The organism is Symmachiella dynata, from assembly GCF_007747995.1.
GTDB classification, from domain to species: domain Bacteria; phylum Planctomycetota; class Planctomycetia; order Planctomycetales; family Planctomycetaceae; genus Symmachiella; species Symmachiella dynata.
In genome coordinates, this window is sequence record NZ_CP036276.1 from 3,524,066 (window position 1) to 3,754,751 (window position 230,686).

The 230,686-nt window shown below is 54.7% G+C and carries 158 protein-coding genes and 2 tRNA genes (2 of these 160 cut by a window edge); 86 read left to right on the plus strand and 74 right to left on the minus strand.

Annotated elements, in window-relative coordinates; translation table 11 throughout:
* Positions 1–66, minus strand: partial view of an aspartate kinase gene (locus tag Mal52_RS13585; RefSeq protein WP_145376748.1) — the beginning only. It extends 1,728 nt beyond the left edge of the window; the window shows 66 of its 1,794 coding nt (coding positions 1–66); it begins with the start codon at positions 64–66; its stop codon lies beyond the left edge, outside the window.
* A gap of 221 nt (positions 67–287) precedes the next feature.
* Between Mal52_RS13585 and Mal52_RS13590 the strand changes: the two genes are divergently transcribed.
* The 6 genes from Mal52_RS13590 to Mal52_RS13615 all read left to right on the plus strand — a co-directional run bounded on the left by Mal52_RS13590 (position 288) and on the right by Mal52_RS13615 (position 5,816).
* Positions 288–980, plus strand: coding sequence for an NAD(P)-dependent oxidoreductase (locus tag Mal52_RS13590; RefSeq protein WP_145376749.1), 693 nt, complete (start codon positions 288–290; stop codon positions 978–980).
* Positions 981–1,045: 65 nt separating this feature from the next.
* Positions 1,046–1,429 (plus strand): outer membrane protein assembly factor BamE, encoded by a 384-nt coding sequence (locus tag Mal52_RS13595; RefSeq protein WP_145376750.1) that lies wholly within the window; start codon positions 1,046–1,048, stop codon positions 1,427–1,429.
* A gap of 130 nt (positions 1,430–1,559) precedes the next feature.
* Entirely contained in the window at positions 1,560–2,594 is a 1,035-nt protein-coding gene (locus Mal52_RS13600; RefSeq protein WP_145376751.1) for a ThuA domain-containing protein, read from the plus strand.
* A 90-nt stretch (positions 2,595–2,684) separates the two neighbouring features.
* A complete protein-coding gene (locus tag Mal52_RS13605) occupies positions 2,685–3,197 on the plus strand; it encodes a DUF6985 domain-containing protein (protein ID WP_145376752.1) in 513 nt (170 codons plus the stop codon).
* Between the two features lie 351 nt (positions 3,198–3,548).
* Positions 3,549–3,992 carry a hypothetical protein gene (locus Mal52_RS13610; RefSeq protein ID WP_145376753.1) on the plus strand — a complete coding sequence of 148 codons (444 nt, stop codon included), beginning with the start codon at positions 3,549–3,551 and terminating at the stop codon, positions 3,990–3,992.
* Between the two features lie 285 nt (positions 3,993–4,277).
* The gene (locus Mal52_RS13615) at positions 4,278–5,816 is read left to right on the plus strand and encodes a hypothetical protein (protein ID WP_145376754.1); all 1,539 of its coding nucleotides are present in this window, start codon (positions 4,278–4,280) and stop codon (positions 5,814–5,816) included.
* 267 nt (positions 5,817–6,083) lie between these two features.
* Here Mal52_RS13615 and Mal52_RS13620 read toward each other — a convergent pair whose 3' ends face one another.
* A complete protein-coding gene (locus tag Mal52_RS13620) occupies positions 6,084–6,845 on the minus strand; it encodes a gamma-glutamyl-gamma-aminobutyrate hydrolase family protein (RefSeq protein ID WP_145376755.1) in 762 nt (253 codons plus the stop codon).
* A 457-nt stretch (positions 6,846–7,302) separates the two neighbouring features.
* Here Mal52_RS13620 and Mal52_RS13625 point away from each other — a divergent pair, with 457 nt between their 5' ends.
* The 5 genes from Mal52_RS13625 (at position 7,303) to Mal52_RS13645 (ending at position 15,572) form a co-directional block, all read left to right on the plus strand.
* Positions 7,303–9,486, plus strand: coding sequence for a DUF1549 domain-containing protein (locus tag Mal52_RS13625; protein ID WP_145376756.1), 2,184 nt, complete (start codon positions 7,303–7,305; stop codon positions 9,484–9,486).
* Between the two features lie 75 nt (positions 9,487–9,561).
* Entirely contained in the window at positions 9,562–10,989 is a 1,428-nt protein-coding gene (locus Mal52_RS13630; RefSeq protein WP_145376757.1) for a DUF1501 domain-containing protein, read from the plus strand.
* 390 nt (positions 10,990–11,379) lie between these two features.
* The gene (locus tag Mal52_RS13635) at positions 11,380–11,982 is read left to right on the plus strand and encodes a metal-dependent hydrolase (RefSeq protein WP_145376758.1); all 603 of its coding nucleotides are present in this window, start codon (positions 11,380–11,382) and stop codon (positions 11,980–11,982) included.
* An 83-nt stretch (positions 11,983–12,065) separates the two neighbouring features.
* The gene (locus tag Mal52_RS13640; RefSeq protein ID WP_145376759.1) at positions 12,066–12,662 is read left to right on the plus strand and encodes a hypothetical protein; all 597 of its coding nucleotides are present in this window, start codon (positions 12,066–12,068) and stop codon (positions 12,660–12,662) included.
* A 54-nt stretch (positions 12,663–12,716) separates the two neighbouring features.
* On the plus strand, positions 12,717–15,572 hold the full coding sequence (locus Mal52_RS13645) for an FAD-dependent oxidoreductase (protein ID WP_145376760.1): 2,856 nt from the start codon (positions 12,717–12,719) through the stop codon (positions 15,570–15,572).
* Positions 15,573–15,583: 11 nt separating this feature from the next.
* On the opposite strand, the gene Mal52_RS13650 is transcribed toward Mal52_RS13645, so the two are convergent.
* The 4 genes from Mal52_RS13650 to Mal52_RS13665 form a co-directional block, all read right to left on the minus strand.
* Positions 15,584–15,814, minus strand: coding sequence for a carbon storage regulator (locus Mal52_RS13650; RefSeq protein WP_145376761.1), 231 nt, complete (start codon positions 15,812–15,814; stop codon positions 15,584–15,586).
* 435 nt (positions 15,815–16,249) lie between these two features.
* Positions 16,250–16,660: a hypothetical protein gene (locus tag Mal52_RS13655; RefSeq protein WP_145376762.1), complete on the minus strand. Its 411-nt coding sequence runs from the start codon at positions 16,658–16,660 to the stop codon at positions 16,250–16,252.
* A gap of 89 nt (positions 16,661–16,749) precedes the next feature.
* On the minus strand, positions 16,750–17,175 hold the full coding sequence (locus Mal52_RS13660) for a hypothetical protein (protein ID WP_197534896.1): 426 nt from the start codon (positions 17,173–17,175) through the stop codon (positions 16,750–16,752).
* Positions 17,176–17,318: 143 nt separating this feature from the next.
* A complete protein-coding gene (locus Mal52_RS13665; RefSeq protein WP_145376763.1) occupies positions 17,319–18,425 on the minus strand; it encodes a GTP-binding protein in 1,107 nt (368 codons plus the stop codon).
* A gap of 135 nt (positions 18,426–18,560) precedes the next feature.
* Between Mal52_RS13665 and Mal52_RS13670 the strand changes: the two genes are divergently transcribed.
* Entirely contained in the window at positions 18,561–19,760 is a 1,200-nt protein-coding gene (locus tag Mal52_RS13670) for a DegT/DnrJ/EryC1/StrS family aminotransferase (RefSeq protein WP_145376764.1), read from the plus strand.
* Positions 19,761–19,894: 134 nt separating this feature from the next.
* On the opposite strand, the gene lipA is transcribed toward Mal52_RS13670, so the two are convergent.
* The 3 genes from lipA to der all read right to left on the minus strand — a co-directional run bounded on the left by lipA (position 19,895) and on the right by der (position 23,161).
* Entirely contained in the window at positions 19,895–20,848 is a 954-nt protein-coding gene (gene lipA, locus Mal52_RS13675) for a lipoyl synthase (protein ID WP_145376765.1), read from the minus strand.
* Positions 20,835–21,572, minus strand: coding sequence for a lipoyl(octanoyl) transferase LipB (locus tag Mal52_RS13680; protein ID WP_145376766.1), 738 nt, complete (start codon positions 21,570–21,572; stop codon positions 20,835–20,837). Before Mal52_RS13680 ends, lipA begins: the two co-directional genes overlap by 14 nt.
* Before the next feature lie 197 nt (positions 21,573–21,769).
* Entirely contained in the window at positions 21,770–23,161 is a 1,392-nt protein-coding gene (der, locus tag Mal52_RS13685) for a ribosome biogenesis GTPase Der (RefSeq protein WP_145376767.1), read from the minus strand.
* Positions 23,162–23,305: 144 nt separating this feature from the next.
* Here der and hpnC point away from each other — a divergent pair, with 144 nt between their 5' ends.
* From hpnC to Mal52_RS13700, 3 genes are all read left to right on the plus strand, one after another.
* The gene (gene hpnC, locus Mal52_RS13690) at positions 23,306–24,238 is read left to right on the plus strand and encodes a squalene synthase HpnC (protein WP_231962656.1); all 933 of its coding nucleotides are present in this window, start codon (positions 23,306–23,308) and stop codon (positions 24,236–24,238) included.
* Between the two features lie 56 nt (positions 24,239–24,294).
* Positions 24,295–25,209 (plus strand): phytoene/squalene synthase family protein, encoded by a 915-nt coding sequence (locus Mal52_RS13695; protein ID WP_145376768.1) that lies wholly within the window; start codon positions 24,295–24,297, stop codon positions 25,207–25,209.
* A gap of 525 nt (positions 25,210–25,734) precedes the next feature.
* A complete protein-coding gene (locus tag Mal52_RS13700) occupies positions 25,735–27,684 on the plus strand; it encodes an FHA domain-containing serine/threonine-protein kinase (RefSeq protein ID WP_197533930.1) in 1,950 nt (649 codons plus the stop codon).
* 81 nt (positions 27,685–27,765) lie between these two features.
* On the opposite strand, the gene aroE is transcribed toward Mal52_RS13700, so the two are convergent.
* Positions 27,766–28,620: a shikimate dehydrogenase gene (gene aroE, locus Mal52_RS13705; protein WP_145376770.1), complete on the minus strand. Its 855-nt coding sequence runs from the start codon at positions 28,618–28,620 to the stop codon at positions 27,766–27,768.
* Positions 28,621–28,875: 255 nt separating this feature from the next.
* On the opposite strand from aroE, the gene Mal52_RS29780 reads away from it, so the two are divergent.
* A complete protein-coding gene (locus Mal52_RS29780) occupies positions 28,876–30,102 on the plus strand; it encodes a hypothetical protein (protein WP_197534897.1) in 1,227 nt (408 codons plus the stop codon).
* Between the two features lie 19 nt (positions 30,103–30,121).
* On the opposite strand, the gene Mal52_RS13715 is transcribed toward Mal52_RS29780, so the two are convergent.
* Positions 30,122–30,514: a hypothetical protein gene (locus tag Mal52_RS13715; RefSeq protein WP_145376771.1), complete on the minus strand. Its 393-nt coding sequence runs from the start codon at positions 30,512–30,514 to the stop codon at positions 30,122–30,124.
* Between the two features lie 439 nt (positions 30,515–30,953).
* On the minus strand, positions 30,954–32,009 hold the full coding sequence (locus Mal52_RS13720; RefSeq protein ID WP_145376772.1) for a DUF1559 domain-containing protein: 1,056 nt from the start codon (positions 32,007–32,009) through the stop codon (positions 30,954–30,956).
* An 835-nt stretch (positions 32,010–32,844) separates the two neighbouring features.
* Between Mal52_RS13720 and Mal52_RS13725 the strand changes: the two genes are divergently transcribed.
* Positions 32,845–34,023 (plus strand): leucine-rich repeat domain-containing protein, encoded by a 1,179-nt coding sequence (locus Mal52_RS13725; RefSeq protein ID WP_197534898.1) that lies wholly within the window; start codon positions 32,845–32,847, stop codon positions 34,021–34,023.
* Between the two features lie 69 nt (positions 34,024–34,092).
* On the opposite strand, the gene Mal52_RS13730 is transcribed toward Mal52_RS13725, so the two are convergent.
* On the minus strand, positions 34,093–37,077 hold the full coding sequence (locus Mal52_RS13730) for a PVC-type heme-binding CxxCH protein (protein ID WP_197534899.1): 2,985 nt from the start codon (positions 37,075–37,077) through the stop codon (positions 34,093–34,095).
* A 277-nt stretch (positions 37,078–37,354) separates the two neighbouring features.
* Between Mal52_RS13730 and Mal52_RS13735 the strand changes: the two genes are divergently transcribed.
* Positions 37,355–37,777, plus strand: coding sequence for a hypothetical protein (locus Mal52_RS13735; protein WP_145376775.1), 423 nt, complete (start codon positions 37,355–37,357; stop codon positions 37,775–37,777).
* A 45-nt stretch (positions 37,778–37,822) separates the two neighbouring features.
* On the opposite strand, the gene ftsH is transcribed toward Mal52_RS13735, so the two are convergent.
* Positions 37,823–39,826 carry an ATP-dependent zinc metalloprotease FtsH gene (gene ftsH, locus Mal52_RS13740; protein WP_231962657.1) on the minus strand — a complete coding sequence of 668 codons (2,004 nt, stop codon included), beginning with the start codon at positions 39,824–39,826 and terminating at the stop codon, positions 37,823–37,825.
* A 333-nt stretch (positions 39,827–40,159) separates the two neighbouring features.
* Here ftsH and Mal52_RS13745 point away from each other — a divergent pair, with 333 nt between their 5' ends.
* A complete protein-coding gene (locus tag Mal52_RS13745; RefSeq protein ID WP_145376776.1) occupies positions 40,160–40,819 on the plus strand; it encodes a DUF2459 domain-containing protein in 660 nt (219 codons plus the stop codon).
* Between the two features lie 146 nt (positions 40,820–40,965).
* Here Mal52_RS13745 and Mal52_RS13750 read toward each other — a convergent pair whose 3' ends face one another.
* The 3 genes from Mal52_RS13750 to Mal52_RS13760 all read right to left on the minus strand — a co-directional run bounded on the left by Mal52_RS13750 (position 40,966) and on the right by Mal52_RS13760 (position 44,505).
* The gene (locus Mal52_RS13750) at positions 40,966–41,787 is read right to left on the minus strand and encodes a glycosyltransferase family 2 protein (protein WP_145376777.1); all 822 of its coding nucleotides are present in this window, start codon (positions 41,785–41,787) and stop codon (positions 40,966–40,968) included.
* A gap of 256 nt (positions 41,788–42,043) precedes the next feature.
* The gene (locus Mal52_RS13755; RefSeq protein WP_145376778.1) at positions 42,044–42,643 is read right to left on the minus strand and encodes a hypothetical protein; all 600 of its coding nucleotides are present in this window, start codon (positions 42,641–42,643) and stop codon (positions 42,044–42,046) included.
* Positions 42,644–42,774: 131 nt separating this feature from the next.
* Positions 42,775–44,505 carry an NADPH-dependent assimilatory sulfite reductase hemoprotein subunit gene (locus tag Mal52_RS13760; RefSeq protein WP_145376779.1) on the minus strand — a complete coding sequence of 577 codons (1,731 nt, stop codon included), beginning with the start codon at positions 44,503–44,505 and terminating at the stop codon, positions 42,775–42,777.
* Between the two features lie 365 nt (positions 44,506–44,870).
* Here Mal52_RS13760 and Mal52_RS13765 point away from each other — a divergent pair, with 365 nt between their 5' ends.
* From Mal52_RS13765 to glgX, 3 genes are all read left to right on the plus strand, one after another.
* Positions 44,871–45,323, plus strand: a complete 453-nt coding sequence (locus tag Mal52_RS13765) for a phosphatidylglycerophosphatase A family protein (RefSeq protein WP_197533934.1) — start codon at positions 44,871–44,873, stop codon at positions 45,321–45,323.
* Positions 45,324–45,534: 211 nt separating this feature from the next.
* Complete coding sequence (gene folD / locus Mal52_RS13770; RefSeq protein ID WP_145376781.1) at positions 45,535–46,404, plus strand: bifunctional methylenetetrahydrofolate dehydrogenase/methenyltetrahydrofolate cyclohydrolase FolD; 870 nt, start codon at positions 45,535–45,537, stop codon at positions 46,402–46,404.
* A gap of 84 nt (positions 46,405–46,488) precedes the next feature.
* A complete protein-coding gene (glgX, locus tag Mal52_RS13775) occupies positions 46,489–48,645 on the plus strand; it encodes a glycogen debranching protein GlgX (RefSeq protein WP_145376782.1) in 2,157 nt (718 codons plus the stop codon).
* Positions 48,646–48,708: 63 nt separating this feature from the next.
* On the opposite strand, the gene Mal52_RS13780 is transcribed toward glgX, so the two are convergent.
* The 6 genes from Mal52_RS13780 to trkA form a co-directional block, all read right to left on the minus strand.
* Positions 48,709–50,826 (minus strand): thioredoxin-like domain-containing protein, encoded by a 2,118-nt coding sequence (locus Mal52_RS13780; RefSeq protein WP_145376783.1) that lies wholly within the window; start codon positions 50,824–50,826, stop codon positions 48,709–48,711.
* A 105-nt stretch (positions 50,827–50,931) separates the two neighbouring features.
* A complete protein-coding gene (locus Mal52_RS13785) occupies positions 50,932–53,652 on the minus strand; it encodes a hypothetical protein (RefSeq protein WP_145376784.1) in 2,721 nt (906 codons plus the stop codon).
* A gap of 522 nt (positions 53,653–54,174) precedes the next feature.
* The gene (locus Mal52_RS13790) at positions 54,175–55,197 is read right to left on the minus strand and encodes a hydantoinase/oxoprolinase family protein (RefSeq protein WP_145376785.1); all 1,023 of its coding nucleotides are present in this window, start codon (positions 55,195–55,197) and stop codon (positions 54,175–54,177) included.
* A gap of 15 nt (positions 55,198–55,212) precedes the next feature.
* Positions 55,213–56,160: an ATP-grasp domain-containing protein gene (locus tag Mal52_RS13795; protein ID WP_197534900.1), complete on the minus strand. Its 948-nt coding sequence runs from the start codon at positions 56,158–56,160 to the stop codon at positions 55,213–55,215.
* 210 nt (positions 56,161–56,370) lie between these two features.
* Entirely contained in the window at positions 56,371–56,775 is a 405-nt protein-coding gene (locus Mal52_RS13800; RefSeq protein WP_145376787.1) for a hypothetical protein, read from the minus strand.
* Positions 56,776–57,017: 242 nt separating this feature from the next.
* A complete protein-coding gene (gene trkA / locus Mal52_RS13805) occupies positions 57,018–58,358 on the minus strand; it encodes a Trk system potassium transporter TrkA (RefSeq protein ID WP_145376788.1) in 1,341 nt (446 codons plus the stop codon).
* Between the two features lie 276 nt (positions 58,359–58,634).
* Here trkA and Mal52_RS13810 point away from each other — a divergent pair, with 276 nt between their 5' ends.
* Positions 58,635–59,297, plus strand: a complete 663-nt coding sequence (locus Mal52_RS13810) for a phosphoribosylanthranilate isomerase (protein WP_145376789.1) — start codon at positions 58,635–58,637, stop codon at positions 59,295–59,297.
* Positions 59,298–59,647: 350 nt separating this feature from the next.
* Complete coding sequence (locus Mal52_RS13815; RefSeq protein WP_145376790.1) at positions 59,648–60,958, plus strand: DUF1015 domain-containing protein; 1,311 nt, start codon at positions 59,648–59,650, stop codon at positions 60,956–60,958.
* Here Mal52_RS13815 and Mal52_RS13820 read toward each other — a convergent pair.
* The gene (locus tag Mal52_RS13820) at positions 60,939–61,409 is read right to left on the minus strand and encodes a YbaN family protein (protein ID WP_197534901.1); all 471 of its coding nucleotides are present in this window, start codon (positions 61,407–61,409) and stop codon (positions 60,939–60,941) included. The genes Mal52_RS13815 and Mal52_RS13820 overlap by 20 nt on opposite strands.
* A gap of 190 nt (positions 61,410–61,599) precedes the next feature.
* Between Mal52_RS13820 and Mal52_RS13825 the strand changes: the two genes are divergently transcribed.
* Positions 61,600–62,493, plus strand: a complete 894-nt coding sequence (locus tag Mal52_RS13825; protein WP_197534902.1) for a carbohydrate kinase family protein — start codon at positions 61,600–61,602, stop codon at positions 62,491–62,493.
* Positions 62,494–62,619: 126 nt separating this feature from the next.
* Here the strand turns inward: Mal52_RS13825 and Mal52_RS13830 are convergent, their stop codons facing one another.
* The 5 genes from Mal52_RS13830 to Mal52_RS13850 all read right to left on the minus strand — a co-directional run bounded on the left by Mal52_RS13830 (position 62,620) and on the right by Mal52_RS13850 (position 69,976).
* Positions 62,620–64,095, minus strand: a complete 1,476-nt coding sequence (locus tag Mal52_RS13830; RefSeq protein ID WP_231962659.1) for a DUF1501 domain-containing protein — start codon at positions 64,093–64,095, stop codon at positions 62,620–62,622.
* 194 nt (positions 64,096–64,289) lie between these two features.
* Complete coding sequence (locus tag Mal52_RS13835; protein ID WP_145376794.1) at positions 64,290–67,061, minus strand: DUF1553 domain-containing protein; 2,772 nt, start codon at positions 67,059–67,061, stop codon at positions 64,290–64,292.
* A 101-nt stretch (positions 67,062–67,162) separates the two neighbouring features.
* Positions 67,163–67,957, minus strand: a complete 795-nt coding sequence (locus Mal52_RS13840) for a putative hydro-lyase (protein ID WP_145376795.1) — start codon at positions 67,955–67,957, stop codon at positions 67,163–67,165.
* 34 nt (positions 67,958–67,991) lie between these two features.
* Positions 67,992–69,035: a beta-xylosidase family glycoside hydrolase gene (locus Mal52_RS13845; RefSeq protein WP_145376796.1), complete on the minus strand. Its 1,044-nt coding sequence runs from the start codon at positions 69,033–69,035 to the stop codon at positions 67,992–67,994.
* A gap of 116 nt (positions 69,036–69,151) precedes the next feature.
* Positions 69,152–69,976 (minus strand): phytanoyl-CoA dioxygenase family protein, encoded by an 825-nt coding sequence (locus Mal52_RS13850; RefSeq protein WP_145376797.1) that lies wholly within the window; start codon positions 69,974–69,976, stop codon positions 69,152–69,154.
* Positions 69,977–70,422: 446 nt separating this feature from the next.
* Between Mal52_RS13850 and Mal52_RS13855 the strand changes: the two genes are divergently transcribed.
* From Mal52_RS13855 to Mal52_RS13865, 3 genes are all read left to right on the plus strand, one after another.
* Positions 70,423–70,496: transfer RNA gene (locus tag Mal52_RS13855), tRNA-His, on the plus strand.
* 46 nt (positions 70,497–70,542) lie between these two features.
* Entirely contained in the window at positions 70,543–71,322 is a 780-nt protein-coding gene (locus tag Mal52_RS13860) for an SDR family NAD(P)-dependent oxidoreductase (protein ID WP_145376798.1), read from the plus strand.
* Between the two features lie 378 nt (positions 71,323–71,700).
* A complete protein-coding gene (locus Mal52_RS13865; RefSeq protein ID WP_197533939.1) occupies positions 71,701–72,330 on the plus strand; it encodes an RNA polymerase sigma factor in 630 nt (209 codons plus the stop codon).
* A 128-nt stretch (positions 72,331–72,458) separates the two neighbouring features.
* On the opposite strand, the gene Mal52_RS13870 is transcribed toward Mal52_RS13865, so the two are convergent.
* Together Mal52_RS13870 and rlmB are read right to left on the minus strand one after the other, a co-directional pair.
* The gene (locus tag Mal52_RS13870) at positions 72,459–73,208 is read right to left on the minus strand and encodes a sensor histidine kinase (RefSeq protein WP_145376800.1); all 750 of its coding nucleotides are present in this window, start codon (positions 73,206–73,208) and stop codon (positions 72,459–72,461) included.
* A 346-nt stretch (positions 73,209–73,554) separates the two neighbouring features.
* Positions 73,555–74,307 (minus strand): 23S rRNA (guanosine(2251)-2'-O)-methyltransferase RlmB, encoded by a 753-nt coding sequence (gene rlmB, locus Mal52_RS13875; protein ID WP_145376801.1) that lies wholly within the window; start codon positions 74,305–74,307, stop codon positions 73,555–73,557.
* Positions 74,308–74,839: 532 nt separating this feature from the next.
* Here rlmB and Mal52_RS13880 point away from each other — a divergent pair.
* On the plus strand, positions 74,840–76,189 hold the full coding sequence (locus tag Mal52_RS13880) for a DUF1501 domain-containing protein (protein ID WP_145376802.1): 1,350 nt from the start codon (positions 74,840–74,842) through the stop codon (positions 76,187–76,189).
* Between the two features lie 68 nt (positions 76,190–76,257).
* Here the strand turns inward: Mal52_RS13880 and Mal52_RS13885 are convergent, their stop codons facing one another.
* Positions 76,258–76,704 (minus strand): hypothetical protein, encoded by a 447-nt coding sequence (locus tag Mal52_RS13885; RefSeq protein ID WP_145376803.1) that lies wholly within the window; start codon positions 76,702–76,704, stop codon positions 76,258–76,260.
* A gap of 767 nt (positions 76,705–77,471) precedes the next feature.
* Between Mal52_RS13885 and Mal52_RS13890 the strand changes: the two genes are divergently transcribed.
* Both Mal52_RS13890 and Mal52_RS13895 read left to right on the plus strand, forming a co-directional pair.
* On the plus strand, positions 77,472–79,262 hold the full coding sequence (locus tag Mal52_RS13890) for a redoxin family protein (RefSeq protein ID WP_197534903.1): 1,791 nt from the start codon (positions 77,472–77,474) through the stop codon (positions 79,260–79,262).
* A gap of 75 nt (positions 79,263–79,337) precedes the next feature.
* Positions 79,338–80,681 (plus strand): DUF1501 domain-containing protein, encoded by a 1,344-nt coding sequence (locus Mal52_RS13895; protein WP_145376804.1) that lies wholly within the window; start codon positions 79,338–79,340, stop codon positions 80,679–80,681.
* A 201-nt stretch (positions 80,682–80,882) separates the two neighbouring features.
* Here the strand turns inward: Mal52_RS13895 and Mal52_RS13900 are convergent, their stop codons facing one another.
* The 7 genes from Mal52_RS13900 to Mal52_RS29785 all read right to left on the minus strand — a co-directional run bounded on the left by Mal52_RS13900 (position 80,883) and on the right by Mal52_RS29785 (position 89,709).
* Positions 80,883–82,181 (minus strand): hypothetical protein, encoded by a 1,299-nt coding sequence (locus Mal52_RS13900; RefSeq protein ID WP_145376805.1) that lies wholly within the window; start codon positions 82,179–82,181, stop codon positions 80,883–80,885.
* Between the two features lie 124 nt (positions 82,182–82,305).
* Complete coding sequence (locus Mal52_RS13905; protein ID WP_145376806.1) at positions 82,306–82,911, minus strand: hypothetical protein; 606 nt, start codon at positions 82,909–82,911, stop codon at positions 82,306–82,308.
* Positions 82,912–83,029: 118 nt separating this feature from the next.
* The gene (locus Mal52_RS13910) at positions 83,030–83,536 is read right to left on the minus strand and encodes a hypothetical protein (RefSeq protein ID WP_145376807.1); all 507 of its coding nucleotides are present in this window, start codon (positions 83,534–83,536) and stop codon (positions 83,030–83,032) included.
* A 110-nt stretch (positions 83,537–83,646) separates the two neighbouring features.
* Entirely contained in the window at positions 83,647–85,104 is a 1,458-nt protein-coding gene (locus tag Mal52_RS13915) for a DUF1501 domain-containing protein (RefSeq protein WP_145376808.1), read from the minus strand.
* A gap of 4 nt (positions 85,105–85,108) precedes the next feature.
* Complete coding sequence (locus Mal52_RS13920) at positions 85,109–88,153, minus strand: PSD1 and planctomycete cytochrome C domain-containing protein (protein WP_145376809.1); 3,045 nt, start codon at positions 88,151–88,153, stop codon at positions 85,109–85,111.
* A gap of 187 nt (positions 88,154–88,340) precedes the next feature.
* Positions 88,341–89,144: a biotin--[acetyl-CoA-carboxylase] ligase gene (locus Mal52_RS13925; RefSeq protein WP_197534904.1), complete on the minus strand. Its 804-nt coding sequence runs from the start codon at positions 89,142–89,144 to the stop codon at positions 88,341–88,343.
* 184 nt (positions 89,145–89,328) lie between these two features.
* Positions 89,329–89,709 (minus strand): hypothetical protein, encoded by a 381-nt coding sequence (locus Mal52_RS29785; protein WP_197534905.1) that lies wholly within the window; start codon positions 89,707–89,709, stop codon positions 89,329–89,331.
* 443 nt (positions 89,710–90,152) lie between these two features.
* Here Mal52_RS29785 and Mal52_RS13930 point away from each other — a divergent pair, with 443 nt between their 5' ends.
* The 4 genes from Mal52_RS13930 (at position 90,153) to Mal52_RS13945 (ending at position 99,226) form a co-directional block, all read left to right on the plus strand.
* Positions 90,153–94,946, plus strand: coding sequence for a LamG-like jellyroll fold domain-containing protein (locus tag Mal52_RS13930; RefSeq protein ID WP_197534906.1), 4,794 nt, complete (start codon positions 90,153–90,155; stop codon positions 94,944–94,946).
* A 276-nt stretch (positions 94,947–95,222) separates the two neighbouring features.
* Positions 95,223–96,944, plus strand: a complete 1,722-nt coding sequence (locus Mal52_RS13935; RefSeq protein WP_145376812.1) for an aldehyde dehydrogenase — start codon at positions 95,223–95,225, stop codon at positions 96,942–96,944.
* A gap of 99 nt (positions 96,945–97,043) precedes the next feature.
* Complete coding sequence (locus tag Mal52_RS13940; RefSeq protein ID WP_145376813.1) at positions 97,044–97,709, plus strand: 3-keto-disaccharide hydrolase; 666 nt, start codon at positions 97,044–97,046, stop codon at positions 97,707–97,709.
* A gap of 95 nt (positions 97,710–97,804) precedes the next feature.
* Positions 97,805–99,226: a bifunctional folylpolyglutamate synthase/dihydrofolate synthase gene (locus Mal52_RS13945; protein WP_145376814.1), complete on the plus strand. Its 1,422-nt coding sequence runs from the start codon at positions 97,805–97,807 to the stop codon at positions 99,224–99,226.
* A 128-nt stretch (positions 99,227–99,354) separates the two neighbouring features.
* On the opposite strand, the gene Mal52_RS13950 is transcribed toward Mal52_RS13945, so the two are convergent.
* The 3 genes from Mal52_RS13950 to pilM form a co-directional block, all read right to left on the minus strand.
* Complete coding sequence (locus Mal52_RS13950; RefSeq protein WP_145376815.1) at positions 99,355–101,685, minus strand: prefoldin domain-containing protein; 2,331 nt, start codon at positions 101,683–101,685, stop codon at positions 99,355–99,357.
* Between the two features lie 154 nt (positions 101,686–101,839).
* Positions 101,840–103,387: a hypothetical protein gene (locus Mal52_RS13955; protein ID WP_145376816.1), complete on the minus strand. Its 1,548-nt coding sequence runs from the start codon at positions 103,385–103,387 to the stop codon at positions 101,840–101,842.
* Positions 103,388–103,476: 89 nt separating this feature from the next.
* Positions 103,477–105,744: a type IV pilus assembly protein PilM gene (gene pilM, locus Mal52_RS13960; RefSeq protein ID WP_145376817.1), complete on the minus strand. Its 2,268-nt coding sequence runs from the start codon at positions 105,742–105,744 to the stop codon at positions 103,477–103,479.
* 814 nt (positions 105,745–106,558) lie between these two features.
* On the opposite strand from pilM, the gene Mal52_RS13965 reads away from it, so the two are divergent.
* The 9 genes from Mal52_RS13965 (at position 106,559) to Mal52_RS14005 (ending at position 116,583) form a co-directional block, all read left to right on the plus strand.
* Complete coding sequence (locus tag Mal52_RS13965) at positions 106,559–109,462, plus strand: glycoside hydrolase family 38 N-terminal domain-containing protein (protein WP_145376818.1); 2,904 nt, start codon at positions 106,559–106,561, stop codon at positions 109,460–109,462.
* Positions 109,463–109,644: 182 nt separating this feature from the next.
* Positions 109,645–110,295 (plus strand): (d)CMP kinase, encoded by a 651-nt coding sequence (cmk, locus tag Mal52_RS13970; RefSeq protein WP_145376819.1) that lies wholly within the window; start codon positions 109,645–109,647, stop codon positions 110,293–110,295.
* Positions 110,296–110,450: 155 nt separating this feature from the next.
* The gene (locus Mal52_RS13975; protein ID WP_145376820.1) at positions 110,451–111,221 is read left to right on the plus strand and encodes a DUF1559 domain-containing protein; all 771 of its coding nucleotides are present in this window, start codon (positions 110,451–110,453) and stop codon (positions 111,219–111,221) included.
* A 112-nt stretch (positions 111,222–111,333) separates the two neighbouring features.
* The gene (locus Mal52_RS13980) at positions 111,334–112,113 is read left to right on the plus strand and encodes a DUF1559 family PulG-like putative transporter (protein ID WP_145376821.1); all 780 of its coding nucleotides are present in this window, start codon (positions 111,334–111,336) and stop codon (positions 112,111–112,113) included.
* Positions 112,114–112,263: 150 nt separating this feature from the next.
* Positions 112,264–113,043, plus strand: coding sequence for a DUF1559 family PulG-like putative transporter (locus Mal52_RS13985; RefSeq protein ID WP_197534907.1), 780 nt, complete (start codon positions 112,264–112,266; stop codon positions 113,041–113,043).
* 113 nt (positions 113,044–113,156) lie between these two features.
* Complete coding sequence (locus Mal52_RS13990) at positions 113,157–113,918, plus strand: DUF1559 domain-containing protein (protein WP_197534908.1); 762 nt, start codon at positions 113,157–113,159, stop codon at positions 113,916–113,918.
* Between the two features lie 128 nt (positions 113,919–114,046).
* A complete protein-coding gene (locus Mal52_RS13995) occupies positions 114,047–114,805 on the plus strand; it encodes a DUF1559 domain-containing protein (RefSeq protein WP_231962661.1) in 759 nt (252 codons plus the stop codon).
* A 130-nt stretch (positions 114,806–114,935) separates the two neighbouring features.
* On the plus strand, positions 114,936–115,691 hold the full coding sequence (locus Mal52_RS14000) for a DUF1559 domain-containing protein (RefSeq protein WP_145376825.1): 756 nt from the start codon (positions 114,936–114,938) through the stop codon (positions 115,689–115,691).
* Positions 115,692–115,821: 130 nt separating this feature from the next.
* Positions 115,822–116,583, plus strand: a complete 762-nt coding sequence (locus Mal52_RS14005) for a DUF1559 family PulG-like putative transporter (protein WP_197534910.1) — start codon at positions 115,822–115,824, stop codon at positions 116,581–116,583.
* A gap of 4 nt (positions 116,584–116,587) precedes the next feature.
* Here Mal52_RS14005 and Mal52_RS14010 read toward each other — a convergent pair whose 3' ends face one another.
* Positions 116,588–117,289 carry a DUF2306 domain-containing protein gene (locus Mal52_RS14010; protein ID WP_145376827.1) on the minus strand — a complete coding sequence of 234 codons (702 nt, stop codon included), beginning with the start codon at positions 117,287–117,289 and terminating at the stop codon, positions 116,588–116,590.
* Between the two features lie 349 nt (positions 117,290–117,638).
* On the opposite strand from Mal52_RS14010, the gene Mal52_RS14015 reads away from it, so the two are divergent.
* Positions 117,639–118,151 carry a hypothetical protein gene (locus tag Mal52_RS14015; protein WP_145376828.1) on the plus strand — a complete coding sequence of 171 codons (513 nt, stop codon included), beginning with the start codon at positions 117,639–117,641 and terminating at the stop codon, positions 118,149–118,151.
* A 638-nt stretch (positions 118,152–118,789) separates the two neighbouring features.
* Here Mal52_RS14015 and Mal52_RS14020 read toward each other — a convergent pair.
* Both Mal52_RS14020 and Mal52_RS14025 read right to left on the minus strand, forming a co-directional pair.
* Complete coding sequence (locus tag Mal52_RS14020) at positions 118,790–119,989, minus strand: FG-GAP repeat domain-containing protein (protein ID WP_145376829.1); 1,200 nt, start codon at positions 119,987–119,989, stop codon at positions 118,790–118,792.
* 31 nt (positions 119,990–120,020) lie between these two features.
* A complete protein-coding gene (locus tag Mal52_RS14025; RefSeq protein ID WP_145376830.1) occupies positions 120,021–121,346 on the minus strand; it encodes a hypothetical protein in 1,326 nt (441 codons plus the stop codon).
* A 234-nt stretch (positions 121,347–121,580) separates the two neighbouring features.
* On the opposite strand from Mal52_RS14025, the gene Mal52_RS14030 reads away from it, so the two are divergent.
* The gene (locus Mal52_RS14030) at positions 121,581–123,260 is read left to right on the plus strand and encodes an alpha-keto acid decarboxylase family protein (RefSeq protein ID WP_145376831.1); all 1,680 of its coding nucleotides are present in this window, start codon (positions 121,581–121,583) and stop codon (positions 123,258–123,260) included.
* 307 nt (positions 123,261–123,567) lie between these two features.
* Here Mal52_RS14030 and Mal52_RS14035 read toward each other — a convergent pair whose 3' ends face one another.
* Positions 123,568–123,837: a hypothetical protein gene (locus Mal52_RS14035; protein WP_145376832.1), complete on the minus strand. Its 270-nt coding sequence runs from the start codon at positions 123,835–123,837 to the stop codon at positions 123,568–123,570.
* A gap of 457 nt (positions 123,838–124,294) precedes the next feature.
* Between Mal52_RS14035 and Mal52_RS14040 the strand changes: the two genes are divergently transcribed.
* The 4 genes from Mal52_RS14040 (at position 124,295) to Mal52_RS14055 (ending at position 130,078) form a co-directional block, all read left to right on the plus strand.
* Positions 124,295–124,621, plus strand: coding sequence for an OadG family protein (locus Mal52_RS14040; RefSeq protein WP_145376833.1), 327 nt, complete (start codon positions 124,295–124,297; stop codon positions 124,619–124,621).
* 89 nt (positions 124,622–124,710) lie between these two features.
* Positions 124,711–125,832, plus strand: coding sequence for a sodium ion-translocating decarboxylase subunit beta (locus tag Mal52_RS14045; protein ID WP_145376834.1), 1,122 nt, complete (start codon positions 124,711–124,713; stop codon positions 125,830–125,832).
* 106 nt (positions 125,833–125,938) lie between these two features.
* Entirely contained in the window at positions 125,939–127,729 is a 1,791-nt protein-coding gene (locus tag Mal52_RS14050; protein WP_420824951.1) for a biotin/lipoyl-containing protein, read from the plus strand.
* Positions 127,730–127,942: 213 nt separating this feature from the next.
* Entirely contained in the window at positions 127,943–130,078 is a 2,136-nt protein-coding gene (locus tag Mal52_RS14055) for a penicillin acylase family protein (RefSeq protein WP_145376836.1), read from the plus strand.
* Positions 130,079–130,165: 87 nt separating this feature from the next.
* On the opposite strand, the gene Mal52_RS14060 is transcribed toward Mal52_RS14055, so the two are convergent.
* The 3 genes from Mal52_RS14060 to Mal52_RS14070 are packed head-to-tail and all read right to left on the minus strand — an operon-like array spanning position 130,166 to position 137,095.
* Positions 130,166–130,906: a hypothetical protein gene (locus Mal52_RS14060; RefSeq protein WP_145376837.1), complete on the minus strand. Its 741-nt coding sequence runs from the start codon at positions 130,904–130,906 to the stop codon at positions 130,166–130,168.
* Entirely contained in the window at positions 130,903–134,658 is a 3,756-nt protein-coding gene (locus Mal52_RS14065) for a hypothetical protein (RefSeq protein ID WP_145376838.1), read from the minus strand. The genes Mal52_RS14060 and Mal52_RS14065 overlap by 4 nt, the downstream gene beginning before the upstream one ends.
* Before the next feature lie 43 nt (positions 134,659–134,701).
* A complete protein-coding gene (locus Mal52_RS14070) occupies positions 134,702–137,095 on the minus strand; it encodes a VWA domain-containing protein (RefSeq protein WP_145376839.1) in 2,394 nt (797 codons plus the stop codon).
* Positions 137,096–137,354: 259 nt separating this feature from the next.
* On the opposite strand from Mal52_RS14070, the gene Mal52_RS14075 reads away from it, so the two are divergent.
* The 4 genes from Mal52_RS14075 to Mal52_RS14090 all read left to right on the plus strand — a co-directional run bounded on the left by Mal52_RS14075 (position 137,355) and on the right by Mal52_RS14090 (position 145,284).
* Positions 137,355–139,184: a BatA domain-containing protein gene (locus tag Mal52_RS14075; RefSeq protein ID WP_145376840.1), complete on the plus strand. Its 1,830-nt coding sequence runs from the start codon at positions 137,355–137,357 to the stop codon at positions 139,182–139,184.
* Positions 139,185–139,436: 252 nt separating this feature from the next.
* Positions 139,437–141,503: an O-linked N-acetylglucosamine transferase, SPINDLY family protein gene (locus Mal52_RS14080; protein ID WP_145376841.1), complete on the plus strand. Its 2,067-nt coding sequence runs from the start codon at positions 139,437–139,439 to the stop codon at positions 141,501–141,503.
* On the plus strand, positions 141,500–143,386 hold the full coding sequence (locus tag Mal52_RS14085) for an O-linked N-acetylglucosamine transferase, SPINDLY family protein (protein ID WP_145376842.1): 1,887 nt from the start codon (positions 141,500–141,502) through the stop codon (positions 143,384–143,386). Before Mal52_RS14080 ends, Mal52_RS14085 begins: the two co-directional genes overlap by 4 nt.
* Positions 143,383–145,284, plus strand: coding sequence for an O-linked N-acetylglucosamine transferase family protein (locus tag Mal52_RS14090; RefSeq protein ID WP_145376843.1), 1,902 nt, complete (start codon positions 143,383–143,385; stop codon positions 145,282–145,284). The genes Mal52_RS14085 and Mal52_RS14090 overlap by 4 nt, the downstream gene beginning before the upstream one ends.
* On the opposite strand, the gene Mal52_RS14095 is transcribed toward Mal52_RS14090, so the two are convergent.
* A complete protein-coding gene (locus tag Mal52_RS14095; RefSeq protein ID WP_145376844.1) occupies positions 145,281–146,060 on the minus strand; it encodes a hypothetical protein in 780 nt (259 codons plus the stop codon). The two genes, Mal52_RS14090 and Mal52_RS14095, sit on opposite strands and share 4 nt — an antisense overlap.
* 741 nt (positions 146,061–146,801) lie before the next feature.
* Between Mal52_RS14095 and Mal52_RS14100 the strand changes: the two genes are divergently transcribed.
* The 3 genes from Mal52_RS14100 (at position 146,802) to Mal52_RS14110 (ending at position 149,948) form a co-directional block, all read left to right on the plus strand.
* Positions 146,802–148,055, plus strand: a complete 1,254-nt coding sequence (locus Mal52_RS14100; protein WP_145376845.1) for a beta-ketoacyl-[acyl-carrier-protein] synthase family protein — start codon at positions 146,802–146,804, stop codon at positions 148,053–148,055.
* An 87-nt stretch (positions 148,056–148,142) separates the two neighbouring features.
* Complete coding sequence (locus tag Mal52_RS14105) at positions 148,143–148,406, plus strand: acyl carrier protein (RefSeq protein ID WP_145376846.1); 264 nt, start codon at positions 148,143–148,145, stop codon at positions 148,404–148,406.
* A 159-nt stretch (positions 148,407–148,565) separates the two neighbouring features.
* Positions 148,566–149,948, plus strand: a complete 1,383-nt coding sequence (locus tag Mal52_RS14110) for a phytoene desaturase family protein (RefSeq protein ID WP_145376847.1) — start codon at positions 148,566–148,568, stop codon at positions 149,946–149,948.
* Positions 149,949–149,996: 48 nt separating this feature from the next.
* Here Mal52_RS14110 and Mal52_RS14115 read toward each other — a convergent pair whose 3' ends face one another.
* A complete protein-coding gene (locus Mal52_RS14115) occupies positions 149,997–150,671 on the minus strand; it encodes a putative antibiotic biosynthesis monooxygenase (protein ID WP_145376848.1) in 675 nt (224 codons plus the stop codon).
* 13 nt (positions 150,672–150,684) lie between these two features.
* Positions 150,685–152,184, minus strand: a complete 1,500-nt coding sequence (guaD, locus tag Mal52_RS14120; RefSeq protein ID WP_145376849.1) for a guanine deaminase — start codon at positions 152,182–152,184, stop codon at positions 150,685–150,687.
* A gap of 546 nt (positions 152,185–152,730) precedes the next feature.
* Between guaD and Mal52_RS14125 the strand changes: the two genes are divergently transcribed.
* Together Mal52_RS14125 and Mal52_RS14130 are read left to right on the plus strand one after the other, a co-directional pair.
* Positions 152,731–153,711, plus strand: coding sequence for a pseudouridine synthase (locus Mal52_RS14125; RefSeq protein ID WP_145376850.1), 981 nt, complete (start codon positions 152,731–152,733; stop codon positions 153,709–153,711).
* Positions 153,708–154,592 carry a dihydroorotate dehydrogenase electron transfer subunit gene (locus tag Mal52_RS14130; RefSeq protein ID WP_197534911.1) on the plus strand — a complete coding sequence of 295 codons (885 nt, stop codon included), beginning with the start codon at positions 153,708–153,710 and terminating at the stop codon, positions 154,590–154,592. The genes Mal52_RS14125 and Mal52_RS14130 overlap by 4 nt, the downstream gene beginning before the upstream one ends.
* Before the next feature lie 319 nt (positions 154,593–154,911).
* Here the strand turns inward: Mal52_RS14130 and Mal52_RS14135 are convergent, their stop codons facing one another.
* Positions 154,912–156,024 (minus strand): C45 family autoproteolytic acyltransferase/hydrolase, encoded by a 1,113-nt coding sequence (locus Mal52_RS14135; protein WP_145376851.1) that lies wholly within the window; start codon positions 156,022–156,024, stop codon positions 154,912–154,914.
* Between the two features lie 149 nt (positions 156,025–156,173).
* Positions 156,174–157,331, minus strand: coding sequence for a sialidase family protein (locus tag Mal52_RS14140; RefSeq protein ID WP_145376852.1), 1,158 nt, complete (start codon positions 157,329–157,331; stop codon positions 156,174–156,176).
* A gap of 273 nt (positions 157,332–157,604) precedes the next feature.
* On the opposite strand from Mal52_RS14140, the gene Mal52_RS14145 reads away from it, so the two are divergent.
* From Mal52_RS14145 to Mal52_RS14160, 4 genes are all read left to right on the plus strand, one after another.
* Positions 157,605–158,447: a dimethylarginine dimethylaminohydrolase family protein gene (locus tag Mal52_RS14145; protein ID WP_231962663.1), complete on the plus strand. Its 843-nt coding sequence runs from the start codon at positions 157,605–157,607 to the stop codon at positions 158,445–158,447.
* Positions 158,448–158,798: 351 nt separating this feature from the next.
* A complete protein-coding gene (locus tag Mal52_RS14150; RefSeq protein WP_197532591.1) occupies positions 158,799–159,155 on the plus strand; it encodes an STAS domain-containing protein in 357 nt (118 codons plus the stop codon).
* A gap of 140 nt (positions 159,156–159,295) precedes the next feature.
* Positions 159,296–159,745 (plus strand): ATP-binding protein, encoded by a 450-nt coding sequence (locus Mal52_RS14155; RefSeq protein ID WP_231962153.1) that lies wholly within the window; start codon positions 159,296–159,298, stop codon positions 159,743–159,745.
* Between the two features lie 202 nt (positions 159,746–159,947).
* Positions 159,948–160,020: transfer RNA gene (locus Mal52_RS14160), tRNA-Asn, on the plus strand.
* 486 nt (positions 160,021–160,506) lie between these two features.
* Here Mal52_RS14160 and Mal52_RS14165 read toward each other — a convergent pair.
* The 8 genes from Mal52_RS14165 to Mal52_RS14200 form a co-directional block, all read right to left on the minus strand.
* Positions 160,507–163,968 (minus strand): efflux RND transporter permease subunit, encoded by a 3,462-nt coding sequence (locus Mal52_RS14165; protein WP_145376853.1) that lies wholly within the window; start codon positions 163,966–163,968, stop codon positions 160,507–160,509.
* 3 nt (positions 163,969–163,971) lie between these two features.
* Positions 163,972–166,131: an efflux RND transporter periplasmic adaptor subunit gene (locus Mal52_RS14170; protein ID WP_145376854.1), complete on the minus strand. Its 2,160-nt coding sequence runs from the start codon at positions 166,129–166,131 to the stop codon at positions 163,972–163,974.
* Positions 166,132–166,987: 856 nt separating this feature from the next.
* A complete protein-coding gene (locus Mal52_RS14175) occupies positions 166,988–168,478 on the minus strand; it encodes a copper oxidase (RefSeq protein ID WP_145376855.1) in 1,491 nt (496 codons plus the stop codon).
* 82 nt (positions 168,479–168,560) lie between these two features.
* Positions 168,561–170,108 (minus strand): TolC family protein, encoded by a 1,548-nt coding sequence (locus tag Mal52_RS14180; protein ID WP_197534913.1) that lies wholly within the window; start codon positions 170,106–170,108, stop codon positions 168,561–168,563.
* Between the two features lie 685 nt (positions 170,109–170,793).
* Positions 170,794–172,140: a TolC family protein gene (locus tag Mal52_RS14185; protein WP_197534914.1), complete on the minus strand. Its 1,347-nt coding sequence runs from the start codon at positions 172,138–172,140 to the stop codon at positions 170,794–170,796.
* A gap of 853 nt (positions 172,141–172,993) precedes the next feature.
* Positions 172,994–173,275: a hypothetical protein gene (locus Mal52_RS14190; RefSeq protein WP_197534915.1), complete on the minus strand. Its 282-nt coding sequence runs from the start codon at positions 173,273–173,275 to the stop codon at positions 172,994–172,996.
* A 107-nt stretch (positions 173,276–173,382) separates the two neighbouring features.
* Positions 173,383–174,939, minus strand: a complete 1,557-nt coding sequence (locus tag Mal52_RS14195) for a recombinase family protein (RefSeq protein WP_145376858.1) — start codon at positions 174,937–174,939, stop codon at positions 173,383–173,385.
* The gene (locus tag Mal52_RS14200) at positions 174,936–175,436 is read right to left on the minus strand and encodes a DUF2924 domain-containing protein (RefSeq protein ID WP_145376859.1); all 501 of its coding nucleotides are present in this window, start codon (positions 175,434–175,436) and stop codon (positions 174,936–174,938) included. Before Mal52_RS14200 ends, Mal52_RS14195 begins: the two co-directional genes overlap by 4 nt.
* A gap of 404 nt (positions 175,437–175,840) precedes the next feature.
* Between Mal52_RS14200 and Mal52_RS14205 the strand changes: the two genes are divergently transcribed.
* The 8 genes from Mal52_RS14205 (at position 175,841) to Mal52_RS14240 (ending at position 184,750) form a co-directional block, all read left to right on the plus strand.
* Positions 175,841–177,217 carry a hypothetical protein gene (locus Mal52_RS14205; RefSeq protein WP_145376860.1) on the plus strand — a complete coding sequence of 459 codons (1,377 nt, stop codon included), beginning with the start codon at positions 175,841–175,843 and terminating at the stop codon, positions 177,215–177,217.
* Positions 177,218–177,452: 235 nt separating this feature from the next.
* Entirely contained in the window at positions 177,453–178,016 is a 564-nt protein-coding gene (locus Mal52_RS14210; protein WP_145376861.1) for an RNA polymerase sigma factor, read from the plus strand.
* A gap of 109 nt (positions 178,017–178,125) precedes the next feature.
* Entirely contained in the window at positions 178,126–178,431 is a 306-nt protein-coding gene (locus Mal52_RS14215) for a hypothetical protein (protein ID WP_145376862.1), read from the plus strand.
* 12 nt (positions 178,432–178,443) lie between these two features.
* A complete protein-coding gene (locus Mal52_RS14220; protein WP_145376863.1) occupies positions 178,444–179,529 on the plus strand; it encodes a hypothetical protein in 1,086 nt (361 codons plus the stop codon).
* Positions 179,526–181,313, plus strand: a complete 1,788-nt coding sequence (locus Mal52_RS14225; RefSeq protein WP_145376864.1) for an IclR family transcriptional regulator — start codon at positions 179,526–179,528, stop codon at positions 181,311–181,313. The genes Mal52_RS14220 and Mal52_RS14225 overlap by 4 nt, the downstream gene beginning before the upstream one ends.
* 224 nt (positions 181,314–181,537) lie before the next feature.
* Positions 181,538–183,118, plus strand: coding sequence for a ParB N-terminal domain-containing protein (locus tag Mal52_RS14230; protein WP_145376865.1), 1,581 nt, complete (start codon positions 181,538–181,540; stop codon positions 183,116–183,118).
* Positions 183,119–183,155: 37 nt separating this feature from the next.
* On the plus strand, positions 183,156–184,382 hold the full coding sequence (locus Mal52_RS14235) for a DNA modification methylase (RefSeq protein WP_145376866.1): 1,227 nt from the start codon (positions 183,156–183,158) through the stop codon (positions 184,380–184,382).
* A complete protein-coding gene (locus tag Mal52_RS14240; protein ID WP_145376867.1) occupies positions 184,379–184,750 on the plus strand; it encodes a DUF1937 family protein in 372 nt (123 codons plus the stop codon). Before Mal52_RS14235 ends, Mal52_RS14240 begins: the two co-directional genes overlap by 4 nt.
* Positions 184,751–184,827: 77 nt before the next feature.
* On the opposite strand, the gene Mal52_RS14245 is transcribed toward Mal52_RS14240, so the two are convergent.
* Complete coding sequence (locus Mal52_RS14245; RefSeq protein WP_145376868.1) at positions 184,828–185,187, minus strand: winged helix-turn-helix domain-containing protein; 360 nt, start codon at positions 185,185–185,187, stop codon at positions 184,828–184,830.
* 143 nt (positions 185,188–185,330) lie between these two features.
* Between Mal52_RS14245 and Mal52_RS14250 the strand changes: the two genes are divergently transcribed.
* From Mal52_RS14250 to Mal52_RS14275, 6 genes are all read left to right on the plus strand, one after another.
* Positions 185,331–185,549 carry a hypothetical protein gene (locus tag Mal52_RS14250; RefSeq protein ID WP_145376869.1) on the plus strand — a complete coding sequence of 73 codons (219 nt, stop codon included), beginning with the start codon at positions 185,331–185,333 and terminating at the stop codon, positions 185,547–185,549.
* Positions 185,539–187,821 carry a terminase gpA endonuclease subunit gene (locus Mal52_RS14255; protein WP_145376870.1) on the plus strand — a complete coding sequence of 761 codons (2,283 nt, stop codon included), beginning with the start codon at positions 185,539–185,541 and terminating at the stop codon, positions 187,819–187,821. Before Mal52_RS14250 ends, Mal52_RS14255 begins: the two co-directional genes overlap by 11 nt.
* A gap of 848 nt (positions 187,822–188,669) precedes the next feature.
* Positions 188,670–190,544: a C1 family peptidase gene (locus Mal52_RS14260; protein ID WP_197534916.1), complete on the plus strand. Its 1,875-nt coding sequence runs from the start codon at positions 188,670–188,672 to the stop codon at positions 190,542–190,544.
* A gap of 193 nt (positions 190,545–190,737) precedes the next feature.
* Positions 190,738–192,114, plus strand: coding sequence for a transposase (locus Mal52_RS14265; RefSeq protein ID WP_197534285.1), 1,377 nt, complete (start codon positions 190,738–190,740; stop codon positions 192,112–192,114).
* A 601-nt stretch (positions 192,115–192,715) separates the two neighbouring features.
* The gene (locus Mal52_RS14270) at positions 192,716–194,377 is read left to right on the plus strand and encodes a hypothetical protein (RefSeq protein ID WP_145376872.1); all 1,662 of its coding nucleotides are present in this window, start codon (positions 192,716–192,718) and stop codon (positions 194,375–194,377) included.
* Positions 194,378–194,419: 42 nt separating this feature from the next.
* Positions 194,420–195,175 (plus strand): hypothetical protein, encoded by a 756-nt coding sequence (locus tag Mal52_RS14275; RefSeq protein WP_145376873.1) that lies wholly within the window; start codon positions 194,420–194,422, stop codon positions 195,173–195,175.
* 277 nt (positions 195,176–195,452) lie between these two features.
* Here the strand turns inward: Mal52_RS14275 and Mal52_RS14280 are convergent, their stop codons facing one another.
* Complete coding sequence (locus Mal52_RS14280; protein ID WP_145376874.1) at positions 195,453–195,719, minus strand: hypothetical protein; 267 nt, start codon at positions 195,717–195,719, stop codon at positions 195,453–195,455.
* A 155-nt stretch (positions 195,720–195,874) separates the two neighbouring features.
* Positions 195,875–196,585 carry an integrase core domain-containing protein gene (locus Mal52_RS14285; RefSeq protein ID WP_145376875.1) on the minus strand — a complete coding sequence of 237 codons (711 nt, stop codon included), beginning with the start codon at positions 196,583–196,585 and terminating at the stop codon, positions 195,875–195,877.
* A gap of 175 nt (positions 196,586–196,760) precedes the next feature.
* Between Mal52_RS14285 and Mal52_RS30515 the strand changes: the two genes are divergently transcribed.
* The 6 genes from Mal52_RS30515 (at position 196,761) to Mal52_RS14315 (ending at position 208,541) form a co-directional block, all read left to right on the plus strand.
* Complete coding sequence (locus tag Mal52_RS30515; protein ID WP_145376876.1) at positions 196,761–196,994, plus strand: helix-turn-helix domain-containing protein; 234 nt, start codon at positions 196,761–196,763, stop codon at positions 196,992–196,994.
* 14 nt (positions 196,995–197,008) lie between these two features.
* On the plus strand, positions 197,009–201,784 hold the full coding sequence (locus Mal52_RS14295) for a DUF3320 domain-containing protein (protein WP_145376877.1): 4,776 nt from the start codon (positions 197,009–197,011) through the stop codon (positions 201,782–201,784).
* Between the two features lie 64 nt (positions 201,785–201,848).
* A complete protein-coding gene (locus Mal52_RS14300) occupies positions 201,849–202,787 on the plus strand; it encodes a DUF4339 domain-containing protein (RefSeq protein WP_145376878.1) in 939 nt (312 codons plus the stop codon).
* 52 nt (positions 202,788–202,839) lie between these two features.
* Complete coding sequence (locus Mal52_RS14305; protein WP_145376879.1) at positions 202,840–203,700, plus strand: GIY-YIG nuclease family protein; 861 nt, start codon at positions 202,840–202,842, stop codon at positions 203,698–203,700.
* 39 nt (positions 203,701–203,739) lie between these two features.
* Entirely contained in the window at positions 203,740–205,008 is a 1,269-nt protein-coding gene (locus Mal52_RS14310) for a metallophosphoesterase family protein (protein ID WP_145376880.1), read from the plus strand.
* Entirely contained in the window at positions 205,005–208,541 is a 3,537-nt protein-coding gene (locus Mal52_RS14315) for a YhaN family protein (protein WP_145376881.1), read from the plus strand. The genes Mal52_RS14310 and Mal52_RS14315 overlap by 4 nt, the downstream gene beginning before the upstream one ends.
* A 56-nt stretch (positions 208,542–208,597) precedes the next feature.
* Here the strand turns inward: Mal52_RS14315 and Mal52_RS14320 are convergent, their stop codons facing one another.
* The 3 genes from Mal52_RS14320 to Mal52_RS14330 form a co-directional block, all read right to left on the minus strand.
* A complete protein-coding gene (locus Mal52_RS14320; protein WP_145376882.1) occupies positions 208,598–209,662 on the minus strand; it encodes an integrase core domain-containing protein in 1,065 nt (354 codons plus the stop codon).
* A gap of 295 nt (positions 209,663–209,957) precedes the next feature.
* Entirely contained in the window at positions 209,958–211,460 is a 1,503-nt protein-coding gene (locus Mal52_RS14325) for a recombinase family protein (protein ID WP_145376883.1), read from the minus strand.
* Positions 211,457–211,954, minus strand: a complete 498-nt coding sequence (locus tag Mal52_RS14330) for a DUF2924 domain-containing protein (protein WP_145376884.1) — start codon at positions 211,952–211,954, stop codon at positions 211,457–211,459. Before Mal52_RS14330 ends, Mal52_RS14325 begins: the two co-directional genes overlap by 4 nt.
* Positions 211,955–212,205: 251 nt before the next feature.
* On the opposite strand from Mal52_RS14330, the gene tnpB reads away from it, so the two are divergent.
* The 3 genes from tnpB (at position 212,206) to Mal52_RS14345 (ending at position 212,995) form a co-directional block, all read left to right on the plus strand.
* The gene (gene tnpB, locus Mal52_RS14335) at positions 212,206–212,505 is read left to right on the plus strand and encodes an IS66 family insertion sequence element accessory protein TnpB (protein WP_145376885.1); all 300 of its coding nucleotides are present in this window, start codon (positions 212,206–212,208) and stop codon (positions 212,503–212,505) included.
* Positions 212,468–212,713: a transposase domain-containing protein gene (locus Mal52_RS30520; RefSeq protein WP_145376886.1), complete on the plus strand. Its 246-nt coding sequence runs from the start codon at positions 212,468–212,470 to the stop codon at positions 212,711–212,713. Before tnpB ends, Mal52_RS30520 begins: the two co-directional genes overlap by 38 nt.
* A 66-nt stretch (positions 212,714–212,779) precedes the next feature.
* Positions 212,780–212,995: a transposase gene (locus tag Mal52_RS14345; RefSeq protein ID WP_145376887.1), complete on the plus strand. Its 216-nt coding sequence runs from the start codon at positions 212,780–212,782 to the stop codon at positions 212,993–212,995.
* Between the two features lie 146 nt (positions 212,996–213,141).
* Here Mal52_RS14345 and Mal52_RS14350 read toward each other — a convergent pair whose 3' ends face one another.
* From Mal52_RS14350 to Mal52_RS14375, 6 genes are all read right to left on the minus strand, one after another.
* Positions 213,142–214,338, minus strand: a complete 1,197-nt coding sequence (locus Mal52_RS14350; protein WP_476718296.1) for an IS701 family transposase — start codon at positions 214,336–214,338, stop codon at positions 213,142–213,144.
* A gap of 283 nt (positions 214,339–214,621) precedes the next feature.
* Positions 214,622–221,029, minus strand: a complete 6,408-nt coding sequence (locus tag Mal52_RS14355) for an RHS repeat-associated core domain-containing protein (RefSeq protein WP_145376889.1) — start codon at positions 221,027–221,029, stop codon at positions 214,622–214,624.
* A 397-nt stretch (positions 221,030–221,426) separates the two neighbouring features.
* A complete protein-coding gene (locus tag Mal52_RS30655) occupies positions 221,427–221,552 on the minus strand; it encodes an integrase core domain-containing protein (protein WP_476718297.1) in 126 nt (41 codons plus the stop codon).
* A gap of 951 nt (positions 221,553–222,503) precedes the next feature.
* On the minus strand, positions 222,504–222,992 hold the full coding sequence (locus tag Mal52_RS14365; protein WP_145376890.1) for a hypothetical protein: 489 nt from the start codon (positions 222,990–222,992) through the stop codon (positions 222,504–222,506).
* A gap of 446 nt (positions 222,993–223,438) precedes the next feature.
* Positions 223,439–229,864 (minus strand): RHS repeat-associated core domain-containing protein, encoded by a 6,426-nt coding sequence (locus Mal52_RS14370; RefSeq protein ID WP_145376891.1) that lies wholly within the window; start codon positions 229,862–229,864, stop codon positions 223,439–223,441.
* 478 nt (positions 229,865–230,342) lie between these two features.
* Positions 230,343–230,686 carry the end of a PA14 domain-containing protein gene (locus tag Mal52_RS14375; RefSeq protein WP_197534918.1) on the minus strand. Its footprint extends 1,708 nt past the window's final position, so 344 of the gene's 2,052 nt are visible here — the last part of the coding sequence; its start codon lies off the right edge, out of view — the gene reads right to left on this strand; the stop codon is at positions 230,343–230,345.

A 230,686-nucleotide genomic window follows, 5' to 3' on the forward strand; every position in this document is an offset into this window, starting at 1 on the left:
GGCCGCCTTGATTTTATCAGCATCCGCGACGCTGGTTCCCCCAAACTTCTGCACAACTAACAACACGACGTTTCACTCTCGAAAAATAACAACCTCGGGGCGCACGCTCCCCGGGAAAACGGACCATTAGACGATCAGAGAGAATAACAGATGCAATCGACGGCGTGAAGAAACCGGGCCGATGGTATGTTGTTTCGTCGCCACAGGCAGTATCGTAGGGCTCGCTCTACGGGCTATAAATTCATTAAGGTACGCTCTTTTCGCGAATAGGTAGGAATCACTACACAATGAAAATCTGTATCGTCGGGGCCTCCGGCAAACTAGGCAAATATATGGTGCAGCACGCGCTCGACCGGGGCTATGAGGTCGTGGGCGTCTGCCGCGAAAAGAGCGTCCCCAAGCTCGATGCATTTAAGGACCGTATTACGATCCTCCCCGGACCAACCAACGACCGCGAACTGATTCAAAAAGCGGTCCAGGGGTGTGACGGTGTCCTCACGGTACTCGCTCCGTGGGGTGTTCACGATTACGCCTCCGGTACGGCCCAAGCGGTGTTGGACTACGCACAACCGGGGGCGCGGTTGATCTTCTCCTGCGGCTGGCACATCACCCGCGATGGCCAGGATGTCTACTCAACGTTGTTCAAAGTGCTTGTGGCAATCATCGGCTTTATCGTGCGGCTGGTACGATTGGTCGACCTCAACGACCAAGTCGAAGCTTGCCGCCGCATCTTCGACAGCGACACCCGTTGGACCGTCGTTCGTGGCAGCGACCTCGAAGAGGGACCCAGCCAAGGCCTCCCCGTCTGGAGCCACCACGTCGGCGATCCGATCCTCAAAAGCAACCTCACCCGCCGCATCGACTTCGCCCTATTCATGGTCGAGGCGCTGACGAACGACGATTTGATCCACGAAGCCCCTGCGATCGTTGGGTGTAAGACGGCATCGGCGCTGGAGCATGCGGGAGTGACTGTGCAATAACCCGACCGCCAAACAATCCCTTGGCGTTAGATTGACTGAAAGCTACTCGAAGAATGAGCGTCGACATGAAAACACCGTTCCTCATCTTAAGCCTGTGCGGGCTGCTTCTGGGATTGGGCTGTTCCGGTGGAACCTCAGCCGCGCCTTTTAATAAAGCTCCCTTTGATCAGAAATTGTGGAACGCCGGCGGGGACAAACGGCAGTTCATGATCCTCGATATCCAGACGCATCATCTTCACCCCGGAATGAATCAAAGTGATGTGTTAACATTGCTCGGGAAACCCGATGATGAAGCTTTGGCCAAGGAGGTGACACGTCCCGCAGCGAATGCGGACATCTATTTCTTTTACGATATCGGCCTGACTCCCGAGGCATTCGATACCGCACAATTTGTCGTCGTCTTCGACGGATCAGGAAAGGTCATTGAGACGTCGGTGTTCGAAAACTAACCAACTGTAGCGGACCGTCCATTTCCCCACGTAGTAAGCCGTTCCCCCGCCTTCTTTGCCGCCCGGTGCAATTCACGGTACCCTAGACGCAACCAAACCCACATCACACCCGCACCGATGGATCCCGCACATGCCGATCGCATTCCCGAAAATCACCGCCGCTCTCGCTCTGCTCACACTCGCCTCCCCTGCTCTGTTCGCTGCGGAGCCGCATCCCAATCGTGTGGTTTGGGAAGGCGATGCCGGGCCTGGTCAGGGAAAGCACATCGTGTTCATTGCCGGCGATCATGAGTATCGCGGCGAAGAGACCTTGCCGGCGCTCGCTAGGATTTTGGCCAAAGATTATGGTTTCAAATGCAGTGTGTGCTTCACGACCGATCCGGCGGACGGCACGATTAAGCCGGGGAGCAATCACATCACCGGACTGGAAGCGCTCAAGACGGCCGATTTGATGGTGCTGTTCACGCGGTTTCAGGCGTTCGATGATGAGCAGATGCAGCACATCGACGACTACCTCGCCAGCGGCAAACCGGTGATCGGCTTGCGGACCTCGACGCACGCCTTCAACGGCCTGAAAGGCAAATTCGCCCACTATAACGAAGGCTACGATGGCGAGCAGCAGGATTGGCAAGGCGGTTTTGGCGAAGCGATCCTCGGCGAACATTGGGTCGGCCACTACGGCCGCAATCATCAGCAAAGCTCGCGGCTATTATTAGAACCGCGGCAACGCAAGCATCCCATACTGCGAGGCGTGAACAATGTGCACGTGCAGTGCGGCGGCTACAACGCGCACCCGCGCGAAGGGAGCACGATCCTCGCGCGTGGACAAATCCTCAACGGCATGCAACCGACCGCCGAGTCGGACGAGACCAAGGAAATCCTACCCGTCGTCTGGGTCCGCCAGTACCAAGCGGACAACCCAAAATCACGCGTCTTCGCCACCACCCACGGCGCTTCGGAAGACATCCTCAACCCCGGCTTCCGCCGCCTACTGATCAACGCCCATCTGTGGTGCTTGGGAATGGACAAAGCGATCGCCTCGGACAACCCCATCGCCTTCATCGGCCCGTATCACCCGACGACGTTTAATTTCGATGGACACCGCCAGGGAGTGAAGCCAGCGGATCTTGCGGGGTGGGAATCGGCGATTTTGGGTGGGGAGTAGGGTCCGCTGTGCGGACTGCTATTAAGAAAGGCTGCGCCGTCCTGCATGCAGAATGATTCGGGTTACATTGTGGCATAGGAGATTTTGCTAATGGACATATCCGAACTTGGTCCTCTTTCGCCAGACACTGATGTTCCAGATTGGCTGACTTCCAGGCCCATCGCTGTCCCTTATTTCGACGGTCTAGAATTAGCATTCACGCTTTGTGGTTTGGAGGAGTCCGATAAAAATGAAACTGTTGCGGTCGTTCGAAATTTCTTAGACCTCGACCGGCGCGATCGCCTTGCCGTCGGCTCTTACGTGTTCGAGTACTATCTTCGATATACAGAATTGGCAGCCGAATTCGGTTGGTGCTCGCCGATCAACTCACAGGAGGATGTCTGGTCTCATGTCCATCCAACCGAGGTATTTGTAGAGCGGCGAGCTCGGGGTGATCGGGAAATCTATGTCCAAATCGCAGCCGAATGTGATTGGGAGCCTGAGCATGGTTTGCAGATCATTTACCGCGCGGGGGAAGTCCTAAGTCGTGTAAGTTATCAAGATGGACACCTAACACACACTGATGCATTCGACCTCCCCGAGGAGCAAGACCAAATCGTTTGAACAACCGTAGGGTCCGCTGTGCAGACCTCGGGGTGGCCCAGAAAGATTCTTTCTGGGCCGACGAAGTCGGCAGGAGGGTGCTGAGAAATCGTCGGATCAACACCAATGCCTCCCACGGCTAGCGCCGCCCCGAAAGCGGAATCTTTCGGGGCCACCCGGCGATTTTCGGTGCGGAGTAGGGTCCGATGTGCGGACCGTAGTTTGTGTGCCCAACGTGGTTTGCGGTTCCTACCCTGCTGGCAAAAGGCAATTTGATCCAACAAGCTCCGGCGATCGTTAGTTGTAATACAGCGATTGTCGCATGCACCGGAACAATGACCCAACTTGTAAGACGGACTGGGGGAATGTCCCATGGCAACATCGCCAATCAGAAAGATCACGCTTGCACTGCTGATTGGCCAATTGTTGTGTTGGTTCGTATTTCTCTACACGCTTTACTTTTACATGACGGCTTACGCGAAGGTGCATCACGACTACAATGATGTCGCGATCGGAGCTAGTTGGCAGGCTCTCGTCGCGATGAGTGAATGGATTGTGGTTTATACACCTTCCGACTCCGTGTTTCCGCTGTACCTGTTTCTATTCCTTGTCGCGTTAGCAGGAATGAATCTGTACGTTGGCTCGCCATCATACACGAAAAAATGGTGGGTGGTCTGGTCCATAGCGGGCTTCGCAATTCCGTGCTTGTTGTTGGTCGTCGAATTGGTCACGGTGGCCGATCTAATTAGACGAACCGTCGCCCGTCATCCCGAGATCCGAGACTACGAAATCTGGTGGATTAACATATTGCTGTAAAGCGCCCTCTATTTGGGGTGGCCCAGAAAATTATTTTTGGTCCGACGAAGTCGGTAAAATTCCCACGGCTGCGCCGCCCCGAAAGCGGAATCTTTCGGGGCTGCACGGCGACGTTTAGTAACGATGGGCACCGACGGGGTGGGTAGCGACGATTTTGGGTGCGGAGTAGGATTTGTTGTGCGGGGTGTTGTTTGGTGTTTGCGCAGCGGGACCTGCTTTATCAATAATTATCTTTCTAGCAGACCAAAGTCTCAACAACATAGGCAACGCAGAAAGGGAGCCTACATGCGACGTTCGCCGATATTTATGAATTACAAGTATGCCGAGTGGTCATCTTGGATTGTCGTCTTTTTCGCTAGAATTGTGGCTGTCGTCGGCATGGTTGCGTTTGTAAATCCGGCGGATAGCGTAGCTCAATCACTTTCAACCGAGGATGGCTCAAAACCAATAGCAACAGGAGCTGCTAAGGATAATAACGTCCAGTCAAAGCAACGTTTTGGTGATAAACGTGTTAACCCAATTACTCAGCCCGGTATTGATAACGAAAAAAAAGAAGAACTACATCCTAGCGATGATCACAGGAAGAAGGCTTCGCATCGTGAAAATAACACTCGCGAAATTGATAAAAAAAATAATGTAACTACAGAGCAATCGGATCGAGGTATGGCCTCATTTACTGTGCGGCCTCCACAAACGAAATATAAGATACTTCACGAGAGTTCTCAATCGCGTTTTGAGTTAATGAATCCACCTGGGATAAATGATTACACGGACTACTTCAAGACTATGATCTCGGTGGCAGGCGTTCTGTTCGGACTCGCATTTGCCGCGCTGCTTTACGTACTCCAAAGTGGATTCTCATCTTTCACGGTCTCGCGGAATATGTTTTTGGAACATTATGTCCACTTTGGGGGAAACTTGTTGGTAACGCTTTCTTATTTGACATTAATTTCAGTAGGTGTTGCATATTTCTCTGGCGCAACGATGCTTCTTAACATTGCGTATTACATATTTTGTATTTCGTTTTTGAAAACACGTCTAGACTATTTAAAACAACTAGGATACATCCATACGCTGAATTCGAAGAAATATGTCCCTTCCAATTATGGACCGTGTCGACGCTATTTTCGATATATTAAGAACCTTGGTTTCTTACAGATCGGTTTTCAAATATCCGTGGCATTGATTCTTATTGTGTATCCGATGGTGATTGCTGCTAAAGAAAGTGGTGGATTTGGCTTTACGCCGAAAGCTTTTTTTTACTCAACTATGCTGGTTTTTATGTACTGTCTGATTGTTACTGTCCGTTTTATCCCGAATTTCTTTGAAATCTTGAAAATTGAATACGAAAGCGATCTTGCAGGAGACAAGAATAGTGAAATAGAAATTGACTACCAATCTGAAAAGAAACTCTTGCGGAAGTATCTGATTAACCATGGTGTTAATGAGTTAAACGAGAATGAAAAGAAGGAGTTTTTAGACGGCACTATAAGCCTCAATATCCTTGATGAGAAAAAGGAGCCGGAGGCGTGGTTCAATGTCCATGTTCATATCTCTGATAGTAACATCGTAAAGATCCACAATGAGGTCTGCCGATATGCGTATGGACTTTTTGAAAAACTGAATGCATCACAAGTGGATGTAAACACATTTGTATTGTCATTTCACATTTTCATAAATGGCGATCGCAGGAATATGTTCTTTCGCTCTACACGGAACGAACTAAATGCCGTCTTACTTGAGGAGCCAGTATCAGCGATTCTACTTATTAAGAACAAGGTCTTCGACGATATATTTCAAAATATGACACAGGGGCAAGAATAGATAGGGGATGGGATCTGTAGGCACTGCTTTGGATTATCTGGAAAGAAAAAGTCGGCAACACCGCAAGTGGAAACTCTTGCTTTAACACCAAAGACTCCCACGGCTAGCGCCGCTCCGAAAGCAGAATCTTTTGGGGCCACCCGGCGTTGGTTAATACCCAATGCGTTTCGTCCTATGCAGAAAGGTGCGTCGCGACGCACCCAACAAAAAAAGGCGGCCGAACATTTAGTTCGACCGCCTTTTCTCATGTCACCGTTCGCAGAATCCCTACGCAGCGTGGCGCAGTTGTAGGATCATCGGTTGTTCCACGGCTGTGCAGGCTTGCAGGAAGTGTTGGAAGACTTGCATGTCCAGGGCCGATGAGGTTTCGCTTTCGGGGTGCCATTGCACGCCGAGGCAGTACCAGTCGTCCAGGATCGATTCGTACGCTTCGATCACGCCGTCGGGGGCGGTGGCGCTCACGCGGAACGGGGTCGCCAGTTGGTCGACCGATTGGTGGTGCGAACTGTTGATGCGGATTTCGCCCGGGCCGTAGATTTCGTCCATCCGTGTTTCGGGAACGATCTCGATAATGTGACGCAGGTTCTTCTCGACCGGATCGAAATGGTGCAGCGGACGGGGGTAGGCTTCGGAAATGTGTTGATAGATCGTGCCGCCGCAAACGACGTTCAACATCTGCATACCCAGGCCGATGGCCAAGACCGGAATACGGCGTTCGTAGGCGATTTTGCACAAACGGCGGTCAAAGTCTTCGCGGCGGGCGGGCATGGCGCGGGTGGTCGGATGCGGTTCCATGCCGAGTCGTTGCGGATTCATGTCTTGCGTGCAGCCGGCCAAGACCAGGCCGTCGACATTGTCGAGAAATTGGTTCAGGTCCGCATCATCGGCAAAGGGCGGCAGCGGCATGGGCAATCCGCCGGCGGCCGTGATCGAGTCGTAGTAGCCGGTGTTGAACCACGAGAGCGGATTCACATCTTTGCGTGCGGGGCGAAAGTCACCATTGAACGCGATCGTCGGTTTCTTGGACATCTAAGTTTTCCTCCCTGATTAGAAACACACCTTTAGGGGTGGTGCGCGCACATCATGTGCGTCGAGAAACGAGTAGGGGCAGCGCCACTGCGAGAGGCCGGCTGAGGGCACAGGGCGTAAAAAAAGCGGCAGAGAATTCGGCGGATTCTGAGTTGCCGATTCTGCCGTCAAGCGACGAGATTACATCTGAGTTTTGCAAGGATCCATCCTTCCAATGTTGTCGTGCAGCCAATCCTTTGACTGCGGAGGGGATGTTAGCCAATGAAAATCGCGTTGTAAAGCGAATGGCCGATTTTGTGGAAAATTGCACTTGTCTCACCACATCTGGTAGCCGCACCAACCCGTTGTCGCACAAGTTGCTGTTGCGGCATGGAATATCACGCATCCCGCATGGTAAAATCAAGGCCAGCCTCGCAAATAACTTGTATCTCAAATCCAGCTGGTGATCCAACACACGATGCACACTCCTAGACGCGGTCAGCTTGCCGTTATTTGCGCCTGTTCGATCGTCATCTCGACCCGACTCCTCGCACCCGCACTGGGCGACGACGAGGCCAACCCCGTAGCGCCGCGCCGCCCGGAGTTGCCGTCCCTTGAAAAGGGATCGACTCTCACCAACCCTATCGATCGCTTTTTGCAAACGACGTACGCAGCAGAGAAGATTGACGTCGAGCGCCTTGTTAGCGACGAGGTCTTTGCGCGGCGCGTGCATGAAGATCTGGTGGGATTGTTACCGACGCCGACGGAGTTGCAAGCATTCGTTGCCGATTCGCATCCCGATAAGCGACGGCGGTTGGTGCGCAAGCTTTTGGCTGACCGTCGCGCGTATGCGGAACATTGGTTGACGTTTTGGAACGATGCGCTGCGCAACGCGTTTCGCGGCACCGGATTTATTGATGACGGCCGGCGGCAAATTACCGGGTGGCTGTTTGCCGCACTGTATGACAACAAACCGTATGACCAATTCGTCCACGAGTTGATCAGCCCGGTCGACGGCTCCGCAGGGTTCATCAAGGGAATCATTTGGCGGGGCACGGTCAATGCCAGTCAGCGGCGAGAGATGCAAGCAGCGCAGACGATTTCACAAGTCTTTCTGGGAACCAACATCAAGTGCGCCAGTTGCCACGACAGTTTTATCGACACCTGGACCCTCGACGACGCCTACGGTTTAGCCAACGTCTTCGCCGACGAGCCGCTAGAAACATTTGAATGCAACAAACCCAACGGCGAGTTTGCCACGGTCAAGTTTATCTTTCCGCAACTGGGCAAGATCGACGGAACGGCGCCGCGCGACGAGCGGATTCAACAACTCGCCGACATCATGACCAGCCCGCAAAACGGACGTTTAACGCGGACGATTGTGAATCGACTCTGGGCGATCCTGATGGGACGCGGACTGGTCGAACCGGTGGATGAAATGGATTTGCCACCTTGGCACGCCGACCTGTTGGATTGGCTAGCCGCCGACTTGGCGCAGCACGATTACGACCTGCAGCACACGCTGGAGTTGATTTGTACATCGCGGGCCTATCAACTCCCCTCGGTCGGTTTCCCCGATCCTGAAGAAACAAGCTACACCTTTCGCGGGCCGTTGGTGAAACGCATGTCGGGGGAACAGTTTCTCGATGCAATTTCATCGCTGACCAGCGTCTGGCAGCCTGTGGAACCTGCCATGGTCCAGCGGGACGGTCGCGGACAGGGAGGGCAATTGACCGACGTGGCTCTTGTCTTGGCGGAGAGACGGCGAGACCAAACCCCGGCCACTGCGCGTTGGATTTGGAACGACGCCCAGGCAGCGCAAGGGACCATCGGCGGATCGTTGTTCTTGCGGCGGGAGTTTACTTTGCAAGCCGCTCCCCAAACAGCGCGCGTGATTGCCGCCGGCGATAATTCCTTCACGCTGTACGTCAATGGCAAGCAAATCGCCCGTGGAGAGAATTGGCAGAAGCCGACGGTTGTGGACATTCAGCCCCATTTACGGTCGGGACAAAATGTGTTCGCCGTGGCAGCCGTCAATTCCGCCGACAAAGACAAGCAGCCCGAAGAGTCCTCCAACTCAGCCGGTTTTTTATTGTCAGCTGATATCCAGATGGCCGACGGGGAAAACGTTGTCATCGAAACGGATGATTCGTGGTTGTGGAGCACGCAGTCGCCGGACAAATGGGAGACCGTCGAATTTGATGCCCAAGATTGGAAACCGGCAGTCGAATTGGCCGACATCGATGGCGGTCCGTGGAACATTCGTGTGCCGTTGCTAGCTGCATTGATCATCAGCGACAGCCAGGTTCGTGCTGCGATGGTCATGGACGACGCTTTGACACGCGCGCTAGGCCGCTCGAACCGCGAACAAGTCGTCACCCGCCGTCAATCTATCGCCACTACGCTACAGGCCTTGGAACTGACCAACGGCGGCACGCTGGATGCCGTATTAAAGCAAGGAGCCGAGAACTGGCTGATGCAGTCGGAGGCGAACAGCGTTGCGATCATCAAGGGAATCTACACACAAGCCCTCGGCCGAGCACCGACCGCGGACGAAGCTGCCTTGGCTCGCGCACTGGTCGGCGAAAAGCCGTCGGTCGAGAGCGTACAAGATTTGCTATGGGTGGTGGTGATGCTACCCGAGTTTCAGTTGATTGAATAATGTAACTGCTGTTGTCGGTGAGAAACGCGAATTACGGCCGGTACAACCAGCCCTACAAATCTGTGAGTGAAGACCATGTTTATAAATGATCTCCCCAACCGCCGCGACTTCCTCAAAACGGCTTCCGCTGCGACATTGGCAGCGCTTGCCGCGGGCGAACCGACGTTCTCCGCTGGCGCCCAAGGCGACACGCCGACCGCCAAGGCCGATGCGGTAATTGTGCTTTGGATGGGGGGCGGAATGGCGCATACCGAAACGTTTGACCCCAAACGCTACACGCCGTTTCGCAAAGGCCTACCCGCCAACGAAGTGCTCAGCACATTCCCCGCCATTGATACCGCGGTGGACGATATCAAGATTTCCGAGGGACTGGAAAACATCGCGTCGGTGATGGACCGTGGGACGCTGTTGCGCTCACACTATCTGGCCGATCTGGGCAAAATTTTGCATTCGCGGCACCAATATCATTGGCACACCGGCTACGAACCGCCGCTGACCGTGGCGGCGCCGCACATTGGGGCTTGGATTGCCTCGGCTCTAGGCCCCAAGAACCCCGCCGTCCCGGCGTTCATCGACATCGGTCAGCGATACGAAGGGAACGGCGAGGCGGAGGAACTGAAGGCGTTTCAGACAGCCGGGATTCTGGGAAGCGAGTTCGGCCCGTTTCGCGTCCCCGAACCAACGCAGGCAATCGAAACCGTTCGCCCGCCGGCTGGGATGAGTATCAAACGATTTCGAAACCGCTATCAGACGTATCGAAAAATGCTGGAGCAAAGCCCCGTTGCCCGGCACGGCAGCGACTACCAACGCGAGTCGTTGCTGCGCTCGTTGGACAATGCCTATAAACTGCTCGATTCCCCGGCAGCACAGGCGTTTGATTTGTCCTTGGAGCCGAAGGAAACCTACGCGCGTTACAACACCGGCCGATTCGGTTTGGGGTGCTTGCTAGCGCGGCGGTTGATTGAACAAGGCGCGCGGTTTATCGAAGTCACCACCGAATACATTCCCTTTTTCGGTTGGGACACGCATGACAACGGCCATACGCGATTGGTCGATATGAAAAAATCAATCGATGCACCGATCGCGCAATTGGTCCAAGATCTTGAACAACGGGGTCTGCTCGATAGCACGTTGATTGTCCTCGCCAGCGAATTCAGTCGTGACATGCTGGTCGAGGGCAAACCGGACAAACCGGTCGGCGGCCAAGTCGCGCAGCCTGACACGATTGAAGAGCTCAAATTCTACGGCATGCACCGCCATTTCACCGGCGCCAGCAGCGTGTTGATGTTTGGCGGCGGCGTGAAGCAAGGATTTCTGTACGGCAAAACCGCCGACGAACGCCCCTGCACAACCATCGAAAACCCGGTCTCGGTCACAGACCTGCACGCGACGATCTACCGCGCCCTGGGCATCTCCCCACAACATAAAGCAACCGTCGAACAACGCCCCTTCTTTGTCACCAAAGACGGCCACGGCCAACCGGTGACGGACCTGTTGGGGTGATTGCGAGAAGATTCACCACGGAGACACGGAGGACACGGAGCAGCTACGTCGCTATCTTGTTGACGATGAATTTTAGCCACAGATGGAACACGGATGAAACACAGATTTAAGGGCGTCGAAATACAAATCCCCAAACCGACGGCTTGCCGTCGCACACAGTGATCCATGCCAAGAGACTGGAAATTGTAGGAATCAATACGAAGCACAAGATTTGATTTCGACAACAATCTGCGCTCTAGAAACAAAGCCTCACATTGTAAGTCGCACGGAAAATGAAAAGGCGGACTAACTCAGAAAAGCGATCCGCAATGATTTCTAAAGCCTAAAGTCTAAGGTCTACAGCCTCTCCCCATATCTCGTCCTCAATCCCTCCGCGTGAAAAAACACCCAATGACTCTCCCCGAACACGCGATCTGTTCCGTGATGCTGGCGCAATTTGGAGTGCAACAACGGTTCGGTTGGCGGGGCACGCTGGTGGTGGCATTGGCGGGGATTTCTCCGGACTTCGATACCGTTGCCAAACTGTTTGGGGATGAGCATTTTTGGACGCTGCACCATGCCCTGGGGCATAATGTGTTCGCCCTGGCCCTGCTCGCTGCTGTCGTTTCTGGCCTGGGACGTTGGGTGCTTGGGCTGCGCCCTTGGGGGTATCTCTTTTTCTGGTGCATGATAGCCGCCACGGCGCATGCGGTCACCGATTGCCTGTACTGGTTCGCCGTCAAACCGCTTTGGCCGCTCAATGACTGGGCGATCAAATGGGAGATTCTGGAATACCTAGACCTGATCGTCTTGGCGATGTGGTTAACGGCGGCGATCTGTTTGTGGAAATGGCCGCAGCGCGGACGACTGATTGCGACAGTCACGCTGTCGCTTTTTACCAGTTACGTCCTCCTGCGGTTCGCGACACCCCCGCCGACGGGGGTCTGGAAATTTATCACCGGCGGTTGGATGTACGACATCCCCGAAGGAACGCCGGGCTTTGGGTGGTGGTGAGGGCTGGAAGAATTCTGTAGGATAAACTGCCGCCCATCCATTTCTTCGCATCACGAACCTTCGAGTGCTCAGGAGTTTTTTGCATGGCCCGCAAACGACGGTCCGTCGCCAATTCGAAACGTAAGGCCTCTGCGGAACAGGATCCGCTGGGGAAATTGCTCAAGGTCTATCGCCCAGCGGTCGGCAGCTGCTTTTTGGTGATCGGATTGGGATTCATTATTGGCGTGCTGTGTGTGGCCTTCGCGGCATTTCTGGTGAACAACACACTCGTTACGGGAATTGCGATCGCACTCGCACTGTTGTTCCTGATCGGGACGATTCTCTATTCCGTGATCAATTATCGACAGCGCTTGGAATTCCACAAAGGGGGACTGCGATACACGAAAGGCCGTGCGTTGGTCGAAATTGTCTGGCACGACATCATTAACATCCAGGCTGGCCGCAGCAATGCTGTTGGCTACGGTCCTTTGCATGTATTGACACGCTCCGAAGACGCAGAGGCACGCGATGATTTGTTAACCGAAAGTTTCAGCGACTCATTTTGGGATGTCACGATCGTCGATGTCGCCGGTCAAACGATTTATCTAAATCAGATGTTCATGACCGGTGTGAAAAAACCACGCAAGTTTATCCATAATTTGCGTAACGGGGCCGGACTGCAAGCTGGTGAAGTTCGATAAAATAGCCGTCGTCATGAACAGTCCTCAATAACGACTCATTTGGAAATCCTACGCATGCACACCTCAATCCTTCTCACGGCAATCCTTCTTGCCCCCGCAGCAGCGCCGCAAACGGTGGAAACCGATTTGCTGGTCGTGGGTGGTTCTGAATCGGCCGTCGCCGTGGCTGTGCAAGCGGCGCGGTCGGGAGTGCGGCGGATTGTGTTGGTGAACGACATCGACTGGCTGGGAGGACAATTTACGGCCGAGGGTTTGGGGGCGGTCGATGAATGGACGATCTACAAGGGGAAGCGGGAACCGTTTCCTCGCAGCGGATTGTTTTTAGAAATCATGAATGCCATCGAAGCCGACATGCAGCAAAAATACGGCTTGCCGCGACCGGGGAACGGCTTTTGTTCTTGGACGACCTGTGAACCGCGGGACACGGAACGCTTGTTTCGCCGTCTCGTCGCTCCGTATTTGCAATCGAGCGGCGGTCCGCTGCAGATATTCGGCAACTATGAACCACTGCAAGTCACAGTCGCCGACGGAGTCGTGAGGGGTGTTGAATTTGTCTCCACACAACCCGGCCAACAACCACTCACCGTTCGGGCAAAATTAACCGTCGATGCCTCCGACTGGGGTGATGTCGTCCGGCTCAGTGGGGCGGCGTACATGCGCGGGCCCGATTTGAAATCGGCGTTTGACGAGCCAGGCGCGCCGGAAAACCAGACCGCCGTCCGCCCCAACGAACTCAATCCGATTACCTATTGCATGATCCTCCGCGAAACGGACACTCCCACAGTGATTCCCCAGCCGCATCATTACGATGAGCGGCGATATTATGGAACGACCGTAGCCACCAAGGAAGAGTTTCAAGAGCTGGGTTGGCCGCGGGGGACGATGTCGCCACGTGTTCCGGCCTGGAAGGAGAGCACGATGGCGAACGGCCCGTATGGAGAACAGCCGTCGGTCTATACACACCGCCGCTTGGTGGATCGCCGACACAATGAGCTTCAAGCTGGCAGCGAATCCATCCTGGTAAATTGGCCGCTGCAGGATTATCCGACCTATAATTTTCCCGCCTATTTGCGCGAGCAACTCGAAGCGACCGAACCGGGGGCCTCGGAGAAAAACCTCGTCGACATGACCCCTGCGCAGCGGCGATTGGTCTTTGCGGATGCCAAATTGCACGCGCTGGGCATGTTGTATCACCTGCAAACCACGGTGCATGAAAAAGACCCGTCACAGGCGGTTAGCTTTCGTGATATGGAATTGACCGACGAGTTCGGGACGCCGGACAAAATGCCCTTAAAGCCGTACGTCCGCGAAGGTTTGCGACTGGATGCGCTCTACGTGCTTCGCGAACAGGACATTCGTGACATCGACGGCATGCAATCCTGGGCGACCGTAATGGTGCCCGACAATCTCTTCGGCTTTCAATTCAACATCGACTTTCATCCGACAAAGCGAATTTTCTTAGACGACGATCCCAGCGGACCGTGGGCGCATATTCATTCCAGTTACCGCAATTGGGGCACGCACACCGACCGTAGTGGGTTTCCGCTGCGAAGCCTTGTTCCAAAACAAATGGACGGACTGTTGGTGGCGGGAAAAAACCTGGGGTATACCAGTATCGTCAGTTCGGCCGTACGATTACACGGGCATGGCATGCTGGCCGGACAAGCGACCGGAGCCTTGGCGGCGATGTCATTGCGCGAGGGTGTTCCTCCCCGCGAAGTCGCCGCCGATTGGAAACGCATTCGCGAATTGCAAACGCAACTTGTTTCACCCTCCAGCGACCCGAAAACAGGACAAACCCCGCCCGGTGTGCTGTTGTGGCCCTATCACGACCTGCCGGTCGAGGCAGAACATTTCGCAGCCGCCAACCAATTGGCCATTCGCATGATCCTGCCGGGCGAACAGGGACTGCAGGACTTTGAACCGGACCGAGTCGTCACGCGCCGCGAACTGGCCCGGACAATCGCGCGCGCCGCTTTGAGCACGGGGCAATTTCCAGATTTCGATTACTCCACCAATACTGATCGGCCGGCATTCAGCGATGTGGACATCTTCGATCCTGATTATGCGGCAATTGAGTCACTGCAGCGCTGGAAGCTAATCGACGGCAAAAAACAATTTCACCCGGATCAGCCTGCAACCTGGGAGTTCCTCCGCTCGATTGCTGGAAAATTAAATTGGACCGTCACGGACGCCTCAACCGATCCGGCAACGCCTCTTACCCGCGCTCTATTAGCACAGGCAGTGTGGGGGGCGATCCAAGCACGTCCGCATGGAATGCATGAGGCCACGGCGAACTATCTGCAGCCAGGACACGATACGGACAATGATGGCACCGAAGACCTCAACGACCCGTTGCCGTTCGATCGCGACAACGACGGCTTGCCTGATCGAATCGATGCGGATGACACGGGCAACGGATTGCCGGACCGTTTAGCGGTCGATGGACTTTCGATTCGGCGCTTCAATTTCACCGGGCGCGGCGCCAAGCAGGTTCCAGGCTATCACAATGACTCTGGACTTGCGTTTGATGGGGAACGGGGTTTCGGCTGGAGGACAGACATTTCCGCCAACCATCGCCACCGACATCAACATCCCGATCCGGTCAAGGATTCGTTCTTATTCACCCGGAAAACCGCTGTTTGGGAATGCGCGCTGCCAAACGGCACCTACCGCGTCAGCGTTACAGTGGGAGACAGCGGGCATGCGCAGCCCGGACAGCAATTGTCCGTCGAAGGCATGCCGGCCGTGAACAAAGTTGATACGGCTCTCGGGCGATTTCACACAGCCAGCGTGACAGCCAAAGTCACCGACGGGCGTTTGACGATCGAGATGGGAACAGAAAACCCCAAACTCAATACCTGTCTGAACGCCGTGACGATCATGTCGGCAACAACACCTTTGGAATAATCGTCGGCCGACTAGATTGCGAAATCGCACAGGCCCTCAAGGTGTGTGACGGGCGCAGTGACCGCGAGCGGTTTTTGCGGAGCGACGTTTTCAGTCGTCAGCAATTCGCTTCGCAAGATCTCAACATCCCGTGGCGCATCGATTCCGATTCTGACCGTGTTGTTTCCCGTGTCGACGACCGTCACACGGATGCAACCATTGATGACGATGCTCTCATTCTTTTTCCGCGATAGTACAAGCATTTTACCCCTCCTTGACTAAAAAGTTGCCATTCCAATTGTCCGGCGCACAATGGTGGCCGGGTCATTCGCAAGAAGAAACGCCAAGCCTCCCACGCAAAAACAGCGCAAGTCGATCCATAGCGGTAGCTGCAACGTCAAGGGGGAGGAATCAAGTCGGTGGGAAGCTTGGCGGAATTACGGCAGGTTGTTGGGGGATGTTGCGAAGCGTTCACCGCGCGCATCCCATAAGCCGCTCAAGCGGTAGGAGGGGTAATTTATCCGATCTTTGACGGTTGTCAAGCTCGGGTTGTAAAGTTTGCAAAAGGGCGCGCTCACCTCTTATTTAGAGGGGAATTACGATACCTATCGAGGGTCCCGAGGCTGCAATAGCCAACGTATGCTGAACAAACAGTGTGGTCTTTTTTCAGCCTGCGTCAGCAAGCAAACAGCAGCTCCTTAGGAACCATGCGGGCGGCAATTCGCTGGGGTTTCCACTCCGCAGGCCAGCGATTCCAGTGTAGCTGTCGCTTTGTCGGGCCAGCGGATGGAGAACAGGACGATGAGATTGAAGAAATGCATCCCCCCTAAAATCAACATCACCCACCCGACTTTGTAGGTAAACAACTCGACGAACGATTGCAGCGTGTCCGCCTCACCGCCGTAACGAATGCCTAAGCTGACCAGCGCGATATTCGTCAAATAATAACCCGCCCGCAGCAGGCGATTCACTGCATCAGCGGTAGGGATATTGCCGGCAAAGATGTCGATCAAAAACAGCCGACCATGTTTGTACAGCGTCTGTCCGACGAGTACCGTGATCAGAACGCTAAACGTCAAATAGCAAATGTGGCTCCAAAGCATAATCATGTCGAGTCTCCCCGGGGCATACCTTGGTGAAACGCGAAAAATGCCCGATAACCCCGGCGGGCGCGACGCCGGGGTTGGATGTTCCCTCATCAATTCGGTCGTTCTTGGCGGACCGCAGTGGGATTGCTGAGTGGTTCGCCATAGCGATTTTCGAAAATCGGCTCTGTGCTAGACCGGTTGTTTTTTCGAATACCGGTGAAAACGATCAGGATGATGAAATGCATGCACCCCAAGGCCAGCAAGACACTGCCAATTTTCGTGCTCAATAATTCAATGGCCGATTGCGTGTCGGTGACCTGCGCGCCATGTTTGAGCGCCAAACAGATGAAGCCGAAATTGATCAGGTAGAATCCGACCGTTAGCAAGTAGCTGATCGCATTGGCCAATTCGGTGCGGTGATTTCTTCCGTCAGTGACATAGACGGTCCCATTTTTGCGCAGCGTTTGGGCCACCCAGATCGTAATGCCACCACAGACCGCCAAGTACGCCGCGTAAGTCCATACCATAGTCGTCATGAGCGATTCCCCCAACAAGTGGTTGACGTTGATTCGATTGCCGAAGCATCGGTGGACGTTGTGTCCTGCCGAATCAACCGTGGAGAAACCGCCGACTTAACCCAAAATGCCGACGATTCGGCACCGAGCGTTGGAAATGGCCGTTACTCGCCCGAATCGTAACGATGCGTGGGGACCGGACGGCCGGGGCGGAAGCTTTGTGTTTGACGAAATTCAGCTGTCGTCGCATGCCGCTGGCATACATCGGCGACCGCCTGTTTCACATGCTCTTCCAAGATGACCGGATCGCAGGCGACACGGGCATTGATGATCAAATCGACCTCCTTGACTTGGCAGTTCGACGGCAACGACAACTCCGGCTGGTCTTCACTACTGATCAGGTTGGCAACTCCAAAGAAGCCTTCCCACAGGCCGATGGTTTTCAGGTGGGCGGTCTCTGCTTCAGCGTCAGCCAGTGAATCTCGCAGGGTGTTCACGATGTCCAGCAACACTTCATCCAAAGAAAACTCCGTTTCCGAAGTCATCCGCAGACTGCTGTTCAGCCAGCCGAGTTCCGCTTCTCCATCGGCATAAATATCGTAGTCGATGTCCAAGACCCGGCGACCAAAATCGCCGTCTTGTTCCAAAAACTGAACCAGGCCCTCAAAGCCGTCGCCGGTCTTCGCGGACAGGCGGAGTAAGGGGATCCCGGGATGGTGTGTCGAAACCAACTCCGCCAACTCATTCACCGCATCGTCGGACAGTTCGTCAATCCGGTTGACAATAATCGCGTCCGCTTCTTCGAGTTGCTTTTTCAAAATATAAGCCGCTTTTGGCGAAAAACCGGCGCGTTGTTCGTTACGCAAAATCCGACGGCCGTGGCTCGGTTTGAGGATTACCGCATACGGGGCGATGCTGAACTGAGCCTCGTAGATCCGTTTGATCGGCTGAATCACCGTTGCCACCAGATCGGTACAACTCCCGACCGGTTCTGCCAAGATCACATCCGGAACCTCTTCGGTGCCCAACCGCTCAATGGTTCCCATCAACTCGTCAAAGTTACAACAAAAGCAGGCCCCGGCGACTTCGCCAACGGAATAGCCTTGGGAGCGGAGCGTATTCGTGTCGACCAGATCCGTCGCTTGATCGTTCGTTACAATGCCGACCGTTTTGCCTTGATCCATGTAGTGCTTTGCCAAGCGACCAAGCGTGGTGGTTTTTCCAGCGCCCAAAAATCCGCCGACCATGATGAATCGAATTTGGTGTGACATGGCAATATGCTCTTCAAGGAGTTTAAAACGAGGCCTCAAACGTCTGTTTCCAGTTGAGGCGAATTGACAAGGTCCGGATCAATGACCATTTTAGAGAGTTGCCGCTCTCGAACCAATCCTCACAACGGATGTCCTATGAATTCTGACAATCCCGATCAGCCCGCATTGTTGGGTGGCACGCCTATTCGCCCACAGGGACCGCCGTTATGGCCGACGGATATCCCCGGCGTTGCTGAGGCCATCATCGGTGCTGTTGAGGATGGTTCCTGGGGCAAGTACCACGGGCCGCATGTGGAAAAATTGTCGAAGCAGTTGTCGGACTACCAACAACGAGAGCATGCGGTGCTCACCTGTAGCGGAACCGCTGCTATCGAATTAGCGCTCCGCGGTCTCAAAGTCGGAGCCGGCGACGAGGTGATTCTGGCGGCATATGATTTTAAGGGCAACTATCAAGACGTGTTGATCGTGGGGGCCACACCGGTCTTGGTCGATGTTGATCCACTCAGTGGAAATCTCGATCCGACTTTATTGTCCGCCGCAATCAGCGACGCGACCAAGGCCATCATCGTCTCACACCTACATGGCGGAATGGTCCCGATGCGAGAGGTGATGGAGTTTGCCCGTGCGCACAACATGAGCGTGATCGAAGATGCCTGCCAAATGCCCGGTGCACGAATCGAAGGAGCCTGGGCGGGAAGTTGGGGCGACGTCGGCGTCTTCAGCTTCGGCGGCAGCAAAACCTTAACGGCCGGCCGTGGTGGAGCCCTGGTGACTTCTCGCTCCGATATTGTGCAGCGGATCACGTTGTACAATCAGCGCGGCAATCTCGCCTACCCGTTGTCGGAACTGCAGGCGGCGGCGTTGATTCCGCAACTGGAGCATCTCGATACCGCAAATGCGGCACGGGCCGTCAATGTCGCAACTTTGTGTCAACTGCTAGCAGATTTCCCGGGACTGGTGCCGCTGCAAAACGCGGTCGCCGATTGCGAGCCGGGATATTACAAGTTGGGATTTTGGTATCATCCCGAAGAGTTCGACGGGCTCTCGCGGGAGCGATTTTCGCAGGCAATGCGCGCCGAGGGGATTGCGTTCGATCCCGGTTTCGAAGCCTTACACAAAATCCACAGCGCCCGCCGCTACCGCGCCGTCGGTGATCTACAAACGGCCAATACCGCACACGAGTGCATGCTAACACTGCATCATCCCGTGCTGTTGGGCACAACAGCAGACATCGAAGAAATCGCCCGAGCGGTCCACAAAGTGAAAACACACGCCTCCGCCTTAAAAACGCACCCTGAACAGTTCGAGTCTCCGGGAGGGCGAAGCTCCCGCTGAGCCGCATCGGTACATTAGGCGTAAAACGGAGAATTCGTTTTGCCTGTTGACGCATCCCGGTCGCGCGCGGCTCGGACGGAGCCTCGCCCTCCCGGATACCGTAATGAAACAGCGCAGCGACCAACGGGAGCGGACTACGTCGATTCGTGCGGTAGCACGGGCAAAGCGGCATTTGACGCAACGGCGTTTGCCGCGGCGGCTGCGCCGTCTGCCATTTCTCCGGCGTGGTAGCTGGAGCGGACGAAGGGGCCGCTGGCGACCATCTTGAAGCCCATGCCGCGAGCCATCTCGCCGAGTTCATCGAATTCTTCGGGCGGAACGTAACGCTCGACCGGCAAGTGGTCCCGTGTGGGTTGCAGGTATTGTCCCAGGGTGAGCATGTCGCAGTCGACCGAACGCAAGTCGGCGAACACGTCCAGCAATTCCTCAGTGGTCTCGCCCAGTCCCAACATCAATCCACTTTTGGTCTGCATCGTGGGCGCTTCGTCTTTGACCTGCTTGAGCAGATCCAACGTGCCGCGATAGACGGCGTTGCGGCGGACGCGGTCGTAGAGACGGGGAACCGTTTCGGTGTTGTGATTGAACACATCGGGCGCTGCTTCGATGACTCGCGAAATCGAAGCGCGGTTGCCGCGGAAGTCGGGGGTTAAGACCTCGACGGCTGCTCCGGTGCGGTTGCGGACCGCATGAATGCATTCAAAGAAATGCTCCGCTCCGCCATCGGGCAAATCGTCGCGGGTGACTGAAGTGATGACCACATGTTTCAGCCCCAGCCGGGCAGCTGCTTCGGCCACACGGTGTGGTTCATCGGCTTGCAGCGCTTCGGTTTTGCCTTTGGGGACGGAACAAAATCCACACGGACGGGTGCAGACGTTTCCTAAAATCATGAACGTCGCCGTCTTCTGTGCCCAACACTCGGTGCGGTTGGGGCATTTGGCGCTTTCGCAGACGGTCTCCAATTGAAATTCTTCAATCAGATTCGACGTGAACAACATTTCCGGCTGCGGCATCGGCCGTTTGAGCCAAGAGGGCAGACGGCGGCGCGGTTTGGGTTGAGGGACGTCGTTGAGTATTTCAAGCGTAGACATTGGCTTTCCTAGTCCGCCGCAGCAGGTGGTGTCCGGTGTAAACGTGATGCTGTTCATATCCCCAACGGGCCGACAAATGCCGAATCAGGCTTTCTCGCACGCTGCCGACGGAAATGGGGGCATTTCGTTCACGTTGTAAAGAGGTGATCGGCGGCGCATTGTCGCCGGCTTGAACGAGTTTCGACCACGACAGGATGGGGGAGACATTCAAAAATAATCCATGGTAGCTAAACCATGATTTGACCGCTAAACCGACGTGGGCGAGTTGCCCGGTCCGGCAAAATACTCCGGGTTGGTCTGCATCGCGCTGAGCGACGACGCGTTGTTCGCGGCAGGCGTCAATCACGGCGTTCTCTAAGGTGCTGCGGTAGGCCGTTAATCCCAAGCCCAGACGCGCTAAAGGCAAAATGGGATAAATCGCCAATTGCCCCGGTACGTGAACCAGACAACCGCCACCGCGATTCAACCAACGGATGTCGAGCATCCGCGCTCGTAGTTCTTCATCTGTGCAATCCAGGTGTGCCCGGCTGCCTTCACGCCCCACGGTGATCAGCGGCGGGTGTTCGCAAATCAACAAGGCCCCTTGGGCATCTTCCCGACCGCTCAACTCGTAGACCAACCGTTCTTGCAGAAACAACGCCGCATCAAAATCGACCGTCCCCAACAGATGCACCTCCAGCGAAGCATCGACGGTCGCTGGACGGTTTGCAGGAGACGTATTCATCAGAAGAACCGAGGTCTTTTAAGAGTAAAGTCATAAGGTATTACGATGCTGTGACGTGGTGATTGTCCGTCGTATCGCAATGCTGTGTTTTTTGTCGAATTCTATTTTAACAAACGCTCGAAATGCTCTCAATGTGCGGCCCGTATCACATCAAGAAAAGCTGATCGCCAATGAGGCGAGCAAACGGTCCCGGTTGGCTATTCCGACACGTCGACCGATTCCGCTTGGTCTTCCAGACTGGTATCCATCCCATCCTCGCGTTTGAGCCGCGAACGCATATAGAGTCGGATGGGAACCTCTTGGAAGGGAAGTTGCTCGCGAAGTACGCCCAACAGGTACCGCTTCCAACTCGGGTCGAACAGTTTGGGATCGTTACACTTCAGCACGATTGTCGGCGGTTCGGTTGAGACTTGCGTGCCGTAGAAGATTTTCGGCCGCCGGTTCTTACGATGCGGCGGCGGGTTGTTTTCGATCGCTGCGCGGACGACCGTGTTGACTTTCGATGTCGAGACGCGAATGCAAGCTTGTTTGTGAATCGTCTGGGCCAAGTTGATCAGCTTTTTCACGTTGCGCTGCTGCTCGGCGGTGATAAACGCGATGGGCACGTGACGCATCGAGGCGAACTGATGGAAAAGGTATTCCGTCCACTTTTCAGTGGTCATATCACCAGCCAAGTCCCATTTGTTGACGACAAAAATGCACGGTTTATGGTGCGTGGCGATTTCGTCCACCAGCTGTTTGTCGACGCGGGAAATTGTGTCGATGGCATTAAAAAACATCAAGACCACATTCGCGCGGCGGACACTCCGTTTGGCGCGGGTCAAGCCGTACCATTCCACGCTTCCGGCGAGACTCTTCTTCTTGCGAACTCCGGGGGTGTCGATGGCAATGAAGGACTTTTCGTCCAATTGAAAATGAATATCCACGCTGTCGCGCGTTGTCCCGGCGACTTCGCTGACGATCATCCGGTCGGTTTCGGCCAAGACGTTAATGAAGGTGCTTTTGCCGACATTGCGACGCCCAACGATCGCCAACTTCAATTCCGGCGTTGCCGACAACAGGGCGCCTTCATCTTGCTCGATTTCATCTTCCGACGGCAACATCTCCAACACTTTGGCCAACAAGCCGTCGAGATTACGCCCACTTTTAACGCTCGTGCAGACAACCGGCGCACTGGTCAGGCGGTAATATTCCGCGATGTCTTCATCCAGTTTGGGAGAATCGCATTTGTTGATGACCATCAACATCGGCTTTTCCAGTTTGCGGAGCCGCTCGGCAACGTCGATGTCGAGTTTTGTGACACCCGTTTTTCCGTCGACAACAAACAGGATTACTGCTGCCTCTTCAATACCGACCTGGATCTGGTGGTCGATATCAGCCGAGAGGTCATCTAAGTCGACGATCCCGATTCCACCAGTATCGACTAATTCGAAATAACGGTCCCCTTCGTGCATCAAGTACGTAACGCGATCGCGGGTGACTCCCGACATCGGATCCACAACTGAGATCCGTTTTCCGGCCAACCAATTCAACAGCGAACTCTTTCCCACATTGGGCCGACCCACAATGGCCACTTTCGGAACACCCATCGTCGCGTAACTTTCACTTCCTCTTTGGTGATGTTTTCAGTCAAACGGAGTATTGTAGGGGCACAGGCGTACATAATCCACTGGTTCCCCCAGGCTGCGCCTGGAACCCAAGGAATCCCATAAATCACAGTAGGACCACGAACATTGGCAGATTTTGCGGCCGATTTAGCGATTTGGGGCCCCGGTGGCTCAGCACACGGCATGGTTTCGCTCAAAGCCGGGCAGAAATATTGCCGCGATTTGGCGACCACGCACTACGAAAACTTTCCGGTCGTCAGTTGGCTACTGCCCCGTAATTTGCACCAGCATTTTTACAATGTCTATGCGTATTGCCGGTGGTCGGATGACCTAGCGGACGAAATCGACGAGACCGCACGGTCGCTGGAACTGCTCGATTGGTGGCTGGGGGAGCTGCGGAATTGTTATGCCGGGAGTGCGACGCACCCGGTTTTTGTCGCTCTGGCTGAGACAATTCAGGAGTTTGACATCCCAGCCGAGCCGTTTGAAAACCTGCTGTCCGCCTTTCGGCAGGATCAAAATGTGCACGAATACGCGACCTTCGACGATCTCCGCGACTATTGCCGTCGCAGCGCCGATCCGGTGGGGCGACTGGTGTTATATCTATGTCGCAGCTACAACGAGCAAAACGTGGCGTGGTCCGACTCAGTTTGTACCGGCTTGCAATTGGCCAATTTCTGGCAGGACGTTGCCCGCGATCTCGATATTGATCGCGTATATTTACCGATTGAAGATTGTGACCGATTCGGATATAGCCGTGATGATTTGCGGAACCGTGTGACGAATCCAGCGTTTTTGAAACTGATGGCTTTTGAGGTGGATCGCGCCCGTGATTTTTTAACCGCGGGTTTCCCACTGGTCCCCGCCCTGCCCGGCCGTCTGCAAATGGATATCGAATTGTTTATTCGCGGCGGGTTAAAGATTTTGGATCACGTAGAACGGATTGATTACAGGGTTTGGGAAACTCGACCGAAAGTTCGCAAGCATGAGTTTATTGGGCTGTTGGCCGGATGTGTGTGGCGGGCATTTGGGAGACGGGTTGCGAGACTGGGCCGCTAAGGTCAAAATCAAACCCCATGTCTCAATCGGCGGCAATGTTATAGGCCTTCACTTTCATGCAAGCGTCCATCGACAAACTGACAAGCGATGCTCCAAGCGCCTCCTTGGCGGAGTCGCACGCCTATTGCCGCACGCTCGCCAAACGAGCGGCGAAGAATTTCTATGTCTCGTTCCTCACACTTCCCACTGTGCACTATCAGGCGATGTGCGCACTCTATGCCTTCATGCGGATTTGCGACGACATCGGTGATGACACTTCCGTCTCGCTTTCCCAACGGAAAATTGCATTGCAAGAATGGCGCGACGCGGTGATTGTCGCTTTAGAGGGGGGACCGGCAACACATCTCTCCTTGCCCGCATTGTACGATGCTGTCGAACGTTTTCAGATCCCGCGTGAATACTTGTTCGCTGCGATTGACGGTGTGGAAATGGATCTGGGCACCGTGGAATTCGCTACCTTTGAAGACCTCTCCCACTATTGTTATCACGTTGCTGGTGTAGTCGGGTTGTGTTGCATTCATATTTGGGGATTCCATGACGACCGCGCACCCGCAGCGGCGATCGAGTGCGGACTAGCGCTGCAATTGACAAACATCGTGCGGGACATCAAGGAAGATGCGCAAATGGACCGTGTCTATTTACCGCAAGAAGACCTGGAGCGATTCGACTATTCTCTGGCGGACATCCAACACCAACGGCGTGACGAACGATTCCGCGCGTTGATGCAATTTCAAGTCTCCCGCGCGCGGGAGTATTACAGCGCCGGTCGTCGGTTGTATGATTACCTCGAACCAGTCGGCCAACCAATCTTGGATGCGATGCTGCGGATCTACGGGGGCTTGTTAGACGAAATCGAGCACCGCGACTACGATATCTTCACCCAGCGAGCGCGGGTCAGTACATCACGCAAACTGGCCATCGCCGGTTCGGCCGTCCTGCGGCATCAATGGCGACGCTTGACGCAGCGATAGTCAACCTTCGCAGCCGCTCTTCCCAGAGTGACGCGCCACCGATCTCATTCCGGGATCGCCGACTGCCTTCACTCCAGTGGGACCGCTATTTCTTCCTTTTGGTCCTCAGATGTTCTGGGAACCTTGCTGGGGAAGGAATTTCGTAGGGTGAAACCCTAGTGTTCAGAGAGCTTTGTTAGGCGGTTCTTTGATCAATTGTGAAGATAAGCGGCTTGCTGGCTCAATGCCTCCTGGTTAACCCTGGTTCTGCGAAGTTAACTGCTAGATCTCATTGACTTTGGGGCAATCGTGCCGTCAAACTGGAAGAGGACTGTTGGGCCACCAGTTTTCGACCAATTTGAGCGCGGATTTGAGTCTGTCAGGGGACTGGAATCTGTTGCGAAACAGCGGCGAGTCATGGGACAGGACTTGCGACAGTTGTTTGTTGGTCGCCTTCAAGACAGATTCCTACCGGTCGTTCCTGACGACGACGCATGCCCGTGCCGATCAATTCGAATTCCCTTCTTCGATTTATCTTCTGGGGTCATGAACGACAACCGTGCCCAACTACTTAAGCAGTCGGTACTTTCAACTGTGCCGCTGCAGTTAGCCATCACCGAAGCTGGATCCTCTGACCCGGTTTTGTGTGAGATGGGAAATGCGTTTGCGCTGATCGGCCGATCAGAACGTTGTCAGATCCGGTTGAAACACTCCGACGTCAGCTTTCGTCATGCTTATTTGCAAAATGTGGGGGGCCGCATTTTTTGTGTTGACCTCAACAGTCGGTCCGGCACGTTGTGGGGAGACAAACGGCGACGCGGCGGTTGGTTAACCGTTTCCGACGGACCGCAGATTGGGCCCTATCAGATCCGCTTGGCGAAGCCCGACGTGGGCGACAACTCACCATTTCCAAATAATTTCAACCCCCTGGATGCCATTGATGCCAAGATGTGCTCCGTGGGGCCGGTCCAGTTGGAGTTCCTGAACCGCTCAACAATAGGTCGGACCTGGACGATCAATCGCATGCTCACATTGGTCGGCAGTGGAACGGGATGCAAAATCCGTCTGGAAGATGAAACGATATCGAATGTGCATTGTGGGTTGTTGGTCACGCAGGGCGGCTTGTGGGTGATTGATTTTTTGGGGCGCGGGGGAACCCATGTCGACGGTCGGCCCGTCGATTTCGCTTGTTTGGGCCCGGGACAAGTGTTGCGCGTCGGCCAATTTGGCATGCGGGTCAAATACGATTCCGATCCAACTTCAGACATGGACCTGCAAGGCGATACCGAGGAGTTTCGATCGTCGACGGAATTCCCCATGGGCGAGACATTCATCCGAGAACCGATCCAGGATCCCCCGGACGGGCAAAATGGTTCCTCCACGGACTTTGACGTGGTTCCGGCAGTTCTTCCGGGCAATTTTGTGGATTCTGTTGTGAAATCGGGATTGTTGTCGCGCGAGCAAATCAACATCGTTACCGAAGCCGCCTCGGACGTGGAGTTGAGTTGTGCGGCGACGGCAAAGCTTCTTGTTGAGCGGGGTATGTTAACCGCTTGGCAGGTGGAACAAATCTCGGCCGACAAAGCGCAGCACCTCATCGTGGCCGAGCGTTATCGTCTGTTGGAGCGGTTGGGACACGGGAGCATGGGAACGGTGTATCGCGCCTACGATCCGCAGATGGCGTGCGACGTGGCGATCAAATTTCCCAAGGCCCGCGCCTTCAAAAAGCCGCGGATGTTGATCCGCTTTCGCCGAGAAGCAATGATCAACGATAAGATCCAACACCCCAACATTGTGCGAGCGTATGACGTCGCGGCGTCGGGCAACTACATCGTCATGGAGTATGTGCCGGGGCTGAATCTCAAACAGTTCTTGCAACAATCCGGCGCGCAAGCACCGGAACGCGCTGTCTCGATCGGTATACAAATCGGCGAGGCGTTGCAGTTCGCCTACCGAAACGGTGTGACCCACCGTGACATTAAACCGTCGAATATTTTGCTTTCCGATGACGGTACCGCCAAACTGCTTGATCTAGGATTAGCACGACTCGACGACGATCCCGATTCGGAAACCGAATGGGGAGAAAACCAGACAGCACAAATGACCCAAGCGGGTGTCCAATTGGGGACGACGCGGTACATGGCGCCCGAACAGGCCGCCGACGGGCATTCCGCCGATGTCCGCAGCGACATCTACGGACTGGTTTGCACACTCTACGACCTGTTGGCGGGCCATCCACCGTTTGATGCCGATAATCCTGTCAAAATTATGATGATGCATGCACAGGACCCGGTTCCCCCCATTCCCGGAGTCGACGAACGGTTGATGGCCATCATCGAAAAAGGGCTCGCCAAAAAACCGGTCGACCGTTTCCAAACCCCCGCCGACCTCGTCGACCGTTTGCGGGATTGGTTGACGATTCGCGAATTGCAGCAAGAGCTCGAAGCATTGCGACAGGGACAAGAAACCGCCGACACGCCTTCGCACGCGGATTAAATCGTTACGTAAAGCCGCCGGCGGAATCGATCAAAGAGAAAATAGATCGATATGGGGGTGGCTCAGTCGAGCTGCCGGATGCTATCCAAACACCTCTTCCAGCGCCGCCCGCATCACCGCTGGATTGGGGGCGACGCCTGTCCAGAGTCGAAAGCCAATCACGCCCTGGTTGACGAGCATGCCCAGACCATCCAATACGGTACATCCCGCCGCCGTGGCCTCCCGCACCAATCGAGTAGCTGGGGGATTGGGGATCACGTCGGCGACGACCATGTCGGCAGTCAGGCTGTCGGTGTTTAGCGGGATACGGGCGTCGACGTCGGGAAACAGGCCGATTGAAGTTGCGTTGATCACCACGTGGGTGCCAGCGGGAATATCGTAATCGTCGGTCCAGTGGACGAACTCAACAGCGGCGCCGGTTTTGGCTTTGATCAGCTCGGTCAATTGTTCACCGCGCTCCGTCGAGCGATTAACGATCGTGAATTTCGCAGCCCCAGCCAGTGCCATTTCGATGGCTATCGCCCGAGCCGCTCCCCCGGCGCCGAGGATCACGACGTTTTGCCCTTGGGGGTCGGACACCTCGCGGAGCGACTCCACAAACCCCTTGCCGTCTGTGTTCTCACCGATCAACTCATCACCGTCACGAATCACGCAGTTGACTGCCCCCATCTTTTCGGCCGCTTCGCTCAGCCGGTCCAGATGTTGAATGACTTCGACTTTGTGCGGAATCGTGAGATTGAATCCGCGAAACCCCATCGCCTTGGTTCCGGAGACGGCTGCAGCGAGATCGCTGGGGGCGACTTCCAGCGTCAAATACCGCCAAGCCAGCCCCGCATCGGCGAAGGCAGCTTCGATCATGACCTGCGTGGGATTTTCCGCGACTGGTTGGCCGAATACGGCGGTGATTTCCTGTTTGAAGGAGAGTGGCTCAGACATTTATTGAGGCTTTCTTGTTTTAGTTTGGGTGATGGCGACATACACGGCGTCTGCTCGCATTCTAATGGGTTACCAATCAACACAAACGGGTTGCGGGAGCATGCTGAAATGCCGCGAGCAATTGCGTTGGATTTGGCGTTCCGGTTCACTTCCGGCGCTCCCCATCTTGACGATGCGCAGATCAGTATCGCATAATACCGTTGCGTGACCAATTCGGGGAGCCAGCGAGCGCGGATCGAACAAGGAGCGATACGGATGAAGTTTTTCATCGCCGGCGCAGCGCTAGCTGTGTGCGCATTGACTGCAGGCACTGCACAGGCACAACCCGGCAAAACGTACCCCAAAGTCTATGGGGCATCGGGTGGTTTATACGGACCGACCCAGGCGCACTATCAGTACGCTCGCCGCTACGGCCGTGCCTGGACCGGCGGGTCAAATACATCGGGGCGGCGCCATCACCATGGTCACCACAACCACCGAGGCGGTTTCGGCGGCCGGGGTTACTATGGCGGCCCAGGATTTTATGGCGGATATGGGTATTCTCGCAGCTATGGTTATCTCGGTGGGTACGGCCTCTACGGCGGGACCTATGGCGGGTATTACGGCTATAGTGCCATCAGCTACCCGGTGGTCGCACCCATTTTTAATTCTGTTCAATGGAATCCGACCGTGATTCAAGGACAGCCGCTGATTATGGGAGCTGACCCGTTTGATAATGAGCTCCTCAAGCAGGATCAGCAGATTACGGATCTACAACAACTCAAAGATGCTCTGATGCCCGCGGACAAAGCCCCGGTTGTTGTGGCAGTGAAAAAATCGAACGGAGCCGCCAAGCAGCGCAGCTTGCACCAACAAGGCTTGGGCGATGTCGCATTTTTGCAGCAGAAATACAGCAAAGCTTATTCGCATTACCGCAGCGCCACCAAAGTCGCCCCCGATTTAACGGACAACTATTTCCGCATGGCATGGGCTTTGGTGGCCATGGGGCATGAGGCCTCAGCCGTTCGGGAAATCAAACGCGGTTTACGGCTGGACCCGTATTGGCCACTGACCGGTGTGAGTCTTGATGAGCGATTCGGACCACAAAATGAAATCGGCAAGGATGCCGTCTTGTTGAAAACGGCACAATGGGTCCGCGAGGATATCCGCGACCCCGACCGGCTGTTTTTAATGGGCGTGCTGTTGCACTTCAACGACGACATTGATCGCGCGCTGAAGTTCTTTGAGACGGCAAGCCAACTCGCCGGGGCTCCGCAGTATGTGCAACTTTTCTTGCACCCGCAGGCGCCGCCCCAAGATGCGGATGCTGCAGGCGATCCAGCTGCCGGCCAGGATCCCCCGATCGCGCCACCGCAACAACAACCCGCCCCGGCTTTGCCGCCCGGCCAACCGCCATTACCACCGGCTCCCATGCCCGAACCGGCGCAGTTACCCGCCAATGAAGCGGCAGTTTCGGGGCCGGTGTTGCCGGTCATCGAGTGACCCGCAGCACGCGATCAAATTATTCCCGTTTTCCGGCCGGACTGGCATACTTATGGGCCGGCTGTTGCTTCAACTCGTCCAATTTGATGTCAATGGTGGGGATGACTGTCGGTTCGTCATCGACCACCGTCACTTGGAACCTGGGGTCTGTGCTGGATGGGGAATTGAAGTTGTTGCCGAATCGATCTGGGCCAAACAGTCCCCCCAAGGCAACTCTGAGCATTTCCATCGTGAGTACGTATTCACCGGGAACGGCACCGTCTCCAGCTCGATAGGAATTGAAGACAAAGTTTCCATCTTTGTCGGCAAGGCATTTGGGAATCCGTTCTCCTGGCTTCGGATCTCGCCCTTTGGGGTAGAGCTTCAATTCGATCTGTCCATATTCAATCACGGGGGCCGGTTTCCCGTTCACTAAGACCGTCCCGCTGACTACGGACGTCTTGGGCGGAGTCGGGCCATCCGGTCCTTTCGAACAACCTGCAATCAAGACTGGGACCAAAAGTAGAAGTAGTAGGCGAGAGAGCTTCGTTTGCAGCATTTCATTTTCCAACGAGAAAGCAGGGACAGATGTCATGATGTGAAGTGTTTGCGAGCTGGCTTCATAACCCGTTGACCACAACTGGCGTTGGTGGGTTCCTCACGAATCGTGATTCTTCGCCATGTTTGGTCTACAAAGCTGTGACGCGTTGACAGCTGGATTTCTGCTAAAAAAGGGTTAGCAGACAAGCGCACAAACGCGAAAGAAAGGAGGCCTATTGACTGTCGTGCATAGCGCCAGCAATAGGCCTCCGAAAATTCTCTAGTTCTGTTGGAGTTCCAACTTCAATGACGAAGTCGAGAACTTCAACAGCTTAGAAGTCTCCAGTGATTTCACCACCGGCAAAGGAGACAAGGCGACCGATGACTCCAGAGTCAACGCTTTCGCCTACGAATCGAGCCGAGCCGTCACAGAGCAGAACCATGGTCCCGCCACTGTGGAAGCTATAGCCACCACCCAATCGTTCATTGGTGCAATTGATGGTGCATAATCCCGATCCGACGTTCGTTCCATCATAGAGGGAACCCCGCACGTAGGCGGCTCCGAGGTATGGATCGTTCCAGGTGCCACCGGGTGTGACGATTCCGGATACGACTTGGCCTTTGCGGTAGACCGTTGGGGCGCCAGCCCGTTCGATGATCACCGATGTGTTCGTTGTGCCATCGACGATGTGCCGAATCCCAATATACTGCTCATCCGAGAGGACGCCACGGTTGAAATCTTCGCCGGCAGCATCGTCGATATCTCCCCCGACCGCACTGGTGGCGGAGTAGTCCATCGCTCCTCCGCTGATCGTAATGCCTGCACCGGCGAGGGCCGGATTCAACATCGCTCCAAAGTCAGCATCTTGAATCAAATTCGACGCACGCGGGGTACTCGGGCAGATGAAACCAGGAATGGCATGGAAGCACGCCAATTGGTTGTCGACCTGGGGGTCGGTCGCTTGGGGGGCGTAGTCGTAAGGGGGAGGAGCACCGGCAACCGTAAGATCCAATGGAGGGAGCGTGGCGAGAATGGTCACTCGTGAATCGATCCCTTGGTAAATGTTCTGTTGATCCATATAGGGCAACAGGGCAGTCGTCCAAACTTGGACGTTCGGGTCATCGGTCGGAGAGTTCTGCGGGTTTCCGAAGAAGGGGTTGTTCGGCCCTTGGACGTAACCAATACCCAGTGGGAACTGAGTGTACACATCATGATAGTTGTGCAACGCCAAGCCCATTTGTTTCATGTTATTGCGGCATTGCGTGCGACGGGCGGCTTCTCTGGCTTGCTGAACCGCCGGCAATAGCAAGGCGATGAGGATGGCGATGATAGCGATCACCACTAACAGCTCGATTAAAGTAAAACCTCGGGAACGTACTTTACTCATAGCTTCTCTTTCCGAATTTGTTGGGAAATGCAAAAAACGAACAGATGAGGAGTTGAAAAGAATTAGTGGCCGATGAGTAATCCCGCGACTCCAGGTATTCTCGCGACTCAGAGGAGCCTGACGTCAAGACGCCACGCGATCCATGAATACTGCAATAATGGCCAAGAACCGTTATATCCTGCAGTAATCCATGGTCATTGTCAAACAAAAATAGGTTGAAAAGGTCGCGTCTAAACCGTTTGCTTATAGTACTTAAATACCTTTCGGGGTAAGTCAACAAAACACTCTCTCTTGAGGCTGTGCAGTCATGTGTTTGACCACCTGGAGTGAGTTGACATTGGGTGTTTGCAGCATTGTTTTCAATGGATTAACGCTCGATCCAGCACTTTGTCTCGTTGCCAGTTGATGGTTAAAAAACCTATACCAATTGAGAACCATGACTATGTCTTTCGGGGAAGCCATCTAGGGTAATGTGCTATGCTTTTTACCTATGCTGCTTTAAATTCGTGCGAGACTCTGGCAAAAAAGTTTTTCCCTCGTGGTTAAAATTAAGGATGTTTTCGTCGTCGACGGGTGGAACTCATGAGAGGATTGGTCGTCCTGCTTAAAACTCAACAATTGACAATGGCTCACAAAACGAGCATGATTCATTCCCTTGCGCGGACACTTCACGCGGGGGCAAGCGACTCTGTTGAATGCAATTCAACCTCGCTCATCTATTAAGAATACAGATGCTATTGGCCCCAAGATTGTGTTGCTCTGTTGGCGTTCGTTAGAGTGGGGAACGTTTCCGGCTCTGCTCTTACTGCTTTTGCTTTCGATGTATGGTGATTTCATGAACGCCCCTCAGTCTGCTCCCGAATCAACCACTGCTCCGTCGCCTCGGCGGAAGAAGTGGGTTTTCAAAATTCTCCTCGCGATCGTTCTTCTCGTTCTGCTGGTCCCGATCGCATTGCAAGGGCTGGCCGGTTTTTCGCCGGTCGTCGACGTCCGCAACAAAGTGAGTTCGCTCGGCGGGACAATTCAGACGGCTGTGGCTGCCCCTGAGTTTTTGCAATCAATTGTCGGCAAAGATTGGGCGGGCTGGGACAGGTTTTACGGCGGCATTGAAGTGGACCAAGTCGGTCTCAATCAATCCTTGGTCGAGGACCAGGATCTGGCATTGCTCCAGCAGACTCCAGGACTCCGGACACTGAAGCTTCAGACGACAAGAATCACCGACGCTGGCATTCAACATCTCTCCAGTGTACCCCAGCTTCAAAAGCTCGATTTGGGGGGAACAGAGATCACCAATGCTGGGCTCGATCATTTGCAATCGCTTGAGGAATTGCAGGAATTGGCGATTGCCGACACCGCTGTTTCCGACGACGGTATCGCCAAGTTGGCGGGATTGAAAACTTTGACTGTGCTGGATGCATCCGGAACCAACCTAACAGACGCTTCGCTCAAAACGCTTTCGGAAATCCCCATTCTCAAGACTCTGAAGTTGGATGGATGCAATCTGACTGACGAGGGGTTGACGGTGCTCAAGAATTGCAAATCACTCACTTCACTGTCTCTCGACGAAATCCCACTGACGGGGAGTTTCCTCAAGGAGCTGCAAGGTGTTCCGCTCGAAGATCTGAGTCTGGCCCATACCAACTGCGATGGCACCATGTTTACAGATGCTGGCGAGCTGAAAACGCTGAAGACCCTCAGCCTGAGTCATTGCCCGGTTGAAGAGGCGGGGATCGCCTCAATTGCCGCACTCTCCGGTCTGGAAACCCTGTCACTCGACAACACCAAGATTAACGAAGGATCCGTCGCGGGACTCAAAGGCATGCCGCAGCTGAGGATTTTGTCAATCAATTCAACTCCGACTACGGCCGATACGTTGAGAGAGTTGAAGGGTATGCCCAAGTTAAAATTGGTCATTGCCAACAAGACTCAAGTCTCACGAGGAGATGTCGATGCATTGGGAGCGGAGATCGAATCCTTTTCCGTCCTGATTGTCTCTTCCGGTGGCGGTGGTTGATCATCAACTCTTCGATTAGTTAAGAAGACTCCTGGGGCGATTTGGTGATTGCAATCGCCGCAAGGTCCCCTACTCCACCGCATTCAAATACGCCAGCAAATCGGCCATCTGTTGCGGGTTGAGTTGTTTCTCCAACCCTTCGGGCATGAATGAAATCCCGGTGCTGCTTAGTTCGTCGATGTCGACTCGCAACACCGTGTCGCCCGTTCCGTCGGCGCGTTTGAGTGTGACGCTGTTGGCCGTTTCGTTGGTGATCAAGCCTGTGATCGATCGCCCATCGTTGGTGATCAACACATAGCCGACAAATTGCGGTTTCACTTCGCGATTAGGATCAAGGATATTCAGCAGGATCGCCGCGCTGCCTCGATCCTTGATCGCTTTTAAGTCCGCGCCCAGAGCAGTGCCCACCTTTTCTAACTGGTGGCACGAGGTGCAATTTTTACGGAACAGCTGCCGTCCGCTTTCAATGTCTCCCGGCAGAGATAAGGCCGATTGATAGGCTTTGACGACATCATCCCGTTTGCCGAGCGCCTGTGCGGCGAACAACTGCTCTGCCCGTTGGCGAATGGCCATGTTCTTGTGTGTTTTCAACAATTGGATCCGTGCTGCTCCGACATCCGCGGGACGCACTAGATCGTCGTCCACGGCATCAAACAATGCGGTAATCCACGCTGGTCGCGCACTGAGTGTTTCGATGGCCCGTGCACGAACGGAAGGACTCAGTTGCGGCCAAGCTTCGAGAATTAACTCCGCGACAGTTGTATCGTCAAAGCGGACCAACGTTTCTAGTGCGGCCGATTGAATTGCCGGAGGTTGGCGAAGTTGCAGTAACTCGCTGAATAACTCGGCGACGTCAGCGAAATTGCTTAGTCCGAGCGTACGAATCGCTTCGCTGCGCTGAGCCGGGGCGGCCTGTTCGTCGGCTGCGGTTTTTTGGGCTTGTTGGATCAATTGTTCTAACAAGCCGGCGATCTTGGCATTGCCCGTGCCGGTGAGTTGTTGTTTGGTCTTGGCATTGGCTTTGCCAAGCAAGCCGCCGATCAGTGATTGTGCTAACTGTGTCTCTTCAGCCGGGAGGGACTGCACGCTGGTAAGAAATGTGGCGACGTCGCTGTCACGATTTTGCGTGCCGACTTGTTCTGCTAATTTGCCTAGAAATGCGACACCGTGACGGCTTTCACGAAACGGCTGATTGCGCAGTAATTCTGCAGCGACGCCGGCTGCGCCCTGTCCCAGTGAGGCCTGCACCGCAAGTCGAAACCAGGCATCTTCACCATCCTTGAGGATCAAAGCAGCCAAGACGGCATCCCGTCGCGGTCCGTTGCAGGCCCCCATGGAAAATGCGGCCTGGTACCGGACCTGCCGGTCGGTGTCGCTGGTCGTTTGGTACAACGCTTCACAGATTTGCGGTGAATCAGCGGCGAATTGTTCCGCGAGTCGCAGGCTTTCGATTCTCACGTGTGGATCTTGATCGGCAAGGCCCTGCAAGACATCCTCAGCGGTCAATCCTTTTAATCCGTTGAGCGAATGCAGTGCGTACGCTCGTGCCAATGCCGATTCTGATTCCGTAGCCAATTTTCTGAGCAGCGGTTTGGCCGACAGATCTTGCCGTTCATAGATCAGTCGTGAGGCCGTGTCACGACTCCAGCCGTTTGGGCTTTCCAATAGTGAGACTAACTCGGCTGTGGTGGCTTGTCCCAGTTTGGGTAACGGCGGCTGCTTGAAATGATCTGGGACAATGCGGTAAATCCGGCCGCGGTCCGCGCCGCTGTTCACATCGAGATGTTTCAAAATCATGGGCGGAATAAACGCCGCCCCTTCGATCAGCTCGCGGTACATGTCCAACACGTACAACGATCCATCGGGAGCATTCGCCAGTTGGACCGGGCGAAACCAGTTGTCGGTGGAGGACAAAAACTCCGCATCGGCGTCCGCGCGGCGTCCCACCACGCCGACCCCGTTGGGTTCAACAGTTGCGCGGTAGATCAGATTGTTCGAGACTTCCCCCACCAACAGATTGCCGCGGTAGTCCTCTGGCCAGGCATCGCCACGATAAGCGGTGATCCCGGTGGCAGCAGTGAAAAATCCGCCCGCCTTCCCTCCTTCGTCGCTCCCTTTGACAACTCCTTGGGAGCGAAGTCGTGTACGCACGTTGCGCCACGGTTCGATACTGCTGGTGCGGAATAATTTCGTGTACTTTCCATCGGGCGCGATCGTGACCGCCGGTGGCGGAGGCGCGAGGTACGGGTTACGAGCAATGTAGCGGCCATCGTACATCAACGTCTGCATCGGATTGCTGTTGGAGCAGACGAATTTGCGGCCCCAGTCGTCCAAGGTCATGCCGTGTTGGCCATCGCCTGTAGTGAGCTCAAATGTCTTGCTGCGCGGATCAAAAACCATCCCTCGCCCACGGACCTCGACCGGTTCAGCGTTTTCCACAGCTGTCGAGACGACCTGTCCGCCGGCCAACGACAGCGAGAGGTGGATGCGATTGTCCATGCCCCAACGAAACGAATTGAGCCCCGCCTCGCCAGCATGATCTAAGTTGAAACCGGTCATCACTGTTTGTCGCACGTCGGCGCGTCCATCGCCGTCGGTGTCTTTGCAATACAAGACCAGCGGCGGATCAGCGACAAAAGCTCCGCCGTCATAGGCAAAAACCGCCGTCGGGTATTTTACATCATCCAGAAAAACTTTGGCCGTGTCGAATGTCCCGTCGCCGTTGGTGTCTTCCAGAATTTTGACCGTGCCATTCCCTTGGAAATCATAACGGTTGTAGCGCGGAAGTTCGGTCACAAACGCACGACCGTTTTCGTCAAAGGAGATCGAAACCGGATCACGGACCAGCGGTTCAGCAGCCACCAATTCGATGCGAAAACCAGGTTGCAATTGGAAGGTGGTGAGCGCTTCCTGCGGACTTTTTGCGGCAATGCGGGGGAGTTCTGCTTGAAGATCTGGAGTAGCTGGCGTTTTCCCTGGATCTTCCTCGGCAAACAAATTCGCAGTGTAAGCAGCGACGACACATGTCAAAAAACAGCGAGTAAAAAGCAACATAGCTGGCATCAATCATTGCTGGAGTGGAAAAACATCAGGACTTCGATTCTCTCAAACTTGATGACATGACTGCAACCATCGAAATTATGTTTCCTGTAAAAGTCATTTGGCAATGATATGGACGAAATCCGAGATTCTACCGAATGCATTCAAAATTATTGCCCCAAATTCAGCTAGACAACGGATTAACTAGAATCACATCGATCAGAAATAGTAAGATTCGTCAGCGGTTGTCCCTTTATTCGATGCCACTGCGTCTTTGAAGAGAATTCAGCGAATGCAAAAAGAACAACTCGCATCAATTGTTGGCTGGGCGCTGTGTGTACTCTCGGTGTTTCTCGTCGTGGGGACGACGATAGGTAGGAACGGGTCGGGGCCGATGTTTCCGAGTCTGATTCCCGTGTTTGGTGTCCCGTTTGTGATCTTTTTCTTGTTAGCGCAGGCGGGGATCTGCTATTGGCTGCGTTCCAGTTTGGGAATCGCCCTGGTCGTTGCGGTCTGCTTGCTGGGATATTGGATCGGTGGTTTTGGAGAAGCCAAATGGAAACGCCGACATACTCGCCCAGTCGCGATGGATCGGGTCTTGGAACAGCATGGCATTCCGTCTTCCAATTATGACTGGACGCGTGACCGCCTGATTAAAGGGGTCAGCATGAGCGCATTGGTGCTAGGTGTCATCTGCATCCGCAAATGGGACTAACGAGATCCTCCACGTTGGGAACCGCAACGATTCAGTGGGATTGTACTATTTCTCCGATCCCCCCCGGGTGCGGGAAACAGCCGCGCCGATGATTTCACTAATATCATCAGCAGCGAGCGCCTCTTTTTCCAAGAGTCCCTGCGACAGTTTGTCCAGATCTTCACGGTTCTCGGTGAGCATTTGTGTTGCGCGTTTGGCAGCACCAAACAGGATTTTTTGTACTTCCTGGTCGAGAATGCGAGCGGTCTCGTCACTGTATTCTCGTTGGTGCTCAGCGATCTCCTTGCCCAAAAAGGGTTGATGCTCCGCGTGCCTGAGCGAAATGGGACCAATCGCTTCGCTCATCCCCCAATAGCCGACCATCCGTCGTGCCAAATCGGTTGCTTTTTTGAGGTCGTCTTCAGCGCCGGCACTGTATTCATCGAACACCAGTTTTTCAGCAGCACGGCCTCCCAACATAAAGGCCAATTGCGCATGCAGCCGTTTCTCGCCGACATTGTAGCGTTCTTCATCCGGAACCAATTGGGTGACGCCCAGCGAGCGTCCACGGGGGATGATGGTGACTTTGTGCAATTCGTCGACGTCGGGGAGCAACCACGCTAGCAGCGCGTGACCCGCTTCGTGGTAGGCGGTCATTTCCCGTTCGTGTTCGTTAAAGACTTCTTCACGGCGCGGGCCGAGCAACACTTTGTCGTGGGCATATTCAAAGTCCTCGTTTTCAACGCGGTCTTTGCCTTCACGGGTGGCATGCAGAGCGGCTTCGTTGACGAGGTTTTTGAGGTCCGCTCCGGAAAACCCAATCGTCCCCCCGGCGATCGAATCTAAATCGACATTGTCCGCCATGGGGACTTTGCGGGTATGCACTTTGAGCACACCTAATCGGCCCGCTTTGCTGGGACGGTCGATTGTGATGTGTCGATCAAAACGTCCCGGACGCAACAACGCCGGATCCAGCACATCGGGGCGGTTGGTGGCCGCTAAGACAATCACCGCTTCACTCGGCGTGAATCCGTCCATCTCACCCAGAATTTGATTGAGCGTCTGCTCCCGTTCATCATGTCCCCCGCCCACGCCGGTTCCCCGCGCGCGGCCCACAGCATCGATTTCATCAATAAAGATCAAACAGGGCGCGCTCTCCTTGGCGGTGCGAAACATATCGCGTACGCGACTAGCACCCACGCCGACAAACATCTGGATGAATTCCGAACCGTTGATCGAGAAAAACGGCACACCTGCTTCACCAGCGGTGGCGCGGGCCAACAAGGTTTTTCCGGTTCCCGGTGCTCCCATCAGCAAAATCCCTTTGGGGATTTCCGCTCCGAGTTTTTGAAACTTGGTGGGGTTTTTCAAATACTCAACCACTTCCTGCAGCTCGGACTTGGCATTTTCCATCGCGGCGACATCGTCGAAGGTGGTTTGTTGCTCAGCCGGCATGAAGCGCTTGGCGGGGCTTTTAATAAACCCGCCCAGCATCCCGCCCTGCCCCATCGGGTCAGAGGTGCGGCGCATAATGAACCACAAAATTCCCAACATCAACAGTATGGGAAAGAGAACCATCAACAGAAATTGTATGCCCCACGGTGTTTTGGCACCGGTGACTTCGACATTTTTCGCATCCAGGTCCGCGAGTAAATCCTTGTCCTCGGCCGGCGGTCGAACGACATTGAATTTCTTGGGGAATAGCGCTGGTTTAGATTTCTCTGAGTCCGCATCGGCTTTGGGCGGTGGGGTCGTCGCGCTGTCTTCCAGTTTCCGCTCGGGAGGTTTTTTCCAGGTGCCGTAAATCATCTCCTCTTCGATCAGCACCGACTCGATATTATTCGCGGCGAGCTGTTCACGGAAAAAGTCATACCGCACGTTCGCTAGTGATTCGTCACGATACTGCAGCCAATAGAGGAGCAACACCACGCTGACGAGGATGAACATCAACATTCCCCGCGAGATGGGAGCGGGGCGGATCGGCCGCTTGGCGCTGGGGGGACCGTTCCCCGGTTGCGAGGGACCGGGATTTGGGTTCTGAGGGGGGGGCGAGTCCGTGGGGGTATTCAATCGAGGCTCCCTGCCTTTTGCGTGCAAACTATCAAAATGGAGTGCCGTTACCGGCTCATACAGTGTGCAGGGTACTAAACAAGACGCGAACTGGCAATTTAGGCCACCATTGGACACGTATGAAAATTAGGAGAGTCATCAGTCGCAATGACCGTTGCTCCTTGATCGGCGTTTTTTGCCGATTCTCAAAAGTCACACGCTGTTTTTTGTGAAATCTACGGCATTTGTAGTGCCAAGCCGGGTAAGCGCCGTTTTCAAAATCATGCAATGGGGTATAGATTGCCACCATGAGCAGGGGGAAGAGTGGCCAGGTTTTTGAAATGGAATCGTAAGATGCGTCTCTCTTTGTTCAGCTATGGTGTCTGCTTCCTTTTATTCTGCGGGGGGTGTGCGACCCCGATTGAAGAATTATTTCCCGTTCGTGGGCAATCGCCATCACGCAACGTTTATGTGGTGAGTCACGGCTGGCACACCGGGTTGGTCGTGTTGCGCGAAGATGTTCCCCCGGACGTCTGGCCCGAAATTTCCGACTTTCCCCATGCGCGATATCTTGAAATCGGTTGGGGAGACGAGGGATTCTATCGGGCTGAGAAAATCACTGCCCCGCTCTGCTTAAAGGCGGCGTTACTGCCGACGCCGAGCGTGATGCATGTTGTCGGATTCGATCAGCCGTTGGAGGAATACTTTCCCACCAGCTCGATTATCCAGGTGGAATTAACTGAAGCAGGGTTTGACGAACTCTGCCAACACATTTCCGACGCGCACGCCCGAGACGATTGGGGGCAAGCGGAATCGTTAGGACGTGGGATTTACGGAAATAGCCAATTTTACAGGGCGAACGGTTCGTATTATTTTCCGAAAACGTGCAATGTCTGGACGGCGCGTGGCCTGCGCAGGGCCGGTTGCCCGATCGTTCCGAGTATCGCCGTCAGTGCGGGGAATGTGATTTCACAAACACGCGATTTCGGACACGTGATCCGCGATGCGAAATAGCATGCGGCAATGTTCCGCATCATTGCTGCCGAGCATCAGCAGCGCATCCGTAATTGCAGAGACACAGGTTAGACGGCGGCCCCGTAAAGCCCGGCACGAATGTGATTGTGCGAAAGGTCGTCCGGTCTCGCGTGAGGCGAGCGGCTTTAGTCTTTCCAGGCGTAGCGTACGATGCACCACAGCGCTTTGACGCCGTCGCGCCAGCCGATCTTTTTGCCTTCGGCATAGGGGCGACCATTGTAGCTGATGGAGAGCTCGTAGATTCTCAAATCGCGCCGCGCGATCTTGGCGGTAATCTCCGGTTCGAATCCAAAGCGATCCTGTTTCAACGTGGGCAAAATCTCCTGCAGCACTTCCCGGCGAAACAGCTTGTAGCAGGTTTCCATGTCGGTGAGGTTCAAGTTGGTGAAACAGTTCGACAAGGTGGTCAGCACTTGGTTGCCCATGTAGTGCCAATAATACAGCACCCGGTGCGCGTAGTCGCCCAAAAACCGTGAACCATAGACCACGTCGGCTTTGCCGGTCAGGATCGGTTGCAACAAGCGGGGAAACTCGGAAGGATCGTATTCCAGATCTGCGTCTTGAACGACGATGACGTCGCCGGTCGCCGACTCAAACCCTGTTCGCAGCGCTGCTCCCTTGCCGCGATTGACTTCGTGATACTTGATCTGCAATCGATTGGAATCGTCGTCGTTGGCTTGTGATTCCAAGGACTTGAGCAGTTCGATCGTCCCATCGGTGCTGCCGTCATCGACCAGAATCAATTCTTTGCGAATCGGAACCGCGCGGACGCAATCGACGAGGGTCATCAGTGTATTCCGCTCGTTGTAGATCGGAATCACAACCGAGAGCAGGAAATCTTCGGGAATCGCATAGACCCCCAACTGTCGGCAAACACCCTCGCCAAATTGCTTGAGGAGTGTGTCGTACCAAGGTTGAGAATAGGGGGACTCGCTCGATTCGTTCATTGCCTAGATTCCGTCAATTCGATGATCCACTATAGTTACCGCTGTCGGCATCGAGAGCTTAGGCCGATATCTCCACCGAAATACTTCCATCATAAATGCCGTGATATCGGCATGAGAGGACGTGTAACTATATAGCACACAGCGGGAAACGCACAAATCCCCATTCTAGGAAAATGGCGTATGGAGAACGCGGGGAAAACATCGGATTTCCCGTCGTGGTGCGATTGCGGTGCTATTGTGCCGCGGAGCGAGAGCTTTACCGTTGGTACCAATGCCGATTCAAGCTGCTGTTGCCGGACTCGATCAGTTTCTGAGCCAATGTGGCCACCTGATGCGCGATCCAACGGCAGGCTTCGATCGTAGCGGTGGCCAACCCGAGACAAAAGTCGGAAATCCAGCGGACCAATTCTGGCCGCTGGGCGGCACGCAGAGCGCGAATCTCATCGACCGACAGGCCGCGATCGAGCATTTCACGCTGAAAGGCCAGTTCCCGCTCCCTGCGTCCGGCTCGGTAATCGTCAATCTTGCGCACCATGGCTGCGATGTTTCGACGAAGTTTCGTCGCCAAACCGCGGACGCATTCTACGGCGTATTGCCAGCAAGACTGCTGACTTTGCAGGCATTTTGCGAGGTAACCTCGGTGCTGGCCTGACCAAAGTAGGTCGATATCCGTAGCCGAGAGACCTCGGTTGAGCAGATCGACTTTGAAGGCCAGCTCCAATTCGCGCGTGCGATATTTGCGGTATTGAATGGCCGCCGCGCAAGCGATCAAACTGACCGTGGCCAGGATCATGCCCAATGTGCCGGCCAAAAACGCGAGTTGGGGTTCATTCAGCATGAGTAACTGATCCAACATCGTCGATCTCCCGGTCTATCGAATATTAGCCATTCCCACCAAACTCGATTGAGATTGGTTTCTGGCTATTCGCTAGACCATGGGCGTTCTTGACCGAAAAATCAAAGAAATTGTCATTCGGCCGGCGAGGTTTAAGTCGCTGCAACCGCCGCCAATTCTTCTTGTCCCAGACGATCACAAAAATCACCAAACGATTCCCCCGCATTGCGTTGTTCTTTGAACAAGGCGAACAGTGGCGAGAGTTTGGGCACGATCTCCGTTGAGGGGACCATATCTTCGTAAATAAAAGCCAACCGCGTTCCTTCGGCGTTGCCTCCGAGGTACAGCGTATATTTCTCGCCCGCCGCTTTGCCGACGAGTCCAATATCAGGCGTGTAGGGACGAGCACAGCCGTTGGGGCAGCCGGTCATGTGCAGAGAAATCCGCTCGTCCGTCAGGTCCTGCCGTGCCAGCTCTGCTTCGAATTCCTCGATCAGACTCGGCAAGGCGCGTTCGGATTCGGTAATCGCCAATCCGCAGGTCGGCCAGGCGGGACAGGCGATTGCGAGCCGACGGAACGGCGTCATCTCCTCTGCGGCGGTTATACCGTGAGCAACCAGAATGGCTGTGATGTCGTCGCGATCCTTGGGTTCGATGTCGCAAAGGAGAACACTTTGCAACGCCGTCAGCCGTGTTTCCATCCCGTATTTTTCCAGAATTGTCCGCAAGCCGGTTTTGTACCGCGCTTCTTCCAAGTCTTGAATACGTCCGCTGGGGACGTTGATTCCGACGAACCATTTGCCGTCCCCTTGTTCGTGCCAACCGAGATGGTCATCGACATCGGTGACCACAACAGGGCGCGGATCAGGCAGTGCTTGGCCGTAATATTCTTCGACTTTGGTTTTGAACTTCTCCACACCCCAGTCGGCGATCAGGTATTTGAGCCGAGCGATTTTGCGGTCAGAGCGGTTTCCAAAGTCGCGTTGCACTTTCACAACGGCCTCAGCCACGTCGACGGCCTGTTCAGGCGTGACGAAGGCCATGGGTTTGGCGAGATAGGGGAATGTTTTCTTGGCCGAGGGAGTCGCACCCATGCCACCCCCCACTAGGACATTGTATCCGACGATTTCATCGCCTTCGACGATTGCCAAGAAACCAAGATCGTTGGAGTGAATGTCGACGCAGTTATCTTCCGGCAAGGTCACGCAGGTTTTGAATTTGCGCGGTAGATATGTTTTGCCATAAATCGGCTCTTCAACCGGCTGGAACTGGGCGGTCGCGTTGGTCTTTTCACCCGCTTCGTCGGTGAGCCAAATATCGTAATAGCTGGTTGTTTTCGGTTTCAGGTGTTCGGCGATGGCATCGCAGAGCGCCTGCATCTGATCGTGCACCGGGCTGTGTTTGTGCGGCGCAGGGCAGCACATCACGTTGCGTTCCACATCGCCACAGGCGCAAAACGTCGTGAGTTGAGAGTCGTTAATGGCGCGGATCGTCTCTTTGATATTGTCCTTCAGCACGCCGTGCAGTTGAAATCCTTGCCGTGTGGTCACCCGCACCGTGCCGTTGCCGTATTTCTCACAGAGGTCCAATTCGGCCAGAAATTGAGCAGCCGTGACTTTTCCACCGGGAATCCGCGTGCGGACCATGCAGCTGTATGACTTGCCCTTGCGCGAACCATCTTCGTTTTTTTGCCCGCGTTCGTCGCGATTGTCTTGTTGATAGGAACCGTGAAACTTCAGAAGTTGCAATGCATCGCCGGTGAAATGATCTTCACTCGCCGCCAATTCCTCAGCAATTGTCCCACGCAGTTGTTGACTGGCTTCTTTGAGTACTTCAATCTTACTGGGCTTCGACGCTTTGTCCGTTTTTGTATCGGTGGCCATACGTTCTTTCAGACTCCTCAGACTGCAGTGGCTATTGCGGCCATTCGGCTGCCAAACCGAAAAGTCATGGCAGTGGGTCGCGTGATATATAGATCAAAAAATCGCCGTGTCACTGGCGGGACGCGCTTGGATTGCGGTTTACTAGGCATTTCACCTGCCGTCAACGGCAAGTATAATTCTTCTGCCCGTTTTTGAGTAGGGGACAACCAAATTGCGGGGGCGGGGAATGCAGCTGTGTCCGGTGTCTTCTAGGGCGAGCTGCAAACGGGGTTGGCTTTTCTTCAGCCACAAATCTGCCGGGAACACGCAGTTTTGCCTCTAAAGAGCACGAAGGATCGATTTTGAAGCGGTTTTGGGATAATGCAGTGCTTCTACTCGGAACCGGACTGGGAATCGGTTGGATTCCTGTCGCGCCGGGGACATTCGGCACATTGTGGGGGCTGCCTTTGGTGTGGGGAATCCAGCAGTTTCCGTTACCAATTCAGTGCTTGGTGATCATTGGACTCTTTATAATCGGGATCCCGATCTGCGGGCGTTCGGCGAAATTAATGGGGACCGACGACCCTGGGGGCGTGGTTTTTGACGAAATCGCTGCCATGCCGATCGTGTTTCTGGTGACTCCTCTGACTTGGCCGACTGCCATCTTTGGTTTTTTGTGGTTTCGAGTCTTTGATATCTTAAAACCACCTCCAGCATCTCGGTTGGAGAAAATGCACGGCGGACTGGGGATTATGGCGGACGACAGCATGGCCGGGATTTATGCAGCCGTTGCCCTATGGGGCACAGCGAAAATCTGGGGCCTCGAGACGCTGGTTTGACGATATAAGCAACAGGCCCAGCGAATTTTATGCGCCGTCACACAGGAAAGACACACGCAGGCCGGCAATGTTCGCCATGACAGTAAATCGGCTGGCGAGATTTTTTTCGAAGTTCCATATGGCCAACCGGTGTGCGAAACGCTATGAAATGGTGATTCGGTGAGGCCTGACTGAGAAGATTCGGAAACCCAGCGACAAGGACGATTTAGACGTGCCAGCTCACATCATTGACGGCAAGGCGTTGGCTGAAAAATTGCGGGTGGAGATCGCCAGCGACGTTTCCACCTTCGTCAACGAAACCGGAGTCACGCCTCATTTGGCAGCGGTACTGGTGGGAGACGATCCGGCGAGCGCCGTCTATGTTCGCAACAAGGAACGCGCCTGCGCCAACGTCGGAATCGGCAGCACGTTGCATCGGCTTGCATCGGAAACGACACAGGCCGAATTGTTGGAGTTGATTCATCAACTCAATGCAGACGACAGCGTACACGGAATTTTGGTGCAGTTGCCTTTACCTGCTCAAATTCATGAAAAAGCGGTCCTCGACGCAGTTTCTGCCCTGAAGGACGTCGATGCGTTTCACCCCGAAAATGTCGGATTGATCGTGCAAGGCCGTCCACGCTTTTTGCCCTGCACGCCGTGCGGCGTCCAACAGATGTTGATTCATCAAGGCGTTCAGACCGCTGGCGCGCATGCGGTCGTAATCGGACGGAGCGAAATTGTCGGCAAACCGTTGGTCAACATGCTGATGCAAAAAGGCGAAGCCGCCAACGCCACCGTGACCGTCTGCCACAGTCGGACACGCGACCTGAACGACATCACACGTCAGGCGGATATTTTGATTGCTGCGATCGGTTTGCCGCTATTTGTGAAGGCCGACATGGTCAAGCCCGGTGCGGCGGTCATAGACGTGGGGATCAATCGGCTGGACGGCAAATTGGTCGGAGATGTCGATTTTGATCAAGTCCGCGAAGTCGCCGGGGCGATTAGTCCTGTTCCGGGCGGAGTCGGACCGATGACGATAACAATGTTGCTGCGCAATACTTTGACGGCTGCAACCTTATTGAGAAAAACGAGTTGATGATCCGGCGCTCTTCCTGATGAAGGGGCGTCCCGTACTTTTGGGATGCGGTTTATTACAAGAACAGGGACGGACGAAAAAATTATGGCTGTCGACCAAAATATTCGTGAAAAATTGTTTCAGGTCATTGATAGTAATTTCTCCATCTCTCGTGGATCGCCCATGCCGTTGGGGCCGACATTGCAGCGGCACGGCATCAACTTTGCCGTTTTCTCAAAACACGCCACCGGTGTGACGTTGGTGTTGTTCGTGCCGGGCGAAATGGAGCCGATCGCGGAGTTTCCGCTCGATCCGCACTACAACCGCACCGGTCAAGTGTGGCACGCCTTTGTGAGCGGCGTCGATGTGGGGATCCAATACGGTTACCGCATGCAGGGACCACACGACCACATCCACAAATTCGACTACGATCAGGTGTTGCTCGATCCCTATGCCCGTTCGGTGTCGGGAAGTTCCCGTTGGGGGTCACGGCACGACATCGACCATCATCACGATCCGCTTGCCGAAGGGGGCGAAGTTCACGGCCAGCATTCGGTCGTGGTCGACGGTGAATTCGATTGGGAATTCGACCAACCGCTCAATCGACCGTTGTGGGAAACGATTATCTACGAAATGCACGTGCGGGGCATGACGGCGAATGAGAATTCGGGCGTGAAACATCCCGGCACGTTTCGGGGACTGATCGACAAAATCCCGTATTTAAAGGATTTGGGGATCACCGCCATCGAACTGCTCCCCATCAACGAGTTTGATGAATCGGGAAATTGGCGCCGCAATCCGCTGACGGGCGAACGATTGTTCGACTATTGGGGCTACAACTCGATTGCCTTCTTCGCCGCCAAAGCCGCGTATGCATCGGACAACGGCGTCGGCGCTGAAGTGAATGAATTTAAAACGATGGTCAAGGCGATGCACGATTCGGGCATCGAGGTCATCCTGGATATCGTGTTCAATCACACGTCTGAGGGAGACGAGCGGGGACGAACGTTGTCGTTTCGCGGCATCGACAACTCGGTCTATTACATGATCGATCCCAAGACGGGACGGCACTACAACTATTCTGGTTGCGGCAACACGATGAACTGCAATCACCCGGTCGTCCGAGACATGATTTTGGACAGCCTACGGTACTGGGTGACGGAAATGCACGTCGACGGGTTCCGCTTCGACTTGGCCTCGATTTTAGGGCGGGGACAGGATGGTTCGGTCTTGCCCAACCCGCCGTTGTTGGAACGCATCGCCGCTGATCCCGTGTTGGCAAATACGAAAATCATTGCCGAGGCTTGGGACGCCGGCGGGCTCTATCAGGTCGGGACGTTTCCCGCCTGGGGCCGCTGGGCGGAATGGAACGGGAAATTCCGCGATGACATCCGCTCGTTTGTAAAAAGCGATCCCGGTGCGGTGGCCTCATTGGCCACCCGTTTGTCCGGTTCGGCCGATTTGTATCAAGGCAGCGGTCGTGCGCCGTATCACAGTATCAATTTCGTCACCAGCCACGATGGCTTCACGATGTCGGACTTGGTTTCCTACAACACGAAGCACAATGAATCCAACGGCGAACGCGGCGCCGATGGCGACAACGACAACCACAGTTGGAATTGCGGCGAAGAAGGACCGACGAAATCGGCGGAGATCAATAAACTCCGCAGGCAGCAGGTCAAAAACATGGCGACCCTGCTGATGTTGTCGCACGGGGTACCCATGCTGCTGGCGGGCGATGAATTCGGTCGCACGCAGAACGGAAATAACAATGCTTATTGCCAAGACAACACCACATCGTGGGTGGATTGGTCGTTGGCGAAAAAGAACAAGGACTTGTTAGAGTTCTTCCAACGACTGATTCAGTTTCGTCGCCGCAATACAATTTTTCAGCGGAGGACATTCGGCGACGATGGCATCACGATTGCTTGGCACGGAAAGCATTTGAACCAGCCCGATTGGTCCTGGGAGTCGCGGAGCTTGGCGATGCGGATGTTCGAAAATCAAGGCACCGAAAACTCGACCGATATTTATCTCATCGCCCACGCACATTGGGTACCGGCAGCATTTGAGCTCCCGGCATTGCCCAGTGGTCGCAAATGGTACCGATTTATTGACACTTCGTGTGGCAAGGACTCAATCGCCGATGTGGATTGTGAAATTCCGCTCTCGGATCAATGCAGCTACAATGTGTTTCCGCGGTCCACTGTTTTGTTGATCGCCAAAGATATCGAAACCCAGCCGTTGCCCTCATCCAATTAGCGGGCAACGCGCATTCACAGAGTCGAACAACACCCGCCCGCGGCGATGTCGCGGTGCGGGTTTTTATTTTTTCGGAGCGGGGACGGTGAGTTTCACTGTCCGTTCTGTTGCCGTCGGATTGACAGTGATCGGGAGCGACCAGTTGGCCGTACGGATTTTGCAGAGTCCGCCAGCACCGTCGCGGCAAAATTGATAGGTCACCGAGATCAACAATGTCGTTGCGCCGGTTTCCTGCTCAAGCGGCAACGCGAATTGTGCTGCTCCGTCAGCGAATTTGGCTTCGCCGCGAATGCCCAGATGTTTGTCAGCAATCAGTGACTGCGCTCCCTGAGCGGTCACACGGTAAGTAACGGGCGCGAGTTTGTTGATTTTAAAGCCGTCGGGAATGTCCAACTGAACCGCAAAGGGCAACGTCTTGCCGGCAGCGATTTCAGTGGGGGGCAGTTTGATGACATTCTTTAGCGGACGCTGTTTGGCGACTGCTTTGGGTGGCGAGGGGGGCATTAAACCGGCGATGTCCAACGTTGTGACTTGCTTGGAATCCAGATCGGCAACACGAATTTGATGATTGTTGGTATCAGCGATGTACAACCGCGATCCCGCTACAGCCAGACCTGCCGGTTCGGAGAACTGCGGCGGCTGAGCTTTGTTGCCAGCTGTGCCGGTTCCCAGGAAAGTCATGCACTGACCCGTGTCGATGTCCACGACTTTGATTTTGTGGTTGTAACTGTCGGCGACATACAGTTTGCCGTTGTCGTAGGTGATCCCCAACGGATGTTGCAGTTTGACTTCGGCGCCAACACCATCGACATCACCGAACCGGAATAGCCCGCCGCCGTTTTTGCCGACGAGCGTGGTGACCGTTCCCTCGGGGTCTAAGTCGATTTTGCGGACCGCCGATGCTTCGCTGTCCACGACGTACAGAAATTCACCATCCGTCGCCACGCCAGAGGGTTGCGCCATCGCCGATTCGAACATCGGTCCGTCAATGACATCCTCACGACCGGAACCTGCATAGGGCCGCACCGTGCCGGCGGTTTCGTCGAGCACCCACATCTGGTGCGGACCGGCCATGGCGATGTAAAGTTGGTCGCCGATGGCTGACAACGCCCAGGGGCTGTTTAATGCGGTCGTCAGCAACTCCTTGCCCACTCTTCGAGACCGGTTTTGTTCGCCCGTGCCGGCCAACGTCGCGACTTGCTTGGTTTTGAGGTCGACTTTGCGGATGAGGTGATTTTCGGTGTCGGCGATGTAAAGCACATCGCCCCGCAGAGCCATGCCTTGTGGATGATCGAACGTGGCTGTGTCGTATCCGCCATCATCGGTGCCCATGTTGCCATTGCCGATGATGTCCACCAGTTTGCCGTCGAGCGTAGTGATGACGATACGATTGTTGTTGCTGTCGGAGATATACAACCGATCAGCAGTTTCGTCAGCCAGCAGTTTGCCGGGATAACGTAGCGGTGTCGGTTGAGCACTTTCGCGTTCCAGCTGAAAGTCGATGGGGGTCTCGTCCAGCGTCCCTTTTTTACGGTGGTATGCGAGCAACGGCTGGATGACGTGTTTGTCGATCGTTTGGTGTTGAAATTCGCCTGAGTTGTTGCCCACAAAATAGCCCTCGGGATCGATGATGCCGATGGTGGGCCAAGACCGCGTGAAGAACTTGCGCCACAACGTCATGTCCGAATCATTGATGACCGGGTGTTCAATTTCATAACGCATGATCGCTTGACGAATATTCTCGGTCCCCTTCTCATTGTCGAACTTGGCTGAATGGATACCAATGACGACCAATTGATCGGGGTATTTCTTTTCCAGCGCTTTCAGTTCCGGCAAAATGTGAATGCAGTTGATGCAGCAGTAGGTCCAAAAATCGAGAATCACGATTTTGCCCCGCAGATCTTGCGGTGTGATCGGTCCGGATGTGTTCAACCAACCGTTGCCGCCATCGAAATCTTTGACGCGGAAATGGCGGGTGAATGGATTTTTCTCTTCGACGGGTTGGTCAGCATCGGCAGCCGGTTTGTCGGCTGTCGGTTTTGCTTCATCCGTTTTGGGTTTGTCGGCGTCGTCAGCAACGGCGATTTGCCCGCCAAAAAGAACCGCGGCACACAAGCAAACGCTGATGATGCCGTTTGGATTGACGAACTGATGTTTCCATTGAAGTCGGTTGAGCTGCATTGCAGAAGGTCCCTCTAAAGCGGTGGCTGCCGGCTGGATTCACAGTGAGCGAACAGCGTGAGGATACCGCAGTACAGGGATGCCTGACAACCGAGAATACCGACGCTACGGCGTTTCCACCGGCGGGCGGTCTTCCACGGTCCAGCTTTTATTGAGGAAGCGTTTGCCGTCGACTTGAACGGCGCGCAAGCTGATTTCTTCGCCGATCAATGAATCAGCGTTCAGAATCCGGTAAAACTTGCGGTCTTCGCCGCGGCCCAGTTTGACGACGGACCGCTTTTGCCGCCGCCGTCCGGGGATCAGCAGGTTGCAGTTGAAATTCAGGATTTCCAACGGTTCGGTGATGTTGGTGATGATTTGCTCGACGACAAGAATCGCGTGACCATGTTTTCGCTCGACATGGTAATTGACATCCAATTTGACTTTGCCGAGCCCCAAAGTGTAAGGGCGGTGCACGGTGAAATGGTATTCGCGGTCGGCGGAGATGTTAAAATCGACAGTGGCGGAGAGATCCCCAATGCCCGCACCACGGGGGAAAGATAAGGAAACGGGCAGTTGGAATGCTTCATTGGGCGACAGCGTCAGTGGGGTGCGCAGTTGCTCGACGTTCCATTTGTCACTGTATTTCAAGTCCGAACTGACGGTGATGCCCTGACCAAAGGTATTCGTCCCGGTGATCATCTCCTGGTGTTCGCCAAATTCACTGGGGACTCGTTTGCGTTGAAATTGCATTGCCAAACGAAAGCGGGCGACCGGTTCAGAACACTTGCGTACGATGATCGGGACAGGACCGACTTGGAGTACTTGTTGCCGCCGAGCCTGAGTCGATTTGCGGTCGATGGTTTGTCGCAGTTCAATGACTTCCGCGGGACGCGTGCGGCCGAACAGGTCGGTAATCTCTACATTTTCGCCCAGGTAGATTTTCTCCGTTGTCGGTTGGTCGTTCCAAATCACCATCAACACTTCACCCGGTTTGGCAAAGACGACGTTGGGGCTGTTGTTGGGCATTTGAAATTTGCCGAGAAACGTCGACTCCTGCAAGGCGAGCGCTGTGGTCCGCCAGGGAAGAAACAGTTCCGTTGGTGAACCATCGGGATACAATAGCCCGAATTCTGGATCAAACGGATTGTAGGCGAAGACCGCATCCGCGCCACCCAATTGCGCGACCATCATGCGACGGACCAGATCGGCTGCGCGTTCGTTGAGTTGGTGGTCGGTCGACAACGGTTTGATGAGGACCCAGCGCGGAATCCCGGTGGCAGCGGTGCGTTCCAGATGCTGTTGCAATTGAGCATCGTTAGGAGTCGGGTCTGTGTTCAGCGATAAGAAACTGTTCGGCAGAGTTTCGCCTTGCGGCAATGGCTGTGTCCAGTCCCAGTGGACGCCGATTTGCACATTGCGGCCGACGCGGTCGAATTCTTGTTTGATCGAGTCCACAACTTGCGGCAGCCGCTTCATGCCGACGAAACTTTTATCCGATTCATCCCCCAACTGCCAATGCCGCACGCGGAACGAATAACTGGCAATCACCGGTTCCAGTGAGGGATACCAGAAGTCGTTGGGCATGTTGAAGATTTTGCCGATGGCTGAGCCGGTGAAATCTTCAGCGAATTTATCCATCAACGATTTTGGCGGATGATTCAACAGACCGACCAGTTTGATGTCCTTGCGCGTTAAACGTTCGACGAGTTGTGTGACATCAGCCGAGTCATTCATACCGGCGACGCCTTTGTCGGTCCACAAAGGATACTTGACCCAATTGACCCCGCCTTGTGCCGCGACTTCGGCCAGTTCGGGCACATCCATTTCGCCGGCACCTTCGGTCAGTGACCAGCCGAAGTTACCGTGGCTACCAGGGCGGGCGCGTTCCATCACGGCGAAGGTTGTCAGTTTTTGCAGGATGGAAACATCATCCCGCTTGAATGTGGCGCGGACGCGGTAAAAGCCTTTTTTTAACAATGTTTCATCGTTGTGCGTCAATTCCGACAGGTCCCACTTGTAGGTATGCTCGCCCGAATTGTTCAGGTCCTTATCATCCGCGCGCCGCTCCCGTTTGATCCATTTGATCTCCGAATCACCCCCCGATGTTTCTGCTTCGGCTGTTTCTAACTCCAAAACGAGTTGGTGTTTGCGACCGGCATCACGTCCTGAAACACTCGCTTCGATTTGAATCCGTTCTCCTTCGAGGAAATAGTGTTGGTTGTTATGCGTTGAGATGGTGACCAACGGGAGGCTCACCAAGCGAATGTCATCAAACCAAGCGTCGCCGTGAATATCCATTTTGGCGCCCGCCATCAAATGACAGCCGATCACCACAAATTTGAATTCCGGTTTCGGATTGAAGGGGCCGACACGTACGGTTTGAAATTCAGCGTGTGTCCCCATCACCGCTTGGCTGAGATGGCGTTCGATTCGTTGACGTTTATAATTCAAAAAGGAGAGCGAAATGAACGCGGCGTCATGGACTAAGCCAGCTGTGCGAATCTTCGCCTCCAGACCATAGGAATGATCCGTGGCAATCCGAATCGCCGGGGAATAATACGTCGCCTGTCCGCCGTTGAGTGTGAATTGTAGCGACCGCTGGCCGTCATAATCGCTGGGGGCATCGATGGGATCGATGAAGGCCTCGACGTATTCGGGAAACAGCGGGCCGCGTCGTCGACTCCAATCGGTCGGTTGCGGAAGTTTGTCCAACGTGCGATCTTTTTCTTGATCAAACGTGAACATGCGAACCGTCTCGGCCGCTTCAAACGGATCGAGAGCGTGATCGGCCGGCGTTGCAGCCGCCAACGTCAGGCACAACAACGTTGTCAAACTTCCCATCATCGGGCGGTTCCGGCACTTTCCAGCGGAGTGGGGCAAACACCGGTCAGAGAGAACCGGTTCTCTTAGAATCGACGCCCGCCCCGTCTCGACTGGACTTTCGCAACCTTTGGCACGGATGTGCGTGCTGTTCGCGTTGTAGTGATCACGCCCGGACTAACGCCGCCGCCGCCCCACCATCGTTGTGCGCGGATCTCCCGACCCCGCAACAGTTAGTTGTGCGCGGGTCTCCTGACCCCGCACTCAATAGACCGAAGGTCTCCCATTGTAGGCGTGAGACGCGAGGCCACAGACGTGGGAAAACTAAAGGCAACCGCAGCCCAACTTCCCGCCTACCCCCCTACTCTCTTCTGGCCACTAGCCACTCCGCCCCCCATTGTTATGCGCGGGTCTCCTGATCATGGTCAGGAACAGCCTAGCCTGACCCGGCACTGGCGGACGAGCCCCCAGTGGCACCCAGACCTGTAACCTTTTGAGAGGGAATGGGTTACGGGGAAGTCGGTGGTTTGGCTTAACGCTTTCGGATTAGGCTGATCCGTCCGCATCTTCAGCCAAGCAGGCGACTGCGTAGGCACAGGCCGCTTCGGCAATTGCGGGCGAGGTTTCTGTCGGGAGCGAAATGACATTGCAGCCGCGCAGCGCTTCCGCCCCCTCACAAAGGCGTGCAGCCAAGAAACTGCCCGAACCGGAGACTACCACGGTCTCGAACGGTTCGGATTGTCGCTCGCGGATCCGCTGCGCAGCGGTCGAGAGTATCTGGAGCTGTACATTCGCAATGAACTGCGCTGCCTCGCGCGCGTCTTCCAACGAGAATTCATCGCGATCACAACACAGCATCCGCGCCAGACGCGCGCAGGACATCTCGACAGTTGCCGCGCGGCCGTCCGCAGTGTGGAAATCACTCTCGTCGGAGGCAAAGTCCTGCAGAATGAGATAGACATCCTGCGTCGTGGCAAATAGCTCTGCTGCCAACGGACAAAAACCACCGCGATAGGGTACCGAGACGGCCACGGCACAGAGCGGTGTGCGACGGACGCCGGTGTAAACCAATTCCGAGGATTGCAGTCGTGCAGGATCGGTCAATCCCGCTGAGGTCGATTTGCGGCCCGCGAGCGGAATCAAGTCGGTCGTTGTTGAGCCTATATCGATCAGCAAGCCGTTTTCGATCTGAAAATGATCGGCTGTCCAACTGGCCAAGGCATGCCAATTCGCCGCAGCCACGCCAAGCGGCTCGGCGATCGCAGCGTCCGGGCTGACAAAATCCCCGGATGTCTGCCACACGCGGACGGGACGGTCACCTGCGACCTGTTGGACCGCGCGGATGACATGCTCGACACCATCAGCTTTTGTCGCAAAACAATCGGCCAATTCGGCCGTCATGGTCACAGCGAATTGACTGGGCGGCGGAAAATGCGCGATGAGCAACTCCAGTTCCGCTGCTAAGCGTTCGGGCGCCTTCCAAATTTCAAAACTGCGCGCTGCTGCCAATCCATCCGCAGTAGCGGCTTTGAGATTCGCGCCGCCGATATCCAGTCCGAGTATGCTCATGGGCTTATAGGAATTTCATGGAGTGGTCGAAAATTGTCCATCGGGGGTAAACGTGATCGTTTCTGACCGCCAACGAATGGGATTGGGAAGTTTGTCGGGGAACAAAATCCGTTCCGCGAGATTCTCTTTCGTGAGATGGCGATAGCCAAGGTAACTGGTTGTCAGTCTCGGATTGATCTCTACAATGACGGCAGATTTGGGAGCGTCGGCGGGGACGATCAAGTCGATCCCCACATAGCCTCGCAGCCCGGGAACCGCGTTGCAAGCTTCGGTTGCCAGACGTTCTACGATAGCGTGTGGTATCTCCGCCACCGGGACCTGTCCCCCCTGGTAGGTGAAAAATCCATCATCCGCGAGCCGTTGCAGCGCTGGTGGAAATCGGTGCACACATTGGCCCAGGCTATTGATGATGACGGCGATCGAAACGGGTGTTCCGGGGAGATAAGGTTGCACAATTCCTTGATGCAATTGTGAATCCGTGTCCAGATTTGCGACCACCGCTTTGAACGTAGCGGCATCAGTCATCAACTGCGTTTCCTGTGATCCCGCTCCGTAGCGGGGTTTCATCACACAGGGGAAACTGGAAATTGATTCTTCAACGTTGCTTGGATCAAACGGGAATGTGTCGATCGTGGCGACACCTGCTTCTTGCAGATGGCGAGCGAGTTCAAGTTTGTCGGCACACAGCCTGATGGCGGCAACGTCCGGTCCGCACAGCGGTCGATTGTGGGAGGCGACGCATTCCGCGCGGCGGGTGAGGTAGCCATCAAATTCCGGTGCGATCAAGAACGTCGCATCGCAGTTTTTGACGAGTTGTTCATACAGTCGGCGTTCCTCTTCGGCGGTTTGCACCCAATGAACTTCAGCCTTGCCCTGTGGCGGGGGACCGAGACGAGCATCCCAGGTCGTGACTACGTCGATGCCGTCGATGCGGTTCGCATCTTCCAGAAATGCAGACAGCATAGCCCGACCTTCGTCGAGTAACGAGCCAGCCAACTCCGCAGGCCATGCTCCGCTGCACAGGAATTCGCTAACAAACAAACGCATGGGGCAACGGGAGGAATTGAGATGGGCGTGCAGCGGGAGATGGCGTGCTATCGAATAAAAAACGGGCCTGCCGGAGAATGCTGGCAGACCCGCGAGACTGTCATTCCACCTCAAGGAGGTCGGAAATTATTCTTTCGGCTTATGTGCTTTGTGGCATTTTGCGCAACTGGCGGCTTTTTTGAGCGCCAATTTTGCTTTTGCGACTTCTTCACCTTTGACGATCATCTCAGCGGGTTCGATCATCGCTGTGGTTAATTTTTTCCAGCTCTCTTCGTCACCCATGGGGGGCTTTTGTTTGGCCATATCTTTGAGCATTCCCAAGAACTTTTTGTTTTGTTCTTCGGTCGACTCTTTTTTCTTATTGGTTACAGCGCGAAACAGAGATTTTCCGCCTTTGAAGCCCTTTTCCATGACATCATGGATCGACATCGGCTTCTTCTCTTCTTCTTTTTTCTCTTCGGCTAAGGACGCACTGGCAGTAACAACAGCGCCAACGGCCACCACCGCGGCCAAAGCAAGCAACTTCCGCATTCTCAATTCTCCCAATTGAATATCGTGTTGGTGATTCTTTGTGTATCGCCGAGCTTCGGCGACATTCGTTAAAAAATCCGCTTCCCCAAAACAACATTTTTGGGATCAGCATGTTCACATATGTTTTAACCAAATCGCCTGAACATCACAAGTCTCGTCGATCTCTTGCAGGTACGATTTGACGATGGCATCGGCCCGATTGTGTCGCAATTCAATCTTACAACATTTTTTGTGTCAAAGAGTTACGGAGCGAGGAACAATTTCAAAGTTTGGTCGATACTCTCCTTCTGAACCAGGACAACCAGCGTATCACCAGCTTGGACCTGATCCTCGGCTCCCGGGACACGGACATAGTCTTCGCGGACAATGGCCGCGATCAGACATTGTTGCGGCAAGTTCAAATCCTTGAGTTTTGCCTTGAGAATCTCTGCTTTGGGGGGGACATCCAACTCCCAAGCCTCTGCCACTCCGCCGGCCAATTCGGTTCTCGCCAGAATCGGACCGGCCTGCACCATGCCGAGCACTTGTTGAGCCATCACTTCTCGGGGGCTAACTGCTTTGTCGATACCCAGTTTTTGGACGACGTTGGCATAATCCGGGCGGCGGATCACGCTCATAATCCGCGGTGCCCCGATTTCCAAAGCTTCGATGCCGCACATGATATTGTCTTCGTCGTGTCCCATAGCGGCGACGAAAACATCGGCCTTGCCCACACGGGCCTCCCTCAGCACGCTGAGACGTGTGGCGTCATCGTGCAGGACGGTTGTCTCCGACAATCGATCCGCCAAGTAGTGGCAGCGTTGTTCATCCGCTTCAAGTAGCGAGACATTGAAGCGTTGCCCCTGCAAAATGCGGGCAAGGTTGTAGCCGATCGCGCCCCCGCCGGCGATGATCACACTCATTTTAGATTCCGTCTTGTGCTGAAAGAGATTGCGGACATCTTCCAGCGTTTCGCGTTGACCGATCAACGTAACATGGTCCCCCGCAGCCAGCACATCGTCGCCGCTGGGAATGTATGTCTTGTGTCCGTTGGAGATCAAACCGACCCGGACTCCTGGTGGGAATTTCAGATCGCGCAAGGGAACCCCCGAGGTCTTGGCATCCGCCTCGACGGCTAGTTCTTGAACCTCGATCCCCCCACGGGCAAAGTTTTCCACGGCAAACAACCCGCGTTTGCGGATTGCCTTGGCAAGTTCCAATGCGGTCAGATGTTCCAGACTCAACAAACGATCGATGCCGAAATGCCGTTGATAATCAAAGGTACTGGCGTCGCGATAGGTCGGATTAAATATCCGCGCTATGCTGCGCGTCGCCCCCATCGACTTGGCGAGACTGGCCCCGACGAGGTTGATTTCGTCGCCGCTGGTCACGCTGAGGCACAAATCGGCGCTTTGCACTCCGGCGTGAAACAAGGTGGCTGCGTCACAAGCCGATCCGACGACCGACTGTACGTCCAGATGATCTTCGACAATTTCGAGCGCCTGTCGAGATGGGTCAACCAAAATGACGTTGTGTCGATTGGCGCACAGCAATTCAGCAATCGACGTGCCGACGGTGCCCGCACCGAGAATCACAATATTCATAAAGACTTCGTAGGTTTCGACAATGTTCAGACGTTCCAGATCATTCGTTCGTGATCAAGGAACGGCGTTTCAACGAGTGGGGTATTGTAACTGTCTGATTCCGGCACTGCCAATGCAGACCATGAACCGGTCGATACCGCGGAATTTGTTGATGGCACAGTTCCAATTCCCTGGCGCGTGTAGTATGACTGCAAAAGTCGATGAGACTGGCCAGCGAAGCGACAACGCAATGTTTCAGCAGGCTTACCCTGCACTACCGAACGACGATACCGAACCATGTGGATCAAAATCTGTGGCATTAAGGATGTGGAAACCGCGCAACGGATTGCTGCCATGGGACCTGATGCGATTGGTCTGAATTTTTACCAACCGTCGCCACGAGTCGTCGATTTCACCGTTGCGGCCCAGATCGCCGCTAAATTGCCCGATTCCGTTGAGCCGATCGGTCTGTTCGTCAATCACACAACGGACGAGATTCACGCGGCTTCACAAACGTGCAGTCTGCGGACGATTCAATTGCACGGCGACGAACCGCCCGGTTTTTCCGCAGCCTTTCCGGAAATGAAAATCATCCGCGCTCTGCGTGTTGGCAGTGAGGGACTGGATGAATTGTCCGCCTACCTGACCGAATGCAATCGACTGGGAACGATGCCCGATTATTGCCTGGTTGATGCTCATGTGCCGGGGCAATACGGCGGGACCGGACAGACGGTTTCCTGGGAAATGTTGGCACGAGAGTATCGCCGCGACGAATGGCCGCCATTGATCCTCTCCGGAGGATTGACCCCGGAAAACGTCGCCGCCGCAATTCACGCCTGCCGCCCCTGGGGCGTCGATGTTTCTAGTGGCGTGGAATCGACGCGCGGTGTAAAAGATTTAGACTTGGTGCAACGGTTCATTGATGCGGTACGCGGCGTGGATTTGAACGAGAACGATTAACAATGCAATGGATTAACCAGCGGTAGTGCCGCACGCTAGGTTTTTTAAAATAATAGCCACAGAGTTCACAGAGGACACAGAGAAAAAACGGTGATGAACTGACCGACATGTTTTATCGCAGCGGAAAGTGTTGTTGAAACGATGAGCGAACACGATGACACTTGCTGGTTACGTTTTCATCTTCCCTTTTTGGGTGTGACAGGCGGTCCTTTCCACAGTACCGACTCGAGTGGGATGGTAATTTCTCTGTGAACTCTGTGATCTCTGTGTCTAGTACATAGATACGGGGCAAGAGAGTTTGGTGACAATGACGGTAGCACGGATCGAACCACATACGACGGAGTTGACCTATGGCTGATATACATCCCTTTCGCGCGTTGCGGTATGACGTGGCTCAGGTGGGCGACATTTCCGACGTCGTCGCTCCCCCCTACGACGTGATCAACGAACAAATGCAGACGGAGCTGTACGAAAAACATCCCTGCAACGCTGTGCGGTTGATACTCAATCGGACCGAACCGGGCGATGCCGGAGCGGACGAGAAATACGATCGCGCGGCAAACTTTCTCATGCGGTGGGTGAACGATGGTGTGTTATTTCGCGATCGCGAGGAGGCGCTGTACGTCTATCATCAAGAATTTGATTGGGCCGGCCAGCATTTCGTTCGCAAAGGTTTCTTATGCCGCGTTCGATTGGAAGAGTTCGGCAAAGGAAAAATCTTTCCACACGAACAGACCATGTCCGGTCCCAAAGCGGATCGACTGGCTTTGATCAAGGCTTGCCACACGAACCTCTCCCCGATTTTTGGCTTGTTTCCCGACAGTGACCAAGCGGCGCAGACACCCTTGGAAGCAGCGATCTCTGAGATGACCCCCATGGAAGCGACCGACCATCTGGGCGTGATTCATCGCTTGTGGGCTGTGACGGACCGGGCGGCGATTACCGAAACCCTGGAGGTCTTGCGGGAGACTCCGGTCTTTATCGCTGATGGACATCACCGTTATGAAACCGCGCTGAACTATCGCAATCACTTAGCCGAGACCGGGAAATTGGCGGATGAGAATTCGCCCGCCAACTTTGTGATGATGATGATGGTCGGCATGAGCGATCCCGGATTGGCGATCTTGCCCACGCACCGACTGGTCAGCGGACTGCCCGATATCACCAGCGACCAACTCATTGCCGCTTTGGCGGGCCTGTTTGAAATCGAAGCGGTCGGCGAGGGCGCAGCAGCGATGCAGGAGTGTTGGGATCTGATCGACGCGGACGGTGGTCAGGACGTGTTTGGATTCGGCACGACCGCTGACAACAAATGGGTCTTCGCACGTTTGATCGACGGCAGCTTGATGACCGAACTCGCGCCCGATCAAAGCGACGCCTGGCGAGACTTGGGTGTGAGCGTCCTACGAAGTTTGGTGTTAGAGCATTGCCTCAAAAACAACATCACGGGAGCGGACCCCCAGTGCACCTACGTGCGGTTGTTGGAGGAAGTCACCGAGGCTCAACAAAACGGTAGTTGCCAATTGGCCTGTCTGGTTCCGCCGGCGGGGATGGAACACATTGAAGAGATTGCCGGGAACTTTGAGAAGATGCCGCCGAAGAGTACCTATTTCTATCCCAAACTGCTCAGCGGGTTGTTGTTCAATCCACTGGATCAGTAATCGCGGCCGTTTTGACGGCGGCGTGGTTGTTGGTCGTGGAAATGCTCGGCAATAGAGCAATCACCGTGAGTCCCACTCCGCCCAAGGCGAGTACGACGGTGGCCAACGGCGCTGGCATATTTCCCAGATAGATGGTGACGGCCAACATGATTACAACCAAAGCAATCGCACGCAGTTTCACCGACTGCCGCACGCCGCGACGTGCGTGCCAATCTTGTAATATGGGCCCAAGAAATCGCGAATGGGTCAGACGTTCATTTAGAGATGGCGACGAGCGGAGCAAAAAGTAACTGGTCAACAATAAAAAAGGCGTCGTGGGAAGTCCCGGCAACAGGATTCCAGCGACCCCTAAAGCAAAAAAGCCCCCGGCAGCGAGCAAGTAGACAACACGCCGCGGTCCCGTGGCGACGGAAATCCTGTCAGGAGAAGATAGGTCATTGTGATCGCACATGGCGGCCAATTCCATATCAGCGCTGTCTGGTGAGCAATATTGGTTCACGCTGTTGCCTGTATTGTATGAATACCCATTCTTCGAGTGCAGCGGATTGTAGGTATCTGTTGCAACTATATCGTGACAAATCGGCGATTTCCATCGGATAACTTGATTCTGAATGGGCGAAGGATTGCCGCCGGAGAGATACGTGGAATTTGACATTGCCGGCCTAGGGACCGTCGTCGTTGACCATCAGGTCATCTTGGAACAGTACCCGGAACCCGATTCCAAAAGCGAAATCCAGACCGACTGGTTTCAAGTCGGGGGGCCGGTTCCCACCGCGCTGGCGGTGTTAGCACGTTTCGGCCGGCGAACGACGTTTCTGGGGCATTGGGGAGACGATCCGTTTGGAGCAATGATCGAAGCCGATTTTCAAGATGAGGGCATTGGTTTTTCCGGCAGTTGTTGCCGCACGGGTCTTCGCAGCGGATTTGCCCATGCCTGGATCGACGCTCGCACCGGCCAACGCACGATCGCCTGTTCGCGGGCCGAGAGTCCGCTCTCGGTTGAGGAAGTCGACGAGCAACTGTTAGCGCGTTGCGGCGCAATCCACCTCGATGGTTGGCCGTCGGAGGCGGCGCACTATGCCGCCCGCATCGTTCAAAAAAATGGGGGAACGGTTTTTCTTGACTCCGGATCCCCCAAGCCAGGCATGGAGCAATTGCTGCCGCTGGTCGATGTGTTGAATTGCCCGCGACGGTTCTTAACGCAATTTTTGGGACACGACGACATCCCACGCGGCGGTCGGGAATTGTTAGCCCGCGGCCCGCGAATGGTAACGATCACCGATGGCGATCAAGGCGCGATGTTGTTTACCGGGACTGAACAACTCACGCAACCGGCGTTTTCGGTCACAGCCGTCGATACGACCGGCGCGGGTGATGTGTTTAGCGGCGCCATTGTGCATGCGACACTAGCCGGTTGGCCGGCCGACCGAACGCTCAAATTCGCAGCAGCAACGGCGGCGCTGAAGTGCGCGAAATTGGGCAACCGCGAGGCGCTGCCTTGCTTGGACGCAGCGTTGCGAATGATAGAAGGTTGACCGTAGGGCAGGCTCCCGCCTGCCGTGATCAAAGTGTTCGTCCCTACTTATTCGCGGCAGGCGGGAGCCTGCCCTACACCTGCCTTACAATGGTATGGCGCTGCTTTGCCACTCTCGACGAGTCCGTTACGCAATAATCCCTTCAATCGGGTGGCCGAAATCGATGTCGAGGCGTTGGCGGCCGGGGACAACGAGGCGGCGGGGGTCGAGGCCTAATTGGTGCAGCACCGTCGCGTGTACGTCGGTCACATAGTGCCGGTCTTCGATGGCGTGGAAGCCGAGGGCGTCGGTGGCGCCGTGGGTGATGCCTCCTTTGATTCCACCACCGGCCATCCAGACGGAAAAGCCGAACGGGTGGTGATCGCGACCGTCGCTGTTTTGCGTTCCGGGGGTGCGGCCGAATTCGGTGGCCCAGACGATCAAGGTTTCATCCAACAGCCCGCGGCGCTTGAGGTCTTTGATCAATCCAGCGATCGGTTTGTCGGTTTGTTTGCAGAGCTTCGAGTGACCGGCCTTCAAATTGCTGTGCGCGTCCCAGGCCCCTGCTCCGCCATTGCTGCCATGGAAGATTTGCACGAACCGTACGCCGCGCTCGACCATCCGCGTGGCGGCCAGGCATTGCTCGCCAAAATCCTTGGTCTCTTTTTCATCCAAGCCGTACAGTTGCTGTGTCTCTTCCGTTTCTTCGGAAAACCGCACGATGTCCGGCACGGCTGACTGCATGCGATAGGCGAGTTCGTAGGACTTGATCCGCGCTGCGGCGGCTTGGTCTTCGGGATATTCAACAGCAGCGGTGCGGTTGAGTTGGTTGAGCAACTCAAATTGTCCGCGCTGTTCTTCGTGGTAGACATCCTTGCCAGGGGCGGCGAACGGCAGCGGGTTTTTGGGGTCGACGTTCAACTTCACCCCGTTATGCGCCGGGCCGAGATAACTAGCGCCGTGCCCGCGTACGCCGCCGCAACAATCGGCGATTGGTTGTCCCATCACCACAAATTGCGGCAGGTTGTCGTTCAGCGAGCCGAGGCCGTAGTGCGCCCAGGAGCCGATTGTGGGGAACTCCCCTTCAAGACTGTGCCGGCCGGTATGAAATTGGTATTGCGCCCCGTGATTATTGTCGGTCGTCCACATCGACCGCACGATGGCCATGTCGTCGACGCAATCCCCCAGGTGTGGCCACCAGTCGGACACTTCGATCCCCGCTTCCCCACGTTTTTTAAAGCCAACCTGCAGTGGGTACAGTTTGTGGCGGATGTGTCCGTTGGCATCATCGGGGACGACGATCCTGAGATTGTCTTCTAGGAACTTAGCTTCCAAGACTTCTTTGTGGGGCGTATCGCCGATTTCCTTGCCGGCGTATTTGGTCAGTTCCGGCTTGGGATCGAAGCTCTCCATATGGCTAGTGCCGCCGATCATGAACAACCAGATCACGCTCTTCGCCTTCGGGGCAAAGTGCGGTACGCCGGTTGGGGGTGACCACGTACCGTGTTCGGACGCGCGGACAACGCCGTCGCGATGAAACATCGCCGAGAGCGCCACCCCGGTAAAACCCATCCCCACATCCGCCAAAAATTGCCGTCGCGGGGTTGTTGGTTGGCTGTGCATTGTGGTCATTGTCCTAAATGTTAACTGGTATTCACCACGGAGACACGAAGGGCACGGAGAAATACATACTTGTTACTCCTCGTCCCCAAACTCTGTTTGGGAACGCACTCTCGCGAAGCTCCGCTTCGCAACTTCTGCACAAGTCCCAAACGCTGGCCACGACAGTCGCAGCCGAGTTTGGGAATCAGTGGACGTTACCGGATGGTGAAAAAATCGTTGTGGTTCAAAAGCACTTGCACGAGGTTTTCTCGCGCGCGGAGTGCGGGGTTTTCGGACGGTTTGGTTTTGACGTCGGGGCCGGATTCAAATTGGGTCAGTTGGCCGGGCGTGGCGAGCAGTTCGGTTTGCTTTTGCAAAAATGCACTGCAAGTGGCCCGCTCTTCGTTGGTCGGACGGCGGCAGAGGATTTGTTCAAAGGCGGCGTTAAGAAACTGCGTCGTGACTTCCGACGTTGCCTCTTCGCCAACCGCAGCGGTCAGTGTTTTCGCCAACACGCGGCCTTGTGCGAGGGCCAGCGGACTATTGACCATTGCCAGTGCTTGCTGCGGGACAATACTTTCGTTGCGGCGATAGCAGTCGTTGACGTTGGCTTGGTCGAACAATTCCAGGAACAACATCTGTTTTTCTTTTGCGGAGCGGAAGTAGATGCTGCGTCGCAAATTGGTTTGCCCGTCGGTCTGATCGATTTCCGGTCCACCGGCGGTCGTGTCCAATTGCCCGCAGACATACAGCATCGCATCGCGGACCGCCTCCGCTTCCATGCGACGCGGATTCATCCGCCACAAATAGACGTTATCCGGATCGGCTTCTAGGTTCTCTGTCGCATTACCAACGGTCGATGCCATGCGATAAGCTTGGGAGGTGACCATCAACCGATGCAGTTGCTTCATCGTCCAACCGTTGTCCAACAATTCAACCGCCAGCCAATCCAGCAATGCCGGGTGTGAGGGGGACTTTCCGTTCAGCCCAAAGTCGAACACCGACGGTACCAAGGCTTCGCCAAAATGCCGCAACCACATATGGTTGACCGCCACCCGTGCTGCTAGGGGGTTTTCGCGGTCAGTGATCCAACGCGCCAAAGCGAGTCGCCGGCCGGAACTTTGTGTGGGATAGATTTCGCCAAACGGCGAATACGTAGCCTCTGTTTTTTCCTGGGCGGCCAGTGCTGTTTCCAAATCCTTTTGAACCTTGGTGAGAGCTTCTTGGGATTTTTTGACAGCCTGCTTGGTCTTATCGTCTTCGGGTTTCTCAGCGTCTTTGGCAGTCTGCAGGGCTGCTTCGGCTTTGGCGACGTCCCATTGTGCTTTGGCTACGTTCTCCTGGCGTTCAGCAGCGGCAGCGGCGGCGGCAGCGGCGAGTTGGGGAGCGGACGTAGCGGGGGGCGTTGCATACTTCGCCTCATCAGCGGCAATGCGAGCCTGCACCGATTGCAGGTGCAGTAATTGGTAGGCGACCTGTTTGGCAGCAACGGCGATGGCTAAATCCGAAGGGGGCTTTACAGTCGCTGGCTGGGCCGCTCCGTCGGTCGTTTCCGCTGTGGAGGCCACGAGCTGATCGGTCAGCTTCTTGAGGGCCGTTTCAGAATTACGCAGCGCCGCCCGTGCGTAGTTCAAGTTGCCTTGCTGCACGTGATCGCGGAGACCCGGATAATATTGGCGGGGCGTCAGCGCGACCGGCTCAATTTTTAGACCTTCCGGCAGCAAGCTCACCGGGACTGCCGCTGTGAGCGGATTGTCCTTGTCGGGATGTTTTTCATTGCCGCGCGCGAATAGAAATGTACTCGCTTGCAGATCTTGGTCAAACACACGGACGAGGCCATCCTTTTTTGTATTCAATTGACCGGGGACTTGATCGGTGCGGACGCGGTGCGGTTCGAAAATCGCCCGAAACTGATAATAGTCCTTCTGCAGGATCGGGTCGTACATGTGATCGTGGCATTTGGCGCAGTTCATCGTAATGCCCAAAAATGCTTTTGGTGTATGCTCGACCGTCGATTCCAACCAGACGTTGCGGTTGAATTTGTACCAGTTGCGAACCAGATATCCGGTCGCCCGCAATGTGTCGGGATCGCCCGGCGCGATTTCATCGCCGGCAAGCATTTCCTGGACCATACGGTCGTACGGTTTGTCAGCGTTCAGAGACTCAATGATCCAATCCCGCCAGCGCCAAATGTGCGGTTGGCTTTCGCGGACTTCGGCGCGGTAACCAGCCCAATCACTATACCGCCACACATCCATCCAATGCCGTCCCCAGCGTTCTCCGTAATGCGGACTGCTTAGCAAACGGTCGACGACCTGTTCATAGGCATCCGGGGCTGGATCCGCCAAAAAGGCTTGCAGTTCGTCGCGTGTGGGGGGAAGGCCGATCAGGTCCAAGTAGATGCGGCGCAACAGCGTTGCTTTGTCCGCCTCGGGGCGCGCCGTCAGTTGTTTGGCTTTGTGCTTGGCCAGAATGAACGCATCGATGGGATTTCCGGCGAATGGTTTTCCATCGATCATCGGAACGTCAGGCCGCTCGATGCGTTGAAAGGCCCAATGCTTGCGCGGATCTTCGGGGATTTCTTCATCGGCCGGGATCTTGGCCCCCTGGTTAATCCAGGCGGTGAGCACCGCGACCTGTTCGGGTTTCAGCGGCGTTCCTTGTCCGTCGGGGGGCATGAGCGGAGGATCGTCGCCGTCCGGCAGTATGTATTCAATCAGCAGGCTTTCTTCAGCGCTGCCCAACTCAATGATTTCGCCACTGTCGCCCCCCTTGAGGGCCAAAGAACCCGCATCGAGTCGCAGTCCACCCTTTTGCCGCAACGCCCCGTGGCATTGCGCACAGTGCCCCGCCAAAATCGGTTTCACGTCGCGCGCATAATCGATCGGGCGATCTTGAGCGTCCTCCGCGCGCAGCGGGACCGCACAGCAGAGCAAAACTGCCGCAGCCAACAGGTAGCGGGTGATTTTCCAACAATTTTCGCGCATCCGTTCCTCCTTAAGAACCTATCAACAAAATAACATATCTCAGAGGAGGAATGAAGGTTGAGACAACGGGCTCGGTGGATTGCAGACCGTTACTGCCATCCCTAAGCGGTCGCTAAATCCACATCGCGGATGTCCGTGAGGAACATACATCCCGGGCTATGCGTGATTGCCAAGGGCGGTTTTGCCGCCATAATCACCGATTGAGGGGTCACGCCACAGGCCCAAAATACCGGAAGTTCGTCATCGCGGACCTCGACGGCATCGCCATAATCAGGCTGCAAAATATCGGTAATGCCGATTTTGTCAGGTAGTCCTAAATGAATCGGTGCGCCATGCACCGTGGGGTATTTCGATGTGATCTGCACAGCCGCAATCGCATCCGCCGGTTTCAGCGGGCGCATCGAGACGACCAGTGGACCGTGAAACGAACCGTTGGGGACGCAATCGATGTTCGTGCGATACATCGGCACATTGACCCCCTGTTCAATATGCCGCACTGGGATTCCCGCATTAAGCAGCGCTGCTTCAAACGTAAACGAACAACCAATTAAAAAGCTGACCAAGTCCTCCCGCCAATAGTCGGTGATGTCAGTGGGTTCATCGATCAATTCGCCATCGCGCCAGACGCGGTAGCGGGGCAAGTCGGTCCGCAGGTCGGCCGTGGGGGCGATGGTTTCCGGGGCCGCGCTACCCGGTTGTGTGACATCTAAGAGCGGACAGGCTTGGGAATTGAGTCGGCAAAACTGCTGGAATTCTTCCGCCAAATCACGCGGCAAGATCGCTAAATTTGCCTGCACAAAGCCCGCCGCTAACCCGGACGTCTGCCCGGTCAGTTCTCCCTGCCGCGCAGCACGACGCACGTCCGCGCCCGTTTGAAATTGTGGGGTTTGCGTCATGGTTGATTGTGGTCACGTGGATTGTCAACAGTAATCATTTCGGCAGGCTATCGGAAAACAGACGCTTTTGGTCCTTGCCGATCGGTGTGATTTCGAAGAAATCGAATGATGCGTCAATCATATCGGCATTCGATTGGCCATTCGTTGCCACGAGTCCGACTTTGAGAGGCTCGCCATTTCCCCACGTTTCTACGGCGATAATGTGATAATGTTGGCCGTCTAGGCTGGAGGCCACAAGGTACTGATTGTCCCGTTTGATGATCCGCAGCCAAAGCCCATCCAAGGGACGGTCGACTTCTAGGAACGCCTGCGGCAGGTCTTTTGCCTCTTCCTCACGCACCAGACAGAGGCTTCTGCCTCCTTGGTTTTCGTCGTATTGAAAGGTGTAGGCGAGGTAATTGTCCACGTCGTCATAACAGATCAGGCCGGCTTGGTTGTAATCGGATTCGGGTTCGAAATCAGCGAGATGGGTCGTCAGTACAAAATCCCCGCCATCGACGATTGGGTTTTTGAGCAAGAAAATGTTTTTTGCGTTGTTGTGGCGTTGCCAAAGGTCGCCGCGTTGTGTGGTGATCGTTAGCCGACCAGGTTGTTTGGTCAGCGAGAGATGCGTGGGGTCTTTGTTAAAGATCTCCCAGGCGGGGTCGTATTTTTTGTCAAAGTCGTCCCGGAATCCTTGGCGTGGTTCGGATTTTTCGATCCACGCCCGGGCCACGATTTTCTCGTCACGTTTGAATTGGAACTTCGCGGCAAGCGTTTGGGCCTTTTCATCGGCGAGTTGCATCGTGCCGTGAACGGCATCGAACTGGACCGTTTTTTTGGTCTGGGGGTCTCTGAGTTTTACGACTTTTCCACCTTCCTCCATGCGCAACGTGATTTCCGGGTCGAATGTTTCGATGTTCAGTGTCCCGTATTCAGTCGCAATGCTTATACGGGGGCTGGCAGCAGGTTTTTCGGAGTCGTCTTTTGAAGAGTCGTCGGCCGGTGCGCTAAGCGGCAACGCAATGAGGCTGACGCAAAAATACAGAACAACAGAACGGCAGCGAGCGACTTTTTTCAGTGAGGTAGTGGCGAGCATAGGGTCCTCGATGAATCGATTGAGTTGGGTGGCTGTCTGCAAACGTAATTGAATCCGATCTGTTTTCTCACAACGAACGAAATTAAGGCCTGCGATATCTCTCCTTGTTTACCGGTTTAGTCACGCGACGGGCGGGGTGGGTTGGCCCAATGGCCATCACCGTCATCGTTGCCGCTGACGACGACCCCTTTGAGGTTCCAGTTCTCTCCGGCACGAACATCGGGGGTGCAATAGCGCAGTGTTAATCCACAGCGTCGGCGGTCGGCATGATTGGCTTGTGAACCATGCAGCAGCAAATCGGAATGCATGGAAATCTCGCCTGCTTTCAATTCCACGGGCACCGTTTCGCCAAACTGCTCGACGTTTTTGATGGTTTGATTTAGCACGTTCCCCTCGGTGTCGCTGCTGGTTTCGTAGTCGATGTGACCGTGCGCGTGCGAACCTGGGATGAACCACATACAGGCATTTTCCACATCGGCATCGTCGACCGCCAACCAGACAGTGACTGTTTTGGAGGACGAAAGCGGCCAGTAGCTGGAATCTTGATGCCAGGCGACCGACTTCCCATCGTGCGGCATCTTGCAGAAATAATGCGAACCCCAGCCAATCACGTTTTCGCCCAACAGATCTTTGACGCAAGCGACGATCCGCGGATCCTTCAGCAGATCATAGACCCGGCCGTAGGTCAGGTGGGCTGTGCTGATCGAATAGCTGTCGCCTCCCGCAGCGGTGACCTCTCGGAGTAATTTGTCGAAATACCGGCGATGTTCGGCCATATCCTCCTCGGGGATAACGCGTATCCCTTTAACGAATCCATCGCTGTTGTATTGTGCGACCTGTTCGGGGGTGAGCGTCTGCGGATTGGACACCTGGCTGGGATGAAAGCGCAGGTCGCGAGGCATCGCATCGAGCTCGTTTTGGTCGGGTGTGATTTTGAACATGGCAGGCGATGAACTCCTAGCGTTGGCCGTTCTGACAAATTTTGTGCGGCAATATCGAAACGTCTCTTTCAGATTGATCCGAGCACTCTGCCCCAGCGATTTGGTGTTGGACCAGACCGATTCGCCGCCGATTCAGCGTATTGCCCTCATCGTGGGATGTATCCAAAAACCAAAACAGAGACCATGCAGACGCCGCCGTCGTGGATTTCTGATTCTAGGACACAGGCTGCGGTGCGGCAATAACAGTGTTTCCACAGTATTTTTGCAGGACCCCCACGGGGCAACCGCTGTGACTGTCAATGTCGCTGCCGTCGATTCTAACAGCATAAACGTGACGTTGTCACGGATAATGGACCGTGTTGACCGATCCGCATTCAAACTCAAATCGGACTATTGACGGCGGCGCATTTGCTGCATAAACTCGCACTCAGCTTCGCAAATGTGTGGTGCCTGTAGCTCAGTTGGTTAGAGCGCCGGATTGTGGTTCCGGAGGTCGCCGGTTCGATCCCGGTCAGGCACCCTTTTTTATTCTTTGGGGCCCGCCTATCTTTCACTGCGGAGATACAATGCAACTCTCGGATAAAGTGATCGTGGTGACCGGCGGCGGCGATGGGATTGGCAAGGCGCTCTGCCTCCGGTTTGCACAGGAAAAACCGCGCGGCATTGTTGTCGCCGACCTCGACGAGGCGGCCGCTGCCAAGGTGGCCGAAGAAGTTGGCGGCTTGGCTGTCGCTTGTGATGTGGGGCAGGAATCGCAGATTGTGCAGTTGGTCGAGGCAGCCAATGCTAAGTATGGTGCGATTGACCTGTTTTGTTCCAATGCCGGTATCGCCACCGGCGGCGGCGTTGATGCCAGCAACGAAGAATGGCAGTTGATCTGGGATGTGAACCTAATGTCGCACGTCTATGCGGCCCGCGCTGTTTTGCCGCAGATGATCGAACGGGGCAGCGGGTATTTGTTAAACACCGCTTCCGCCGCGGGACTGCTCACGCAAATCGGATCAGCCCCCTATGCCGTCACCAAGCATGCTGCAGTGGCATTGGCCGAATGGTTGGCGGTGACGCACGCGGACGACGGAGTGAAAGTCTCTTGCCTCTGTCCGTTGGGCGTCCGCACAAAAATGTTGGAGAATTCCGGCGAAGTCCGGGCATTGCTCGAATCAGATTCGTTGGGCCCTGACGAAGTCGCTGAAGCGGTCGTTCGCGGAATCGACGAAGAGAAATTCTTGATCTTACCGCACGAGGTCGTGGCTACTTACGTACAACACAAAGCGGGCGACCCCGATCGGTGGTTGCGAGGCATGTCTCGATTGCGAAAAACGATGCTCGACACGGCCGGTGATTGATTTCGGCGGTGAATCGCTCGCGGGAAAGCAAATCTCATTGAGATTTAGCAGTACAAATTCGGTGGTCGCCCTACAGGAGCGTGTCCCCTCAGATGGTTGTCCCGGTCACTGATTTATTGTCTTGTCCGGTTCCAGACCAGCGCATGCACAGTTTTCTTCTCGAACCCGTTTCCTGCTCGATATTGCGGCATGCGTCGTGGGGCTGGGGTTGAGAAGTGCAATCTGATTGGGGAGGATCAGAATTGGGCTGGTTGCGAGGCTATCACATCGTTTAGGCTGGTGTTCGGGAATGCGGAGTCAAACGACCTGAGCAGGCGGGATCCGTTTCAATGAGGCATTCGTCATTGAATCGATTTGGCCAAGTGGGGGGAAAGTCCTGTGTTAGACGTCACATCGGAAAGTTGCGAATCAAGTTCGGGCGCTCAAGAAGTTCAAGAGATTTCCGCGGCGCGTAAAGGCGATGCAGCTGCACTCGGTGCGTTGCTGGAAGCATGCCGTTATTACTTGAGATACATTGCCCAAAAAGAGTTGGGTTGCGACTTGCAGGCCAAGGAAGACGCTTCGGATTTGGTTCAAGTCACCATGATGAAAGCGCAAGGCAAGTTTCAAGATTTTCAAGGAGGAGATCACGAGGCATTGCGGCAGTGGTTAAGAAAAATTCTGCTCAATTCGCTCAAGGACTTCTACCGCAAATATAAAGACGCCGAACAACGTAAGGTCAGCAAAGAGGTACATCTCGACAATAGTTCGCAACGAATGCGAGTTGAGGAGTTGATTGCCGATGATTTAACGCCGAGCAAAGTCATCATGAATGACGAGCGCGAAGCGGCCTTGAAGAAAGCCTTGAAACGTTTGCCCGAAGATCAACAGCGCGTGATCTATTTGCGATCTCGCAAGCACATGGGCTATTCAGAAATCAGCCAAATCATGGACCGTTCCGCCGAAGCGGCGCGGCTGTTGTGGATTCGTGCCGTGGAACGACTCGCTGCGGAATTACGGCAAGAATAATCGTGGCTAAGAGGCGTTCTCTGCACCGACACTAAGAGGCGTCCTCTGCACCGACACAGAGCGCTGGCCTCGCGATTCCGGGACGCAACACAAGTGCTCTCGTGTTCTGAAACGATAGCCTATTAGGGCTAGGTTTGAATGCCACGGGGAAGAGAGAAGCCAATTTTCGCTCCGGCTCCCTTTTCACTTTCTAAGGTCATGTTTCCGAAGTGCTGCTCGATAATGGAACGGCAAAGCCCCAGCCCGATCCCCATTCCATTGGACTTGGTCGTGTAAAACGGTTCGAAGACCAACAATTGAATTTCGGCAGGAATTCCCACTCCGGTATCGGTAATCGTGACATGCAGGAATTCATCGCCATTGGTCGCCGTTTCCACGCACAGTTTTCGCTCGCCGCGGTGACCAGCCATCGATTCAATGGCGTTGAGCAACAAGTTCATAATGACCTGTGAAATCAACGTACGGTCAGCCACGACCATTGGCGAAGCGGCCTGCAATTGCAGACTGATTTCAACCCCTTCGTCTTCTGCCTGATTCCGCACGAAATCCACACCCATGGTGAGCATTTCGTGCAGGTCGAGAATTTCGAATTCGGGGGCTTGTTTTTTGCTGAAATTTCGGGCGCGGCGCGTAATGTCGTTTGCCTGCATCGCAGTTTCAGCGATTTGCCTCATGAGCGAAATAAGTTCATCGGTCGTGATCCGGTCGTTTTCCAATCGATGCACACAGCCGTTGGCATAATTGGCGATGACGGTTAGCCGTTGTTGGATTTCGTGGGCCAAGCCTGCTGCTAATTCACCCATTGCCGACAAGCGGTGCGCATGTTCCAAATCATCAGGCACGGTCGAGCAGTCTGTTTTTGGGGCGGCAGCCAACATAATTTGCCTCCATCTGGCAATGCAGTTTTGGCGGGGAAGAATGGGAGGGTCAATTTTTTGGGGCAGGGGCTTAGGGGAAAACCAGTAGATTGTTGAGCCCTGCTATATAACTAGACGTAGCGCCGGCCAATTCTGTACGGGAATTCCCTGCAATTTGCAGAAATTATGAGCCCGTCCAAACGGAAAGGCTCTTAAGTCCTTGTTGTTTAAGGCTTTAAGAGTCTTGTTTTGTTTTCTCAAAATCGCGGACGAATGGGGGTGGGCACCCCTTTTTCGGTTTTTTCGTTCGCGATAGGAAAAACAGCGGTTGCGGCGATAACCTCTTCTCAGGAAATCATTTGCGGTTTTAGCTCAACGAGGCAATCAGAATGCCGGTTGCAACAGACACGTTGAGCGAAGTGACGCGGCCGCGGGGGGTGAGGCGGCAGACGGCGTCGCAGTTTTCCAGCGTTCGTCGTCGCAGCCCCTTTTCTTCATTACCGACGACCAATAACCAGTGGCGGTCCCGGTCAACCTCAGCCAAGTCGGTTTCGGCGTGTTCCGAAGTCCCCAGCACCCACAATCCCGCGGACTTTGCTGTCTCTAAGGTGCGGCTCAGGTTGGTTTCCAAGGCGAACGGGACATCGTCCAATCCACCGGATGCGACATCGTAGACGGTGGAATTCAAGGGAGCCGAGCGGTCTTTGGTGACGATGATGCCTTGCACGCCAAAAAATGCCGCTGAGCGGAAAATCGCCCCGACGTTGTGCGGGTCCTGCAGGCAATCCAGCGCCAGCCACACACCGTAAGGTTCGCCTTCTTTCCAGGTTTTGGCCTTTCTAAATAGATTCTTGACCTCGACCGACTGGCGTGGCTGGACAACCACTTCGCCGGCACCGGTGCGTCCCCCTTCTTTGGCAGCGCCAGCTTTCGGCCGCCGACGAGACTCCCGGCGTTCGGCACCATAAATGACAGGAATTCGATGTTCTTCAGCGATTTGCACAACATCGGCCCAGGCTCCCGATGGGCGTTCGGTCGTGATCCGGACTTCACTGACATCCTTGGGGCGTGTTTCCAGCGCCGCTAGAACACTATGGGGGTTTCGCAGATGCAAAGGCACGGTTTGTGTGGCAGCCTTGTGTTCGGATATCGTGGAAAACCGCGTCGAGACGTCGCGGGAGTGGCCGGATGTTAACGGATCTTCAACGCAATTTCATCTGCCGGTGACACATTAATCTGCTGGCAAGGGCATGCCGTCTCCAAGTCGTTGGGATGGAAGCTTTGACGGAATAAACGACTGGTTGTCTTGTTTTTGCTAAAGGTTCACGGCGATGACGCAATTATTTCGTTCTCAAAAGGCGTTTGGCAACAATGGCCAATTCGTGGAAGTCGTGTATCCGGTTGGAGTTGGGGTGTCTTGAAACGGGGGTCGCTCTTGACAGGGAAGGAGCCGTCGATTAGGCTAAATGTCACATCAAGCGATGTTGAAGTGTTCCCCACTCAACGAACGCGTCGATGTAAGAATTGTCCCACACCGGAAGGACAGTTTTTATTGGTTTGCCTCCCTTGCCGGTACCTACCGTTGAAACGAAATTCGTCCTCTTCCGAGGCGAACGATTCGACCTGAGAATTCTGCTAAAGGATCTCCATCCATGCTCTCGTTCTACGGAAAGAAGCAGCGATACTGCGACGGCGTTTCTCGCCGGGAGTTTTTAAAGGTTGGCGGATTTGCCGCCGGCGCACTCGGTGGGTTCGGCCTACCGCAACTCTTGCAGGCCGAAGACGCTGCGGGAACCGGGTCGTCCCATAAATCGGTGATTCACATTTTCCTGGGTGGCGGACCTCCGCACCAAGATATGTGGGAAATCAAAACCGATGCTCCGAAGGAAATTCGAGGCGAATTCAACCCCATTGATACCAACGTGCCGGGTATTCAAATTGGCGAGTGCTTCCCCAAAATCGCGGCCATGATGGACAAGATGGCTGTGATTCGTTCAGTCGTGGGCTGTTCGGGAGGGCATGATTCGTTCCAATGCTTCAGCGGTTGGAATCGGCGGTCGCTGGACTCCATCGGGGGACGTCCCAGCATTGGATCAGCAGTCGCCAAACTCAAAGGCACGGTCGAACCAGCCGTTCCAGCCTCGGTTGCACTGGCGGCAAAAACCAGACATGCGCCTTGGTCGTATCCGGGAGGCCCAGGTTTTCTGGGTGCCGGCTTCAGTCCGTTTCAGCCGGAAGGCGAGGGCATGGCCGATTTGAAGTTGAACAACGTTTCACTCGATCGGTTGTCGGATCGCAAGAGCTTGCTGAAAGGGCTGGATGGCTTACGACGCGATGTCGATGCCTCGGGCATGATCAATGGCATGGACGCGTTCACGCAAGCCGCGTTTGGCGTGCTGACATCAAGCAAGCTGGTCGACGCGTTGGACATCAGCAAAGAAGACCCAAAAATTCGCGCACGCTATGGCGATGGAAAACCCTACAAATATCAATACGACGGTGCCCCGACTTGCAACGACCATCTGCTAATCGCCCGTCGATTGGTGGAGGTGGGCGTGCGTTCGGTCACACTCTCTTATGGCCGCTGGGACAGCCATGGTGCCAACTTTGACCTCGTGCGGCATCACGGCACGCGTTTGGATCAAGGTGTCGCAGCCCTGGTGCAGGACCTGGACGAGCGGGGTATCTTGGATGACGTCACCGTGATCGTGTGGGGTGAATTCGGTCGCACGCCGCGGATCAACCCGGGAGCCGGACGCGATCACTGGCCACGCGTCAGTTGTGCATTGCTGGCTGGCGGAGGAATGCAAACCGGACAAGCCATTGGTGCAACGAACCGACTGGGAGAATACGCTCAAGAACGTCCGGTCGACATGCAGGAGGTCGTCTCCACGATTTATCACAACCTGGGCATCAATCCGATGACCACCACGCTGCAAGATCCAACGGGACGCCCGCAGTTCCTGACCGACATTCGCGAACCGATTCGTGAATTGGTCTAAAGCAGCGTCCCTGAGACCGTGAATTCAATTCACCCGCCCCGGAGCGATTCGGCGGCGGGTGTTTTTGGTTAATCGCCGGCTCCAACTTCCATGGTGTAGGCCATTTGGATGATGCGCGTTTCGTGCCGCTGATGGGCAGTGAGCATGGTCATCCATTGCCGCAATTCCTGGCGAAGACGTTCGGCGATTTCGTCGAGGTCGCGCCGCTGCTGGATCTGATTTCTAAACAGATACAATTCGTCGAACAGCTCTTCACGCTGTTCGTGCAGGGCATCGACTTGCCGCGACCAATTGGGGAATTCTTCCAGCACTTCTCCCAGGTATTCGCTGCCGTCATCATTCATGTCACTGGGAAGTGTATCCAACAAGGCGTTGAGCACCGCAAGCAGCCAGCGACGCGTGTCGCGATTCGGCGGTTCCTCCAGTAGATCGCGCAGGTCGCCCAGAAGAATATACTCCAAAGCCATATTCTCGCGGTTCGAGCGATTTGTGCTGTGATCAAACGAATGTGACATAAGCTGTCCTCCATTGCTCCGATTTTCCACGATCGGCAACCTGGTCGACTTGGTCGTGATCGCTTGACGAATTAAACCGCCCCACCGCATGTGCAATCGGTAAGGACAATTAACAACCGTTGCCCATGACGAAGTTCGTCAAGGGCATACGTTCATAGCGGGGCCGTCATGATGTGCGAACTACAGTGTTCTCGCCGGACGACAACTTCGGTCACACGATAACGCGTGCCGATGCGTTTGCCGCTACGAGTCCGTTTGCGTGAAATGCGAATCTAGAGGTGTGGGGCTTGGGTAGAGAATGAACTCATTTCCCAAATCTAACGGATAGGATAAGCCCCTCGGATTCGACTGTCAAATTTTTTTCTGCGTTTGTCTCTTTAGTCTACGAAAGATAGATGGGATTTTAGCAGTTTCGCGACTGTGAAAATCCTCAGACGGGATGGTTGTCACACCGGACTGCGGTTATTCTGTTGAAAGGTATCCGGGGACGCGAACACTGCCGCGGGAACGCGATTCAATCGCTTGGATGTTTGGCGGATTTGCGTGTCGCGAACTGTGTTTGAGTTGTCGTAAGCGAAATTGGTTTTGTAATTCCTATCCGTATTCGGCGTTCGCAATTTTTTAAACCTAGCTGTGATTGTTTCGTGCCCGTGAATTGATTTCCAAGGGCGATTCGGAACGCACCGCAGGGTTTGAAAAAACGGCGGCGAACACGGACGTCGCAACACGCTTGCGACGATCGCGATCCACTGGGGAAGGAATGTCAAATGCTGCTCAATCGTTTCGTCGTGGGACTTTTATTATCCGCCGTATCCGTTGGTCTGCTCGGACGCGATGTCGCCGCGAAGGAGAACAGCGTCAAGATCGGCCAACAGATCGAAGCCTTGACCTTTAAGGACATTCGCTTTTTGCCGCGCACGCTTGACGATTTCGGCGACAAGCAGGCGGTGGTCATCATTTGTGCCAATACCACCTGCCCGCTGGTGAAGCGGTATCTTCCCACGATCAAACGGTTGGAAGAAAAATATCGTGACGATGGTGTGCAGTTTGTGTTGTTGAATGTCGCAGCGAGCGATTCGTTATTGGAAATGGCGGAGTTCGCTGTGCAATACGGAATCGACTTTCCCGCAGTCAAAGATGCCGACGGTTCCTGCGTCGCAGCATTGGGTATGACGCGGACCCCGGAGGTCGCGGTCTTAGATGGCCAGCATCGTTTGCAATACCGGGGCCGAATCAATGACCAATATCGCATCGGCGGCGCACTGCCGAAAGCGACACACGAATACCTTGCCGATGCGATTGACGCGGTTCTCAAGGACGAACCAGTCGCTGTGCCGCAAACGCCGGTCGATGGTTGCTTGATCACGTCGCCAACACCGGTGGAGCCCAACGAAGCGATTACTTTTACCAAGCACATTGAGCCGATCATCCGCAAACATTGTGTGGAGTGCCATCGCCCGGGAACGGAGGCTCCGTTTGGCTTGACCACCTACGATGAGGTCGCCGGTCAAGGCGAGATGATTGCCGAAGTCGTCGCCGACGGGCGGATGCCGCCACGGTTTGCCGGGCATCAATTTAAGGAATTCTACAATTTAAGGGAGATGACCTCCCAGGAACGGGAAAAAATCGAGCAGTGGGTTGCGGCCGAAATGCCGCGGGGGACCTACGATGGCATTCAGCCTCCGGCAGCTGTCGAACCGGTTTCCGAAGGTTGGGTGATCGGTGAACCGGATTTGGTGCTGACGATGGTAGAGACGCATCAACTGCCGGCCGACGGATACATTGATTACAAATATGTCACCTTGCCGCATGTGTTCACTGATGACACCTGGGTGCAGGCGATTCAGATTCTGCCGGACAATCCCAGCGTCGTGCACCATTGCAACATTCTCTCGATTCCTGTCGGTGGCAATTGGCGCAATGCGGCATTCATTACCGGTAAGGTTCCCGGTTCGGGACCGCTGACGCTCGCCAACGGTGTCGCCCAGCGAATTCCGGCCCATAGCGTCTTGGCGATGCAAATCCATTACACCTCCACCGGGCAACCGGAAGAGAGCAAAATCTCCGTCGGTTTTCGTTTCGCGCGAGGGAAAGTGAAAAAAGAGCTGCGGCACATTTTGCTGAAAAATAATCGCTTCGAAATTCCCCCCGGCGATGGCAATCACCCAGTGACTTCCTCACAGACTTTGGAGGAAGCGACGCACGGGTTCGGGTTGTTTACGCACATGCATCTCCGCGGCAAGGATATGACCTATCTGGCGCATTATCCGGACGGGAAAACCGAGACGCTGTTGATCATTCCCAACTACAGCTTTGACTGGCAGATGGGCTATCGCTGGAAGCCGCACACAAAATTATTCCCCGCCGGGACACGATTTGAGGTCGTCGCGCATTTCGATAATTCGACGTTCAATCCATTCAATCCCGACCCCAAAGATACCGTGCGCGAGGGACAACAGACCTTTCACGAGATGATGTACGGGTTTTATTTCTATACGCATGCCAATGAAGACCTGAATATGGAGGTCGACCTCAAGACTGGGCATGCGGTGAAATAAGTGACATGTGGTCATCATCTTAAAAAGTCCGTTGCGAACCCTAAGTTTACGTGACATTAGATTGGAGTCTCGGCCATGAGGACGTATCGCTCACAGCCGCACGTGAACCGTCGCCAACTGATGCAACTCGGCGCGGTGGGGGGATTTGGCCTGACGTTGCCAAGGTTATTGGCGGCCGAGAATGTCACAGGCGCAGCGACGTCAACGGCGAAGATCAAGTCCTGCATTTTGATCTTCTATTATGGCGGTCCCAGCCATATTGATACGTTCGACCCCAAGCCCAAGGCGAGTGCCAATGTGCGGGGGGAATTTGCGACGATCGCTACCTCCGCACCGGGAGTATTCGTCGGCGAACATAATCGGCAAACCGCCCGCGTGATGGATCGTGTCGCCGTGGTGCGGAGCATGCAGCATCCGATGCGAAACCACAATTCGGCCGCCGCCGAAGCGTTGTGCGGGCGGACACCGGGGAACGGCGATTTGGAATTGTTGGCTGACGACGCGCTGAGTTTTCCGTGTTACGGCGCCTCGCTCAGTTATTTGTGGCGGGACCAACAACTAGAACTGCCGGCGGTCGCCCTGCCCCACTTAATGTACAACGTCGTGCCGCTGCCGGGGCAGACCGCCGGGTTTCTCGGCTCAGCGTATCAGCCGTTTCAAATTGACAAAGATCCCAATCAGCCCGATTTCAATGTCGAGACGCTGAATCTGCCCGGCGATGTGACCAGTACACGGCTGGCACAGCGACGGCAGTTGATGCAGGGAATCGACGTGAAAGCCTCCGCGTCGAAACTGGCCACCTACTACGAAACGGCGTTTTCGTTACTCGGTTCCGAAACGGTGCGCCGCAGCCTGCGGATTGCCGAAGAGCCTGCGTCGTTGCGCGAAAAATATGGCCGCAACAAATTCGGGCAAAGTCTGCTCTTAGCGCGGCGGTTGGTCGAAGGGGGCGTGCGGTTCATCACGGTGTATGACGGTATCCACAATGGCCAGACCGCCAACTGGGACAGCCACAGCGACAACTTCGCCCGGCATCGGGATGTGCTGATTCCTCCCACCGATCAAGGTTATGCGGCGCTGATCGAGGATCTCCAACAGCGTGGTCTGCTCGACGAAACCTTGGTGATCGCCCTGGGCGAATTCGGCCGCACACCGCGCATCAATGGCAATGGTGGCCGCGACCACTGGCCCGATTGTTTCCACGTTCTACTGGCCGGCGGCGGCATCCGCGGCGGCGCGGTCTACGGCAGCAGCGACAACATCGGCGCATACCCCGAAACCAACCCCGTCACGCCGGGCGACCTGGCAGCCACGCTATTTACGCGTTTCGGCATCGACCCCAAGCACGAAATCCACGACATCACCGGACGGCCGTATCCGTTGGCGAATGGGCGGGCGTTGGGGGAGTTGTTTGGGTGATTCGGGGTGTGACGTGGGGGACGCCGTGCGGAGTGAATGAGAGGAGCGAACTCATTAAGCCACGTACTACGCGGCATACACAATATCTGCCAAATTGAAATGACCAATGCAACCGACCCTACGTCTATTGCACAAATATCCGCCGATTACGACGGCAAAGCCGTCGGTTTGGGATTTGTTCAATGGCAAGGCCTGTTCCGGTTACTTGATCTCACGGACCGCGAGTTTTGCTTTGACGAGTGGAAAGACCGTGTGCTTATCGGCGCGGCTGTCGCGGATGACTTTGAGGGTGATGCGTTGGGCATTCAGGTCGATCTTCAGTGAGCCGGGCAGATAGCCTTGCTGTGTGAGAAATTCATTCTCGATGGCAGCTTCGTCGGGCGGTGCGTCCTGGAAGACGTGGAGAATTTCGAACACGACTTCGCGCACTAAGTCTTCGTCGATCTGGTCGGCTGTCAACTGCACGCGGACTTGGTCCCGGGTGACGACACGGTTGAACGACTCGGGCAGGCGTAGGTAGTGGACGTGGATTTGGTCGATTTGCTCCACGCCGACGATTTCCGCCGCTTCCCAACGCGTGCCGATGCGTTGAGCGACGACTCGCATGCCGGGTGTCAATTCTGCTTCCGGTTCCAGAGCGATCGTTCCCGGCGGTGGAGAATCATTTCCTTGCTGACGAGTCTTCGTCCGCACTGTTTTGGAATAATCCGGTTGCACACCAGCGGGTAAGTCTCTACGCGGTTTCGAGGCGGTTGCCGGGGGGACAACGACCGGCTGTCGCTCTTTGCGCGGATTCGGAGACCGGTCTTCGCTGCGCTCGCGCGGTGTATTATGCACGATCCTTGGAGCTTGACGTTCCTCGCGCGGCGGTTGCTGCTGAAATCTGGGTGCCTGTCGCTGTTGTGCGCGCGGACGCTGGGCGACTTGGCCGCCGGGAGGGAAGACAATGAATTGCACGCTCAGCGAGACAAAGAACAGGGCAACAGCGGCGACGAGTCGCAGCAGAGGACGGGCGATCTTTCGCCAGTCGCTGATCAACATATAGATCACGTAGAAGGGGGTCAGAAAAAGACACAACAGGCCCATCGGGGCCCCGTCTTTGAATGCCACGATGAGCAGGCTGATTTGGCCCCAAAAATAGATTCCCAGCCCCGTAAAAGCAGCCAGGAGAATGTAGGATTTGCCAAACTTGGGCACCATCAGGGCCACGGGAAAAAACAGCACGAACACGCCGGCGATGATCATCAGCGGCAGCCAACCGGCCAACCCAATAGGCTGCGAGGACGTCTTCCGCGCAGCACCAGATTTCCCGCGCCGCCCTCGCCGGGAGGTTCCGTAATCATAGAGCGGCAGCGGTTCCTCATCCGGCAAGTCGGACCGTGAATCCAGCGGCACACGCATCGCCTCGCCACACGTTTTACAGCGGAGCGTCTTGCCAGCATATTTCTCAGCCACCTGAAACGGGCTGAAACAATGGCCACACTCGACAGAGATCGACATCAGGTGGGCTTTCGGGGTTGGATTGGGGATTGGGCAGCTTGGATGTGACGATAGAGATGCTGATTGTATCAATTCGTGTTGGGAGCGTTCAAATGTATGGTGGGGGCACCTAGCAGTAGTTCGATCATTGAAATTGAAAAAAAGTCATCCAAAGGTAAGCAGTGGCTGCCACCAAGGCCAAGCCTAGAACGATATGGACGAAATGGTAACGGTTTGGTTGGAGCACAGTCGCCCAGCCGCCAAGCAAAAGTACGCCCGCTGAGAAGCAGATTGAAAATGTCATGGCGATTGCATAAACGAATTGCGGCACGATGGGAAAGAGCCGGTAGAGAAAAGATCCACCAACGCAACAGATCGCTGCCGCATCAAGACAATTAAGTATCGTACGGAATTCGCTTACAGGTATTTCCGGAGGCGGCTTAAAGTTCCTGCTACCAAGCAATAACCATTTGGAGACTTTGAGCAACAGATAAATCCCCAGCGTAATGCTGGGGATGCTCAATAAGGCGTACCCTAGGAGAAAACCGGATGCGGATCGCCAATATGAGTCATGCGGCATCCGATCTCTGATAATCAAATTGCCTACCAGGGCGATGGTGAGGCCACAGAGTATTCCATTCAGTATGCCGATACGTCTTACCCAATCACGAGTCGCTTGATCGCTGTTCGACCCAGCATCATTCGTGTCAGGCGGTTTGGGTTTTAACGATTTGAAGAAACGACGGAACATGTTGATCGCCTAGACGATGTTTCTCGATACCTTACGTTACATTCACTCTCGTGTGCCAGCACATTGGCAGGTAAAGGTGGTTTTGGCCCGCTCAGCCAACCCGACGGTTTCGTGTCCGTCATGAAACCGTCAAACCGGCCGCGTCGTAGGCAATCTGTAACAATCGTTTGTCCTCAGCTTCGTTGAGTCGAGAGGCGATCCATACTGACGAGCCGGTCTCGGGAGTTGGATCCGCCCGTTTTATTTCGGGAAACGTTGCCATATCGGCGACGGGAATTTTGATTTGAATCGAGTGTGTGCCGCTGGCAATTGCAAAAATGACTTTAGTGTCTGGATGGGCTAACGCGGCTTGAGCACGAACAATCCATCGTGCGTCGCATGGCAGGTCCTCACCGGCACGCTCCCACAGATAATCGTGCAAGTCGGGATGACCATCGATCTGGCGCATGATGGCATTTCGGCCGCGAATTTCCTTGATTCGTTCGGAGTAGGAATACGTGGGGCAGAACTTATGGAGTGGGCGGAGAATCGTGTCGTTGGCGGGGATTATGAAATCGCCGATTGATTCGACTTCGTCAATTGGCAGCGGATCAGGGATTAATGATTTGAGGAGTCGGTGGAGCATTTTTTGCCAAGGTACTAGATCTCAAAGGATGTTTGGGGTCGCACAGCGGATCCTATCGTGACATGAAAATGAACGCCGTTAACGACGGCGAAGCCGTCGGTTTGGGTTGGTCACGCCAGCAGTGCTTCACGGACCGCTCCGTCGCCGGCGGGGCCGATGAGGCGGTTGTCTAGGCCTTGGAAGGGGTAGGTGAAGCGGTGGGCGTTCATGCCGAGTTGGTGGAGGATGGTCGCTTGCAGGTCGGGGATGCTCATTTTGTCTTGCGTGACAAAATAGCCCAGGTCGTCGGTCTCACCGTGCGTGATGCCACCCTTGATGCCGCCGCCGGCCATCCAGATACTGAAGCAGTGCGGGTGGTGGTCGCGGCCGAGGAATTTGGAGCCGTTTCGCTCTTCGTTCATACTTGTGCGGCCGAATTCTCCGCTCCAGACGACGAGCGTTTCCTCCAGTAGTCCCCGGTTTTTCAAATCGCGCAGTAGTGCGGTGATGGGGCGGTCGATTTGTTTGACCTTATCGGGCAGGCCGTAGACGATGTCGTTTCCCTTGCCGGTGCCGTGAAAATCCCAGCCCCAATCGAACAGTTGCACATAACGCACCCCCTGCTCCACCAACCGCCGCGCCAGCAAACAGTTGTTGGCAAACGAGGCTTGGCCCGGCTGCGTGCCGTAGGCGTCGTGGATGTGTTTGGGTTCGCGGCCGATGTCCATGACCTCCGGGACGGCCATTTGCATGCGGTAGGCGAGTTCGTATTGGCTGATGCGGGAGAGTGTTTCGGGATCGCCGACGGTTTGCAGTTCGATTTCATTCAGCTTGCGGAGCGCATCCAAACTGCGGCGACGGACGTCGCGGTCCATGCCTTTGGGATTGGAGACGTACAGAATCGGCTCGCCCGTGGTGCGGCATTGCACCCCTTGGTAGACCGAAGGCAAAAAGCCGGTGCCCCACAGACTTTTGCCGCCACTGGGATCGGTGCCGCCACTAAGCAACACAACAAAACCGGGCAGGTTCTGGTTTTCACTCCCCAGGCCATAGGTGATCCACGAACCCATGGCCGCGGCCCCGAAGCGTGGCGAACCGGTGTAGAGCAATAGCTGTGCGGGGGCGTGGTTGAATTGGTCAGTGTGCATCGACTTGATGACGGCAACGTCATCGATCATCGAGCTCAGGCCGGGCAGCAGCTCGCTGACAAGCGTGCCGCATTCCCCTTGCGGCGTGAATTTGTAGGGCGTGCCGAGCAGTTTGGGGTGTCCTTTGATGAAGGGAAAGCGTTGGCCTTTCATCAGTTCATCGGGACAAGGCTGCATGTTGTGTTTGACCAGTTCGGGCTTGAAGTCAAACAGTTCATGCTGTGGCGGCGAGCCGGCCATGTGGAGGTAGATGACGTTTTTGGCCTTGGCGGCAAAGTGCGGCTGTTTGACTGCCAAGGGATTGACCGCTTCGACGTTCGGCGCGGCAGCCGTCGCGTTGCCAGAGAGCGCGGCGAGTGCCAAGCTGCCGAGGCCGACATTGCAATTGCGCAGAAAATGCCGCCGCGTTTGGAGGAGCGCTTGTTGATGGGCGATATGCATGGGGTCAATTCTTGCTTAAGACGGCATCGAGATTTAATAACACATTGGCGACAACGGTCCAGGCCGCGAGATCCGCCGGTGGCATCCCGTCGGGCAGTTCTCCCAGCGGAATCGTCGCCAACTCGGCGGCAGCGGTTTTGTTTTGTTGATAATGCGTAAGTTCGGTTGTGAACAGTTCCGTCAATGCGTCGACTTGTGCATCGGTTGCCGGGCGGACGAGGCAGAGCCGCAGCGCGAAACAGACGCGCTGGTCGGTGGTATTGCCCCCTTCTTTAAAGATGCGGCGTGCCAGGGCCTGCGCTGCTTCGACATAGACCGGATCATTGAGTGTTACGAAAGCCTGCAGCGGAGTGTTGGTGCGGATGCGGCGCATAGCGCAGACTTCGCGGCTGGGGGCATCGAAGGTGGCCATCGACGGATAGGGAACCGACCGTCGCCAGAAGGTGTACAGCCCGCGGCGGTATTTGTCTTCACCGGTGCTCGTGGCCCACTTCCGGTCACGCCCGTTGAACGCAGCCCGCCAAAGTCCCGGGGGTTGCGGCGGAAAGACAGAGGGTCCGTGAATTTTGCGACTCAACAGACCGCTCAGCGCCAGCGCCTGGTCGCGAACCATCTCGGCTTTGAGACGAAATCTTGGGCCGCGCGACAAGAGCACGTTGTTCGGGTCGTGTTCAAGCAATTGCGGCGTGACCTGTGCGGATTGTTGGTAGGTGGCGGACAGGACCATCTGTTTGAGGATCGCTTTGGTATCCCAGCCGAGTCGCACATATTCCGTGGCGAGCCAGTCGAGTAATTGTGGGTGACTGGGAGGGGCGCCTTGTGTGCCAAAATCTTCTTCGGTGGTGACAATGCCACGACCGAACAAGCGAGCCCAGTAGCGATTCACGGCGACGCGGGCCGTTAATGGGTTTTCCGGATCGACGAGCCATTGAGCGACACCAAGTCGGGTGGCGGGCATTTTCGAGGCGGCGGGATGAAACGCGACCGGCAGTGCGGGCGTGAGTTCCTCGCCATGCGTGAGGAAATTCCCTTTGACCATCAGATGCGTCGTACGGTGTTTCTCGACGGGCAGTTCTTGCATCACGGGGAGGGTCGGAATCGCGGGCTTGGCGGCTTGCAAGGCGGCGATTTTATCACGAAGTGGTTTTAGTGCCGGGGCATTCTCGCGAAAATACTTGTGCACCTTTTGAGACTGGGCGGCGTCCCGTGCAGTCGACGGTGTCTCGATAATCGCTAGTATCTCCGCAGGTAGTTCCAATCGCTGGGCAGCGGCGGGATCGTTGGTGATTGCAATGCGAAAGCGTCCGAGCGTTTGCCGGGGTTTTTCATTTTGATGTTCAATGCGGAAGGTGAGCGTTGTTGCCGCGTCGGAGGTTTGTGTCAGCGGTTCTTTGAGAATGAAGACAGCCGCGTGCGGTTGTTGTTGCTGTGAATCGACGGACCAACCTTGTTTTTTGAGATCCTTCGCCGTCGTTGCGGCTTGTACCGAGAAATTAGTGGTGGAATAATCTGCCGCGGCGCGGTCCCACGGTTGATCCACGTCATCAACTTTCAGCGCAAACTGCGAGAGTACAAAATTGCCCGCTGCACCACGGCCGGATCCAGCCTCGGGCAAAGTGGGATCGGGGATCACCTCGAGTCGAACAGCACTCACGTTCCGGAGGCTTGTCTGGCTGGTGATGGTATAGGTATCGGTCGCGGGGGAATCACCGCCGGCCAGGAGGGAACCGTCCGGTAATGACTGGAACGTGGTCCCATTGGTCGACTCGATGTTTTGGGGAGTGATAACAAACCATGCGCCGGAGTTTTGCAGGTTGGTTTCCCAGGCCGTTTGTGCTGCGGCAATTTCCGGGGTTTCTAGTTGAGCGCGGGCTTTGGCAATTTCGGCATCGAGTCTCTGGTTCTCAGCTGCGATTTCCGCGGTAGGGGCGGGGATGGTTGGGGATTCATTCGGTTGGTCGTTGTCGCTGGTCTGATTGAAGAAGGCGTAGAACTGGTAGTATTCTTTTTGGGCGATCGGGTCGTACTTGTGGTCGTGGCAAGTGGCGCAGCGCATCGTCAGGCCCATCCAGACCTGCATGGTGGTGTCGACACGATCACGGACAGCGGCGACGCGGAATTCTTCATCGTCGGTGCCCCCTTCGGTGTTGGTCATCGTGTTGCGATGAAAGGCGGTCGCCATCCGTTGCTCAAGCGTTGCCTCAGGGAGCAGGTCCCCGGCGATTTGCTCGATCGTAAATTGGTCGTACGGCATGTTGTTGTTGAAGGCGTCGATCACCCAATCGCGGTACCGCCAGATTTCCCGTAGTGGATCGGAGCCATACCCTTTGGAGTCGGCGTACCGTGCTAAATCGAGCCACATTTGCGCCCAGCGTTCGCCGTAAGCCGGGTCTTGCAGAAAGGCGTCGACCAAGTTCTCGTAGGCCTGCGGATCGTTGTCGTTGACAAATGCGTCGACTTCTGTGGGCGTGGGGGGGAGGCCGCGCAGGTCGAAACTGAGGCGACGAATCAACGCGTAACGATCCACGCGCGGCGAGGGGGCGAGGTCGGCCTGTTCGAGTCGATTTAGCACGAAGTGGTCGATCGTATTGAGCGGCCAGTTGCTGTTGGTGACTTTTGGCGGTTGGGGACGCGTCGGTTTCACAAATGCCCAGTGACGCGCATAAGGGGCGTCTTGGTTGATCCACCGGCGGAGCAGATCAATTTGCGATATTGTGAGCGGATCTCCTGTCTCGACCGGAGGCATGCGCAGGCTGTCATCGTCTGCGGTGATGCGGGCGATCAGTTCGCTCGATGCGGCGTTGCCCGGAACAATGGCCCGCTCACCGCTGTCTGTTTCGCCAAGGGCCGCATCGCGCAGGTCGAGTCGCAAGCCTCCCTCGCGGGAGCCGGCATCGGGGCCGTGGCAGGGGAAACATTTCTTGGACAGGATCGGGCGGACGTCACGATTGAAGTCCACCGGTTTTTGATCAGCCGCCGCCAACGGGTCGGCTGTAACCAATGCTCCCAGAAACGCCGTCACAATCAGTAACGGTGCGTATTGCTGCATCGACGGACCTCGCAGTCGTGAAACCTAGAACCAGTTTCAAAGCCCGGTTGTGCTGGTGATAGACATTAAAATCTAAGACTCCACGCAACGCGTCAGAGGGTTTTGAAACCAATTGTAAGAAGAATCGGCCAACACGAATTATAGCACGCCCGTGGCCTCAATGGCATCGTCGAATCGCGGGGGAGGGTTATTGAAAATGTTTGACGATGCCATGGGTGACGCGTTCAATTCCCGAAGGGGTCCGCAGTAACAGCCCCCCTTCTTCGTCAATACCCTGGCAAATACCGGTGATGCCGTGTTGGTGGTTTTCGATGTAGACCGTTTTTCCCCGCAGCAGGGAAAATTCCTCCCACCGGCGAGCAAGTTGCGGATCGCTGGCTGAAAGCCAGTTGAGGCGTTGCTCGAGCATTTGGAGAATGTCGATGAGGATCTCGGTGAGTTCGAATTTGTTGCCGACGGTATCACTCAGTGAAGTCGCGGTGGCTTGTAATTCAGTCGGGGCGGATTTCAACGAGTTGTTCACATTCAAGCCGATGCCGATCACCAGGATGTCACGGCGCTGCGGAGGGACTTCGACTAAAATTCCGCACACTTTTTTATTGTGCAGGAAGACATCGTTCGGCCATTTTAGTCCGATGTCCCCCTGGGGGAATCGCTGTCGCAAAGCCTCACAAACGGCGACGCCGACGGTGAGTGAAATTTGCGGGTGGCGCGCCACAGGAAGTTCCACAGCGTCGGGGTTGACGAGTACCGAGAAGGTCAAAGCCCCGGCGGCCGACCACCATCGATTGGCTCCCCGTCCGCGACCGCCGGTTTGTGCGGCGGTGAGCACCAGACTAGGGGTCACGACGAACGGATCATTGGCCAACTGTAACCCGCGATCATTGGTCGAAGCCAACGTCTCGTGGAAGTCGATGGACTGGAGGAATGTTTCCGATGCAATGCGGTCTAAGTCAAACGCAGCCGGAGTTGCCTCATCAGCAGAGTTCATATGTTTGACGGCTCGCACGGGGGGGCGGAGAAACGGGGGGCGATGACATTTGATAGCATAAGTTAGTGGACCGGCGGACATCCCGCAAATGCTACCGGCCGCGCTACGAAAAACGGCCTCGGTTCCGAAGTTAGGAACCGAGGCCGCAATTGGATCATCAGTATCGAGGCGTTGTGTTGATCGCCTATTTTTGGTTTTGCTGGTGGAATTGTTGCAAATTGCCAAGCAGACCATTGAGGTCGGTCCGTCCTGATAGGACGAGCTGCTCGCCGAGTTCCAACTGACGGTTGAGACGTTGGATGTGCAACAAGCGTTCGATTTGGTCCTGATCAGCGAATCCAAGTTCGACGGCGATTTCGCCAAAGAACTTGCCGTGCCCATTGGTTTCCTGAGATTCCAGGATGTGGTCGATTTGTTCAACGGACAGCAATCCCAATCGCAGCGCGAGTGCGCCGGTGGTGTTTCCGACGTTGGCCCATTCGCCCGGGACGGGGACTTCACCCTCTTCGAGTCCCAACTGCGTTTGCAGAAATTCGGTAAACGGGTCGCAGGTGGCTGCAATCATGATTTCGTTTTCCTTATGTATGGTTGGGGCGTTGCGCGCCGCCGGTGGCATTCGCGAAGTCGTCCCCATGCATAGTGCCCAAACGTCGGCGTCCGAAGTTTTTATAGAGTCTTGAACGCATACCAATTTGCTTGAAGCATAGCTCAAATGCTGCGAAACGCGGCCTTTCACCGCGATTTATGCAGTTTTCATGCAGGCCGCGCCCGATCATTCCGGTTTTTCGGAATTACCAGAACAAATTTGCCCTGCATGGTTTTTCGACCTAGGTTTGAAATGCGAATCCCTATCTTTGGGCACGGGGCATTTTCTCCGAGAGCGGTGATCGTTCGGGGAATGGTGGGCAAACGGGTTGGGATACGAGGTTCTTGTATCGTTGAATTAGAGGTTGCCTTCAACGATTTGCAAATAGCTAGATTTCTAGCGACTACGTTATGGGGCATTTTATGAGTCGGCAGGATTTTCAACAAAAGCTCGATCGTATTCTGGGGTGTCCTGCGAACCTGCTAAGCCCGCGCCTGCGTCGCGCCCTCGGCTTTGACAAGGTTGAATACGATCTTTATATGGCCTCAGCGGACGGCCGCTCCAATATCCAGCAGAAGCTGGATCGTATTCTGGGAAGCGGAGCGGGCCAACTGCCGTCTCGGGTCAAACGTGGACTCGGTTTTGAGTCGTTGGAACAACGCTTAGTGATGAGCGCTACGTTGGGCGCCGGCGACGAAATCTTGAACTGGACCGACGCCGATGGCAATACGCAAGCCCTGGATGTCACCAGCGGCAGTGTGGAAGTTCATTTCACTGATGACGTAGGGAATACCGGTGACATCACCGAAGTGCGGTTGCTGTCCAATGGTGCCGGATTCGATGTCTCGACGTCGAACATCGATCTGATTAACTCCAACGGAAACCAACTCGGCGCTCTGAATATTGGCGTGAACGTTGGCGGAGAATTGGCCGATACCGATGGCACCGTCGATACGATCACGGCATCCACGTCTATTCAAGGTCCCCTCTTCGTCGATGGGGATGTTGGCAGCATTGATGTCGGCAGCGACGTACAGGACTCAATCACCGTCACCGGCGACCTCGATTCCATTCAAGTAGGTGGTGAAATTCTGGGCGATGTCTCCGCGGGAGAAGCTCAGGGGGAGTTTTCGTTATCCGATAACGACTTCTCGTACAATACAATGTTCAGCGAATCGAACGCCGTGACGTTCGACGGGGCCACAGATGGCATCGAGACGCTCGATGAATCCGCACAAGCGGTCCGTGCCATGTCGCCGTCGCAATTCCGGTATCTGACGGCAGAGCAAGTCCCGGATTTGTCTGTGGAACAAATCACCGGCATTACCAACGCGTATTACTTCTACAACATGTCGTCCGATGCGCGAGGCGCATTGAACGCCGAACAAGTGCAGGCGCTGGATACGTCGATCGTAAACATCGGCTACTTGACGTCGGTGCAACGTGAGGACCTGACCATCGAGCAGGTGCAAGCTGTGTCAGTCCCCAACCTGCGGTACTTGCCGGCTTCGCAAGTGCAGCACATTACGGTCGATCAATTATCGGGCATCACCAACGCGTATTACTTCTACAACATGTCGTCCGACGCGCGAGGCGCATTGAACGCCGGACAAGTGCAGGCGCTCGATACGTCGATCGTGAACATCGGCTATCTCACGTCGGCGCAGCGTGAAGCCCTGACCGTCGAGCAAGTGCAAGCTGTGTCAGTCCCGAATCTGCGGTATCTGCCAGCATCGCAAGTGCAGCACATTACGGTTGATCAATTGTCGGGCATCACCAACGCGTATTATTTCTACAATATGTCGTCCGACGCGCGAGGCGCGTTGAATGCCGAACAAGTGCAGGCGCTGGATACGTCGATCGTAAACATCGGCTACTTGACGTCGGTGCAACGTGAGGACCTGACCATCGAGCAGGTGCAAGCTGTGTCAGTCCCCAATCTGCGGTACTTGCCGGCATCGCAAGTGCAGCACATAACGGTTGATCAATTATCGGGCATCACCAACGCATATTACTTCTACAATATGTCCTCTGATGCGCGGGGTGCGTTGAACGCCGAACAGGTGCAGGCGCTGGACACGTCGGTGATAAGCATTGGCTATCTGACGACGGCGCAGCGTGAGGATTTGACGCCCGAGCAGGTACAAAATCTCTCAGCTGCGAATTTTCGTTATTTGCCCGCATCGCAAGTGCAGCATCTTTTGCTGGAACAACTTGCGGGGATCACGAATTCATATCACCTTCACAATATGTCAGTTGCGGCGCGAGACGCGTTGTCACATGCCCAAATTGGGGCTTTGAGTAGCACGTTGGGCGGGTTTGGCTACTCTGGGTCCGCCGGCGATGATTCACTGACAGGTAACGCAAACAGCAATCACATGGAGGGTTTGGATGGCGATGACACCATTTCAGGTTTGGCCGGAAATGATGTGCTCAACGGTGGAGCCGGCGACGATGTGTTGCTGGGGGGTACCGGTGACGACCTATTGATTGGCGGCGGCGGAAACGATGTGATGCAGGGGGAAGCGGGGGATGACACCTTTCGCTTCGACGGCGCAGCCGGGGGCGATGTGTATACGGTTAGTGGAGGCGAGGGGCAGGATGCGATCGACCTGCAAGATTTCTCTGTCGACGACATTCATGTTGAGGCGGATCGCATTCGCGTGAACCTCGACGGCGGTGGACAGTTTACGATTCATCACGATGGTATCGAATCGATCGTGCTGTCCGATGGCAGCTATGCTATATCAGCATTCTTGTCGGTCAATGCGAGTTCACTGGATCTGATCGCGCATTGGAAACTGGATGGGAACGCGACGGATGCGACTGGGAATGGACATGACGCCACAGTCCTGAATGGCGAAGGCGACGAGTTCACAACCGGCCTAGTCGGTGATGGTGCGGCGCATTTCGATGGCGAGAATGATCTCATCCAAACCCCCAGCGGCGAAAGCCCACAATTGACGGGCGATTACACGACATCAGTCTGGATCCGTCCCGATGCATCGCAAAAAGACTGGGCCGGGATCTATGCGGCGACCAATGCCAGCGGCTCGACGAATCATTGGAATCTGCAATTCGACAATTCGGCGCAACGCAATATCGTCATCTATCACGCCAATAGCGGAAGTTGGGACACGGGAATTAATCTTGCGGATGTCGCCGACGGCGGATGGCACAATATCGTCGTGGTTCGAGAAGGAACGACGATGTCGGTGTATCTCGACGGTGAACTGGCGAAGACGGGCACATACAATTCCAATCCGTTGGGCAATGCCGATCACTTCAATATCGGCGGCGAACGAACAAGCTTGAACAAATACCTGTACTCAGGCGACATCGACGATGTACGCATCTATACCGGAGCGCAACCCGAAGACGTGCTTGAGTTCCTGTTTCAAACAGATAATGACACGCCGCAAACAACGGGAATCAGCGACGTCAACGTGACGGAAGATGCGGCCGATACCGTGATCAATCTCCACGATGCGTTTAGCGACCAGGAGGATACCGACGGCGAACTCACGTATGACGTCAAATGGATCACGAACGCAGCGTTGTTTGACGGAATGATCATCGACAATGCGGGCAATCTGACAATCGACTACGCCGCCAACGCTTCCGGCACAGCGGAGATCACGATTCGTGCGACTGATGCGGATGGAAAGTTTGTCGAATCGACATTCCTCGTCAACGTTGAGGCCGAGAACGACACCCCGGAAACATCGGGATTGTCCGACGTCCATGTCACGGAAGATGCAGTCGATACAGTGATCAATCTGTTTGATGCATTCAGCGATGTCGAAGATGCGGACAGTGATCTGACATTCAGCATTGAAGGCAACTCCAATCCTGCATTGTTTGACGGCGTCACGCTTGATGCTTCAGGGAAATTAACACTCAATTACGCGGCCAACGCATTCGGCACAGCGGAAATCACGATTCGTGCGATGGATGCGGAGGGGGAGTCTGTTGAATCGACATTCACCGTCAATGTGGCTGCCGAGAATGATGGCCCTGTGACGACTGGTTTGGATGTCGTCAACGTGACCGAGGGGGCTAACGATACGACCATTGACCTGACCGCCGCCTTCGACGACGTTGAGGATGGGGCTGATGGCTTAAGCTACAGCGTAGCGGGGAACACAAACGCCGCCCTATTCGATGCAGTGACAATCGACGGAGACGGGAATCTGACGCTGGACTATTCGGATAAGGTGTCTGGTTCGGCGGAGATCACGATTCGCGCGACGGATGCGGGGGGGAAATATGTGGAATCGACCTTCATGGTCAACGTCGCAGCCGCGCCGGTGATTGTGCAAGAGAGCAACGAAGAACTTGTTGAAGAGTCAGAAGTTGTTGAGTTGCTTGGCGATGAAACGGAGCCGACTGACGAAACGGAGCCGACTGTCGACACAGTGAACGATTTGATGAACAAATATTTCAATGACGCTGTGCCCCGGCAGGCCGGAATTCGTTGGTTCTCCACGACGGATGAATTTAATTTGCCGGCAACGTTCCTGAACGGCGCTTCCAAGAACGATGTCCCGTTAGGGTTGCTGTCCCAGTCCTATTCAGGATTTCATGATTTCAATGACTATTTCAAGGATGCACAGTCGCCTGAATTCTACGGCAACAACGATCCGCTCTACGACCAAAGCCAATACGGGTCCGGCCAAGAGGCGCTCGAGGAATGGCTGAAGAAGCATCGACTGCGAACGGGCGACAGCAAACCCGTTGAGACTCCTCCGGGGCAAGCCGACGGTGACGCACCGGTCGAGGGCTACAATTATGAAGGTGCAAATGGGCACGAAAAAAAGCATGTGTCGCATCAACCTGAGGCGGCCGATGAGTCGGGGCAACTCAACGAGTGGGATGTGGACCAAGCCCGGAAACTGATCCACGAGGATGGTCAGGAGTTGCTTTCTCCGGGGCTATCATCGAATGAGGCGACACCGTCACAAGCGTTGTCCGATCACAGGGTCACGGAAAACGCTGCGATTGTCGGCTCATCGATAGACCTGGAGTCGGCTGATACGGACAATTCTGAGCAAAACGTCGGCTTTTTTGAGCGCGGTGTCGAATTGTTAGCTGCCGCCGCAGGAGCTGTGGTTGTGGGATCATCAATCCGCGGTAGCGACGATGACGTCGACGTCACTGCTTCATCCATCGCGCCGCGCGATCGGGGGCGTCAAAACGACCCGCCGCGCCCATAGCCTGCGATTGCCCCATTGGGGGCGATTTGAATCGGGGCAGACTCTTCTTGTGGTGAATTCCGGGTTGAAATCTGGAATCGCACTTACGCAAAACGTGCATCGGGCGATATGATCCGTTAGGATACGACGTCGTCATCTTGCAACGCTTCGCTTGGTCAACCACGGCCCAGCTTGGGTCCGCCAGTGCGCTGAGCATTCTTAAGTGGTGCCGGTGCCCTTTCGTGGCGTGATGAAGACGTCCTGATTTGTCCCGAATCCAACAGGGAGGCCGATCAAATGAGTGTCGTACAAGCTACCAGCGAACAAAAATACCATACGTCGCTCGATGAAATCGATCGCGCTTTAGAGGAATTAGAGGCCGCCAAGTCCCGATTCCAACAGACTTCGCTCAACGAGTGGATGAACCTCGTCGAAAGCTGCATTCCCACCGTTGTCGACAGCGCGCGCGAATGGGTCGATGCGGCTTGCCAAGCGAAGGGGATCGCTCCGGGGAGTACAATCCGGGCCGAAGAAATCACGGCCGGGCCGGCAGCGGCGCTGCGCTACTTGCGGTTACTGCATGACAGCCTGAAGGATATCGCCAAACAGGGCCGCCCACAGCTTCCCGGACCAATTCGGCAGGAACCGGGCGGGCGTTTGTTCGTACGATTGGCTCCGGTCAAGCGTCGTCACGATGCCTTGTTGTTCACGGGAACGACTTCCGATGCCTACATGGCAGCAGGCGTTACCGCCGAAAGCGTGGCTGTGCAAGAAATGCCTCCGCACCTGAGCGGACAAGGGGGCTCGCCACGGATTTCGTTGGTCTTGGGTGCCGGCAACGTCTCCTCGATTGCCATGACTGATACGCTGACAAAAATCTTTCAGGATGGCTGTCTGGTCTTACTGAAGATGAATCCGGTGAATGAGTACTTGGGACCCATTTTTGCAAAGGGCTTGGCACCGCTCGTGGATGCAGGATTCTTAAGAATCATTTATGGCGGGGCAGAAGCGGGGCAACATGCGATCGCCCACAAATCGACGGACGAAGTACATATCACCGGCTCGAACTTCAGCCACGACGCGATTGTGTGGGGGCCTCCCGGGCCGGAACAGGACCGTCGCAAACGGGAAAACGATCCGGTCTTGGATAAACCGATCACCAGCGAATTGGGCAACGTCACGCCCTGGATCGTCGTTCCCGGCGACTACACGGAAAAGCAACTTCAGTTTCAAGCGGAAAACCTGGCGGCTTCGGTGATGAACAACGTGTCGTTCAACTGCTTGGCGACGAAGGTTATTGTCACCTGGCGCGACTGGCCGGACCGGCAACGATTTCTTGATAAACTCCAAGCGATTTTCGACAGCACGCCGCCCCGTCAAGCCTACTATCCAGGAGCAGCGGACCGCTTCCGGGAATTCGCCGGCAAGGAACCCACCGGTGTTCCCGAAGGGACATTGCCCTGGACTTTGATTCGCGACATCAATCCGGATGAGTCTCCGATGTATGTCGAGCGGGAATCGTTTGTGTGCGTGACGACCGAAACCGCACTGGAGGCCGACTCGCCGCAAGATTTCCTCAAAGTCGCCGCCGATTTTACGGAGAACCGTTTGTGGGGCACATTGTGCGCTGCCGTGATGGTGCCGCAATCATTTCGCAAGTCGGGAGAAAACAAAAAATTATTCGACGAGTTTCTGGCCCGACTGCGTTACGGGGCCATCGGCGTGAATCAATGGCCTGGATTGGTCTACGGATTGATGACGCCGCCCTGGGGGGGACATCCCGGTTCGACGCTCGACGATCCGCAAAGCGGCGTGGGCTGGGTGCACAATACATTTTTACTGGACGGCATCGAAAAGACCATTACCGAAGGACCGCTGACCGCTTCCCCCAAACCGGTTTGGTTTCCAACCCATAAGAACCCCGAACCGATTTCTTGGAAGCTGGTCGACTTTTATGCCAAGCCCTCGACGTGGAACTTAGTGCGCCTGCTCGGTTCGGCTGTCAAAAATGGCCTCTGATTTGTGGTTGTAAACTTTCCACGCAGCTGGCTGGTTTGCGTGGGATCGATTCGCGGACTCGTTCTTAATGGTTGTCCCAATTTTTCAGGAATGTCATCAATGCAGCGACTGTTCCCCTGGAGTCTTCTATGTGTCTGTCTGATTGGGCTTTCGGGCCTTGTCTCCGTGCACGCTCAAGATCAACCGAAAAAGGTTGGAGCAACCGAACCGGGATTTCAATCGATCTTTAACGGCAAAGACCTCACGGGCTGGGAGGGGAATCTTAAGCTTTGGAAAGTGCGCAATGGAATGATCGTCGGCGATTCGCCCGGAATACGTCAAAACGAGTTTCTCGCCACCAAAAAACAATATGGTGATTTTGAATTGCGGCTGGAGTTTAAATTACATGGCGGCTCGGGCAATTCAGGAGTCCAGTTCCGGACCCGTCGCGTTCCCGAGAGTAGCGAAGTTGAAGGGTATCAGGCGGACATTGGGGAGAACTATTGGGGGTGTCTTTACGACGAACATCGCCGCCGCAAAGTGTTGGCCCAAGCCGGGCCGGAATTGAAGGATGTCTTAAAAAAGGACGACTGGAACGAGTACGTCATCCGCGCGCAGGGCGACCACATTGTGCTCAAGATCAACGGCGTTACGACTGTCGATTATCATGAAAAGGATCCGCAGATTGCCCGTTCGGGGATTATTGCGGTGCAGGTCCATAGCGGCCCACCGCTGCGAGTCGACTTTCGGAAACTGAGGATTCGCGAGTTGAACAAAAACAAATAGCTCCGCGCTGGTCACGATTGCCCATTTACTAAACCTAGTATTGTTTCGAGAAGCCTCGACGCCGGTCACGGTTGGCCCATTCACCGGGGATTTTGATGACAGAGGATAGACTGACGTATCGGCAGGCCATCGATTATTTGATGGGGCGGATCAACTACGAACGTTTGGGAGCTCACCAGTATTCGGCGCGCGATTTGAAACTCGACCGCATGGGGGCGCTGTTAGAAGTCTTGGGCAACCCACAAGATTCGCTGCCGGCTGTGCATATTGCAGGGACCAAGGGCAAAGGTTCGACGGCGATGATGACCGCGGCGATGCTCACCGCGGCCGGATATCGCGTCGGCTTGTACACATCGCCGCACATCACGCGACTGGAAGAACGGATGACGGTCAATGGCCGACCGCCGAGTGAAGCGGAAATGGTTTCGCTGACGTCTCAGTTGCGGACCGCGGTAGAGGCCGTCGATGCGCAAGGTGAATTGGGGCCGCTGACGTATTTTGAAATACTCACGGCGATGGCTTGGCTGCTGTTTCGCCGTGAGAATGTGGATATCGTCGTCTTGGAGGTGGGACTGGGGGGCCGTTTGGATTCCACCAATCTTTGCCGACCAGAAGTGACGGTCATCACCAGCATCAGCTTGGACCACACTCAAATCTTAGGGTCGACCTTGGATAAAATCGCTCGCGAAAAAGCGGGCATTTTGAAGCCGGGCATTCCGTTGATTTGCGGCGTGACTGACCCCCTGCCCCGAGAAGCCATTGAGCAAATTGCCACTGAACGCGGCGTACCAATTGTGCAACTGGGGCAGGAGTTGAGCTTTCAATACACATCCCAAAGTGACTCTGTGTCGCCACCGCAGGGAGTGGGGGGAACGTTGTCAGTGACCGTCGGAGAGCAGGTCTTTTCGGACATCCGGCTACAAGTGTTGGGGGCTCATCAAGCTCATAACGCGGCGATGGCGACGGCAGCGGTTTTGCAGTTGCAGGAGCGGGGCTGGAACATTCCCACGTCGGCGATTTACTCCGGGTTGCAAGCGGTCACCTGTCCGGTGCGAATGGAGGTGATCCGAACTGACCCACTGACGATCTTGGACGCGGCCCACAACATGGCATCGATCCGTGCTTTTGGCGAAAGCATTCAGAGCACCTTTGCCAATCAGCGAAAACTCTTAATCTTTGCGACGACAAAGGACAAACCGGTCGAAGAGATGCTGCGCTATTTAATGCCACGCTTCGATCAGGTCGTGTTGACGCAATATCTCAACAATCCGCGCCGGTTAGGGGTTCGTGAATTGTCCGCTGTGGCGCGCGAGGTGACCGAGAGCGAATTCGTCGTGGCCGAAAGTCCCCAAGAGGCTTGGAAGATTGCAGCGGGGCAAGCGTCCAGCATGGATTTGATTTGTGTGGCGGGTTCGTTTTTTATCGCCGCTGAAGTGCGCGAAATCTTGTTGGCGCAGCCGACAGAGATGGGAGATTCGGCGGAGCAAGCCTCGACGGTGATTGGGCCACCTTGCTGAGATGCTGCCACTTTGCCCAATAATGCATCAACGCCCAGTAATGCATCAACGAAAAAGGCGACTGCCGTTTTAACGACAGCCGCCCGATTGATTGTCAGACCTCATTTGTCATAATCGTGACGCGTGGGTTAACGTCGTCCGCGTCGTCCTTTACGCAAGGCATTGGAACCGCGATCAGCGCCGCGTCCACGGTCTTTGCCTCTTCCACCAGGAGCAAAGCCTCGATCGTCTTCGCCTGTGTCTCTGAGGTCTTCGTATTGTTTACGAACACCCGTGAGGATCCCTTCCAGCCGCTCGCGTTCTCTTTCTTGTGACAGAGAGTCCAAGCGAGCTGCAGAACCGTCTTCCTTGACGACGAGTGCTTCAGAAGGAATACCGATTGATGTATCTCGATCGGTGCGAATGCCTCGACGGTTCCCCAGAGCTGCCTTGAGGTCCGGGTGGTCCGCCAAGTTGATCGTGGGTTCTTCAGTGGCATCGACCAAGGCCATGCTGCTTGTAAAGGTGGCGAGTTCGCTATCGAAACTCGGTTTGGCAAGATTCAGCACCAGCGTGTTTTTCGTGCCGCCAAGGAATTGGCCGAATATGACCCGCATTTTGTCGTTAATGACGGTGCCCAGTTCTTGATGCCATTGATAAATTTCAAAGTTGGCACCGTTGCGGCCCGGTGCATCACCGATGGTCGCGTTGGCGACAAAAGCGTGCGTGTCGGGAGGAATGACGACCACTTGTGACGGTTCACTCCAATCGGATTCACGCGTTTCTCCTTGGATCACCGCTTCATCGTCGACTTGTTCGCGTTCGTACGCCTCAAAAGCAGGGTTATTGAAGATCAGCTTCACGCGATAACGATACGCTTCACCCGGTTTGACAGTGAAGTCTAGATAACGAAATAACAAGACGCGTCCAATAGCGGCTTGAATTCCTTGAGTTTGCAGGGGATCATCCAGTACGTCTAACATATTTCGCTGACGGTTGACCGCCATGCGATTTCGAACGTTTCTACGGTTACCTCGGGTTCTACCAAAACCGAGACTACTTCTGCCGTCACCATCGTCATCCTCATTGCGGCCACGCAGCATGCTTCTGCCGCGAAGTCCGCGGCCCCTTCCAGAGCCTCCTCCGCGTGTGATATCAAGACCGGTATAAGCACCGCCTGCCGGGGGGGCTTCGAGGCCGAAAATTTCCTTGACGCGATCATCAATAGTTTTGGGGGACTGACTGACCTTCTCACGGAGCTTTTTCATCTGCTCTTCCGTGGCGCGATTACGGAGCTCGGAGATTTCCATTTGCAACTCGGAAAAGCCTCCCTTTTTGCTGTTATCATTTCGCTCCAGTTCATCAGCCTGTTCTCGCAGACTCGTGATCATGCTTTCAAGTTGTTCGCGCTCATCATCCGAGAGTTTGAATTGCTCCAGTCGTGGATGGGTCGCTTCTTCAGTCCAATATCCTTCCAACCGAGGTGGCAGAGGCATTGTGATGTAGTGGTTGGTGACCCGTGGATCGAGGATTGGCAACGCAAATCCTGAAGCATCGGCGAGCACGCGGACCGCTTCTTCGATGTCCAACTCTTCCCAGTTCTCTTCTCTCCAGGGATTCTCGCCAGGGACGGCACGTTGACGTTGGATTCGAAAACCGCGGAATTCCAAATGTTGGTCCGCATCGCTGGGGAGTGGCAATCGCAGTGCGCGAGCCAAATTCAATCGTTGCTGCCGGACATCAAACAATCCACGGATTGCAGCAAAGCGTTGACCCCGTGCTTGGGTGTAAGCGACCTCCTCGTAATCGTCTCCGAACCGGTTATTGCGTGAGCCGGTTCCGCGTCGGCGTAGACCGTTGGGGCGCCGGCCACGAATGTTCAGGTTCACACCGCCATCACCATCATCATCGTCATCGTCTCTCCCTTTTCCAGCGTTCGGGACACCACGTCGCCGGTACCGGTCTTCACGTCGCTTTCTACTCAAGTCGAGGTTGTCAGTTGCATCCCCTTCTACATCGCGGCCAGTTTCGGCGGCCAATTGATCGGGATACATCGCGGCCTGTTCCGGCGACAATTCCATCAAGAAAACACCTGCGCTCGCCACCAACTCCTCAACAGGGCTCCATTTGGTATCGGTGATGAGTTCTAATGGCTTTACGAGCGGTTCGATAAACGGAACGCGGTATTCATAAGGTGCGATATTCATATTCGCGACCAACGATTCGGCCTGTCCGAGAAAATCTTGCAGCGGGACTTCTGCTTGCTTGTCCTCTGGCCAATTACTTTGGGCAATTTGCGTCTTGGCGTCGGCGACCTCTGCTTCTAATTCCGCAGGTGTGCGTTCATCACGCGACCAGTCGGTCGAGACGAGGGCGATCAAAATAATTGCGGCGACACATGCCGCGCCTATTTTCTCCCCATGATTGACGAAAAACGCCTTGATGTTCTTGCCCTTCAGCATGTCACCGAGATTTTTCACGGCTGACTCCTCGCTTGGTTCCAAGTCGTATGGAAAGTGTCCGGTGTGCAGCGCCACATTGCCGGAGTATCGTCAATTAAAAATCGTAAGTTGTGACCGCACCTATTGGTTTTGGCCGTTATGCTGATGGGCTCACGCGATGAACCCGCAGCAGTTACCGTTCCCCTTTTCCGTCGCCGATCCGTAGCAAGCCATTTCCAGTGCCACGGCCAGTTCCGCCGGGACGATTTCGGCCGCGACGGCTGCCCCCGAAACCGTACTGTCCTTCTGCCTGCTTCATTTGATCTGTGATGTTGCGCAACAACTCGATGTCATCCAATTCGTCCGAACGGAAACTGGGGTTAGCTTCCGCCATCGCGTTTTGTGGTGAATCGGTGGTCGACCCATCTGCAACAAGCCCTGGCTGTTGTTCTTCTGCGGATGTGTTTGGCCCTTGATTGATCGATTTGAAGATCCGCATCGTACCGGTGATCTCTACTGTTGCCTCATAGGGTCGCGCATTCGGTTGGAATTGTCCTGTGGAACCCATGAAAATGTTGTCATTCTCATCCTCGTCTAATTCACGACCATGCTTGCTCCCGCCGCCTCTTTTCGTGTTGCTTCCATTGGTGAGCTCCACACGCAGAATCTTGATCGGCCAGGGGGAATCAGAAAGGGAGGCGAGCAAGTCGGGCATTCGGCGGTGGTCCATTTCGACGACCATGTTGAATGCACGCGTGTTGTACTGGTCCAGTTCCTGAACGTACCGACGTACTTCTTTGGGTTGGAACTCCGGATCGTTCTGTGATTCTGCGGCGGCAAAAGGATCCACGTCGGATCCGGACTCTCTGGCCAGTTCGACGGCGTCTAGGAAAAAATTCTCAGCCATCGCGGGGGTATCGTCGATGAAACCGCTGATTCCTGAGCCTCTCGTGACGCCCTTTTTGCCTTTGGCACGTCCTTTTTTGTCCCGCCTGACCTCTTCATCTCCCGCGTCTTTGGCCGGCGGCTCAGTGGTTTGAGAACCCTTAAACGTGTCCAATTCCTCCTTGTGGGCCAATCCTCCGAGCAGCTCCAAATATTTGATCTTCGTAATGACCGCATCGGACCGATTTTCAACACCATCGTTGACATCTGCAATCGCTTCTAGCAGGCTTCGGTACAGCCAGATGTCCTGTTGTGCCTCACGCATTTGCTTGGTCGTAGGGGCGATGTCCCCCCACTTTTCAACAGGAAGATTTTCGACTGAAAAATCGACGATGCCCAACACGGGCTGCTTACCCGTTTCAACGTCCAGTTTCCCAAATCGGATCGGATCTACGATCAACCACACTTCGGCCCATTCCCGATGATAGGCTCTTGAAAAGTAGATGTCCCGCAGATCCAACGGGATCTCGTCATTAGGGCCCAACTTCGCCATCGCATTGGCGATGACCGGCGGCCAAGTCTTTAGGTTGATTTGTCCTGCTGCCAATTTCTCCCAGGCTGCGTCGATGAGCTCTTGTTGCTCGGTATTGATCTCCTTCACACCATTAATCCAAGTGTCATTGACCAGTTCGCCCTTCGGGATTGACTGATAGGCCTGATTGATTTCGCTTTTGCGAGTAGAAATGGCAGAAGCGGCATCTCCCGAGCCAATCCACCACCCCACCAGCGGTACGATCAACGCGATGGCCAACAGCATCCAAAACCGATAGACAAGGATTTCGCGAAGTTTATCCATGATTGAGATTCCTGCTTTGACTCGATATTTGCAATGTGCGCCGGAATGTGTTGAACGTGACGCAATAAGTCCCGACTGAGACCCATTTGCTAATTGGTTTCGTTCCCAGCCGGGGATGCTGGCGTCGCATCGGCCGCCGGTTCACCTGGCGTCGGCGAAGTGTCGTTTGTCCCATTGGTTTCACCTGTTCCGGGTGCTTGATCAGCACTTCCCGCTTCGCCCGTTTCCGCATCTCCGGCCGATTCAGCGAAAGCGGGATCAACGTCTTTCCGCAATTTGAAGGGGGTCGGCTGCCAGACAAATTGAATTTGAAATTGTGTCAGTGGCACTTCCCAATACTCGATCTCTGTCATCGTCGGGTTGATCGTGGGGAGCGTATCCGTACTGATGGTTGGCTTAGCAATACTACCACTCCCTCCACCCCTACTGCGACGTTTGCCTTTGTCTCGGAAGAAATCGTCCTCCGCACCAAAGTTGGAAGCACCTCGGGAACGGCCGCGATCATTTTTCGCTATTCGGTCGTCGATGATTTGCCCAGGCTTAGGAATCAGGTTCGGTAAGCGTTGTTCCTTGGATGCGAAAGCCAAGACGGGATGCGTAATGCCAATTTTTCGAACCGGGATCTCAGCCAGCACTTTGTCCTGTTGCACGGTCCACTGTTTCAGGTTCTCCAAAATGGTTTCACGAATCCATTTCCGATTAGTAAATCGGGGGTCGTCTTCTTTGTAGCTGTGCTGGCAGCTCAACATGACCAAATAACCAGGACCGTCAGGTGCAAGCTTTTGGTCGTCCTCTCGCATCTCGGCTTTCTGTGCATCGGTGAGTTCGACGTACCATTCGGTTAAATCATCAATAAACCGGACTCGAATTGAATTGATCTGAATCCGCTTCTTTTTGGAGGGGTCGTCGGACTCGACGCCTTCATCGCCCACTTCGCGCGGCAAGCACTCGTTGATTGCCTTGTAAAGTTCAGGCCAATAGACGCGGTCCTCTTCGACACCAACCAGCGTATCTCCCGTCTGCCGTAATGCCGCGTTGGCGGAGGTGGCTGAGGCATAATTTGATTTAAAACTTTCGGCCTGTTGTTTCACCTGCTTGGCACGTTCCTCGGCGCTGGACCAGATGTCCTTCTCCACCGATGCCATCACGCTGGTGTAGCCGATGGCTGAAAGTGTAAAGCCGACCAACAACGACGCGGCTGCCGCGATCGCCCACGGCTTTTTCTTACGGATCAAGCGTTCGGTTGTGATCTCAGGCGGCAAGAGTGACGTGTGAATCCGTGTCAAACCCAGCGATTGCAACGCCAAACCGTAGGGGACGGCAAAACTCATGATGTTGTCTTGGAACAACGGCGCCCGCAGCACGGCATCGCCCGAAACCGCATCGAACGAATGCACGCGGTCGACCTGATATTGCAGGTTCTGCTGTAGGAATTTTTGCAAACCGGCCAACTTGAAGCCGTTGCCCACCCCCACAACTTTTTCGATCTTGGCGTCTTTGTTGACGCTGGAGAAGTACCCGATTGAGCGACGAATTTCCGAGACATAGTCGTTAAAGACCGGCCGCAGTGCTTGGAACACTGAACGAGGATCCGGAGATTTGGTCGCGTTGCATTTCAAGTGCTCCGCCTTAGCGAAGGTCAGTTTCAGGTCTTTCGTCAACGCCCGCGTAAAGTGGTTGCCACCGATAGGAACGTTACGCAACCAAATTTTTTGTCCGTTGGTGACCAGCAGGGTGGTATTATCCGCCCCCATGTCGAGCACAATCGTGTAATCGGCATCAGGATCAACCGGATCATCCTTGCCCAGATCCATTTGGTCGTAGCAGAGGAAGTTGTACAACGCCAACGGCGAAATCTGGATCGACTCGACTTCAACCAATTGATCCAGGAATGGTTGCAGAGTTTGTTGGACTTGGTCGCGTTTCATCGCGAACAGGCCCACCTCCGCATCCAACATGAATCCGCCTTCTTCGGTCCCGCTGCCCAGCGGCTGGTAGTCCCAGATGACGTCTTCCAGGGCGAAAGGGATTTGTTGTCGCGCTTCGTATTTGACGATCTCCGCCACTTTACTCGACTCGACCGGCGGTAACTGAATGAAGCGGGCCAAAGCGGTTTGCCCCGGAACGCTGATGCTGATCAGATCGCCTTCGACATTATTGCGAGTCAAAAACGTGTCGAGCGCTTCGTGGATCAACGCTTCCGGATTGGCGTCAGGCTGCGAAAGAATCTTGGGATGCGCGACAAAATCGAATGCCGTCGCAACGACTTGATCGGCAGCCTCCGAATACTCCAGGCGGATTGCTTTCAGCCCAGCCTGCCCGATTTCGATTCCCCATGCCGCACGTGTGTCAGCCATTGATTCTATTCTCCCTCGCCGCGGCGATATTCTCGTTCCCGCAGGTCACCCAAATGTCATTCGCAAAAGCCGATTGTCGGTCCGGACTTTATTTCGGCTCCCGAAACCCGACCCCGAAAAATGAATCTGATTATCGACCCTAAGCGCAAGCTATCACAGCATTTCTATCGAAGTCAACCAAAAAGAGACAGACTTCGGCGTTTTCGCTAACTTCGCACTGTTTCTTATTCTATGATGCCTCGGTCGACTGTGTTGATTCAAGCCGAGTCGGAGTAGATTTGATAACTTGCCACAAATCATTCTCGTCGGCCAACCACAGTCAGGGTTGTGATGAATACGATTCTTGTGACGAATAATCCGCAAAACAGACGAGTGATTAGCCCGGTCTATGAATGCCGGCTAGATTTGCAATTTTTAAAGTGTCACTCATTTCGACGTTGTTCGTCGTACCAAAGTTCCCAGAAAAACACGAAGTCGCCAAAATTCCGCCTCTAACCCCGTTGTCCCCACCATTTTGATCGAACAAATTCTCGAACAGGCGCCCTAAATTCGCACCGGACTGCCGAAGGATAAAGTTTACCCCCTTTGCGCTCGGGCAAGCCCCCTGTGCGCTCAGATAAGACGGTATACCCTGGGTAATACGCAAAACGGTGTGAAAGATTTCATGCGCGACGACATTGTTTTTGGCAGCGACCTACGGGAAACGTTCCGGCGTACTTCGGAATCGACAACGATCCGGCTATGATGCAGTCTGTGGATTGCGCCGCAATTTTCCTGTTTCTCCGGACCACCAATAGAAGCGTTATCTTTGGAAATGGCACTCGAAGATCTGATCATCCTCATTCCCAGCCACAGTCTAGAAGACTTTCCGACTGACCTGACTGAAGAGTCCGCTGCTGGGCTGCTCAACGCATTTTGCATCACATGGCATCCGCGGCTTCTGGCCGAGGCGGAGGTCATTCCGCGGTGGCATCGTGCGGATGACCCGCCGGAACTGGTACAAAACCGGTTGGTGATCATCCCGGAATGTAGCCATGACTGGGCGCCCCACGGCTGGGCAGCCCAAGCGCGCGAAGCGGGTTGTTTGGTGCTGGAGAATATGCATGACCGTCAGGAAATGCTCACGGCCGCTTTGGAATGGGGGCAAACCGACGATGCCGAACCGCCGCCCGAGGTCGATGCGGAATTGGCGGCCGATTTTCTAGCTGTCGGTTTTTGTTATCTGCAGACCGAACTTTTGGCCCGGCACATGCGGCACTACAGCAATTTGGACGAGGTCCATTTGCAACGCGAAGCGGTCGCTGCGGCACAGGCAGCAGTTGCCGGCGACGATGCGATCGCCCGCAATCATCTGCGGAGTTGTTTTGAAGTGCTCGCCGATGCGCGTGAGCGGTTTTATCCGGTTGACTGCTATTTGATTGACCTTTGTCTGCTGATTCCCCGATTAGCCGATGAGCACATGACCGACGTGCTCAATACACTCAATCCCGTCAATGTCATGGTGACAGCCGAAGACATGCAGGAAATCGCTGAGAAAGATCCCGTCTTAGTCGAATTATTGCGTGAGACCTGGGAGCGGGGAACGGCTGAGGTGATCGGTGGGGAGTATCAGGAGGCCAGCACGCAATTGTTGCCGCTGGAATCGGTGTTGTGGCAGTTTGAACAGGGGATTCGTGTATTTGAGTCGCTGTTTCATCGTCGCCCCACCGTTTGGGGACGTCGGCGATTTGGCGTGGCGGCGCAATTGCCGCAGATTTTAGACAAGCACAACTTCGAGGCGGCAATGCATGTCGCCCTGGACGATGGGCTTTATCCTGACGAGGAGCAAAGCAAAATCCGTTGGGAAGGCTGCGACGGTTCCGTGATCGACGCCATCACCCGCATTCCGCTGGCAGGCGACAGCGCAACCAGTTTCCTGCGCTTTCCCGAACGTATGGCGGAGTCGATGGATCAGGACCACGTCGCCACGGTGGTCTTTGCGCGGTGGCCGGAAGTTCAATCACCCTGGATGGACGACCTCCGCCGCATGCAGGCCTATGCACCGGCGCTGGGAAAATACGTGACGTTGCAGGACTACTTCCAACAGACCGACAGCCCAGGCCGGCTCTCAGCGTTTAAGGCGAATGAATACCTGACGCCGTTTTTTATACAGGCAGTCGCCCGGCAAGAAAAAAATCCGAGCAGTCGCTATGCCGATCACCTAAAGCGACGGCAACGATTGCAATCCGCCAAATGGTTCACCGCACTCGATCACGTCCTCCGCGGGCAATCGTTGCTTGAACCTGTCTTGGCGGACGTCGAGCGGCTGGTGGAATTGGCGGGACCCGATACGGAATCGGAGACGCAATCCGAAGCCAATGACGCGCTCGCCGATGTCGAACGGTCCGCGCCCCGACAGTTGGCTGGGTTAATCACACAATGGGGAGCAGAGCAGACGGGGTATTTGGTGCTCAATCCGTTGGGCTTCGCGCGGTCGGTCCAAGTCGACTTGCCGGAACTGGAGCACCCTCCCGCAGTAGAAGGCATGGTCAAACGCGTGCAATGGGACGCGCGAACGCGGGCGGCCATTGTCGAAGTCCCCGGCATGGGGTTCGCTTGGGTAACCGCTGGAAACGGAAACGTCGAGCCAACGCAAGCTCCCAACGAACTGCCGTTGGCTGAGCCGAATTTGCTGCGGAATGAGTTTTTTGAATTGCTGCTCAACGAACAATCCGGCGGCATCCAACGCCTCAAGGGGCACGGACGCAAGCCCAACCGGCTGAGCCAACAAATCACCTATCGCTATCTCCACGAACGCAAACTCCCCGATCCCGATGCAAGTGGCGAAGAGATCTCGACCGCTTATGCGGAGATGCGGCTCAAATCGAGCAAAGTGATCAGCACCGGTCCGTCAATGGGCGAGATTTTGGCGACGGGCGAGATCGTCGATCAACAGACCGACAAGGTATTGGCACGATTTGAGCAGACGTTCCGTGTCTGGCGATCCGTGCCGCGTGTGCAAATTGATTTGACATTGGACGTCGACCATCTGCCCGACAGCAACCCTTGGCTCGACTATTACACCATGCGGATCGCCTGGAACGATAGCGCCGCGTCGCTGACCCGCGGAGTGTTGCACGGGGCACAGGATATTAAAGACGAACGCTTTGAGAATCTGCACTACTTAGAAATTGCCAACAGCGACGAACGGACAACAATTCTGAATCACGGCGTGCCGTTTCAGCGGACCACGGGAATGCGAATGGTCGACTACATTCTCATCGCCGCTGGAGAAACGCAGCGAACCTTTCAGTTCGACATCTGTTTGGATGAGAACTTTCCCATGCAAGCCGCTATGGATACGCTCACGCCGCCGGCAGTGATTCCCTCAACCATCGCTCCCCGCGGCGGAGCACAGACCGGTTGGTTCTTCAACGTCGATGCCAAAAGCGTACAATTGCTAGACATTCTGCCGCTCCGCGAACCCCCCTCTCCTGACCTAGCGGAGTGGGATCGTTCGGAGGTCGAAACAACACCACACGGAAACGGCTTCGCACTGCGACTCGTGGAAACCGAAGGCCGCGCCGTCCGCGTCAAACTCCGCTGTTTCCGCGACCCAGTCGAAGCCCGCCAACGCGACTTCCAAGGCCGCACGATCAGCGATGTCATGATCGAAGGCGATGCGGTGCTCATTGATATGACGGCTTATGAAATTGCGGATATTGAATTGCGGTTTTAGGTTTTTAGAAAGAATCACCACGGAGGCACGGAGGACACGGAGAAAGTAAAAAGACTTTAGGCTTTAGTCCGTAGGCCTTAGGAAAACATCTGTGTGCCAAATCCTAATGCCTACAGTCTCAAGCCTATAGCCTAGTTGTCTCTGTGTCCTCCGTGCCTCCGTGGTGAAATAATTACAATAGTATGATCATCACCATCGATGGACCCGCTGGGGCGGGGAAAAGTACGGTTGCTCGTCAACTCGCGAACCGGTTGGGGTTTGCGTTTCTCGATACCGGTGCGATGTATCGCGCGGTTGCCTGGGCGTGTTTGCAGCGGGACGTTGATTTTTCTGATGTCGATGCTGTGGCGGACGTGGCGCGGACGATCGTGATTCAATTCGATGGCGATGAAGTCTTGGTCGATGGGCAAAACGTTTCGGGCGAGATCCGCACCAACGACGTCACCGCTGCTTCGCAATATACTGCCGGCAATCTCGAGGTGCGTGAAATCCTGGTCGAGCAACAGCGCCGCATCGCTGGCGATTCTGACGTCGTCACCGAAGGACGCGATCAGGGGACGGTTGTCTTTCCGGCTGCGGAGTTTAAGTTTTTCATCACCGCCAGTCCCGAATCCCGCGCACGCCGCCGCCAAGAAGAATTCGCCGCCCGCGGGCAGAACATTCCACTGGAACAGGTCTTGGCGGACCAAACCGACCGCGACAACCGCGACGCCGCCCGCAAAGTGGGAGCAATGAAACCCGCCGCCGATGCCGTCGAGGTCGACACATCCCAGATCGATGCCGACGCTGTGGTGCAGCGGTTGCTGGAGATCATCGGCGGCACGCCTGATTGATATTACGCTGTGAATAATCATCCCCGCGTCGCGTTACACAAGTAGGGCAGGCTCCCGCCTGCCATGAACTCCGTGGGACGCGTGATGTCAAGCCCGGCAGGCGGGAGCCTGCCCTACAGGGGGTTGTCACTGGGTGCGAGTGGGGGATTGGATGGATGACTGATCATCCCGATGAAACCGGCGTGGAATTTGCCGACGTGCAGCCGTCGAAGCAGAAGTTTACGCTCATTGAAGGATTGGTCACAATGAGCATCATTGCATTACTGATTGCGCTGATTTCGCCCGCCAAGCGTTCGGCACGCGAAGCGGCGCGGCGTACGCAATGCATCAATCACCTCAAGAACATCGGGCTGGCGCTGCACAATTATGCAAACGAATATGGCGCGTTCCCGCCTGCCTATTCGGTCGATGGCCACGGCAAACCGCTGCACAGTTGGCGGACGTTGATTCTGCCGTATCTGGATCAACGGTCACTTTACGAAAGGATCGACCTCACCAAGCCTTGGGACGATCCCGCGAATGCCGAAGCGTACGCGACGGAATTACGTGTATTCCAATGCCCCTCGGCGGAATTGGAACCGCAGCAGACGGTCTATTTGGGGGTCACGGCTCCTGGCGGATTTTTCAGGGAGGATGTCCCCCGCAAATTGACCGATGTCACAGATGATCCGCACGAGACGCTGATGGTTATCGAAGCCCCGTCCAAGAACGCCGTACATTGGATGGCTCCCCGCGATGCCGATGCACGGGTCGTGTTGAGCCTCACTAACGACGCCGAACTGCATCATCCTGGTATTACTATTGCAGCGTTCGTAGATGGGACGGTAAGTGCAATCTCATCCACGATACCTGAAACGGAATATCGACGTCTGATATCGATCGCTGGAGATGACCGGCAGGACGCCGTTATTCCCGTCGAGGAGTGATGATCTTGTTCGCAATACATTCGTCTGGAGCCTGGATTACCTTACGCGATAACCACCAGACCTGGGTGATGGGTGAGGCGTTTGTGTTGAATCTAAAACCGAAGGCCTACCTATGAGCAGCCGATCCTTTTTCTATTCCCGTGGTGGCGTGTACCCTCGCGCGGCACAGGGTCATCGGCGAGGTATCACGCTTGTTGAGTTGCTGCTCGTAATTAGCATCGTTGCAATGATCGTCGCGATCCTGTCGCCCATCCTGCGATCTAACGATCGCGGTGGACACGACCATTCCCGTACTCATTGCATTAACAAGCTCAAGAATATTTCGTTGGCGCTGCACAATTACAATAACACCTACGGCGGCTTGCCACCGGCGTACACGGTCGATGCCGAGGGTAAGCCGCTGCACAGTTGGCGGACGTTGATTCTGCCTTATCTGGATCAAAAGGAACTTTACGAGAAAATTGACCTTTCAAAGCCGTGGGACGATCCGGTGAATGCGGAGGCGGCCGCGACTTACATTAGCGAGTATGATTGCCCGTCTACTTATTCCGAGTTGGAGCGGAACCGGACGGTGTATCTAGCCGTCGTCACGCCCGAGAGTTGCATTCGCCCAACCAAGGTGCGGCCAATTTCAGAAGTCACCGATGGTCTGCTGAATACGCTGATGGTGCTCGAAGTCCCGGTCAAATATGCCGTGCCGTGGATGTCCCCACAAGACGCCAATTTGCAGTTGGTGTTGAGCTCTATTTCCGGCGAAGATTTACAACACTCCGATGGGTTTAATGCGGGGTTGGCTGATGGGCGTGTGAAATTCCTCTCATCCGAAATTTCAGCGGCGACGCTACGAAGTCTGACGACGGCCGCGCAGGGAGACGTCGTGGGAGAGTTTTAGAATGCAGTGCTTGCTGAGTTAGTCGCCAATGACGCGCGGTGAGAAACGATGAGCGACCGTCTCGGAATTGTTCTTGCGTTATAACCGCCGGACGCGGATGATATGGTTGTCAGTTTCTTCTGCATCACATTCCATTTAGGAGTCGGACTAGTGACGGGCCATCCCGATGGCAGTCCGCATAAATTTACGGTTGTACAGTCGCCATTTATCAAAGTCGTAATGACTCTCGTCAAGCTATTCGCTGCATTGTGCCTTGGGGTGCTTCTGCTTGGTTTTCTTGTTGATTTGGCTGGCGAACGAGAACGCGAGGCTGCAAGAGGCACGCAGTGCCGGAACAACCTCAGGCAGATCGGGCTGGCACTGCACAAGTACCACGACGACTACGGTGGCTTTCCGCCCGCATACACGGTCGACGCTAATGGCAAGCCGTTGCACAGTTGGCGGACGCTCCTTTTGCCTTACCTTGATCACAAGGATGTGTACAACGCTATCGACCTGTCGAAGCCCTGGGACGACCCGGTGAATGCGAAAGCAAATACGGCGGTTGTGGCGGTGTATCTATGCTCGTCGGATCAGGAGGAGAGGCATCGAACACCCTATTTGGCCGTTGTGACGCCAGGGAGCTGCATGCGCTCAACCGAATCGCGGCCTCTGTCTGAAGTCACTGACGGAAATCCAAATCCGATCATGGTGATCGAAGTCCCAATGAACTCCGCGGTCCCCTGGATGTCTCCGCAGGATGCCGATGAAAATTTAGTGTTGAATTCCAATTCGAGAGACGACTTGCATCATGCTGGTGGAAACTACGTTCTCTTTGTTGATGCCAGTTGCCATCTCATGTCATCCGACACGCCGGCTGCGAAACTTCGCAGCCTAATTTCCACCGCAGGGGACGAAAATTCGGAGCCGGGCGCCGACGTCAACCAGTGACGTCAAGGATGGCTCCAAGGTCGTTCGGTCCCGGATTGTTCTTGTGTTACAACCGCCGGACGTGGATGATGCATGTGGTGGATGTCTTGAACGCAAAATTCGGAGGCGCATCGATGAGCAGACGTTCCTCAGCCTGTGGTGGTCATGAATGTGAGCGAATCGAATATTTTCGCCGGCGGGGTTTCACGCTCACCGAACTTCTCGTCATCATTGGCATCATTGTCGTTCTAATCGCGCTACTGTTACCAAACGTTCGTCAAGCTCGTGAGGCGGCGCGGCGTACGCATTGCCGGAACAACCTCAAGAATATCGGGCTGGCGCTGTACAACTATCATGATGTCTATGGCAGTTTTCCTCCCACCTATACGGTCGATGCGGACGGTAAGCCGCTACACAGTTGGCGGATGTTGATCTTGCCGTACTCGCAGAAAGGGACCGTTTACGATAGGACAGACTTCTCAAAACCGTGGGACGACCCGGCCAATACCGAAGTGGCTGCGATGCTCGAACCTATCTATGCCTGCCCGACGACCATCATCACGCCGGATCATACGTCCTATTTAGCCGTCGTGACGCCTGAGAGTTGCCTGCGACCATTGGCATCGCTGTCCATCCCCGAAATCACCGACGGAACATCGAACACGATTATGGTCGCTGAGGTACCGGTCAAATATGCCGTTCCTTGGATGGCACCACAGGACGCCGATGAACATATGGTTTTAAGCCCAAAACCGGAGGACGATTTACATCATACCGGCGGGAGTTTTCACCTCTTTGCGGATGGGAGTGTGCAATTCATCTCGTCCGAGACGGAGACTGCGACTCTTCGAGGCCTGATCACCCCGGCGGGAGGTGAAGGGACAGATTCATTCTAATTCGTTAGCCAGTGACGCGCGAGATCGCACGATGAACGTTTGCTCCCGGATTGTTCTTGCGATACAGCAACCAAACAAGGATGATGTATGTGGAGGTTGTCTTGAATCCAAATTTCGGAGGCGCACCGATGAGCAGACGTTCCTCATTTCTTTGTAGCGGCCTTTGTAACACGACGTCGCAACTTGCCCGGCGAGGGATCACGCTTGTCGAATTTCTTGTGGTTCTTGGCATTATGGCTTTGCTCATCGCACTCTTCATGCCGACCGTGCGCAGTCGTCACGCGGCGCGGCGTACGCAGTGCCGGAACAACCTGAAGCAAATCGGGTTGGCGATGCACAACTACCATGATGTCTATGGCAGCTTTCCGCCCGCTTATACGGTCGATGCGGACGGCAAGCCGCTGCACAGTTGGCGGACGTTGATTTTGCCGTATATGGATCAAGGGTTACTCTACGATAAAATTGACCTCTCCAAAGCGTGGGATGATCCGGCCAATGCGGAGGCGCGCGCAACGGTGGTACCGGCCTTTGTCTGCCCGACAACTGAATTGGAGCCGACGCAGACTGTGTACTTGGCGGTGGTCACTCCGGACAGTTGTCTGCGCCCCAACGAACCACGAACGATTTCTGAGATCACCGACGGCACGTCGAATACGATCTTAGTCATGGAATCGCCCATGAACGCAGCAGTCCCCTGGATGGCCCCCTGGGATGCCGATGCGCGGTTGATGTTGAGTCCGAAATCCGAGGACGATTTGCATCATACCGGCGGGAGTCTTCACCTCTTTGCGGATGGGAGTGTGCAATTCATCTCCTCCGACACGGAGACTGCGACTCTTAGAGGTTTGATCACCCCGGCAGGTGGTGAGGAGGTCGGTGAATACTGAAGCTGTAGGCCACTGTCGCGCGAGATCACACGATGATCCTCAAGACTCTGAATTGTTCTTGTGGTTCAACCATCAAACAAGGATAATCTGGGGGGCGGATGTCTTAAAACCGTAAATTGGAGGCGCATCGATGAGCAGACGTTCCTCTTCTGGTGGTTGCGGCGTAATCAGCCGAACGGCGATAATTCGTCGACGGGGGTTCACGCTTGTTGAATTTCTTGTGGTTCTTGGCATCATCGCGATTTTAGCTGTGCTAATCTTGCCCGAAATGTACTGTGGTAACGGACACCGGACGATGTGCCGGAACAACCTGAAGCAAATCGGGTTGGCGATGCACATCTACCATGATGTCTATGGCAGTTTTCCTCCCGCCTATACGGTCGATGCGGACGGCAAGCCACTGCATAGTTGGCGGACGTTGATCTTGCCGTATATGGACCATCAGACGGTCTACGACAAAATTGACCTGTCTAAACCGTGGGATGATCCAGCCAATGCGGAGGCGCGGGGAACGGTTGTGCCGGTCTATATTTGCCCGTCGACCGAATTAGAGCCAACGCAGACTGTGTACTTGGCTGTGGTCACTCCGGACAGTTGTCTGCGCCCCAACGAACCACGAACGATTTCTGAGATCACTGACGGCACGTCGAATACGATCTTGGTCATGGAAGCGCCCATGAACGCAGCAGTCCCCTGGATGGCCCCCTGGGATGCCGATGCCCGGTTGATGTTGAGTCCGAAATCCGAGGACGATTTGCATCACACTGGCGGGAGTTATCACCTCTTTGCGGATGGGAGTGTGCAATTCATCTCCTCCGACACGGAGACTGCGACGCTTCGAAGTCTGACCACCCCGGCCGGTGGTGAGGAAGTCGGTGAATGGTGAAGCTGTAGGCCACTGACGCGCGAGGTCGTACCATGATCCTCCAGCCTCTGAATTGTTATTGCGGTTCAACCGCCAGAATTAGATGATGTGTGAAGCGGCGGTCTTGAACCCAACATTCGGAGACGCATCGATGAGTGGCCAGCTCTTATTTCCTCGTGGCAGAATTGGATCCTGTGCGGCGCGAATGCGTCGGCGGGGGGGCACGCTCACGCAACTATTGGTGGTTTTAGGTATTATTGTCGTGATCATTGCGCTGCTATTACCCAATTTCCGTCGTGCCCAAGAACTAGAGCAGCGTTCGCAGTGCCGGCGCAACTTAAAACAAATCGGGGTGGCATTGTACGAATACCACGATATTTATGGTGGCTTCCCCCCCGCCTATACCGTTGATGCCAACGGTAAACCGCTGCACAGTTGGCGGACGCTGATTTTGCCGTATATGGACCAGCAGGCACTCTACGACAAAATCGACCTGTCGAAGCCGTGGGATGATCCAACGAATGCTGAAGCTTTTACGACGGCAATGGATGTTTATCACTGCCCAATGGCCGATTTGGAGCAGGGGCAAACGGTCTACTTAGCAGTCGTGACGGCAGAGAGTTGTTTGCGCCCAACGGAAATGCGGCCAATCTCGGAAATCACTGACGGCACGTCGAATACGATGGTGGTGATGGAAGTGTCTGTCAAATATGCCGTTCCTTGGATGGCACCGTGGGATGCCGATGAACGGATTGTGTTGAGCCCCAAGCCCGACGACGACTTGCACCATCATGGCGGGAATTATTACATCTTCGCTGATACAAGCATTCAATTCCTTTCGTCCGAAACGGAGACTGCGACTCTTCGCGATCTGATATCCGCTGCGGGTGGCGAAACGGTAGGTCCATTCTGACTTGTTAGCCAGTGGCTCGAGCGACAGTCCCCGTCTCATCTTTGGCGATCGGGGTTTCAGGGTCACGCGGCATTGTTGGCTTACGGGGCCGCAGCGTCTCATAAATTAGCAGCGGGACGGTCCAGCTCAGCCAGGAGGAGAGCGGATAAATCCACGGGGCGTCGGCGGCGGTCACGATCGTCAGGCCCCCCATCACGCGGATCACGACCGCCGAGCAGAGCAACACGAAGCAGCGCTGCATCCAACGTTGGTGCACGGCAAATCGCCGCTGTACCGCAGCCCGCCAGCCCAGGGCGACACACAATCCGGTCGCAATCGACAGCATTGCAAAACTACTGCCCGCCATAGCACCGGTCATCGCCCACCGCGCCATCCACAGCCCACTGGGGGCGAGAAAGAACAGAACACACACCGCTTGCACTCGCCCCAAAATGCGATGCCAGCGGGGAAAGCGTAGGCGGAACCGATTGCTCAATAGAATCACGCCTAACACCAGTGTCACTGGCCCGGCGAAGATATGGACGTAAAACGCCCAGGCATAACTGCCATAAAAATACGGTTCACGGCCGAAGAGAAAGTCGGCATGGAAATCAGGCGGGACGTAGTCGCGATAGCTGACCAGCGTGAGGACGACGACCTTAGCGATCAACAGGCAAGTCAGCCCGGTGAGCAGACGTCGTAGTGTGATGGTAGAAAGGTTGGGCATGCCGAGCGACTCGGTTGCGTAGGAAATGGTCAAGAAACCGCTGAGAAATTATTTGGGGGCAAATTGTACCACATTTTGTGTAGGGCAGGCTCCCGCCTGCCGTGGGGGCGTTGCCAGCGGTTTGTAAGGGACGGCAGGCGGGAGCCTGCCCTACGGTCTTTGGGTTGTTGGTTGCGTGATTTCGGTTAGCCGTGGGAGCATGCCGATTTTGAAGTTTTCACTAGAGGTGATATGCTAAGACTTATCATATCACGTGGTGCCGTTCGTAGGGCAGGTCAAGTCCATTAGTCAATTGCAGGTCGATGATCACGAATGGCAAAGTCTCCCCTTTGGAATTGTGAGGAACCTGATGTTGCATCCTACCCAAGGCGATGGATTTCGGATTTCCACATCGCATTGCCGGCCGGTGCTCATGGCACAATTTGCCGTAGGGCTGACCATTTGGCTGGGAACGTTGAGTTACCTGTTCGTTTTTTGGATAACCACTCTGGGCGGAAATGGTTTTTGCACGACCTGGGGTTGCCGACCTTCCTTCGAGGTACTGCCGTTCCTCCACACCTTCTGGCTGCTCGCATTCCTTCCGCCAGCATGTTTCGCAGCGTCCGTCGCGCCACCGAAACTCGCGCGGCGAATTGCTTTGGCGGCATTGGTTCTGGGGATTGGCGTGGGAGTCTATGACACGATCCTGTGGGCCGTGAAAATGGCGGAACGGGGCGCCTACATTCAGCCGTTGGAGTACATTCAGAGGTGGGGTTACCGGCTAGCCACGTCCGTCGTGGACCTACCACTGCTGGCGCTTCCTGTTGCAGCGGGTCTGGCGTGGTACATTGCTCACCGTCGCCTGACAGGCTCGTCAAAGTGAGATAAAAACCCTTCTCAAGTACGGGACGGCTTGGTTTACAATTCAACCCAGCCCGGCCATCCACGTTTATACCAACTCTGCTTTCGTAACCATTTTTCGTAAGTCAAATAGATTAGACGTAAACCCGATTCCTGTCGTTCCTGGCAAAACGAATCCAAGAGTTGAAACATTATTTCAATGACTGGCAAGTGGTCTTCGCAAGCCTCCAACTCTTTTCGCGGGGAACGAGCCTTGGGAAAAGCGAGCTCAAGAATTAATGCGGTCCAGTGTAGATTATTTCCATCATCGACTTTCACGATTAGCCATTCTCGAAAGCCTGCTAGGAAGCTGCCATTGCTGGCCATGTCGGCGCCGTCAATGAAAGAAGCGACCGTGTCAAACGTCACGCTGGGAAGCCACATTTGTGGAGCCTGTCGAACACGGTCGAGGGCAAATGGCAAAGACAATTCAATCTCCAATGCAGATATGGGGCATTGCCTGCGGTGCGATAGGGACGGCAGGCGGGAGCCTGCCCTACGGTCTTTGGGTTGTTGGTCGCGTAAATTGCGGCTTCTTGTGATCCTGCGCCCACACCGATTGCTATTCGCAATCGCGGCCACCCGTGTGCTATTTTCTGCCTACTGCCTACTGCCTACTGCCTACTGACCGGGGTTCTCGTACCAGATCACGCCGAGGTCCTCCCGCTCCTCGCAGGTCATGACATCCAGGTCGCCGTCGCCATCGATGTCGCTTGTTTGAATCAGATCGAACTTCGTGCCGGTCGGGCCGCTCAGGGTATGTTGTTTCCAGGTGATTTCGCCGGCGTCGGTTTGGTGTTGCTCCATCCAGACGATGCCGGAGACGTTCTTGGCGTTTTCAAAGGACAACACAATATCGGCGCGGCCGTCGTTATTGATGTCGGCGATGGCGGTGGATTTTCCGGTGCCGACATTTTTGGGGAACGGAATTTGTGAGGTTTCCCAGGCGACTTGCTTTCCTGGTTGGCGGCGGTGCCAGAGGATTTGTCCGGGCTTATTGGGAACAACAACATCGCTGAGGCCGTCTCCATCGACATCGGCGTCATCCAGAAACATCACCTCGCGGTTGCCGGTGCCGATGGGGTGTTTCGTCCACGGTTTGGTCAGAGGGCCATCGCTACCGGGGTGCTTTAACCAAAAGCAGCCCCGCCCTGCTCCGCGGCGGTCGCTGGCGAGGATGTCTGTGTTGCCATCGCCGTCGATGTCGGTCCAGATTAGCGACATGATCCAACCGGCGGGGCAGATTGTGTGTAGTTTCCATTGGTCCAATTGCCGCGGATCTTTTGGGGCTTGTAGCCAACCGATCAGACCCTGCTTGCCTTTGGAACCGACGATGAGATCCACACCATGCTTGCCGTCGACTTGGGCGGGGACACAAAACATCCACTGTGCGCGGTTTTGCGTCACGGGAATGGCGGCGGTGCTCCAGGCGGATGCATTGAGGTTATCGTTCGTATCGCTCGGTGCCCAATGCACAAAGATGGTCCGTGTTTTGCCTTCGCAGGCACTGATGACGTCGACGGCGCCGTCGTTGTCGAGATCGGCGAAGACGGCGTCTTCCGGAGCGGCGACTTGGCCGATGGTGACGGCGGGCCATTTGCCCCGTGCCTTTGCATACCCGGGATGATGATAAACACGGACGATACCCCCTTCTTCCCAACCGGTCGTGATGTCGAGCAGGCCGTCGCCGTTGATGTCAGTCAGTCGTACACCGTCAGCGCCGCGGGAGGAATCATCGATCGTATGACGCCGCCAAACGTCGTCGGCATAGGCGCTACCGGCGCTGAGAAATGTCATGCCGATAAAGAGTAGGAGTCGCATGTTGATGACTACGCTGAAGGTTCGGGATTGTTCAAGCGGTTTCGGCGGCGTCGATCGGCCGGGATTCGGGGATCATCCAGGCGATCAACGTGGTTAAGATGGCGGAGACGAGAAACGTGCCGCAGACGAAGTAGTAATTCACTTCGTGGTTCTGTTGAGATTGTTGGTACATTTTCATCAATCCGACAGACGTGCCGGTCCAGGTGATCAGTAACAGCATGGCTTTGATGGATGGTTGCTTGGTTCGATAATTCGCGGTGACGGCGACGGCGGTCCCGAGACTCATGAGTGCGACGATAACCCACCAGGTGCCGATGTTGTCACTGAAATAGACCTCTTTCCCGTCCCGCAGCAGGCGGCCAATGGCACGCATCAAATCGAGGCCGAATGAATAGACCGTGAGTGTGACGGCGATGTGCCAGCCGAAGAAGTTGGAATTCAACACCAATCCGGTCAGCACGGCCAATTCGATGACCATAATAAACAGCACAGGGACGGTGAAATGTAGTCGGTGGACGGTGAGTACCAGAATGGCTCCCAAAAACAGAGCGGGGAGAAAAGGCGTCTGTTTGGGAACCAGTTCGGGCGTGGGCGTTGCCGGTTCGGCCAGTTGGTCACGGTTTAAATAAGCGGCTAGACCCAGTCCGCTGCCGAGCAAAAACCCGAAGCTGAATTCCATCCCCTTCCACCAAGAGAAAGAACGATACGGCGGTTCGAGACGGGATCCGATGGCAATCAATTGTCCGCCCAGTCCAAAACCGAGTCCCCCAAACAGCAAGCCCCACATGGCAAATGAAGCAGGGACTTTGTTGTCACTGGAGACAGCCAGGGAGGCAAGCAGAGCGAGGCCGCCCAACAAGAGCCCGGCCCATATTTCCGCCCGCGGTTTGTCCGGGTCGGAGAAATAAAAGTAGGGATGTCGCGGCACATCTAAGTAGGCCCAACCGACAAAGGTGGCAGCCACCATGGCCGTCATGGCAAAGAGAATCTGCTTGGTTGTAAAACGGTCGCGCACAAAGGCGAGCCCCAAAACGGCGCCGCCGAGAAATCCCCAGACAGCACCTTTGACCGCCATTGCAAAAGAGCCCCACAAGTAGGTCTCCTCGACACGTGACAGGCCGATCGTTTGTCCGTAGGTTTGATGTCCGCCAATACCGATTCCCAGTGCGCCCAGGCAGATGATGAAACCGACGGAATTGCGGCGATTTAAAAGTTGGCACAAGACCAACGAGACCATCGCACCGGGAATCAGCGCGCCAACGGGCCCTCCGCCGATCGTTCCCCGCAGTCCCCAACCGAGGCACATGGCAATGGCGGGATAGATGAAAAACAGTAGCGGGGAATATTGGGAACGCATGGAAGGACGCCTTGCACGTACGAGGTGCTCTCGGGAAAAACAAGAGGATGCAAAATTATCTAAGTTTGGCGCTGCATTTACCTTACGGAATTACAATGTCTGGCGTAAAGCGTTGGATGAAAATTGTGGATTCTGAGGGTTGCGCAGCGTCGCCCCTTGACCCTACCCTGTTTTCGACACAGAATTCCTGCAGACGGGACCGCGGTTGATGAACCCAGACAGGAGGTGGCTGAGATGTCGACGAAGATGGCGACGAAACCCCGCAAAAATGCCAACGAAGAAACCTTGCCGACGATCGGCGGGTATTTGATACGGCGACTGCAGGATTACGGGCTGAAGCACATTTTTGGCATTCCAGGCGACTTTGTGCTGCAGTTTTATAACTTGTTGGAGGAAAGCCCGATTGAGGTGATCGGTGCGACACGCGAAGACTGCGCCGGATTCGCTGCCGATGCCTATGCACGCGTCAACGGACTGGGCGCTGTTTGCGTGACCTATTGCGTGGGGGGCTTGAGTACATGCAATTCGGTGGCGGGTGCCTATGCCGAAAAATCGCCGTTGATTGTCATTAGCGGTGCGCCGGGCATGGAAGAACGTGTCTCCGATCCCCTGCTGCATCACCGCGTCAAGGATTTCAATACGCAGCATGAAGTCTTCGACAAGATCACAATCGCGTCGGCGACATTGGAAGACCCGTTGACGGCGTTTCGCGAGATCGACCGCTGTTTAGCGGCAGCGGTCCGTTATAAGCGTCCGGTTTATCTCGAACTCCCCCGCGACCGCGTCCAGACTCAGGCACTCTTTCCTCACGAACCGCAGGAAGACAAACTGAGCAGCCACAAGCAGGCACTGACGGAGGCATTGGCTGAAGCGGAGAGGATGATCAACGGTTGCAAGCGTCCGGTGATCATTGCGGGTGTTGAGATGCATCGCTTTGGCTTGCAGCAAGAAGTCGTGAAGTTGGCTGAGAAAAACAAGATTCCGATGTGCGCCACGCTGCTCGGAAAATCAGTCGTCAGCGAAACGCATCCGCTTTATCTCGGAATCTATGAAGGAGCCATGGGCCGGGACGGAGTGCGAAAGTTCGTCGAAGAGAGCGACTGTGTGATTCTGCTCGGGACGTTCATGACGGATATCAATCTGGGAATTTATACCGCGCATATTGATCCGGGACAGTGCATTTACATCACCAGCGAAGGGCTGCGGATTCGGCACCATCATTATCGCGACGTGCAGCTCAAGGATTTTGTCAAAGGGCTGGTCAAAACCGATTTGAAGCCACCGAAGCGCGAGATTCCCGACTCGGTCCGACCGGTCGCAAAGAAATTTGAGTTGCAGCCGGAGAATAAAATTACGCAGCAACGGCTATTCGCGCGGATCAATGAATTGCTGGATGACAATATGGTCGTGGTGGCCGACATTGGCGATTCGCTGTTCGGGGCGTCCGATTTGACCATCTATCGCCGCAGTGAGTTCCTCAGCCCGGCGTATTACACGTCAATGGGCTTTGCGGTTCCGGCCGCCCTGGGCGTGCAATGTGCCAATCGTAAGTTGCGGCCGTTGGTGATTGTCGGCGACGGGGCTTTTCAGATGACCTGTTTGGAACTCTCCACGACGTTGAAACATGGTTTCAACCCGATCGTGTTGGTGCTGAACAACAAGGGTTATGGGACCGAGCGGTTCTTGCACGAAGGCCCGTTCAACGATATTCCAAACTGGGCCTATCACCGCATGTCGGACCTGTTGGGCGGCGGCTGGGGATTCGAGGTGCATACCGAAGGCGATTTGGACAAGGCGCTGCACGCGGCGTTGGCAAACAAAGATGCGTTCAGTCTGCTGAACATTCACCTGGAAAAAACCGACGTCAGCCCGGCTTTGACGCGGTTGGCGGAGCGGTTGTCGAAGCGGATTTAATCCCGCCGCGAATACCGGTCAGCGCATAAAGAAACAGGGACGAAAGTCAAACTCCGGAGAGTTGGCTTTTGTCCCTGTTATCCTTTGCGTTGCAAGATCGTTCAACAATGGTCGGAAGCTGTTAGGAAAACCGACCGTGCCGAGAGTGATCCTGCTGCAAAGGGTTCGTCCCCCCCGAAGCCGCGACGTCTTTCACTAATAGGTCGATTAGTGCTGTCAACCGCGACTTACGAGTTACTGCGTTATGAACGAAGTGAATAGGTATCTAAGTGGGAGGACGGGATAATGTTTGATCGTGTGAAACGCATCAGTTCCCAGGTTGGGGTGCTGGCGGTTCGATGTCGATGCCTTCGGCCAAGCCGGCTTGTTCCAGCTTGTATTGTTCGATGGCGTTGATTTGGTTGGTCAGCTGATCTTCAGGACCATGCGGGTAATATTGCATGTCGTCGCGAAGATAGTAGGCCGACGGCAAGGTTTGTCCGCCGACTGATGTCTGGCAGCCCACGAATGTGCAGGTCATCAGTGCGCAGCCCACCAAGGCGACTACCGGACGAGCAGCGTGACGAAGAGCTTTCATGGTTAACTTTCTGAATAGTCGTTCGAAGTATCGGTATCGCGTTCGGTCGACGAATCGCAATCCCCAAATGGATCACCCAGCGACTGGAACAAACGGTTCCGGAACGTGAAATGGCACAACGACAGGTTCAAAACTCGGCTCACCGTTTTTTGATTCCTGCTTGATAGGAATATGTATCGACCGCTACAGCCGGGAACTTCGACATTTTCGACAAAATCGTTATGGTTTGATGCGAAATAAGATGGGCGGCAAGCAATTCGCCCCAAAGCGAAGCTAGATTCACCGGCAATTGTCCGGGAAATTTACGTTTTGCGATGGCGGAGCGCGGGTCTTAGGATTTCGCATCAAGCGTCTCGACAATGCAAAATTGGCTGGTTAAACTCGGAATCCTTTTACATTCCAGGTGCGCTGCAGGACCATCGAGCGGCCGGATTGCTGTTCATAGGAATAGAACATAATGGATTTTGTGCAATTTTATGCGCTGGCGGCAAAGACCGAGGCGTTGCAAGATCCCGCCAAGCGGGGATTAAACAATATCGTTCACGGCGATTTTAACGGCTTCTTGGTTGCCGCGACCGGATTGTTGATCGTCTTTTTGGCGTTGACGCTCATCTCAGTATTTATCTCATTGTTGCCAAAAATTCTTGACGCATTGGCCTTCATGCTCCCGGCCGAGCACGAGCATCATTCTTATGCGCCGGCTGCGCGGCAGACGTCCGACAATGAGAAAATCGCTGCAGCCGTGGGGTTCGTCTTGCACGAGATCCACTCAAAGCAGCCATAGCAATCGACGGACGAATAGCTTGCGGCTGTCGACGTATCCCCCCTCCTTCGGATCACCAGATAAAACAGAGACGTAAATCAGGGACTTGCATGGAGATTTTCAATCAGTTTTTGCAGTCGACCGGGTTCGTGAATCTTACGCTCGGCAATGCTGTCATGATCTTTATCGGGATCGTGTTTATCACGTTGGCGATCGTTAAAGACTACGAACCGTTATTGCTCGTCCCGATCGGCATGGGAATTGTGGTTGGGAACATTCCACCGGTCGAAGGCATGCCTTTGGGGGTTTATGACGAGGGGAGCGTGCTCAGCTACATCTATTTTGGGGTGAAGCAAGGAGTCTTTCCTCCGCTCATCTTTCTCGGCATCGGGGCAATGACCGACTTTTCCACGATGCTTTCCAATCCCAAACTTGTGCTCTTAGGCGCCGCTGCTCAATTTGGCGTGTTTTTAACATTGTTGGGCGCACTCTACTTGGGGTTTACGCCGCAACAATCAGGAGCAATTGGAATTATTGGAGGGGCGGACGGCCCGACGGCGATTTTCTTGTCCGCCAAACTCGCGCCGGAGTTACTGGGAGCGATCTCGATTGCCGCCTATTCCTACATGGCGCTCGTGCCGGTGATTCAACCGCCCATCATGCGGCTGCTGACGACCTCTAACGAACGCAAGATTCGCATGCAGTCGACACGCGACGTGACGAAGCGAGAGAAAATCATCTTTCCCATTGTCGCGTTCTTAATCTGTGCATTGCTGGCGCCGGGAGCGATTGTGTTAATCGGCATGTTGTTTTTTGGGAACCTGCTCAAAGAGAGTTGCGTGACCGACCGTCTGGCACAAAGCGCCCGGACGTCGATGATCGATATCGTGACCATCTTGCTCGGATTTTCCGTCGGTGCCAGCACGCAAGCTCAAACGTTTCTCAAAGGGGAGTCGTTACTGATCTTCGCGTTGGGAGCGACGGCCTTTGGCGTAGCGACCGCTTGTGGGGTGTTATTCGCCAAATTCATGAACCTGTTCTTGCATCATAAAATCAATCCCTTGATCGGTGCTGCGGGGGTCTCGGCTGTGCCCGACTCAGCCCGTGTGGCCCAAATGGTCGGTTTGGAAGAAGGGACCGACAATCACCTGTTGATGCACGCCATGGCGCCCAATGTGGCCGGCGTGCTCGGATCGGCCGTTGCCGCTGGCGTGCTGTGGTCTGTCTTGTGAGCCGGACCTGGCTTAGCGTCGCCGCTCAATCGGATCGTTTTCGCTCCTCGAATCAAACGTCATTTTAGCTGAAGAGACGAATCACGTGACTAAAAAAGTCGACTTCATGTGTACCGCGTTCCGGGATGGATTTCAGTCCGTCTACGGTGCCCGCGTTTTGACCGAAGATTTCCTGCCCGCGGTGGAAGCCACACGCGACGCCGGCATCAGCTATTTCGAGGCGGGGGGCGGAGCGCGATTCCAGTCGTTGTATTTTTATTGCAACCAAGACGCCTTCGACATGATGGACCAGTTTCGGGCCGTGACTGGGCCTGACGCCAATCTGCAGACGTTGGCGCGGGGCGTGAATGTTGTCGGCTTGGAGTCGCAGTCCAGCGACATCATCAAATTGCACGCGGAGTTGTTCAAAAAGCACGGCATCACCACGATCCGCAATTTCGACGCGCTCAACGATGTGCAAAACCTTGTTTACAGCGGGCAGTGCATTGTCGATGCCGGTTTGAAGCATCAAATCTGTGTCACGCTCATGGAACTCCCTCCGGGGTGCAGCGGCGCGCATGATGCGGCGTTTTATGCGAATCGTCTACAGCAGATACTAGATGCTGAAATTCCGTTTGATTCGATTTGTTTCAAAGATGCATCCGGAACAGCGGTACCCTCCAAGGTTCATGAAACGATCAAAGCCGCGCGGAAAATGCTCCCGCCGGAAACGTACATACATTTCCACACGCACGAAACCGCGGGAATTTCGGTGCAGTCGAACATCGCCGCATTGGACGCCGGCGCCAATGCCATCGACCTGTCGATGGCCCCTTGCTCCGGGGGGACCTGTCAGCCCGATATTCTGGTGATGTGGCACGCACTCCGCGGTTCAGAGTACACGCTCGATATCGACATCGACAAGGTGCGCGAGGCTGAAGAGGTCTTCAAGGATTGCATGAGCGATTACTTCCTGCCTCCCGAAGCCACCACGGTCGAACCGCTGATCCCCTGGAGCCCCATGCCGGGGGGAGCTTTGACCGCCAATACACAAATGATGCGCGACAACGGGATTATCGATAAGTATCCCGATTTGATCAAAGCCATGAGTGACGTTGTCCGCCGCGGCGGGTTCGGAACATCCGTGACACCCGTGTCGCAGTTCTATGTCCAACAGGCGCTCAATAACGTCATGGGGGAACCGTGGGCGCGCATTGCGCCATCGTACGGAAAAATGGTGCTGGGTTATCTTGGGAAAACCCCCGTTCCGCCCGATCCTGAGATTGTCAAAATCGCGTCGGAACAACTTGGCTTGGAACCGACCACACGTTCGCCGCTCGAGATGAACAATGAGGATCCCGAAAAAGGCATTGCAGTCGCCCAAAAGGTGCTCGAAGCAGAAAAGCTGCCGACCACCGACGAGAATATTTTCATTGCTGCGACCTGCGCTGAAAAGGGAATCGCGTATCTGAAAGGAGAGGCGACTGTCGGAGTGCGAAAAGTCGACCCCACGCAGTCCACCGCAACAGCGGCGGCCGCCACGCCGGGCAAACCTGCTAGTTACAATGTAACTGTGAATGGCGAAACGTTTGCTTTGACCGTCGATGGCAACAACGCCACCGTCAATGGCCGCTCCTATCAAGTCTCCCTACAAGCATCCGACGCCCCAGCGGCCGCCACTGCGGGAGCACCGGCTGGAGGCGCGCAAGTCGACGTCAATGCCTCAATGCCGGGCGTGGTGCTCAGGATTCCCGTCCAGGTTGGCGACGCTGTGAACGAAGGGGATGTCCTGGTCGTCTTGGAAGCGATGAAAATGGAGATCAACGCGACCGCGCCCTCTGCAGGAACAGTCGCCAGCATCGTCGTTGCCCAAGGGGACCACATCGCCAATGGCCAAAAATTGGCGACGATTTCATAACCTCGAACGAGCGTTTGGTGGCGTGAAGCTAAATGATAGGTAGGCGCAGGATCACCGAGTGCCGGCGGTTTCAGACGGTCACTAAGGAATTTTCCAGTCCGTAAAGCTTGGCCCTGCGGGGCTGTGTCGGTTACAGTGAGTGGACGGTCTTTTTTTAGACCTTGGTGATTCTACTGGTCCGCATCTCGGCCCCACGTCCTGGAGTATAGTGACATGCGTTTTCGTCTGTGCATTTTCGTTGCTGCCTTGCTTGTGACTCACCTAGTCGAAATCGGCATCGCTGCTGAGCGCACGGTGACGATTCATCGCGATAAATGGGGCGTCCCGCATATCTATGGAGCCACAGCGGCCGAAGGGGCTTATGGACTGGGCTATGCACAGGCCCAAGATCGTTTGAAGGACATTCATATCAGCCTGCGGACTGGCTTGGGGACGATGTCTGAAGCGTTTGGGAAAAAGTATCTCGAACAAGACTACATTATGCGGCTGTGCCGCAATGCGGAGTTGGCCGAGGAATCCTGGAAGACGTTACCGCCGCATCTCAAAGAAATTGCCGAGAATTTCACGGCGGGAGTCCAAGCATATTCCGACGAGCATCCTGAGGCGGTCCCCGAATTCGCGGTCGAATTAGAACCTTGGAAGATCCAGACAATTGGCCGGGCCATGATTTTGCGGTGGCCATTAGGGACGATTCAGGACGATCTAAAAAACGGAAAAAAACGTGAGCAGCCCGCCCAGCGTTCCAACCAATGGGCGGTCTCCCCATCGCGCTCAGCGGACAACGTGGCGATTTTGCTGTCCGACCCGCACCTGACTTGGGAAGGGTTGGCGGTCATGTATGAAGCCCGCGTGCATGCGGGGGACTTGCACATGAACGGTTATTTCTTGATCGGCTCGCCGGTCATGGGGATCGGACACAACCAGCACGTCGGCTGGGCATTGACGACAGGGGGCCCCGATACGTCGGACGTTTATGAGATGAATGTCCGGGTGAACCCACTGCTGGAGTACGAATACGACGGCAAGTGGCGCAAATGCGAAACGACCGTTTTTCCGATCGCAGTCAAAGGCCAAACACCCGCCATCCGTCCCGCGGTCTATACACACCTCGGCCCATTGATCACCCCGCCGGACCTGAAAACCGGCAAGGCTTTTGTCGGTGCCTCGCCCTATCTTGAGCAGACCGGCCTGTTCGAACAATTTTATCGCATGGCGATGTCCAAGAACGTGCAAGAATTTTATGACGCCATCGGCATGTGTGAGTTCAACGAGCAAAACATCATGTTCGCCGACACGAACGGGGACATCGGGTATGTCCGTAGCGGAGCGACGCCGATTCGCCCCGATGGCTACGATTGGAATCGGCCTGTGCCGGGCAATACCTCGAAGACCGCTTGGAAAGGCAAACATTCCATCGACGATCTGGTGCACATTTTTAATCCGCCGCAAGGCTACATGCAAAACTGCAATATCAGTCCGGAAAACATGATGGTCAATTCACCACTCAAACCGGGCGATTATAAGGATTACATCTACAACGTATCGTGGGACACGAACAATCCCCGCGGATTACGGACCGTGCAAATGTTGGATGCGGACGATTCGGTGACCCGTGACGAAGCGATCGCGATCACGATGGATGTGCAGGACTATTTTGCCCCGCAATGGAAACAGGAACTGGAGTTAGCGGTCAGTGCCGCCGGGCAAGAGAAGATGCAGGACGAGGAATTCGCCAGGGCGGTCAAAGCGATTCTGGCTTGGGATGGCCGGTTCACGGCCGACAAAACGGCAACGTCGCTGTATAAATTCTGGCGGATTAAATGTGGTCAAGAAATGAACCTCAAGCCGATGATCGGCGGCGGTCATCTGGGCGAGGAACAACAGGCCCAACTCCTGGAATTGCTGGCGGAAACGATGGCGGAGTTGAAGTCGAAACATGGACGCTGGGATGTCGCCTGGGGCGAGATTCACAAAGTCGGCCGCGAAGGACAATACTTTCCCGTGGGAGGCGCGGAATTTCGTTCCGGGCCGAAAGAGGCGAACTTCTCTGAAACGCTGTTTGACGTGAACACACACGAAGACCCCGCCCTGCCCGGCAAGTACGTCGCCCACAACGGGTCGATGGCGATGATCTTGATGTTCTTTCACAAAGACGGCATCGAATCGCTGACCTGCACGCCGTGGGGCCAAAGCGGCGATCCAACTTCGCCGCACTTCATGGACCAGGGAGAACACCTGTATTCCAAACGGAAAATGAAGCCGACCTGGTGGGCCGAAGAAGACTTGAAGAAGAATGTCGAATCGACCACAGTCCTAAAAATCGCCGCTGCACCCACATCAAATGAGTAGGTCATGCTGTGCATGACGAAACTCGCAACGGGCACACCTGCACTAAGCAACGTCAAACATCGCACACGATACGCTCCAACAACCCACTCAGCGGTTTTGCCCACCGCGACGGCGTTGGCCGAGGTCTTCGTAATACTTACGAACCTCGGGAGCGTATTTGGGTAGGTACTCTTCGCTGAAGTTGTTGAGCAACCGATTGCGGATCGCTTCGGGGAGGTGTCCCCAAATGTCTTTGAGCATGCGTTTGCGGGCCGCCTCGGCGCGGGCTTTTTCCGCTTTTGATTTATCGAACCGTTCCTCGGTTTCTTGGCCGTCTTGGGGACGCCGTTCGGTTTTCTGTTGTTCTTGTTGCTTTTGTTGTTGGTCTTTTTGCTGCTGGGTTGTGTCTGGTTTTGGTTGTGGTTTTTTGTCGTTCTGGGGCGGCGGCGGTTGGTTGTTGGGATTGGGGGGTGGCGGCGGGGGCTGATTTTGCAGCAGTTCAATCAGTTGCGTCAAATCGTCGAGCACTTTTTGCTGCAGTTGTTGCGTTTCTTGTCCGGGCTGCCCTGCTTCGATGCGCTGGCTGACGTCGCGCATCTGATTGACGGCGCGATCCAACACCTCGCCCGGCTGTTGCTGCGCGTCCTCGGGAAGCAGCGACTCCTCTAATTCTTTGTCAATCGCTTCATCCCGCGGTGACGCTTTGGGTTCTGCATCCTTGGCAGCGGGCTCGGTCACAGCGGGCTCGGTCACGGCGGGCGGCTGTGATTCGGTCTCGTCTCCGCAAACCGGCAGTCCACTTAATGCCCACGCGAGGTATAGGCCAGCGGTCAGATGGATTCGGTTCATTGTTTGAGCTCCAGAACATCTTCTTCGGCGGCCGGTTCTTCGATGATCGATTCCTCGGTGGCCGGCTCTTCTTCGACTGGCTCTTCTTCGGCCGCTGCTGTGATTTTTGTCAGGTTGCGAGTCAGGTCGGCCAATTCTGTTTGTTCCAACGCGAGATCCTGCAAGGCTTGTTGATTAGCCGGTGTGATTTCGTCAGCGGCTTCTATTAGCGCTGCCAATTCGATCGTCCGCTCCCGCAAGTCGCTTTGCATTGACTTGAGAACTTTGAGTTGCGACAACTGCGGAATGCCATCGGTCGGCGGGCCGCCTTGTGCGCCGCCGGGGCCGGGACCTTGCTGTTGTGGGTTCTGTTTGTTCTGCGGGGCCTTTTTCTCCGGTTTGAGGGCTTCAACAAGATCGATGAAACGCTGCTTGGCTCGCATCGCGTGACGCTGCGTCGTTTCGTCGGCTTGCCGTTCAGATAATCGCACGGCCGCCCGGTCCATGTCGCGCGCCGCTCCTTTGAGGGCTAACGCAAAAACTTCGGCGGCGGTGAGCGTCTCTCGCAGTTTTTCGGTCTCTGATTGCAATCCACGTTGGACTTCGGTTAAGCCAATCAACGATCGCAATGTGCCTCGCGACCATTTGCCCTGTTCGGCATAACGGCCTTGCAGCCGTGCGGTTTCGTCGATCACCCCTTGCTGCCGTGGAATCATGGCTCGTAATTCATCGGCGATTTTTTCCAATTGTTCTTGTGCCAGTTGTTCTTCCGCTTCACGACGCTGTTGGGCCAATTCCCGCTGCGCTTGCTCCATATCATCCAGTGCCTCTTGAGCCTGTTCGGCGGCGGCGATGGGGTCGTCTTTCTTGAGTTGTTCGGCGGCCTGTTGTTGGCGGTCGGCGGCGCGGGCGGTCGCATCACGGCCCTTTTGAATTTGCAGTCGGCGCAGACGCCGCGTCATTTTCTGGGCTTCTTCGCGGAGTTGTTGTTGTTCTTTCGCCAGCTTTTTCAGTTCCTGTTGCCGCTCTTCGGGATCCTGCAGGTCCTGCGCTTTCTCGATTTTGCGCATCAGTTCTTTTTGACGATCCTTGAGTTCGGCGAGTTTCTTTTCCTCTTGTTTGAGCTTTTTGACCATCTCGGCCGTATCGGTTTGGCGGCGATTGTGCAGTGTGTCTTGCAAGTCTTGCAATTGTTTCAGCAATTCCCGCTGGTTTTGCATTGCGGCGCCAACGTCGTTTTTCTGGAGTTGCCGTGCTGCCTCGCGCATGTTGGCGGCGGTGGATTGTTCTTGCATCTGCTCGGCGACTTCCTCAAGCAACTGGGACTCAGTGGAGTCTTGATCCGCTGACGACTTTCGCGTTTCCTCGACTTTCGATTTCAATTGATCGAGTCGTTTGGCAGCTTGTCGTTGACGTTCGCCGAGTCGTTGCAGGTCCGTTTGTTCCTGCTTGGTTAACTCCGCGGGGAGTTTGGTGAGTGTTTGCTTGCCGAGCTTTTCTGCATCCTGATTCAGCTTCTGCTGCGACTCGACCAATTGCTCAAGATCGCCAGCTAGGTCACGATGCGTGCGCCACTCGGCCATCTCTTTGAGTGCAGCGTTGAGCGACTCCGCAACGATCTGTTGATTCTTCTCCGCTCGCTCCAGCGCCTGCTGTTGTTCAGCTGTGGCATCTGCAGATTTTTTGGGGGGATCGGTTTGAGCATTGTCGTTGGCGACTTTGCTTTGTTCGCGTTTGCGGACGGCTGTTAGGTCTTCTTCAATCTGGGGTAGGTTCTCTTGGCCGAGGCGTTTGAGTTCCTCATCCAGCTTGGTCATCCGCCGGGTGGTTTTCGGATCGTCGATGGCATTGTCACGGATGTCGTTGAGGAGTTGCTGCGCACGTTTCCGCACACCGGTTTCCGCGTCGCTCAGTTTTTGGGCTGCGCGTCGTTGGGTCATTTCCGTTTGCTGCAATGTATCAACGTCCTGCGGCCGCAATTCGCCTGCTTCATTGAGTTGAATCTGCAGTTGCCGAACTTGCTGGTGAGCGGCGTCTTGTTGTTTTTGGGCCAGCTCCAAATCGGCCATGATGTCTGCTTGTCGGTCGGCCAACTCCTGCTGTTTCTCTTCGGAAGTGACCACGGTAAAGATCCGCGGCAGACTTTTGCCGACATGCTCCTCACCCAAGTCAAAGGCATCGGTCGCTTCGGCATGCAGAGTGATGGTGTCGCCCGGTTTGAGATCCATCGTCGATAGGTCGAATTCATAAGTCGCCGACTGATGTTGGGGCCTGGTGGAGTCGTTGAAAACCGAAACCATCTGCGGCTCCGTTGCTTCGGCATCATCCGCATCCTTGGTTACGGTTTGGGCACCGGTGTGCATCTGCGGTTGTGTTGCATCAGCATCATCCGGATTTTCGGCGCCGGATTTGGAACCAGTGTGATAGACGAGGCGGATTTCCTTGAGACCCAAGTCATCCTTGGCGACCATCCGCAACGGAATCTTGGCGACGGCGGTCACACGGAGATTGGTGGTCGGATCCGTGATTTCGATTTCGGGGACACGATCTTCGATCCCCCGCAGCTCGTAATGCCGGCTTTGTCCGCTGTCATGCCCTTCGCGATCGCGGAAAGCTAACCAATAGATCGAATTGCCTGGTTGCGCAATCGTAAACTCAGCGCCGAACGTCAGGCCCTCCGGGCCAAGCACGAGGGGTTGCGATTGTTCATAGACGTGCAAATGGGCATCCACCAACGGTTTGTCGGCGCGGGCTTTGGTGGTCACTGTGGTGCCCAGGAGTCCTTCTACGTGTCCTGTTCCAGCAGGGAGGTCGACACTGGGTTGCCCCAAATACTCCGGCGGCGTCAGCGTGATTTGCAGATCTTCTAAATTGGGAGGGACAATGGCCTCGATCGTGAACCATGGCATCTCCAGATCATCTCCCGCTTCGACACGGAATTGAATCGGGCCTTCCAACACCAACAGACTGGAGACGAAGACGTCGCGGGGTTGATCCTCCCGGTCGGTGATCGATTGGGCACTGAGTTGTTGCGACGTTTCCTGCTTGTCGGGAAATCGAAAGAAAATCATCCCGTTATCCGGCAGTCCGCCCCGGGCGTTGTCGATGTGGAGGGTCAGGGTTTCACCAATGGCGATGCGTAGCGGTGTCTCTGGGGAATGGACCGATTCAAAATCGTCTCCCAGAATCCGCAATTGCGTTTGTTTAGGCCAGTTTGTATCCGACAGCGGCAAGACCATCCGCTTGAAGGCAATCGAGGCATCCGCGCGATTCAAACCGACCAAAACCGCCGTCGCCAAGCAGACCGCAGTTGCCGCCAGCATGATCCGTTTGACGTTGCGCGTTTGGACCACTTCGTCGAAGTCGACGTTTTGTAGGTGTTTGCTGGTTTCGTTCACAACCTGCTGTTGCAGTTCGGGGGAACCCAGTGCGGGATCGATGTCGTGATTGAGGAATTGTACGGTACTGGCCAGACTGTCCTTCAGTTCTGGGTGCAGGCGTTCAATCCGCAGCGCTAAATCGAGATCATTCAATTGGACCAGCAACGGCGCTATTAACCGACGATAGGCAATATAGGCGGTCGCGGCGACAACCGTTAGGCTGAGAATCAAGCGGACACCGGAGTCGCTGAAGCGAAACAGCCAATCCGCGATGCCAATGACGGCAATCGAGCCGACAAACACCGTGATCAGCCAGGAGACGCCATTGACGAACAGCGCGCGACGTACGCGTTGCCGTAGTTCGCTGAGTCGCGTTTCCAGTGGAGTGAACATCGTACTGTCGTTTCCCTCGCGTAACGTCAAAATCCAACGTTCATCATACCAGTCGCAGCCGTTTCCGCAAAATCCATTCCCCGCACAACAAGCCGACAAACAGAGCAAACGTGAGCCAGAAATTCCAAAGTTGTTTGGGAGCTTCGGTTTCCAAAGGAACGGGATTACCGCGCGGAACAGCCGCCAAAACGTCGTCGGTTTCCAACAATGTATGGTACGCGCCGCCGGTGATCTTGGCAGCCTGAGTCAATTCGGGGACGTCCATTTTGACGGTACGCATTTCGCCCATCGGCGAGGTGACGCGAAAATCGACGCTAGGGGGTGCGTTTTCAAACGTGGGTGAGGCAATGAATGCGTGATAGGTCCCTTCAACGGGATTCGCGAAGGTCCCTTCAAAAATGGTCGGCGCCTGAGGCAATCGCTTGAGGTCCACCTGTCGCCGGGGCCCTCCGTGCTGTTGCACGACCACTGTCACGGCGGTCTCTGAGGCGGAAATCAAACGGTCGTCGAGAAAATTCACACGAAACTGAACCGGTGTGCCGCGCATATATTCCTTGCGATCAACCGTCAACTCCGCACCACGATCTCGGCCGAGCAATTTGGATCGGCTGAGGTAGCGAATGACCTGGACCCAATACCGGCCAAAATACAAATCCCCCACACGGTACCGCCAACGCCATGTTTCATCGGTGGCATGAAAAATCACCTTGCCGCCGCCGAAACGGTGCATGGCGATGATGGGGATCTCCTCGTTGCCGGAATCCGTTTGGGGATGCACGGCAAATGCGACCGCGCCGCGCTTCAGCCGGACGGACTCGAACGCCCACATGAACGGCGGCAAATCTCTCCAGACCTGTTCGTCGTCGCGTTCGTTATCGGTCAGACGGAAAATCGATGTTCCTTTGCGGCCATCAAGCGTCACCACGGGTCGAAAGCCGTCGCCGATGAGGGATGGGTTGTCTTTGCGGACCGCGTCGGAGACTTGTACCGGCAACAGGTCTTCTAGCGGCGTCCCCCGGTAACCGATCGGGTTGTGCTGCGTCCCGGCGATCATCAACAGCCCACCACTTTTTTTGTTGACGAATTCCTGCAGTTCCTGCTGCGTTCTTTCCGTGAGAAACGCCAAGTCCATGTCGCCAAACAAGATCACATCGTAGGAGAACAGGTCCTCTTCGTTGACGGGAAAATTTTGCAGGGCGGTCCGATCCTCGTCCGCATACTCCGCATCGGCGTCTTGCAGAACAGTCTTTAATTCGACCGTCTTTTCCCGCTCTAGCAAGGTTTTCAAAAAGCGGAATTCATAACGCGGCAGGGAATCGGCCAGGAGCACGCGGATTTTTTCTTTGCGAACGCTCACGCCACGGACTTGGCGGTTGTTCTCGGTGTTGGCCTCTTTGGGAAGCAACTGCACGTCGACCACATATTGAAACTCACCAACTTCGGGCGGCGTGTAGGTCAATTCCAATTTCTGGGTGCGTTCGTCGGCATCGAGTTTAATCCGCTCGGTCGTCAGCGCGTCTCCGGTCGATTCGTCTCGAAGTGTGACCGACACGGTTTTCCCGGCGTAGCCCCGCGCACTCAATGTATATAAAAAGGTGATGGGATCATTGACGAACGCGACGTCGTCAACCTGGACGTCGGTGATTTCCAAGTCGCGAACCGGTTGCGCGTCCCCCAGTCCCAGCGCGAAAATCGGCACTCCCTTGCGGCGGGCGAAAGTCGCTGCGGCGGAGAGTTTTTCCCCTTCGGTCGTGATGCCGTCGGAGAGCAAAATGATGGCCGTGGGTGGCGCGCCGCGCAGATCGTTCAACACCGACCTTAGCCCCTGCCCCAATTGCGTCCGGTCTCCTTCGGCTTCCAAGTCCCGCAATTGCGGTAGGACTTCGTCGACATCCTCGGGTGTGATGCATTCGGCGACCTTGGTGGCAGCCCCAGCCAATTTATAAATCCGTAATTTATGCCGCTGCAACAAGCGCTTAAGAAAAGCCCCTTCGTCACGCAGCAAAATCGCTTTACCGACATTCAGCGGCGTGACTTCTTCGTAGTCAGCGGCGTCTAATAGCGTGCGTGCGGTGGAACGTAGGTCGTCATCCTGGTACGGGTCCGCCGCCGTCATACTACCGGAGTTGTCCAAAATCACCACGGCATACGGCAAGCCGGTGCGATCGACCGACAGAAACGCGCTGCTCAGCATGAACAGCAACAGAAAAATAGCGCCCAGCCGCATCGCGACCAACAGCCCCCGCATCCACCGCGAAGCTCCGGTGGCATCGCGGCGATAAACCAGGATCACCACGGCAACAGCGGCCACAGCGAACAGCAACAACACCCAATCGGGCCAAGGAAAGTCACTACGATATCTCCACGACGTCCCCTGCCCCGCCCCTGCGGGGGGGATCTCAAGCAGCCATTCCATGGTCTTTTGCAGCGGGGACATACGGCGATCGTTCCGTGCGAATGAGTGGGGACGTCCCTGTATTTGTATACGAGCAGCCGGTTCGCGGCAATCGCGGGGGGTGGGTTTCCGGATTCTGGGGTGTGGCTCGCTTCGCTGCGGGGTGGTATGCTACAGATCGAATATAATTTTATAGCGACGGAGCAGCCGGAGAGAGACGCCGTTCGTTCCAATGCTTCTGTTGATCCCATTCAAGCTCATCATGTCATCCATTCAGTATTTTAAATAGCTCACCCGCCTCATGACGTTCGCCAATCCACTCGGCCTGCTCGGCCTCTTGTCCCTGCCTGTGATTCTCGGGATTCACCTCTATCACCGCCGGTTTCCGCCGTTGGAGATTGCGGGTTTGCATTTGTGGGCTGTGGAGAGTGAAGTGCGATTGGCTGGGCGGCGACGGGATCGGTTGCCGATCACGTTGACGTTGATTCTGGAATTGTTAGCAGCCCTGTTTTTGACGTTGATCATCAGCCAACCCCGCTTTGGTGAGGTGGACAGCGTCACGCATCTGGTGGCTGTGCTGGATGATTCTGCCTCCATGAGCGGTGGTCCGCCGGGGGAAGCGACGTTTCGCGAGCAAGCGATTGGGGAATTGCGGCAGCGGATGGACGAATATGGCAGTGATAGCGTAGTGACATTGATTCAATCCGGCGCGCGACCGGTGATGTTGGCCGGTCCCGCTGTGCCGTGGAGTGAAGCCGAGACGCGTCTGTCGCAATGGCAACCGCAGGCGACGCGGCACAACTTCGCCCCCGCCTGGGACCTTGCCCAACAAGTCGCCGATCAAACCGGCCAACTGTTATTTTTGACCGATCATGTTCCCACCACGGAGACCAATCCCGCTGCGATGGAAATCATCTCCGTCGGTCGCAAATTGGAGAACGTCGCCGTCACGACCGCCGTTTGGGAATTCGATGCGGCGACCGGGGTGGGTAATGTCCATCTGCGTTTGACCAATTTGGGCGAAGAGGCGGCCGATGCGCAAGTGACAGGGCGGTCGGGGAGCACGCCGATTTTTGAAAAGGCGATCACGATTCCAGCCGGCGGCAAATCGGCGCTCAATCTCACCGTCCCGGGTGGTGTGGGGAAGCTCAATATTGATGTAACGTCGCCGCGCGACGGGTTGGTGTTGGACAATCGTGTGCAACTAATCGAACCCCAGGTCCGCACTGTGGGGGTCGCGGTCGAATTGCCCGAAGGCCCCGCACGCGACCTATTTCGCCGCTCGCTACAGGCGTTGCCCAACGTGGCAGTCGTTTCGGCCGATGCGGCGGATTTGATCGTAACCACCTCCGATCGACTGCCCGCTGCCGAGAGCAATGCTTGGTGGTTGGGCATTGGTCCGCTCAATCCCAGCGAAGCAGCCCGCAAGGCGGCCAAGAATCTGATTGGGCCCTACGTGATTGAAAAGGAAAACCCTCTGCTCGACGGGGTCACGCTCGCCGGGGTCATTTGGGCCGGTGTGCAGCCGGTCACGCAAGAAGCGACGCCACTAATCAGCGTGGGCAAGACGCCGCTGCTGGCGCAACTCGTCGGCACCCGCGCCGCGGCCTATTTGCTCAATATCGACCTCGAGCAATCCAGCCTCAGCGAAAGCCCCGACTGGCCGATTTTAATCAGCAATCTCATCGAGCTGCGCCGCAGCGACCTGCCCGGCCTGAACCGGTGGAACTACCGACTCGGCGAGGGAGTCCGCTTTCGGCTATACAACGGATTGGTCGACCCGGCCGGCGAATCCGATCCGAAGCCATTGATGTTAGTGCACGACGGAGGACAACGGACCTTACCCCGCGGGAGTGTGATTGACATCCTCCCTCCCAATACTGCGGGCGTCTACGAAATTCGTGAAGGTGAGTCGACAGTCGGCCGATTTGCCGTGAACTTTGAAGATGCCGAGGAATCCAACTTAAAACTCCTCTTCCCCGGCGGCCGCCAACCCGCCCAGCCCAACCCCACGGCGCTGTACCAGATTGATCCTAAATACTCCTGGATCCTGGTCGCAGCAACGTTCTTAACGCTCGTGCTGTTGCTACTCAATTGGTGGGTCGTGAAATCGCCACGCACTGCCGCGTGATTGACGATGAATTTAGCCACAGATTGAACACGGATCAAACACAGATCAAAAAAAGATAAAGGATTGGCTCCTTCAAAATCTGTGTTTGATCTGTGTTCAATCTGTGGCTAAGAAGTTTTGAGACGACAGTTTCGAAACGTTTTCGTCGGTTCGCAAAGGCCGTGGGGAAATGGCATTTGACTTGTAAGACGCCGGGAACCGATACGAGTGAAAGCGCGTGGTTTACTCGTTTCGGTTGCAAGGCAGACCCCGATGGCCGGCACTGCGGAATTGATTGCTCAGGGATTGCAGCGGCATCAAGCCGGTGAGTGGGATGCCGCTGCGCGTTTGTATGCTCAAGCATTGGATGTCACGCCCCGCTTTCCAGAGGCTCTGCACCTGCTGGGCGTGTTAGCACATCAGCGCGGGGCGCATGACCAAGCTGTGGCGCATATCCAGCAGGCCATTGCTGAGAACCCGAGTGAAGCGGCGTATCATAGCAATCTGGGGAGCGCCCAACACGCACTGGGGCAATATGACGCTGCTGTCGATAGTTATGGCGCCGCTTTGCGACTGGATCCAGGACGACCCGAGACGCACCACAATCTCGGCAATACCTTCTCCGCCCGCCGGGAGTTTCGAGAGGCAGCGGCCAGCTTTCAATCGGCCATTGCTCTCGATTCGCAGTACGCCAAGGCATACATGCAACTTGGTCGCGTATCGCAACGTCTCGGGCAGCATGAGGAAGCCGTTACTGCACTGCGACGGGCCATTGAACTGGCCCCAGGATTGGTGGCGGCCTATGAGTTGCTCGCGGATTCGTTGCGTCGGTTGGGGCAACGGGACGAGGCGATTGAAGTTTATGAACAATTCTTGTTGCACGACCCAAACTGCGCGCCAGCCATCTACAACAAGGGTGTCATCGAGCTGGATGACTATCGCTTGATGGCCGCTGGGTTATCATTTGCTCGGGCCATTGAGCTGGCCCCGGATTTCCCGGAAGCCTACTGCAATCTGGGGATCACATATTTGGCGCAGGGACGTGTGCGGGAGGCGATCGAAAACTTTCGCGCAGCAGTGCGCATCCGTCCCGAATATGCGATGGCACGCAGCAACCTATTGATGGCGCTGCATTACGACCCGGCGACTGATGAAGAGACCCTGTACGAAGAACATTTGCAGTGGTCAGCAGTCCTGGAGCGAGTCGAGACGCCCGTGCTGGCAAACACGCGCGATCCACACCGCCGGTTACGCATCGGCTACGTCTCACCCGATTTTCGGGAGCATGCGGTTTCGCACTTTTTTGAACCGATCCTCCGCCAGCATTGCCGCGAGGCTGTGCATGTCACTTGTTACGCCGATGTGGCCAAGCCGGATGCGACGACGACGCAATTACAATCACTGGCCGACAATTGGCGCAACGTGCACGGGTTATCGGACAATGAGTTTGCCGCTCACGTTCGCCGGGATGAAATCGATCTGCTCATCGATCTTGCCGGACACACCGCCGGCAACCGCATGACCGCCTTCGCTCGTCGCTTGGCGCCGGTACAAGTCAGCTACATCGGCTACGGCAGCACCACGGGGCTGACGTGCATGGATTATCGTATTGTCGACCACGTGACAAACCCGGCGGACGAAACCTCCTGGCATACCGAAGAGTTAGCGCGACATCCTCTCGGATTTTCCTGTTACGCCCCACCGCATGATGCGCCGCCGGTGACAGTTCCGCCGTCGATCGAAACGGGACGTGTTACCTTTGGTTGTTTTAACAACATTGATAAAATCTCACCGCCGGTTGTGCAGCTGTGGGCGCAGCTGATCAATGCGGTGCCTGGTTCGCGGTTATTCTTAAAGACACGGGCCTTCAACGACCCAGGTGTTACCGCAGCTTGGCGCCAAAAATTCGCCGCCGCTGGATTAGCGCCGCAACGTTTGGAGTTATTAGGCCGCAGCCGGACCGTGGCGGAGCATCTTGCAGAGTATCGTCATGTCGACATCGCTCTGGACCCGTTTCCCTACACCGGTTCGACGACCACCTGTGAGGCGTTGTGGATGGGAGTGCCGGTCGTTTCGCTCCGTGGAAACAATTACGTGGGCCGCATGACGGCGAGCCTGCTGGAAACCCTCGGTGCAACGGAGTTGATCGCCGATACGCAGGACGCCTACAAAGCCATCGCAGTAGGTCTGGCGACAGATGCCCGGTCCCTCTTGTCATATCGAAAAGATTTACGAGGTGCGATGGCTGGTTCGGCGATTTGCAACGCAACGGCGTATACGCGCGGCTTGGAGGATCTTTACCGTGACATGTGGCAGCGGTGGTGTGGGGAGCAACGATGACAGCAGCCGATGCAGAACTCCAACGCGCAATCGAGGCGCACCAGTCGGGAGACTTGTCGACAGCAATTCACGGATATCGCTGCGTCATCGAGAATGATTCCTTGCAAGCCGAGGCTTGGCATCTCTTAGGCGTGGCCCTACATCAACAGGGGGAGCATACCGCTGCGGTGCAGCATATCCGTCGAGCCATTGAACTGTGCGGGACCAACGAGGCCTATTACTGCAACTACGGCACCGCTCTGTTGGCGGCGGGACAAACGGCGGACGCGTGTCGGCAGTTGGAACGCAGTTTAGAACTGGAACCGGCGCGGGCGGAGTTTCACTTCAATTATGCAAACTGCTTGAAGCAATCCGGCCAGTTGGACCGAGCCGTGGCCAGTTATCGACAGGCACTGCAACTTCGACCCGCGTATCCGCAGGCACAAAATAATCTTGGAAACGCCTTGATGGAGCAAGGATTGCTCGACGAGGCCGCCGGTTGTTTTCGCACTGCATTGGCCTCACAGCCGACATTCGCCGATGCGCACCACAACTTGGGAAATACGTTGTTACGCCAGGAGCAGCACGACGAAGCTCAATCGCATTTTGCCGTAGCCGCCAAGTTGGCGCCGCAGCGGCCGGAGTTTTTACAGAGCTATTTTCTCTCGCTCAGTTATGAAGTCGACGTCAACGCGCAGCAACGTTTTGATCTACATCGGTTGTGGGGTGCGCAGATTGACGGACTGCATCCCGCGGCAACCGCATTCGCAAATACCGTGATCGCCGAGCGGCGTTTGCAGATTGGATATGTCTCGGCCGATTTTCGGGAACATGCCGTTGCCGATTTTCTGGAACCGATTCTGGCAAACCATGATCCTGTGCGGTGTCAGGTCACTTGTTATACCAACGTCGCAACTCCTGACGAGCGTACCGAGCAGTTGCGCGGTTATGGGGGGCAATGGCGATCGATTGCCGAATTGACCGACGCCCAAGCGGCTGAATTGATTCGTGGTGATGGGATCGACATTCTGGTCGATTTGGGCGGGCATACAGCGGGGAACCGGTTGGGGATCTTTGCTCGCAAACCCGCTCCCGTACAAGTGACGGGGACTGGTTATGGATGGACAACCGGTTTGCCAAGCATGGATTATCGATTGACCGACGCGATCGCCGATCCGCCGGGCGAGTCGCGGCGACACACCGAAGAGTTAGTAAGAATCCCACAAGGCATGCTTTGCTTCCAGCCGCCTACGACAGATCCGGACGTCACTCCCCTACCCGGTTCAAATGACGGCACCATCACGTTTGGCGGATTTCACCGTCACGTCAAACTCAACGAGCGAACGATGAAGTTGTGGGCGCGAATTTTAGTGCGTGTGCCCGGTTCGCGACTGATGCTCAAAGACCGCGCGTTTCGCCATGCGCATGTTATGCAGCGGACTCAGAATCTGTGTGACGCTTGCGGAATTCCGCGCGAACAAGTCCTTTGGGAGACTGGTTCCGATTCGCGGCGCGATCATCTAGCAATGTACGGCAAGGTCGACATCGCACTTGATACCTGGCCGTACAACGGTTCCACGACGACGTGTGAGGCACTGTGGATGGGCGTTCCCGTGGTAACGCTCGCCGGCGATTCATATGTTGGCCGCATGTCGGCCAGTTTATTAATGCAGGTGGGGCTCCTGGAACTCATTGCACAGACCGAGGACGAGTATGTGGATTGCGCCGTCCGTTTGGCCAGCGATATAGCGACATTGCAGCGGCTGCGTGGAGATCTACGTGACGTTATGAGTTCCTCTCCACTCTGTGATGGTCCAGGATACACCCGTGCCTTGGAAGCCTCGTATCGCGAGATGTGGCGCCGCTGGTGTGATGCGCGTCATTCGGCCAGGAGGGCGTCATGACGGTCGGGGAATCATTGGTCAATTCGGCGCTGCGTTTTCACCGCGCGGGTGAATACCGAATGGCGGAACAGTTCTACACGCAAATCCTCAATGAGACCCCCGCCCCGGCAGTGCATACGAATCTGGGGATTGTGAAACGGGCTTTGGGGGATTTCGAGGGCGCGATTGCTTGCTATCGCCGGGCCATTGAACTCGATGCGACTTGTTTTGAAGCGCACAACAATTTGGGCAACCTGTTGTGGAAACAAGGGCGGTTGGCCGAGGCGCTGGGTTCCCTGAAACAGGCAGCGTCGCTCAATCCCACAGCAGTCATGTCCCGTTGCACGCTGGGATTGATTCAGACGGAATTGGGGGAACTGGACGCAGCGATCGATGAGTTCCAAACCGCGTTGCGGATCGCACCGGAATTCGCGGAGACGCACAATGGCTTAGGCCGAGCCTTGCAGCTCCGTGGTGAATTCGCCCAAGCCTGTGTGGCCTATCGGCGGGCGATTCAACTCAAACCCGACTTCGCCGCAGCACACGTCAGCCTGGGCAATGCGCTGACTGCCTTACACCGTTTTGACGAAGCGTGCGAGCACTACCGGACCGCCTTACGGATCAATCCAGCAGAACGGACTGCTCGAGACAATCTGTTGATGGCCATGCAGTACGATCCAGAGTTTGATGTCGATGAACTCTTCGGTGCGCATTGCGAATTGGCACAGACGATGCAATGCGCGGCACCATCGGTGGTGCAGCATGACAATGACCCCGCTCCGCATCGCCGACTACGCATTGGATACGTCTCTCCCGATTTCCGCAAACACTCCGTCGCGTTTTTTATGAAGCCGATTTTGGCGAGACATGATCCGTCGGAAGTCGAAATATTTTGTTATGCCCAAGTCGCTCAGCCGGACGAAACCACGCAACGGATGCGAGAATTGGCCGGGAACTGGCGCTCGACCGTTGGCATGTCCGATGCTGCGGTGGTGGAGTTGATTCGTCGCGACCAGATCGACATCTTGGTCGATCTGGCTGGCCATACGGCCGGTAACCGGCTCGGCGTTTTTTCCCAGAAGCCGGCGCCGATTCAGGTGAGTTATTTGGGTTATGGAAATACAACCGGTCTAAGCAGTGTGGATTATTGGTTGACCGGCGCGGTTGCGGATCCCCCGGGGGAATCGCGGCGGCATACCGAAACTCTGATCCGACTGCAGCGTGGCATTGCCAGTTATGCCCCTCCGACAGTTGCCCCGGACGTTGCTCCGCCGCCATCGGTTCGCAATGGTTTTTTGACCTTCGGTTCCTTCAACAAGCGGGTCAAAATCAATCCCGCTGTCATTCGATTGTGGTCGCGGGTGTTGGAATCGCTGCCGACGTCACGCTTGGTGCTCAAGGACCGCGCCTATGCGTCGCAAGAAATGCGTGAGATCACCCTGGCGGAGTTTTTACGCTGCGGTGTTGAAGCGGAGCGGATTGATTTGATTCCACGGGCGGAATCGTTGCGCGACCATCTGCAGTTGTATTCGCAGATTGATGTGGCTCTCGATCCGTTCCCCTACGGCGGCTCGACGACGACATGCGAGGCGCTGTGGATGGGGGTTCCGGTGCTGACGTTACGCGGAAATTGCTACGTCAGCCGAATGACGTCCAGTTTGCTCACGCAAATTGGTCTAACCGGGTGCATCGCCGAAACACCGGATGATTTTGTGCGGCGTGCGATTGCTTGGGACGGGCAAGCGGACTGTCTGGCAGAGTTGCGGCGCGAGTTGCGAACCGTCTGTGCCGATTCTCCACTCTGCGATGCGACCGGTTACACACAGGAACTCGAAGCCGTCTATCGCACGATGTGGCAAACCTGGTGTGCTCAAAGCTCGTCATTGCGAATTCACGAACGTGCTATCGGCGGCCGCTAGGCGGCCACTCCTGGTGCCGAGTCGTCGCGTTTCGATGAACCCGCTGCCGCTGGTCCGGTCGCTGTTTGGCTGTGGACTGCCTGTTCGATGCGGAGGATCTGCTCATTCAATGCTGTGAACTGGATGTCGACGGTGGAGGTCGTTTGTTCGATGCCTCCGGAGACAATCGTGACGATTCCCAAAAACAGCAGCATTTGGCCGGCGGTCAGCACCAGCCATCCCATCGGAGCATAATGGGGCTTGTCCCCAAAAAATCCCCACAGTACAAACGTCGAGCCAATGGTCAAACTCAATACGCCGATGTAGGCCAGAATCTGCCCCAACACCATTAACGACCCACCACCCCGCTTGGCTGCCGGCTTGGGGGGAAGTTCTGGTTGGCGTGCGGCGGGTTGTTTTGTCTCGACGTTTTTTTTGTTGGAGCTCACTGGAGACGGATTTTTATCTTGTGGCTGAGATGGTGTTGCTTTGGCAATTGTCGCTGGAGGCAGTTCCTTGGTGGGCGGTGTCTTTTCGGACTCCGGTTCCTCAGGGGCGACGGGCCGCTTGGTGGGTGTCGAAGCTGTCAATTCATCCGTGGTCAGCGGCAGCGTCCGCGCCATGGCGAACTGCCCATCGAGGTCCTCGCTGACCGCAGGATCAGTAATATTGCCCAAATAGTCGACGGGCGACGCCGAGGTCTTAGGGTTGGAATCCTTGTCCAATACGGGGCCGTAGGGATCCAGAATCTCATCGCTGGCCCAACGTGCCAATAATTCCTGCGGGTCCTTTGGCATAGATTTTACCTCGGCGGGCTGTGATCGTGTCGTCGTGATTTCGTTCCCACAAGCGGCGCAGATCACGCGTTTGTGATCCGCCGACGCTTGGCCGGAGACGTTGGCCTGGCAATGTCCGCACCACATCCTTGTGATTCCGATTCAACAAACGATTGCGAATTGTGGACCCAGTAGACAATCTGCCGGACGCTGGCAGGCGGGTTTTAGAATGGTGAGTTTCCAGGATATCCTTGATATGACATCCGCTCCTGGATTAACGGCGGATTATCTATAGACTGCCAATCAACGCAAGACCGGTTCGCGGCTTCAATGCTTCAGGACGATTCAGTAGTTAAGATTGGGGGCATCGGTAGACCGTCGTTGATGTCTCTCGCAACATTGTTCCGAGGAGTGGATTGAGCATCTCTATGGCCTGTTTCTTAGCTGAACTTCCCTCCAAACTCGACTCCGTCCCCTTGCGGGCGGTCTCTGAAACCGCTAATCTCCTATCCCAAATGGGCGTCGATCCGTTGAGAAGGTTGACGGTCGCCGCTCATGTTTTGCCTCGACCCAATATGCTTCGAAGCGTCGCTGCAACTTGATAATAGCTCGTCAGTTACATCAGGTCTTGCGTGGCGGTTTGCACGTGTCTCCCGTCATAGTGATGGTGGTTGTGACCACGCGCCCAGGGCCAGGGTATTGCGACTGCCATAATGTTTGTCTCAAAAGTGACGTGTCCGTAGCGACGAATGATTCCGCCCCATGTCCTCAGCAAATCACAGAAACGATCGGATCGTGATCACCGGGATCGGCCTGACCGCTCCGAATGGAAACGATCTCGAAGAATACCGGGCAAATTTGCTCAACGGGGTTTCTGGCGTCGTTCCGTATGAAACACGCTACGTCGGCGAAGTCCTAGCAGGCGTCTGCCAATTTGACGAAACGCGTTACCAGCGCCGCAAAGAAGTCCGTCGCGGTACACGAGCAGGGTCTGTTTCGATTTATTGTGCTCAGGAGGCGATCGCCAAAAGCGGTTTGGACTGGGAGACGGTGCCCAAGGATCGCGTGGGCGTGTATATCGGCATTACGGAGCACGGCAACGTCGAAACGGAAAACGAGATCCACGAGATTTCGCAGTTCGACTACGACACCAAATTTTGGTCCCACCACCACAATCCACGGACCGTAGCCAATAACCCCGCCGGCGAAGTCGCGCTGAGCATGGGGATTACTGGCCCGCACTACACAATTGGCGCCGCCTGTGCAGCGGGGAACGCCGGATTCATTCAGGGACTGCAGATGCTGCGGTTGGGGGAAGTCGATCTGGCCATTGCCGGCGGCTCCTCGGAAAGCATTCACACATTCGGAATTTTCGCCAGTTTTGCCAGCCAAGGCGCTTTGGCCAAGCATGAGGACCCCACGAAGGCTTCGCGACCGTTTGACATGGATCGAAACGGCATCGTGGTCTCCGAAGGAGGCTGCCTCTGCACGCTGGAACGCCTACCTGACGCCCTGGCTCGCGGCGCGACGATTTACGGCGAAATCGTGGGCTATGCGATGAATACCGATGCCACCGACTTTGTGCTACCCAACGCCACGCGACAAGCAGAGTGCATTCACTTGGCGCTTTCCCGCGCGGGGCTTGGTCCGGGCGATATCGACATTGTCAGCAGTCATGCCACGGCGACCGAACAAGGCGATATCGAGGAATGCAAAGCTCTCTCGGCGGTATTTGGTGATTTTCCCGATGTGGCAATCAACAATACCAAGAGTTTTATCGGGCATGCCATGGGGGCGGCTGGGGCTTTGGAGCTGGCGGGAAATCTGCCTGCCTTTCAGGACGGCATCGCCCACGCTACAATCAACGTCGACAATTTGGACCCGAAATGCGGGTTGCCGCAAATTGTCGCCAATACACCGCGTCAACTCGACAAAGTGGATGTGATTTTGAATAACTCCTTCGGCATGCTGGGCATCAATTCGGTGTTGATCGTGAAACGGTATCAAGCGGGTTAGAGAGAAGGTCCCTTGCGAAGACCTCGGTCCCGTGACCACAGGCGCGTGCCAAAACGACACGACATAATAGGAATTTGGAGCTGTTGAATGAATCCGGAAGAAATCAGGCAAGCGATCCTGGAAATCTTAACCCGTATCGTGCCTGACGAGGACCTGTCGGAATTGGACGATTCTGTTTCGTTTCGCGAACAAATCGAACTCGACAGCATGGACTTTCTCGACATCGTGATGGAATTGCGCAAACAATACCGCGTGCAAATTCCCGAGGACGACTACATTCATCTCGACACGATGGACGGTACGGTCAATTACCTCACCCCGTTGATGCGCGATATTCAAAGCCCCGCGTAACGAAATCGATTCACACAAATAGGGTGCCACGGGCGGAATGTCTGTCTGTCAGGTCCTTGGAAAAAGACTGCTGGTCCAGCCAGCAGTGGCACCCGTCGATGTGAATTTCGTTGAATCTCTCAAGCCATTTCTCTTTGTGAAATCGTTGCTGAAATTGCCGTGCATTACGATACCGTCATCATCGGAGCCGGCATGTCCGGGCTGGCGGCGGGAATCCGGCTGGCTTATTACGGGCAGAGCGTGTGCGTGCTCGAACGGCACACCACGATCGGCGGGCTGAATTCGTTTTATCGGTTGCGCAACCGCAACTACGACGTCGGCATGCATGCGGTGACAAATTTCGCGCCGCCGGGCAGCAAGGTTGGACCGTTAAGCCGCGTCTTGCGGCAACTTCGCTTTCGCTGGGATGACTTCGACCTCCGCCCGCAGGTCGAATCGCTCGTTGCTTTCGGGGAGACCCGGCTGCGATTTTCCAACGAACTGCAGTTGTTCGTCGATCAAGTCGCCGATGCCTTTCCCGCACAAATTGACGGCTTTCAAAAACTGCTCCAGCGGATCGATGCACACGACGATTTGCCGCTCGACCAACAGCACCTCTCCGCCCGGCAGGTGATGGGCGAATCGATCACCGATCCGCAATTGATCGACATGATCCTGTGCCCCATCATGTTTTACGGCAGTGCCAGTCCGCGGGACATGGACTTCCATCAATTCGTGATCATGTTCAAAAGCATTTTCCACGAAGGTTTTTGCCGCCCGCTACAAGGCATCCGACCAATTCTGAAAGCGCTGGTGCGAAAGTACAAATCGCAGGGAGGCGAATTGAAACTGCGCGCGGGCGTAGCGTCAATTCAACTGGATGGCGAGCGCGCGGTGGGGGTCGTCTTGGATGACGGCACGGAAATCACGGCCGACAAGGTTCTCTCCTCAGCCGGTTATGTGGAGACGATGAACCTCTGCGCCGGCCAGCAACAGATCCTCACTCCCGAGGATCCGGGAAATGTGACGTTCGTCGAAGGTCAAATGATCATCGAAGAACAACCGGCCGATTTGGGGCATACGGAAACGATCATCTTTTATTGCGATTCCGAGCGGTTCCATTATGAGAGCCCCGATACGCCCTGCGATTTGCGGAGCGGGATTATCTGCTGCCCGAACAACTTCCAATACGACGAACCGCTTCCCGAAGGGATTATCCGCCTGACGGGGCTGGCGAATGGGGACTACTGGATGTCGCTGCCCGAAGACGAGTACCGGCAGCAAAAAGAACAGTGGTTTGACCGCATGGTCGCCGCCGCCGCGAAGTACATCCCGGATTACCGCGGCAAGGCGTTGGATACCGATGTCTTCACGCCCAAAACCATCAAGCACTTCACCGGTCACGTGAACGGTTGCGTCTATGGTGCTCCGCAAAAACGCCTCGACGGCACGACGCATCTTGAGAATCTGTATCTGTGCGGCACAGATCAAGGGTACCTGGGAATCGTGGGCTCGATGTTCTCGGGAATCACGATCGCGAATCTGCACTTGCTTAATCGTTGATGATGAGCGGTCAACGTATAGGCCTATCAGGATGGCTGCTGCCTGCAATCAGCCCGTAATCAGGCGAAACAGCATTGTGAAGCAACCAAGTAGCGCGGTGATGCCCAGAACGCCACCGATGTTAAGCAATGGTGCTTGAGCAAACGGGGTTCTCAGCCAGCGTTGCATGAAATTCGTCAGCTGGGGCATGAGGACCCATTGCAACAGGCTGACGCTCAAAATGTTGCCGAGCAATATCGTAACCGCCAACCCCAAGCCGGAAAACCACGGATTGATAAAGGCCGAAGTGAGCATCACGGTCGGGTACAATGCCAACAGCACAACCATGACCATCTTCCACCCTGGCAGTTGGCCGCTGGCAGCATCATCGTCATCAAGTCGTGCGAACCATGCGCCGAAACCGGTTGGCATTTTTTTAACCGAGAATTCACCGATCTCTTCACTAATCTTCGCTGCCTGGACACTTCTTTCTGAGGATTCATACCAGCGATCCAAGCTGTCCTGATCGGCAAAGGTCATCATGGCGACCCACTGATCGGAGTTGGTATCGGCAGGCGGATAAACCTGTGTCTTCACGTAACCAGGCGCCTGTTTGGCGACAAGCGTGATCTCCTCTTGCAGTTCCACAAACCGGTCTGTCAACTGCGGCGGAACCTGATGCACGATCACCATCGAGGCTTCGGCAGGCCGCACGTCGATGTCGGAAGTACAGACAGTACTCATGGCTGGGTTCTTTCTACAGTTTCGCACTCGCGGGCGAGTGTTGTGGATTCACGAAAGTCTCTTGGGGCGCCGCCAGCGGGAGCGGGTATGCTGCTTCTCGCGCTGTGTCTGTTGATTCCTTGCGATAGGCGCATTGGCCGGCGATCCAGGTTTCGGCCACGGAACGATCGTCGCTCAGTGCCATGATACCAAATAGAAGTTCGGCAGCCTCATCAATCGTGGCGGGACTACCAGTTTTTGTGGTGAGCGACTGACGCCAGCTGATGGCTTGCTGACCCGCCGTCCAGTCCAAGGCGACGAAATCGGCCTCTTTGCCTGGTTGGAAATTCCCGAGTAGATCATCAAGGTAAAGCGCCCGAGCTCCCCCTAATGTGGCCAGATAAAAGGCCCGATAAGGATTCAGCTTGTTGCGTTCGGCTTCGGCAAGGTCCTGCTGGAGCGGATTGACAGAACCATCGAGCATCGTGTTATTGCAGAGTCCGACTTTGTAAGCTTCGTCGAGCACCCGAATCAGACTGAATGCATTGCCTGCTCCCATATCGCTGCCGAGCGCCAACCGCACCGGGTGTTCCGGATCCAAGGCCCGGCCCAGTCGAAACAGACCGCTCCCCAAGAATAGATTCGACATGGGACAGAAGGCCAAGGCGGCTCCTGCTTGGGAGAACCGACGGAATTCGTCATTCGACAACCAGATACCATGACCGGCCGTAAACTTGGCTCCCAGCAATCCATGTTTCTCGTGCACCGCTGTGTAATCCGAGCATTCAGGGAACTCCGTTCGAGCGGCACGGACTTCGGTGGGATTCTCACTGATGTGCGTGTTGATCCAACAGTCCTCGTGCTCGCGCTTCAATTGAGCGGCGTAGGTCAACATCTCTTCGGTGCAGCCTACGGCAAATCGCGGGGTGATGGCGTATAGATTTCGACCGCAGCGGTGGTACTGCTCGATCAAACGTTTGCTCTCGCGATAAAAGTCATCGGCGGAGATCAACGTGTCCGGGGGAGCAAACTTATCAATGCCCGTCAGCCCGGCGATCACACGCATCTGTCGTCGCGCAGCTTCTTCAAAAAATGCCTCTGTCGAGACGGGGCTACTGGTGGTGAAAGCTTGGCAGGTGGTCGTTCCGCCGGCCAGCAATGCGTTAAAAAAGTGCTCTGCCGCCTCTTCAGCGTAATCGCGATCAGCGTATTTTTCCTCTTCGGGAAAAATCGAAGTTTGTAGCCAATCGAGCAACTGCGCTCCGTGGGCTCCCAAGACGCGCGTCTGGGGGAAGTGAATATGCCCGTCGATGAACCCGGGGAGGATCATCCGGTCACGGATATGAGTTAGCGGCACGCCGGAATATTTCTCGGCCAAATCAGCATAGGGGCCAAAATCGCGGATAATACCGTCTTCAATCACCAGCAGACCGTCCCGTTCAAATCGAGCGGCAGCACGATCATTCCCCAAATGCTTCCAGGGATCGTCGATGAAGTCGAAGAAACAGCCGCGGATTGCTGTATAAGAATTCATGGGGAACTGCTCCTGGGGATCGGCGGGTCTCTGAAAACAATGGTGATAATTGCAGGTCGACCGGCAGTGACCGGAGTCCGGGCTGATTTGAGTTCGATCGACTTTCGACTACGAAAGTGTCAAACCTTTGCTTATCACTCCGCCCGCGTCCAATCCAAGCGCTCCAAACGTGTTAGAGAGTTACATTCACGTATCGTCTGTGCGGTTTTCTCGGGATTGAAATTGTCAAATGGAACGGTATTTCCAGTTGTGACAGCAAACGAGGTTCTGGAACTAATTCTTAGCCACGGATGAACACAGATTAAACACGGATCAGAAATAAAAGAAACTCGCTCTCATTATCGGGGGGGGGAACAAGCCATTTATCCGTGTTTAATCTGTGTTCCATCTGTGGCTTATTGAACCTTCCGGTTTTTGCCGGAGAACATCACGAGATTGCGTGTTAGTCGCGATAACTCAGACAGCCTTGTAAATGCTTCGCTGGGCGTGTAAACCTGTGCACGGGCCTCTCGATTTTGGGGGGCGGACATGTATTAAGGCGGTGAAATGGCCTCTCCTCGGCGTAAAACTCGGACACAACGGACGACTCCCACGTTGAAAACGCCGCAAGGCGACGACTCATTGGTACGGCTGCAGAAGGTGTTGGCCTCGGCCGGATTTGGGTCGCGGCGGCATTGTGAGGAGTTTATCCAAAGCGGCCGCGTGACCGTGGACGGGAAAACCGTGGTCGAATTGGGCCTGCGGGTTGACCCGGCCAAGCAAAAGATCCAACTCGACGGCGAAACCGTGAACGTCGAGAAAAAGGTGTACTATGTGCTGAACAAACCGACGGGGTTTTTGTGCACACATAGCGATCCTGCGGGACGGCGGCGGGTGATCGATTTGTTCCCCAAAGCTAAGCAACGTCTGTTTACGGTTGGCCGTTTGGACGAAAACAGCGAAGGGCTGATTTTGGTGACCAATGACGGCGAATTCGCAAATCGCTTGGCGCATCCGCGGTATCGTGTCTCTCGCGTCTATGAAGTCCAGGTCGCTGGAATCCCGACGCCCGATATTTTGCGACAAATGCGGGAAGGCCTGCGATTCTCCGAGGGATATTTTCGCGTGGACCGGGCACGCCGCGTGCGGGTCAAAGGCAAGACGGCGGTGCTGCAATTGACGCTCAACCAAGGGCGCAATCGGGAAATTCGCCGATTGTTGGCGCGGCTGGGTCACAAGGTGATGAAATTGCGGCGGATCCAGTTTGGCCCGATCAAGCTGGGCAAAGTCAATTTGGGCGAACACCGGACGTTGACGCCGCACGAGGTCAAACAACTCGAAGCTTTGCTGGAAACAAAACGTGAGATCCGCAGCGGTCGGCCACCGCGCAAAAATGCCGCCCCAGCCAAGGGCAAACGGACTGCTCCAGCAAAAAGCAAAAGCGCAGCTCCGGCAAAAGGGAAACGCTCCTCCCCCGTGAAAGGGAAAGCCGCTGCGGCTGCGAAAAAACGTCCTCAACAAAAGGCTACGAAAAGTCGACGCCGATGATCGAACAAGCGCCTGACAATCTGCTACCCGGAATGATTCCGACCGCCGCCCAAGAAACGGCAACGGTCGTCGAGCAACGGGAATTGGCCCGTGACACGTATCTGGTACGCATTGCCGCTCCCGAATTAGCGGCACAGATTCTGCCGGGACAGTTTTTGATGATCCGCGCACTGCAAACCAGCGACCCATTATTGGGACGACCGTTTGCGGTGTATGACACGTATCTCGACGCGGCCGGTCGTCCGGCGGGTATCGATGTGGTGTACGCGGTGATCGGCAAGATGACAGGGCTGATGAGCCGTTGGACCGCAGGTGAACAGCTGCAGGTCTGGGGACCGCTAGGTAACGGATTTCCGTTGCCCGCAGAGGGCCGATTGATGATGGTTGCCGGCGGAATCGGCCAGACACCGTTTTTGGCTGTCGGGCAAGAAGCACTAGGCCAAAAAACCTACGGCCAACCGTTACGGCAACCAGAACAATTGCCGTCGGCGGTCACGCTGTGTTACGGCGCGCGTTCAGCTGAATACTTAGCTGGGCTTGAGGATTTCCAGCGGGCCGGCATCGAGGTGCGGGTGGCGACCGATGATGGCTCGCAGGGACATCACGGTTTTGTCACGGACTTGTTGAAGCAAGCCTTGGACGGAGACGATCCGCCGACGGTGGTCTATTGTTGCGGCCCGGAACCGATGATGCATGCGGTCAGTGAAATCATCGCCGCTGCCGGTGTGCGTGGGTTCGTTTCGCTCGAATCGCCCATGGCGTGCGGTTTCGGAGCCTGCTTTAGTTGCGTGACCCGCGTGCGAATGGATGACGGCGAGTGGGACTACCGCCGCACCTGCGTCGAAGGCCCCGTCTTCCCGGCCGACCGCATCGTGTTTTAGGAAGCGATTGGTCCAGAGGTGTTGGCCGGATGTTCGTTGTTCGAGAAAGAAAAAAGTGCGTTGCGACGCGCACTTAGAAAGAAAGGCCTCGCGCAGAGACGCCAAGTCGCAAAGAGTTTTCTTCTGAGCGGAATGTATTACACATCGTTTTATGGCGATGCGGCTTGGCTAGAATCTGATGTTTCTGGTTTTAGTAAGCGCGGGTTTTCAAGATTATTTCTTTTTTACTTTGCGGCTCCGCGTCTTTGCGCGAGTTTTTTTTGAATGGCTCATCCCTCGTGCAGCGTAGAAAGGTGCGTCGCAAAGCACGCTACGAAGATCAGTCGAGATAATCTTTGAGTTTGACGTGGACGAATGGTCGCTTGTAGGCGTCTTCGTCTTTTTCGGCGTAGGCAACCCAGAATTCCAAGGCGGTGGCGTCGTAGACGACGTCGAGGACGTTGGCCCCTTTGATGGGAATTTTGCAGGCCAGGTCAATCATCTCTTGCGAGCCGATGTTTCCATACGCCTTTTTCAATGGCTGGAATGCGCCGCGACCTTCGTCTTGGTAGACGATGTCTTTAAAAACGTTTGGTGCCAATTCGTCGGTGGCATCGTTGTCTTCCCAGATGACCAGATTCGGCGCGTGGGCCAACATTTTCACCGCGCGACCGTTTTTGCCGTCGCCCACAACGTAGTGATATTTCTTGGTGCGTTTGGCGTTCTTGAAAATATCGACCGCCTCATCCAGTCCGTTCGCATCGTACAGGACATTGCGAAACAGTGTTGTGAAATGGACACCATTGAAGTCAAAGGGATAGTCGCTGGAGGGTGAGTCGCCCATTTCCGAGAGTACGATTCCCGCAGCATTCATGCCGGTGTTGGAACCAATGCAGCCGGCGAACGTGATGTTGACGTGCGGAATCCCCTCGTCGGGAATGTAGACAACGATCAACGGAAATTCTTGAGCACGCAGCCCCATTTCCCAGTCCAGGTTGCGTGTCTGGTACAGGTGCCCATCCTTGGTTGCTTTACCCCAAGCGGAAATGCTGCTGCAGGAGTAGTCGGCGATCATCGGAATCGCGTGCGCCCGTTGCAGTAGTTTCAACGAGAGTCCGCTGCCTGCGGCCAGCCCTTTGAGTTCTTCTTGGAACCGCGGGTCGGTATGTTTGGCGCTGGCGGCCCAGGCTTCGTCCAGTGCGCGGTCAGTAAAACGATCCGAGTCAGCAGCCTGAATACTCTTGAGGATGTGAGAGATGAATTCCGTGGCTTGCGGCTTGATCAATTCGCCTTGCTGGCGCCCCATTTCATACGGCGTGCCTTTGACAACCAGCACCGGGATTTTGTCCTTGCCGCTGCCGACGGAGGTCAGTTTCCCATCGGCGTGGGCCGCTGCCGTTAAGGCGAGACTAATAATCGTGACAAGTGCGACCGCAAATAAACGAGAATTCATAAGCCTCAGGCCCCTTGTTAAAACGTGGGTAGAAATACCCTGGAATTGAACCTCTGCCGATTATAACACGCCACAGCAAGATCGTGGCGATTTGGTGACAAAAAATGGGGCAGGCTCCCCTGCTCTGCAGGAGAGCCCACATGATTTCTTTACGGCTTCGCTTTTTTCATGCCGCCGGAAGCTTTGCTCACCACTTGCCGTAATTTTACGTCTTTAGAAACAGGTTTGCCTGCGGCAACGTCTTCTTCGCGGAAGGTGGCCATCAGGATATTTCGGTCGCCAGTGCGGCTGAAGTCGTAAATGATGCGGATCAGGCCATCGGGAGTTTGTTGGCCATCCGGGTAGGAAACACCCGCACGCTCGTCGAGGAGAAAGCCGTTGCTCCAACTCTTACCGTCGTCGGTGGAGAGAAAAGCCATTAAATGGGAGCGACCAGTCGGTTTGTCGATCGGTCCATGTTTGACCAACAACAAGTTCCCGGAATTCAGCCGCGAGATGAAAAATCGTGCACTGGGATGAGCGAGGGTTGAGGGGGTTAATTCGGGCCAAGTCTTACCGCCATCGGTTGAGACGCTTTCGCCAATCCCGTATCGCGTCCGGACCAACAGCCAAAGCGATCCATCCTTCCGCTCAACAAACATATGTTCGTCAAATGCACGAACTTTGGGAGGAACGTTACACGCACCGCGAATGGACCAGGTTTTCCCATGGTCATCGGAGACCACCATCTTGGCGCTGTTGTCGGTTTTTCGCCATGTTGAGGCGGGCAGGACCCAGTCGCCCGATGCCAACACGGTGGGTTTGCACATCATAACGCCATCGGTCACGCGGACAGGTTTTTTCCAGGTGGGTTGGGCGGATTCCGGTTCATCGGTCTCCAGAAACCACACGCCGGCGACCGTGCCGTCGTGACCGATCGATTGTGCCCAAGCAAGCCGCAGTTTGCCATCGGGAGCCATCCACAGTTCGGGATCAAACGTGCGTACGGGACCCTCTTCATCGGGATCAACGACCAAGACTTCCTTCCAGGTCGCACCTTGATCACTACTCGTGCTCAGCACAACGTAGTTGTTCGCATCTTCACCCGGCGTCTTACTCGCATACCACGTCGCCCACAAGCGACCACCGGGAGTGACAGCCATGCTGGGAATGCCTTGAAACGCCCGGTTGGTAGCCGCATGCAGCGGTTTTGGGGGACCGACATATTCAGCCGGCGCTTTGAAGTCCGGGTCTTTAGCGAGAACCGAAGTCGCTAATAACGGGATGGCTGCAAAAAGAAAGAACTGCTTGATCCAATCGATACGCATATTTTTGTAGTCCTGTCACGATGAGTTTCTTCAGATTGATCGACCGGGCTGCGCCGTGTCGTATGATTAAGATTATGACACGCAGCACAACTGGCGTCCATCGCTCGGCGTGTACACAGATCGATTTCGGCAGGGCTGAACATGCGGACTGCATGCTGGGTGTGCCTGGATCTGCCCTCCCTCTTGCACAACACCCGGCAGACATGATTCAATTCCGCTGGATGCTTTGGATGTATTACTGTCATTCCTTATTTCCTCAGGAACGGATTCTTCGTGAGCCAATTCACTGCCCCCACCATTTTGATGTGCCCGCCGGACTTCTACGGGATCGAATACGAGATTAATCCTTGGATGAGCCGCAGTCGTGCCAGTGATTCCAAGCTGGCGCAGCAGCAGTGGCATGCGCTGCGTGATCTGTTGGAGAACGTGGGTGCCGAAATCCGTCTGATGCCCCCCGCGCGGGGCTTGCCCGATTTGGTCTTCACGGCCAATGCGGGGTTGGTCTGGAACAATACCGTTTTCCTCTCGAAATTTCGCCACGAAGCGCGGCAAGGGGAAACACCATTGGACGAGGCTTGGTTTCAATCTATCGGCTTCGAGACGGTCTCGATGACCGGGGAGTGGTCATTTGAAGGGGCCGGTGACGCACTTTTTTGTGGGCAAACATTGTTTGCCGGATATCTCATCCGGAGTGATGCTGCGGCGATGCAATGGTTGGCGAGCCAGATTGGTTGCCGCGTGATACCGCTGCAATTGGTGGACGAGCACTATTATCACCTCGATACCTGTTTTTGTCCGCTCAGCGCCGACGAAGCCATCTATTATCCACCAGCATTTGATGAATACGCTCAGGCGGCAATCTCAGCACATGTCGAGAACTTGATTCCGGTCAGCGAGTCCGAAGCGGCACGATTTGCGTGCAATGCCGTGGTCATCGGTCGCAAAGTGGTTTTGAACACCGGTTGTCCAGAATTAGAGCGAGAATTGCAGGACCGGGGTTATGAGCCGCATCACACAGAACTGGGCGAATTCATCAAGGCCGGAGGCAGCGCCAAGTGCCTCACTCTCCGCCTGGATGGCGAAGACGCAGCAATTTGGCCTGGTGTGGAGGAGTGAAAGGAAGCTGGCCTTGGTCTCGGGTAATTTTTGGAGTGGGATGTGGAAAAGCGAGAATTCTCCAGTCGTTACGACGCGCAGATTTCGACGTGGGAATTGAGGTGGAATGCGAAAAACGCTTGACAGGTGAATCGAGAACCGGGATGATCGAGTAGAACTGATCGACCGGTTCCTTTTGCAAGACGCCCCAGGAGCGCGGTTTTCGTGAATCGGGGCGCTTATGTTTTGTGGCTGGGACCGATGATTTGTGTTGCCTCGGAGGTATCGGGGGCGAAGTTGTGTGATACTTTCCGTTGCAGCCAAAATGGCGTTCTCCGGGCGTTTTTAATGAATTCATGAGGAATGATGCAGATGGCAACTGGACAACGTAGAATCGTCGTCGAAGAAATCGGCGAGGTCACCGTCGCGAGCTTCACAGACAAGAAGATTCTCGACGAGGCCAATATCCAGGTGATCGGCGATCAATTGTTCAATTTGGTCGACGATGACGGGCGATCACGCATCGTGCTCGACTTCACCAACGTCGAATACCTCTCAAGTGCTGCGTTGGGGAAATTGATTACCTTGGACAAGAAGGTCAAAGCAGCCCGCGGCCATTTGCGACTTTGCTGCATCCGACCGGAAATTCTGGAAGTCTTCGAGATTACGCGTCTCAACAAACTGTTTGATATTCGCGATACGCAGGATGACGCGTTAGCGGGATTATAACGGCACCTAGCATGCCGGTTTCCCATTCTCACCGGGGGCTGCTTTCAGGGAAAAACTGCGTTTGACCCCATCTTAAGCATCCTGTTACACTGTCGCGACTGTGCCGATGTCGGCAATTTCACCTGAGCATCTCCTAGACCATGTCCTCCACAAACGACATGTCGCGTGCCGAAGAATTTTTGTTCAATATTCCCAGTGAGACTGCCGCTGGATTGAAGGTTCAAGAAACCATCATCCAGAAGTTGCAGGAGCGCGGATTCTCTGAACGTGACATCTTTGGCGTCCGATTGGCGTTGGAAGAAGCATTGGTCAACGCCATCAAACACGGCAATCGCTCGGATCTCTCAAAACAGGTCCGCGTCGAAGGCTGGGTCGACTCGTCGATGCTCCGCGTAGAAATCGAAGACGAAGGCCCAGGTTTTCAGGTGAACGACGTGCCTGATCCAACAGCAGACGAAAACCTAGAACGCCCCAGCGGCCGTGGTATCATGCTGATGCAGGCGTTTATGAGCAAGATTGAATACAACGAACAAGGCAATTGTGTGATCCTAGAAAAGGCCCGAGAAGCAGCCGCTGGCGACCCCGCTTAAGCAGCGCCGCTATCGACCAGCACTGCAAACAGGCTGCTGACTTCGAGCCACGAAGCGTCTCAAATCCCCCGCCCAGACATCGAACGGGCAGATTTGAACGAAATCCCACAAAATCACTCGCACCACACTTGATTCCCGCGATAAGATTCACTACCAGTATGATCTAAATTAAGTCTTGGCAACACACGCGGTTGCCAGATACTCCCCGATAGCTCAATCGGTAGAGCGAGCGGCTGTTAACCGCTAGGTTCTAGGTTCAAGTCCTAGTCGGGGAGCTAATATTTCGGAAGCGAACTTTCGCTCCCGTTTGGTTTACACGAAACGCCGAGCGCGAGAGTGCCCGGCGTTTTTTCGTGGGCGTGGTGAAACTCGCGTAATTATGGGCGTTTACGGCAACGCCACGCCAGTCGCCGCCTTGCTCTACCAACTCTCTGGTTCGAAGCCGAGACACGGGGTGCCGTGCCGAAATGTCATTTTTCGCCACGGGTGCTCGGTCCGAACGGCAACGAACTCTCTTTGTCTCTGGTTAATAGGGGCTGTAGGTTAACGGGACTTTTCGGTACGGGGGGCCGTGGGAGAAGGGTTCAAGTTTTGGTCAACCAAAATTGGTCAATTCTAGAAAGTGCTAGTATCTTGGAAATTCATTGAACCTCAGCTTGTCAACAAGTTGAAGGCAAATGCTTTTTGTCTACACGGCACTAAAGGATCGACTCAGAAATATCGACAAGCACGTCAGAGCCAGATCCTTCGCACGTTTCACCTCAACTCTCTTTACCCTTCCAGTGCGGGTCATCCATGCCGAGATTCAATTTCAACTCTTTGATGGCAGAAAAGACCACGGGAACGACGAATAGAGTTAGCAGTTCGACGGTCATGCCACCGATCACCGGCCAGGCCATGGCTTTGGCAACGTCTGATCCTCGGCCTGTGGAAAGAACTACTGGTAGCAATGCGATGATGGTGGTGAATGTGGTCATCAGACAAGGGCGAATTCGTCTTAATCCGGCTTCGACTGCGGCTTCTCGGATGTCTTGAACCGTGGAGAGCCGTTTTCGGGTGAAGACTTGATCGAGATAGGTGGCCATTACGACGCCGTCATCGACGGCGATTCCGAACAGGGCAATGAATCCAACCCAGACCGCCGTGTTGATTTCGATTGAGTTAAACGCCAAAAAGATCATTCCGCCTGCAAACGCAACGGGTATCCCAGAAAAGACAGCCAGGGCAATTGGGATTTGGCGGAATTGCAAATAGATGATGAACAAGTTGGTCAGAATCACCAACGGCACGACCCACAGCAGTCGGTTGTTGGCTTCGATTTGGTTTTGAAATGATCCCACCGCCTTCAATGCGTATCCGGCAGGCAAAGTCAATGTTTCGTCTTGCTGGGCAGCAAGCAGTTGAGACTCGACAGCGTTGACTGTCTCCAGATCCCCAACCATGTCCGATGGTGAGAATGAGACGTGGGCGACGAGACGGGCATCTTCGCTATTGATCACGCCCGGTCCCCACGTTGTTTTCATCTCCGTGAGCATCGAGAGCGGGATGACTTCCCCGGAATTTGTGACGACCGGCAAGCGGTTCAAACCATCGATTTGCTCTCGCAGATTTCGTTCGTAGCGAATCCGAATAGGGTATCGTTCTCGGCCTTCCACAGTCTTGGTAATGTTTGAACCGCCGAGTGCCGTTTCGATCACCTCATTTACCATCGACGTAGACATGCCATATCGTGCGGCTGTTTCTCGATTGACTTTGAATTCCACATAGGGCTTTCCCAACACAATGTCTGGATTGACGGTGGCAGCGTTCACCTGGGGGATTGTTTTCAGTAAATCGGAGACGGCAATTGATGCTTTTGCCAAGCCATCTAAGCTATCGCCATAGATGCGAATGGCCATTGAGGCTTTGATGCCACTTTGCAACATGACAACTCGCCCTTCAATGGGTTGAAGGGGGGAAGCAGGCGTGACTCCCGGCAGTGTGGCGATGGCGTTGATTTGATCCCAGATGTCCTTCGATTTCACACCGTCTCGCCATTCACTCTCCGGTTTGAGCATCACATAAGTCTCGATCATGGCCGCAGGAGCCGGGTCGAGAGCCGACTCAATGCGACCGATCTTGCCTAGCACATTTTTGACTTCAGGGATTTCTCTGATCAACGTGTCTTGGGTTTGCAACACTTCCATGGCTTGAGAAAAACTCGCTGCGGGGTAGAGCGTCGGCATGTAAAACCAACTCCCTTCATCGAGAGCGATCCAGGCATCCGACTCCAATCCGGTGAAGATGTGCTTTGCCTTCGCATACCCGGGGACATCGTTGAGTCTCGTTCCAATAGCGCTGGAGAAATCTTCAAAGGGTTTCAAGATCGTTGGTAGGCCCAACCACGCTCCCAGACCGAGCACGACTAGCAGAGTCGGCAAACAGAAGAACAATCCTTTTCGAGCCAAAAAGAATCGTAAAGTCGGTTCGTACAAAAAGTGGATCAATCGGCTGACTGGGTTCTTCTCGACGGGGCGGAGTCGCTCGCCCAACATCCATAAACATCCAAGCGTAGCGATAACGAACGTCAACAATGCGAGTAGAAAAACATTCATCGAAAGTAGATCAGCCAACCGGGAACCCGCAGTTGCTGCGAATAGTCCACTGATCAATCCGCAGCCTAAGGAGAAAACTATGCGGTTGCGCAGCTTTATCCGGTTTGACGTGAGAAATAATCGGCAGAGCAGCGGAACAATTGTGACGGCCACAATCAAGGCCGCGACGATAGAGAAGGTTTTGGTCCAAGCTAATGGGGCGAACAGTTTGTAGTCCCGTCCGGTTAGCATGAAGACTGGGAGAAAACTGACAACAGTTGTGGCAACCGCTGTGACAACGGCGGGGGCCACCTCGGTGGCGGCTTGGTTGATGACATCAATCCGTTGTGTTTCGCCTCCCGGTTGCCCAGCCGCTTCCCATTCAGCGAGTTGGTCATAAATTGTTTCCGAGACCACGATTCCCATATCGACCATCGTCCCGATGGCAATGGCAATCCCGGCCAGCGACATGATATTGGCGTCGATGCCAAACAGACTCATGGCTGCAAATGCCATGAGCACGGCAATCGGCAACGTGACTGCCACGACGATGCTGGCTCGTAGGTGTAGCAGGAACAAGAGGATGACGACTGCTGTGATGATCACTTCTTCCGTCAGCGCCGTCGTCAATGTGGCAATCGTCTCGTCGATCAATCCGGTGCGATCGTAAATAATGCGAACCTTGACCCCTTTAAGGCTCGGTTCGATCTGTTCTATCTTTGCTTTGACTCGATCAATCACCGCCCGTGGATTTTCACCAAACCGCATGACGACCACACCGCCTACGGCTTCGCTGCCATTGAGGTCGATGGCTCCTCGGCGAAATTCCGGTCCCAATTGAACATTGCCCAAATCCCGTATGCGAAGCGGCACACCGCCACGGGTGCGGACAACCGTCTCTTCGATGTCGGCGATGGCCTGAGATGTATCCTGTTCGGCTCCGATGAACCCCCGTCCTCGAATGATAAACTCCATGCCACCCGATTCGACCGTCTTGGCTCCCACGTCGATGTTGGACTTGCGAATAGCCTGGATTAGTTGGTCGAGAGGAATTTCATGGAATCGGAGTTTGTTCGGATCGACTTCGATTTGGTATTGCCGCACATACCCGCCGACGCTGGCGACCTCGCTGACGCCGGGGACCGCTTGCAACTCGTATTTCACGACAAAATCTTGCAAGCTGCGCAGGTCCGCCAAGTTCATCGCCGACGACGGTTCTAATACGTAATAGAGCACCTGTCCCAACCCTGTCGCATCCGGTCCCAAAGTTGGAACGACTCCTTCAGGAAGCACGGCAGCCGCTGTGCCAAGCTGTTCGGCAACACGAGAGCGTGCCCAATAGAAATCCGTGCTGTCCTTGAAGGTGACCTGTACGAAGCTATAACCGAACAGGCTTTTGCCACGCACTGATTGAGCCTCGGGGACAGCGAGCATGGAAACCGAAAGCGGATAGGTCACCTGATCTTCGACATCCTTCGGGGACCGACCCGGCCAAGCCGTGAAGACGATGACTTGGTTCTCCCCCACGTTGGGGATGGCATCGATGGGAATGTGTTGTGCACTATACCAACCCGCACCAATGACCACGGCAGCAAGGACAGCCATGATCAAAGGTTCTCGCACACAAAACGCAATGAGAACACGAAGCATGAGTTATTCTCCTTCGTGCTTGTGAGTGGTGTGATTTGGATTGTCTCCTGCCGCTTTGTCGTCCGACGCTTCTGTTGCATCTGCAGCAATCGTATGCACCAGTTCGCCGCAAGTGAGCATCTGACTGCCGAAGTAGGGATTGATCAGCTTGTCATCAGCTTGAAGCCAATCCCCAGCCCCACCAGGCACCATCGGGCAGAAAAAGTGACGGAAAGGTTCTGTGGATTTGGCTCCCCGGTAGGTTGTGGCTAATGTGACCATCACAGCGCTGATTGCTTTGAATTTCTTCCGACCCTTCTCAAGTGAGAGGTGATGCAGATGTTCAGAGTCGGCTGCCACTTCCTGTAATTGCTTCCGGGCAGGCTTAGAAATTTCTTCGGCCTCAGCAACTTCTGCTGCCAGTTGATGAAGTTGCGTAGCAAGCTCTGCGGACGGCTGATTATCATTAGCGAAGGATTTCTGGATGGCAAAATAGGCTCGATAAAGCTGTTCGAGCTTGTCCCCCATCTCGTCGGGAATTCGTTGAACATGAATGGATGCAAACGAAAGCGGATGATTATCGGATTGCTCAGTTCCTTTCTTTGGCGTATACCGAGTCGGATCGATCAGGCTCGGTTTCCCCGCAAGTTGCATCTGTGAGTCGATGAGGAAATTCCCTGAAGTGGCGACCTGTTCACCGACCTCTACACCGGAAAGTATCACTGCTTTGTCTCTCAGGATCGGGCCCAAAGCAACTTTACGAAGCTCAAAGCGTCCCGGTTCGGTCTCGATGTAAACCACACTGTGTTCCCCTGCCATCAAAACCGCTGAACGGGGAACATACAGTGAATCAGGCTGCGTGACAGGCGCATCCGTATACCCAAAGCGGGATGTGGGGACAAGTTTCATTCCGCAGATAGGACAGTCCCCAGGCTGATCCCGAATCACCTGCGGATGCATGGGGCTGATCCATTTCCCAGCCAATTCTGAGTCATAAATCTCGCCTTGCGGTCCAATGGGGATCGTGATGACGGCCCGTGCGTAGTCCCCCGGACGCAGCCGACCCTCGTCATTCTTGAATTCGACCCGCACCCCGACGGTGCGTTTAGCGACATTCACCGTCGGATCAATGAACGCCACACGTCCTTCGAGTTTTTGACCGGGAAGCGATTGCAACTCGGCCTGCACACGCTGTCCAAATCGAATGCGGCTTGCGTCTTCTGGATAAAGTTCCAACATCAACCACACCGTCGTCAAATTAGCGATCCGGTAAATCGGTTCTCCGGCCTTAATATACTTGCCTTCCTCGGCCAGTTTTTGCGTAACCGTTCCACCAATAGGAGCATAAATCGTAAGCCGGGATTGCGGTTTTCCGCTCGTCTCCAGTTGCTTGACCTGTTCTTCCGTCATGCCCAGTTCAATGAGCTTTTGCCGAGAATTCTCCACAAGTTTTTCTTGCACTTGTCGAACCGAAGCCAGTGCGCCTCCGGTCATTTTTTCAAGGGCCTTTCCTGACTCGACATACTCGACTTGAGCGGCGAACAGTTGCGGGCTGTAGAGCACTGCCAGGTGGTCTCCTTGATTGACCTCTACACCGGTATAGTCGGCAAACAGGCGTTCCAAGCGACCATCGATGTATGCGGCGATGGTCGCTTGTCGACTTTCGTCGATCTGAATGGCTCCAATGGTTTCGATCGACGTACTAACCGGTTCCTGTTTGACTTCCGCCGTTTGAATATTCGCCAATCGTCGCTGAGCGGGGTCGATGTTGACGGCAAATTCATCAATGTTGGCCCCAACAGCGGCAGCCTTTACCAGTTCCATACCACAGATCGGGCAGCGTCCCGGTACTGGTTGTCGGATTTGGGGGTGCATTGGGCATGTGAATACCTGCTCACCATCGCTTGCTTGTGAAAGGCCAGCAGATCCACCGTCTGGCTGGAGCCATCCGGCCTTTTGGGCCAAGCCAATTACAAAAATGAGCAGGACTCCTGCTACAAAAAACAGCCCCACCGGTAGCAATCTCATGACCCACCAATAGAATGGTCGTGAATGCAGCGGAGCCAAGTGGGGGTGATCTGAAGCGGAAGCTTTACTGGGGGGCGTAACAGCCATCAATCTTAACCTCGCCAACGGAAGAGGGAATCGAGGTTCTGGGAAAGAGAGCGGCTGGCCAAAGACCATGCACTTGCGTTTGGACCGTGCCTGTGCACAATCCCGACCAACCGCTCAACGAATCACGGTTGCGGACAAGCACGGTGGTCAATGCGCAAACTGCCATGTCATTTTTTACAAAGCAGCAGCGGCAGAACAGAAGACCCACGCCCATCCGCAATCTCAACTGTGCGGACGTTAGGTCAGCCAGATGCAATAGACCTTTTGCGCAAAGGCCGTATTGCTAGCTAGCGGAGGTGGGAGTTCACCGAAGTGATGGGCGCTCGCCGACAGAAACGGCGAATTGGACCAAACATCGGCTAGCGAAGCCCACTGTAGATTCTCGATTTGAGTTAACCGAGCCTCGTGTTGGGGCAGAGCAGGTTGCCGGTGGCTCATACGGCAACGACACGAAGCGTTTTCCCCTTCGGGACTTGTTCGTGTGGAAGCCTGATGGCAACAAGTAGCAGGGGGCACGGTCGCATGCCGTGGGTGTTCGAGACCCGATTGGTTTCGTGAAGTACAGCAGCAAGCCGTATTCGAGGTCGTCCTTTGAATTGCGTCGCCCGTATCGCAGACGCAGCCGAACGCTGATGCCGATGAGACCGTTTGCAGCAAAATCATTGCTGTTGTGGTCAACACCGTTATTGTTCGACAAAATAATCGCACTTGGAAACCTCGGTCAAAATGAGTTCGACTGGTGGTAAGTCTAATCAGCATTCCCGAAGTTGGCTAGGCGAAATGGTATTATCAGATGGTCTAGGAGGCACGGCTACACCCGAACCCGGAAAATCTTGTCTTGCTGTCCGGAGAATCTGGGCGATCATGTCGTCAATGCACTGGTCGCATCCGAGTTCAAAAGTCAACAAGTTGCGGTGAAATCTAGCTACTCATGGCTTCCATGCGTTTCTGACTGAGGTGAAGGCTGATAGGTTTCCGGATCGCCGAAGCGGCGGACGATTTCATCGAAGATTTCGCCTTTTGGGATATCCTCGTCCGTTTCCATGACACGATGGTATAAGTCGGCCGGCAATACCCGCATGGCCGTCATTAAGCCGGCCATCGACATGGGGACAGGCGCACGCATCCCCTTCATTTCTCGTGCGGCCCATATGGTTTTCATCGACTCCATCGACATGTGCATCCCTTGCATTTTCTGCGGGTAACCTGGTGGTTCTTCACCGAGAGCCGTCTTCGAGACGACCGCTTGCGGGACGGAATCGAGATTTGCCAAATAACGATCCACGGAGGCCCCTTTACGAATTCGGGGGCCGACCTGTTCAACCATGTGGTTCATCATGTGATGCACCATATGGCAGTGAAACATCCAGTCGCCGGGATTATTAGCGATGAATTCGAAATCGGAGGCCTGAGCCACGGCGATTAGCTCGGTGTTACGCGGAATCCAAGCCGACTTGGGAGCCCGCGCCCCTTCGTGACCGGTCAGCCAAAACGTGTGCCCGTGCATATGGATCGGATGATGCTGCATGGGACTGAAATTGAGCAACCGCACACGGACACGTTCGCCGTGCTTGCATACCAGCGGCGGAAAGTAAGGTCCGCTGCGGCCATTGATCGTGTGCCAGTTCCAATCCATCTTCATCGAATCAGCGACCGTTTGGTTCGGTGCAATGAAGAAATTTTGAAACAGCAAACCAAAGTCGCGATCAACGGGCGGGTCGTAGGTCTTGCGGGGATGGACAATCACCCAGCCTACCATGCCGAATGCTTCCTGCATTGCGACGTGTGTATGGTAAAAATAAGTCCCCTCCTCGTGGACGTCGAATTCGTAAACAAACTGCTTGCCAGGGGGAATAGGATTTTGCGTCATCGTATCGGCACCGTCATATTGCACCGGCATTTCGAAGCCGTGCAAATGCACCGTTACAATTTCCGGTAATTCGTTCGTGACGATGATGCGAATGCGATCGCCCTGGTTGATTTCGATGGTGGGGCCCGGCATCGAACCGTTGAAACCCCAGACATTCATCCAATAGCCCGGCAGAAACTCCCGCTGTACCGGTTGCGGCACGAGGTGAAATTCCTTCACGCCATTTTTCATTACATACGGCAACTTGGGGATCTGCGGAGCGTCAAACGGCGCGGGACCTTCGTCCAGCGTGCGAAATCCAGGGACTTGCTTCCCGAGATAGTAGGGGCTTTCCGGATCGTTGCCCCGACTAGGTTTGTATCGGGAAAATCCGTCATACTCCGCTTGGACGTGCGCTGGGTGCGAAGGTGCGGAATCGGTTGGCGGAGTTGACGGCGGTCCTTCCAGCGACTCCGCAGCGGAAGCACCAACGCCAGTTGCCAAAATCCCCGCGGCAGTGAGCGAACCGGTTTTCAAGAATTGGCGACGATTGTTTTCGGCGGACATAGTCTTGCCAACTTTAAATAGAAATCGAATGATCAAGAAACTTGAAATACGTCATTCACAACGGAATGTATTTCACTTTAACTTAGCGTGGCTTGGCAACCGAATCGATGTGACCGGGGGGAATCGGCGTCGGGGGAGTTTGCAGTCCGCCATGCAGCAAATACCCAATGATCAACACCTCCGATTCACGCCAAGCGGTGAGGTGTTGGACGTACTGCGACTTCAATTTGAAGTATTCCTCTTGCGTTTTCAGGACTTCCGGCCACGCGATTCGGTCCTCGTCGTAGCTGCGGAGTTGCAATTCATAGGCGGCGGCGGCTTCAGGCACTATGATCTCTGCGTAGTTCGTCGCATGCTGCAGTGCGTTCAGATAGTCGCGATAAGTATGCGCCAAGTCCTGCTGGAGCAACAGTTCCACCCTACGGACTTCTCCTTGTTGCCGGGAATAATCAGCTTCCGCTTGGCGAATCGTTCCCTGATTCCAGTCGAAAATTGGTACGTCGATCCCGATTCGGGCGGTCGCGACAGTATCGGGACTCTCATAATTATGTCCAACGCCCCCTTCGAACACGATATCAGGAATTGGTTGAACGGTTTCGCGGCGTACGGTTATACGATCAGATTCAAGCTTCTGCCGGGCAGCTTGGATTTGCGGCGACTCTGTCAGCAAACGCAGCCGAACCTCTTGATAGTCAATCGGAGTTAAGTCGCCTTCGATGCCAGTCGCCATCGGCGTCAACGGCAGGTTGGTCCCCACCAGCGCCGCTAACGTCTCAAAAGACTGATGATAATCATTCTCGCGCTGCAACAATACCAGTCGCGATTGTTGCAACGATACATTCGCCATGTGGACATCCACGCGCGAGGCTTGGCCAACGTTATACTGTTCGCGGGTTGTGAGCACTTTGTCTTCCGCAATTTTCAGCAGTTCGCGGTGGATCTGGACCAATTCATAGTTTCCACGCGTGCGGAAGTAGTGGGAACGGACGTCATTGAGCACCCGGTATTGCTGTTGCAAGGCATGCCATTCCGCTGCCCGTGTCATTGCCAAATACTTCGCGCGGCTTAAGTCAAGTTTGCGACCGGTCACAATCCGTTGCTGAACCGTGCCACCCACAAATTCTCCCGCCGTGCCTGCGACGCCGATCTGCTCTTGTACGTAACTCAGTCGCGGGTTCGGCCACAGACCGGCCTGGATGGCCTTGCCCAGTTCTCCTTGTATCTGTGCTTGCGCCTGCAGCAGTGTCGGGTTGTTCTGGCAAGCCAACGCTTCTAGCAAGTCTAGCGTCAACGGTTCGCCGACAGCATCCAGATCCTTATTGATCTTGATGGCTTCCGGGGCGTCGGGTGTTGCCGGCGGAGGAAGAAACGTGCTTCCCGCCAGCTTTTCGGCCGGTGTGGGCGTGGAAGTTTGCCCAGCTGACTCTTGGCCAGAGACGCGCAGAACATGCGTCACGTCATCAGCCAATAGTTCGTCCGCGAGTGTGGTTTCCTCGCCCTGTTGAACGACACTGACAGTCGGCTCAATGTGAGCATCCGAGCGACGCGCTGTTGTCTCCGCGCTCGCGCAGCCGATGATCATGAGCATCAGAGCAAGCATACACGATGGTTTTAATATTTCTGCGTCCATACCGCAAAATTCCTTTTCCGCGGGTTGCTTCGCTTGTTCGTGGACCGATCAGGACCGCTTATCGTCTGCCCCGGATGATCCATGTTCGCGAGAAGCGAATGGCGTGGTCCCCACAGCATCCGTTGGGGCAGTCATTCATTTTGTTAAAACAATTGTCGCTGTGCGCATCCGTACCGTAATACAGAAAGCCGCCACCATGACAACAATGCGGCGGACAAGGTCGCGGCCCACTACACCGCAGGCAATCCAAGGGAGGCAAGGCTTTGCGCGTCGTTCCGCCAATGGCAAAGGGAGAGTTGACGGCCATCGAATGAGTGTAAGGCCCGGAAGAATACATTTCAGCAGCCTGGCACAGTCCTGGCGCACAGAGGCATAATGTAATCGATAGCAGCGCAGTATTTTTGGAAATCATTTGAGACAAGCCTCTTTAAAATTTTTGCGACGATAGAATACGAATCGCCAATTTCAATTCATCACGAACTCTAATCGGCGTTGCACCCATAATGCCTTCGCTCGACGGCCAGGTGTGATATGCACGCCATTGAACGATTTCATCCAACCCTCGCGTCATTGCTCAGCATTAGTCAGACAGGCCATGTAGCTCGCACCTTATAAGCCTCGAATTTGTTGAGTTCGACCTTGAGTCAGTCTCAAAAGGCAAACCATATCTATTAATTTGAAAAGGTCATTCCGATGGCGATGGAGGAACTACAGCAACCGTAATCGGAAGATCTTGTCCGGCCGCCCGGCGAATTTGGGCAACCGAGATGGCCAGATCACCGATCGCCTGGTGGTATCCGAGTTCTAACGTGAGCAGGTTGCGGTAATCTTGCACTACGCGATCAAACTCAACGGTTCCGTTGGAATAGGATTCTTGATCGGTCTGGAGTGTTTGACGGGCCTGGGGCAAAATCGTTTCTTGATAGAGCACAGCTGTTTCGTCGGCTCTGCGAGCTTCGGTCAGCAAATCCACGATCAAGGCGTCATAGCGGTCAAATAACGCCTGCAGCGAATCGTGCGACGCAAAGTGCTTCCAGGTCGCCTCATCTTGCAGGGAGCTGTATTTCTCGTTGTTGATGGGAATGCTCATGTGCACACCCAAAGACCACGGATTTTCACCAACATTGACAAACGGTGAGATCGGGCGATTATCGTCGGTCGGGAAATAATTGGCCGACAATGTCACCGAAGGGCGACGACTCAAGCGGGCGACCTCAATACCCCAGCGAGTCGCCTGCGTTCGCAGTTGTGCTGCCTGGAAATCGGGTTGCGACTCCAGGGCAACTTGATAGAGCTCGCCGGCCGTCCATTGCGGGGATTGAACGGGGATGGTCTCGGGAACGGAAATTCGCGTCTCCGCCTCCTGGGTCACTAAACGATTCACTTCCGCTTCGACGGCTGTCCGCTGCCGATGATAGGTCAAGAGTCGTTCTTCCAAGCGACTTAATTCCAAAGTGCCCAGTAGCACGTCTCCCTGTGACGCGGTTCCTGTGGCCACCTTAGCATTGGCGATATCGATCAGCGATTCCAGCAGTTGTTGGTTGGCATTCGTTGTTTCAATCTGCTTGTCGATGACATAGAGCCGATACCATCCGGTCCGAACACCGGCAAGCACTCTCAATCGTTCGGCCCGATAGTCCGCACTAATCGCCATCGCTTCAAAACAAGCGCGTTGCTCCTCAGCAGAAAGTTTGCTGAGCCAAGGGATCGTCTGGTTGACGGTGATGTTTGCCCGCTGCGAACCGGCAGCCGTTTCAATTGGTTCTATGAATACGTTTGCCCCGACATTCGGATCGGGAAGTTCATCGACATATCGTGAGCGGGACGAGGCCGCTAAATACTCACGATACAAACGGACCAAGTTCGGATTCTGATTGAGCGCCGTCTGTTCCAACTCTTCCAACGAAGAAATCTGGAATGGCTGAAGCGGGGATTCAAAGACACTTTCGGTCTCTATCCCAAGCTGGGCATCGTCAAACGAGGCCTGCAGGACCTCATCGTCGTTGCTCAAATTCTCAGACGCAGGCTTCACGGTAGCGGCGCCTGCAACCGAATCCAGTTTAGGGGAGCGATTCGCGGCGCAGCCTGCTGCACTGAGAATTGAGAGAACGTAAGCGAACCTGATCAGATTCGACCGGGGATGAATCATCGTCCTTGACCTTCACCATACATGCCGTAGCGGGCCCATCTGAAAACTCCTTGCCCAGGGAGCTATCGCGACAGGAGTCAAAAAAAAACGGCACGGTCCAAAAAGGACATCGTCGATAGCGAACGCCTAGCTGTCGGTATCACAACTATTATAGCGGGTTTTCATATCGGCCGGTTGCGAATATGTCGGTCATGCGGGTTGTTTCGCGAATCGACAATGTGGCAACAGTTGTGAGATGCTGGGGGGAGTGGCTAGGAGTGAGGCGAGTACGCCGCCGTTCCTTGTACTTCGTAGGGAAGCCTCGGCGACGCTGGCGGCGATTCTCGTAGTACGCTTGGCCGTGATGGCATAAGGCCGAGCGGTTAAAATATATTGAAGGAGTAAAGTCGAATGGCGTAAGCAGGTTCAATTGAATCGGGTTTTTTCAAACTGACTACGAGACGATTGTTCCCGATATCATTCTGAAGCACAATTCATCGAAGTCAGGTGCTTAGCGCGGCCGAAAAGCGCAAGCTTTGAAAACACGAGTAACGGGAAATTCGGGCGGCGCGTTCGTACTATCGTATTAGTCCGCCGAGCCGTTAGGAGCGAACGGTCTAATTGAGCATATCGTGTTGTTCTCTGGCGGTGCGAGGACAATCAATACGGCAGGTTTAGCAACGCTGGAGAGTGACTAACTCATCTCGTCAATCAATGTGCTATTATTCTGTAATATTTGTTTGCGGTAGAAGACGCCCTACACCGCGATTTTCTTCCACTTCCGCCGCTGTTTACGCCAATCGGCTACCGCCACGATCGCCCGCAGGTCGCGCTCGGTCAGCGTGTCCTTTCCCTGCTCCACCGGCGGCAGGAACAGCAACTCCTCCTGGATGTCTGGTGCCAGATTGAGCAAATTCATGATCTGCGTGACTCGTGCCCGGCTGACATGCCCAAGCGTCGCCAGTTCCGCCTGGTTGGCCACGACGCCGTCGTTGAGAAGACCTTCGAAGCGAACGGCCAGGGCCATTAACTTGGCCACACGGGGCAAACGTCGCGGAGCTGGGGGTGGCTCTACGCCCGTGCGCAATTGCTTTTTGCTCCTCTGCCCACGTCCGAAATGGACTTTCGATTTGATCGTGACTCCGCTCATACCGCGACCTCCTCAAATTCAAGTTCCTCGGCCACCGCGTTGAAGCCAGTCGGGCGGAACGTGACCGAAACGGTCCCCGCGTCGCCGTCGTAGTCTACCCGCTCAATGAGCAGTTCCAGGACGCGTGCCTGTTCCCTTAGGCTGAGCGCTTCCCACACCGCCTCGAACTGCTGCAGCGAATCAGCCACGTCCCGTTCGGTGACCGCTTCGCGGCGTAATCTGTCAGACTCGACACGGATTTCGGTTAGACGTTGTTCGGCAGTCCGCATGCGATCCAACAAGTCGACCTGCCGGTCGGTGCTACGAGAATTATCCGGCGCCGTGACGAGGGAACGCATCTCAGCATTGGCATTTTTCAGGTCCTGCTCGATACCGGTTCGTTCGGTTTCCAGTTTGTCGAGCGATGCTTGCACCTGTTCGCGGAGTTGGTCGAGCGTGGCGGCGATGAGATCGGGCTCGTTCGCGACCTGCCGTACTTGGTCAATGACGAAACGCTCGATTTCGCCGGCGGGAATCGACTTCGACGGGCAATTGTCCCAGCCCCGTTTCTGGGCATTTCCGCAGACATAGTAGCGATAGCGTTTTTTGCCGCCTTTGGTCGTGTGCGAAGGGATCATCCGGCAACCGCACGGCACACAATGCACTAGGCCTTTTAGCAACGATCCAAATTGATTGCGCACGTGTTTGCCGCCCGTGCGGTGGTTCAACCGCAATAGACGCTGGACTTGCTCGAACACTTCAGTATCGATGATCCCCTCATGCTCCCCTTCGTAGATTTCGTCCTTGTAGCGGACCTTGCCAATGTAGGCGACGTTCGTCAGCAGACTATGTAGTGTGTTCTTGTTGAAGGCCCGTCCACCACGTTGCTTGCCCTTCTTGGTCGTCCATTGCTTGGTGGACCACTGGTGGCGATCCAATTCGGCGATGGTGGCGAGGAGCGATTGCTGTTCGAGGTAGGATTCGAAGATCGTGCGGACGCGGGCCGCTTCTCGATGATTGACCACTAATCTGGAAACGCTGCGATCGATGTCGTAGCCGAGGATTGGCGCGCCGCCAACGTATTTCCCTTTACGGCGTGCTGCGGCCATTTTATCGCGCGTCCGTTCGCCGATGATCTCGCGTTCAAATTGCGCGAAGGACAATAGGATGTTGAGCGTTAAACGGCCCATGGAACTGGTCGTATTGAATTGTTGCGTCACCGAGACAAACGAAACGCCATGTTTGTCGAACGTTTCCATGATGCGGGAGAAATCAAGCAGGCTCCGGCTGAGACGGTCGACCTTATAGACGACGACACAATCGACCTGCCCGTTTTCAATATCGTCCATTAGTCGACGCAAGGCTGGCCGTTCGACGTTCCCGCCTGTGAACCCGCCATCGTCATACCGGGTTGGCAGGCACTCCCAGCCTTCGCCTTTCTGGCTCGCAATGAGCGCCTCGGCAGATTCCCGCTGCGCGTCCAGCGAATTGAAATCCTGGTCGAGACCCTCTTCGGTCGATTTTCTGCTGTATATGGCACAGCGGATTGTGCCATTGCGTTCCGAATTCTTCATTTGCGGGCCCCCGTTCCGTTCAGACGGAAGAACAGAAACCCATTCGTGTGCGAGCCGGTGATCGCCTTGGCGACCGCGGAAAGGGAGGCATAGATTTCGCCCTCGAAGTCGAAGCCCGTCGGGAGTACGGTGACCTGCACGGTCGCTCCCTTGTATTCGCGAGTCAGAATCGTGCCCGGCATGGGGATGCGTTTGTCGTGCGTCGTCGTGATCTTGCCATGGACTTTGCGGCCACGAACTGTGGGTGCCGGTTTCGTCCTCGGCGGCGCTTTCATCCGCAGGTCCGCGTCGTTGGCAATTTCCAACGCCCGCCGACGTGCTCGTTCGGACAGATCCCCTTCCACATTGGCCTGCAACCGCCAAGCGATCCGCTTGATCAACCATTGTTTGTGATTGGAGCGGCATTCCTCCTGGAATACGTCTTCGTAGCGTTCCCGCAATTCCCGGACAGTCATCTGCTGCAATTTGGAAACTTCCTTGCCGATATTCAACGCCATCCCGTTATCTCCTTCTCTCAAGTAGTTCAGCCGCCCGTTGCGACTCTCGAAACCGTTAACCCGTGGTCACCACTGAGCCTCGTTTCGCCGGGATGTGCAAGGCATGTTGCGACGGTTTCGACAGATTCTGGTTTCGGCAATGCTGGACTGGCTCGGAGGCGCAGAATTGCGGTAGCGAACATTCGGGCTAATTCACGTTCGCGGTTTTCGGCTGGCATCTCTCTTGGGTCGATATTTGTTGGCACAGAAATCTCACTTTCAATAGGCAAGCGATGTTCAACTACATAGAAATTACTCCCGTAAATGCGATACTGGCGGGTTAACAACAAGATATTTGTTTACGCATAGCGGATCGGCAAGCATCAACTGCCGTCGAATTCGCATGCGTGGTTGGGAGGATGACGATGAGCGATGAGACTCCACCGCTGTTGGAGGAGGACTATGATGCGGCGCGCGAGGTGGCCAATAAAACCGCCGCAGCGCTGGAGAAGGAACCTACCGCGAAACTTATCGAGCTGTTCGCGAAGGAACGGGCGCGGCTAGGGGCGTACCAGTTTGATTTGGTGAATGGTCTTAAACCACCTCGCCACGTGTATGACCAACTCGTGCTTGAGATTCGATTAGGTACGCTCGATAAGGACGAATTTGACTCCCGAATTAGGGACGCCGAGTCTTTGCCGCTTAGCTTGGAGATGGTTGCCGCGTATTTCGACGAGCTCGACGCAAAAGTCTCTTGGTACAGTCGGCTTCTGCAGTTGGCTCATGAGCCGACTGCGGACGGGAACGAACATGATCGGCAATTGCGAGCGGATCGGTTCACCTTTGAGATTGGCCGAAAAGTGAGCCTTCCGGGACGGCAAATCCAGTTGGTCCACGAACTGGTCGAGGAGTTACGGATCGAACAACGTTTGGGGCTGGCCCAGCTTGGAATTCACACAGCACCCTCAGCCAGCGGCCTCGTTCTCAACGTTACGAACCTCGCGGCGAATTCCTGGCGAGCCCATGCAGAAATTGCTCGCCGCAGTCAAACGAGTCACAAATACGCGTACGCCATAACTGCGTCAGAGTTGTTCGTGAGCCAGACGATTCCAGATCTACCACGGCCCGGAGATCTCCAAGCACTTCTGCATCAGGAATTAGCACTGTCGCGAAGTAAAATGAAGAATCAGGATAGCACCGGCAACAAGAGAGTGGAGATTATTAACAATGTAAGCGTCGAGCCGCATTTTCACGTTTCAAACGGGATTAATGTTGAGCTTGAAGCGACTGCGGAAGTGGATTCCTCGCCAGAGAAAACGGGTGGCAAGAAACCTCAGACGGTAAATGAGCAGCGACCACGTTCGACTAGCCCACCGAAACTGAAGAATTGGGCGGTGGGAATTGAGCACGGCAATCGCTGGTGGCTATTTCACAGAAAGAACGGGGGCTGGCAGCAGCGCGGGCTTGTCGCTATTCCGGGCGGCAACGCCGCGGCATTGATGGAACAATTGGCTGAGGGGGGAGGCGCGATGTCCAAAGCTGAGGCCAGACAGCGAATTCGTCCAAATTATGTCGGCGAGGACCGTGACAAATTGTCCAGGGCTATTACCGAAGCCCTGAAGAAAGCTCGACAGGCGATTCGAAAGGCAATTGCGAAGTCAGCCCAATGCGAATATCAAGAGGTCTCCAGTCCAATACCGCATGATCATTCAGGGTGGCGGGCCGTGATCGAAATTGGATTCGCAACACTTGATGTCGATCGGAATACGCTAATCTTCCAGCTCAAAGAGGACATGCATTGAGAACCTGCGAGCCACCTGGTTTGAGCCAGGTGGCTCGACACGGTCCATGTGGCTCGACTGCCTCGATTTTCCAGAAAATCTTCAAGTCGTAAGGTTAAGGCTATTTGAGAGTTGCGGTCCGACTGAAGAAACGACAGTCCAAAACCCCCGGGCGAGCCACCTTCGAGCCACCCACTTCCAGGCGAAGCGGCTGTGCGACAGCCGCGCGTTACGCACGCGAAGCCTGGAGTATGTCATGGACGTCCCCTATCCTCCGCCAAATCGGGGGAAAACTGTATCTCCACCGGGAGTGGATCTCGATTTCGAATTTGAACGCGGATTTGCACGCCAGCTCATTCACAACGCAGTGGCGCGCGCGGCCTACCGACTCGATTTGGAGGCGACGGCCCGCGAAGATCTTGCACAGGCGATTGCTTACGAGTTGATTCGGCGTTCGCGCTGGTTTGATGCCGGTCGTGGTTCTTGGCGCGCCTTCTGCGTGACTATTGTCACGCGTTGTTTAAAGTCGGAAATCGATAAGTACTGCCGAAAAGCGCGCACATCTCCGGTCAGCTCGGTCGAGAGCGACGAGGAATTATCGAGTTGTCGATCGTTCGTCGACTTGCTCGATCTGCAGTTCGATGTACACGATTTGCTCGACCGGCTGCCTCTCGAGGAGCGGCGACTCGTGGAACCACTGCTGGATGTGTCTGTGGCAGAGGCGGCGCGTCAACTTGATCTACCGCGCAGTACCTATCGGGATCGGCTGCGAAAGATCCGGAGTCAGCGGGCTGATCCGTCGCTGCGAGAATATCTCTAGATAAGAAACCCGCGCGAAGTTTTCCGCCAGTTTGCTGCGAGCGTGGGTAATTTAACTACAGGGGCGCATATCCCGGTTCCTCTCTTCAGTTTCAATCAGTGAGAATCCAATGTCAGCGAATAAACACCGTTTTGAGTTCAATGCCGCGACTGACATGGCGGATGTGGATGCCGCCCTGTTACTTGCGTTGTGGGGGGCCGAAAGCCTCCATGGTGAATCCAACGTCCGAATCGACGCGCAATACTTTTTGGACGAAGGGCGTCGCCTCTGCATAATCGACACCTCGAATTCCGCCGGACGTGACTTCAGTCGGCTATTTCACGGGTATTTATGCCGTGAACTCGGAAAAGATGCATTCACCGTATCACGGGTGGAAAACGCCGACCCAGCACCGCAATTTGCGGCTTCCGTCTGATCGGGGGGCGATGTGGCTGATCATCGCGACAACTGGATGCGTGTTTCGCACGGTGATCCCTGCCCCGTTTGCGGCAAACCGGACAACTGTTCGGTTTCCAATGACCGGAAAGTGGTGTGGTGCGGCCGCGTTTCCGACGGCGCCTTGCGGACCAATGCCGGTGGGCAATATCTACACCGCTTGGATGACGATCCGTATGACCGGAATCCGCCACCTCCGGTGCGTATACGGCCATCGACTCGTTCGACTTCGCCGACACAAGACTGGCCCGCGCTGGCGGAGCGGTTTGCCAATGGTGCTGAAGAACATCGTCAGCGGTTGGCCGGCGAATTGGGCGTTTCCGCTACGGCACTTGCTGCCCTCGGCGTCGGTTGGAACGTTGAACGTTTCTGTTGGACTTTCCCTGAACGGGATGCGAGCGGTCAAATTATTGGGATCGCCACGCGGCGACGGGACGGCTCGAAAATCCGCATGAAAGGCGGGCGTACGGGGCTGACGTACGCGGCCGACTGGGATGCGGGTGACGGTCCGATTCTGTTGGTGGAAGGCGGAAGCGACACTGCATCGCTCTTGACGATTGGCCTTAGCACCGTGGGTCGGCCGTCCAATTGTGGTGGTGTGGATCATCTGGCTGGCATGTTGTCCGAGGTTGATCACAACCGTGAGATCATTGTCATCGGAGAACGGGACGAGAAACCAGATGGCAAATGGCCGGGCCGCGACGGAGCGGTTCGCACTGCCAAACGTCTCGCCGAAGAACTCGAACGGCCAATCGCCTGGGCGCTGCCGCCCGATAACGCCAAAGACGCCCGTGGTTGGCTCAATGTGATGCCGGAACTTCCCACCGATCGATTGGCGGACCTATTCGTTTCCGGTTTGGAGACGACTGTCATCAGTCCACCAATCGTCATCCGGCCGCCGAAACCGACCGGACCTACGGTGGCGGTCGACGATTGGCGCGGTCAGATGCTGCAAGTCCGAATCCGCTCGCTCGATTGTCCGGGCGTGTACATTGACGCCAGTACAACCGGAGCGGGAAAGTCTCACGTCGATCTGGCCGTCATTCTCTGGGCGTTGCGACGGAGGAACGCCGTATGAGGTCGCTACTTATTTATCCAACCCACGAAAATTGTGACGAGGTGCGTGAGCAACACGAGGGAAACGGCATCATTGCCGCCTGCTATCCATCACGTATTACTGAGGACACGGGCGAGCGCCCACAGAATTGCTGGAACGACAACGCCAACATTGCCGAGGGGATGGGCCTATCGGTCGTCAAGGCCGTCTGCCCGGCATGCGAGTTTCGCAAAAAATGCCGCGAGTCGGGTTATTTGGGCCAGTTATCTACGGTGGCAGATGCCCACGTGGCAATTGCGACGCACAAGCGAGCCGAATACACCGGCCTCGCGGAATTATCGCAAAGCCGTGAGTACCTTTCGATTCATGAAGATGCAATCAGCTTGCTGAGGCCGCCGGCCGAGATCAGTCTCAGTGACATCATTCAGGCACGGCTGTTGGTTCAAGACTACATACTCAATGATCCGGCATCCCTCAATTGGTTTGGCGATGCGACCCGTGTCGACGACGAGGGCAATCGGTACCAGGATGAGGAACTGGCCATCCGCCGGGAACGCCAATACGTGTTTTTTCGGCTGATGTCAGGTCTTTTAGAGCATTTATTCCGGGCTATTGAAGCTGCCGACCAGACGGATGAATGGTCGCCTCCGGAGACAGCCAGAGTTCCCGCCGGTTTTGAGCGCACTCTTTTCTTTAGCATCCGCCGCGCGAAAATCGATTTCCAGGATCAGCCATGGCGGTTCTTGCTGACGGCCGCTGCGGGCAAACTCCATTTGGCGGCAATCATTGTTGAGCGGCGATTTCACAAGGGGGGCGGACAGGGGAATGCGTATCTGAAGAAGTCGGTCGTCGGCGTGATCGATAATCCGCCGCCGATAAATTGCGTGGTATGGATCAATGACGCTACGGCCGACACCGAACATGTCGAAGCGATCGTTGGCCACACGGTTCACCAAGCCACACCGGACGGACGCATCGAGCTCCGCAAGAAGGCGGTGCAAATCCCGCGCGACATTACCCGGCGGACCTCCGCCAAGACCGTTCGCGGCCTGATTCGCGGAGTGATGGCCGACCGACCGCAGTTCCGCCGCATTGGCATCATTGGCCACAGTACACACATGTCGGTCCTGAAGAAGTTGGGGGCCGGTTTCGATGAGCGGATTGTCAAAACCAGTTATTTCGGCAGCGGCGAGGAAAGATCCTCAAACGACTGGCACCACAAGTGTGATCTGATCATCGTTGCCGGCACGCCGCGGATTCCGCCTGCAGCGATTGCCAAACATCTCGTGCAAATCGGCGAAATGAGCGCCGCAACCTGCGAACCGGAATGGGGTGTTATCTACTGGCACGGCGAGACCGAGTCGCATGAACCCACGAAAGTGAATTCGCGCGGCTACAAGAATGAGGCGTGGCGACGCGCCCACCAAGATCTCGTCCGCGCTCAGATCGTGCAGGCCACCGGTCGGGGCCGCGGCATCCTGGAGACCGGGTGCGAAGTCCTCGTCCTCTCCGATGAGGAGTGTGGTCTGCCCCTTTCGGATTCCGGAGTCGAAATCCTCAACGATGCCAGTGTTGCGATATTGAACGCGCTCAGTGAATTAACGACGGAAAATCCTAATAAGTATATATTAGGAAAACCCGTCGTTAGCACCGGTCAGCTTGCCAAGACGACAAGCCTGTCCCGTTCGCGCTGCCGGGATTTGCTTCGTGACCTCGAACGCCGCGGGCTCGTTCAAAAGATTGGCGAACGCTCCGGTTGGCGTCTTGTGTTGAGTTCCGCCGAGGAGGCAGCGCCATGTGCTTAAACCCGTCGGTGAACTCGCATTCCGCAAATGCCGTTGTTCGGTTGGCTACTACCCATCGGCTCCTGGCGGGCCGGGGCTCGAAAGGCCATAGGTACTTCCGGGCCATCCTGGAAAGGTCCCCCCCGCGAAAACAGTCGCGCTAGTAATGACAGTTTGTTTTGGTTGTCCGAATCACCTTAACCCCTTGGCATGACACATGATGCTGACTGAAACATGGAAGGCCAATGATGAAATCCGCGACAGGCATGACGGAACGAAAACGAAAGTCGCAGCGTGTGCGGCAGGCGATCATGGAGCATTGGCGGTCACTGAGCGATCGCGAGATTGCTCTTGGGCTGCAGGTCAGCAACAGGACTGTCTCCCAACATCGGAAACGACTGGAAGATGAGGGGCGGATTCTTCCCCGGTCCGAAAGTACACAGGCTGTCGGGGCATGCCAGTTCGAGGTGTGTACTTCCGCGATTTCGCCGGCCCCGCTCAACGACCAGCTCTACGATCCGGTCGATGAATCCGAACCATCATTCTGTGCGCTGGTTGAGAACATCCGCGAAAATGGAATCTTGGAACCAATCGTGGCCAGCGGCGATGGCTACATCCTCTCGGGGCATCGTCGCCACGCGGCGGCACGATGTGTGGGGTTGGAACGCATTCCGGTCCGCATCCGGCACGACGTGTCGTACGTCGGCGACCGGGATGAGTTTCTACGGTTGCTCGCAAGCTACAACCGCCAGCGGGTTAAGACGACTGCCGAACAGGTGCGTGAGGAGGTCGCGTTGATGTCAGAGCGTTCCTGTTCGCGGGTTCGCCGGTTTCGGCGCGATTCGGCAGTTGTCGACGGCAATTGCACGGTTGCACTTCGAAAACGCAAACGCCGGTCGGCGATTCGGGACAAGATGGCACTGCGGGAGGCAATCATAAAGGTCGTCCAAGACGAGCAACGCAATTGGCCGTTGAGCGATCGGTCTGTGTTTTATCGGTTGCTCAATATCCCTGGGCTGGTCCGCAACGACCGCACGCGCGTACCCTTCGCCAATACTCCTGCCGCTTATGACGACGTGACCAATATGCTCACCCGGCTACGCCTGGACGGCTCGGTGCAGTTTGAGGCGATCTCCGACGAAACGCGGCCGGTCGTGGTGTGGGACACACATCGCGCCGCAGGGGATTTCGTCCGCCGGGAATGCGATCAGTTCCTCACCGGCTATTGGCGCGATCTGTTGCAAAGTCAGCCGAATTGGATCGAACTCCTGGTCGAGAAGAACACGGTCGCCAGCCAACTCCGCAGCGTCGCTGGCAAATACACGCTCCCCATGACCAGCGGTCGCGGCTATTCGTCACTGCCGCCGCGAAAGGAAATGGTCGACCGGTTCAAGTGCAGCGGCCGCGAACACCTCGTGGTGATCGTCGTCAGCGACTTCGATCCGGAAGGGGAAGACATTCCCGCCAGCTTTGGGATTTCGCTGCGCGATGACTTCGATGTTTCTGCCGACAGATTACGGATCGTCAAGGCCGCGCTCACCGCCGAACAAGTCCGATCGATGGATCTGCACGAAGGGCAGCTCTCGAAGGAGACCTCGTCGCGGTATCGGCGATTTGTCGAGGTTCATGGCGACCGGGCTTGGGAATTGGAATCGCTCACCGCAGACCAACTACGGGAGATTGTGGAGGCCGCCATCCGCGGCGTCCTCGACCTCGACGCCTTCGAAGCGGAGGTGGAGCGTGAGCAGCAGGAACAATGCGAGCTGACTACGAAACGTCGACGATTGCGGGAAACGCTTATCGATGACATCGACGACCTCGATTGAGGTCACTTGAATTTTCAAATCTAAGGAGCCCTTCGTGATGAAGATTGAACAATGGCCCATTGCACGCGTGAATCCGTACCCGAACAATCCGCGGTGCAACGATCAGGCAATCGATGCGGTGGCAAAATCGATCGAGGAATTCGGATTTCGTCAGCCGGTCGTGGTGGATCAAGAAGGCGTAATCATTGTTGGGCACACAAGACACAAAGCAGCATTGAAACTCAACTTTAAGAAAATCCCCGTCCACGTGGCCAAAGAACTGTCGCCGGCGCAGGTGCGGGCATACAGGCTTGCAGACAACAAAACCAATGAGTTGGCCGAGTGGGATTACAACTTGTTGCCGATTGAACTTTCGGAATTGGAGCAGAGTGGTTTTGATCTGGGGCTGATTGGATTTGATGCGGACGAACTATCCAAACTGCTTTCCCCCGATGGCAAAGAAGGGCTGACCGATCCGGATGACGCTCCCGCGCCACCCGATGAAGCGATCACGCAACTGGGCGACCTGTGGATACTTGGTGAGCATCGCTTGCTGTGTGGTGATTCCACATCTTCGGAAGACACGCTGCGTGTGATGAATGGCGAGAAAGCCGCACTCGTCGCGACTGATCCACCCTATCTCGTCGATTACACTGGAGCGAGACCGAATGAGTCCGGAAAAGACTGGTCAGAAACTTATCGAGAGATTGACATCAGCGACGCGGAAGGCTTCTTCACGCAGTTGTTCACATGCATTCTCGAAGTGGTGGCCCCGAAAGCAGCGATCTACTGTTGGCACGCTCACAAGCGGTGCGGTGTGATCCAACGTATTTGGGATCAACTGGGCATCCTCGACCATCAACAGATTGTGTGGGTTAAGCCGACGGCGGTCTTCGGCCGCGTCTATTGGCACTTCCGTCACGAGCCGTGCATGATGGGTTGGGTCCAGGGCAGCCAGCCGGAGCACGATGGCCGTCATGAGGTCGATTCGGTCTGGAATGTCGACTGGGAAGGTAAGGCCCGCATTGTGGGGAATAAACACCCGACCCAGAAACCAGTCGAGCTTTTCGCACGCCCGATTCGGAAGCACACACGCACCGGAGATGTCTGTTTCGAGCCGTTCAGTGGCTCGGGAACACAAATCCTGGCAGCCGAACAATTAGGCCGCCGCTGTTTCGCTATCGAGATCGCTCCGACATTCGTGGATGTTGCCGTCCAGCGTTGGGAGCAGTTCACCGGGAAGAAGGCGGAGCGGGTCTCGGCCGTGCAGGAGGCAACGGCATGATCTATTTGGCCAGCCCCTATTCACACACCGACGCCATCGTCCGCGAGCGCCGGTTCCGTGCAGCCTGTCGTGTTGCGGCGCGTTTGATACGCTCCGGTGTGGTCGTGTTCTCGCCGGTCGCGCACGGGCATGCGATCTCTCTCTACGGAGTGCCGACGGATTGGCAGTTTTGGGAGCCACATGACCGACGGTTCTTGGAACAGTGCCATGAGGTCGTTGTGCTCATGCTTGACGGTTGGCAAGAGAGCGTTGGCGTGCAGGCTGAAATCCAAATCGCAGACGAACTGGGCAAGCCAGTACGGTATCTGGCACCGGCGGGAAACGGGGCGACGACGTTGGCCCACGTCGCCGAGGAGGCGGAGCGTTGAACAAACCTACCCCCAACAAGAAAACGCCCCGACGTTGGCAACGTGGGGCGTTTGTCGCGGACTGGGCCGGGAACCCGCTACTTATTGAGCGTGAACTGGCCCCGATCCGCCTTCACGAACCGCGATTCCTTGCCCTTCGTTTGGATCTCGCGAATGATGGCCGCGTACAGCGTGGCGTGCGGGGTTTTTCCGCCGGGGCTGGTCCAATACCCCTTCGCCGCCATCCGCTCGATCATCGTTTTGGCGTTGAGCGACTCTTTCGATTCGCCGAGAACCTTGGCTGCGGCGTCGAGGGCGCTCATTCTCTTGTCGCCCGAATTGGCCGTCTTCTTCTTGGCAGCGGGCTTCTTCTTGGTTGTTGTTTTGGCGGGCGCCTTCTTCGCCGTTGCCGATTTGCGGGAGGTCGTCTTCTTTGTCGTGGTTTTCTTCGTTGCCATCGTAATTCGCCTTTCGTGAATCGAGGTTTCGGAATGCCCGGCGGCCACCGCGGCCGCTGCGAGCAGGACATCAGTTACCTCACCCTTGCGGACACATCCAGCGCTGTTTGGCAAGATTCTCCAGAATTCCGAAAGGTGGTCTGATGGCAGAAAAACACCCCGAATCGATGAATCCGAACGCCCTGCCAATCGATGTGGCGGCACAGCTCTTGAGCAAGGCCGGTGGACGCGTCGTCAGCGAAGAAACACTTCGCTCCGACATCGATGCCGGAGCGCCAACGAACCCCGATGGCACGATTAATCTCGTGCACTATGCCGCTTGGAACGTGCAACAAATAGCAGGGATGACCGATGGCAATTGACCCGCGCAACTTGCGGCCGTCCGAACTTGTGCGGCTGATGAACTCCACGCCGTTGGGTGAGGTGATCAACGAACGGCAGTTGTATCGCCATCGTTCGCGCGCGGGGTTTCGGATTGGCGATGGGAAATCGGTGGACCTACTGCGGTATGTCGCTTGGCTCGTCATCGAGCGGCACACTCCCAAGCCGGAAACCAATGGCGATCCGTACGAAACGCTCAAAGATCGGGCGCGGGCCCGCAACGCGGCTCTTTCTCTCGCCGGCCGGGACATCGGCGAAATGCCGGCTGTCATCGATCCGTCCAGAAAGGCAAAAGCGGAAACCGATTTCTGTTTTTTCTGCGAAGCCTACTTCCCGTTGACGTTCTACTTAGAGTGGTCCGCCGATCATCAAAAGGTGATGGCCAAAATCGAACAGGCCGTATTACACGGCGGACTGTTTGCCATGGCCATGCCTCGCGGTTCGGGTAAAACGACGATTTGTGAATGCGCCTGCATCTGGGCCGTGCTGTTCGGGCACCGCGAGTTCGTCTGCCTCATCGGATCGGACGAGGGCCATGCGATGGACATGCTTGACTCAATCAAAATGGAACTTGATGGGAACGATTTGTTATTGGCCGATTTCCCTGAAGTCGTGTTCCCGATCCAGAGCCTGGAGGGGATCGCCAACCGCTGCAGCGGTCAGCTCTACAACGGCGAGCGGACACACATCGGCTGGACGGCGAAGGAGGTCGTGCTGCCCACAATTCCGAACTCAAAAGCAAGCGGTGCGATCATCAAGGTGGGCGGGATCACCGGACGGATTCGCGGGATGAAGTTCAAACGACCCGACGGGCACACGGTGCGTCCATCGCTCGTTGTGTTGGACGACCCGCAGACGGACGAGTCGGCCCGTAGTCTTTCACAATGTGCGAATCGCGAAAGCATTCTGGCGGGAGCCGTGTTGGGTTTGGCGGGCCCCGGCAAAAAGATCTCCGGCATCATGCCCTGCACGGTGATTCGGCCGGGCGATATGGCCGACAACATCCTCGACCGGGACAAACATCCCGAGTGGAATGGCGAGCGTACGCGGATGGTCTATTCGTTTCCCTCGAACGAAAACCTCTGGGCGCGGTATGCAGAGATACGGGCCGAAGGACTGCGCAACGGAGATGGCGGCAAGGCGGCGACGGACTTTTACAGAACTCATCGTGCCGAGATGGACGCTGGCGCGATCGTGGCGTGGCCCGAGCGCTACAATCCTGACGAATTGTCGGCCGTTCAGCACGCGATGAACCTCAAATTGCAGGACGAGGCGGCGTTCTTCGCGGAGTATCAGAACGAGCCACTGCCCGAGGAGAAAATCGATGACGATCTGCTCACGCCGGACCAAGTCGCCACGAAAACCAACGGCATGCGTCGCGGCGAGATTCCGCTGGCTTGTAACCACCTCACCATGTTCATCGACGTGCAGCAGAAGCTGTTGTTTTATCTCGTGGCCGCCTGGGAGGACGATTTCACCGGCTACGTGGTCGACTACGGCAGTTATCCGGACCAGAAACGGCAATACTACACATTGCGGGACGCGCGGCAGACACTGGCGGCGGTAGCAGAGGGGACCGGACTGGAAGGTTCCATCTACGCCGGCCTCGAAGCCCTGACCGGCGATCTCCTCACCCGCGAATGGCGTCGGGACGACGGAGCGGCAATGCGGATTGAGCGCTGTTTAATCGATGCCAACTGGGGGCACTCCACCGACGTCGTCTATCAATTCTGCCGGCAGAGTTCTCATTCCACGATATTGACGCCCTCGCACGGCCGGTTTGTCGGCGCATCGACCATTCCCTTCTCAGAGTACAAGCGCAAACAGGGAGAACGCGTGGGATTGAACTGGCGGATTCCCAACGTTCGTGGCAAGCGAGCCGTGCGGCATGTGGTCTTCGATACGAACTGGTGGAAATCGTTCGTACACGCGCGGCTGGCTGTTGCCATGGGCGACCGCGGCTGCTTGTCGCTGTTCGGCTCGAAAGCCGAGACGCACCGGTTGTTCGCGGAGCACGTCACCGCCGAATACTTCGTCAAAACAGAAGGACGTGGCCGCAAAGTCGATGAATGGAAAATGCGTCCCGAGCAATCGGACAATCACTGGTTGGATTGCCTGGTTGGAAGCGCGGTGGCGGCCTCGATTCAGGGGGCAGTCTTGTTCGGGACCGGTGCTTCATCGCCCAAGGAAAAAAAGCGGCTCAAGCTTTCGGAGTTGCAGCGGAGCAAGTGGCAGGTGGTGGGACGGGACTAGGAGAATGACGCACTTCGAGCTAACGAATTACCGTGTTGTGGCGCCCAGCACTCTTATCTCCACTTTGGACAACACCGACTCTCGGTTATAGTAGTGATCAGGCTTGGTCTTGCCGTCCAAAATCGCGTATTTTCCGAACATAGTATGCTATGGAGAGCCATACGTGTTTGATACGTGCGCAAACAATTTATTTTGGGGCGCGGCGTCTCATCAATAAAAGTCAGGGCATGGGGCGTAAATCGCGAGAACAACGTGAAAGTGTGATTTTGTTTTCGAGGGGTATTGCGAAATGGCACAGAGTTCAATTTGAAGGAAATTGGCTGGCGACATATTCACCGTGAATAATGTGAAGCGTGGGGTTTGTCACTAATCCAGTGTTTTCTGAGCCTGATGGCTCGAACGGCGACAGTTGGCGTTCATGGGGAATACCCCAGATCCTTCGGAATGCACGAAAAAAGCTTTGTGTCGACACCATCTCGCGCTGTAAAATAAGAGCGTAGCTCCACTGGCAATTTGCGACCACCGCTTGGCAAGAGCTTGAGGACGTTTCGGGGAGGGATAAAGCAACCTTCGCAGGTTCCCCGCGTGTTTGCTGGCATGGATTGCACCACATCAATGCACTCGAATAAATGTGAGCAACAGCAATGCCCAAACGACGAGCCCAACGTCAACGCAAGAAAACCCCAAGCAAAACTCCCAAAACTACCCGTCCCGAGGCGAAAAATCGTCGGCAGCCGCCTCCGAGAAGAACAGCGGCCGATCGTCTGGGGCGTCGATTTGACGCAGTTCCGGACCGTATCGACATACGTGATTGGGTGTATCGCCCACACCTTTCGAGCCTTCCCGATGTGCTAATTAACTGCGACAGTGTGCCGGGCATTCTCGATCAAGGCAACGAAGGCGCATGCACGGGGTTTGCCTTGGCGGCAGTCATCAATTTTTTGTTGATGCGCAGAAACCGCCGGCGATTCGTCAGCTGTCGCATGCTTTACGAGATGGCTCGTCGCTACGACGAATGGCCTGGAGAACAATACGAAGGCTCGTCCGCACGAGGGGCAATGAAAGGCTGGGTTTCACACGGGGTCTGTTCGTCAGATTCATGGCCAGATGACCTCCGCGGCCACGACAACCTAAACGGCGATCGCGCTGAGGAGGCCCAACATACGCCCGGCGGCGCCTATTTTCGCGTCGATCACCGACAGGTCCGGGACGTGCATGCGGCACTCGCCGAAGTGGGGATCGTGTATGCAACATTGATGGTGCATTCAGGGTGGGGCGATCCAGGGCCGGTGACGCGCTCAATCACATACGTCGAGAATGGCAACCTCCGCACTCGAGAATTTCCGGTGATCACTCGTCAGGGACGTGCGGACAGTGGACATGCCGTAGCAATCGTCGGTTATACGGCAGACGGATTCGTGATTCAGAATTCTTGGGGGACAAGCTGGGGCGTCAACGGATTCGCGCTGTTGCCCTACGAAGACTACATGCTGCATGTCACCGACATCTGGGTGGCCCAACTTGGCGTTCCCGTATCGATGAATCTCTGGGAGCAATACGGCGCGACGGATTCGACCGCAGGATTACATCGTGCCACGCCGACGGTGCCCATGAGCGATATACGACCTTTCGTCGTCGATCTTGGCAACAATGGGGGGTTGTCAGATAGCGGCAATTATTGGACGACCGAAGCCGACATCAAACGCCTCTTCGACGAAGAAATCCCTCGACGGGCCGCGGAGTGGGATAAACTCAGGATTCTGTTTTATTTGCACGGAGGCCTAAACGGCGAAGCCGAAACGGCACGACGCATTGTCGCTTTCAAGGATGTATTGCTCGAAAACGAGATCTACCCGATCCACATCATGTGGGAATCAGGACTTCGCGAAACCGTCTATGGCATTCTCGAAGATCTTTTCACCGACACGGATGAACGTGCTGCCGGACCGGCCGAATGGCTCAAGCGGTTTCGCGACGGTCTCCTTGAAGCGCGTGACCGAACCTTAGAGTTGACCGCTGCATTGCCCGGATCGCTGTTTTGGTCAGAAATGAAGGAAAATGCACGATTGGCATCGCATCATCCGGACGGCCGAGGCGGTATGCAGATTCTTTCGAAGCATGTGAAAGACGTAGTCGCTGACGCTGTGCGTGACAAGTCGCGAAAGATCGAGTTGCACGTCGTAGCCCACAGTGCCGGAAGCATTTTCGCGGCGCATGCAATCGACCTGATCCTGAATTCAAAGGTGCCGTTCAAGAGCTTCCATCTAATGGCGCCGGCGATTCGCGCTGATCAATTTAAGAGTCTGGTGCTGCCGAAGATCAAGTCTGGGAAATGCCCGCATCCGACGCTGTATGTCTTGAGTGATTCTGGAGAACGTGATGACACCGTTGGTCCCTATGGGAAGTCACTGCTTTATCTTGTGAGCAATGCGTTCGAGGGCGAATTTGGAACGCCGCTCCTCGGTATGGAACGCTTTGTTAGCGAAACGACCAATGGAGATGCCGAAGACGTCGACGAGGACTTGGCACGTCTTTTTTCAAGGCCGGTCGATGAAAAGCCAAGTTTGATCGTTGCCGGAAAAGCGGGCGATGAATCGTCCGTGTCACGCAGTGATTCCCACGGTGGGTTTGACAACGATCCCGCCACTATGAATTCAATCTTGCGGCGGATTTTGAAGAACATCCCTAATCGGGAGTTCACCGTAAGAGATCTGCAATTTTGACTGCTTGTGGCCGGTTAGTCCTTTGGTGTTCCATGTACAGACATTGCAAGACAGTTTCTCGACAAGGAATCGACCGTGATGTGTCGCATTCGTAATATTTGGTATGCATGTTAGCAGCCCGTTGAAAAACCCCCGTTTGACACATCGATTACAATCTCCACCTGAATATGATCATCGTACGGAGGATTCCAAAATGGCGTTGGGGAAGCGGCGGTCGGAACGGCAGGGGGAGTTTTGGGTGGCGGCGACCGACTTGTCGAGCGGGCCGCAGCATCTGTTTTATGAAAAGCTTAATGCGATCCTGGCCGAGGCTGACTTCGATGACTTTGTCGAAGAGTTGTGCGAACCTTTTTACGCAGGCGGCGGTCGGCCGTCGATTCCGCCGGGCGTGTTTTTTCGCATGATGTACGTGGGCTATTTCGAGGGCATCGATTCGCAACGCGGCATCGCTTGGCGGTGCGCAGACAGCCTGTCGATCCGGCGATTTCTGGGCTACCGGCAGCACGAAGCGACGCCCGATCATTCGAGCCTGAGCCGCATCCGCACCCGCTTGCCGCTGGAAGTCTTTCACGACGTGCACGTCTGCGTGCTGCAGTTGTTGATCGCAAACAAGCTCGTCGACGGGACGACAGTCGGCGTGGATGCGACACTGCTTGAAGCCAACGCGGCGATGAAATCGATCGTCCGCAAAGACAACGGCGAGGATTGGGAAGAGTACATCAAGCGACTGGCGGCCGAGGACGGCATCGAAATCAAAACCAAGGCCGAGCTCATTCGCTACGACAAACAGCGCAGCAAAGAGGGAAAGAAGAAAGTTTCCAACGACGAGTGGGAGTCGCCGTCCGACCCCGATGCTCGCATCGCCAAGATGAAAGACGGTCGCACGCATCTGGCCTACAAGGCCGAACACGTCGTCGACCTCGACACCGAAGCGATTCTCGACGCGGAAATTTATCACGCGAACGAAGGGGACACCGCCACGCTGATTCCGAGTCTTGAGCAGGCGCAAAAGTATTTGGATCGGGCGAGCGGTTGGACACGGGACATTAAAAAGGTGGTGGCCGACAAAGGTTATCACGCAGTTGAAACGTTGGCGCGTTGTGCGACATTGGGTTGGGGGTGCGGCGGCATGAAGACGTATATCCCCGAACCGGAAAGGAAGTACGAATGGAGTTGGCTCGACCGGCCCGATGCACAACAGCAAGCCGTGACGAACAACCACCGCCGCATGCAGCGCGCGTACGGCAAGCGGTTGCAGCGTCGTCGCAGCGAAGTGGTGGAGCGCAGTTTCGCACACGTGTGCGAGACGGGCGGCGGCCGTCGCAGTTGGCTTCGCGGGATCGACGAAGTCAGAAAACGGCACCTGATGACGGCAACAGCGCACAATTTAGGCCTGGTGCTGCGCAAGCTGTTGGGAACGGGAAAAGTGCGACAATTCGGGTCGTTGTGCGCGGGAGTTTTTGTGCAATCTTGCGGCGTAATCCGCCGATTCGCGTGTCTGGGGTCGTGTGCTAGACAACTGCGCGCCATATTTCGCAAACATCACATCAACCAAGCCCAGGCCGCGTGAGCCCAAAACCAATCGTGACAGTCGCGGACGCGGAGTAATTCAACGGGCTGTTAGCTCTGACTCGTATACCTACATTCCCAGTCGTAAAACGCCATCAGCTGTTGTGGAGGCATTTCACCAAGTATACTGGAAGTGGCATCAACGCGATCCATTATCGAGTGGTCTCGCTCACACCTAGCAAACGTCAACGTTCTGTCTTCTCTGGACCGTGAGTGCAATTATGCTGACAACTTTAGCATTACGGACACACGTATTGACAATTGGACGACATCCGCTCGCATAGGCATCTGCGACACTGGTACCAACACTACGTATCGGACCTACTCATAGAAAGGGATACCTATTGTTTGACAATTGGAAGCACATATCGTCCATTCTTCCCAGCGGCCGCACTGATGCGTCGCAGAAGGCTGTTGCAGAGGTGCTACAGCCGTGTGACGACATATTGGATTCATTGATCCATTGCAGGTTTACTCGCGACCCAGAAGAGTTTGGTAGTCAACATCGCAATGTAATGCGTTTACTCGAGTCATTTGAGCGACCGTTGTTGACATCCATTTCCGCTATTGTGCCCGCATCTATCGCGGACGACTTCGGAAGCATGCAAGACAATGCTACCGAATTGATAAGGTCTCTAACCTCAACGGCTGAGGCCCTGACGCCGGATAAACCAAACCTCATTACCAGTTGTGTGGCAATGACACAACAACTTCGCTCATTAATATTATCATTTCATGCAACACTTTTGCGACATTTGAAGTTTCGCTCTTTCATTCGCCGCAGCATAGTGGTGTTCCCGGTGTGTTTGACCATTATTGCAACCCTGTATTTTGTGGTATTGGGTGACATCTATGTTGACACTGTCGAATCCACTTTTCCATACGTTTCGTCAGCCAGCGTCGATACCGAAATTCCGGTTCTCGACACGAGACCAACGAATCCTGAGCGCTATTTTGAAGATTTCGCATCATTTTGTTTTGGCGATAAATCATCGGCAATGGCATTTTTGCAAAAACATTATGAGCATGCCTCAGACGCGGATCACGTGTCGCCTGGCAGCGCGGTACACCCCTTTTTGTATCACCGCTGGAAAGTCACGCTCAGAAATTCCTCGGCCCTTGACGGCAAGTTTATTTCTTCAATATCAGTTAAAGCGAAGCTGATCGAACAGGCGCCTTTCCCATGGCCAAAAGTAAATTCGGAACCGAAAGTGGCGTTAAGAGCGATTGATTTCAACGACGAGATGCCTGAAGCATGGCGAACCGAGGACGAAATACCATCGGGAAGCGGCGGAGACATGCCGAGTTTTATGCTGTCGCATCTCGACTACGGCCCGGCACTGAATGCAAAAGTCACGATTAGAACGGCACTTGGAGAAAGCCATAACAAGAATGTGGGGCAGATTTATCGTTGGGACGGTCAAAATTGGGTTTCCGTACCAATCTGTTATGTTGGTGGCCCCATTTCAATCTGGAAGGTGGCAATGGAAAAAGAGGATTCTATTTTGGGGCCACGGGAATATCCGCACGAACATCTAAATGTCAATGGAGTTCCTAAAAGTGATGGCAATAAGTCGCTTTTGGAATGGCCCATGTATCTTGCACTGGGAGATGTTGAAATTGTTGGAGGTGAAAATAAGTTTCGACACGGTAAATATGCTTATGAGAAAGTGGTGACATTGGAACGCCTGCGAGAACTTACAGACGTAAGCTACAAGGATCTGGTGTTCGCAGATCTAGAGTATTCATCATTGTCCGGGGCCAAATATGCGATTACAACAACAGCGCGACTTCCTGGGCGTGTGTTGCTTTATGCGCGGAACGAACGCCTGTTGGAGTTCGATCCAAGGATCGAGCGGCATCGAGCGGGAGTAATTGAAACCGGTCTCGCTCCGGCAGCGGTGTCGTTCGACGCCATCTTAAAGCAGTTTGTTAAGCCGGAAGATAGTGGTAAGGGCGTTGATCAAATCAGCCTTGATATGGACATAGATGCTACGCAAGTAGGATTTCGTGATACGGCCGCGCAAAGTGTAATGGTCGATCGGTTTTTAAATCCAGAGGGGCAAGTATGTCTTTACGTTCGGCTATTTGGTTTGAAAACTGGCCGTTACGAATGTCGTGTGTATGTAAATGGAGGCATCAAAAAAGAATTTGTTGCTGACGTGTTAAGCCCTGATGTGTTGCGATATGACACTATTGCAGCACAAGAGCCCATCAGTAACGCCTATCGCTTGCGGCGCAGACTGATAGGGGATGATGAATAACGCATGTAATGGACGTCTTGTTAGATATCAGGAATAGCGAAAATGTTAATCTTGGCGATGCTGAACGGGGTGATTGTGGTGTTGATGGTTGTGGCCGCGTGGCGGGCCCCAAGTGAATCCGAACAATCGCGCCGTGGTGAAGAAGCGCATTCGCGAAAGCGGAGGAACCTGTTGATGGTAACGCTTGCTGTGGGAAGTGTGTCGATAATGACCTTCATTAGCATGCAAACAAGGAAAATGTCGGTCGATGACAGTCGCGAAAAAGATACGGTTATACCGAAACGAATTACAGCAATATTGGACGAGGCAATCGTCGACGGTGTCGTGTCTGACGAATCGGCTATTCAATTGAACAACTGGCTAAACTCGAGCGTGAGAGCCGTTTCGCGTGATATAGAAACAATCGCCCTTAGAGTGGAGGTGGCGGAACCAGTCAATAGTCTTCGGAAAATTGTTGGAGGCACAATATTGGATGAATCGGACAAGGTCGAAATTGCCTGTTGGTTAAGTCAGGTACCTCAGGACACGCTGCCTAAAAGTGTTAGGGGCGTGATTGCAGCAGCGATATTAGAGACATCGAAGGCACGGGAACGCGACGTTCTGATACTTGATCGATGGCTCGGCCGTCGCGAGTCCGGAAGGCGACTGAGCGGACCAAATTCCAGCTACTTCGAGTTGGATTCCCCGCGTGATCCTTCAGTGTTCCACGCCGTCCCGGCGCCTGCGGCACACGAGGCACCACCTGCGAATGGCGGTCCCGCTCCCGCTCCGGCTCCGCCGGCCGAACCCGAGGCATGATCGAGAAATGTCGGTCGTAATGGGTTTGTGAGAGTCACTTGTTCGGTGGCTGACGATAATATTTGCGCTTCTTAGTTGTCGATATGGCGCATAAGGGGTTTGCGTGAAAAATAAATAAGAGGTGGATGACGGAATACGTGGTTGAAATGAACATGAAACGATGTTGTGGCAAAGCGAGGTGGCTTTCGGTCCGACCTGTTCCCCTTTCTTGATCCATACGCAATGTGAGAAGTGTGGTGCTTTGGCATTTATAGGAGGAGTAAAGCATGCCAGACCATTAATTCGACTTTCGCGCCAATATCGCCGATTTCTCTACGTCGGCGCCTAAATCCGCCGATACAGAAATCTCAAACACGGTCTCTCGCTCGATCTCTTCGCCCGCCCAGGTCCATCGCTGCAGCGACGAAATGTGAGAATAGTTGCCAATGCCCCAACCGCGGAAGCCGCTCCCGGACGGCCGGTCCACGGGAATTCGTCCGACGTAAATCTTCACATTTGGGCCGGGAGTATGTTTCTGCGCGCGGTTCAAAAACATGACGGACACAAGTCGAACGCCGAAACAAGGTTCGCCTGAAACTCATTTGGAAAAACTGTCGTCGGAAGTGATTGTATGCAGCCGCAATTGCGATTGCAAATTTCGAATCTTTTGCCATACGCGCAGGGAGAGCGCAGCTCGTATCAGAATTGCGTGTCAAGATTTCACGCAGCCCGTTCGTACCACTGGATCAGCCCGCCGAGTCGTTCGTGGCGGATGATGTCATCGAGTACGATGGTGTTGTTCTCGGGTGGCGGATCTGCGCATGACGGCGGTAAATGCCTACAGGCAGAATGCGCGCGGTCATCGTTATAATAGCGGACGTATTCACGGACGAGGTAATTCAGGTGCCGTTCGCCAAACACCAGAAAATTTTCCAAGCATTCCTGTTTGATGCTCTGAATGACCCGTTCGCAGCGCGAATTGAGATTGGGGCTCTGGACCGGCAGAACCTTGACTTTCAATCCCTCCGCTTTGAGGACTTCGTCGAAGCTTGCCGTGAACTTTGTGTCGCGATCGCGCATCAGATTAGTCGGTTTTTCGTCGCGATCGGCGGTGTGCATCAAAAAGTTCCGCCCCTGCTGTGTGACCCACGCGGAATCGGGATGCGCCGTGGAGTTGGTGACGAAGATCTCGCGAGTCTCAACGTTAATGAAGACCAGCAGGAAATAGTTCACGATTCCGCGCGGCGTGATGACGCGTTGCGTGAAGAAATCGCAGGCCCAAAGCGTTTTGGCGTGGATCTTGATGAAATGTTCCCAGGAGCCGCGGGAACGCTTGGGCGAGGTGTCGATCCCCCGTGGGGGATAGTGGCTTGCTTCAAGATTCGCGGTATCAAGAGTTGAAACAACGGTGGAACTCGAGATAACGGCCATGCATTTACGTATGTCGCTATCCTGCGGCGGATCGCATCGAAATTGCCGTACCTGAATATCCGACGCACATAGGGTTTTTACTAGCCCCTTGGGAATTCTTGGAATTTCCCCAGAAAACTTGGTAGGGTTTGGTAATCGCTATTCCAACGCAGCTATGAGCGTGGAGGGCCATACAATGCCAAGGTTGGACGAGTATCTGACGATCACGGAAGCGGCGGATTACCTCGGTGTGTGTACGAACACATTGAGGAACTGGGGAGCGAGTGGAAAGATTAAGGAACGCCGAAATCCCATTAATAGTTATCGCTTGTACGCTCGCGATGACCTTGATGCCGTGCTTCAGCAAATCAATGACTCTGGCGAATACCCATCGGGCTGGTCGAAGCCTCGCAAGCGAAAACCTCGTTGAGAAATGAGAAGTCTATGGTCGATTCGAAATCAATTCTGGAGAAGCTGGAAAGCGCGCGGCGTGACCTGCTTGACCTAACTGGTCGTAACCGATTGATCAGTACGCCCCGATCGAGCACACGTTCGGGGCGACTGGAGATCGTGGACGAATTGGCCGAGGCCGTATACCGAATCCTCGTTCAAGAAAACAAGATGATGTCTTTTCTAGCCCGTCCTGAAGATGGCGGTGAAGAGACTGATTCAACGAACGGCGAACTCTTACTGTTCCAGCCGGACGACGAAGACGAGCAAGATAATAGTGGGGTCGCAGAACGCCATGTCGATCGAAATCTCCAAACGACGTTTGCATCGGAACAATTGCAGCGAAAGCTGCTTAAGCTCTATTACGATGCACGAACGTTCAAAGAGGAACAAGGTGTCAACATTCTTTACCTGGCGATCGGGTTTCTGAAGTGGTACGAAGATGACAACTCGGACAGAGAACGCTATGCACCCTTGCTGTTGATTCCTGTTGAACTCGACCGGAAATCTGCGAACGCTCGATTCCGATTGCGCTACACCGATGACGACATCACGACCAACCTGTCTTTACAGGAAAAACTCAAAGCCGACTTTGGGATATCCTTACCAGACGTTCCTGATGTGGATGAACTTGCGCCTCAAAATTACTTTGAGCAAGTGCGAACTGCCATCGAGCGGAAGGAGCGGTGGCAGGTTCTGGACAATGACATGGTGTTGTGGTTTTTTTCGTTCGCCAAATTCTTGATGTACAGGGACCTCAAGCCGGAGACGTGGGATGGGGAACGCCAAATTGAAGGACATCCGCTGGTTTCGGCATTGCTGCAAGATGGATTTCGCCAAGATCCATCCTTTTGCCCTGACGATCAGAATATCGACCGCTTTCTGCAACCGTTGGACATGATTCACGTTATGGATGCTGATAGTTCACAGACGGTGGCGATTGAGGAAGTACGGCAAGGAAGAAACCTAGTCATTCAGGGCCCCCCTGGCACTGGGAAATCGCAAACGATCACAAATCTCATTGCCACTGCCGTCAAAGAAGGGAAGCGGGTACTATTTGTCGCCGAGAAAATGGCTGCCCTCGAAGTTGTGAAAAGGCGCTTGGATAACGTGGGGCTGGGCGACATGTGCCTAGAACTACACAGCCACAAGGCTAATAAGAAGGCTGTGTTAGAGGAGCTTAGCCATACTCTCAATCTTGGCCGTCCCAGTATGGACGACGTGGTCGGCCAAGCCGAGGATTTAACTGCCTATCGCGATAAGTTGAACCGCCACGCCGAGATCATGCATTCCTATTTGGAGCCGGGACACGTCACTCCCTTTCGAGCATTGGGCGAGTTGGTCAGGCTACGTGCGATGGGGATGCAGCCGGCAGATTTTAAACTGGTGGATGCATTGACTTGGAGTGCTACCGACCTTCGAGAAAAGCAGCACATGCTGGAGGACCTAGCAGTCCACATGCGTGAAGTTGGGAATCCGCGTCAGCATCCATGGCGCGGGGTCCGGTTGCAGTCCGTGTTGCCGATGGACAGATCACGGATTGCTTCGACACTACCGGGGTTGTTAGAGCGTCTTGACAGGCTAATCACGGCGACGAATGATCTCGCTGATATGCTTTGTTTTGGCGACGCCGATACACTCGGGGCCATTTCATCACTTGCCAAATTTGCTGACCGTCTGCGTAAGGCGCCACGCATGGATCGACAGGCAATGGCGAATCCGGCGTGGATTGAACGACGGCAAACACTTGTGGAATGTCAGAAAGCTGGGCAGGAGCTTGCCGCCAACCGTGCCAGCCTTGGGCCGCTGGTGGCGGAAGTCGCCTGGACGACGGACGTAGGTGCGGCACGCCGCGACCTGGCTGCACATGGCCGCTCCTGGTTCCGCTTTTTCAATAGCGACTACCGTCGTGCTCAAGCGACGCTGCGCGGGATTCTCAGCGCCGAGCTTCCCCCCCCTCTCGACGAACGGCTTGAGATCCTCGACCGTCTCATCCAGACGCAACAGGCAACTCAGATGCTGAGCGACTCCCATCACAATCAAATCGGCCAAGAAGCGTTTGGAATGCTTTGGCGCGGTGCAGACTCTAATTGGACCGAGATCAATGAGGTGCTGACATGGGAACGAGAGTGTCAAGAAGCCGATATTCCCGACAATTTCCGTTATGTCCTAGCGCAGATAGAAGACCTCGAGGCGGTCAAGTTGCTGTTCAAACGAATTGCCAAAGACCTCAAGCCACTATTCACAGAAGTTCAGCTGCTTTTCAAGCAACTCGATTTGGATCTGCAGCAATCTTTTGATACGCGCGATGTCAAGGTCGTACCACTTGTTGATCTCCGCGAGCGGATTCAATCCTGGCATGATGATCCAGAAGCGTTGACAAAGTGGATTGCGTATTTCATACGCTGGCGCAAGCTAGATGAGAATGGAATGGGGCCGTTGGCCGAAAAGCTGGGAGAGGGGACAATTTCGGCGGACAATTCTCTCAACCGTTTTCAGATGGCTTATTTCGAAGACTTAATGCGGGAAGCATTTCAACAGCATTCTGAGTTGGCGGAGTTCGATGGCGTATCACACGAAAAGCTCTTAAAGAAATTTCGTGAGCTAGATCTCCAACGCATCGCTTTGGCCAGGCAGGAGGTTGCGAACGCTCATTTCCAACGCATGCCGACGCAAGGTGGAGATGCCGGCGAACTCGGGATATTGCGACGAGAGATGAAGAAAAAGCGAAAACACCTACCTCTCCGCAAGCTACTACTACAAGCGGGCCATGCCGTTCAGGCCGTGAAGCCGGTGTTCATGATGAGTCCAATATCTGTTGCTCAATACCTCGAGCCGGGAATATTGGATTTTGATCTCCTGGTTATTGACGAAGCCAGTCAAGTACGGCCAGTCGATGCGATAGGCGCCGTTGCACGAGCACGGCAAGTAGCCGTTGTGGGCGATGATCGCCAACTGCCGCCGACTCATTTCTTCAGTCGCGTGGTGGGTGAGGAAAACGAGCCAGACGATGACGGCGACTTCCAGGCAAGTGATCTTGAGAGCATCCTGGGACTCTGTTTGGGACAGAACATGCCGCAGCAAATGCTGAAATGGCACTACAGGAGCCGACACCATTCGTTAATCGCCGTGTCCAATCGCGAGTTTTATGGGGACGGACTCTACGTTGTCCCGAGCCCCTTCAATGGCAAAAGTAATTCTGGGCTGAGTTTTCGTCATATTCCCGATGGGATTTATGATCGTGGCGGTTCGAGAACGAATGCGAGAGAGGCGATTGCTATTGCTGAAGCTGTCATTGAACACGCGCAACGAACCCCAGACAAAACACTTGGTGTGGGAGCTTTTTCCGTTTCGCAACGCGATGCGATTCTCAATGAATTGGAATTGAGGCGTCGACAAACGCCTGAATTGGAAGCCTTCTTCTCTACGTCCCAGGCAGAGCCATTCTTCGTTAAAAACCTGGAGAATATCCAGGGGGACGAACGCGATGTGATTCTGATTTCCGTAGGGTATGGAAAGGATGCGTCCGGGTACATGTCGATGAGCTTTGGCCCACTCAATAGTGATGGCGGCGAACGACGGCTGAACGTGCTCATTACCCGCGCTCGCGAGAGATGTGAAATTTTTTCCTCGATCACTGCGGATGACATCGACCTCAATCGTACCAAGGCACGTGGTGTTCAAGCATTTAAGACTTTCTTGACCTACGCGAAATCAGGTTTCCTTGATTCGGCCGGCGTCGCAGGTGGTGTACACGACTCGGAGTTTGAAAGACAGGTTTGCCAGGCCCTAGTGGGGTTGGGGTTTCAGGTTGATGCACAGATTGGCGTTGCCGGTTTTTTCATTGACCTGGGGGTTGTTGATCCAGATCAGCCCGGTCGTTATCTCCTGGGTATTGAATGCGACGGGGCGTCTTATCATTCGTCTCGATCGGCCCGCGATCGAGACCGGTTGCGTCAGCAGGTGCTTGAAGATCGTGACTGGATCATCCACCGAATCTGGAGTACCGACTGGTTTCATCGCCCGGAAGATCAACTTCGAAAAGTGGTGGCGGCCATTGAGGACGCGCGTGCAACTTGGGCAAGTCGCTCTGGCATTTACACGCAACCGACAGACAGGCTTGCGTTAAAACCTGTGAATGAAGCTATTGTTCGACATGATGAGATAATCGATGACGACGTTCCTCCCGATGCGATTAGTGTCATCCCCTACGTTGAGGCTGCCTTTGTCGTGGATACGACTTATGACATCCACCAGGTCGATTTGGGGCAATTAGCAAAGATTGCTTCTCGTGTCGTCAGCATCGAGGGACCAGTGCATCAAGATGAAGTTGTCCGGCGCGTCGCGACTCTATGGGGTCTCAAGCGTGCGGGAAAGCGAATCGCAGCGGCAGTTGAAGAGGCACTTGCGGAAGCAGCTTATCGGAGCAGTATCGCCCAGTATGGTCTTTTCTACAGTCCAGCTAAACAGGAATGTGTTCCGATTCGCGATCGTACCGAAGTCATTTCGGCAAATCTTCGCAAAACAGAATACCTGCCGCCCACCGAAATACGGGAAGCGCTAGCGGCCGTCGTTGGGGTAAATTTGGGAATGGACTCAGATGAAGCAGCAACCGAGGTTGCGCGACTATTGGGCTACAAATCTACCAGTTCGCAGCTCAAACAAGTTATCAGCGACGAAGTCTCAGCGTTGATTGAATGCGAATTGTTAGAACAAAGAAATGGGAAGCTTTACGTTCGTACCGAATCAATGAGCGTTTCGACGAACTAAGTCTTCAGGATTGTTTCAGCGAGTTAAGAAAATTCGTGAAGCCAGAAATGTGTCGGAGGCGGACATGGCGTTCGAGTGGTATTTTCAAAATAATGGTAAAGAATCTGGGCCAGTATCTCCCAAGACGTTGTTGCAATTGGCCCGCGACGGATATCTGAATCCTGATGATTTCGTCCGCAGAAATGATATGGAAAAATGGCAGCCAGCCCGCAAGGTCAAGGGATTGACTTTTCCTGACGGTCAACCTGGGGTCGACGCAGATTCGGGGCACACCAAGAATTCGTTACCTGAGCGTAGTAATTCTCAGAAGAGCGCGGTCCGGCAATTGGTAGAAAGTGCCGTGACGGAGAGTGGGAAATCGGTACAACTATTTGATGATGGTACTTGGCATTTGGTCGCTACTCCGGTTCTGGAAAAAGATTCTGATGAAAAGTCGACGTCGATTGCCGTCGTGTCTTCAAATAGACCTCAAAGTACGTTGGAGAATTCCTTTCGGCAAATTCGGTGGGGGTACTCAGAACGTGAAGTGCGGGACAGTGAAGCGTCGGAACCTATTCATGAACATTCCGGCGCGTTGTTTTATGAAGGTCGCATTGCAGACTTTCCGTGCCGCATCATCTACGTATTTGCCAGAGAGATCTGCGTTAGGGCAAAATACTCCATCCTCGAAGAACACTCAAACGAGAACCTCTACCTTGATGACTATTTCAAATTGAAAGAATTGTTGTTGAAAAAATACGGCCGCCCCGTCACTTCAAGCGGACAACATAGCGATTTCGTCTGGTTGGACTCACTTTTTCAAGATGATGAGTCCGATTGGGGTCGCGCAGTTGCTGCCGGTCATCTGGCACTGCAGTCTCAATGGGAAACCGAGGACACCTGCATAGACCTAGTGCTCCACGGAGATAATTTCGAGATTTCACTCGCTGTGGAATACTGGAGCAAAGAAATGGGACACCTCGAAGAGGAGGAAAAACATGAACAGCACCTCGGCGATCTCTAACAGTTGGGGCTGTTCAACCGAAGAAGGATTGGCCACGCCAGTGGAGTAATTCATGGAACTAAATGATCTTTTCAAATCGCACGGCATCGACCCCAAGTCTGTGATTGTGATGCGACATCGACCGATCGAGCCGGAATTGAGAAAAGTACTCCCGTGGCTCGCTGCCGAACATCCCGATACCTATAACGCCTATCAGCAGTCGCAAGGTCCCCGTCTGGAAAAATCGATGCAACGGGCTCAATACGTGGCTTCGTTTATTGGTCATCAACCTTCAAAAGGTCTTTTTGTTGGACTCTACAAGGTCGTCAATTGGAAGGAATACCCACGTCAGAAGTTTTGGAAAATGCCTGGTGCCAAACAACTCCAAACGTTTGGGATGCTTGAAACAAAACGGGAAGAGTTTCTTTGGTTCAATCTTCCGTTGACGGAGTTTTATTCCGCATGGAAGGGAAAGCTCGTCATCACATGGCCTGGTAATGAGCGATCTTGGTGGCGTTGGGCCGAACGCAATACTATCCCTATCGGCGCAATTCACGAGCAGAGTCTGCTCGACGAGAAGATGCCGAGTTGGGATGAATTGATTCTGACATGGGACGAATTGCCGGTATTGCCGTCTACCTGGAAAGCCGTGATGGGACAGTGGCGAGGTGTCTATTACATTTTTGATGAGTCAGATGGCAAAGGGTATGTCGGCTCCGCATACGGCAGCGAGAATATCTTGGGACGCTGGCTCAATTATGCAGCAACGGGACATGGTGGCAATAAACTTCTACGTCAACGAGACTGTACTTTTTTTCAATTCTCAATTTTACAGCGAGTGTCGCCAGACTCCGAGGCCAACGAAGTCATTCGTTTGGAGTCCTCGTGGAAGGAGCGGTTGCACACCCGTGAATACGGCCTCAACGTAAATTGAGAACGTACGGTTGATAGACCCAATGGAAGAGACACGCGTATGAAGTTCATCCACGCAGCCGACATCCATCTCGACAGCCCCTTATGTGGTTTGTCTCGTTACGACGGAGCCCCCGTCGACGAACTGCGAGGTGCGACGCGACGAGCGTTGCAGAATTTGGTCGAAATATCAATCGACGAAGATGCCGATTTCGTGTTGATTGCCGGTGACGTTTACGACGGCGATTGGAAAGACCACAACACTGGCTTGTTTTTCGTGTCCCAAATGGCACGTCTAAACGACGCAAATATACCAGTTGTACTCATCAACGGAAATCACGACGCGGCCAACAAGATGACCCGCGAGTTGCGACTACCGGTTAATGTGACGCGCCTGTCACACAGGAAGGCTGAGACAGCGAAGTCGCCGCGACTTGAAGAGCTTGGTGTCGCGATCCACGGCAGGTCCTTTGCCAATGCGGCTGAACATGACAATTTCGCGAGTGATTACCCTGAAAAGAAACCTGGGATGTTTAACATTGGGCTGCTTCACACATCTTTAACTGGCGCTGAAGGGCATGAACCGTATGCTCCGTGCACTCTCGACGACCTTCGTAGAAAAGGATACGACTATTGGGCCCTCGGACATGTCCACACGCGGGCGATTCTTTGCGATGATCCGTTCGTGGTTTTTCCAGGGAACATTCAAGGACGGCACATTCGAGAACCGGGCCCCAAAGGCTGTTACGTCGTGACCACGGAATCATCCGGAGGCTGCCAACTCGACTTCTACGGACTCGACGTGGCCCGATGGGAACAAGTGCTTGTAAACGTGCGAGACACTCAGTCCAAGGAAGAAGTGCTTGATCGTTGCAATGACGCTTTGGTGGAGCTGGCTGATGGAAACGAAGGTAAACCTCTTGCAGTACGCGTGACGCTTTCCGGAGCAACACCAGCGCATCAGGCGCTACTTTCCGATCAGGTCGACGCGACAAACCAGATTCGGTCGATAGCCATGTCGGCAACCGGGAATCGGGCTTGGATTGAAAAAGTCGAATTCCGGACATCACCGCCGGCTTCTCTCAGCGACGTTTCGGAGACTGACGGACCGCTTGCAGAACTCGTACAATATATTGAGGAGTTGCGGGGCAATCCAAGTTCGCTGCAGGCCTTGTCGACTGCGCTCTCGGAGTTAAGGAAAAAGCTGCCGGACGACGTGTTGCGTGGCCCAGATGCCATTCTGCTAGACAAAACAGATTTCTTGACTGGGGTGATGAACGATGTGCAGGCGATTCTGGTTCAGCGATTGAGCGAGGAGCCGAAAGAATGAAGGTGTTGCGACTCGATCTTCGAGCATTTGGGCCATTCACAAATGTGACTCTGTCACCGGACGATGGCAAGTTTGGGTTGCACATCGTCTATGGCCCCAACGAGGCCGGAAAGAGTTCCTCTCTGCGGGCGTTGCGGCAGTGGTTGTATGGTATACCCCACAACAGCACTGACGACTTCGTTCACCAGTACTCCGACATGCGGATCGGAGGAGTGCTCGAACACGATGGCAAACGATTGGAATTTATCAGACGAAAAGGACGCATCAAAACTATACGAGCTGCAGATGACACCGATGTCATCGACGACGTAGAGCTGTCACGTGTTTTGGGAGGAGTCGACGAGACTGCGTTTAGTCACCGGTTCGGTGTTGATTACGAGGAGCTGCGACGCGGCGGGCACGCAGTAGCGCATGGCAGCGGTGATCTCGGCGAGCTTTTGTTTTCGGCCGGCGCCGGAGTGGCCGATCTGGGACGCATTCAGAAGCAGCTCGAAATCGATGCGGAGGAGCTTTTTAAGCCGCGTGGGTCAAAACAACGAATTAATGAAGCGACTGGCAAACTGAAAGAGGCGACACAGCGCGTTAGGACGCATTTGCTGCCGACAGCCAGATGGAGAGACCTCGACAAGGCAGTTCGAGACGCCGAAACGCGTAGAAACGAAATTGACGCCGAATTGGGCACGCACAGGAAGCGTGTCAGTTATCTGGATCGGGTGGAAAGTGCACTTCCCTTGATCGGAAAGAAGCAAGAGCTCACGGTCGCATTTGAATCTGTCGTGGATGCACCGCGGCTGCCCAAGGAGTTTTCAGAAACTCGAAGCCAGCTGGTCGTAACACGTCGGCATGCGGAAAGCAGCAAGCGTGACGCACAGCGCGACATCGAATCGCTGCGTGAGAAAATCGACGCGATTGTCCTGCCGACGGGATTGCTGGAAAAGCGAACAACTATCAATGAGCTCAAAGACAGACTCGGAGCTTGGCAAAAGGCTCAGAAGGATCGTCCGGCACTAATCACACGAAAGCAGAGTGCGGAAGAACGAGTCGTTGAGATTCTCGGAGAGCTCGGCAAACCTCTCGATCTCACGGCAGCAGAGCATCTAAAAGTCAGTAGCATACTCAGCCAGAGGATTCAGTCGCTGGCAAAGCGTCATGTGGCCGTACAAACGGAACTCAATGGTGCACGGAGCCGCAAGGCGACTCTCGAACGCGAACTGAAGTCCAATCAGGAGAGGATCGCTGCGCTGCCTCCCGATACAGACACCCGGCCGCTGCGTCGAACGCTTCGCGACGTCGCCGAGCGAGGACAGCTCGATCAGAAGTTAAAGCAAGCCGAAGAATCAGCATCGACCGAGGAAGACAACGCGCAACGAAAACTCTCTCAACTGCGACTCTGGCGGGGACAACTCGACGAATTGGAACAGTTGCCCATTCCGGCCATTGATACGATCGAACGATTTGAGGGCGAGCTTCACGACGCAGATCGTTCACTCCAGCAGGCGATGGATGACCTGGATAAGTTGCAGCAGGAAAATGAAGAGCTGACGAGGGAGCAGAAGTCGCTAGAGCTTGAGCAACGTGTTCCGACGGAAGCGGAACTAGAAAGCGCCCGACGCCGACGCGATGAAGGCTGGAACCTGCTGGTCCGCATACTCGACGGCACACAGCCTGCCGAGATGCCGGAAACGGCATCGTTCATTCACGAGTTCGCCCCGGACGGAAATCTACAGGATGCGTTTCATGCAAGCGTGTCACAGGCTGATGAGATCAGTGACCGGCTGCGACGTGAAGCAGATCGGGTATTGCGACTGGCGCAGTTGCGGGCTGACATTGACAGCAATCAGAGTCAACAGCGGACGCAAAGTGAGAAATGCGACGATAGGCGAGGAGTCCGATCGGAACTTCAAAAAGACTGGGAAGCACAATGGGAAGCGGTCGGCATTCGCCCATTGCCGCCACGAGAAATGCGATCTTGGCTTCGCTCACATGAGGAACTGACAGTTATTTCACGGACTCTGCGGACGTATCGACTTGAAGTGGAATCTGTTTCTGCAGACATCAAAGATTGCCGTGACAGCCTCGTAAAGTGCCTTGCCTCGCTCGGTAAGTCACCGGAAGCGAATGGTGGCAGTCTACGATCATTGGTAGATCAGTGCACGGAAATTGCAGATTCGATTGAGGAAGACAACCGCATTCGCAGGGAATGTGCGCAGGAATTAGATCGCAATGTGAAAGAGCTAAAGAATGTCGAACAGGCCTTGGCACAAGCGGTTGACGCTGCCGAAGAATGGCAGAGTGAGTGGGAACAGGCAATTGCGGAGTTGGACGTGACAGCTGCGTCAGACCCAGACGTCGCAAACAGCATTCTGCAGCTGATTACGAAGTTGGAGGAAGAATTACGAGACAGAAACCGTTTCGAAGAGCGCATTACCGGCGTTGACAACGAATCAACCGCATTTGCAGACGACGTACGAGTGCTGGTGGAAGCTGTGGCACCCGACCTGCTGGATAGCCCGATTGCCAGTTCGGTAGATGATCTCTTCGATCGATTGACACGAGCGGAAAAAGACCACGTGAAACAGGAGGGACTGGAGCAACAGTTAAGCGACGCGGAAAAGCGGCTCAACGATGCCAGTTCCAATGGGCGTGATGCCGAGCAGCATCTTCAGGAGCTTTGCACTTTGGCGGGTGCCAATTCCGTCGATGAGCTTCCTGAAATAGAACGGCGGGCCGGTCAGAGGACTGAACTTGAGCGGCAGATCGCAGAAGTAAATTCTAGATTGACGGACTTGGCTGCCGGCGTTTCTCTGCATGATTTCGCTGAATCGGTATCCGAGTATGACGTCGACGCCGTTCGTGCTGAGAAAGGGAAACTAGATGACTGCATTGCGTCGCTCGAAAACGAACGGCGGATCACCGATGAGTCGATTGGCGAAAACCGAAACGAGTTGCAGCGAATGGATGGCCAGTCGCTGGCAGCCGAGGCCCAGCAGCAGGCGGAATTGCTGGTGTCGGAGATCCGCCAAGACGCGGAGGAGTTTATACGGCTACATCTGGCATCAGTGGTCCTCAAACAAGCCATTGAGCGGTATCGTGAAAGTAGTCAGGGGCCCGTCCTGGAGCGAGCTAGTGATTTGTTTGCGCGGCTGACTCTGAACTCTTTCTCCGGCCTGCGAGCTGAATTCAACGATAAGGGCGAAGCGGTCATTGTAGGAGTTCGCGCCGAAAACGGACGTCTGGTGTACGTGCATGGCATGAGTGAAGGGACGTGTGACCAGCTGTACCTTGCCCTCCGACTGGCCGTGCTTGAGGCGTCAATCAGTTCCGGGCGACATTTGCCGTTCGTGGTGGACGATGTGTTAATCATGTTCGACGATGTGCGTGCAGCAGCTGCATTACAGGTTTTTGCGGAGCTATCGAGTAAGACACAAGTGATTTTTTTCACACATCACGAACACTTGATTGAATTGGCACGTGCAACTGTGCCCGACACTGTTCTGTTCGTCCACCAATTAGAAGGATCAGGCACGCCGTGAGTATCGGGTTGTCTGCAGACTTCACTGTCAGAACGGAATAATCGCAGGATTGAAAATCAGGCAGCGCGTCGCTCGTAGTGGCGGAGCAGCCCACCCAGTCTTGTCCGACATTCAATCAGAATGGTGTCGGGCGGATCATCTTTCGGTCCCGGCCAGTCTCCTGTGAGCAGAAAGTTGCCAATAGCCTGATGCGGTCGCTCCGTGTGGTAGTGTTCGATGTACTCTGAAATTAAGTAGTCAAAGTGCTTTGGGCCACACGCGATGAAATAATCCAACGCCTCCTGTTGCAGGCTCTGGATAAACCGCTCGATGTGCGCCTGTAGGTTGGGAGCCCGCACGCTATTCTTCTTCACCTTGATGCCAGCATCTCGCAGGACTTTGTCGAAGTCCTGGCGGTAAAGACTGTCCCGATCGCGCAATATCAACGTGGCTTCTTGGCCTGTGGATTTCACGTGTTCCACAAATCGCTGGGCCTGCTCATTCATCCATTCCGTCGTCGGTTTCCGCGTGCATTTCGTCACGAACACCTTGCGACTGCCTATATGTAGGAATACCAACACGAAGTACTGTCGCGGGCCAAACTTGGTCCAGACGCGTTTCGAAAAGAAATCGCACTGGTAAAGTGTTTCCGCATGCCGCTTGAGAAACTCATGCCAGCTATCCGGTCCGCGGTTCGGGCCTGGATCGAGGTCATGCGATTTCATGATCCTCTTGACCGTGTTGCGAGACGGTGGTTTGAGGCCCAACTTCTTGAGTTCCCCCATGATGCGGGTGTAGCCCCAACCGGTCTCCGAGCCGATCTTCACGATCAATTTGCGGATCGATTCGGCGGTCCGCGGCCGGCCCATCTTCTTGGGCTTATGACCGCCCCGCTCTTTTCGCAGCCAACTCAGAAATGTGTTGTACGACACGATCGTGATCAGATGCTTGAGGTCGGACCCGATCCCCTGCCCTAGTTTCATCAGCCGCGCCTTCTCCTCTGGCTCGAGGAAGATCCGCTTCTTGCCCACGCGTTTGCGGAGCATTTCGTTTTCCGCTTTGAGCCACTCGACCTGCCGGATCAGTTCGTTACGGGTGCATCGTGCGAGCAGAAACAGTAGCGGCTGGAAAACCCGTCCCATTGTGATAGAATCCCTTCAAATACAGCGGTTTCCTGGGGGTGTTCAAAACTATTGATACACCGCTGAGACGCTCGCCGCACCCGGTTGAAGAGCCCAAATGAGCCCTCCCGACGCATTGACCATCGCTGGTCCGCAAAGCCTGCCCAGATTGCCGCCGCAAAATGTCGCGCGGGCTGTTAACCAACTTCAAAAAGTTCGAAGAGGGTTGGTTACGATTCGAGCCACCGTGTCGGACTCGAACTTTTGTAAACCCTTGCTACTACTGGGTTTCAAAAAACAGGTCCAAAGAGCATGGTTACGAGGAGGGTTTGGCACGGGGAGGAGTTACGCCGATCGTTCCCTCCTGTCCGTCGTAATCAACCCGCTTCAATAAATCCTGCAGCAGGAGCGCTTGTTCCCCCATGGAGAGACCGTCCCAAAGCGGATCGAAACCCGCCAATGCGGCGCGGACGTCGGCTTCTGTTAGGTGCTCGCGCTGCAATTCGGTCAATTCGTTGCGGATCTCCGCCAACCGGCGTTCGGCCGCCGCCACCTGCTGTTGGGCGTTCGCTAGACGACGCTGATCATCGACTGCCGCCCAGCGTTCCATTTCGCCCGCAAGTCGTCCTAGTTCCCGCGACAATTCCCGCGCTTCGTCGTCCAAGGATTGCTGGTCTGTCTCCCATTCCGCGCTCAGGGCGGCCAATGTGTCGGCGACCAGCCTGGGGTCGCGACCAATCTCGCGAATTTGGTCGACGACGAACCGCTCGATCTCGGCGGCGGGAACCGGTTGGGAGGGGCAAGCGGCCCGGCCTAGCTTTTGTGACTTGTTGCAAACGTAATAGCGGTAGCAGCGGGTCTTTTTGCGGACGGTGTGTGCATGGGACATGTGGCAACCGCAGGGGGCACAACGTAACAGTCCCTTCAGCGGTGCCGCATAGCCGTTCTGTGCCGCGGCAGTTTTATTGGTGCGGTTCAGTCGCAATAAATGCTGCACACGCTGAAACGTAGCAGGATCAACGATCCCCGCATGTTGTCCGTCGTAGATCGTCTGTTGGTAGCGGACCTTGCCGCTATAGGCCACATTCGTGAGCAGCTTATGCAGGCTAGTCTTGTCGAATGCTCGCCCGCCGCGCGTGGTCTCTTTTTTGGTGACCCAGCGTTTTGTCGTCCAACCTTGACGATTCACCTCGGCGACTGCCGACAACAAGGACTGGTGCTCCAAATAGAACGCGAAGATCGTGCGGACCTGTTCCGCTTCGGCATCGTTGACGACTAATTTCGTGTCGATGATGTCGTAGCCCAGGATCGGTGGGCCGCCCACGTATTTTCCTTTGCGACGAGCGGCCGCCATCTTGTCCCGTGTCCGTTCGGAGATCATCTCCCGCTCGAACTGGGCAAACGACAACAGAATATTCAGCGTCAACCGCCCCATGGAATGCGTCGTATTGAACTGTTGCGTAACTGAGACAAACGACACACCGTGCGTCTCAAAGCTTTGCATCATGCGGGCGAAGTCGAGGAGACTGCGGCTGAGCCGGTCGACTTTGTAGACCACGACGCAATCGATCTGGCCCGCCTCGATGTCTTGTAGCAGCCGTTTCACACCGGGCCGCTGCATGTCGCCTCCCGAAAATCCCCCGTCGGAATAATCGTCGGCTAGCACCTGCCAACCTTCGTGCCGATGACTGGCAATGAACGCCTCGGCCGATTCACGCTGTGCGTCGAGAGAGTTGAAATCTTGGTCGAGTCCCTCGCTGGTCGATTTGCGGGTGTAGATCGCGCAGCGGATGGTAGAAGTTTTGCAATTGCTGTTCATCGGCTAGCTCCTTTCCCGTCCAGGCGAAAGAACAGAAACCCGTTGGTATGCGAGCCGGTGATCGCCTTGGCGACCGCCGATAGCGACTTGTACGTCTCCCCTTCGTATTCGAACCCGTCGTCGAGAATGGTCACATTGATCGAGCCTCCTTTATAGTTACGGGTCAGCACCGTTCCCGGCATGGGAATCCGCTGGTCGTGTGTTTGCGGAAGAGGAACGTTTTTTGTTGCTGTCGATGGTTCGGACAGCTCGTGCCCTTGCGGCGGTTTGAGACGTAGGTCGGCGTCGTTGGCCAATTCGGTCGCTCGCCGACGTGCGCGCTCCGACAAGTCCCCCTCAGCGTTGGCCTGCAACCGCCAGGCAATCCGTTTGATCAACCATGTCTTGTGGTTGGACCGGCAAGCTTCGCCGAACAGCTCTTCGAAACGCGTCCGCAATTCGCGGGACGTCATGCGCCGCATGGCGGCTACCTCTTTGTGAATGTTGAGTGGCATGTGAGTGCTCCTTAAAAAAATGAGAAACCGCAGGTTGGTGGCTCTCGAAACCCGTTAACCGTGTGTGACACTGAGCCTCAAATGGCCGCCCACATCAAGGCATGTCGGGCCGAAATCTGGTGAATCTTTGCCTCTTCACCAAATCTACCGACATCGTGAACGCGGGAGCGCTTTCACGCGGCGAAAAGCCGAGCAGGTAGCCAGAAGAAGTGCGTAAGGGCCGACGACGATCGTAGGCGTTCGACACGGTTATGCGCAAAAGCTTCGACGGTTTGTTGCGGTTGGCGGAAGAACATCTTGAGCAAAATGTTTTGGCCGGCGGCTTGTTTGTGTTCGTCAATCGCCGTCGCGATCGCGTGAAGTTGTTGTACTGGAACGACGACGGATTGGCGATTTGGTACAAACGGCTCGAAGCGGGCACGTTTGAAATCCCGGCTGTCTCCCCAGAAGTTGCGCGCGTCACGCTGTCGGCCACCGAGTTAGCGAAGCTACTAGGCGGGATCGAGTTATCGAGTGTGCGGCATCGGAAAAGATTTCAACTTTCGCGATAAATTGCGATACTTTTGTAAGCGCTTGATCGCCAGTTGCAAATCCAACGGGGTGGAACCGTTCGCCTACCTTCACGATTTGTTCAGCAAGATACCGACACTCTCACTCGATGAAAAAACAGGCACCCCGCGAACCAAACACCTCATCCCGCTACTACCAGATCAGTGGCTAAAAACCCACCCCCAAACCAAACGAACCTACGCCCGCTAAACCAACAGTGCACTTCGTGAAGCGCATACGACATATGGCCGGCGTTCATGGCGAGCGCTTCGGAGCATGATCAAAGTGGGACGAATGCTCAAGCGGCATTTGGACAATCTGGTGACGTGGTTTCGGCACCCGATCAGCAACGGTCCTGTGGAAGGATTCAACAGCCGCATCCAAGCCATCAAATCCGCCGCACGGGGCTTTCGAAACTTCGAAAACTACCGCATCCGCATCCTGTTCTTCTGCGGCAGCCTGAATCTGGAACCGGCGATGTCGTTTGCGTAGCCATGAAATTCGCCGAAGAGCCAAATGTTTAGGCTACCGCACGCCACACGAGGTGTTGTTTGATGAATGACGAAGAGGCGTTTGTTGCATTTCAGATTTGAAGGTGCCGGGGGTTTTTCAACGGGCTGCTACCTCGACTTTTGCCATCAGGAGGCAATCGCCAAGGCGTTGAGTATCGTGTGTTTCTTTTGCTTGGTGAGTTTTTCAATGGGCGTGCTGTGATTCTCGTGTTGAAAAAGGTAATCGTCCCATGCATTGTACCGCACGCCGGCCAGAGCGTCAGAAAAGGTAATTGACGTCTTGCCCACCCAGGTGACATGAATCGTTTCTTGGTTTCTTTTGGGCAAGTGCACGAACCAGTAGGTGATCAGCGTGTACAGGCAAAACAAGCATGGTTCGACACGAAGCACCGTATTGCGACATCGACCGCGTGTGGTTTCCAAGCCAAGATGCTCACGCATTTCTTCAAAGGTCACCTCAATATCCCAGCGGCCGACGAACGTTTCGACAATGCGCCGGACACTCATGCGAATCTCCGTGCTGAAGAAGTATTCGTCTCGATGGTCGCCGGTCAAATCGCGCACGTAGAGCCAACGCACCGCAACCAAGCCTTGGCCTTGTCGATACCAGTGACCCACGCCAGAGAGAACCTCGATGCGCCGTGTTCCACCGCCGTACCATTTCACGGTCAAACGCCTGCGTTTGTTGGTCAAGGCGACTACGTCTTGGGGACTCGGTAATCGCTCTCCCACAACGCGTGGGCGACCACTTTGGCGAGGTTTTCTTAGTGGCGGTTGATCGTGTAGAACGGCCTTTGGCGGAAACTTACTGACCAAGGTCAAGCGGTTGCGATGACGTGAAGCGAAGTTGGCCAACTCATGCGAGGCAAAGCCGCCATCGCCTGCAAAGACTGTTTTCCGCTGGGGAAACCACCGCATCCAGACCGCCAGTAAGCCTCGCATTAGCTCGGGAGGCGTCTTGTGGACAACGCCCGCCGTTCGACTTTCTTTCGGCGTGCGATACAAGGCGATCAACATCGGGAGAGCCCAAGTTCGTGTCGCCCCGGGAACCTGGACTCGCAAAGCCAAAACCACCCACTTGTGCCCCCAGCGATGAACCAGGTGCTGATGGCTCGACCGAACGGCATCGCGATGACAGCCTTTGCCATACACGTTTTCACCACGGTGCTGACTCACCGTGTCATCGCCGGCCAACTCCAGAAGCCCCTCGGCAGCAAAACGCTTCACGATGGCCATGGCTAATTTTTGCCAACGCGCGACTCGACCAGCGTCGATGCGAAAACACACGATGATAAGAACTGAAGTGGCCCGTAGATCGCGCACCCGACCAACAAATCAGCCGCCAGATGGTGCGCCTTCCCCGAACCATGACGGTCGCAATCAACAGGCTCGAAAACCGTTGCCACACCGATGGTGTGAAACCTTTGGAAAACTCGTCTAACAGTTCGTGCACCGCATCTGGTATCCTCGTCATCGGAGCATCCTTGCTCGGGGGGATGGGTTGTCGTAACAACGCTCATTTTACCCGAGAGGGTGCTCTTTCGGCATCACCACTTTTCGCCAGAACAAACTGCAAGATGGCAAAAGTCGAGGCTACATCGCGCACTCAAGGACAACCTTTGCATTTTTCTTGGACAATGCACGTATGGTTCACAAGAGTGTATTCATCTTCATAATAATTGAAATTGAAACGGGTGAATGGATTTCTTGTACCTGGACGGTAAACTGTACCCTCTCCGGTCACGGTATGCCGAATCACTTTTTGGCTTCGTTGAACCGTGACCTTCGTGCACCCCGGCACTACCACAGCTACCGTTATTTTAACTGTACGTGACGTGTCCTTCGAAAAGTTTTGTGTTGTCATTTGTTCTATTTCACCTTTTATCCAACCAAAATCAAAAGCTGGACCACCTCCTTCCTCTAAAAATCTTCCCAGTTTGACACCAGATTTACTCTCGAACGAATATGTTTTCTTGACTGGGGATTTGCTGCCGCAATTCGCATAGCTCGGCTGTGCTACTATTTCCCAATGGGGTATAGTACGATACATCACTTTTTTCGCACTTATTGACATGCCCGGCTTATCGATTTTAAACTTCTTGTTAGCAAAAACTACTCTTGGGGGCAACGCAGGTCGGTTTTTGCAGATGTTCCGACGCCCCTTAAGGCCTAGGGGGTCCTGCGAGGAAAGCGGTGCGGACGAAACATATTCGTATTGGTCAAAACTATCATTTACGTAGCCCAATGGGTCGCGTGTTATAAAAACTCCAACCTGAGGGTGGTAATACCTGTTGCGATAGTAGTAGAGTCCAGTTTCGCGATCAAAAAGTCGCCCTGTATAGGCAGTGGAGTTGGCTACGTCGGATGTGTTATCCGCATCGGCGGAAAAATCAGGGTCCAGTACTGCGATTTCTCCATATGGAGTATAGTGGTAACGCTCCAGAACGGTTCCAGCATTATCGGTTATGGCAGTGACATTAGCATTGGCATCTTGCATGTAGTAATGCCTTTCCGATGTACCATCCGTGTTGCTGTCGTAGTCACGCAGTAGCAACGAGTCAATATAATATGGATGCCACACATATGTCTCTAGCGGGTCTTCATCCTCCGTTCCACTGGTCTCCTTGCGGACTTCAAGTACGCGCCAAAACTCGTCATAATAGTAGTGAAGTGTATAGTCAAGTGCTCCGCCGGAGTACACATGCTTGAGGATACGCTTCCCGCCTGCATCGTATTCATATTCAGCGACCGTATTTGCACCGCTGCTGAGTTTTACCAAGCGATTCCATGCATCGTACGTAGCAGTGTATGTTGTGGTCAATGCCGTGGGGCTTGGAATCGATTCCATGTTGCCGCTTGCATCGTAGGCAGGCGTGGCCCAACTTGGCCCGACCGTTTCGGTGACATTCGTGATTTCATTAGCCGCATTAACGGTACGGCTCTGGCTCAGATTGGTTGTGGAATTTGATACTTCAGTGAAGTTTGACCAGTTCCCTGAACGCTGGAGGACCCAATCCCGTTCCTTGGTGGGCGTGCCAGCAATACTGCCGCCAGAAAGCGTGCCTTCCTTGAATGCCTTCACACGATCTAACCCGTCGTGCGCATAAGTTTGATCTTGATCATCGGTGGCATAAATAGCACTATCGATGTCCCGATATGTCCGGCTACTGGAGTAATCATATCCATAATGAAAGCGGTCAACATCTGCTGTACTGTTGTATCCTTCCCAATAGTGATCCTTCACACGACCGAAGCGATCCATTCCCTCGTAGGTACCACTTGTGCCCTGGGAATAGTCGAGCTTGACATCGATAACAGGGTAGTCTACGACCGAAAGGTGTTCCGTCGCACTAAGACTGTACTGCGCTAACACCGTACCCGAAGAATTCGCTTCGCGGAGATTGTATATTCGCGACAGCCTGTTCGAAGGGTAATCGGCGTTTGCGGTATCGTAATCGAAAAAGATGGCAGTACCCGCGGGGTACGTCACGCTTTCTTTTCGGTGCTGCCTACTGTAGGATGTTCCATCAGTGGTGGAATCATAGTCATACTGCACCTTTGGTGTGGCAGGCGTACTGACAGCACCTTCATGCGACTGATGGATGTCTGTAAGCTGCCTCAGATCGTTATATGACAACTGCACTTCATTGCGGACTGTTCCAGTTGCATCCGAGTTGGCATAGCTGGTGAGTGTTTCCAGTTGGCCCAGGTCGCCGTAAGCTCTCTTTATTGCACGCACATGGCCATCAGTACTGCCACCAAGGGTGGTGACCTTCGACAATTCGAGCTGGCGCTTGTTTGTGTAAGTGAATTGGATGACCGTCTCGCGCTGGTCAGTTCGCTGGCTTAGGCTACCGTCTGTGTTGTATGACATTTTGACTTGATCTGTCCCTGATGACGTGGTGTCGGATGACTCAGGGAATATTATTGATGTCCGCCAGGCAGAATTTACAGGGTCCTCGTACAGCATCGTCGTGACTTGATTGTCGGAAAGATTGCCATCAGCATTGGCATCCATTGCCACGACGGACTGCAGTTGGCCTATTCCGTTGTACACAGATTTATTCACTCGGTCTTTAGACTTGTCCGAGCTGTCTCCGGTACCAGATTCAGTGCCAGAGTCAAAGTCAACATAATTATGAATGACATAGGTCTCGCGACCCAGGTCATCGTAAATTGTCTTCACTTTACTGCCGGACGGTTGTGTAATTGTTTCGCTGCGTCCTGTGTCGCTATTGTACTCAATTAGTGTGACACGTTTTAGCTCATCAGACGCTGTTGGCGAGCTAGGCGACAGAGTCGGGACTGCTGAATATTTCCATGTGCCTGCACCAGTCGTGGTGTCACCGGAGCCATAGTCTGCAACTGCTTTGAGCTGGCCGGCACTGTTGTACCAGCTATAAATACTTTGGCGGACATAATCATCATTGTTTGTTAAATCAATACCACGACTTGCTGATGCCGCGTCATCGTGATTATCTCCAAATGAATGTGCTTCCGTGGTACCTGCCGGGCCGAAAACTGTGTGATTGAGTACCAGCACCCCGTCGTCACCACCCGACATTGAAGAGAGGGCCGGATGCGGTGAAGGCAGCCTGTACTGAAATGCACCACTTACGTATTTGGTGGTTGCCAGCGATAGCACCGTTCGAGTTTGGTAGGAGCGCCCAGCACCATCGTACGCGGTTTCAAGTCCGGCACCGTGATCTCGGGCGGCAGCAACTTCGCGGTTATTACGATCGTAAAACATATTCTCGGCCAGATTGTTGCCGCCGGTGCCTGTTGCTGCAGAGATGTCATAGGTCTGCGTCTGGTATATTCGCCCTAAATCGTCATAAGAGTAGCCCTCTCTGGTTCGTCGGTTAGTGGCACTTGATGAAGCGTAGTCTGTATATCCATCGCCCGCGAGAACCGTGCCCCATGTCGGAGCGGCGTCATACGAAGAAACGCAGACAGCTTGCCCCTTCCAGTTCACGTCCTCAACAACATACGGACCATAAAGAGTTTCCGTGGAACCATTCATGTAAAACGGCTCGCCACCTCGGCGGTGGCCACGGTATGTCACCTTGCGATTCACGCCGGTGTAATCGTTCGCTCCTGTACCATGAAACTGCTTGACCTTGGTGACATAGCCATCACCAACACCTCCGTCGTCATATTCAACTTGCGCAATAATGCGGAGTGTTGGATATGTATTATATGCATCAGTCATGCTGTGATTATTTGCAGCCGAGTCACCGCTGACACCTTGCCTGACCTCGACCACTCGTCCGTGCACATCATACACGTTCTGTGTAATTTGCTCCTTCCGATCAGTTGCCGAAGAGCCACTGACAACACGGACCAAATACTCAGGGCGCCCAGTTGCATCATAATTACTGATCTCACGATAGTAGTTGGCACTAAGGGTTCCATTACCACTGGAAGGGATGTCATGATAGCGATCCACATACCGGAGGCGACCATTGTCATCATCATAGGTATTCCTGGTCCAGCGAACGTAATCACTTTGCGATGGTTCGACTGAAAATCCGGTTGGTGCGCCACTTGTTGCAGTCGAGATACTTGCGTATCCCGCCTTCACAGAAATCGATTGCTCGACCTGTCCGCCTTTGTTGAATTGCGTGATCAAAATTGGCATGAGCGTTTCGTTGCCCCCGCTATCCCATTGACGAAATCTGATCGTGCGGTCGTCTTCGTAGACGGTAAAATGCTCCGCTCCATTACGATCAATGGTTTGCGTCATCCGTCCTTGGTCATCGTAGTATGTTTTTTCAACCAACCCGAGAGCTGTGGGTAAACCCGAATCGCGAGATGGCTTATTCGTATCGGCACCACCCACCGCCCAGGCACTCCAGTTGTCGCCAGAACCGGAAGTTACATCCAAACCTGGACTAGCGGGATCTACGTCCGATATTTCATAGGCCATATCGCCTGTGATCGGATTGTAGCTGTAGTAGCTGATATAGCCTTCTCCGTCTTTCGCCCAACGAAGCTTGCCAAGGCTGCCATAATACTCGACCAGCGTGGTTGCCACGCCAGATCCATTTTGGCCGGAAGAAATAACCGGGAGCGTGGTCGTTTTGGTCTTCACCTCGCGGTCGTCGCCGTCCCAAAATGTGTAACTGTAGCTCGTCTTCTTGCCGCTGGTGCGAGTTGTTGTTTTGACTGGGTAGTCATAAGTGGCAACCAGCAGTGTGTTATTGTCATAGTCGTCGCCGCTGGAGTCGCCATCACCGTCGCCATAGTCCCAGGCAGCAACATAATACTCGGTACCTGCCCTCCCCTTCTTGACTTTGTGGTCGGTCCGCATTCCGTCGGAGCTATAATCATACACGTTGATCAAGCCGCCCGACGCATTCAACGTGTTGGTGTCGTTCGTCCAACTAGCCCCTTCGCTGTCGTATGGATCGAGAAAAGAGCGAAAATGCGCAGCGGTCGTCACGGCATGTGCGCTGGGCATCCGCTCTTCCCCTAAACGAGCTGACTTTCCAGTTGTCGCCATCTTAAACGATTCACACCAATACGATGGGCTGCCGACGGGATCCTCAACAAATGCCTTGCGCAACAGCCTTCCAGTATCACTTAGCCCATAAACCGTACGGTACCTTGCGGTACCATTGGAATCTTCAGTGTCCTCCACAACAATCCGGACCACCTCGTTCTGATCTAAAGTCACTCCTTGATCCAGATCCAAATAAAAATAACTCCTCTTTATGCCACCATCAGAACTGCCACAGGATGTACAGCCGCCACCGATTGTTTCGCTTTTGACCATGTCGGCTTCGGTGGCCTCTGAACCACCATAGGTCGTATTCAAATTCTCACCACTTGGTGAAAAAGGCGTCACTATATTAGCAGTGGAGGTATTCGATGTGTAATACTCAAAGCTTCGACTTGAAAGCCCTGATATAACGGGAGTCCCATACGCATCTGCCTTTGTAAGGATATCGTCGGGTGACGAAATCCCCGCATCACTAGTAATAACCCGATTGATCGCATCATCTTCAAACACTGCCTTAAGCTTACTTCCGGAAGTGTATCGATATTGCGTGTAGCGCACGACCGAAAGCGATGTTGTATCAGTTGTTGCCCGGCGCGACACCTTGACTTGAACCAAGTCACCACTTGAGCCAATGTCACTAGAGGGATTTGTTACATCGTCATAATAGGTATACTCGACCTGCTCAAGCACATTACTGTCTACATCCTTCACTTCAATTTTGGCAATTGATGTCCCACTGTACGTAAACACAATGTTATAATCCTGGCCCTCGGCTGTCGTGACCTGCGTCAGACTGCCGGAGCCATCATAAGCATATAGTGCCCCGATCTTATCTTGCGAACTCCACTGCAGGCTAGATTGCTCTTTTATTTTGCCGCGAGCCGCCGTTGCCGTTATTGTAAAATCATTGAACACATACTTCAGGTTTGCCTTTTTATCAGTGAGGATAAATTCATCCTCCGTCGAATCGTGGGTAAGCCGGAGGTCACTTGTCTCCGAAGCCGAGTAAATCGGTGGGCTGCCACTCGCCGTAAAGGTCCTCTTCGAGCTAACATTAACCAAAAGAGAGACATCAGAGCCTTCCATTACAAGATAGGAATCCGCATCGCTGCTAAGCCACAAATTCCCGTAGGTGGAGCCACCGGTCCACCTACTGCTGTACGACCGACCAGTCATCCAATCGAAACCTGGACCGGGGATCAACAGATCGGTGGCGCGCTCTAACACTGCCCCATAGCGCAAATCCACGGGCTCGCATGTCGTCGCTCGCGGTTGGCCCGGGCAATCTTCGTACTCTTTTTTCCCGCAACATTTCTCTTTGCAACTGGGAGTACAATCATCATCCTGATCCCCTCCCCCAGGAGTGGAAGTGCCAAATAGTGGTTGCAGCGGCCCGGCGACAACCAACAGCAAAACTGCCGTCGATACAGACAAGGGCAACCAACGAACACGCCGGTTTTCAACACCCCCCCAGGAACTGGATATAACTTCTTGCTTCACGAGTCGCATGAAAACCTCGCATATGTTTAAAAGGAGCCCAACTGCATGTATCACAACAAAGTAGTTAAATCCGTCGATGCACAAGCACGCTTTGACATCACACCTCGGCTAAATACGATTGAATATATCTGTCTCGGTAATGATCATATCTTCCACAATTTCACTCAGCCCGCCGTCCCAGACCCTGCCTCCTCGCTGCTGAGCTAAGTATCCCGCCTGACCTGCCCCCCTGAATGACACCAGTACTATGAATTAGTGTTCAATTGTATCAATGGCTTTTCTGCTTGAATGCTGTAGCGTAGTGGAGGCATTCGAACAGAAAAGCTTCGTCTCCGGCACCGTGAGCCCGTTATTCAAGAGAACTGCGAGGCCTGATCGTGATTGTGCTCTCTTCGCCAACGTTCAATCAGCACCTTGGCTTCAAGTAACGTATTGAGATTATGCCATCTAGCAAATTGCCCCGCAGTATTCCATTGAAGGATTCCACGCAACCATTCTCCCAGGGACTCTCAGGTTTAATAAACAACGTCATCACCTCCACCTACTTGAGTCACTTACGAGCCCTATGCAGAGAACTCCGAGACGCTATCACCTAGAAGACCGAGACACACAAACAGGTCGCTGCGAAGTTCCAAAACATTTTCGCTATTGAGCTTCCGCTCTAAATTAATCGCTAGGCACTCTCGCGTGTATTCACCAATCAGATTTAACATCCAAAAAGGACGACCATCGTGAGTTCGGCAATGCACGAACTCATACCTCCAGGATAGTCCTTTCATGGAGGCTGAAATCGCACACACGACCCGCTGTTGAACCACAGGCGACACCTTTTGGGCTGTTTTTGTGGCATATTCAGTCACTCCTGCATCTATAAACGCTCGGTGCGATTGCGGTTGACCTCCCAGCCTTTTTGGCGAAGCGGTTCGATCATACGGCGATAGCCGTAACGACCGCACTGTGTCGCCAACTCCATTATCTCACAGGTCAGCCGGGGTTCATTATTCGGAATAACTCGCTGCTTTCTCTGAGTGGTACGGGCTTGGCCCATCGTCCAGCAGGAACGCCGTTCTGAAACACGATTCCGTCTTATAGAAGACCGCACGAAGTCCACTGCCTTGCCACGCTTCGCCGGGCCTATAAATTTCCCGACTCGGCCTCTTTCGGAATGGCTATGCTCAAATCCAATTCAATGAGCAACCTTTTGAGACGAATGCTCTTTTTCTCAAGTTCTTTCAAACGTTCCGCCTGGACCATCCGCAGACCACCCTAATCGTGTCGCCACATGTGATAGGTCTGTTGATGAATTCCTAGCTTCTTGCACATCAGAGGAAGGTCATCCTTTGGGGAAGATGAACCTCAGCTCCTCGAAGCTTTGTAATGATCTATCCTGGCATATGACGCTTTGATGGCATGTTTCCTCCTTACATCTGGGGCCAGAAACCTGAATCGTATACGAGCATCTGATCTCGGTTAAAGGGGCATGTCACTTTTTAGTTTCCACGTCGCCCCCCTGGTGTAACACTCGCACCTTGATGGCCGGTTCATCCAACAGCACAGCCGAGGTACCGTCTTTCACTGACACAGTTTTATGTGTGATGTACTCACTGCCATTCCAATACTTAATTACATACTTACATGTGCCAGCACCTGGGGCGGTACGGATATACTTCCAACTCAACTTAAACATCTCTTTCTTGTCTTCGGAATACGATTGCGACCCTTCAGGCAACTCCCCGATGGGCAGGGTTTTACCCCAAGCCATCGTGCCAGGCAATCGCCAGGCGATTTTTATTACTGCATCAGGACCACGGGAGACGCCTGCCGCCCCGCTATCTGCCTTTGGTGACTTAGCTCGAAACAGTCCCCCAAAAACCACAAACACGACCGCAATGGCAGACAGGCATAAGACGAGCAATGCTACGACTATAGTTTGCGATCGAACTTTTCTCACTTTGCCTGGCGATTCAACCACCCCCCCCCCCCCCCTTGATTAATAGGTATTCACAATATGTGTGAATTTCATAACATGCTGCGTGCCCACCCAGTACACACTACAATGCAACTGAAGAAGTCGAGCACACAAGATTCTAAAGCATGGCTCTTCTCAGTTTAAGTGTTTTTACGAAAAGAATGCCAACCAGCTGTAGTGAACAATAGCCAAGGAGTTTACTAGGGGCAACTTTAAGCACAGCCCCATAAATCATGAGACTTAAAACCGCCTGTAGTTCCTCGCCCAGGCTGGATTGACATGTGTCGTAGCCACCTCGAGATACATTAATAGGTGTCGTTTCAGGTCATCGACCACCTACTCTCGCAATCCCTCGGCAGTGTCCAAGTTGATTGTCCAGACGACGAACTGCTACCTCAAACACAAGTTGACGCCAACGTGTATTGTAGATGCATTTCAGGCACTTTCGCTTATTTGCAATCACCGCATTTTTCCATTTTAAAATTGCATTCTCGGAAACTGGGATCGTATTCCTTTTCGGACCCTTGAAATGTAAAGTTAACTTCGCCGTGGAGACCATAGGGGCCATGAATGATATACTTTCCTGTACCTGCTACGCGGTGTAAAGTATACGGTTGAAACCCTTGCACGCGAATCCTGCCACAACCACCAACTTTTATGTCAGTTGACGTGCTAATGGTAATCGCCGCACTTTTTGAAAAAGTCCGTCCCGTTTTTGCTTTGACAACGCCACCCAACCACGTCGTGGTGCCAGCTTTACCGCTTGTCGTCAATCCGGTCGAAGAATCAATTCCTTGCTTGTAGCTAAATGCCACTACCAATGTGGCGGGCTCTTTGTTGCCGCAATTGTCCAGTTGCTCGTCGTAAATAAGCTCCCATTCTTCCTTTTGCCAATACGACATCTTCCCCCTCGTCCTCGTTCTCGAAAGGGATTCCCAAAACGGTGGCATAGGCCCAATATACTCCTTGTTCTTGAATATCAACACTTCCTTTCCTTCAGGAAGCTTCATGCACCTCTCTTCCCTAAGGCCTAGGGGGTCCTGCGAGGAAAGCGGTGCGGACGAAACATATTCGTATTGGTCAAAACTATCATTTACGTAGCCCAATGGGTCGCGTGTTATAAAAACTCCAACCTGAGGGTGGTAATACCTGTTGCGATAGTAGTAGAGTCCAGTTTCGCGATCAAAAAGTCGCCCTGTATAGGCAGTGGAGTTGGCTACGTCGGATGTGTTATCCGCATCGGCGGAAAAATCAGGGTCCAGTACTGCGATTTCTCCATATGGAGTATAGTGGTAACGCTCCAGAACGGTTCCAGCATTATCGGTTATGGCAGTGACATTAGCATTGGCATCTTGCATGTAGTAATGCCTTTCCGATGTACCATCCGTGTTGCTGTCGTAGTCACGCAGTAGCAACGAGTCAATATAATATGGATGCCACACATATGTCTCTAGCGGGTCTTCATCCTCCGTTCCACTGGTCTCCTTGCGGACTTCAAGTACGCGCCAAAACTCGTCATAATAGTAGTGAAGTGTATAGTCAAGTGCTCCGCCGGAGTACACATGCTTGAGGATACGCTTCCCGCCTGCATCGTATTCATATTCAGCGACCGTATTTGCACCGCTGCTGAGTTTTACCAAGCGATTCCATGCATCGTACGTAGCAGTGTATGTTGTGGTCAATGCCGTGGGGCTTGGAATCGATTCCATGTTGCCGCTTGCATCGTAGGCAGGCGTGGCCCAACTTGGCCCGACCGTTTCGGTGACATTCGTGATTTCATTAGCCGCATTAACGGTACGGCTCTGGCTCAGATTGGTTGTGGAATTTGATACTTCAGTGAAGTTTGACCAGTTCCCTGAACGCTGGAGGACCCAATCCCGTTCCTTGGTGGGCGTGCCAGCAATACTGCCGCCAGAAAGCGTGCCTTCCTTGAATGCCTTCACACGATCTAACCCGTCGTGCGCATAAGTTTGATCTTGATCATCGGTGGCATAAATAGCACTATCGATGTCCCGATATGTCCGGCTACTGGAGTAATCATATCCATAATGAAAGCGGTCAACATCTGCTGTACTGTTGTATCCTTCCCAATAGTGATCCTTCACACGACCGAAGCGATCCATTCCCTCGTAGGTACCACTTGTGCCCTGGGAATAGTCGAGCTTGACATCGATAACAGGGTAGTCTACGACCGAAAGGTGTTCCGTCGCACTAAGACTGTACTGCGCTAACACCGTACCCGAAGAATTCGCTTCGCGGAGATTGTATATTCGCGACAGCCTGTTCGAAGGGTAATCGGCGTTTGCGGTATCGTAATCGAAAAAGATGGCAGTACCCGCGGGGTACGTCACGCTTTCTTTTCGGTGCTGCCTACTGTAGGATGTTCCATCAGTGGTGGAATCATAGTCATACTGCACCTTTGGTGTGGCAGGCGTACTGACAGCACCTTCATGCGACTGATGGATGTCTGTAAGCTGCCTCAGATCGTTATATGACAACTGCACTTCATTGCGGACTGTTCCAGTTGCATCCGAGTTGGCATAGCTGGTGAGTGTTTCCAGTTGGCCCAGGTCGCCGTAAGCTCTCTTTATTGCACGCACATGGCCATCAGTACTGCCACCAAGGGTGGTGACCTTCGACAATTCGAGCTGGCGCTTGTTTGTGTAAGTGAATTGGATGACCGTCTCGCGCTGGTCAGTTCGCTGGCTTAGGCTACCGTCTGTGTTGTATGACATTTTGACTTGATCTGTCCCTGATGACGTGGTGTCGGATGACTCAGGGAATATTATTGATGTCCGCCAGGCAGAATTTACAGGGTCCTCGTACAGCATCGTCGTGACTTGATTGTCGGAAAGATTGCCATCAGCATTGGCATCCATTGCCACGACGGACTGCAGTTGGCCTATTCCGTTGTACACAGATTTATTCACTCGGTCTTTAGACTTGTCCGAGCTGTCTCCGGTACCAGATTCAGTGCCAGAGTCAAAGTCAACATAATTATGAATGACATAGGTCTCGCGACCCAGGTCATCGTAAATTGTCTTCACTTTACTGCCGGACGGTTGTGTAATTGTTTCGCTGCGTCCTGTGTCGCTATTGTACTCAATTAGTGTGACACGTTTTAGCTCATCAGACGCTGTTGGCGAGCTAGGCGACAGAGTCGGGACTGCTGAATATTTCCATGTGCCTGCACCAGTCGTGGTGTCACCGGAGCCATAGTCTGCAACTGCTTTGAGCTGGCCGGCACTGTTGTACCAGCTATAAATACTTTGGCGGACATAATCATCATTGTTTGTTAAATCAATACCACGACTTGCTGATGCCGCGTCATCGTGATTATCTCCAAATGAATGTGCTTCCGTGGTACCTGCCGGGCCGAAAACTGTGTGATTGAGTACCAGCACCCCGTCGTCACCACCCGACATTGAAGAGAGGGCCGGATGCGGTGAAGGCAGCCTGTACTGAAATGCACCACTTACGTATTTGGTGGTTGCCAGCGATAGCACCGTTCGAGTTTGGTAGGAGCGCCCAGCACCATCGTACGCGGTTTCAAGTCCGGCACCGTGATCTCGGGCGGCAGCAACTTCGCGGTTATTACGATCGTAAAACATATTCTCGGCCAGATTGTTGCCGCCGGTGCCTGTTGCTGCAGAGATGTCATAGGTCTGCGTCTGGTATATTCGCCCTAAATCGTCATAAGAGTAGCCCTCTCTGGTTCGTCGGTTAGTGGCACTTGATGAAGCGTAGTCTGTATATCCATCGCCCGCGAGAACCGTGCCCCATGTCGGAGCGGCGTCATACGAAGAAACGCAGACAGCTTGCCCCTTCCAGTTCACGTCCTCAACAACATACGGACCATAAAGAGTTTCCGTGGAACCATTCATGTAAAACGGCTCGCCACCTCGGCGGTGGCCACGGTATGTCACCTTGCGATTCACGCCGGTGTAATCGTTCGCTCCTGTACCATGAAACTGCTTGACCTTGGTGACATAGCCATCACCAACACCTCCGTCGTCATATTCAACTTGCGCAATAATGCGGAGTGTTGGATATGTATTATATGCATCAGTCATGCTGTGATTATTTGCAGCCGAGTCACCGCTGACACCTTGCCTGACCTCGACCACTCGTCCGTGCACATCATACACGTTCTGTGTAATTTGCTCCTTCCGATCAGTTGCCGAAGAGCCACTGACAACACGGACCAAATACTCAGGGCGCCCAGTTGCATCATAATTACTGATCTCACGATAGTAGTTGGCACTAAGGGTTCCATTACCACTGGAAGGGATGTCATGATAGCGATCCACATACCGGAGGCGACCATTGTCATCATCATAGGTATTCCTGGTCCAGCGAACGTAATCACTTTGCGATGGTTCGACTGAAAATCCGGTTGGTGCGCCACTTGTTGCAGTCGAGATACTTGCGTATCCCGCCTTCACAGAAATCGATTGCTCGACCTGTCCGCCTTTGTTGAATTGCGTGATCAAAATTGGCATGAGCGTTTCGTTGCCCCCGCTATCCCATTGACGAAATCTGATCGTGCGGTCGTCTTCGTAGACGGTAAAATGCTCCGCTCCATTACGATCAATGGTTTGCGTCATCCGTCCTTGGTCATCGTAGTATGTTTTTTCAACCAACCCGAGAGCTGTGGGTAAACCCGAATCGCGAGATGGCTTATTCGTATCGGCACCACCCACCGCCCAGGCACTCCAGTTGTCGCCAGAACCGGAAGTTACATCCAAACCTGGACTAGCGGGATCTACGTCCGATATTTCATAGGCCATATCGCCTGTGATCGGATTGTAGCTGTAGTAGCTGATATAGCCTTCTCCGTCTTTCGCCCAACGAAGCTTGCCAAGGCTGCCATAATACTCGACCAGCGTGGTTGCCACGCCAGATCCATTTTGGCCGGAAGAAATAACCGGGAGCGTGGTCGTTTTGGTCTTCACCTCGCGGTCGTCGCCGTCCCAAAATGTGTAACTGTAGCTCGTCTTCTTGCCGCTGGTGCGAGTTGTTGTTTTGACTGGGTAGTCATAAGTGGCAACCAGCAGTGTGTTATTGTCATAGTCGTCGCCGCTGGAGTCGCCATCACCGTCGCCATAGTCCCAGGCAGCAACATAATACTCGGTACCTGCCCTCCCCTTCTTGACTTTGTGGTCGGTCCGCATTCCGTCGGAGCTATAATCATACACGTTGATCAAGCCGCCCGACGCATTCAACGTGTTGGTGTCGTTCGTCCAACTAGCCCCTTCGCTGTCGTATGGATCGAGAAAAGAGCGAAAATGCGCAGCGGTCGTCACGGCATGTGCGCTGGGCATCCGCTCTTCCCCTAAACGAGCTGACTTTCCAGTTGTCGCCATCTTAAACGATTCACACCAATACGATGGGCTGCCGACGGGATCCTCAACAAATGCCTTGCGCAACAGCCTTCCAGTATCACTTAGCCCATAAACCGTACGGTACCTTGCGGTACCATTGGAATCTTCAGTGTCCTCCACAACAATCCGGACCACCTCGTTCTGATCTAAAGTCACTCCTTGATCCAGATCCAAATAAAAATAACTCCTCTTTATGCCACCATCAGAACTGCCACAGGATGTACAGCCGCCACCGATTGTTTCGCTTTTGACCATGTCGGCTTCGGTGGCCTCTGAACCACCATAGGTCGTATTCAAATTCTCACCACTTGGTGAAAAAGGCGTCACTATATTAGCAGTGGAGGTATTCGATGTGTAATACTCAAAGCTTCGACTTGAAAGCCCTGATATAACGGGAGTCCCATACGCATCTGCCTTTGTAAGGATATCGTCGGGTGACGAAATCCCCGCATCACTAGTAATAACCCGATTGATCGCATCATCTTCAAACACTGCCTTAAGCTTACTTCCGGAAGTGTATCGATATTGCGTGTAGCGCACGACCGAAAGCGATGTTGTATCAGTTGTTGCCCGGCGCGACACCTTGACTTGAACCAAGTCACCACTTGAGCCAATGTCACTAGAGGGATTTGTTACATCGTCATAATAGGTATACTCGACCTGCTCAAGCACATTACTGTCTACATCCTTCACTTCAATTTTGGCAATTGATGTCCCACTGTACGTAAACACAATGTTATAATCCTGGCCCTCGGCTGTCGTGACCTGCGTCAGACTGCCGGAGCCATCATAAGCATATAGTGCCCCGATCTTATCTTGCGAACTCCACTGCAGGCTAGATTGCTCTTTTATTTTGCCGCGAGCCGCCGTTGCCGTTATTGTAAAATCATTGAACACATACTTCAGGTTTGCCTTTTTATCAGTGAGGATAAATTCATCCTCCGTCGAATCGTGGGTAAGCCGGAGGTCACTTGTCTCCGAAGCCGAGTAAATCGGTGGGCTGCCACTCGCCGTAAAGGTCCTCTTCGAGCTAACATTAACCAAAAGAGAGACATCAGAGCCTTCCATTACAAGATAGGAATCCGCATCGCTGCTAAGCCACAAATTCCCGTAGGTGGAGCCACCGGTCCACCTACTGCTGTACGACCGACCAGTCATCCAATCGAAACCTGGACCGGGGATCAACAGATCGGTGGCGCGCTCTAACACTGCCCCATAGCGCAAATCCACGGGCTCGCATGTCGTCGCTCGCGGTTGGCCCGGGCAATCTTCGTACTCTTTTTTCCCGCAACATTTCTCTTTGCAACTGGGAGTACAATCATCATCCTGATCCCCTCCCCCAGGAGTGGAAGTGCCAAATAGTGGTTGCAGCGGCCCGGCGACAACCAACAGCAAAACTGCCGTCGATACAGACAAGGGCAACCAACGAACACGCCGGTTTTCAACACCCCCCCAGGAACTGGATATAACTTCTTGCTTCACGAGTCGCATGAAAACCTCGCATATGTTTAAAAGGAGCCCAACTGCATGTATCACAACAAAGTAGTTAAATCCGTCGATGCACAAGCACGCTTTGACATCACACCTCGGCTAAATACGATTGAAGACAAGCTGCCCTGTCAAACATTCTCACATATCGACAATTTCCTTGATGCCAACGTGCGTCGTTTTCGAGTACGCTTTGAGAATCGCAATTGCCCGAAATTGCGGCGGTGCGAAACCCCGCGGGCTTTGAGGGTGTAAACAGGGCTGGATGAAATTCGTGGACAGCCTCAACGAGAGTGCCGCGAGTTCCAACAGCACGCTCGCCTAATAGGTCATGCGCATGGGAAGTATACTCTGCTCGATAGAGCCAATATCTCAAGGGACGCTTTCAACAGGGCAAAGAATCTCCAAAACGAGTCCGGCTAACCCCAAGACCCCAAAATTAAATAAGGTTTTGAGACTCCCTGCAGAAAGCCAAACGTACCTACTCTTCTACAACATTGGCATCAATCTTCAAATTGTATCGATCGACCGCGGCGGAATCGCCGACTGCGGCAGCGCGGTCACGCCGACGTACCAGTGCGTCGACGTAGGCTTTTCTTGCAACCCCGGAACGAGCGACTATAGCGGCGGCGTGATCTGCCTCAAATTTGTCGATGCTCGCTTTCCAGTCGGCGATGTCGGCTGCTCGTCCTACAGGGGCCAAACTCGCGGCTTCATCGAGCAATGCACGGGCCTTGTCAAACTTTCGCGTAGCGGAGAGCCGCGCTGCGATTTGCTTCATAACCTTCAACTTTAAGTCGGGGTCCTGGGCTGCCAGCATCGCCG

Bases quoted from the DNA above. Each gene is read 5' to 3' on its own strand.
- Mal52_RS14235 (WP_145376866.1), top strand. From the start codon at position 183,156: ATGAAGATTGAACAATGGCCCATTGCACGCGTGAATCCGTACCCGAAC.
- Mal52_RS13600 (WP_145376751.1), top strand. From the start codon at position 1,560: ATGCCGATCGCATTCCCGAAAATCACCGCCGCTCTCGCTCTGCTCACA.
- lipA (WP_145376765.1), bottom strand. From the start codon at position 20,848: ATGTCTACGCTTGAAATACTCAACGACGTCCCTCAACCCAAACCGCGC.
- cmk (WP_145376819.1), top strand. From the start codon at position 109,645: ATGATCATCACCATCGATGGACCCGCTGGGGCGGGGAAAAGTACGGTT.
- Mal52_RS14090 (WP_145376843.1), top strand. From the start codon at position 143,383: ATGACGGTCGGGGAATCATTGGTCAATTCGGCGCTGCGTTTTCACCGC.
- Mal52_RS13895 (WP_145376804.1), top strand. From the start codon at position 79,338: ATGAGGACGTATCGCTCACAGCCGCACGTGAACCGTCGCCAACTGATG.
- Mal52_RS14055 (WP_145376836.1), top strand. From the start codon at position 127,943: ATGCGTTTTCGTCTGTGCATTTTCGTTGCTGCCTTGCTTGTGACTCAC.
- Mal52_RS13665 (WP_145376763.1), bottom strand. From the start codon at position 18,425: ATGTCACACCAAATTCGATTCATCATGGTCGGCGGATTTTTGGGCGCT.
- Mal52_RS13755 (WP_145376778.1), bottom strand. From the start codon at position 42,643: ATGTTGGATCAGTTACTCATGCTGAATGAACCCCAACTCGCGTTTTTG.
- Mal52_RS13660 (WP_197534896.1), bottom strand. From the start codon at position 17,175: ATGACGACTATGGTATGGACTTACGCGGCGTACTTGGCGGTCTGTGGT.
- Mal52_RS14315 (WP_145376881.1), top strand. From the start codon at position 205,005: ATGAAGGTGTTGCGACTCGATCTTCGAGCATTTGGGCCATTCACAAAT.
- Mal52_RS29785 (WP_197534905.1), bottom strand. From the start codon at position 89,709: ATGATTGCAGCCACCTGCGACCCGTTTACCGAATTTCTGCAAACGCAG.
- Mal52_RS14370 (WP_145376891.1), bottom strand. From the start codon at position 229,864: ATGCGACTCGTGAAGCAAGAAGTTATATCCAGTTCCTGGGGGGGTGTT.
- Mal52_RS14080 (WP_145376841.1), top strand. From the start codon at position 139,437: ATGGCCGGCACTGCGGAATTGATTGCTCAGGGATTGCAGCGGCATCAA.
- der (WP_145376767.1), bottom strand. From the start codon at position 23,161: ATGGGTGTTCCGAAAGTGGCCATTGTGGGTCGGCCCAATGTGGGAAAG.
- Mal52_RS13890 (WP_197534903.1), top strand. From the start codon at position 77,472: ATGCTGCTCAATCGTTTCGTCGTGGGACTTTTATTATCCGCCGTATCC.
- Mal52_RS14255 (WP_145376870.1), top strand. From the start codon at position 185,539: ATGGCAATTGACCCGCGCAACTTGCGGCCGTCCGAACTTGTGCGGCTG.
- Mal52_RS13930 (WP_197534906.1), top strand. From the start codon at position 90,153: ATGAGTCGGCAGGATTTTCAACAAAAGCTCGATCGTATTCTGGGGTGT.
- Mal52_RS13620 (WP_145376755.1), bottom strand. From the start codon at position 6,845: ATGTCCAAGAAACCGACGATCGCGTTCAATGGTGACTTTCGCCCCGCA.
- glgX (WP_145376782.1), top strand. From the start codon at position 46,489: ATGGCTGTCGACCAAAATATTCGTGAAAAATTGTTTCAGGTCATTGAT.
- Mal52_RS14285 (WP_145376875.1), bottom strand. From the start codon at position 196,585: ATGGCCGTTATCTCGAGTTCCACCGTTGTTTCAACTCTTGATACCGCG.
- Mal52_RS14100 (WP_145376845.1), top strand. From the start codon at position 146,802: ATGTCCTCAGCAAATCACAGAAACGATCGGATCGTGATCACCGGGATC.
- Mal52_RS13650 (WP_145376761.1), bottom strand. From the start codon at position 15,814: ATGCTTGTACTATCGCGGAAAAAGAATGAGAGCATCGTCATCAATGGT.
- Mal52_RS13795 (WP_197534900.1), bottom strand. From the start codon at position 56,160: ATGCTGTCTGCATTTCTGGAAGATGCGAACCGCATCGACGGCATCGAC.
- Mal52_RS14300 (WP_145376878.1), top strand. From the start codon at position 201,849: ATGGCGTTCGAGTGGTATTTTCAAAATAATGGTAAAGAATCTGGGCCA.
- Mal52_RS14320 (WP_145376882.1), bottom strand. From the start codon at position 209,662: ATGGGACGGGTTTTCCAGCCGCTACTGTTTCTGCTCGCACGATGCACC.
- Mal52_RS14040 (WP_145376833.1), top strand. From the start codon at position 124,295: ATGGATTTTGTGCAATTTTATGCGCTGGCGGCAAAGACCGAGGCGTTG.
- Mal52_RS14200 (WP_145376859.1), bottom strand. From the start codon at position 175,436: ATGGCGTTGAATATCGGCAAGGAAGTTTCCAAATTGCAGCAGATGACT.
- Mal52_RS14025 (WP_145376830.1), bottom strand. From the start codon at position 121,346: ATGCGTTCCCAATATTCCCCGCTACTGTTTTTCATCTATCCCGCCATT.
- Mal52_RS14130 (WP_197534911.1), top strand. From the start codon at position 153,708: ATGATCGAACAAGCGCCTGACAATCTGCTACCCGGAATGATTCCGACC.
- Mal52_RS13635 (WP_145376758.1), top strand. From the start codon at position 11,380: ATGACTCTCCCCGAACACGCGATCTGTTCCGTGATGCTGGCGCAATTT.
- Mal52_RS30655 (WP_476718297.1), bottom strand. From the start codon at position 221,552: ATGACGTTGTTTATTAAACCTGAGAGTCCCTGGGAGAATGGTTGCGTG.
- Mal52_RS14010 (WP_145376827.1), bottom strand. From the start codon at position 117,289: ATGCCCAACCTTTCTACCATCACACTACGACGTCTGCTCACCGGGCTG.
- Mal52_RS13990 (WP_197534908.1), top strand. From the start codon at position 113,157: ATGAGCAGACGTTCCTCAGCCTGTGGTGGTCATGAATGTGAGCGAATC.
- Mal52_RS13785 (WP_145376784.1), bottom strand. From the start codon at position 53,652: ATGATGGGAAGTTTGACAACGTTGTTGTGCCTGACGTTGGCGGCTGCA.
- Mal52_RS14195 (WP_145376858.1), bottom strand. From the start codon at position 174,939: ATGAAGAATTCGGAACGCAATGGCACAATCCGCTGTGCCATATACAGC.
- Mal52_RS14095 (WP_145376844.1), bottom strand. From the start codon at position 146,060: ATGCCAAAGGACCCGCAGGAATTATTGGCACGTTGGGCCAGCGATGAG.
- Mal52_RS13935 (WP_145376812.1), top strand. From the start codon at position 95,223: ATGAGTGTCGTACAAGCTACCAGCGAACAAAAATACCATACGTCGCTC.
- Mal52_RS13900 (WP_145376805.1), bottom strand. From the start codon at position 82,181: ATGTCGATCTCTGTCGAGTGTGGCCATTGTTTCAGCCCGTTTCAGGTG.
- Mal52_RS14065 (WP_145376838.1), bottom strand. From the start codon at position 134,658: ATGTTCACTCCACTGGAAACGCGACTCAGCGAACTACGGCAACGCGTA.
- Mal52_RS13700 (WP_197533930.1), top strand. From the start codon at position 25,735: ATGAACGACAACCGTGCCCAACTACTTAAGCAGTCGGTACTTTCAACT.
- Mal52_RS14105 (WP_145376846.1), top strand. From the start codon at position 148,143: ATGAATCCGGAAGAAATCAGGCAAGCGATCCTGGAAATCTTAACCCGT.
- Mal52_RS13965 (WP_145376818.1), top strand. From the start codon at position 106,559: ATGGCACTCGAAGATCTGATCATCCTCATTCCCAGCCACAGTCTAGAA.
- Mal52_RS13730 (WP_197534899.1), bottom strand. From the start codon at position 37,077: ATGTTGCTTTTTACTCGCTGTTTTTTGACATGTGTCGTCGCTGCTTAC.
- Mal52_RS13905 (WP_145376806.1), bottom strand. From the start codon at position 82,911: ATGTTCCGTCGTTTCTTCAAATCGTTAAAACCCAAACCGCCTGACACG.
- Mal52_RS13835 (WP_145376794.1), bottom strand. From the start codon at position 67,061: ATGCGCGAAAATTGTTGGAAAATCACCCGCTACCTGTTGGCTGCGGCA.
- Mal52_RS14275 (WP_145376873.1), top strand. From the start codon at position 194,420: ATGTTAATCTTGGCGATGCTGAACGGGGTGATTGTGGTGTTGATGGTT.
- Mal52_RS14330 (WP_145376884.1), bottom strand. From the start codon at position 211,954: ATGCCACTCAACATTCACAAAGAGGTAGCCGCCATGCGGCGCATGACG.
- Mal52_RS13760 (WP_145376779.1), bottom strand. From the start codon at position 44,505: ATGGCCACCGATACAAAAACGGACAAAGCGTCGAAGCCCAGTAAGATT.
- Mal52_RS13640 (WP_145376759.1), top strand. From the start codon at position 12,066: ATGGCCCGCAAACGACGGTCCGTCGCCAATTCGAAACGTAAGGCCTCT.
- Mal52_RS14355 (WP_145376889.1), bottom strand. From the start codon at position 221,029: ATGCGACTCGTGAAGCAAGAAGTTATATCCAGTTCCTGGGGGGGTGTT.
- Mal52_RS13940 (WP_145376813.1), top strand. From the start codon at position 97,044: ATGCAGCGACTGTTCCCCTGGAGTCTTCTATGTGTCTGTCTGATTGGG.
- Mal52_RS14345 (WP_145376887.1), top strand. From the start codon at position 212,780: ATGATCAAAGTGGGACGAATGCTCAAGCGGCATTTGGACAATCTGGTG.
- pilM (WP_145376817.1), bottom strand. From the start codon at position 105,744: ATGGCTGACACACGTGCGGCATGGGGAATCGAAATCGGGCAGGCTGGG.
- Mal52_RS13630 (WP_145376757.1), top strand. From the start codon at position 9,562: ATGTTTATAAATGATCTCCCCAACCGCCGCGACTTCCTCAAAACGGCT.
- Mal52_RS14250 (WP_145376869.1), top strand. From the start codon at position 185,331: ATGGCAGAAAAACACCCCGAATCGATGAATCCGAACGCCCTGCCAATC.
- Mal52_RS13655 (WP_145376762.1), bottom strand. From the start codon at position 16,660: ATGATTATGCTTTGGAGCCACATTTGCTATTTGACGTTTAGCGTTCTG.
- Mal52_RS13840 (WP_145376795.1), bottom strand. From the start codon at position 67,957: ATGACGCAAACCCCACAATTTCAAACGGGCGCGGACGTGCGTCGTGCT.
- Mal52_RS14150 (WP_197532591.1), top strand. From the start codon at position 158,799: ATGGCAACTGGACAACGTAGAATCGTCGTCGAAGAAATCGGCGAGGTC.
- Mal52_RS13800 (WP_145376787.1), bottom strand. From the start codon at position 56,775: ATGCGGAAGTTGCTTGCTTTGGCCGCGGTGGTGGCCGTTGGCGCTGTT.
- Mal52_RS13845 (WP_145376796.1), bottom strand. From the start codon at position 69,035: ATGCTCGCCACTACCTCACTGAAAAAAGTCGCTCGCTGCCGTTCTGTT.
- Mal52_RS14070 (WP_145376839.1), bottom strand. From the start codon at position 137,095: ATGTCCCCGCTGCAAAAGACCATGGAATGGCTGCTTGAGATCCCCCCC.
- Mal52_RS14245 (WP_145376868.1), bottom strand. From the start codon at position 185,187: ATGGCAACGAAGAAAACCACGACAAAGAAGACGACCTCCCGCAAATCG.
- Mal52_RS14165 (WP_145376853.1), bottom strand. From the start codon at position 163,968: ATGCTTCGTGTTCTCATTGCGTTTTGTGTGCGAGAACCTTTGATCATG.
- Mal52_RS14060 (WP_145376837.1), bottom strand. From the start codon at position 130,906: ATGAACCGAATCCATCTGACCGCTGGCCTATACCTCGCGTGGGCATTA.
- Mal52_RS13695 (WP_145376768.1), top strand. From the start codon at position 24,295: ATGCAAGCGTCCATCGACAAACTGACAAGCGATGCTCCAAGCGCCTCC.
- Mal52_RS14295 (WP_145376877.1), top strand. From the start codon at position 197,009: ATGGTCGATTCGAAATCAATTCTGGAGAAGCTGGAAAGCGCGCGGCGT.
- Mal52_RS13885 (WP_145376803.1), bottom strand. From the start codon at position 76,704: ATGTCACATTCGTTTGATCACAGCACAAATCGCTCGAACCGCGAGAAT.
- Mal52_RS14020 (WP_145376829.1), bottom strand. From the start codon at position 119,989: ATGCGACTCCTACTCTTTATCGGCATGACATTTCTCAGCGCCGGTAGC.
- Mal52_RS13870 (WP_145376800.1), bottom strand. From the start codon at position 73,208: ATGTTGGCTGCCGCCCCAAAAACAGACTGCTCGACCGTGCCTGATGAT.
- Mal52_RS13745 (WP_145376776.1), top strand. From the start codon at position 40,160: ATGCGTCTCTCTTTGTTCAGCTATGGTGTCTGCTTCCTTTTATTCTGC.
- Mal52_RS29780 (WP_197534897.1), top strand. From the start codon at position 28,876: ATGAAGTTTTTCATCGCCGGCGCAGCGCTAGCTGTGTGCGCATTGACT.
- Mal52_RS14075 (WP_145376840.1), top strand. From the start codon at position 137,355: ATGACGTTCGCCAATCCACTCGGCCTGCTCGGCCTCTTGTCCCTGCCT.
- Mal52_RS14240 (WP_145376867.1), top strand. From the start codon at position 184,379: ATGATCTATTTGGCCAGCCCCTATTCACACACCGACGCCATCGTCCGC.
- Mal52_RS13680 (WP_145376766.1), bottom strand. From the start codon at position 21,572: ATGAATACGTCTCCTGCAAACCGTCCAGCGACCGTCGATGCTTCGCTG.
- Mal52_RS13735 (WP_145376775.1), top strand. From the start codon at position 37,355: ATGCAAAAAGAACAACTCGCATCAATTGTTGGCTGGGCGCTGTGTGTA.
- Mal52_RS14175 (WP_145376855.1), bottom strand. From the start codon at position 168,478: ATGTCCGCCGAAAACAATCGTCGCCAATTCTTGAAAACCGGTTCGCTC.
- Mal52_RS13910 (WP_145376807.1), bottom strand. From the start codon at position 83,536: ATGCTCCACCGACTCCTCAAATCATTAATCCCTGATCCGCTGCCAATT.
- Mal52_RS13955 (WP_145376816.1), bottom strand. From the start codon at position 103,387: ATGGATAAACTTCGCGAAATCCTTGTCTATCGGTTTTGGATGCTGTTG.
- Mal52_RS14030 (WP_145376831.1), top strand. From the start codon at position 121,581: ATGTCGACGAAGATGGCGACGAAACCCCGCAAAAATGCCAACGAAGAA.
- Mal52_RS13820 (WP_197534901.1), bottom strand. From the start codon at position 61,409: ATGTGCGATCACAATGACCTATCTTCTCCTGACAGGATTTCCGTCGCC.
- Mal52_RS13830 (WP_231962659.1), bottom strand. From the start codon at position 64,095: ATGCACAGCCAACCAACAACCCCGCGACGGCAATTTTTGGCGGATGTG.
- Mal52_RS14230 (WP_145376865.1), top strand. From the start codon at position 181,538: ATGATGAAATCCGCGACAGGCATGACGGAACGAAAACGAAAGTCGCAG.
- Mal52_RS14215 (WP_145376862.1), top strand. From the start codon at position 178,126: ATGTCAGCGAATAAACACCGTTTTGAGTTCAATGCCGCGACTGACATG.
- Mal52_RS13610 (WP_145376753.1), top strand. From the start codon at position 3,549: ATGGCAACATCGCCAATCAGAAAGATCACGCTTGCACTGCTGATTGGC.
- tnpB (WP_145376885.1), top strand. From the start codon at position 212,206: ATGCGCAAAAGCTTCGACGGTTTGTTGCGGTTGGCGGAAGAACATCTT.
- Mal52_RS13625 (WP_145376756.1), top strand. From the start codon at position 7,303: ATGCACACTCCTAGACGCGGTCAGCTTGCCGTTATTTGCGCCTGTTCG.
- Mal52_RS13810 (WP_145376789.1), top strand. From the start codon at position 58,635: ATGTGGATCAAAATCTGTGGCATTAAGGATGTGGAAACCGCGCAACGG.
- Mal52_RS13720 (WP_145376772.1), bottom strand. From the start codon at position 32,009: ATGAGTAAAGTACGTTCCCGAGGTTTTACTTTAATCGAGCTGTTAGTG.
- Mal52_RS14045 (WP_145376834.1), top strand. From the start codon at position 124,711: ATGGAGATTTTCAATCAGTTTTTGCAGTCGACCGGGTTCGTGAATCTT.
- Mal52_RS14000 (WP_145376825.1), top strand. From the start codon at position 114,936: ATGAGCAGACGTTCCTCTTCTGGTGGTTGCGGCGTAATCAGCCGAACG.
- Mal52_RS14015 (WP_145376828.1), top strand. From the start codon at position 117,639: ATGTTGCATCCTACCCAAGGCGATGGATTTCGGATTTCCACATCGCAT.
- Mal52_RS14180 (WP_197534913.1), bottom strand. From the start codon at position 170,108: ATGGACGCAGAAATATTAAAACCATCGTGTATGCTTGCTCTGATGCTC.
- Mal52_RS13880 (WP_145376802.1), top strand. From the start codon at position 74,840: ATGCTCTCGTTCTACGGAAAGAAGCAGCGATACTGCGACGGCGTTTCT.
- Mal52_RS14135 (WP_145376851.1), bottom strand. From the start codon at position 156,024: ATGAATTCTCGTTTATTTGCGGTCGCACTTGTCACGATTATTAGTCTC.
- Mal52_RS13920 (WP_145376809.1), bottom strand. From the start codon at position 88,153: ATGCAGCAATACGCACCGTTACTGATTGTGACGGCGTTTCTGGGAGCA.
- Mal52_RS14305 (WP_145376879.1), top strand. From the start codon at position 202,840: ATGGAACTAAATGATCTTTTCAAATCGCACGGCATCGACCCCAAGTCT.
- Mal52_RS14005 (WP_197534910.1), top strand. From the start codon at position 115,822: ATGAGTGGCCAGCTCTTATTTCCTCGTGGCAGAATTGGATCCTGTGCG.
- Mal52_RS13725 (WP_197534898.1), top strand. From the start codon at position 32,845: ATGAACGCCCCTCAGTCTGCTCCCGAATCAACCACTGCTCCGTCGCCT.
- Mal52_RS14155 (WP_231962153.1), top strand. From the start codon at position 159,296: ATGTCCTCCACAAACGACATGTCGCGTGCCGAAGAATTTTTGTTCAAT.
- Mal52_RS13975 (WP_145376820.1), top strand. From the start codon at position 110,451: ATGACTGATCATCCCGATGAAACCGGCGTGGAATTTGCCGACGTGCAG.
- Mal52_RS13925 (WP_197534904.1), bottom strand. From the start codon at position 89,144: ATGAACTCTGCTGATGAGGCAACTCCGGCTGCGTTTGACTTAGACCGC.
- trkA (WP_145376788.1), bottom strand. From the start codon at position 58,358: ATGAATATTGTGATTCTCGGTGCGGGCACCGTCGGCACGTCGATTGCT.
- Mal52_RS13860 (WP_145376798.1), top strand. From the start codon at position 70,543: ATGCAACTCTCGGATAAAGTGATCGTGGTGACCGGCGGCGGCGATGGG.
- Mal52_RS13590 (WP_145376749.1), top strand. From the start codon at position 288: ATGAAAATCTGTATCGTCGGGGCCTCCGGCAAACTAGGCAAATATATG.
- Mal52_RS13605 (WP_145376752.1), top strand. From the start codon at position 2,685: ATGGACATATCCGAACTTGGTCCTCTTTCGCCAGACACTGATGTTCCA.
- Mal52_RS14085 (WP_145376842.1), top strand. From the start codon at position 141,500: ATGACAGCAGCCGATGCAGAACTCCAACGCGCAATCGAGGCGCACCAG.
- aroE (WP_145376770.1), bottom strand. From the start codon at position 28,620: ATGTCTGAGCCACTCTCCTTCAAACAGGAAATCACCGCCGTATTCGGC.
- Mal52_RS13815 (WP_145376790.1), top strand. From the start codon at position 59,648: ATGGCTGATATACATCCCTTTCGCGCGTTGCGGTATGACGTGGCTCAG.
- Mal52_RS13995 (WP_231962661.1), top strand. From the start codon at position 114,047: ATGAGCAGACGTTCCTCATTTCTTTGTAGCGGCCTTTGTAACACGACG.
- Mal52_RS13780 (WP_145376783.1), bottom strand. From the start codon at position 50,826: ATGCAGCTCAACCGACTTCAATGGAAACATCAGTTCGTCAATCCAAAC.
- Mal52_RS14225 (WP_145376864.1), top strand. From the start codon at position 179,526: ATGAGGTCGCTACTTATTTATCCAACCCACGAAAATTGTGACGAGGTG.
- Mal52_RS14050 (WP_420824951.1), top strand. From the start codon at position 125,939: ATGTGTACCGCGTTCCGGGATGGATTTCAGTCCGTCTACGGTGCCCGC.
- Mal52_RS13915 (WP_145376808.1), bottom strand. From the start codon at position 85,104: ATGCATATCGCCCATCAACAAGCGCTCCTCCAAACGCGGCGGCATTTT.
- Mal52_RS13980 (WP_145376821.1), top strand. From the start codon at position 111,334: ATGAGCAGCCGATCCTTTTTCTATTCCCGTGGTGGCGTGTACCCTCGC.
- Mal52_RS13595 (WP_145376750.1), top strand. From the start codon at position 1,046: ATGAAAACACCGTTCCTCATCTTAAGCCTGTGCGGGCTGCTTCTGGGA.
- Mal52_RS14170 (WP_145376854.1), bottom strand. From the start codon at position 166,131: ATGGTCTTTGGCCAGCCGCTCTCTTTCCCAGAACCTCGATTCCCTCTT.
- Mal52_RS13790 (WP_145376785.1), bottom strand. From the start codon at position 55,197: ATGAGCATACTCGGACTGGATATCGGCGGCGCGAATCTCAAAGCCGCT.
- Mal52_RS14270 (WP_145376872.1), top strand. From the start codon at position 192,716: ATGCAAGACAATGCTACCGAATTGATAAGGTCTCTAACCTCAACGGCT.
- Mal52_RS30515 (WP_145376876.1), top strand. From the start codon at position 196,761: ATGCCAAGGTTGGACGAGTATCTGACGATCACGGAAGCGGCGGATTAC.
- guaD (WP_145376849.1), bottom strand. From the start codon at position 152,184: ATGAATTCTTATACAGCAATCCGCGGCTGTTTCTTCGACTTCATCGAC.
- Mal52_RS14310 (WP_145376880.1), top strand. From the start codon at position 203,740: ATGAAGTTCATCCACGCAGCCGACATCCATCTCGACAGCCCCTTATGT.
- Mal52_RS14205 (WP_145376860.1), top strand. From the start codon at position 175,841: ATGAGCGATGAGACTCCACCGCTGTTGGAGGAGGACTATGATGCGGCG.
- Mal52_RS13645 (WP_145376760.1), top strand. From the start codon at position 12,717: ATGCACACCTCAATCCTTCTCACGGCAATCCTTCTTGCCCCCGCAGCA.
- Mal52_RS14210 (WP_145376861.1), top strand. From the start codon at position 177,453: ATGGACGTCCCCTATCCTCCGCCAAATCGGGGGAAAACTGTATCTCCA.
- Mal52_RS14325 (WP_145376883.1), bottom strand. From the start codon at position 211,460: ATGAACAGCAATTGCAAAACTTCTACCATCCGCTGCGCGATCTACACC.
- Mal52_RS13850 (WP_145376797.1), bottom strand. From the start codon at position 69,976: ATGTTCAAAATCACACCCGACCAAAACGAGCTCGATGCGATGCCTCGC.
- Mal52_RS13615 (WP_145376754.1), top strand. From the start codon at position 4,278: ATGCGACGTTCGCCGATATTTATGAATTACAAGTATGCCGAGTGGTCA.
- Mal52_RS14115 (WP_145376848.1), bottom strand. From the start codon at position 150,671: ATGAGTACTGTCTGTACTTCCGACATCGACGTGCGGCCTGCCGAAGCC.
- Mal52_RS13945 (WP_145376814.1), top strand. From the start codon at position 97,805: ATGACAGAGGATAGACTGACGTATCGGCAGGCCATCGATTATTTGATG.
- Mal52_RS14125 (WP_145376850.1), top strand. From the start codon at position 152,731: ATGGCCTCTCCTCGGCGTAAAACTCGGACACAACGGACGACTCCCACG.
- Mal52_RS14035 (WP_145376832.1), bottom strand. From the start codon at position 123,837: ATGAAAGCTCTTCGTCACGCTGCTCGTCCGGTAGTCGCCTTGGTGGGC.
- Mal52_RS14265 (WP_197534285.1), top strand. From the start codon at position 190,738: ATGGCGTTGGGGAAGCGGCGGTCGGAACGGCAGGGGGAGTTTTGGGTG.
- Mal52_RS14140 (WP_145376852.1), bottom strand. From the start codon at position 157,331: ATGCGTATCGATTGGATCAAGCAGTTCTTTCTTTTTGCAGCCATCCCG.
- Mal52_RS13750 (WP_145376777.1), bottom strand. From the start codon at position 41,787: ATGAACGAATCGAGCGAGTCCCCCTATTCTCAACCTTGGTACGACACA.
- Mal52_RS13670 (WP_145376764.1), top strand. From the start codon at position 18,561: ATGAATTCTGACAATCCCGATCAGCCCGCATTGTTGGGTGGCACGCCT.